143 protein-coding genes, 3 tRNA genes, 1 other RNA gene and 47 pseudogenes (1 of these 194 cut by a window edge) are annotated in these 182,412 nt (G+C 65.6%); 107 read left to right on the plus strand and 87 right to left on the minus strand.

The features are described from left to right. The 5 genes from aqpZ to NHF48_RS21170 all read right to left on the minus strand — a co-directional run. A protein-coding gene (gene aqpZ, locus NHF48_RS21150; RefSeq protein ID WP_056486919.1) for an aquaporin Z crosses the window boundary here: on the minus strand, positions 1-391 show its 5' portion. Its footprint begins 398 nt before the window's first position; 391 of the gene's 789 nt are visible here — the first part of the coding sequence; its start codon is at positions 389-391; its stop codon lies beyond the left edge, outside the window. 189 nt (positions 392-580) lie between these two features. Further along, positions 581-856, minus strand: a complete 276-nt coding sequence (locus tag NHF48_RS21155; protein ID WP_446741225.1) for a CsbD family protein — start codon at positions 854-856, stop codon at positions 581-583. 48 nt (positions 857-904) lie between these two features. Further along, positions 905-2,314, minus strand: a complete 1,410-nt coding sequence (locus NHF48_RS21160) for a mechanosensitive ion channel (RefSeq protein WP_253072214.1) — start codon at positions 2,312-2,314, stop codon at positions 905-907. A gap of 98 nt (positions 2,315-2,412) precedes the next feature. Further along, entirely contained in the window at positions 2,413-2,778 is a 366-nt protein-coding gene (locus tag NHF48_RS21165) for a hypothetical protein (protein WP_253072215.1), read from the minus strand. Positions 2,779-3,086: 308 nt separating this feature from the next. Then, positions 3,087-3,902: an IclR family transcriptional regulator gene (locus NHF48_RS21170; protein ID WP_253072216.1), complete on the minus strand. Its 816-nt coding sequence runs from the start codon at positions 3,900-3,902 to the stop codon at positions 3,087-3,089. 164 nt (positions 3,903-4,066) lie between these two features. Here NHF48_RS21170 and lldD point away from each other — a divergent pair, with 164 nt between their 5' ends. After that, a complete protein-coding gene (gene lldD / locus NHF48_RS21175; protein ID WP_253072217.1) occupies positions 4,067-5,200 on the plus strand; it encodes an FMN-dependent L-lactate dehydrogenase LldD in 1,134 nt (377 codons plus the stop codon). Positions 5,201-5,312: 112 nt separating this feature from the next. Here lldD and fucP read toward each other — a convergent pair whose 3' ends face one another. From fucP to NHF48_RS21205, 6 genes are all read right to left on the minus strand, one after another. Further along, on the minus strand, positions 5,313-6,590 hold the full coding sequence (gene fucP, locus NHF48_RS21180) for an L-fucose:H+ symporter permease (RefSeq protein ID WP_253072218.1): 1,278 nt from the start codon (positions 6,588-6,590) through the stop codon (positions 5,313-5,315). Between the two features lie 24 nt (positions 6,591-6,614). Beyond that, complete coding sequence (locus NHF48_RS21185; protein WP_253072219.1) at positions 6,615-7,367, minus strand: SDR family oxidoreductase; 753 nt, start codon at positions 7,365-7,367, stop codon at positions 6,615-6,617. Between the two features lie 81 nt (positions 7,368-7,448). Next, positions 7,449-8,153, minus strand: a complete 705-nt coding sequence (locus NHF48_RS21190) for an enolase C-terminal domain-like protein (RefSeq protein ID WP_342454767.1) — start codon at positions 8,151-8,153, stop codon at positions 7,449-7,451. Further along, positions 8,044-8,643, minus strand: a complete 600-nt coding sequence (locus NHF48_RS21195) for a hypothetical protein (protein ID WP_253072220.1) — start codon at positions 8,641-8,643, stop codon at positions 8,044-8,046. Before NHF48_RS21195 ends, NHF48_RS21190 begins: the two co-directional genes overlap by 110 nt. Beyond that, positions 8,640-9,485: a fumarylacetoacetate hydrolase family protein gene (locus NHF48_RS21200; protein ID WP_253072221.1), complete on the minus strand. Its 846-nt coding sequence runs from the start codon at positions 9,483-9,485 to the stop codon at positions 8,640-8,642. Before NHF48_RS21200 ends, NHF48_RS21195 begins: the two co-directional genes overlap by 4 nt. A 10-nt stretch (positions 9,486-9,495) precedes the next feature. Then, positions 9,496-10,236 carry an SDR family oxidoreductase gene (locus NHF48_RS21205; RefSeq protein ID WP_253072222.1) on the minus strand — a complete coding sequence of 247 codons (741 nt, stop codon included), beginning with the start codon at positions 10,234-10,236 and terminating at the stop codon, positions 9,496-9,498. A 127-nt stretch (positions 10,237-10,363) separates the two neighbouring features. On the opposite strand from NHF48_RS21205, the gene NHF48_RS21210 reads away from it, so the two are divergent. Then, positions 10,364-10,690 carry an L-rhamnose mutarotase gene (locus tag NHF48_RS21210; protein WP_446741226.1) on the plus strand — a complete coding sequence of 109 codons (327 nt, stop codon included), beginning with the start codon at positions 10,364-10,366 and terminating at the stop codon, positions 10,688-10,690. A gap of 21 nt (positions 10,691-10,711) precedes the next feature. On the opposite strand, the pseudogene NHF48_RS21215 reads toward NHF48_RS21210, so the two are convergent. Further along, a pseudogene (locus NHF48_RS21215) lies at positions 10,712-12,995 on the minus strand (ATP-dependent helicase). Positions 12,996-13,104: 109 nt separating this feature from the next. Here NHF48_RS21215 and NHF48_RS21220 point away from each other — a divergent pair. The 3 genes from NHF48_RS21220 to NHF48_RS21230 all read left to right on the plus strand — a co-directional run bounded on the left by NHF48_RS21220 (position 13,105) and on the right by NHF48_RS21230 (position 15,956). Then, the gene (locus NHF48_RS21220; protein WP_253072223.1) at positions 13,105-13,500 is read left to right on the plus strand and encodes a GFA family protein; all 396 of its coding nucleotides are present in this window, start codon (positions 13,105-13,107) and stop codon (positions 13,498-13,500) included. Between the two features lie 202 nt (positions 13,501-13,702). After that, positions 13,703-14,023 carry a UrcA family protein gene (locus tag NHF48_RS21225; RefSeq protein ID WP_253072224.1) on the plus strand — a complete coding sequence of 107 codons (321 nt, stop codon included), beginning with the start codon at positions 13,703-13,705 and terminating at the stop codon, positions 14,021-14,023. 265 nt (positions 14,024-14,288) lie between these two features. Further along, positions 14,289-15,956, plus strand: coding sequence for an inorganic phosphate transporter (locus NHF48_RS21230; protein ID WP_253072225.1), 1,668 nt, complete (start codon positions 14,289-14,291; stop codon positions 15,954-15,956). A 267-nt stretch (positions 15,957-16,223) separates the two neighbouring features. Here NHF48_RS21230 and NHF48_RS21235 read toward each other — a convergent pair whose 3' ends face one another. Then, a complete protein-coding gene (locus NHF48_RS21235; protein WP_253072226.1) occupies positions 16,224-18,176 on the minus strand; it encodes a glycosyltransferase family 4 protein in 1,953 nt (650 codons plus the stop codon). A 141-nt stretch (positions 18,177-18,317) separates the two neighbouring features. Between NHF48_RS21235 and NHF48_RS21240 the strand changes: the two genes are divergently transcribed. Next, the gene (locus NHF48_RS21240) at positions 18,318-20,411 is read left to right on the plus strand and encodes an HAD-IIB family hydrolase (protein ID WP_253072227.1); all 2,094 of its coding nucleotides are present in this window, start codon (positions 18,318-18,320) and stop codon (positions 20,409-20,411) included. Beyond that, a complete protein-coding gene (locus NHF48_RS26235) occupies positions 20,408-21,271 on the plus strand; it encodes a glycosyltransferase (protein WP_253072228.1) in 864 nt (287 codons plus the stop codon). The genes NHF48_RS21240 and NHF48_RS26235 overlap by 4 nt, the downstream gene beginning before the upstream one ends. Positions 21,272-21,328: 57 nt before the next feature. On the opposite strand, the gene NHF48_RS21250 is transcribed toward NHF48_RS26235, so the two are convergent. The 3 genes from NHF48_RS21250 to NHF48_RS21260 are packed head-to-tail and all read right to left on the minus strand — an operon-like array spanning position 21,329 to position 23,260. Further along, positions 21,329-21,757 (minus strand): glycosyltransferase, encoded by a 429-nt coding sequence (locus NHF48_RS21250; RefSeq protein ID WP_253072229.1) that lies wholly within the window; start codon positions 21,755-21,757, stop codon positions 21,329-21,331. Further along, positions 21,711-22,436: a hypothetical protein gene (locus NHF48_RS21255; protein ID WP_253072230.1), complete on the minus strand. Its 726-nt coding sequence runs from the start codon at positions 22,434-22,436 to the stop codon at positions 21,711-21,713. Before NHF48_RS21255 ends, NHF48_RS21250 begins: the two co-directional genes overlap by 47 nt. Then, entirely contained in the window at positions 22,433-23,260 is an 828-nt protein-coding gene (locus NHF48_RS21260) for a hypothetical protein (protein ID WP_253072231.1), read from the minus strand. The genes NHF48_RS21255 and NHF48_RS21260 overlap by 4 nt, the downstream gene beginning before the upstream one ends. A gap of 248 nt (positions 23,261-23,508) precedes the next feature. On the opposite strand from NHF48_RS21260, the gene NHF48_RS21265 reads away from it, so the two are divergent. Further along, positions 23,509-24,351: an amidohydrolase family protein gene (locus NHF48_RS21265; protein ID WP_253072232.1), complete on the plus strand. Its 843-nt coding sequence runs from the start codon at positions 23,509-23,511 to the stop codon at positions 24,349-24,351. Between the two features lie 201 nt (positions 24,352-24,552). Here NHF48_RS21265 and NHF48_RS21270 read toward each other — a convergent pair. The 7 genes and pseudogenes from NHF48_RS21270 to moaA all read right to left on the minus strand — a co-directional run. After that, positions 24,553-25,014 (minus strand): annotated as a pseudogene (locus NHF48_RS21270) (mannitol dehydrogenase family protein); the annotation flags it as partial. A 163-nt stretch (positions 25,015-25,177) separates the two neighbouring features. Continuing rightward, positions 25,178-25,768, minus strand: a pseudogene (locus NHF48_RS21275) (mannitol dehydrogenase family protein); the annotation flags it as partial. 12 nt (positions 25,769-25,780) lie between these two features. Next, a pseudogene (locus NHF48_RS21280) lies at positions 25,781-26,011 on the minus strand (altronate dehydratase); the annotation flags it as partial. Between the two features lie 366 nt (positions 26,012-26,377). Continuing rightward, entirely contained in the window at positions 26,378-26,629 is a 252-nt protein-coding gene (locus NHF48_RS21285) for a hypothetical protein (RefSeq protein WP_253072233.1), read from the minus strand. A 320-nt stretch (positions 26,630-26,949) separates the two neighbouring features. Next, positions 26,950-27,024: transfer RNA gene (locus NHF48_RS21290), tRNA-Asn, on the minus strand. Positions 27,025-27,112: 88 nt separating this feature from the next. Further along, complete coding sequence (locus tag NHF48_RS21295) at positions 27,113-27,892, minus strand: NAD kinase (protein ID WP_056490697.1); 780 nt, start codon at positions 27,890-27,892, stop codon at positions 27,113-27,115. Further along, entirely contained in the window at positions 27,889-28,902 is a 1,014-nt protein-coding gene (moaA, locus tag NHF48_RS21300) for a GTP 3',8-cyclase MoaA (RefSeq protein WP_056062863.1), read from the minus strand. The genes NHF48_RS21295 and moaA overlap by 4 nt, the downstream gene beginning before the upstream one ends. A gap of 236 nt (positions 28,903-29,138) precedes the next feature. Here moaA and NHF48_RS21305 point away from each other — a divergent pair, with 236 nt between their 5' ends. The 8 genes and pseudogenes from NHF48_RS21305 to NHF48_RS21335 all read left to right on the plus strand — a co-directional run bounded on the left by NHF48_RS21305 (position 29,139) and on the right by NHF48_RS21335 (position 37,430). Beyond that, the gene (locus tag NHF48_RS21305; protein WP_342454703.1) at positions 29,139-30,431 is read left to right on the plus strand and encodes an EAL domain-containing protein; all 1,293 of its coding nucleotides are present in this window, start codon (positions 29,139-29,141) and stop codon (positions 30,429-30,431) included. Then, the gene (locus tag NHF48_RS25505; protein WP_342454704.1) at positions 30,334-30,702 is read left to right on the plus strand and encodes an EAL domain-containing protein; all 369 of its coding nucleotides are present in this window, start codon (positions 30,334-30,336) and stop codon (positions 30,700-30,702) included. Before NHF48_RS21305 ends, NHF48_RS25505 begins: the two co-directional genes overlap by 98 nt. Then, on the plus strand, positions 30,702-31,124 hold the full coding sequence (locus NHF48_RS21310; RefSeq protein ID WP_263817005.1) for a YybH family protein: 423 nt from the start codon (positions 30,702-30,704) through the stop codon (positions 31,122-31,124). Before NHF48_RS25505 ends, NHF48_RS21310 begins: the two co-directional genes overlap by 1 nt. Positions 31,125-31,153: 29 nt before the next feature. Beyond that, the gene (locus tag NHF48_RS21315) at positions 31,154-32,140 is read left to right on the plus strand and encodes a DUF2891 domain-containing protein (protein ID WP_253072234.1); all 987 of its coding nucleotides are present in this window, start codon (positions 31,154-31,156) and stop codon (positions 32,138-32,140) included. Positions 32,141-32,342: 202 nt separating this feature from the next. Then, on the plus strand, positions 32,343-34,319 hold the full coding sequence (locus NHF48_RS21320) for a prolyl oligopeptidase family serine peptidase (protein ID WP_253072235.1): 1,977 nt from the start codon (positions 32,343-32,345) through the stop codon (positions 34,317-34,319). A 16-nt stretch (positions 34,320-34,335) separates the two neighbouring features. Beyond that, the gene (locus tag NHF48_RS21325; protein ID WP_253072236.1) at positions 34,336-35,580 is read left to right on the plus strand and encodes a DUF885 family protein; all 1,245 of its coding nucleotides are present in this window, start codon (positions 34,336-34,338) and stop codon (positions 35,578-35,580) included. Beyond that, complete coding sequence (locus NHF48_RS21330) at positions 35,489-36,118, plus strand: DUF885 domain-containing protein (protein ID WP_253072510.1); 630 nt, start codon at positions 35,489-35,491, stop codon at positions 36,116-36,118. Before NHF48_RS21325 ends, NHF48_RS21330 begins: the two co-directional genes overlap by 92 nt. Positions 36,119-36,385: 267 nt before the next feature. Then, positions 36,386-37,430, plus strand: a pseudogene (locus NHF48_RS21335) (rod shape-determining protein). A 117-nt stretch (positions 37,431-37,547) separates the two neighbouring features. Here NHF48_RS21335 and NHF48_RS21340 read toward each other — a convergent pair. The 3 genes from NHF48_RS21340 to NHF48_RS21350 form a co-directional block, all read right to left on the minus strand. Continuing rightward, a tRNA-Ile gene (locus NHF48_RS21340) sits at positions 37,548-37,623 on the minus strand. Positions 37,624-37,759: 136 nt separating this feature from the next. Further along, on the minus strand, positions 37,760-38,026 hold the full coding sequence (locus NHF48_RS21345) for a hypothetical protein (protein WP_031393308.1): 267 nt from the start codon (positions 38,024-38,026) through the stop codon (positions 37,760-37,762). 154 nt (positions 38,027-38,180) lie between these two features. Then, positions 38,181-39,584 carry a M20/M25/M40 family metallo-hydrolase gene (locus tag NHF48_RS21350; protein WP_253072237.1) on the minus strand — a complete coding sequence of 468 codons (1,404 nt, stop codon included), beginning with the start codon at positions 39,582-39,584 and terminating at the stop codon, positions 38,181-38,183. A 123-nt stretch (positions 39,585-39,707) separates the two neighbouring features. Here NHF48_RS21350 and ettA point away from each other — a divergent pair, with 123 nt between their 5' ends. The 4 genes from ettA to NHF48_RS21370 are packed head-to-tail and all read left to right on the plus strand — an operon-like array spanning position 39,708 to position 43,131. Beyond that, a complete protein-coding gene (ettA, locus tag NHF48_RS21355) occupies positions 39,708-41,387 on the plus strand; it encodes an energy-dependent translational throttle protein EttA (protein ID WP_056062887.1) in 1,680 nt (559 codons plus the stop codon). 4 nt (positions 41,388-41,391) lie between these two features. Further along, the gene (locus tag NHF48_RS21360; protein WP_253072238.1) at positions 41,392-41,934 is read left to right on the plus strand and encodes a hypothetical protein; all 543 of its coding nucleotides are present in this window, start codon (positions 41,392-41,394) and stop codon (positions 41,932-41,934) included. A gap of 2 nt (positions 41,935-41,936) precedes the next feature. Beyond that, a complete protein-coding gene (locus NHF48_RS21365; protein ID WP_253072239.1) occupies positions 41,937-42,611 on the plus strand; it encodes a GAF domain-containing protein in 675 nt (224 codons plus the stop codon). Beyond that, positions 42,553-43,131: a sensor histidine kinase gene (locus NHF48_RS21370; protein WP_253072240.1), complete on the plus strand. Its 579-nt coding sequence runs from the start codon at positions 42,553-42,555 to the stop codon at positions 43,129-43,131. The genes NHF48_RS21365 and NHF48_RS21370 overlap by 59 nt, the downstream gene beginning before the upstream one ends. 87 nt (positions 43,132-43,218) lie before the next feature. On the opposite strand, the gene NHF48_RS21375 is transcribed toward NHF48_RS21370, so the two are convergent. The 4 genes and pseudogenes from NHF48_RS21375 to NHF48_RS21390 all read right to left on the minus strand — a co-directional run bounded on the left by NHF48_RS21375 (position 43,219) and on the right by NHF48_RS21390 (position 48,020). Next, entirely contained in the window at positions 43,219-43,950 is a 732-nt protein-coding gene (locus NHF48_RS21375) for an NTP transferase domain-containing protein (protein WP_253072241.1), read from the minus strand. A gap of 1 nt (position 43,951) precedes the next feature. Next, positions 43,952-45,044: pseudogene (locus NHF48_RS21380) on the minus strand (inositol-3-phosphate synthase). A gap of 15 nt (positions 45,045-45,059) precedes the next feature. Then, the gene (locus NHF48_RS21385) at positions 45,060-45,920 is read right to left on the minus strand and encodes a CDP-alcohol phosphatidyltransferase family protein (protein WP_253072242.1); all 861 of its coding nucleotides are present in this window, start codon (positions 45,918-45,920) and stop codon (positions 45,060-45,062) included. A 54-nt stretch (positions 45,921-45,974) separates the two neighbouring features. Continuing rightward, on the minus strand, positions 45,975-48,020 hold the full coding sequence (locus NHF48_RS21390; RefSeq protein ID WP_253072243.1) for an NAD(+) synthase: 2,046 nt from the start codon (positions 48,018-48,020) through the stop codon (positions 45,975-45,977). 438 nt (positions 48,021-48,458) lie between these two features. Here NHF48_RS21390 and NHF48_RS21395 point away from each other — a divergent pair, with 438 nt between their 5' ends. Next, positions 48,459-48,815: an ArsC family reductase gene (locus NHF48_RS21395; protein WP_253072511.1), complete on the plus strand. Its 357-nt coding sequence runs from the start codon at positions 48,459-48,461 to the stop codon at positions 48,813-48,815. Positions 48,816-48,826: 11 nt separating this feature from the next. Then, entirely contained in the window at positions 48,827-49,108 is a 282-nt protein-coding gene (locus tag NHF48_RS21400; RefSeq protein WP_253072244.1) for a DUF427 domain-containing protein, read from the plus strand. 153 nt (positions 49,109-49,261) lie between these two features. Here the strand turns inward: NHF48_RS21400 and ypfJ are convergent, their stop codons facing one another. Continuing rightward, positions 49,262-50,176, minus strand: a complete 915-nt coding sequence (ypfJ, locus tag NHF48_RS21405) for a KPN_02809 family neutral zinc metallopeptidase (RefSeq protein ID WP_253072245.1) — start codon at positions 50,174-50,176, stop codon at positions 49,262-49,264. A gap of 100 nt (positions 50,177-50,276) precedes the next feature. On the opposite strand from ypfJ, the pseudogene NHF48_RS21410 reads away from it, so the two are divergent. The 4 genes and pseudogenes from NHF48_RS21410 (at position 50,277) to NHF48_RS21420 (ending at position 51,816) form a co-directional block, all read left to right on the plus strand. Then, positions 50,277-51,063, plus strand: a pseudogene (locus NHF48_RS21410) (3-hydroxybutyrate dehydrogenase). Between the two features lie 118 nt (positions 51,064-51,181). Further along, entirely contained in the window at positions 51,182-51,337 is a 156-nt protein-coding gene (locus tag NHF48_RS21415; protein WP_253072246.1) for a hypothetical protein, read from the plus strand. A 28-nt stretch (positions 51,338-51,365) separates the two neighbouring features. Further along, positions 51,366-51,467: pseudogene (locus tag NHF48_RS26240) on the plus strand (DUF4893 domain-containing protein); the annotation flags it as partial. A gap of 61 nt (positions 51,468-51,528) precedes the next feature. After that, positions 51,529-51,816 (plus strand): DUF4893 domain-containing protein, encoded by a 288-nt coding sequence (locus tag NHF48_RS21420; RefSeq protein ID WP_253072247.1) that lies wholly within the window; start codon positions 51,529-51,531, stop codon positions 51,814-51,816. On the opposite strand, the gene NHF48_RS21425 is transcribed toward NHF48_RS21420, so the two are convergent. The 3 genes from NHF48_RS21425 to NHF48_RS21435 form a co-directional block, all read right to left on the minus strand. Continuing rightward, entirely contained in the window at positions 51,813-52,481 is a 669-nt protein-coding gene (locus NHF48_RS21425; protein ID WP_253072248.1) for a hypothetical protein, read from the minus strand. The genes NHF48_RS21420 and NHF48_RS21425 overlap by 4 nt on opposite strands. 56 nt (positions 52,482-52,537) lie before the next feature. Beyond that, positions 52,538-53,524, minus strand: coding sequence for a cation diffusion facilitator family transporter (locus NHF48_RS21430; protein ID WP_253072249.1), 987 nt, complete (start codon positions 53,522-53,524; stop codon positions 52,538-52,540). A 172-nt stretch (positions 53,525-53,696) separates the two neighbouring features. Beyond that, entirely contained in the window at positions 53,697-53,861 is a 165-nt protein-coding gene (locus NHF48_RS21435) for a hypothetical protein (protein WP_164913371.1), read from the minus strand. A gap of 192 nt (positions 53,862-54,053) precedes the next feature. On the opposite strand from NHF48_RS21435, the gene NHF48_RS21440 reads away from it, so the two are divergent. Then, on the plus strand, positions 54,054-55,436 hold the full coding sequence (locus NHF48_RS21440) for a helix-turn-helix domain-containing protein (RefSeq protein WP_253072250.1): 1,383 nt from the start codon (positions 54,054-54,056) through the stop codon (positions 55,434-55,436). 149 nt (positions 55,437-55,585) lie between these two features. Here the strand turns inward: NHF48_RS21440 and NHF48_RS21445 are convergent, their stop codons facing one another. The 3 genes from NHF48_RS21445 to NHF48_RS21455 all read right to left on the minus strand — a co-directional run bounded on the left by NHF48_RS21445 (position 55,586) and on the right by NHF48_RS21455 (position 57,220). After that, positions 55,586-56,533 carry an aldo/keto reductase gene (locus tag NHF48_RS21445; RefSeq protein ID WP_253072251.1) on the minus strand — a complete coding sequence of 316 codons (948 nt, stop codon included), beginning with the start codon at positions 56,531-56,533 and terminating at the stop codon, positions 55,586-55,588. After that, entirely contained in the window at positions 56,530-56,727 is a 198-nt protein-coding gene (locus NHF48_RS21450) for a hypothetical protein (protein ID WP_253072252.1), read from the minus strand. Before NHF48_RS21450 ends, NHF48_RS21445 begins: the two co-directional genes overlap by 4 nt. 121 nt (positions 56,728-56,848) lie before the next feature. Beyond that, on the minus strand, positions 56,849-57,220 hold the full coding sequence (locus tag NHF48_RS21455) for a hypothetical protein (protein WP_056490632.1): 372 nt from the start codon (positions 57,218-57,220) through the stop codon (positions 56,849-56,851). 193 nt (positions 57,221-57,413) lie between these two features. On the opposite strand from NHF48_RS21455, the gene NHF48_RS21460 reads away from it, so the two are divergent. The 4 genes and pseudogenes from NHF48_RS21460 to metH all read left to right on the plus strand — a co-directional run bounded on the left by NHF48_RS21460 (position 57,414) and on the right by metH (position 63,326). Next, positions 57,414-58,367 carry an ArsR/SmtB family transcription factor gene (locus tag NHF48_RS21460; RefSeq protein WP_253072253.1) on the plus strand — a complete coding sequence of 318 codons (954 nt, stop codon included), beginning with the start codon at positions 57,414-57,416 and terminating at the stop codon, positions 58,365-58,367. Next, positions 58,364-59,308 (plus strand): methylenetetrahydrofolate reductase, encoded by a 945-nt coding sequence (gene metF, locus NHF48_RS21465; protein WP_093399208.1) that lies wholly within the window; start codon positions 58,364-58,366, stop codon positions 59,306-59,308. Before NHF48_RS21460 ends, metF begins: the two co-directional genes overlap by 4 nt. 115 nt (positions 59,309-59,423) lie before the next feature. After that, complete coding sequence (locus NHF48_RS21470; RefSeq protein WP_253072254.1) at positions 59,424-60,482, plus strand: homocysteine S-methyltransferase family protein; 1,059 nt, start codon at positions 59,424-59,426, stop codon at positions 60,480-60,482. A 219-nt stretch (positions 60,483-60,701) separates the two neighbouring features. Beyond that, a pseudogene (metH, locus tag NHF48_RS21475) lies at positions 60,702-63,326 on the plus strand (methionine synthase). Positions 63,327-63,477: 151 nt separating this feature from the next. Here metH and NHF48_RS21480 read toward each other — a convergent pair. After that, a pseudogene (locus NHF48_RS21480) lies at positions 63,478-64,939 on the minus strand (aldehyde dehydrogenase family protein). A 106-nt stretch (positions 64,940-65,045) separates the two neighbouring features. Between NHF48_RS21480 and NHF48_RS21485 the strand changes: the two are divergent. From NHF48_RS21485 to NHF48_RS25515, 4 genes are all read left to right on the plus strand, one after another. Beyond that, positions 65,046-66,020, plus strand: a complete 975-nt coding sequence (locus tag NHF48_RS21485; RefSeq protein ID WP_253072255.1) for a quinone oxidoreductase family protein — start codon at positions 65,046-65,048, stop codon at positions 66,018-66,020. A gap of 335 nt (positions 66,021-66,355) precedes the next feature. Beyond that, positions 66,356-67,036, plus strand: coding sequence for a response regulator transcription factor (locus tag NHF48_RS21490; RefSeq protein ID WP_253072256.1), 681 nt, complete (start codon positions 66,356-66,358; stop codon positions 67,034-67,036). Further along, entirely contained in the window at positions 67,033-67,473 is a 441-nt protein-coding gene (locus NHF48_RS25510; RefSeq protein ID WP_342454705.1) for a hypothetical protein, read from the plus strand. Before NHF48_RS21490 ends, NHF48_RS25510 begins: the two co-directional genes overlap by 4 nt. Before the next feature lie 235 nt (positions 67,474-67,708). Beyond that, entirely contained in the window at positions 67,709-68,374 is a 666-nt protein-coding gene (locus tag NHF48_RS25515; protein ID WP_342454770.1) for a sensor histidine kinase, read from the plus strand. A 63-nt stretch (positions 68,375-68,437) separates the two neighbouring features. Here NHF48_RS25515 and NHF48_RS21500 read toward each other — a convergent pair whose 3' ends face one another. Further along, positions 68,438-70,447, minus strand: a complete 2,010-nt coding sequence (locus NHF48_RS21500) for a TonB-dependent receptor domain-containing protein (protein ID WP_446741189.1) — start codon at positions 70,445-70,447, stop codon at positions 68,438-68,440. Positions 70,448-70,453: 6 nt separating this feature from the next. Continuing rightward, positions 70,454-70,516 (minus strand): annotated as a pseudogene (locus NHF48_RS26245) (hypothetical protein); the annotation flags it as partial. 53 nt (positions 70,517-70,569) lie between these two features. Between NHF48_RS26245 and NHF48_RS26250 the strand changes: the two are divergent. From NHF48_RS26250 to NHF48_RS21515, 4 genes and pseudogenes are all read left to right on the plus strand, one after another. Then, positions 70,570-70,950 (plus strand): hypothetical protein, encoded by a 381-nt coding sequence (locus tag NHF48_RS26250; RefSeq protein WP_446741190.1) that lies wholly within the window; start codon positions 70,570-70,572, stop codon positions 70,948-70,950. Positions 70,951-71,223: 273 nt separating this feature from the next. Further along, positions 71,224-71,589, plus strand: a pseudogene (locus tag NHF48_RS21505) (carboxypeptidase-like regulatory domain-containing protein); the annotation flags it as partial. Between the two features lie 22 nt (positions 71,590-71,611). Beyond that, a complete protein-coding gene (locus NHF48_RS21510) occupies positions 71,612-74,242 on the plus strand; it encodes a TonB-dependent receptor (protein ID WP_253072257.1) in 2,631 nt (876 codons plus the stop codon). Between the two features lie 73 nt (positions 74,243-74,315). Then, on the plus strand, positions 74,316-75,311 hold the full coding sequence (locus NHF48_RS21515; RefSeq protein ID WP_253072258.1) for a phytase: 996 nt from the start codon (positions 74,316-74,318) through the stop codon (positions 75,309-75,311). Between the two features lie 3 nt (positions 75,312-75,314). Here the strand turns inward: NHF48_RS21515 and NHF48_RS21520 are convergent. From NHF48_RS21520 to aroQ, 7 genes and pseudogenes are all read right to left on the minus strand, one after another. Then, positions 75,315-76,654: pseudogene (locus NHF48_RS21520) on the minus strand (ABC1 kinase family protein). A 470-nt stretch (positions 76,655-77,124) separates the two neighbouring features. Beyond that, positions 77,125-78,539, minus strand: a pseudogene (gene glnA / locus NHF48_RS21525) (type I glutamate--ammonia ligase). Positions 78,540-78,682: 143 nt separating this feature from the next. After that, positions 78,683-79,021, minus strand: coding sequence for a P-II family nitrogen regulator (locus NHF48_RS21530; protein WP_055875939.1), 339 nt, complete (start codon positions 79,019-79,021; stop codon positions 78,683-78,685). A 184-nt stretch (positions 79,022-79,205) separates the two neighbouring features. Then, positions 79,206-79,541, minus strand: a complete 336-nt coding sequence (locus tag NHF48_RS21535; RefSeq protein WP_120298986.1) for an arsenate reductase family protein — start codon at positions 79,539-79,541, stop codon at positions 79,206-79,208. Between the two features lie 134 nt (positions 79,542-79,675). After that, complete coding sequence (gene accC, locus NHF48_RS21540) at positions 79,676-81,028, minus strand: acetyl-CoA carboxylase biotin carboxylase subunit (protein ID WP_253072259.1); 1,353 nt, start codon at positions 81,026-81,028, stop codon at positions 79,676-79,678. Then, positions 81,028-81,517 (minus strand): annotated as a pseudogene (accB, locus tag NHF48_RS21545) (acetyl-CoA carboxylase biotin carboxyl carrier protein). Before accB ends, accC begins: the two are co-directional and overlap by 1 nt. Positions 81,518-81,531: 14 nt before the next feature. Beyond that, complete coding sequence (gene aroQ / locus NHF48_RS21550) at positions 81,532-81,978, minus strand: type II 3-dehydroquinate dehydratase (RefSeq protein ID WP_121886676.1); 447 nt, start codon at positions 81,976-81,978, stop codon at positions 81,532-81,534. A gap of 170 nt (positions 81,979-82,148) precedes the next feature. Between aroQ and thiS the strand changes: the two genes are divergently transcribed. The 3 genes and pseudogenes from thiS (at position 82,149) to NHF48_RS21570 (ending at position 84,368) form a co-directional block, all read left to right on the plus strand. After that, the gene (gene thiS, locus NHF48_RS21560; protein ID WP_274705176.1) at positions 82,149-83,141 is read left to right on the plus strand and encodes a sulfur carrier protein ThiS; all 993 of its coding nucleotides are present in this window, start codon (positions 82,149-82,151) and stop codon (positions 83,139-83,141) included. Positions 83,142-83,265: 124 nt separating this feature from the next. Beyond that, positions 83,266-83,449: pseudogene (locus NHF48_RS21565) on the plus strand (CsbD family protein). Positions 83,450-83,705: 256 nt separating this feature from the next. Continuing rightward, complete coding sequence (locus NHF48_RS21570; RefSeq protein WP_253072261.1) at positions 83,706-84,368, plus strand: HAD-IA family hydrolase; 663 nt, start codon at positions 83,706-83,708, stop codon at positions 84,366-84,368. Between the two features lie 18 nt (positions 84,369-84,386). Here NHF48_RS21570 and NHF48_RS21575 read toward each other — a convergent pair whose 3' ends face one another. From NHF48_RS21575 to NHF48_RS21595, 5 genes and pseudogenes are all read right to left on the minus strand, one after another. Continuing rightward, a complete protein-coding gene (locus NHF48_RS21575) occupies positions 84,387-84,572 on the minus strand; it encodes a hypothetical protein (protein ID WP_107955187.1) in 186 nt (61 codons plus the stop codon). 70 nt (positions 84,573-84,642) lie between these two features. Beyond that, a complete protein-coding gene (locus NHF48_RS21580) occupies positions 84,643-85,527 on the minus strand; it encodes an alpha/beta hydrolase (RefSeq protein ID WP_253072262.1) in 885 nt (294 codons plus the stop codon). A 195-nt stretch (positions 85,528-85,722) separates the two neighbouring features. Beyond that, the gene (locus NHF48_RS21585) at positions 85,723-86,148 is read right to left on the minus strand and encodes an MAPEG family protein (RefSeq protein WP_253072263.1); all 426 of its coding nucleotides are present in this window, start codon (positions 86,146-86,148) and stop codon (positions 85,723-85,725) included. Positions 86,149-86,347: 199 nt separating this feature from the next. Next, positions 86,348-87,409, minus strand: coding sequence for a 1,9-bis(guanidino)-5-aza-nonane synthase (locus tag NHF48_RS21590; RefSeq protein WP_056048328.1), 1,062 nt, complete (start codon positions 87,407-87,409; stop codon positions 86,348-86,350). A 145-nt stretch (positions 87,410-87,554) separates the two neighbouring features. Next, positions 87,555-88,791, minus strand: a pseudogene (locus tag NHF48_RS21595) (type III PLP-dependent enzyme). A gap of 170 nt (positions 88,792-88,961) precedes the next feature. Between NHF48_RS21595 and NHF48_RS21600 the strand changes: the two are divergent. Then, a pseudogene (locus NHF48_RS21600) lies at positions 88,962-89,892 on the plus strand (threonine ammonia-lyase). Next, positions 89,889-90,068: a hypothetical protein gene (locus tag NHF48_RS21605; RefSeq protein ID WP_253072264.1), complete on the plus strand. Its 180-nt coding sequence runs from the start codon at positions 89,889-89,891 to the stop codon at positions 90,066-90,068. The pseudogene NHF48_RS21600 and the gene NHF48_RS21605 overlap by 4 nt, the downstream one beginning before the upstream one ends. Before the next feature lie 146 nt (positions 90,069-90,214). On the opposite strand, the gene NHF48_RS21610 is transcribed toward NHF48_RS21605, so the two are convergent. Further along, complete coding sequence (locus NHF48_RS21610) at positions 90,215-90,871, minus strand: alpha/beta hydrolase (protein ID WP_056048342.1); 657 nt, start codon at positions 90,869-90,871, stop codon at positions 90,215-90,217. 81 nt (positions 90,872-90,952) lie between these two features. Between NHF48_RS21610 and NHF48_RS21615 the strand changes: the two genes are divergently transcribed. The 8 genes and pseudogenes from NHF48_RS21615 (at position 90,953) to NHF48_RS21650 (ending at position 96,668) form a co-directional block, all read left to right on the plus strand. Further along, positions 90,953-91,984 (plus strand): cysteine desulfurase family protein, encoded by a 1,032-nt coding sequence (locus NHF48_RS21615; protein ID WP_263817006.1) that lies wholly within the window; start codon positions 90,953-90,955, stop codon positions 91,982-91,984. Continuing rightward, positions 91,981-93,066: pseudogene (locus NHF48_RS21620) on the plus strand (cysteine desulfurase family protein). The gene NHF48_RS21615 and the pseudogene NHF48_RS21620 overlap by 4 nt, the downstream one beginning before the upstream one ends. After that, positions 93,063-93,368 carry a 2Fe-2S iron-sulfur cluster-binding protein gene (locus NHF48_RS21625; protein ID WP_253072265.1) on the plus strand — a complete coding sequence of 102 codons (306 nt, stop codon included), beginning with the start codon at positions 93,063-93,065 and terminating at the stop codon, positions 93,366-93,368. The pseudogene NHF48_RS21620 and the gene NHF48_RS21625 overlap by 4 nt, the downstream one beginning before the upstream one ends. A 112-nt stretch (positions 93,369-93,480) precedes the next feature. Beyond that, the gene (locus NHF48_RS21630) at positions 93,481-93,822 is read left to right on the plus strand and encodes a hypothetical protein (RefSeq protein ID WP_253072266.1); all 342 of its coding nucleotides are present in this window, start codon (positions 93,481-93,483) and stop codon (positions 93,820-93,822) included. Positions 93,823-93,903: 81 nt separating this feature from the next. Then, positions 93,904-94,143: a hypothetical protein gene (locus tag NHF48_RS21635; protein ID WP_253072267.1), complete on the plus strand. Its 240-nt coding sequence runs from the start codon at positions 93,904-93,906 to the stop codon at positions 94,141-94,143. 69 nt (positions 94,144-94,212) lie between these two features. After that, positions 94,213-94,306: signal recognition particle sRNA small type (gene ffs, locus NHF48_RS21640), an RNA gene on the plus strand. 345 nt (positions 94,307-94,651) lie between these two features. Next, positions 94,652-96,347, plus strand: a pseudogene (locus NHF48_RS21645) (DNA polymerase III subunit gamma/tau). Next, a pseudogene (locus NHF48_RS21650) lies at positions 96,344-96,668 on the plus strand (YbaB/EbfC family nucleoid-associated protein). Before NHF48_RS21645 ends, NHF48_RS21650 begins: the two co-directional pseudogenes overlap by 4 nt. Positions 96,669-96,897: 229 nt before the next feature. Here NHF48_RS21650 and mtgA read toward each other — a convergent pair. The 5 genes and pseudogenes from mtgA to NHF48_RS21675 form a co-directional block, all read right to left on the minus strand. Next, a pseudogene (gene mtgA / locus NHF48_RS21655) lies at positions 96,898-97,573 on the minus strand (monofunctional biosynthetic peptidoglycan transglycosylase). A gap of 9 nt (positions 97,574-97,582) precedes the next feature. Beyond that, on the minus strand, positions 97,583-98,461 hold the full coding sequence (locus NHF48_RS21660) for a flavin monoamine oxidase family protein (protein WP_253072268.1): 879 nt from the start codon (positions 98,459-98,461) through the stop codon (positions 97,583-97,585). 145 nt (positions 98,462-98,606) lie between these two features. After that, positions 98,607-98,855 (minus strand): annotated as a pseudogene (locus NHF48_RS25520) (FAD-dependent oxidoreductase); the annotation flags it as partial. A gap of 1 nt (position 98,856) precedes the next feature. After that, positions 98,857-99,759 carry an RNA polymerase sigma factor RpoH gene (rpoH, locus tag NHF48_RS21670; protein ID WP_056048373.1) on the minus strand — a complete coding sequence of 301 codons (903 nt, stop codon included), beginning with the start codon at positions 99,757-99,759 and terminating at the stop codon, positions 98,857-98,859. A gap of 57 nt (positions 99,760-99,816) precedes the next feature. Beyond that, on the minus strand, positions 99,817-100,683 hold the full coding sequence (locus NHF48_RS21675; RefSeq protein ID WP_446741191.1) for an RluA family pseudouridine synthase: 867 nt from the start codon (positions 100,681-100,683) through the stop codon (positions 99,817-99,819). Between the two features lie 97 nt (positions 100,684-100,780). Here NHF48_RS21675 and NHF48_RS25525 point away from each other — a divergent pair, with 97 nt between their 5' ends. The 9 genes and pseudogenes from NHF48_RS25525 to NHF48_RS21715 all read left to right on the plus strand — a co-directional run bounded on the left by NHF48_RS25525 (position 100,781) and on the right by NHF48_RS21715 (position 108,055). After that, the gene (locus NHF48_RS25525; RefSeq protein WP_342454706.1) at positions 100,781-101,404 is read left to right on the plus strand and encodes a M67 family metallopeptidase; all 624 of its coding nucleotides are present in this window, start codon (positions 100,781-100,783) and stop codon (positions 101,402-101,404) included. Continuing rightward, a pseudogene (locus NHF48_RS21685) lies at positions 101,401-102,047 on the plus strand (histidine phosphotransferase family protein). The gene NHF48_RS25525 and the pseudogene NHF48_RS21685 overlap by 4 nt, the downstream one beginning before the upstream one ends. A gap of 75 nt (positions 102,048-102,122) precedes the next feature. Beyond that, positions 102,123-104,424: pseudogene (locus NHF48_RS21690) on the plus strand (chemotaxis protein CheA). Then, on the plus strand, positions 104,421-104,849 hold the full coding sequence (locus NHF48_RS21695) for a chemotaxis protein CheW (protein ID WP_253072269.1): 429 nt from the start codon (positions 104,421-104,423) through the stop codon (positions 104,847-104,849). The pseudogene NHF48_RS21690 and the gene NHF48_RS21695 overlap by 4 nt, the downstream one beginning before the upstream one ends. An 85-nt stretch (positions 104,850-104,934) precedes the next feature. Then, the gene (locus NHF48_RS21700; protein WP_055878033.1) at positions 104,935-105,300 is read left to right on the plus strand and encodes a response regulator; all 366 of its coding nucleotides are present in this window, start codon (positions 104,935-104,937) and stop codon (positions 105,298-105,300) included. 95 nt (positions 105,301-105,395) lie between these two features. After that, the gene (locus tag NHF48_RS21705; RefSeq protein ID WP_342454707.1) at positions 105,396-106,430 is read left to right on the plus strand and encodes a chemotaxis protein CheB; all 1,035 of its coding nucleotides are present in this window, start codon (positions 105,396-105,398) and stop codon (positions 106,428-106,430) included. Next, positions 106,427-106,741 (plus strand): hypothetical protein, encoded by a 315-nt coding sequence (locus NHF48_RS25530; protein ID WP_342454708.1) that lies wholly within the window; start codon positions 106,427-106,429, stop codon positions 106,739-106,741. The genes NHF48_RS21705 and NHF48_RS25530 overlap by 4 nt, the downstream gene beginning before the upstream one ends. Further along, on the plus strand, positions 106,707-107,186 hold the full coding sequence (locus tag NHF48_RS25535) for a CheR family methyltransferase (RefSeq protein WP_342454709.1): 480 nt from the start codon (positions 106,707-106,709) through the stop codon (positions 107,184-107,186). The genes NHF48_RS25530 and NHF48_RS25535 overlap by 35 nt, the downstream gene beginning before the upstream one ends. A gap of 164 nt (positions 107,187-107,350) precedes the next feature. After that, positions 107,351-108,055, plus strand: coding sequence for an HPP family protein (locus NHF48_RS21715; RefSeq protein ID WP_253072270.1), 705 nt, complete (start codon positions 107,351-107,353; stop codon positions 108,053-108,055). On the opposite strand, the gene NHF48_RS21720 is transcribed toward NHF48_RS21715, so the two are convergent. Genes NHF48_RS21720 through NHF48_RS21730 form a run of 3 tightly spaced genes read right to left on the minus strand, consistent with a single transcriptional unit; the run spans position 108,052 to position 109,665 of the window. Further along, positions 108,052-108,501, minus strand: a complete 450-nt coding sequence (locus tag NHF48_RS21720) for a cytidine deaminase (protein ID WP_253072271.1) — start codon at positions 108,499-108,501, stop codon at positions 108,052-108,054. The two genes, NHF48_RS21715 and NHF48_RS21720, sit on opposite strands and share 4 nt — an antisense overlap. Then, complete coding sequence (locus NHF48_RS21725) at positions 108,498-109,175, minus strand: glycoside hydrolase family 25 protein (protein ID WP_253072272.1); 678 nt, start codon at positions 109,173-109,175, stop codon at positions 108,498-108,500. The genes NHF48_RS21720 and NHF48_RS21725 overlap by 4 nt, the downstream gene beginning before the upstream one ends. 7 nt (positions 109,176-109,182) lie before the next feature. Beyond that, on the minus strand, positions 109,183-109,665 hold the full coding sequence (locus NHF48_RS21730; protein ID WP_133030717.1) for a UPF0262 family protein: 483 nt from the start codon (positions 109,663-109,665) through the stop codon (positions 109,183-109,185). A 99-nt stretch (positions 109,666-109,764) separates the two neighbouring features. Here NHF48_RS21730 and NHF48_RS21735 point away from each other — a divergent pair, with 99 nt between their 5' ends. After that, positions 109,765-111,255 (plus strand): replicative DNA helicase, encoded by a 1,491-nt coding sequence (locus tag NHF48_RS21735; RefSeq protein ID WP_056063049.1) that lies wholly within the window; start codon positions 109,765-109,767, stop codon positions 111,253-111,255. Between the two features lie 172 nt (positions 111,256-111,427). Here the strand turns inward: NHF48_RS21735 and NHF48_RS21740 are convergent, their stop codons facing one another. From NHF48_RS21740 to NHF48_RS21770, 7 genes and pseudogenes are all read right to left on the minus strand, one after another. Then, the gene (locus NHF48_RS21740; protein WP_253072273.1) at positions 111,428-112,180 is read right to left on the minus strand and encodes a phosphoadenylyl-sulfate reductase; all 753 of its coding nucleotides are present in this window, start codon (positions 112,178-112,180) and stop codon (positions 111,428-111,430) included. Then, positions 112,173-112,614, minus strand: a pseudogene (locus tag NHF48_RS21745) (DUF934 domain-containing protein). The gene NHF48_RS21740 and the pseudogene NHF48_RS21745 overlap by 8 nt, the downstream one beginning before the upstream one ends. Continuing rightward, positions 112,607-114,238, minus strand: a complete 1,632-nt coding sequence (locus NHF48_RS21750; protein ID WP_253072274.1) for a nitrite/sulfite reductase — start codon at positions 114,236-114,238, stop codon at positions 112,607-112,609. Before NHF48_RS21750 ends, NHF48_RS21745 begins: the two are co-directional and overlap by 8 nt. A 1-nt stretch (position 114,239) precedes the next feature. Then, complete coding sequence (locus tag NHF48_RS21755; RefSeq protein ID WP_253072275.1) at positions 114,240-114,536, minus strand: DUF2849 domain-containing protein; 297 nt, start codon at positions 114,534-114,536, stop codon at positions 114,240-114,242. Next, positions 114,533-115,324, minus strand: a complete 792-nt coding sequence (gene cobA / locus NHF48_RS21760) for a uroporphyrinogen-III C-methyltransferase (protein ID WP_253072276.1) — start codon at positions 115,322-115,324, stop codon at positions 114,533-114,535. The genes NHF48_RS21755 and cobA overlap by 4 nt, the downstream gene beginning before the upstream one ends. A gap of 248 nt (positions 115,325-115,572) precedes the next feature. Further along, positions 115,573-116,985 (minus strand): succinylglutamate-semialdehyde dehydrogenase, encoded by a 1,413-nt coding sequence (astD, locus tag NHF48_RS21765; protein ID WP_056063067.1) that lies wholly within the window; start codon positions 116,983-116,985, stop codon positions 115,573-115,575. 36 nt (positions 116,986-117,021) lie between these two features. Next, positions 117,022-118,384 (minus strand): annotated as a pseudogene (locus NHF48_RS21770) (protein adenylyltransferase SelO family protein). 37 nt (positions 118,385-118,421) lie between these two features. Here NHF48_RS21770 and NHF48_RS21775 point away from each other — a divergent pair. The 3 pseudogenes from NHF48_RS21775 to NHF48_RS21785 all read left to right on the plus strand — a co-directional run. Then, positions 118,422-119,285 (plus strand): annotated as a pseudogene (locus NHF48_RS21775) (alpha/beta fold hydrolase); the annotation flags it as partial. 144 nt (positions 119,286-119,429) lie between these two features. Next, positions 119,430-120,122: pseudogene (locus tag NHF48_RS21780) on the plus strand (SDR family oxidoreductase); the annotation flags it as partial. Positions 120,123-120,179: 57 nt separating this feature from the next. Further along, a pseudogene (locus NHF48_RS21785) lies at positions 120,180-121,296 on the plus strand (glycoside hydrolase family 130 protein). 53 nt (positions 121,297-121,349) lie between these two features. Here NHF48_RS21785 and NHF48_RS21790 read toward each other — a convergent pair. Further along, complete coding sequence (locus NHF48_RS21790; protein ID WP_056063078.1) at positions 121,350-121,706, minus strand: hypothetical protein; 357 nt, start codon at positions 121,704-121,706, stop codon at positions 121,350-121,352. Positions 121,707-121,938: 232 nt separating this feature from the next. On the opposite strand from NHF48_RS21790, the pseudogene NHF48_RS25540 reads away from it, so the two are divergent. From NHF48_RS25540 to NHF48_RS21810, 5 genes and pseudogenes are all read left to right on the plus strand, one after another. Then, positions 121,939-122,412: pseudogene (locus tag NHF48_RS25540) on the plus strand (glycosyltransferase family 1 protein); the annotation flags it as partial. Positions 122,413-122,689: 277 nt separating this feature from the next. Beyond that, on the plus strand, positions 122,690-123,091 hold the full coding sequence (locus tag NHF48_RS25545; protein ID WP_342454771.1) for a glycosyltransferase: 402 nt from the start codon (positions 122,690-122,692) through the stop codon (positions 123,089-123,091). Between the two features lie 70 nt (positions 123,092-123,161). Beyond that, positions 123,162-124,567, plus strand: a pseudogene (locus tag NHF48_RS21800) (NAD(P)H-dependent flavin oxidoreductase). A gap of 315 nt (positions 124,568-124,882) precedes the next feature. Then, positions 124,883-125,521, plus strand: coding sequence for a LysE family translocator (locus tag NHF48_RS21805; protein ID WP_253072277.1), 639 nt, complete (start codon positions 124,883-124,885; stop codon positions 125,519-125,521). Between the two features lie 168 nt (positions 125,522-125,689). Continuing rightward, the gene (locus NHF48_RS21810; RefSeq protein ID WP_133019121.1) at positions 125,690-125,935 is read left to right on the plus strand and encodes a hypothetical protein; all 246 of its coding nucleotides are present in this window, start codon (positions 125,690-125,692) and stop codon (positions 125,933-125,935) included. Positions 125,936-126,137: 202 nt separating this feature from the next. On the opposite strand, the gene NHF48_RS21815 is transcribed toward NHF48_RS21810, so the two are convergent. The 3 genes and pseudogenes from NHF48_RS21815 to NHF48_RS21820 form a co-directional block, all read right to left on the minus strand. Beyond that, positions 126,138-126,329 carry a hypothetical protein gene (locus NHF48_RS21815; RefSeq protein WP_093399163.1) on the minus strand — a complete coding sequence of 64 codons (192 nt, stop codon included), beginning with the start codon at positions 126,327-126,329 and terminating at the stop codon, positions 126,138-126,140. A gap of 90 nt (positions 126,330-126,419) precedes the next feature. Then, positions 126,420-126,800 carry a 2-hydroxyacid dehydrogenase gene (locus tag NHF48_RS26255; RefSeq protein ID WP_446741192.1) on the minus strand — a complete coding sequence of 127 codons (381 nt, stop codon included), beginning with the start codon at positions 126,798-126,800 and terminating at the stop codon, positions 126,420-126,422. Then, positions 126,694-127,419, minus strand: a pseudogene (locus NHF48_RS21820) (NAD(P)-dependent oxidoreductase); the annotation flags it as partial. The gene NHF48_RS26255 and the pseudogene NHF48_RS21820, both read right to left, overlap by 107 nt. A gap of 122 nt (positions 127,420-127,541) precedes the next feature. Between NHF48_RS21820 and NHF48_RS21825 the strand changes: the two are divergent. Together NHF48_RS21825 and NHF48_RS25550 are read left to right on the plus strand one after the other, a co-directional pair. After that, the gene (locus NHF48_RS21825) at positions 127,542-127,970 is read left to right on the plus strand and encodes an SH3 domain-containing protein (RefSeq protein ID WP_342454710.1); all 429 of its coding nucleotides are present in this window, start codon (positions 127,542-127,544) and stop codon (positions 127,968-127,970) included. Next, on the plus strand, positions 127,918-128,037 hold the full coding sequence (locus tag NHF48_RS25550) for a hypothetical protein (RefSeq protein ID WP_342454711.1): 120 nt from the start codon (positions 127,918-127,920) through the stop codon (positions 128,035-128,037). Before NHF48_RS21825 ends, NHF48_RS25550 begins: the two co-directional genes overlap by 53 nt. A gap of 246 nt (positions 128,038-128,283) precedes the next feature. On the opposite strand, the pseudogene NHF48_RS21830 reads toward NHF48_RS25550, so the two are convergent. Continuing rightward, positions 128,284-128,544 (minus strand): annotated as a pseudogene (locus NHF48_RS21830) (endonuclease domain-containing protein); the annotation flags it as partial. An 80-nt stretch (positions 128,545-128,624) separates the two neighbouring features. Beyond that, positions 128,625-129,831: pseudogene (locus tag NHF48_RS21835) on the minus strand (acetyl-CoA C-acyltransferase). 185 nt (positions 129,832-130,016) lie between these two features. Here NHF48_RS21835 and NHF48_RS21840 point away from each other — a divergent pair. From NHF48_RS21840 to NHF48_RS21880, 9 genes and pseudogenes are all read left to right on the plus strand, one after another. Continuing rightward, the gene (locus tag NHF48_RS21840) at positions 130,017-130,160 is read left to right on the plus strand and encodes a hypothetical protein (RefSeq protein ID WP_253072278.1); all 144 of its coding nucleotides are present in this window, start codon (positions 130,017-130,019) and stop codon (positions 130,158-130,160) included. After that, a pseudogene (locus NHF48_RS21845) lies at positions 130,153-130,907 on the plus strand (prepilin peptidase). The gene NHF48_RS21840 and the pseudogene NHF48_RS21845 overlap by 8 nt, the downstream one beginning before the upstream one ends. 14 nt (positions 130,908-130,921) lie before the next feature. Beyond that, on the plus strand, positions 130,922-131,338 hold the full coding sequence (locus NHF48_RS21850; protein WP_263817007.1) for a hypothetical protein: 417 nt from the start codon (positions 130,922-130,924) through the stop codon (positions 131,336-131,338). Positions 131,339-131,433: 95 nt separating this feature from the next. Then, complete coding sequence (locus NHF48_RS21855; RefSeq protein ID WP_253072280.1) at positions 131,434-133,632, plus strand: autotransporter assembly complex protein TamA; 2,199 nt, start codon at positions 131,434-131,436, stop codon at positions 133,630-133,632. Then, positions 133,632-137,904, plus strand: a pseudogene (locus tag NHF48_RS21860) (translocation/assembly module TamB domain-containing protein). Before NHF48_RS21855 ends, NHF48_RS21860 begins: the two are co-directional and overlap by 1 nt. Before the next feature lie 69 nt (positions 137,905-137,973). Further along, positions 137,974-139,456: pseudogene (locus tag NHF48_RS21865) on the plus strand (flavin-containing monooxygenase). 448 nt (positions 139,457-139,904) lie between these two features. Next, positions 139,905-141,254, plus strand: coding sequence for an EAL domain-containing protein (locus tag NHF48_RS21870; protein WP_263817008.1), 1,350 nt, complete (start codon positions 139,905-139,907; stop codon positions 141,252-141,254). A gap of 5 nt (positions 141,255-141,259) precedes the next feature. Then, the gene (locus tag NHF48_RS21875) at positions 141,260-143,734 is read left to right on the plus strand and encodes an ATP-binding response regulator (protein WP_263817009.1); all 2,475 of its coding nucleotides are present in this window, start codon (positions 141,260-141,262) and stop codon (positions 143,732-143,734) included. A 63-nt stretch (positions 143,735-143,797) separates the two neighbouring features. After that, a pseudogene (locus NHF48_RS21880) lies at positions 143,798-144,191 on the plus strand (response regulator). Here NHF48_RS21880 and NHF48_RS21885 read toward each other — a convergent pair. Next, positions 144,188-145,048, minus strand: a complete 861-nt coding sequence (locus tag NHF48_RS21885) for a class I SAM-dependent methyltransferase (RefSeq protein WP_253072515.1) — start codon at positions 145,046-145,048, stop codon at positions 144,188-144,190. The pseudogene NHF48_RS21880 and the gene NHF48_RS21885 overlap by 4 nt on opposite strands. 57 nt (positions 145,049-145,105) lie before the next feature. Between NHF48_RS21885 and NHF48_RS21890 the strand changes: the two are divergent. The 4 genes and pseudogenes from NHF48_RS21890 to NHF48_RS21905 all read left to right on the plus strand — a co-directional run bounded on the left by NHF48_RS21890 (position 145,106) and on the right by NHF48_RS21905 (position 147,385). After that, positions 145,106-145,843, plus strand: a pseudogene (locus tag NHF48_RS21890) (ComF family protein). A gap of 32 nt (positions 145,844-145,875) precedes the next feature. After that, positions 145,876-146,130 carry a glutaredoxin 3 gene (gene grxC, locus NHF48_RS21895; RefSeq protein WP_253072283.1) on the plus strand — a complete coding sequence of 85 codons (255 nt, stop codon included), beginning with the start codon at positions 145,876-145,878 and terminating at the stop codon, positions 146,128-146,130. Next, positions 146,130-146,957, plus strand: a complete 828-nt coding sequence (locus tag NHF48_RS21900; protein WP_253072284.1) for a carbon-nitrogen hydrolase family protein — start codon at positions 146,130-146,132, stop codon at positions 146,955-146,957. Before grxC ends, NHF48_RS21900 begins: the two co-directional genes overlap by 1 nt. After that, positions 146,954-147,385 (plus strand): DUF1178 family protein, encoded by a 432-nt coding sequence (locus tag NHF48_RS21905; protein ID WP_253072285.1) that lies wholly within the window; start codon positions 146,954-146,956, stop codon positions 147,383-147,385. Before NHF48_RS21900 ends, NHF48_RS21905 begins: the two co-directional genes overlap by 4 nt. A 19-nt stretch (positions 147,386-147,404) precedes the next feature. Here the strand turns inward: NHF48_RS21905 and NHF48_RS21910 are convergent. Then, positions 147,405-147,494: transfer RNA gene (locus NHF48_RS21910), tRNA-Ser, on the minus strand. Positions 147,495-147,623: 129 nt separating this feature from the next. Here NHF48_RS21910 and NHF48_RS21915 point away from each other — a divergent pair. Next, complete coding sequence (locus tag NHF48_RS21915; protein WP_253072286.1) at positions 147,624-147,887, plus strand: hypothetical protein; 264 nt, start codon at positions 147,624-147,626, stop codon at positions 147,885-147,887. A 4-nt stretch (positions 147,888-147,891) separates the two neighbouring features. Here NHF48_RS21915 and NHF48_RS21920 read toward each other — a convergent pair whose 3' ends face one another. Next, positions 147,892-148,047, minus strand: coding sequence for a hypothetical protein (locus NHF48_RS21920; protein ID WP_253072287.1), 156 nt, complete (start codon positions 148,045-148,047; stop codon positions 147,892-147,894). 843 nt (positions 148,048-148,890) lie between these two features. Between NHF48_RS21920 and NHF48_RS21925 the strand changes: the two genes are divergently transcribed. Genes NHF48_RS21925 through NHF48_RS21935 form a run of 3 tightly spaced genes read left to right on the plus strand, consistent with a single transcriptional unit; the run spans position 148,891 to position 150,642 of the window. After that, the gene (locus NHF48_RS21925) at positions 148,891-149,319 is read left to right on the plus strand and encodes an acyl-CoA dehydrogenase family protein (RefSeq protein ID WP_253072288.1); all 429 of its coding nucleotides are present in this window, start codon (positions 148,891-148,893) and stop codon (positions 149,317-149,319) included. After that, the gene (locus NHF48_RS21930) at positions 149,310-150,062 is read left to right on the plus strand and encodes a PIG-L deacetylase family protein (protein ID WP_253072289.1); all 753 of its coding nucleotides are present in this window, start codon (positions 149,310-149,312) and stop codon (positions 150,060-150,062) included. The genes NHF48_RS21925 and NHF48_RS21930 overlap by 10 nt, the downstream gene beginning before the upstream one ends. After that, complete coding sequence (locus NHF48_RS21935) at positions 150,052-150,642, plus strand: SAM-dependent methyltransferase (RefSeq protein ID WP_253072290.1); 591 nt, start codon at positions 150,052-150,054, stop codon at positions 150,640-150,642. The genes NHF48_RS21930 and NHF48_RS21935 overlap by 11 nt, the downstream gene beginning before the upstream one ends. A gap of 507 nt (positions 150,643-151,149) precedes the next feature. Here NHF48_RS21935 and NHF48_RS26260 read toward each other — a convergent pair. Together NHF48_RS26260 and NHF48_RS21945 are read right to left on the minus strand one after the other, a co-directional pair. After that, positions 151,150-151,518, minus strand: a pseudogene (locus tag NHF48_RS26260) (glycosyltransferase); the annotation flags it as partial. 47 nt (positions 151,519-151,565) lie between these two features. Beyond that, positions 151,566-153,714 (minus strand): annotated as a pseudogene (locus NHF48_RS21945) (catalase). A gap of 171 nt (positions 153,715-153,885) precedes the next feature. On the opposite strand from NHF48_RS21945, the gene NHF48_RS21950 reads away from it, so the two are divergent. From NHF48_RS21950 to NHF48_RS21965, 4 genes and pseudogenes are all read left to right on the plus strand, one after another. Further along, positions 153,886-154,677, plus strand: a complete 792-nt coding sequence (locus NHF48_RS21950) for a glucose 1-dehydrogenase (RefSeq protein WP_253072291.1) — start codon at positions 153,886-153,888, stop codon at positions 154,675-154,677. Continuing rightward, positions 154,670-155,008, plus strand: a pseudogene (locus NHF48_RS26265) (trehalase-like domain-containing protein); the annotation flags it as partial. The gene NHF48_RS21950 and the pseudogene NHF48_RS26265, both read left to right, overlap by 8 nt. 451 nt (positions 155,009-155,459) lie before the next feature. Beyond that, on the plus strand, positions 155,460-156,494 hold the full coding sequence (locus NHF48_RS21960) for a glycoside hydrolase family 15 protein (RefSeq protein ID WP_253072293.1): 1,035 nt from the start codon (positions 155,460-155,462) through the stop codon (positions 156,492-156,494). 28 nt (positions 156,495-156,522) lie between these two features. Next, a complete protein-coding gene (locus NHF48_RS21965; RefSeq protein ID WP_253072294.1) occupies positions 156,523-157,326 on the plus strand; it encodes an SDR family NAD(P)-dependent oxidoreductase in 804 nt (267 codons plus the stop codon). Positions 157,327-157,497: 171 nt separating this feature from the next. Here the strand turns inward: NHF48_RS21965 and NHF48_RS21970 are convergent. Then, positions 157,498-158,594 (minus strand): annotated as a pseudogene (locus NHF48_RS21970) (NADH:flavin oxidoreductase/NADH oxidase); the annotation flags it as partial. 182 nt (positions 158,595-158,776) lie between these two features. On the opposite strand from NHF48_RS21970, the gene NHF48_RS21975 reads away from it, so the two are divergent. The 6 genes and pseudogenes from NHF48_RS21975 (at position 158,777) to treY (ending at position 167,255) form a co-directional block, all read left to right on the plus strand. Then, on the plus strand, positions 158,777-159,280 hold the full coding sequence (locus NHF48_RS21975; protein ID WP_253072295.1) for a hypothetical protein: 504 nt from the start codon (positions 158,777-158,779) through the stop codon (positions 159,278-159,280). Continuing rightward, positions 159,192-160,880, plus strand: coding sequence for a glycogen debranching protein (locus tag NHF48_RS21980; protein ID WP_253072516.1), 1,689 nt, complete (start codon positions 159,192-159,194; stop codon positions 160,878-160,880). The genes NHF48_RS21975 and NHF48_RS21980 overlap by 89 nt, the downstream gene beginning before the upstream one ends. Next, the gene (locus NHF48_RS21985) at positions 160,877-161,626 is read left to right on the plus strand and encodes an alpha-amylase family glycosyl hydrolase (RefSeq protein WP_253072296.1); all 750 of its coding nucleotides are present in this window, start codon (positions 160,877-160,879) and stop codon (positions 161,624-161,626) included. Before NHF48_RS21980 ends, NHF48_RS21985 begins: the two co-directional genes overlap by 4 nt. Positions 161,627-162,444: 818 nt before the next feature. Further along, on the plus strand, positions 162,445-162,585 hold the full coding sequence (locus NHF48_RS21990) for a hypothetical protein (protein ID WP_253072297.1): 141 nt from the start codon (positions 162,445-162,447) through the stop codon (positions 162,583-162,585). A 257-nt stretch (positions 162,586-162,842) separates the two neighbouring features. Next, a pseudogene (gene malQ, locus NHF48_RS21995) lies at positions 162,843-164,559 on the plus strand (4-alpha-glucanotransferase). Beyond that, entirely contained in the window at positions 164,556-167,255 is a 2,700-nt protein-coding gene (treY, locus tag NHF48_RS22000; protein WP_253072298.1) for a malto-oligosyltrehalose synthase, read from the plus strand. The pseudogene malQ and the gene treY overlap by 4 nt, the downstream one beginning before the upstream one ends. 47 nt (positions 167,256-167,302) lie before the next feature. Here treY and NHF48_RS22005 read toward each other — a convergent pair whose 3' ends face one another. From NHF48_RS22005 to NHF48_RS22020, 5 genes and pseudogenes are all read right to left on the minus strand, one after another. Beyond that, a complete protein-coding gene (locus NHF48_RS22005; RefSeq protein ID WP_253072299.1) occupies positions 167,303-169,465 on the minus strand; it encodes a TonB-dependent receptor in 2,163 nt (720 codons plus the stop codon). Positions 169,466-169,726: 261 nt separating this feature from the next. Next, positions 169,727-171,368, minus strand: a pseudogene (locus NHF48_RS22010) (PAS domain-containing protein); the annotation flags it as partial. Positions 171,369-171,425: 57 nt separating this feature from the next. Further along, positions 171,426-172,022 (minus strand): annotated as a pseudogene (locus NHF48_RS25555) (PAS domain-containing protein); the annotation flags it as partial. After that, positions 171,920-172,633, minus strand: a complete 714-nt coding sequence (locus tag NHF48_RS22015) for a PAS domain-containing protein (RefSeq protein ID WP_253072300.1) — start codon at positions 172,631-172,633, stop codon at positions 171,920-171,922. The gene NHF48_RS22015 and the pseudogene NHF48_RS25555, both read right to left, overlap by 103 nt. Positions 172,634-172,725: 92 nt before the next feature. Then, positions 172,726-173,508, minus strand: a complete 783-nt coding sequence (locus NHF48_RS22020) for an N-formylglutamate amidohydrolase (protein WP_253072301.1) — start codon at positions 173,506-173,508, stop codon at positions 172,726-172,728. Positions 173,509-173,524: 16 nt separating this feature from the next. Between NHF48_RS22020 and NHF48_RS22025 the strand changes: the two genes are divergently transcribed. The 3 genes from NHF48_RS22025 to NHF48_RS22035 all read left to right on the plus strand — a co-directional run bounded on the left by NHF48_RS22025 (position 173,525) and on the right by NHF48_RS22035 (position 175,721). Further along, positions 173,525-174,442: a transglutaminase family protein gene (locus NHF48_RS22025; RefSeq protein WP_253072302.1), complete on the plus strand. Its 918-nt coding sequence runs from the start codon at positions 173,525-173,527 to the stop codon at positions 174,440-174,442. Positions 174,443-174,456: 14 nt separating this feature from the next. Then, complete coding sequence (locus tag NHF48_RS22030; protein WP_253072303.1) at positions 174,457-175,284, plus strand: transglutaminase-like domain-containing protein; 828 nt, start codon at positions 174,457-174,459, stop codon at positions 175,282-175,284. 101 nt (positions 175,285-175,385) lie between these two features. Continuing rightward, positions 175,386-175,721: a hypothetical protein gene (locus NHF48_RS22035; RefSeq protein WP_056063484.1), complete on the plus strand. Its 336-nt coding sequence runs from the start codon at positions 175,386-175,388 to the stop codon at positions 175,719-175,721. Positions 175,722-175,982: 261 nt separating this feature from the next. Here NHF48_RS22035 and NHF48_RS22040 read toward each other — a convergent pair whose 3' ends face one another. Both NHF48_RS22040 and NHF48_RS22045 read right to left on the minus strand, forming a co-directional pair. Then, positions 175,983-176,603 (minus strand): Crp/Fnr family transcriptional regulator, encoded by a 621-nt coding sequence (locus tag NHF48_RS22040; protein WP_253072304.1) that lies wholly within the window; start codon positions 176,601-176,603, stop codon positions 175,983-175,985. Between the two features lie 112 nt (positions 176,604-176,715). Then, the gene (locus tag NHF48_RS22045; RefSeq protein ID WP_253072305.1) at positions 176,716-177,429 is read right to left on the minus strand and encodes an arylesterase; all 714 of its coding nucleotides are present in this window, start codon (positions 177,427-177,429) and stop codon (positions 176,716-176,718) included. A gap of 25 nt (positions 177,430-177,454) precedes the next feature. Here NHF48_RS22045 and NHF48_RS22050 point away from each other — a divergent pair, with 25 nt between their 5' ends. Genes NHF48_RS22050 through NHF48_RS22070 form a run of 5 tightly spaced genes read left to right on the plus strand, consistent with a single transcriptional unit; the run spans position 177,455 to position 182,292 of the window. After that, positions 177,455-178,153: an ABC transporter ATP-binding protein gene (locus tag NHF48_RS22050; protein ID WP_253072306.1), complete on the plus strand. Its 699-nt coding sequence runs from the start codon at positions 177,455-177,457 to the stop codon at positions 178,151-178,153. Next, positions 178,150-180,648: an ABC transporter permease gene (locus NHF48_RS22055; RefSeq protein WP_253072307.1), complete on the plus strand. Its 2,499-nt coding sequence runs from the start codon at positions 178,150-178,152 to the stop codon at positions 180,646-180,648. The genes NHF48_RS22050 and NHF48_RS22055 overlap by 4 nt, the downstream gene beginning before the upstream one ends. A gap of 24 nt (positions 180,649-180,672) precedes the next feature. Then, the gene (locus NHF48_RS22060) at positions 180,673-181,122 is read left to right on the plus strand and encodes a YihY/virulence factor BrkB family protein (RefSeq protein ID WP_253072308.1); all 450 of its coding nucleotides are present in this window, start codon (positions 180,673-180,675) and stop codon (positions 181,120-181,122) included. Next, positions 181,094-181,903 (plus strand): YihY/virulence factor BrkB family protein, encoded by an 810-nt coding sequence (locus NHF48_RS22065; RefSeq protein ID WP_253072517.1) that lies wholly within the window; start codon positions 181,094-181,096, stop codon positions 181,901-181,903. Before NHF48_RS22060 ends, NHF48_RS22065 begins: the two co-directional genes overlap by 29 nt. Further along, complete coding sequence (locus tag NHF48_RS22070) at positions 181,903-182,292, plus strand: reverse transcriptase-like protein (RefSeq protein ID WP_253072309.1); 390 nt, start codon at positions 181,903-181,905, stop codon at positions 182,290-182,292. Before NHF48_RS22065 ends, NHF48_RS22070 begins: the two co-directional genes overlap by 1 nt. The last annotated feature ends 120 nt before the right edge of the window (positions 182,293-182,412 follow it).

Raw genomic sequence — 182,412 nt, forward strand, 5'->3', positions numbered from 1 at the left:
CGCCCGGCGAATGCACGCCGTAACCATTCGCGGCGAACCCGCTGGCGACCAGGTCGAACCCTGCGGTCCCCGATGCCAGTGCAGCGAGTGCCGCGCTGCCCAATATGCCGCCGATGACCTGCGCGATGACATAGCCCGGCAGGTCGCGAGCGGGAAAGCGGCCGGCGACCGTCAAGCCGACACTGACGGCTGGGTTGAAGTGGCCGCCCGAAATGAAGCCGACGGCAAACGCCATCGTGAAGACGGTAAGGCCGAACGCCAGTGCCACGCCCGCCATGCCGATCGTGCCGGGGACGCCCGTGCCCGCGGCAAGAACCGCAGCGCCGCAACCACCCAGGACCAGCCAGAACGTGCCGATGACTTCGGCGGCCAGCCGTCGCGCGGTAGCGATACGGCGGGGTCGGGCTGCCTGACCAGCGGGCGTACCGATGGTCGACGTGCGCTGAAGGTGTGGACTGTCGGCCATGTCGTTCGTGCCTAACTGGGGTGCATCGATGAGCGCCCGTCGGTCTTTGGGGTGGCGGGCAGAGCACAGCGATCGCTGCCCCGCCCGCCGATCAGAGCGTTTCCGTCTGGCGGCTTACTTGCCGCGCAGGGTGTTGATGACCGCGATGCCGAGCACGCCGGCCACGGCGGCCGCGGTGAAGGGGCGCTCCTTCGAGAACTGGCGAACATAGTCGAGCAGCGGGCGGATATTGTCCTGGACGACGTCCTTCGCCTGGCCGACGGTCTTCTGGATCGTGCCGCCAAGCTGATCCGCGGTGCCTTCGCTCTGCAACGACGTGTCGCCGATCACGCCGCCGAGCGTTTCCCTTGAGCTTGCCGCCGACGTTGGTGGCTGCGCCGTTGAGGGTATCGGTGTTCACGAGAATCTCCTTTGATTGTCTAGGGAAGGACGGTCAGATCAGGGGCGGTCGGTAAGGTCCCGCATGTCGCCACGGTCATCCTGACGGGCGAGATCGCCGTCCGTCTGACGATCCATCCCTGAGGGTGGCGTCGTGCGGTCGCCGTCGATCGCCCGATCGGCGGGGTTATCGGTCGACTTGGCACCGTCGAGCATCCGCTTCACGGCATTCCCGGCTGCATCGCGACCACCCAGGCCGAACGCCAGGGCAAAGGCGACTGCGATCGCACCGAGCAGCAACCCGAACGCCAGGTTGATGATGTCGTCGGCCAGACCCATGAAGCGCAGGCCGATCGCGGTGCCGAGCACGATGATCGCGATCCGTACGACGGGGGCGGCAACGCGCGTGCCCTGGTCGCCGTTGCGCTCGATGGCGTGCGCCACGAAGCGGGCGATGACGACCGATGCGAAGATGATGATCGCCCCGAACACGACCTGCCCGAACAGCGTCAGCACCTCGGCCATGATCTGCGAGCCATAGGCGAAGTTCAGCTGGCGGAACGCTTCCATCAGGCCGAAGATCAGGATCGCGACGAACGCGCCGGTGCCGACCGTCTTCGATGGCACGAACGACGGACCGGTCGACTGGCCGGTGGTGCCGAGCTCGCGGTTCTCCGTGTTGCCGAAGATGCCGATCGACCCGATCGTCCGGTCGAAGCCGGTCGTTGCCAGGAACTGCGTCAACAGACGCGACGCGAACTTGGCGATGACATAGGCGACGGCGAGGATCATGCCGGCGGCGATGACGTGCGGGATGGCGTCGAGGATGATGCGCAGCATGGCGGTTGCCGGCTGCGAGATCGCCGCGATGTTCAGCGTGTCGAGCGCCGCGATCGAGACCGGGATGATGATCAGCGCGAACACGATGCCGCCGATCGTACGCGGCAACATCGTCGGATCGGTCGGCGTGGTCGCGCCGACATGCGTCGAGAAGCGCTCGACATGGCTGGCCGTAATGACCGCCTCGACCGCCTTCTTGGCGACCTTGGCGAGGACATAGCCGAGGAAGAAGATCAGCGCGGCACCGATGATCCGCGGGATGGCCGTGCCGAAGCCCTGCAGCATGTCGCCGAGCGGACCGGTTGCGCCGGCCAGCCCTAGCGGCTGCGTCGCAAGGAACAGCGCGATGAGGAGAACCACCCAATAGGCGGCATCACCGACCTGCGCGCCGATCGTGGTCGGGTTGCGTGGGTTTGCGTTCGGCTCGTTGGCGTGGATCGCAAGCGGCGTCTTGTTGACGAGCTTGGCGACGCCCCACTTCACGGCGCGTGCGATCGCCCAGCCGATGACGAGGATGATCAGCGCCGCGATGATCCGGGGTGTCCAGATCTCGACATAGCTCCAGGCTTGCGCCCCGAAATCGCGGGTGTTCGATACGACCGTATCGCCCGCATAGGTTACGTCTTGCATGTGTGTGTTCCTTGAAACCCTCTACGGGGCCTGACGTCTGCCGGTGCGCGGCGCCGTGTGCCTTGGGTGCGCTCTGGCCTCGATGCCGCGGTTCCGGATTAGAGTGGTGATGCGGGGTCGGTCAGGATGCCGCATGCAGCAGCGGCCTTGCCGACCTCGAGCGGTACCTTGGGATCCTTGACCTGCCCCGACACGCGAACGAAGTCGCTGGCCGTCAGGCGGCCCGGCGTGGTGTCGCCTTCACGCGACGCCTTGGCCGCGCGACCGAGTTGCTGGAGCTGGCCAAGCGACAGGTTCGCCTCGAGCCGGTCGCCGACGCACTGCGACTGCGCAGGCTGGAAGCCATAGCCCTCGAGCGAGGTGGCGATCTTCGCCGACGGATTGACGCACGCAGCGAGCGACAGCGTGGTGATGCCGACAACAGCGAGTGCCGCACCGCGTGAAAAACTAGGATGCCGAGTCATGAAAAGCCCCTCTTGTCGGGGCCATGACATCAGGCCGGAGTGGCCCGCGATCCGATGATCCCGAGCGCCAAACCCTTCAATTCATTTAAAAGTTTCTAGTATTGTTAACCAGTCGCCGGGTAGATGAATACTATTCTACCCGGATGAGCGGACAGCGGATTAGCGCTGAAACACCTTTTCAGAACGACCTTCCATGCGGCTCCGCCCACGCAGTCTGGCTGGTCGATATGGGCCTACGTTCGACGCACTCAGCCGCGGATTAGGGTGGCAAGCGACAGGGATGCGGCTCACGACCATGGCCTCAGACGTCAGGCGGACGTCTCGCTCGGCGCGTACCAGCCTAGCGCTTGCGAAATCTGCGTTGCGGTGCGCTCCAGTGCGACCAGTGCTTCGTCGGCGGAGATATGCGGGGTCTCGTCGATGACCTCGAGGAACGGGATGGTCAGCGCGGCAACGACGTGGCCGTCAAAGCCGAAGATCGGGCAACTGATGTCGGAAACGCCGCCCATCCGTGCGCTGCGGATCGATTCATAGCCGCGTTCGCGGATTTCGGTAAAGGCGGCATCGAGCGTGTCGCGAGCCGCCGGGTCCATTGTTTGGTCGAGGATCGCGGATCGGGCATCGTCGGCCATGAAGGCGAGCAGGACGTGACCCGAGCAGTTTGTCGCCAAGGCTATGCTGGTACCCAGCCGGACGGCGAAACCGGTCGGGCCCGGGCTTTCCTGTCGAAGGATGATCAGTCCCGACGTGCCGTTGACGACGACGAGATGGCAGGATTGCATCGCGGTCGCCGCCAAGGTCTGCATCAGCGGCGCGGCGACGTGCGTCAGTTCCTGCGCGGGGGTCGCGCGGTGCGCGGTTTCGAGGAGCTTGTACGTCACGCGGTAGCGATCGCTGCCGGGATCCTTGTGTAGCCAGCCGCGCCGCCCGAGCACGACGATCACGCGGAAGAGTTCGCTGATCGACCGCGACAGGCGGGCGGCGATCTCGCTTACCGTCAGGCCGTTCGGTTCGCGTGCGAGCAGTTCGACGATGTCGATCGCCTTTTCCAGCGCGGGCGCCGAATAGACGCGCGGACTGGCGCTATTGGTGTCTGGCGGGGGCGGCGGCGAGGGAAGCGGCATGGTCGAAGCTATCGTGATTGCGGGCGCGATCCTTATGCCGCAAGCGCGCGGACGCGGAACAACAATCTTTCATATCTGAAAGTTGCTGGCGGGGGCGTTGGCTTGCTAGGGAACGTCGTGCGCTGCGATTCCGGGATCGATGTGCACAATATGGGAGATTCTGCATGACGATCGCCTCGACGCTCGATTTCCGCGAGGCTGCACGCAAGCGGCTGCCGCGGTTCCTGTTCGAGTATGCCGATGGCGGCTCCTATGCGGAGGCGACGCTGGCGCGCAACGTCAGCGACCTGTCGAGCATCGCGCTGCGCCAGCGCGTGTTGCGCGACGTGTCCGATATCGATCTGTCGACGACGCTGTTCGGCCAGCATCAGGCGTTGCCGGTCGGGCTTGGGCCGGTCGGCATCGCGGGCATGTACCATCGTCGCGGCGAGACGCAGGCGGCGCGGGCTGCGCATGCCGCGGGCGTGCCGTTCTGCCTGTCGACGGTGTCGCTCTGTTCGCTCGGCGAAGTGGTGAAGGCGGCGCCGACCGGGCCAACCTGGTTTCAGCTCTACGTCATTCGCGACCGCGCGTTCATGCGCGATCTGCTCGCCACGGCTAAGGCGCAAGGCGCGAAGGCGCTGGTGTTTACGGTCGACATGCCGGTGCCGGGTGCGCGCTACCGCGATCAGCATTCGGGGATGTCGGGGCCGCGCGCGCCGCTGCGGCGAATGTTGCAGGCGATGGGCAGACCCGGCTGGGCGTGGGACGTAGGCTTGCACGGGCGGCCGCACCAGCTCGGCAATCTGGAGGCGGTGCTGGGCAAGGCGAGCGGGCTGAACGATTACATGGGCTGGCTTGGCAACAATTTCGATCCGTCGATCGCGTGGAAGGACCTCGAATGGATCCGCGACGGCTGGGACGGGCCGCTGATCATCAAGGGCATCCTCGACCCCGACGACGCGCGCGAGGCGGCGGCGATCGGTGCGGACGGGATCGTCGTGTCGAACCATGGCGGGCGGCAGCTCGACGGCGTGCTGTCGAGCGCGGCGGCGCTGCCGGCGATCGCGGAGGCGGTGAAGGGGCAGCTCACCGTGCTGGCGGATTCGGGCGTGCGGTCGGGGCTCGACGTGGTGCGGATGCTGGCGTTGGGAGCGGATGGCGTGTTGCTCGGCCGGGCGTGGCTGTATGCGCTGGCGGCGCGGGGGGAAGCTGGCGTGACGCAATTGCTGACGCTGATCGAGCGGGAGATGCGCGTGGCGATGGCGCTGACGGGGGTGCGGTCGATTGCGGAGATCGACCGGGGTATTCTGGTTTAGGTTTCACGCACCTTTCCTCCCGAAAGAAGCATGTTTCCCCGCGAAGGCGGGGACCCAGACTGGGCTCCCGCCTTCGCGGGAGAACAAGGAGGTGGGTGGCGCGCCAGGTTGCTCAGTGGATCGTCGGCTGAAGCTCTTCGCCCGACAGCGTCCGCCCGGACTTCATCGCGAACACCAGCACCACCAGGAAGCAGACCGCCGGCACCAGCATCGCGGTGTCGATCCCGGCGAGATCGGAGATATGCCCCATCAACCCGGTCAGCACCGCGCCGCCGATGATCGCCATGATGATCAGCGAAGCGCCCGCGCGACGGAGCGGGCCCAGTCCGTCCATGCCGAGCGCGAAGATCGTCGGGAACTGGATCGACATGAACAGGCTGGCGAGCACCAGGGCGTACAACCCGACCTGCCCACCGACGAGACCCGCGACGGCGGCGAGCACCGCGCTGACGACCGCGAAGATCGCGAGCAGGCGAGGGGGCGCGATCCGGCCCATCAGAGCGGTGCCGGCGAAGCGGCCGATCCCGAACAGTACGAGGCTTGCGAAGAGGTAATCCGCGGCATCGTGCTCGGCCATGCCGGGGACGTTCGCCTGTGCATAGCGGATCGTATAGCTCCAGATGCCGACCTGCGCGCCGACGTAGAAGAACTGCGTCACCGTCGCGAAGATCAGCCGCGGGTGGCGGAACACGTCGACGAACCGTGATGGCGCGCCGACGGTCTCTTCGGCGCGATGCTCGGGAAAGCGGATCACCGCGGCGGCGACCGCGAACAGCAACACGACGAGGCCGATCACCAGATACGGCGTCTGCACCGCGACGACTTCGCTGCGATAGAAGGCCTCGCGCGCCGCCGGGCTCATCGCCGCGACCGCGCTCTCGTCGTGGACGATCGCCGACAGGATGAAATACTTGCCGATCAGCACGCCCGCGACGGTACCGACCGGGTTTGCCGCCTGCGCCCAGTTCAACCGCTTGGCCGCCGTCGTCGGGTCGCCGAGTTCGGTCATCAGCGGGTTCGCCGACGTCTCGAGGAATGCCAGCCCGCACGCGATCACGAACAGCGCGGCGAGGAAATACAGATACTCCCCGTAATGCGCCGCGGGATAGAAGAGCAGCGCCCCCGCCGCATACAGCACCAGCCCGGTGACGATCGCAGTCTTGTAGCCCTTCGCGCGCGTTACCAGCGCGGCCGGCACCGCGAGCAGGAAATAGCCCATGTAGAAGGCCTGCTGGACGAAGCTGGTCTGGAAATCGGTGAGCGTGAACGCCTTCTTGAACTGCGCGATCAGGATGTCGTTGAGGTTGTTCGCCATCCCCCAGAGGAAGAACAGCGCGACCGTCAGCACGATCGCCGGCACATATTTCCTGTCGGCGGTCGTTCCGCTCATGATCCACTCCTGATTATGTTTTTGTCAGTCTATCGCGCGGTCGAGATGGGTGTAGCCGCCATCGACATAGAGCCATTGCCCGGTCGTGTGGCTTGCCCGGTCGGAGAGCAGGAAGACCACCGTGTCGGCGATTTCGCGATCCTCGGTCATGCGGTGGCCGAGCGGGATGCGCGCGACGATGCCGTCGAGCTTCGCCTGCGGATCATCGAAACTGTCGATCCAGCGCTGGTAGAGCGGCGTCATCACCTCGGCGGGGATCACCGCGTTGACGCGAATTCCGTCGCCGCGTAGCGCGACCGCCCATTCACGGGTCAGCGCAAGCTGCGCGCCCTTGGCGGCGGCGTACGCGCTGGTATCGCCCTGGCCGGTGACCGCGGTCTTCGACGAGATGTTGACGATCGCGCCGCCGGTCTTGCGCAGATGCGGCACCGCGTGATGCGCCATCGCGAAATAATGGACGAGGTTCTGGTCTAGCGAGGCGCGAAACTCAGCCGGCGTCCGTCCGAGCCCTATATTCTCGTTGGCGCCGGCGTTGTTCACCAGCCCGTCGATCCGGCCATAGCGCGCGACCGCCGCTTCGACAGCCGCTGCGCACGCGTCGTCGTCGGACAATTCGGTCGCGACGAACAGATGGTCGGCCACGAAGTGCTCCGGCGCGCTCCGTGACACGATCACCGGGGTCGCCCCTTCCTCGGCCAACCCGCGCGCGATGGCGAGGCCGATACCGGCCCCGCCACCCGTGACGATCACAACCTTGCCGTCGAGCCCGAGCTTCATCCGGCGAACCGATAGTCGATCAGCGACTGCGGCTTCATCTCGATCGAATAGCCGGGCAGCGTCGGCGGCATGTAGGCTGCGTCACGGATCACGCAGGGGTCGACGAAATGCTCGTGCAGATGGTCGACATACTCGATCACGCGCCCCCTCCTTGGTCCCGGAGAAGCAGAGATAGTCGATCATCGAGAGATGCTGGACATATTCGCACAGGCCGACCCCGCCGGCATGCGGGCACACTGGCAGGTCGTACCGGGCCGCCAGCAACAGCACGGCCAGCACCTCGTTGACGCCGCCCAGACGGCAGCTGTCGATCTGGACGACGTCGATCGCGCCCGCCGCCATGAACTGTTTGAACATGATGCGGTTCTGGCACATCTCGCCGGTCGCGACCTTCACCTCGCCGATCGCGTCGCGGATCGCCTGGTGGCCGAGGATATCGTCGGGACTGGTCGGCTCCTCGATGAACCACGGCTTGGCGAAGGCGAGCGCGTTGACCCATTCGATCGCCTGCGGGACGTCCCACACCTGGTTCGCGTCGATCATCAGCTTGCGGTCGGGGCCGAGCACTTCGCGCGCGATCGTCAGGCGACGGATATCATCCTCCAGATCGCGACCGACCTTCAGCTTGATGTAATCGAAGCCGGCATCAACAGCCTCCTGCGCGAGCCGACGCAGCTTATCGTCGGGATAACCGAGCCAGCCGGCCGACGTGGTGTAGCAGGGGAAGCCGGTCGCTTCGAGATCGGCGATCCGCTCCGCCTTGCCCGCAGCGCGGTTCGTCAGCAGCGTGAGCGCGTCTTCGGGGGGTGATCGCGTCGGTCAGGTACCGGAAGTCGATCGTCCGGACCAGTTCCTCCGGGGTCATGTCGGCGACGAGGCGCCAGACCGGCTTGCCGACCGCCTTCGCCCACAGATCCCAGATCGCGTTGACCACCGCGCCGGTCGCGAGGTGGATCGCGCCCTTGTCGGGGCCGATCCAGCGCAACTGGCTGTCGCCGGTCAGATGCCGCCACATTCGCCCCGGATTCTCGATGATCCAGTCGAGGTCGAGCCCGATCACCAGATGCCGCATGGCCTCGATCGCCGCGACGCAGATGTCGTTACCGCGGCCGATCGTGAAGGTCAGGCCGTGGCCTTCGAGACCGTCCGTATCGGTGTCGAGCACGACATAGGCGGCCGAATAATCCGGATCGGGGTTCATCGCGTCGGACCCGTCGAGCCCCGCGCTGGTCGGGAAACGAAGGTCGATCGTCCGCAGGCCGGTGATGGTCGTCATGCGGCGGCGACCATCGTCTGCGTCTGCTCGCCGAGGCCATCGATGCCGAGGCGGACCGTCTGGCCCGCACGCAGATATACCGGCGGCTTCTGGCCCAGGCCGACGCCCTTCGGCGTACCGGTCGAGATGATGTCGCCGGCTTCGAGCGTGCAGAAGTCGCTGAGGTACGAAACGATCGTCGCGACGTCGAAAATCATGTTGGCGGTGGTGCCGTCCTGATAGCGATGGCCGTCGACTTCGAGCCACAGGCCCAGCTTTTGGGGATCGCCGACCTCGTCCGCGGTGACGAGCCAGGGACCGATCGGGCCGAACGTATCGCAGCCCTTGCCCTTGTCCCACGTACCGCCGCGCTCGAGCTGGAACGCACGCTCGGACACGTCGTGGACGACGCAATAGCCGGCGACGTGCGACAGTGCGTCTTCCTTGGCGATGTGGCGGCCGGGCGTACCGATGACGACGCCGAGTTCGACCTCCCAGTCGGTCTTTTCCGAGCCGCGCGGGATCTCGACATCGTCGTTCGGGCCCTGGATCGCGCTGGTCCACTTACCGAACACGACCGGCTCGGCGGGGAGGGCCATGTTGCTCTCGGCGGCGTGATCCGAATAGTTCAGGCCGATGCAGATGAACTTGCCGGTCCGCGTGACGCACGACCCGATCCGCGGCGCACCGTCTACCTTGAGCAAGGTCGTCACGTCGAGCGCGGCGATTTTCGCAAGGCCTTCAGGGGACAGCAAGTCGCCGGCGATGTCGCCGAGATCCGCGGGCAGCGCGCGGATCGCACCGTCCTGATCGAGGATACCGGGCTTTTCCTGGCCGCGTGGGCCGTAACGAAGAAGTTTCATCTGATGATCCTTAGTTGACCCAGCCGCCGTCGATCACGTGGACCGCGCCGGTGGTGAAGCTCGATTCGTCGCTGGCGAGATACAGGAACAGCGCGGCGATCTCTTCGGCGCGGCCCAGCCGGCCCATCGGCTGGCGCGCGACGAACGCGGCGTCGGCCTCGCTGACCGAAATGCCCTGAGTCCCCGCCTGCGAGACGATGCGTTCGCGCAGGGACGGGGTCTCGATCGTCCCCGGGCACACGCAGTTGCAGCGGATCCCGCGGCCGACGAAATCGGCCGCCACGGCCTTGGTCAGCCCGACAACGGCTGCCTTCGATGCGCCGTAAGCGTAGCGGTTTGGGATGCCCTTCACGCTCGACGCGATGCTGCTCATGTTGACGATCGCACCGCCGCCGCGTGCGAGCATGCCTGGCAGGAACGCGCGGGTCATGCGGTGCATCGCGTGGACGTTGAGGTCGAACGACAGCATCCAGTCGTCATCGCTGCCTTGCAAGATGTCGCCCGCCGCGACGAAGCCGGCGACGTTGGCGAGAATGTCGATGTCGCCGATCATGGCGGGCAGCGCGGCAATCGCGCTGGCGTCGAGCAGGTCGACGACGTGATGCTCGACGCCTCCGACTGACTTCAACGCTAAGGCATCGCGATCAAGCGCTAATACCCGGGCGCCCTCGTCGCGGAAACGTTCGGCGGTGGCGCGGCCGATACCTTGTGCCGCCGCGGTCACCACCGCGGTCTTGCCGGACAGTCTCATTCCATCTCCTGCGCGTCGTTGTGCGTTTTGCCGGTTTTATTAGTCAAAGTGACTTTTGAAAAGGGGCGGCGGCGCTATTGTCGCGGGAGTACGCCGTATCGAAGGAATTTCCGTGACGTATCGCATCGTGACCGCGCTGGACCTCGTCGACGACGCAGCGCTGATTGCCGCTTATCGCGAACGACACGCGCCGGGTGCCGTGTGGCCCGAGGTCGTGCGCGACATCGTCCAGCGGGGGTATCGAGAGATGGAGATATGGCAGGTCGCCGACCGGCTCGTGATGATCGCCGAGGTCGAGGATGATTTTCCACGCGCGGCCGACCCGGAGTTACAGCCGGTCGTCGCGTCCTGGGAGACGGCGATGGACGTGTATCAGAAGCCGATCGCTGCGGACGGGCCGAAATGGGCGGTGATGCAGCGGATCTTCTCGCTCGCCGATCAGACCGCCGGCTGATCGTTTTCCCGGTTGATGTCGTTAGGGCGTGAGCGTCACGAAGCTGTCCATCACGCGCTTGCGGCCCGACTGTTCGAAATCGATTTCCAGCTTGTTGCCCTCGATTTCGGCGATCGCGCCGTAGCCGAACTTCTGGTGGAACACGCGCTGGCCGAGCGAGAGGTCGTCGCGGCCCTTGTTGCCGAGGCTGATCGCGCTGGACCGGCTTTCGACGACTCGGGCGGGTTTGGTGGAGAAGGTGCTGCCGGTACCCGACGCGCGCTGCCAGCCGGGACCGCGACCGGTGCCGCGCGCGACATCGGCAAACGGATCGGCGCGGTCGGACCAGTTCGCCTGCCAGAGGCTCGCTCCGCCCGACATCGTCGTTTCCGTGTCGATGTGCTCTGCGGGGGAGTTCGGCGACGAAGCGCGAGGGGATCGACGAGTTCCACTGGCCGTAGATGCGGCGATTAGCAGCGTGGATGATGACCGCCAGTCGCCGTGCACGCGTGATCGCGACATAGGCCAGGCGGCGTTCCTCTTCGAGGCTCTTCACGCCGCCTTCGTCGAGCGAGCGCTGCGACGGGAACAGGCCTTCTTCCCAGCCGACCAGGAACACCGTGTCGTATTCGAGGCCCTTGGCGGCGTGGATGGTCATGATCGTGACCTGCGGATCCTGCGCGCCGCCCTCGTTGTCCATCACCAGCGACACGTGTTCGAGGAATGCGCCGAGCGAGTCGTATTCCTCCATCGCGCGGACGAGCTCGCTGAGGTTCTCCAGACGTCCGGTCGCCTCGACCGACTTCTCGGCCTGGTACATCGCGGTGTAGCCACTCTCGTCGAGCAACTGCCGCGCGAGTTCGGCGTGCGGCAGGCTGGTCGCCATGTCGCGCCAGCGGGCGATGTCGCCGACCAGCCGTCCGAGTGACTTCTTCGCCGCGCCGGTCAGTTCGTCGGTGTCGAGGATCCGCGCGGCGGCGGTCGTCAGCGGCGTCCCGGTGGCGCGCGCGAGCTGATGGATTCGCGCGACCGCCTTGTCGCCGAGGCCGCGCTTGGGGACGTTGACGATGCGTTCGAAGGCGAGGTCGTCCGCCGGCTGGTTGACGACGCGCAGGTACGCCAGCGCGTCGCGGATTTCGGCGCGTTCGTAGAAGCGGAAGCCGCCGACGATCTTGTACGGCATGCCGATCGCGATGAAGCGGTCCTCGAACTCGCGCGTCTGGTGCTGCGCGCGGACCAGGATCGCCACCTCGTCGAGCGATTTGCCGGAGCGACGGACGATGTCGATTTCCTCGCCGACGCGGCGCGCTTCCTCGGGGCCGTCCCAGACGCCGATGACTTTCACCTTCTCGCCGACGTCGCGCTCGGTCCAGAGCTGCTTGCCGAGCCGCCCGCCATTGTTGGCGATCACGCCCGATGCGGCGCCGAGGATGTGCGGCGTGCTGCGGTAATTCTGCTCCAGCCGTATGACCTTCGCGCCCGGAAAATCGCGCTCGAACTTCAGGATGTTCTCGACCTGCGCACCGCGCCACGAATAGATCGACTGGTCGTCGTCGCCGACGCAGGCGATGTTCTTGCGCTCCTGCGCAAGCAGCCGCAGCCAGAGATATTGCGACGAGTTGGTGTCCTGATACTCGTCGACCATGATGTATTTGAAGCGCTGCTGATACTGCGCGAGCACGTCGCGGTGCGTCTTCAGGATCACCAGCATGTGGAGCAGCAGGTCGCCGAAATCGCACGCATTGAGCGCGATCAGGCGCGCCTGGTATTGCTGGTACAGCTCACCGCCGCGGCCATTGGCATAGCGCTCGCTCTCGCCCGCATCGATGTCGGCGGGGACGAGGCCCTTGTTCTTCCACTGGTCGATCAGCCCGGCGAGGCTCCGCGTCGGGAAGCGCTTCTCGTCGATGTCGGCGGCAAGGATCAGTTGCTTGAGCAGCCGCAACTGGTCGTCGGTATCGAGGATCGTGAAGTTCGATTGCAGCCCGACGAGTTCGGCATGACGCCGCAGCATCTTCGCTGCGATCGCGTGGAACGTGCCGAGCCACGGCATGCCCTCGACCGCATCGCCGACCAGGCGACCGACGCGCTCGCGCATCTCGCGCGCGGCCTTGTTGGTGAAGGTGACGCTGAGGATCTCCGACGGCCACGCCTTCTTGGTGAAGATCAAGTGCGCGAGCCGTGCGGTCAGCGCCGCGGTCTTGCCCGTGCCGGCGCCGGCGATGATCAGGACGGGCCCGTCGGTGGTCAGCACCGCCTCGCGCTGCGGCGGGTTGAGACCGCGCAGATAGGGAGGCTCTGCTTGCGGCGCGGACGTTTGGGCGATCTGGTTCACCGGTGAACAGGTAGGGAACGGGGGGCGAAGGGGCAAGCGGGTATGGCTTGCGCGGTTCGACGATACGTGGAACAAGTTGAGAACATGTAGGGAGGCGGGCATGCTGGCGGGACGATGTCATTGCGGAGCGATCAGCTATCTCGCGGAGGGCGAGCCCGAGCATCACGCGCTATGCCATTGCGGCGATTGCCGGCGAAGCGCGGGTGCGCCCATGGTAGGCTGGATCGCATTCAGGTCCGAGCAGGTGACCATCTCGGGCGATCCAATGACGTATGAATCGTCGGCGAGCGGTCGGCGTCAATTCTGCGGACGGTGCGGGACGGGACTGTTCTATACCAATGCCGAGTATCTGCCGGGGATCATCGACGTCCAATCCTGTACGCTGGACGATCCCGAGGCGGTCGCGCCGGGTGCGCATATCCAGGTGGCCGACCGATTGGCGTGGATGGCGGATGTGGCCGCTCTGCCTGCGTTCGAGCGATATCCGGGGATGTGACCTAACGCACCATCTATAGTTTCGGCGCGTCGTCGGACCGACGCCAAACCGTCGCGCGAGCGTAACGAACCACGGGTAGGGGGTGCGCAGCGACGTGGTTCGTCGTCGGAGATGCCGCACTCAGAAAGGTGTCCCGACGCGCTGGCGCCGTCGCCCGCAGGCATCGCCTTGCGGACCGCAGGACCATTTGAGGAACATCATCATGAAGCTTTTCATCAGCGTCGCTTCGGCGGCGATCGTCGGCGCTTGTCTGTTTTCCACGGGTGCTTCCGCGAGTTCCGGGCGCGACCCGGTATCGGTGCGCGTGTCGCGCGCCGGGCTCGACCTGACCAGCGACGCCGGGCGCACCGCGTTCCAGCGCCGGCTGCGTTCGGCGATCGCCGGCGCCTGCCAATCGCATGGTGTTGGCCTCGCGGCGCTCGCCGACGCGCAGCAGTGCCGCAAGGGAAATGACTGCGGATGCGGACGTGAAGATGGCCACATTGTTCGGCCGCAATGGCATGCAGCTCGCCAGCATCGGTGAAGCTCGGTGAATTAACTTACTCGCGTCCGACGAAGTCGGTTTCGAACATCCTCCCCCGCAAGGGGGAGGTGGCGCGAAGCGACGGAGGGGGGAGGACACGGAACGCACGTTGTCCTCTGCCTCCCCCTCCGTCTGGCGAGGGGGCCAGCCACCTCCCCCTGGCGGGGGAGGATTGTAGAGGGCGACGTCCCAAATAGGGTCGAACGATCGCTTGATTTACATCTGTCATAAGATTGTCATCGTAAGGGGCCGACTGCACATTCCTATGGCAACCTCCACATTTGCACCCGATGCGGTGACGGCTGATTCGAGCGCTACCGCTGCGCCGCATACCGGTCCCAAGCTCGATCATTCGCTGCATCCGTCCGGGCGCTGGATATTCCTCGCAGTGCTGATCGGCGGACTCGCCTATGCCGGGTTCAGCATCGCCTTCGATACCGCGCAGGTCGGCGAGAGCCTGGCGGGCGGGGCGTTCGCGTTCCTCGCGCTCGCGCTGCTGATCGCGCTCGGGTTCGAGTTCGTGAACGGGTTCCACGACACTGCCAATGCGGTCGCCACCGTCATCTACACGCATTCGATGCCCGCGCCGCTCGCGGTCGTGTGGTCGGGGTTCTTCAATTTCCTCGGCGTGATGCTGTCGTCGGGTGCGGTAGCGTATTCGATCGTCACATTGCTGCCGGTCGACCTGATCCTCAACGTCGGCAGCGTCGGCGGGTTCGCGATGATCTTCGCGCTGCTGCTCGCGGCGATCCTATGGAACCTCGCGACCTGGGCGGTCGGGCTGCCCAATTCATCGAGCCACGCCCTGATCGGCTCGATCCTCGGCGTCGGCCTTGCCAACCAGTTCATCAACGGCGGCGGCGCGGACGGCACGTCGGGCGTCGACATGGTGCAAGTCTGGAAGGTGCTCTCCGCACTCGCATTCAGCCCGATCGTCGGCTTCGTCGGCGCGCTCGTGCTGCTGCTCGTGATGAAGGCCTTCCTGCACGACAAGAAACTGTACGAGGCGCCGGAGGGCCAGACGCCGCCGCCACGCGGCATCCGCGCGCTGTTGATCGGCACCTGCACGGCGGTCAGCTTCGCGCATGGCAGCAATGACGGGCAGAAGGGCATGGGGCTGATCATGCTCATCCTGATCGGTTGCGCGCCGACCGCTTACGCGCTGAACCGGACGATGCCCGAGAGTGCGATGCCGGCGTTCGTGCAAAGCGCGCAGGCGGCATCGGCCGCGTACCGCGCGCATGCCGGCGGCGCGCCGGCCGGCGTCGCCACGTCGCGTGCGCAGGTTACGCAGGCACTGAAGACCAAGCATGTCGCCGACCCGGTCATCTATGCCGCGCTGGCGACGCTGTCGGACGACGTGTCGAGCCGGATCGAAAGCTATGGCTCGCTTGGCAAGGTGCCCGCCGCGGCGACCCCGAACCTGCGCAACGACATGTACCTCGTGCTCGATACGACCAAGCTGATCGCCGAGGACAAAGCCGCGCAGAGCCGGTTCACCGTGCAGGAGATCACGACGCTCAAGAACTACAATAGCGGGCTCGAACAGGGCACGCGGTATATTCCGACCTGGGTGAAGGTCACCGTCGCGCTGGCGCTGGGCCTCGGGACGATGGTCGGGTGGAAGCGGATCGTCGTCACCGTGGGTGAGCGGATCGGCAAGACGCACCTGACCTACGGCATGGGCGCGTCCGCAGAACTGGTCGCGGCGGCGACGATCTTGCTGGCGGTGAAATACGGCATGCCGGTGTCGACCACGCATATCCTGTCGTCGGGTGTGGCGGGTGCGAGCGTTGCGAATGGCGCCGGGTTGCAGCGGCGTACGGTCATGAACATGGCGCTGGCGTGGGTGATGACGCTGCCGGTGGCGATGCTGCTGTCGGGCGGGCTGTACTGGCTGCTGCTAACGCTGGCGCATACGTTCGGGTATTGAGATCATCGTCCGTCATCCTGACGAAAGTCGGGATGATGGCGGTAGGCTAGATGGGAAGGGTGCCGGTTACAGTGTGGGAACCGGTCCCTCGCGCCACGGGTTGCCGGAGCCATGCGATTACGATGCTCGATCTGTGGGAACTGGGACTGGCTCGTGCGCGAGGACTGGTCCGAGTGTAGCCACTGCCGCCTGCTTGTTCGCGACGTGAGCGAGGTCGGTGCGGTTGCCGACGAGATCGTCGCGCAGTTCAAAAGTGGGGTTGTCGACCTACAGCGCGATCCGCCGGAGCGATGGATGCTCGACCCAGCCGGTTTGCGGAACGCGGCGTGGCGGTTCGGGTTCGACGTGGAGCCGGTCGCCGTTGCGCAGGGCGACGTCCGCTTTCATCCTGATTATCGCCCAGCCCAGGCGCACTCGACCCCCGCGACGACTGTGCCGCACGCGATAGGCCTGGGCATCATGGCGCGACCCGCCGATGCGAACGACATCGTCGAGATCGCGACACGCTATCGCACCGCGTTTACCCGGATGGTCGTCCTGCTCGACGGCACGGCAGACGAAGCAGGGGAAATCGCAGCACGGGTCCCGTGGATCGAGGTCGCCCATCACCCTCTCGCCGGCGACTTCGCCGCGCAACGCAACCGCCTCCAGGACGCAATGCAGACCCGCTGGGTGTTGCAGATCGATACCGACGAGCGCCCAGAAACCGCTTTGCTCGACGCGCTCGGCTGGTTGGTCGCGGCGGCGGATTGCGACGGGTTGCGCTCGCTCGGCCTGCCCCGCCGCAACCTCGTCGACGGGGTGCAGTCCGCGTCCTATCCGGACATCCAGTACCGCCTCAACCGTAGCGATATCCGCTTTGCCGGCCGCGTCCACGAGCGTCCGGTCGTACCGTTCGTCGAGAGTTCGCTGGCGCTGGCCGGCGCGCTCGAACATCGGCTCGATGGCGAGCGGGTGCGCGAGCGAACGCGGATCTACGAAGCGATGTCGACCGGCGCGGGCAGGCCGGAGGACGAGGCGTTGCTGCTCGCCCCCCTTCGATCCTATCGCGGTGCGATAGACCGCGGTCGTCTGTGCGGACAGGGTATCGCGCGTGAACATCCCCGACGCACGCCGGCTCGCCGCGGCGTAATGCGCACGCAAGGCCGGGTCCTCGATCAGCCGCTGGACCTGCGTGGCGAGGTCGTCGCCGGTGCAGGTCTTGGCCAGCAACCCGGCGCCGCTCTCGCCGATGAACAGTCGTGCGCTCGGGTCCTCGGCGCAGGCGACGACCGGTCGGCCGAACATCATCGCTTCCTGGTACACCAGCCCAAAGCTCTCGTAGCGTGAGGGTGCGACGATAACGTGTGCCGCGCTCATCAGGTCGTGCAACATCTGTTCGTCGACACGGTGATGGCAGCGCAGTCGCGCTCGCGCGGTGGACGGAAGCGCTTTCAGATCGTCCGCATGCACGCCAACGATCGTGAGGCGGAAATCGCGCATCCCGCAATCCGCACGCCGGGCAAGGATCCTCAGCGCCATGATCAGGGCATCGAATCCCTTGCGATGCTCGTCGCGTCCGACGAACAGCAGTTCGATCGGCTGGTCCTCGCGGACATCTTCGGGATAGGCCGCGGCCGTTCCTCGCGCCACGATCTCCGGTGGCAGGCTGAGGCCGATGACTGCGTGGCGCCCGACCGGCCCGGGGGCTTCGACGCCGTACAGATGGGCGATCTTCTCGCCGTGGAGCTGCGTGTTCGAGATCAGTGCCTTGCTGAAGCGCGCTGCGATCAGCTCCGCGAGCATCGCCGCGCGCCGATCGAACCGGTCGCATAGACTCGTTACCGTCTCCGCCGAGGTCGCTGCCGGGGTCGAGTTGCGCGTCACCAACGGCGCAGGACCGGTGAGCGCGATCGCCAACCCTGGGGCATACCAGTTGGTCGCCTCGACCACGTCGAACGGCTCGCGACGGTGCTCGCGAGCAACCGCTCGGCGAAATGCGAACGGCGCGACGAGGTGCCCGATTCCCGCAATCTTGCGGAGGCGCGCGGCGAACGATCCCTCGCGCAGACCGCAACCGATGACGGATACCCGGCCGTCGTGGCTGTCTTCGCGCCGGTCCATAGTGAAGACACAGACGTCATTGCCAGATTGTGCCAACGACTGCGCAATCTCGCGCGCGGCGCGAGTAAGTCCGCTCTTTTCAGGAGGATAGGCCCAGGTGAGTAGAGCGATCCTCACAGCGATCGATCACCGAGCGAACGAAGCGCCGCAGGGAACGTAATAACCTGCGTCAATACCGGCATGTAAAGTATCATCGGCCCGGAACTCGGCAACCCCGTGAGCGGTTCCTTACGTGAATTGCAGATGAACGGGGGAAGGGTGTTCGTACTACATATCGCGTTGCAGGGGTGTTTACGCGCAACCGACGTCGAATACGGAATCACCGCGGATACCGGGGGCCATATCCGGTACCTTCTCGATCTCGTCGCTGCCAGCGGCCGCAATCCGACTATCGACCGGATGGAAATCGTTACCCGTGCATTCCATCATGCGGCCTATGCGGAATGTTATGCCGAGCCGATCGAGACGATCGACGGCACGACGCGTATCGTCCGCCTGCTGACCGCGTCCGATGCGTATCTCGTCAAGGAAGACCTGTGGACCGAGCATGACAGCCTGGTCGAGGCTTTGGTCGCGCATATCGCCACGCTAGATCGCGCGCCCGACGTCATGCACGCGCACTATGCCGATGCCGGACTGATCGCGGCGCGCGTTTCGGCGCGTACCGGCATCCCCTATGTCTTCACCGCGCATTCGCTTGGCCGGGTGAAGCTGGCCGCGTTCGACCGTGATTGCGCGGAAACCGCGGGTCTCGATCGCCGGATCGCGATCGAAGAGGAAGCCATCGCCGGGGCGGCCGCTATCATTGCGTCGTCCCGCGACGAGGCCGAAGTCCAGTATGCCGATTACGATGCGTATGATCCGGGCCGCATCCGCGTGTTCGCGCCGGGTAGCGATCTCAAGCAGTTTGCGGACTGCGGCACCGATGCTCGCGTCGATGCGCTGATCAATCGGTTCCTCGACGATCCCGCCAAGCCCGTGATCCTCGCGATTGCTCGCCCGGTGACCAAGAAGAACCTCGCGGCGCTCGTCCACGCTTATGGCCGGTCACCCGCGCTTCAGGCCGCGGCGAACCTCGTGATCCTGGCGGGCACGCGTGACGACAGTGCGACGTTGGAGCCCGAAATCCGCGACAACATCGCCGAGCTGCTCCAGTTGATCGACCGCTACGACCTGTACGGCAAGGTCGCCTATCCGAAACAGCACCGACCGGACGACATCGCCGCGGTCTATGCCCATGCTCGGACCCGGCGCGGCGTCTTCGTAAATCCGGCGCTTAACGAACCGTTCGGGCTGACCCTGCTCGAAGCCGCCGCGAGCGGGTTGCCCGTGGTTGCGACCGACAGCGGCGGGCCGAACGATATCGTCGAGACCTGCGGCAACGGCATCCTCGTCGATCCGCGTTCACCTAGCGCCATCACCGATGCGATCCTGAAGATAGTAGACGATCCGGCGCTGTGGTCGCGCTACTCAGCGGCGGGGTCGATAGCGATCCGCGCCTATGACTGGGACCGGCACGTACAGCTTTATACCGGGTTGCTCGCAGAGGTCGTGAACGCCGCGCCTGCGGTCACGGACCGGAAGCCGGAATTGTTGTTGGTGTCGGATATCGACGGAACGCTGCTCGGCTGTGCGAAAGGCGTCGATGATTTCACCGCGTGGCACGACGCGCAGACCGATGTCGCGTTCGCGATCGCGACGGGGCGCAGCTTCCACAGCGCGATGGCAGTGCTCGGGCAGCATGATGCGCCGCGCCCCGAAATCCTGATCACCTCGGTCGGCTCGGAGATCTATTACCGGACGGTGCGCGGGGCCGTGTACGACCGCGATACCGAATGGGACGGGATCATCGCCGCCGGCTGGGACCGCGAGGCGGTCGCCGCACTGATCGGCCAACATGCCGGACTGACGCCGCAGAGTCCGCTCGAACAACGACGGTTCAAGCTCAGCTATTTCGCGGATGGCGACATGGCGGCGGCCGAGCGGGTGCGGGCTTTGCTGGCGGAACACGGCCATAGCTGCTCGATCATCCAGAGCCACGGCCGCTATCTCGACATCCTGCCGCATGCCGCATCGAAGGGTACCGCGGTCGAGCACGTCCGCCGCCGCCTTGGTCTCGAACCGCGACAGGTGATCGTCGCGGGCGACAGCGGCAACGATATCGAGATGCTGCGATCGTCGCGCCATGCGATCATCGTCGGCAATTATTCGGACGGTCTGGGATCGCGCGCGGACCTAGCGCACGGCTATGTCGCGATCGGTCATCACGCGCGCGGCGTGATCGAAGGCGTCGCGTTTTTCCGCGAGGCCGCGGCCGGGATCGACGTCGAGGGTATCAGGAAGGCATCGTGACGTCCTCGACGGTCAGCGTGCTGACGCTGGTACGCGGGCGCCGCGCGCATCTGGTGAACCTGATCGCCGGCCTCAACGCTTCGACGCGCAAGCCTGACGAACTGGTGATCGCGTACATGCAGGACGCGCCGCATACCGATCTCCCGCCGACCGACTTTCCGTTGCGCGCGGTGTTCGTCGAGGGCGACGCGATGCCGCTGGCGGCGGCGCGCAACCGTGCGGCGGCGGCTGCGCGTGGGGATCAGCTGATCTTCCTGGATGTAGATTGCGTCCCTGCGCCGACGTTGGTCGGGCGCTACGCGGCTACGGCGATCGAGCCAGGCGGTATTCGGTTGGGCGAGGTGCTGTATCTCCCTGCCGGCGCGCTGGACGCCGGGCTGGACTGGGACAAGCTCGACCGGGTCGGCCTGCGTCACCCGGCCAAGCCATCGATCGCGCCCGATGAAATACGGCCGACGCCGAGCCATGGCGAGCTCTGGGGCCTGTCGTTCGCGATCTCTGCGGCGGACTGGGCGCGGGCAGGGGGGGATGGACGAGCGCTATGTCGGCTATGGCGGGGAGGAAACCGACTTCGCCGCGCGACTCGAGCGCGCCGTGGTGCCGATGTGGTGGGTCGGCGGCGCGCGGGCGTATCACCAGCATCATGTCGTCCACACGCCTGCGTACCAGCATTTCGACGCGATCATCCGCAATGCGCGGTTGTTTCGCGGCACCTGGGGGCGGTGGTGCATGGACTATTGGCTGGGGCATTTCGCCGAGCGCGGGCTGATCGCCTGGGATGCGGATACGATTACGGTGTTGCGGGGGCCGACCGCAGAAGAGGTGGCCGCGTCGAAAATGCCGCCGGAGGTTTTGTTTAGCTGAGATGCTGCGCAACGTGTCGATCCTCCCCTGGCGGGGGAGGATCGACTAGCGCTCTATTTCGAAGCGGGCGCCCAAAGCGAGACCGCCAGTCCTTCCAGATAGTCCGCGGCGACCTTGGCTGCATCCGCGTCGTACAGGTCCGCGAGCGCGGCAGAATCGAGCGCTTTCGCGGCGTCGAGTATCCCCCGCCACGGTGCCAGCGCCCCCGGCCATGATGGCAGCGCGACCGCGGCGCCTAGCTCTGCGAGCTGTTCCGCCTTGCGAGTCTGTTCGCCGAAATACCGCCATTCCGGCGCGCAGACATAAGGCCGGCCCACTCGTGCGATCTCGTGCACCGTGTTGTCGCCGGCCGATGCGATGACGACGTCGGCGGCGGCGATGTGGTCGGTGACGCCGGGGACCCAGCCGAGCTCGACCAGATTGCCGAAATCGGTCTCATGCCCCTCGCGGTGGACCGGCCCGAGCCACCAGCCACAGCGCATCCGGCACCGCGCGCGCCGCCATCGTCAGCGGCGCGTAGGGCGTGCCAGCACCGCCACCGCCGGTGAGGACAACGACGATTTCCTTGGTCGGATCGAGGCCGAGTTTCGCGCGCGCTTCAGCCTTGGTCGGGACGGTGTCGACGGTCGTGCACAGGCCGCCAGCGTAGCACGTGTTGGCGCGTACCCAGTCGGGCGTCTCCGCCTGTTCGAGTGCCTCGCCGAACGGTGCAAGCAGGCCGACGCTTGCCTGGTAGGCGCCCAGATGACCCGGATCGAGCCGGTCGCCGTGCATCCGGATGCTGATCGCGGGCACGCTCGCGATCCGGGCCAGCAGCGCGATCTCGGCAGAGACGTCGACCACGAACAGTGCCGGATCGGCGTCGTCGAGATGGTCGATGATCGTCCGCATGGTCGCGCGGGTCTTCGCGACGCCGAGCGGGACGCAGTGCATCACCTCGGGCGTCGCCTGCGCGAACAGGCCTGGCGTCGGCACCGGCGCGCCGATCATGTCGGGCAGCGCGGCAATCGTGATCGGCCGCTCGAAGCCGTCGAACAGCGACGGCTTGGCAGTCAGGATCGTCACCGCGCGCTCGGCAGGCAACTCGCGGATGATCGCCATCGCCCGGTTGGCGTGGCCGCGACCCTGGTGATGGATGAAGAACGTGATCGGCTTGGTCATGCCGAACGTTGTACCGATCCGGTCTCCGAAGGCGACTGATATCGATCAGCATAGTTCGCGCTCAGTCCGAACGCCGCCTCGACCTCGGGATCAAGCCACGCGGTGATGTGTTCGGCATCAGCAGGCGCGAGTTCGGGATAAGCCGTCGGAACATAGGGCGCATAGCCTTGCCCCTTGTAGCTGGTGATCGGCACATATTCTTCGCGCCGCGGGATCCCGGTCGCCTCGGACAACGCCTCGACGAACGCCGACGGTGCTCGCGCGAACGCATCATAGCCGAGCAACGCGACGTTGTGCGTCCGGTTGGTCAACGACGCCCAGTGGCGCAGCTTCGCGGTGCGCTTGGCGATGCAATTGGCGAAGCGTTCGCCGGTTTCCGGATCGCGCTCGTGCAGCATCTCGTCGCCCTGCATCGGGTGCCCCGGCTCGATAGGGCCGAAATGATCGTCCCAATAACTGTGCCACTGGCTGCGAATGAACACGTCGAACGGCTCCGCCTTCAGGTCCGGATGCGCGTGCCAGGGCTGGCGGTGAAGGCTGCGGGTCCAGTCGAACGCATCGCGCGCGACGACCAGCACCAGCGTATCCTTCACGAACAACGTCTGCGGCGGCACGAACCAGTGCTTGAAGCCGAATTCCTCGGTAATCGTCACACTCGGCATGTTCGCCTCGATCGCGCGCGTGACGAGGTTGGTCCCGCTGCATCGCTGGCCGTAAACCTGGACTCGCGTGATCGGCACGTCGCCGCGTTTCAGTATCCGCAGGCCCTCCAAAGGCTGGAGCCAGTTCAAGGGTTTAACGTGCGGTTTGGCGAGTGTCGACATGGAGAATGCCGCTAGCGCCGACTGGTGTCCGGTACAACCATCGTGCCGGGAAACACGTCGATGGTGGTGGTATTTAAAGAACGGAGATCATCCGGACGGTCCGCGGCAACGGCTGTATTTTCATGTCTACGGTCGTGGCGAAATAGCGTTCGGTCACGGCTACACGTCGATCCGATTGCTGCACTGGCGTGCACGCGGTACGTTCTTCGGATGCAGACACAGCCGACCAGCCAGGCGCGGATCGCCGCGTGACTCGTATCGACGCGCACCAGCATTTCTGGACCTATTCGCCGTCTACGTTCGACTGGATCGTTCCCGACAGCGTGCTCGCACAGGACTTTTCGCCTGCCGATCTGATGCCATTGCTGGACGGCGCTGCGATCGATGGTTGTATCGCGGTGCAGGCGCGGCAGACCGAGGCCGAGACCGACTGGCTGCTGGAGCTCGCGGTTGCGCATCCGCGGATCATGGGCGTGGTCGGCTGGATCGATCTGCGGGCCGACAACATTGTGGAGCGGCTGGAGACGCGGTCGGGATCGCCAAAGCTGGCTGGGTTTCGGCATATCGTCCAGGACGAGCCGGACGACGATTTCCTGCTGATGCCCGACTTCGTGCGCGGGGTCCGGGCGACGGTCGAGCGCGGTTTCAGTTACGACATTCTCGTCAAACCCCGTCAGGCGATCCATGTTCGTCGCTTCTACGATCTGGTCGCGGCGGGGCGTTCGACGGCGCCGCGGCTGATCCTCGATCATGGTGCGAAGCCCGACATCGCGCACGGTGGCTGGCAGCCTTGGGCGGACGCGATCGCCGACATGGCGCAGGTGCCGTCGCTCTATTGCAAGATATCCGGGCTGGTCACGGAGGCGGATCACGCGACGTGGACGGCGGACCAGATCGCCCGGTATCTCGATCACCTGCTTGCGTGCTTCGGTCCCGATCGTTTGATCTTCGGCTCCGACTGGCCGGTCTGCCGCCTTGCCGCCGAGTATCGCCAGGTCGTCGACCTGATCGACGGGTTCGTCACGCGCGCTTGCCCGGAGGCGCAGGACGCGATCTTCGGCGGCAATGCTCGGGCGGCGTATGGGGTCTAGAGGTTCACACCCGACCAGTCGCCGCGGCTGATCCGTTCCGCCGCATCGGCGACCGCGGACCGGGCGGCTGCGTCGTCGCGGAGTTCGGGGGAAGCCCAGTCCGGCATCGATCAGGCGCGCGACGACGTCGGCCGGCGTTCCATCGCGTGCCGCGTCCGCCAGGCGATCGCCGGCTGGATCGACGATCGGAATATTGTCGCGGGCACGTTGCATCAGGAACGTTACCCATGCGCCGAGCGCCGTGACGACGCCAGCAGGCATGCGACCCGCGCGGCGGTTGGCGACGAGCGTATCGCCTAAACGGTAGGGCAGCTTCTGCGAACCGTCCTGCGCGATCTGGTCGAGCCGGTGGACGATGACCGGGTTGCGAAACCGCTGGAGCACGGCGGCGCGGTAGGCATCCAGGTCGAGGCCGGGGGTGTGGGCTAGCATCGGTATGATGTCGTCGCGGATCATCGCGTCGACGAACCCGGCGAGCGCCGCATCGTTCATAGCGTCCGCCACGCTCGCCGCGCCGCGTAGCAGGCCGATATAAGCGAGCGTCGAATGCGCGCCGTTGAGAATCCGCAGCTTCGCCTTCTCGTATCTGGCGACATCGGTCGTAATGGTCGCGCCGACCGACGCGAGATCGGGACCGAGCGGCGTGCCGATGTCCTCGATCACCCACTGCGCAAAGGATTCGCGCTGGACAGCGGCGAGGTCTTCGAGCCCGATCGCTTCGGCGACGTCGTCGTAGAGCGCAACGTCGGACGCGGGCGTGATCGAGATCGACCATCGTCGACGGCACCCGCACTTCGTCGGCGATCCAGTCCGCCAGATCCGTGTCGCTTACGCGAGCGAAGGCGACCAGGGCGGCGTGGAGCTTGGCGCCGTTGCTGGCGAGATTGTCGCACGGCATCGGCACGAACGGCGCAACGCCCGCCTTCCGCCGCGCGGCGAGGCCCGAGACCAGCCACCCGACGAGGCTGTGCGGCGTGTCAGTCCCAGCAAGATCATGGACGATATCGGCGTGCGTCAGGTCAAGCGTGCCGTCGGCGGCGAGGCAATAGCCCTTCTCGGTCACGGTCGAGGTCACCAGCCGTACCGCGGGATCGGCGAGCAGTGCGTGCGTTTCGGTCGCGTCGTCGGGTCCGAGGAATCGGCGATGCGCACCGATCACGCGGTTCGACGCTTCGGCGTCGCGGATCGCGAGCGTATAGAGCCCGTCCTGCTCGGCAAGTGCTGCGACCGTCCGCTTGCTGCGCATCGACACCGCCGCGATGCCCCAGCGTGGATCATGGTCCAACAGCGCGTCGATATACGCCGCCTGATGCGCGCGGTGGAATGCCCCCGGCCCGAAATGGACGATGCCGATCGAGGGAAGGGGGGCGACCGCGCGGGCTCTCGATCGTCGCCGGCAGTTTGTCGAGCGTCGCATGGGTCAGTCGTGTCAAAGCGTTACTCCACGTTTCCAGATCGCGATCTCGCGTTCGCCATTGCGCTCGGCGGCGGTCTCGCGGCCCGATGCGATCGCGGCGATGCAGTCGAGCAACGCCGTTTCGGCCGAGGCGAACCCCTGGTCGAGGACCTGCCCGGCGTCGAAATCGATCCAGCCCGGCTTGCGCTGGGCAAGATCGGTGTTCGACGCGATCTGGATCGTCGGCACGGGAAAGCCGAGCGGGTGTCGCGGCAGGTTGCGCGGAACGGCCTGCGACCCGGTGAGCACGGCATCGCCGGTATCGATCCGGTCGCCGATATCACCATCGCGCAGCAGCGTCGCGACGCTGTCGCCTGCGCGGACTATCACTGCATCGACCATTCCGAACCCTCCGCTCCGTTTTCGCGTGCAGGATCGCATAGTCTCAAATCGGCGCGCGACGCACGAACAAAGCTATCTGGAAGCGTCAGCGGATCGGGCAGGACGCGGTCTCACTACGACGATTATTGCTAATTCATTTGAGAACAAACGGCTCTCAAGCGCACGTTTCGACGTGGTATCGTCCAAGCCCAGGTCGATTGGACCGGTGCATAACACCGGTCCAACAGATTAGTTGCTGTCGGAATCGTCGCCATCGTCGATCGCGAGATACAGACCGCCACCGACCGCAACGGCGGCAAGAGCGATGATGATGAAACCGCCGTCGGCGACCTTGGACTTCTTGACGGTCGGCGTGCCGGCGCGTTCCGACTTGATCGTCGAGAGGCTGGATGCCGGGTTGGCCGAAGCCGCGTTCGCTGCAACTGGTGCGGCGAGCAGCATGAGGCCAGCCGATGCCGTGGTAAGTGACTTAAGAAACATGAAATCTCCACTGTTTGAGTAAGACTTCATCCTAAACCACAAAGTATCTTAACATGAAATAAGTTTCATGAACTAAAGAATGTTCGTCAGACCTAAGTGTCGATAGAAGCTACGAATTTGCGCGAATACCCGCCAAATCCCGCCCATCGCGAACGCGTCCCGGCCGGGATTGGTTTTGAGCTTGGACGTTTAGGCACCTAGGGGGGCGGCAGGTCAGACGCCGTCGCAAGAACGACTGCAACTGGCGGGACAGATTTCAAAAAGGGGGTTCCGGCCTACCGGCATCTCGCGAAGAAGCGAGGACTTGTCCGGATGGAAAATGGCTCCCTGAGTAGGATTCGAACCTACGGCCACTCGATTAACAGTCGAGAGCTCTACCGCTGAGCTATCAGGGAACGTTGCCGGAGGCGGCTCTATAAACGGCCGGTCGGACGATGCAAGCGGGTTTCGCCGCAAAAATGCAAAGTCGGCGATAAACCGCGTTCAGGCGACGAACTGTTCCATGGTGATGCGGTCGTCGAGCGCGTGCTCGGGATCGAACAGCAGGGTGAGTTCGCGGGCGCGGTCCATGCAGATGTCGACCTGCGCGACGTCGCGGATCTCGCGCTGGTCGGCGACCGCGGAGACGGGGCGCTTGCCGGGGTCGAGTACGCGGATGCGGATGCGTGCCTTGTCGGGCAGGATGGCGCCACGCCAGCGCCGGGGGCGGAACGGGCTGATCGGGGTCAGCGCGACCATGCCGGAGCCGAGCGGCAGGATCGGGCCGTGCGCGGAAAGGTTGTACGCGGTCGAGCCGGCTGGCGTTGCGACGAGGATGCCGTCGCAGGCGAGTTCGGCGAGGACGACGCGGTCATTCACCGTCACTTCGAGATTGGCGGTCTGCCGGGTCTCGCGCAGGAACGAGACTTCGTTGATCGCGGGCAGCGTGTGGGTGCGGCCGTCGACGCCGATCGCGGTCATGCTGAGCGGGATGACCTTGAACGGTTTCGCGCGCTCCAGCCGGTCGGTGAGGCCGTGGTGGCGCCATTCGTTCATCAGGAAGCCGACGGTGCCCAGGTTCATGCCGAACACGGGCACGGGCGGCTTGCGGCGCTCCAGCATCGTGTGCAGCGTCTGGAGCATGAACCCGTCGCCGCCGAGCGCGATGATGACGTCCGCCTCTTCGACCGGCACCCACTCACCCATGTCGGCGAGCTCCGCTTCGGCGGCACGAGCAGGCGGGGTATTGGACGCGACCAGCGCCCGCCGCTCGTACAGGCTCATCCGCCGGTGACGCTCATGTGGCGTGCGACCGCGGGGCCTTCGCCCTGGCCGATGCGGAAGTCGTGCGCCTTGGGCTTGGCGAACAAGCCTGCGTCGATCGCTTCGTCGAGACCGGCGGTCCCGCCTTCGCGCAGGGCCGCCTTCAGGTCGACCTGGTCGTCGTGACCGAGGCACATGTAGAGCTTGCCTTCGGTTGTCAGTCGCACCCGATTGCAACCTTCGCAGAAATTGGCGGTCAGCGGCGAGATGAGCCCAAGACGCGTGCGCGTGCCATCGACGTTCCAGTAGCGTGCGGGGCCGCCGGTCTTGTGCGCGTCGCGGGCGAGCGTGAACTGCTGGCCGAGGTCGTCGAACACCTTGGTCAGCGGCAGGAAGCGATCGGTGCGGTCCTCGTCGATCGCGCCGAGCGGCATCGTCTCGATCAGCGACAGGTCGAAGCCCTCGTCGCGGCACCAGGCGAGCATCGGTGCGATCTCGTCCTCGTTGAAGCCCTTCAGCGCGACCATGTTGATCTTGATCGCCAGCCCCGCGTCGCGGGCCGCGTAAATCCCGCCAATCACCTGCGACACGTCGCCGTGACGGGTGATGTAGCGGAAACGCTCCGGGTCTCGGCTGTCCATGCTGACGTTGACGCGGCGAATGCCGGCATCGACCATCGCTTCGGCATGCTGCGCTAGGCGCGTGCCGTTGGTGGTCATCGTCAGCTCTTCGAGGCCCGAGCCGATGTTGTGACCCAGGCGCTGTACCAGTTCGGCGACGTCGCGACGTACGAGCGGCTCGCCACCCGAAAGACGGATCTTTGTCACGCCGCGCGCGATGAAACGCTCGGCAATGATCGCGATCTCTTCGAGGCTCAGCAGCTTGCTGCGCGGCAGGAACGTCATCTTTTCCGACATGCAGTAGCGGCAGCGCAGATCGCAGCGATCGGTCACCGAAATCCGCAGATACTTGATCGTGCGACCATGCGTATCGCGCAGCGGCTTTTGCTCGAGGGTGGGCGCGATCGTCATCTCTTCCGAGCTAAGACCTGACTGTCCCACTAACAAGACCGGATCGGCTGGTATTGGATTGGCGCGCGGCGATACGGCGGCTAGGCTCGCACCGATCGAGCGAGGTGCGACGGATATGGAAGACATGCAGATCGCAACGACGCTGTTCGCGGTATCGTTCCGTCAACGTGATGAGATCGCGGAGATTTTAGCGAGCGCAGGTGCCGGTGCGGGGTGGCAGGCGGCGGTCGTGGGCGATGCCGAAGGGTTGGAGAGCCGGTTCCTGGGGGAGTGGTGCGGCGGTCGCGTTGATCGATGCGCGCGGTGCGCTCGACGACGGACTTTCGGCGACGCGCAGGCTGGGCGGGTTGGTCGCCACCAACGGTGCGGCGTTGCTGGTGCTGGTATCGCGCGGCGATGTCGAGGCGATCGGCGAGTTCTTCGATGCGGGCGCGACGCAATTCCTCGCGAGTCCGGCCAGCGAAGGCGAACTCGTCCAGGCGTTGCGGTTCGCAGGGCGCCATGCCGCCCGCGCATCCGGCGGCGCGATCGATCGACGCGGCATACCCGGCGCATCGCACTATGACAGGGAGACCGGCGAAGCGCGGCGCTGGATCGTCAGCCGTATCGCAGAGGAGCGGCCGGTGGCGGTGGTGCTGGTGGCGCTGTCGCGCCTCGACATCGTCAATGCGGCGCATGGCCGTCCCGCGGTGGATGGTCTGATCGAAGCCGCGGTGTTGCGCGCGGAGACGGTCGCGCGCCAGGCAATCGGCGTGGATGCGATGGTCGCTCGGCTTGGCGGGTCGGAGTTCGTGCTGGTGATCGAGGCGGCCGGGGCCGCGGTGACGGCGGCGATCACCGCGCTGGACGCGGCGCTCGCGCGGCCGTTCGCGGTGGCCGATACGCGTGCCGTGCTCGGATGCCGCTTCGGCGTGGCGCAGCGTCAGCCGGGCGACGATGCGGCGGCGTTGCTGCGCCGGGCGAGCGAGGCGTTGGCGGAGGCGAAGGCGAGCGACGGATCGGTGCTGCATGTCGCGCTGCCCGACGGGGTCGCGCCGATCGACGCGCTGGCGATCGACCTGCACCATGCGATCGAGCGCGACGAGATCGACTTGCGTTGGCAGCCGCAAGTCGAGATCGCGAGCGGCAAGATCACGGGAGTCGAAGCCTTGGCGCGCTGGAACCACCGGGCGCTTGGGCCGCTTGGGGCGGATACGTTGTTCGACGCCGCCGACCGAGCCGACCTGGGCATCGCGTTGTCGGACCATATCCAGCGGCTGGTACTGGCGCGCGCGGTCGCGTGGCCGGAGGTTCTGGGGACGTTGCGCGTGTCGCTGAACCTCACGGCGGCGGATATCACGCGGCCGGGGTTTGCCGCGCTGTTCCTGGCGCGAGATCGACGAGAGCGGGTTCCCGCGCGGGCGGCTGACGGTCGAGATTACCGAGACGGGGTTGATCGAGGATTTGGCGGCGGCATCGGCGTTGTTGGCGGAACTGCGCGGGGCAGGGTGCCGGGTGGCGATCGACGATTTCGGCACGGGCTATTCTAGCCTCGCCTATCTGAAGTCGCTGCCGCTCGATTACGTCAAGATCGACAAGTCGCTGGTGCGGGACATCGATGGCAGCGCGCGCGACCGCGTGGTGGTCGCCGGCGCAATCACGATGGCGCGTTCGCTAGGGCTCGCGGTGATCGCCGAGGGGGTCGAGCGACCGTCGCAGCTCGAACTGCTCGCCGCGGGGGGATGCAGCCTGTACCAGGGCTTCCTGCTGTCCGAACCGGTCGGCGAGGCGGCTTTGCTCGAACTGATGGCGAGAGAATGATGCGTACCGTGATGATACCCCTTGCGATCGTCGCGATCGCAGCACCCGCGATCGCGCAGACGCCCGCCGAAATCGCGATCCGCAAGGGGATGGATGCGAGCGCGGCGGGTTGGAACGCGGGCGATCTCGCACGGTTCATGGACATTTATGCCGAGGACGCAGTGTTCGTGACGCCGAAGGGACTGCTTCGCGGCAAGCCGGCGATTGCGGACAAATACCGGTCCAGCTTCAACGGCACGGGCAATGCGCGCGGCAAGCTGTCGTTCGCGTTCCTCGAGATGCGCGGCCTGGATCCGGCGCATGCGATGCTGTTCGCACGGTGGACGCTGACCGGGGCGTCGACCAGCGAATCGGGCATGACGACTTTGGTGTTCGAGCGGCGTGGTGCGGCGTGGAAGATCATTTCGGACCACAGCAGCTGAATGTCCGACGAACGATGTGGGATGACACGATGACACAGCGGCTCGACCAGGCGACGGCGGCACGATTTGCCGGGCTGACGCTGGGGCATCTGACCCGCGAATGGCCGTACAAGCTCGACCAGGTGCTCGACGGGCCCGGCGACCTGGCATTGCCGAAGACGCTGCATCCAGTGTTTCACGGCAGTTTCGACTGGCATAGCTGCGTGCATGGCTGGTGGCAGGTGATGCGCCTCGCGCGGCTGTATCCGGACATGGCGGAGGCCGCCGCGGTCGAGGCGCTGGCGGACCGGATGCTGGTGCCCGCGCTGATCGTGGGCGAGGTGGCGTATCTCGATCGACCGGGTACGGGCGGGTTCGAGCGGCCCTATGGCTGGGGGTGGCTGCTGGCGCTGCATGACGAACTCGCGCTGCGTCCCGATCGGCCATGGGCAACGGCGGTCGAGTCGTTGGCACGCGCGTTTGCGGCGCGGTTCGCGGCGTATCTGCCGAAGCTGATCTACCCGGTGCGGAGCGGGAAGCACGACTGCACTGCTTTCGCCCTCGTCCACGCGCTACGCTGGGCGCGGACGCACGACGCGTCGCTCGCCGCACTGATCGGGGCGCGCGCGCGGGACTGGTATGGCGACGACCGCGACTGTCGGCCGTTCGAGCCTAGCGGAGAGGATTTCCTGTCGGCGACGCTGTGCGAGGCGGCGTTGATGAAGGACGTGCTCGGCGTGGAGTTCGCGCCGTGGCTGGCGGCGTTCCTGCCCGAGCCGTTCGGTCGCGCGACGGCGTGCCTGCGCTCCCCCGCGATCGTCAGCGACCGGTCCGACGGCCGCCTCGCGCATCTCGACGGCTTGAACCTGTCGCGCGCGTGGTGCTGGCGGACGATCGCCGATCCACTCTCCGATCCTGCTGCCGCGCGCGCGATCGCCGACGCGCACCTGGCAGAGGCGCTGCCGCATCTCGCGGACGATTACATGGGCGAGCATTGGCTGGCGACGTTTGCACTGCTCGCGCTGGAGGCGGAATGATCTGAAGAGAAGGGGCTGGCGTAGCGGACCGCGTTGCCTAAGGTCGCATCATCGAACGAAAAGAGAGTGATGATGCAAAGACGCCTGCCGTTCCTGGCCTTGCTGGCCCCTTTCGACGACCGCGCTGGCCCAGACGCCGGTCCCCGCTACCGATCCGAACGCGTATCTCGAGGACATTCACGGCACGCGTGCGCTCGATACGGTGAAGCGGTGGAACACGCAGTCGCTCGCCGCGCTCGAAGCCAAGCCCGGCTATGCGCGCTACCGCCAGCGCGCACTCGACCTGTTGCAGGCAGACCGCCAGATCGCGACACCCGACCAGATCCTCGGCGATCAGGTGCTGAACCTGTGGCAGGACAAGACCAACGTGCGCGGCCTCTGGCGGGTGGCCTCGCTCGCCTCGTTCACCAGCGGCAAGCCGGTGTGGCGGACGCTGATCGACGTCGATGCGCTGGGTAAGGGCGAGGGCAAGAGCTGGGTGTGGAAGGGCGCGACGTGCCGCTCGCCGTCCTACGATCGCTGCATGGTGGCGCTGTCGAACGGCGGCGGCGATGCGGTCGAGGAGCGTGAGTTCGATATTCCCTCGGGCAAGTTCGTGACCGACGGCTTCGTCGTGCCGAGCTTCAAGACCGGGCTGAACTGGGCCGGGCCTAACGCACTGTACGTGGCGACCGATTTCGGGCCCGACAGCCTCACCAAGTCGGGCTATCCGCGGACCGTCAAGCGGTGGCAGCGCGGCACGCCGCTTGCTTCGGCAGCGACCGTGACGAGCGCGACGCCGGACGATGTCGGGATCGAGACCAACGTCTTCACCGATGGCGACCGGCGCTATCCGCTAGTGTCGCGCAACGTCGATTTCTTCCATTCGAAGCGCAGTCATATCGTCGAGAATGGCCGGCTGGTGCCGTCGCCGTTGCCCGACGATGCCGAGATCAACGCTGTCCTCGATGGCCGGTTGATCGCGACGCTGGCGTCCGACTGGAAGGGGATCCCGAGCGGGTCGGTCGTGGCGTACAGCGTCGCCGACGTGCTGGCGGGCCGCGCGCCGACGATCGAGCGCGTGCTGGTGCCGACCGCAACGCAGGCGGTGGAGCAGGTCGATTCGAGCAAGTCGGTGCTGTGGGTGAAGATGCTCGACGACGTCTCTGGCCGGCTCGTGTCGCTGACGCGCGGCGCGGACGGCGTCTGGTCACAAGGCGTCGCGGTGTTGCCGACCGCGTCGACGATCCACCTCGAGGCGACCGCGGGCAAGGACGACGTCGCGTTCGCGGTTGTCGAGAGCTTCCTCAGCCCGCCTGCGCTTTATGCCGTCCGCCCCAATGCCAAGCCGGTGACGGTCGACACGCTGCCCGCGCGGTTCGACGCCTCGACGATGCAGGTCGAACAGCGGTTCGCGACGTCGAAGGACGGGACGAAGATCCCGTATTTCCTCGTGCGGAAGAAAGGCACGACGGGACCGGTGCCTGCGCTCGTCCACGCGTACGGCGGGTTCCGCAATGCGCAGACGCCGACCTATCTCGTCGACCAGCCCTATCGCTCGGGCCCGGCCGGGCTGTTCTGGGTCGAGGAGGGCAACGCGTTCGTGCTCGCCAACATCCGCGGCGGCGGCGAGTACGGCCCGCGCTGGCATCAGATGCCGCTGCGCGAGAACCGGCAAAAGGCGTATGACGATCTCCACGCGGTCGGCGACGATCTTGTCCGGACCGGCGTCAGCGCCAAGCGGAAGATCGCGGTATCCGGCCGGTCGAACGGCGGCCTGCTGGTCGGCGTCGCGATGGAGCAACGTCCCGATCTCTACGGCGCGATCGTGATGGGATCTCCACTGCTCGACATGCAGCGCTATTCGCATCTGTCGGCGGGCGCATCGTGGATCGGCGAATATGGCGACCCGGACAAGCCCGCGGACTGGGCGTTCATCTCGAAATATTCGCCCTACCAGAACCTGAACCGCGGCGTGAAATACCCGGTGCCGTTCATCTACACCTCGACCGAGGACGACCGCGTCCACCCCGGCCACGCGCGCAAATTCGCCGCGCGGCTGGAAGCGTATGGCGACCCGTTCTTCTATTACGAGAACCCCGAAGGCGGCCACGCGGCGGGCGCCGACAAGATCGAGGACGCCAAGCGCGCCGCGCTCGTCACCGTCTATCTGAACGCACAACTCGCGCTACAGCGCTGATCGTCAGGAATTCATGATGCGTAATTTCCGTCTGTTGCTCGGCGCCGCGATGCTCGCGCTGCCGGTTTCATCTATCCCTGCGCCCGTGCTGGCCGCGAAAGCGAACGAGACTTCGGCGTTCGCGTCGCTGTCGATGCGCTATGTCGATGGCCTCGCCCGCCTAAATCCGTCGTCGGCGACATCGCTCGGCGATCATCGGTTCGACACGCAGATCACCGACATGTCCGCCGCAGGACGCGCCAGGCGAGAGGCGTTCTCGAAGGCGATGCTCGCCGATCTCCAGCGGATCGACCGCAAAGCCCTGTCGCGCGAGGAGCAGGTCGACGCGGCGCTGCTCGACAATGTGCTGCGCTACGACATCTGGGATACCGAGACGCTCGGCGGGTGGGCGTGGGATCCGCAGGTCTATAACGACATCGCCGGCAGCTCGCTCTATTCGCTCGCCGCGCGGGACTTCGCGCCGTGGCCGCAGCGGCTGAACGCGGCGACCGCGCGGATGGCGGCGCTCCCCGCGTTGCTGGCGCAGGCGCGCGCCAACATCGTGGTGGCGCGCGTGCCGTCGATCTACGCGACGACCGTGGCGAAGCAGAACAGCGGCATCGTCGACATCGCCGAGAGCATGCTCGCGCCGCACAAGGGCGAGTTGTCTGCAGCGGACGCCAAGCGGTTCGACGCCGCGCTCGTCAAACTGAAGGCGGCGGTCGCCGAGCATCAGGTCTGGCTCGACAAGACGCTCGTGCCCGGCGCGAAGGGCGACTTCCGCCTCGGCGCGGCGCTCTACGACAAGAAGCTCGGCTTCGCGCTGCAATCCGACCTCACCCGCGCCGAGATCAAGCGCCGCGCGCAGGCCGCGATCGTCGACACGCGCGCGCAGATGTACGCGATCGCGCGCCAGATCTTCGGCGCCAAGAAGGGCGCGCTGCTGCTTCCCGACAAGCCGTCCGAAGCGCAGCAACAGGCCGCGATCCAGCTCGCGCTCGAACTCACCTACGCCAAGCGCCCAGCACGCGATGGCATGATCGACGCCTCGACCAAGGCACTGGCGCAGGCGACCGCCTTCGTCCGCGACAAGGGGCTGGTCGGGATGCCCGACAGCCCGGTGAAGATCATCACGATGCCCAAGTTCCAGCAGGGCGTCGCGGTCGCGTACTGCGATTCCCCCCGGCCCGCTGGAAAAGAACCTCGGCACGTTCTTCGCCGTCTCGCCGATCCCCGACGACTGGACCGAGGCGCAGGCGACCTCGTTCCTCAGCGAATATAACGACTACATGATCCACGACCTCGCTGTGCACGAGGCGATGCCGGGGCATTACCTCCAGCTCGCGCACGCCAATGCGACACAGTCGACTTTGCGCGCGGTGCTCGGCTCGGGGCCGTTCATCGAGGGCTGGGCGGTCTATGCCGAGGGCATGATGGCGGACGAGGGCTATCTGAACGGCGATCCGCTGTTCAAGCTCACCGTGCTCAAGATGCGGCTGCGCTCGATCTCGAACTCGCTGCTCGACATCGGCATCCACACCGAGGGCATGACGCGCGAACAGGCGATGCAGCTGATGACGCACACCGCTTTCCAGCAGGAGCGCGAGGCGGCGGGCAAATGGGTCCGTGCGTCGCTCGGCTCGACGCAGTTGCTGAGCTATTTCACCGGCTATTCGGAGCACATGGCGTTGCGGGAAGAGGCGAAGAAGCGGCAGGGCGCGGCGTTCGATCTCAAGCGCTACAACGACGCGCTGCTTGCGCATGGTTCGCCGCCAGTGCGCTACGTCCGCGAACTGCTGTTCGACCTGCCGATCGGATGACGGCAGGCGGGTGCGCGTAAGGCATATCCCGTGGTCGATCCGTTCATCGGCACGGGCGGCGAGGGGCATGCCTTGCCCAGTGCAATACGCCGTTCGGATCCCACCGCGACCCTATCGATGACACCGTATTGAGAATGCCGTCGTGATCGTCGTTGGGTTCGCCCGTCCGGGCGCAGAGCGATTGACGCGGATCGCACTACGCCGACAGCATATGGTTTCATACAGTGGCCACGGTAACGGGCGCACGCTTTCAGATTGTCACAGCCCATGCGTCTTCCTCGCCTGTTCAGCCGCCCGTCGAACGACATGGCGATCGATCTCGGAACGGTGAACACCGTCGTCTATCTGCGCGGTCAGGGCATCGTCCTGAACGAACCGTCCGTGGTGGCGATCGAAACCCGCAATGGCGTCCAGCAGGTGCGCGCGGTGGGCGCCGAAGCGAAATTGATGATGGGCAAGACGCCCGACGGGATCGAGACCATCCGGCCGATGCGTGACGGCGTGATCGCCGACCTCGACGTCGCCGAGCAGATGATCAAGTTCTTCATCGAAAAGGCGCATGGCGGGCCCAGCCGACTGCCACGCCATCCCGAGATCGCGATCTGCATCCCGTCAGGCGCGACCCTGGTTGAGCGTCGCGCGATACGCCAGGCCGCGTCCAATGCCGGCGCGCGCAAGGTGTATTTGATCGAAGAACCGATGGCGGCGGCGATCGGTGCCGGACTGCCGGTGACCGAGCCGGTCGGGGCGATGGTTGTCGATATCGGCGGTGGCACGACCGAAGTGGCGGTGCTGTCGCTGCGAGGGCTTGCCTACAGCACGTCGGCGCGGGTCGGCGGCGACAAGATGGACGAGGCGATCAGTTCGATGATTCGTCGCAAGCACAATCTGATGATCGGCGAAGCCACCGCAGAGCGCGTCAAGCTGGCGGTCGGCATGGCGCGGATGCCGGAGGATGGGATCGGCGAGGTCATGCGCGTCAAGGGACGCGACCTGCGTGCAGGGGTGCCACGCGAGATCGAGGTGACGCAGGCGGATATCGCGGCGTCGCTGGCGGATCTGATCGGCCAGATCGTCGAAACCGTGCTGACCGCGCTGGAAAAGACCGAACCCGAATTGGCCGCCGACATCTGCGATCAGGGGCATCGTCATGACGGGCGGCGGATCGCTGCTCGCGCGGATCGACGAAGTGTTGTCGGACGCGACGGGGCTGCCCGTCACGGTCGCCGAGAACGCGCTGACCTGCGTCGCGATCGGTGCGGGCCGCGCGATGGAAGAGCCTGTCTATCAGGGCGTGATGACGGAAATCTGATGTACCGGACTAACCGGCGCTCTGCGGTTTCAGCAACATCGGCATGCACTGCACGTCGTGAAGGTCTCGAACCCGACATCGGTTTTCAAGCGCTTGGCTCAATGAGGGGAGAGGGGTTGGTGGGCCCGGCAGGAATCGAACCCGCAACCTAGCCGTTATGAGCGGCCAGCTCTAACCGTTGAGCTACAGGCCCCACCGGCGCCTGCGTTAGCGCAAGCGATCGGCCCGCAAAAGGGCGCACAAGCAAAACGGCAAAGAAAAAGGGCGCTCCCGAAGGAACGCCCTTTCCGACACTAATACTCTATCGAGCGCGAACGCCCGACAGGGTCTTAGTTCATGTTGTCGGTCTTCTCGTCGGCAGCGTCACGGACGTTGTCGGCAGCTGCGTTCATGTTGTCAGCAGCGTTCTCGAGCACGTCGGTAGCGACTGCGTTCGAGGTGTTGTCCGCCATGGCGTCCATGTTGTCAGCCTGCATTTCCATGTTGTCAGCCAGCATGTCCGCGTTGTTCTCAACTGCGGCGGCTTCTGGCGACTTGCTGCAGGCTGCGACGGACATCAGGCCGGCGGCAGCAGCGATCAGAACGATCTTCTTCATTCGAATGCTCCCAAGCATAGTTTCACTCGCGGCCGACCCGATTGCCGTCGCGAAGTCACGTCAAATAGCGGCCCCCGGCGGGCGGTCAATCCGCTAAATTCATCTGTCCGCAAGGTTTGCGGCAGAACGATGACAGATTGGTTCATGCAATTCGTCACTTCTGGGGCACAATTGACCCGATTTCCTCGGGCGCATTGGCCACTGTCGCGATCACCGTGGTCCAGGCCGCGACATTCTGGCGGAGCTGTTCGGGGTCGATCAGATCCAGCGTGTCCTCGGGCGTATGGTGGTAGTCGAAGTAGCGCAGGCCCGACTGGTTGAGGTCGATTCCGGCGACCCCCGTGGCGATCACCGGGCCGACATCGGTGCCGCCGTGCGGGGCATCGGCGCCGCGGACGATTCCGAGCGGGGCAAGCGCGACCGCCAGGCGATCCTCGATGGGCTTGGCGGTGTCGGGCAGGCTGCTCTCGAACCGCCAGACGCGATCGGCACCGAAATCCGATTCGGCGGCGGTCGCATGGCGTTCGCCGGCGTGCGCCTTGGCGTAGGCGGCTCCACCGAAGCCGCCGCTCTCCTCGTCGCCGAACCAGACGACGCGGATCGTGCGACGCGGGCGCTGGCCGCCGTCCATCACGATCTTGGCGGCCGCCGCGGTGATCGCGATGCCCGCGCCGTCATCGATCGCGCCGGTGCCCAGATCCCAGCTGTCGAGATGGCCACCGACCAGCACGATCCCGGCCTTGGGATCGGTGCCGGGGACTTCGGCGACGACATTGCCCGATTCGCGCATCCCGACCTGCTTGTCTTCCAGCACCAGCTTCAGCGTCACCGGCTTGCCGAGCTTCACCAGCCGCTCGACATGCTCGGCGTCGGCGACCGACAGCGCGGCGGCGGGGATCGGCGTCACGCCCGCGTCGAAATTGGTGTTGCCCGCGTGCGGCCCGCGGCCGTGATCGGTGCCGATCGACCGGATCACGATCGCCGCCGCGCCCTTCTTGGCGGCGACGTTCGGTCCGACGAAGCGCGCGGTGCCATGCGATCCATAGCTCGACCCGTCCTGGGTCGGCTGCATCGCGTTCGACACGAAGGCGATCTTTCCCTTCAGGCTGCCATCAGGAGCGAGCGCAAGGTCGTTGTACGTCGGGAAGTACACGATCGGCAGGGTCAGCCCGCCCGGTGGCGTCGCGCCCGAATTGCCCAGGCCGACCAGATGCAGCTTCTGCGCATAGGGGGCGACCAGCTCACCACTCTCCGTACCACGCGACCATACCGGCAACTGGTATGGCTCGATCCGCACGTTCTTGAACCCGAGCGCCTTCAGCTTGGCGACCGACCAGGCGCGCGCCCGTGGCGCCGCCTCGGTGCCCGTCATCCGCGGGCCGACCTCGGTCGTGATCCCCTCGACGATCTTGTACGCCGTATCGTCGGTCAGCGCCTTGTCGCGCAGTGCAGCAACCTTCGCGTCGACCGCGGTTGCCGGGGCGGCGGTACGCTGCGCGGCAAGAGGAACGGCGGTGATTGCGGCACAGGCCGCCAGAAATGGTGCGATACGCGTCATCAGCAATTCCCCTTGGTGTCGGCCTCCTTCGTTAGGTCCCAGCTCGCGCGTTGCCAACCTTCGCGGCTGCCCTTACATGCGCAGATCAATCCCTCCCTCACGAACACCCGAACGGAGACCCCCGTGGCCGGCCAATACGCCTATGTCATGAAGGACATGACGAAGACCTTCCCCGGCGCGCCCAAGCCGGTGCTGTCGAACATCAATCTGCAATTCTATCATGGCGCCAAAATCGGCATCGTCGGCCCCAACGGCGCGGGCAAGTCGACGCTGATCAAGATCATGGCCGGCATCGACAAGGACTATACCGGCGAGGCCTGGCCGGGCGAGAACGTTACCGTCGGCTATCTGGAGCAGGAGCCGCAGCTCGACGCCACCAAGACCGTGCTGGAGAACGTCAAGGACGGCGCGCGCGGTGTCGCGGACATGGTCGATCGCTTCAACGCGATCTCCGCCGAGATGGGCGATCCCCAGGACGACACCGACTTCGACGCGCTGCTGGAGGAGATGGGGACGCTTCAGGAGCAGATCGACGCGATCGACGGCTGGACGCTCGACAACCAGCTCGAGGTTGCAATGGAAGCGCTGCGTTGCCCGCCGGGCGACTGGCCGGTCGACAAGCTGTCGGGTGGTGAGAAGCGCCGCGTCGCGCTGACCCGCCTGCTGATCCAGAAGCCGGGTATCCTGCTGCTGGACGAGCCCACCAACCATCTCGACGCGGAAAGCGTCCAGTGGCTGGAGAACCATCTGAAGGATTATGCGGGCGCGGTGCTGATGATCACCCATGACCGCTATTTCCTCGACAACGTCGTTGGCTGGGTGCTCGAACTCGATCGCGGCAAGTATTTCCCGTATGAGGGCAATTACTCGACGTATCTCGAGAAGAAGGCCAAGCGCCTTGAGCAGGAGGATCGTGAGGAATCCGGTCGTCAGACCGCGATCAAGAACGAACTCGAATGGATCCGTCAGGGTGCCAAGGCGCGCCAGACCAAGTCCAAGGCGCGTATCGCCAACTTCGAACGCCTCGTCTCCGCACAGGAGAACCGCTCGCCGGGCAAGGCGCAGATCGTCATCCAGGTGCCCGAGCGTCTCGGCGGCAAGGTCATCGAGCTCGAGAACGTCTCCAAGGCTTACGGCGACAAGCTGCTGTTCGAGAACCTCTCGTTCACGCTGCCCGCGGGCGGTATCGTTGGCGTCATCGGTCCCAACGGCGCCGGCAAGTCGACGCTGTTCAAGCTGATCACGGGGCAGGAGACGCCGGACAGCGGCACGATCGACAAGGGTTCGACCGTGCGGCTCGGCTATGTCGACCAGAGCCGCGATCATCTCGACGACAAGAAGAACGTCTGGGAGGAGATTTCCGACGGCCTCGACTCGATGAAGGTCAACGGGTTCGACCAGTCGACGCGCGCCTATGTCGGGGCGTTCAACTTCAAGGGCCAGGACCAGCAGAAGAACGTCGGCAAGCTTTCGGGCGGCGAGCGCAACCGCGTCAACATCGCCAAGATGTTGAAGCGCGGCGGCAACGTGCTGCTACTCGACGAACCGACCAACGATCTCGATGTCGAGACCCTGGGCGCGCTCGAGGAAGCGATCGAGAATTTCGCAGGGTGCGCGGTGGTGATCAGCCACGATCGCTTCTTCCTGGATCGTCTCGCCACGCACATCCTGGCGTTCGAGGGCAACAGCCATGTCGAATGGTTCGAGGGCAATTTCGAATCCTACGAAGAGGACAAGCGCCGCCGTCTGGGCGATGCGGCGGATCGTCCTACCGCGCTGTCCTATAAGAAGCTGACGCGCTGACCCGATGTTGCGGGGGCTCGACGAGGAACTGGTCGCTCACAAATACGCGCACGTCGAGCGCGAGCGCCGGTTTCTCGTCGACCCTGCGCGTCGGCCCGATCTGGCCGATGCGCCGTATATCCTGATCGAGGACCGGTACATCGAGGGCACGCGGCTGAGGCTGCGCGCCATGACCGATAGCGGCTCGGGGCGCGTGGTCCTGAAGATCGGCAAGAAATACGACGCTGCCGACGTGCTGAGCAGGCCGACGGTCACGACGTATCTCGATCGGGACGAGTATGACCTGCTGGCGAAACTGCCGGCACGATCTTTGAGGAAACGCCGGTATCCGGTGGGCGCGAACTTCGGCATCGACCTGTTCGAAGGAGCGCTCGCCGGGCTCGAACTCGCCGAGATCGAGCAGGACGACGCGGTCGCTTTGATGTCCATCGTCAGCCCCGAATGGGCAATCGCGGAGGTCACGCATGATCCGCGATTTCAGGGTGGGCGATTGAGCCTGCTGGATGCGGCAGGCGTGACGAGACTTATTGCCAGTAACATCGAGTGAGTATGACGGTTATCGAACAATCTCCCGGCGGCGATCAGCCCCCTGGCGCAGGCGAACTGGAATATCGTCTTCGCCAGCAGTCGATCCTGGCCGATTTCGGGATCGAGGCGCTTCGGGCGCGGGATCTGCAGCCGATGTTGCAGCGCGCGACCGAGTTGTGCGGCGAGGGGATGCGGTCGAAATACTGCAAGTTCCTCGAATACCGTCCCGAACAGAACACCCTGCTGGTCCGCGCCGGGATCGGCTGGGCGCCGGGAGTGGTCGGGTCGACCGAGATGCGGACCGATCTCGGTTCGCCGGCAGGGTTCGCGCTGGAGACCGGGCTGCCGGTGATCTCGAACCACCTTGAGAACGAGCAGCGTTTCCGGACGCCGGAGTTCATGGCGCAGCACAATATCCGCCGCGCTATCAACGTGCTGGTGGAGACGTCGGGCAAGCGCTTCGGCGTGCTGGAGGTCGACAGCCCTGACGAGGGCAAGTTCGAGCCCGCCGACTTCGCGTTCATGCAGGGGGTTTGCGAACCTCATAGGCGTGGCGATCGAGCGGCAGCAGGCGGAGCAGCGGCTGAGCGAGGCGATGGAGCATCAGGAGTTGCTCACCCGCGAGGCGAGCCACCGGGTGAAGAACAGTCTCGCTTTGGTCTCGGCGATGCTCAACCTCCAGATGCAGGAAGATGACGATCCGCGGATCCGCCGGCTGCTCGGCGACGCCCAGGCGCGGATCACCGCGATCGCGCAGACGCACGACCAGCTGTGGCGTGGCGATCAGGTCGGCATCGTTGCGCTCAACGATCTGGTCTGCGGGATCGCGACGGGGCTTGGCGAGCAGTCGCTCAACCACCGGATCGATTGCGATATCGAGGCTATTTTAATCAGCGCGGACGTGGCGATCCCGATGGGGCTGCTGGTCACCGAACTGGTCACCAACGCGATCAAATATGCGTATGGCGACGATGGTGGCGTGATCCTGGTCACGGTGCGGAGTGCTGACGGGCGGATCGTGCTGACCGTGTCCGACGAGGGCGGCGGGTTGCCGGCCGACTTCGACTTGAAGACGGCATCGCGGAAAAGCCTTGGGATGCGGATGATCGGCAGCCTCGCGCGGCAGTTGCGCGGGACTGTGACGATCGAGAACGCTGCGGTCGGGACGTGCGCGACGCTGGACGTGCCCGATCCTCGGGTCGAGGTCGCAGGCTAGCCACTGTTCTCCTGCGAACGCAGGAGTCCAGGGTTACGCGCGTATCGGGTGGTATCCTGGGCTCCTGCTTTCGCAGGAGAACGGCAGTTAAGCGGCGACCGCGTCGGCTTTAGTCGCCATCCACGCTTCGGCTTTCGCCAGCGCGGGAGCGTCATCGACGTCGATCCAGTCGATGTCGCTGCAATCGACGATCCGAGCCAGGCCCTGTGCGGCCAGCAGGCGGACGCCTTCCGTCAAAGACGGGCTTGCCAAGGTGGAGAGCGCATCCGACAGCGCAGGGCCGATCGCGAATACGCCGGTGTCGTAGCAGTCGTGCGGTTCGAGCCCCTTGCCGATCGCGACGATGCGGTCGCCTTCGGTCGCGACGCAGGTGACGTCCTCCGGGTCGACCCAGTCGTGCCCGAGCCGTCGGTCGATGCCGAGGCGCAGACCACCGCCAGCGCCGGCCCTTGCCATGCGGGCGTAAAGTTCGGAACTGACGAGGTGGTCGCACATCGCGAGGATCGCTTCGCTACCGCCGAGCGCATCTCGCGCCGCCAGTACCGAAACGCCATTGGGTTCGCGGTGATCCGCGAGAACCGTCTCGACCTTCAACGACCAGCGCCGGCTACCGAGATACGATTCGATCGCCTCGCGCCCGTAGCTCACCGTCACGATCGCCCGCGCGAAACCGGCCTCGGCCAGTCCTTCGAGCGCGTGGGCGATCAGCGGCCGCCCCGCAACCGCGCAGAGCGGCTTGTACGGGGCGGAGGTGCGAAGGCGGCTGCCTTCCCCGGCGGCGAGGATGATCGCCGTTTGAATCCGGGGCGTATCGATCATGTCAGGCGGCCTTGATGAACCGCTCGACTTCGATCTGCGCGAGATCGTCGGTCATCTGCGTGCGCGGGTGCTTGCAGAAATACGCCGATGCAGGGTCGATCACGCCGGCGATGCCGCGGTCCTTGGCGATCTTGGCGCAACGGATCATGTCGATCGCGACGCCCGCCGAATTGGGGCTGTCCTCGACCGAGAGACGCAGCTCGATGTTCATCGGCACGCCGCCGAACAGCTGGCCTTCCATGCGCAGGAAGCAGACCTTGTTGTCGTTCTGCCAGGGCACATAGTCCGACGGACCGATATGGACGTTGTCGTCGTCCATGCGCTCTGCCGCGACCGACTGGACGGCTTCAGTCTTCGAGATCTTCTTCGACTCGAGACGGCGATGGTTCGACATGTTGAGGAAGTCGGTGTTGCCGCCGGTGTTGAGCTGGTAGGTGCGATCCAGCTTCACGCCGCGCTTGGCGAACAGGTCGGTCAGCACGCGGTGAACGATCGTCGCGCCGAGCTGTGCCTTGATGTCGTCACCGATGATCGCGACGCCGGCGTCCTCGAACTTCTTCGCCCAGACCGGGTTCGACGCGATGAACACGGGGATGTTGTTAACGAACGCCACGCCCGCTTCGATCGCGCATTCGGCGTAGAACTCGGTCGCTTCCTGCGAACCGACCGGCAGGTAGTTCATGAGAACGTCGGCGCCCGATGCCTTCAGCTCGGCGATGACCTCTTCACGGGTCGGCTCGGCGGCGTCGGAGACGAGGAACGTACGGTCGTCCTTGAAGTCGGCCATATGGTCGGCAACGCCGTCCAGCTTCTTGCCCATCTTCACGATCGTGCCGGTGTTGCCGACGTTCGGTGCGAACACCGCGGTGCAGTTGGGCTTGGCGAAGATCGCCTCGGCGACGTCCTTGCCGACCTTGCGGCGATCGACGTCCCAGGCCGCGACGACCTTGATGTCGCTCGGCTTGTAGCCACCCATGTCGAAATGCATCAGGCCAACCTGGTCGTTTGCCCCCCTCGCGATAATGCTCGAGGCCCTGGACGAGCGAGCTCGCGCAGTTGCCGATGCCGACCACGGCGATCCGAATGCTATTCATTACTGACCCTGTTCCTTACGAAAGATGCATGCGCGACGCGGTCTTTGGTCGCGTTGCGGAAGTATTACGAACGAAAGCCCGCTCGACACGACGGTGCCAGACGAGCCCGACGATGGCCACGAGCGTCAAAGGGACGATCTCGAACCACCAGAAGATGCGTGGGTTGCCCGCGAAGCAGGCGACGAAGATCGCCCATACCCGGACATTCGCGGTAAGCAAGGCCATGAAGCGCAACGGCGCGACGGCGCGGGCACCGTACAGGGCCCCGAGCGCGACCGGATCCGCCGACTGACCGAGCGTGCGCTCGAACGGCATAGCGATCCGGTCGATGCTGCTCGCGACGCCATCATAGAAGCGGACCAGCGCGTTGCCGGTCGGAACGGGAAGCGCTTCGAGCGCCACGCCCTTGATGCGACGATGGAAGCGCGAACGCTCGCCTTCGTACATGTTCGACTGAACGGCATGCGCGCCACCAGCCGCGACGGCGAGGACCCAGGCCTCGGGCGTGTCGATCGTCAGCGCGAGCGAGATGTAGATCAGCGCGAAGACGCCGTGATCGCACAATCCGTCGAGCATCCTGCCGAGCGGGCTCGCGGTCTTGGTCGCGCGGGCAACCATGCCGTCGAGTCCGTCGGCGATCAGCCATCCCATCGACAGCACCAGGCCGACCAGCGCGAGCGCCCAGTTTCCCCACTGCGTGTACGCGAGCGCCGCCGCTCCACCGAGGCACAGCCCCGCCACCGACACCGAATTGGCCGAGATTCCACGCGACAACGCGAGCGGCAAAAGCGCACGGCCTGCCGGGTGAATCAGCCAAAGATTAGATGGGATCTCGATCCGGCGATCGCGCGATCCATCCGGTGGAGCCACTGTCATAGGATTTTCATAATGCGCCGGATGGGCGATTTATGCAAGGTGGCGCGGCTGACCTTACGGAACGCTTGACCGCAATTCCTCGAGCCAAATCTTGGCCATTCCATCCGACGGCGCGCGCCAGTCGCCACGCGGCGACAGCGCACCGCCTGCCGAGACCTTCGGTCCATTGGGCATCGCCGACCGCTTGAACTGGCTGGTCGTGAAGAACCGGAACAGGAATTTCTCCAGCCAGTGCAGGATCATCGGCAGGTCGTAGGCGACGCGTGCATCCGCGGGCAGGTCCTCCGGCCAGGCGCCGACGCTCGCATCGCGCCACGCGTGCCAGGCGAGAAACGCAATCTTTGACGGCGCGAGTCCGTAGCGGATCACGTAATGCGCGAAGAAATCGTTCAGTGCATAGGGCCCGATCATCGATTCGGTGCTCTGCAATGCGCCATCCGCACCGGCGGGCACGAGCTCCGGCGAAATTTCCTGCGCGAGGATCGTCGACAGGATCGCGTCAGTCGCTGCGTCATACTGGTCGGTGCGAATACACCAGCGGATCAGGAACTGGATCAGCGTCTTGGGCACGCCGCTGTTCACCGCGTAATGGCTCATCTGGTCGCCGACGCCGTAGGTGCACCAGCCAAGCGCCATCTCGCTGAGATCGCCGGTGCCGAGCACGATCCCGTGCCGCTGGTTGGCGAGGCGGAAGAGATAGTCGGTGCGCAGCCCCGCCTGCACGTTCTCGAACGTGATGTCGTAGACGGGTTCGCCTTCGCTGAAGGGGTGGCCGATGTCCTCTAGCATCCGGGTGGCGGCGGGGCGGATGTCGATCTCTTGCGCGGTGATGCCGAGCGCGCGCATGAGTGCCCAAGCGTTAGCCTTGGTCCCGTCGCCGGTCGCGAAGCCGGGCATGGTGAAGCCGAGGATCGCGCTGCGGGGGCGTCCAAGCCGGTCCATCGCCTTCGCCGCGACGATCAGCGCGTGCGTCGAGTCGAGCCCGCCCGAAACGCCTATCACGATCGTCTCTGCGTGCGCGGCGACGAGGCGCTTCGACAGCGCCTCCACCTGGATGTTGAACGCCTCGTAGCAATCGTCGTCGCGCCGCGCCGGATCGTTCGGGACGAACGGGAACCGGCGGATGGCGCGTTCGAGGCCAGCGTCCTCAAGTACCGGCGCGTGATCGAACGCGATCCGCCGGAATCGTGTTTCGGGGTTGCCGGCGAACATCGCCGCATCGTTGAACGTGCCGGTCCGTAGGCGTTCCTGCGTGATCCGTTCGCAGTCGACGTCGGCGACGACCAGTTCGGGCTCGGTCGAGAACCGCGCCGACTCCGCGATCTGTTCGCCGAGTTCGTGGACCAGTCCCTGGCCGTCCCACGCGACCTCTGTAGTGCTCTCGCCCGGCCCCGCGGCGGAATAGACATACGCACAGACCGCGCGCACCGACTGCGCCGCCGCCAGCATTGCCCGATCGCGCGCCTTGCCGATCACGATGTTCGAGGCGGACAGGTTGCAGCAGATCAGCGCCCCCGCGAGCGCGCCCGCAGTCGAGGGTGGGGTAGGGGCCCAGTAATCCTCGCAGATCTCGGTGTGGAACACGAAGCCGGGCAGATCGCGCGCCGCGAAGATCAGGTCGGTCCCGAACGGCACGTCCTCGCCGTCAAGTTCGATCGTCAGTCCGGTCATTCCCACGCCACTCGCGAACCAGCGCTTCTCGTAGAACTCGCGGTAGTTCGGTAGGAACGTCTTCGGGACCACGCCGAGCACGCGCCCGCGCGCGATCGCCAGCGCGCAGTTATACAGCCGCCCGTTCCGCACCAGCGCCGCGCCGACCAGCAACACCGGTCGCATGGTCGCGCTCGCCTCCACCACGATCGCGATCGCCGCGAGCGTCGCGCGCTGCTGCGCAGTCTGGAGATGCAGATCGTCGATCGCGTAAGAGGTGAGGTTCAGCTCCGGGAAGACGACGAGGTCGACGCCCTTCGCATCCGCGTCGCGCGCCAAGGCGATCGTAGCCTCGGAATTGGCGCCGGTATCCCCCACCGAGGCGCGCGGCGTAGCGGCGGCGACCCGGATCAGCCCGTGACTATGGATCGCGTAGAATGGATGCGTCATGTCACACCGATAAACGCCCCGAGCCGGTCACGCCACCGGCTTCCGGACGTTTGCAGGGGGCGCGCTAAAAGACGCCGACTGCAGCATCGGCCCAGACCAGGGCCGCGCAAGCGATCACCGCTATGATCGCTATCCCCTCGCAACGCAGGTCTGCGGGTCACACGAACGGCAAGTTCGATCGCTACACCGATGGCAGCCAGCAGCAGCGCGGCGCTGAGAAAATCGGCGCGGTCCCAGTCGACCTGGTGCGTGAACTGCATTGCGATCAGCGGCGACACGAGCAGTGCCAGGCTCGCCGACAAGAAGAACAGCCGCCAGTGGCTGAAGCCGTACGGGATTAAGCGTTGGGTTGGTGCCATGACGAGCCTCCGCAGGAAATTCGATCTTCTCATCGAAGCCGGTAATCTGCAAGTCAGTGAGACTCAGGAGGAGGTAGCAGTGACCATCACGATGTTCGGCATCAAGAATTGCGACACGATCAAGAAGGCGCAGAATTGGCTCGATGCGCACGACGTCGCGTACGCGTTCCACGACTACAAGGCCGCGGGTATCGACGCTGCGCACCTCGACGACTGGATCGGTCGGGTCGGGTGGGACGTGTTGCTCAACCGTGCGGGCACGACGTTTCGGAAGCTGCCCGAAGCGGATCGCGCGGATCTCGATGCCGGGAAGGCCACCGCGCTGATGCTGGCGCAACCGTCGATGATCAAGCGACCGGTGCTCGATACCGGCAAGACGCTGCTGGTCGGGTTCAAGCCCGAGGCGTATGAGGCGGCGGGGCTGGGGCACGCCTGAAGGAGATCAGTATGCCGGTTGCAAGTTGGAATGGCCATGAGATCGCGCGATCGGACGACACAGTCGTTGTCGAGGGCAATCATTACTTCCCCGCTAGCAGCATCGATGCTGCCTTGCTGGAGGATAGCGCGACGCACTCGAACTGCCCGTGGAAGGGTGTGGCGAGTTACAAGACGTTGGTCGTCGACGGGAAGCGCAATGTCGATGCGGTCTGGTATTATCCGGAGCCGAAGTCGGCAGCTGCCGAGATTAAGGATCGCTATGCGTTCTGGAAGGGCGTCGTCGTCGCGTAAGGACGCGCGTTTTTTGAATCCTCCCCGTCAGGGGGAGGTGTCGCCGAAGGTGACGGGGGGGAGAATACGGAACAGGCGTTTCGCTTACCTCCCCCGCCGTCTGGCAAGCGCCGGACACCTCCCCCCTGGCGGGGAAGGATCGGGTGGCTCAGCTCAGATCGCGCCCGAGAACGTGTCGCACTGCTGCGGATCGCCGCTCTCCAGCCCGCGCTTCAGCCACGACTGGCGCTGTGCCGAGGTGCCGTGCGTAAAGCTGTCCGGTACCACGCGACCCTGCGACTGCTTCTGCAGCGTGTCGTCGCCGATCGCCTGTGCCGCGGTCATGCCCTCCTGGATATCCCCGGCCTCGAGCCGCGACTTATTCGCCGCCGCCCACACGCCGGCGTAGCAATCCGCCTGCAATTCGAGCCGCACCGACAGAGCATTGCCCTCGGTCTCGCTCGCCTGGCGCTGCGCCTGCTGGACCTGTGCATTGGTACCGAGCAGCTTCTGGATGTGATGGCCGAACTCGTGCGCGATCACGTAATCCTGCGCGAAGTCGCCGTTCGCCTTGAAGCGAGTCGATAGCTCGTTGAAGAAACTCGTGTCGAGATAGATGCCCTGGTCGGTCGGGCAATAGAACGGCCCCATCGCCGACTGCGCCGCGCCGCAACCCGAGCGGCCATTGCCGTCGAAGAACACCAGCTTGGGCGCTTCAAACCGCTGGCCGTTCTTCTGGAAGATGGCCTCCCAGGTATTGTCGGCCGAGCTGAACGCGTTGCAGGCCGCCTTGCTTTCGGCGTTCAGCGAACAGCTCGACTTGGTATCGGAGCCCGAGCGCGGTCCGCTTTGCGTCGTCGGCGCCGACGTCTGTCCGCCACCGAGCAGCCCGCCGAGGCCACCCATGCCGCCGAACACTGCCATCAGGATCAGCACAACGACGATCCCGCCGCACCCGAAGCGGCTGCCGATCATCGGCAACAACCCCATCAGCAGGCCGCCACCGCCGCCGCTAAAACCGCCGCCTCCGCCGCCCGACCCGCGCTGGTCCTCGACGTTGATGTTCGGATCGTAATCGTCGAGCCGCATGGATATGCCCCTTTTCGTTTCTTCTCGGGAACGAAATGCGCAAGGTGGCGCTAGGGTTGCACGGCGGCAGAATACGCTGCGCCAAGATGGGGGAGTATGCATGTTCCTGAAGGGCAAGACCGCGGTCATTACCGGATCCACGTCGGGAATCGGGCTCGCCTACGCCAAGGCGTTTGCAGCCGAAGGCGCAGCAGTGGTGCTCAATGGGTTCGGCGATGCCGATGTGATCGAACGTGAGCGGGCGGCGTTGGCGCAGGCCAGCGGCGCGATCGCAATCTACGATCCCGCCGACATGACCAGGCCCGACCAGATCGCCGCAATGGTCGAGCGTGCCGCAGCCGAGACCGGCAGCGTCGACATCGTCGTCAACAACGCCGGCATCCAGCACGTCGCGGGCATCGCCGACTTCCCGATCGACAAGTTCGACGCGATCATCGCGATAAACCTGTCCTCGGCCTGGCACATGATGCGTGCCTCCGTGCCGCACATGCGCGCCAAGGGCTGGGGCCGGATCATCTCGACCGCGTCGGCGCACTCGCTGGTCGCGAGCCCGAACAAGTCCGCCTATGTCATGGCCAAGCACGCGATCGCCGGCCTCACCAAGACGATCGCGCTGGAGACCGCGACCGACGGCATAACCGTCAACTGCATCTCACCCGGCTATGTCTGGACGCCGCTGGTCGAGAAACAGATCCCGGACACGATGGCGGCGCGGGGGGCTGACGCGCGACCAGGTGATGAACGACGTGCTGTTGGCGGCGCAACCGACCAAGGAATTTGTCACCCCCGAGCAGGTCGCGGCGTTCGCGCTGTTCCTGTGTCGCGACGAGGCCAAGGCGATCACCGGCGCCAATTTGTCGATGGACGGCGGCTGGACGGCAGCGTGATCGATCGCTGCGTTCGCGTTGGGCAATAGCCATTGCCGTCGCTGGCCCGGCAGGCTTAGCATGCGAAAAGTGTGAGGGATTCAAGATGATGCGGACTTGGCATAAGACGGCCGCATGCATGACGCTGGCGACGTGCGTATCGGCGATCGCCGGGATCGTGCCAGCGAGCGCCGCCCCGGTGCTGGATCGACAGGACCGCGATACGGACTGGCGGCGGGTCGCGACCGTCGCGGATCGCGGTCGGCTGGAGAGGCTGGCGGGGCGCCTGGGTTGACGCGCTGGCGCAAGTCGATCCGCGCGAGATCAGGCAGGAGCCGGTCCTGTTCGATCCCGATCGCTCGCTCGTCGACCCGCTGCCCCCGACCGGCAGCTATCGGTGTCGCACGTTCAAGCTCGGTTCGCGCGCGGGGATCGGCCCAACCTTCATGGCGTCCGGATGGTTCGCATGCAGGATAGGCGGCGGCGATGGCGGCGACGTCGATGGGGGGTGGAAATTCGGTGGTCAGCCTCACCAAGCTGGATGGATCGCAGCGTCCCGTCGGGACCATCTTCGCCGACACCAACGCGCGCGCGATCTTCCTCGGCACGATGGAACTCGGTGATGAAAAGCGACCGATGCGCTATGGTCGCGATGCGACCCGTGACATGGCCGGACTGATCGAGCGGATCGGCACCAAGCGCTGGCGCGTGGTGCTGCCATATCCCAAGTTCGAGTCGGTACTCGACGTCGTCGAACTGGTACCGGCCGACTAGCGTGGCAAGGCCGCCGATTGGGCAGGCGGCACGGTCGAACGCGGGTAGCTCGGTATCGGCGAAGACGAGGTGGCGATCACGGCACCGGTCGTGGCCGAGGGCACGATCGGCGAAAGTCCTGCGAGATACTCCTTGCCGTGCAGCCCGACCGGGATGACGCGACCGACATTCGCCGCGCCGACGGCCTTCAGGTACGAACGTGGCTTCTTCATCAGCTTGGGCTGGTCGAGCCCCGACAGCCCGACGATCCGCGCTGCTTCCTTCACGAAATGCGCGCAATTGTGATCGCCCAGACGGTACACGCTGTCCGGCTTGCCCTCGCTCCACGCGTCGACCAGCTTCAACACCTGCGTATATTGCGCGTCGGTCATCACCACCGAGAACTGCGCGTCGCTGCCGTTGATATAGGTCGGCTTAGCGATATCGAGCATGCCCGACACTGGGCCCATCAACAGCGCTGGCGATACCGATTTCGCGGTGAAGCCGTAATTTGCGTCGACCGGCGCGCCGCCGGCGTCGGGCACGCCCCGCAACGTGAAGAACGCGTGCGGGAAGCTGTTGCCGAGTTCGTGGCTCCAGAAGGTGATGGTAACGGCCGCCTGTGCGGGGAGCGCGTATCCCAGGCACAGGCAGAGCAGGGCGATCAGCCGAAGTAGCGGTCTCATCCCCCAATATTATTTTGGAATGTCGAGCCTTACCAGTGTGATGAGTCTGATTTAGATCAGATTTTCGTGGTATTTTCTGTGGTCTCCGGCACAGGCGAAGCGGATGCGGCAAGCGTCGCGTTCTCGCGCTTCTCTGGTCGGATATAGATCGAGGAGAGCATCGGGATGGCGGCACGCAACTCGGTCTCGATCGCCTCGATCAGGGTCTCGCCGTCGCCCATCGTCACCGAATCGTCGAAGTCGGCGCTGATCGCGGCGAAGATGCTTTCGGGTGCGGTGTGGATCGTGCGGACGTGGTTGACCGAGACGATCGCGGGATGGGCGGCGACGATCTTGCGGATCGTCGCGATCACCGCCGGATCGGCACGCTCGCCGATCAGCAGGCCCTTCGATTCGCGCGCGAGCAGTACCGCGACCAGCGCGAGGATCAGGCCGATCGCGATCGAGGCGGCGCCGTCGATGCGCGCATCGTTGAACGCATGGCTCACCCAAATGCCGATCCCGGCGATGACGAGACCGGCGAGTGCCGCCGAATCCTCGAACAGCACGATGAAGCCGGCGGGGTCCTTCGACCGGTGGATCGCCTGCCACCAGCCCATGTCGCCCTTCGACTTCGAGAATTCACGCACCGCAATCGTCCAGCTGCTGCCCTCGAGCGCGAACGAGATTGCGAGGACGACGTAGTTGATGGTCGGGCTGGTGAGCGGCTCGGGCTCCTGGATATGTCGCCAGCCCTCGAAGATCGACACGCCGGCGCCGATCGCGAAGATCAGGATCGCGACGACGAACGCCCAGAAATACAGTTCGCGACCATAGCCGAACGGGTGCGCTTCGTCGGCGGGGCGCTTGGCCTTTTTCTGACCGTAGAGCAGCAACACCTGGTTGCCGCTGTCGACCACCGAGTGGAAGCCCTCGGTCAGCATCGACGACGATCCAGTCATCCCGGCGGCGACGAATTTCGCCACGCCGATCCCGAGATTGGCGGCAAGGGCGCCGTAGAGAACGATGTCGTCCTTGATGCGAGCGGTCAGTGTCTTGGCCATCCCTCCGTCCTACACGAGGGGGCGGAGTTGGAAAGGGCGGGCTTCGCAACGGGTTGGGGTTGGCCTCTCGATCCTTCCCGTGGCGGGGGAGGATCAGCAGACAAGGGAATACCCGCCGATGGACGAGCCACCGGCGGGATCCTTTCCTCCCCAGGAAACTGTGTGAAGCGGTTTAGCCGAGCCGGCCGAGGCGGTGGTACAGCGCACTCATCCGCGTCAGCCGTTCGTCGTCGATCGAGGTCTTGCTGATCATCTCGCCGAGCACTTCCTTCATCAGCGCGAAATCGTTGGTCGAGAAGACGGCGCGGGCGCGGGGTTGTTCGGTGGTCGTCTGCATGGCTTGCCTCCTTCGATGATCGTCTTGTCTCTCTCTTTACACCGAGCGTGTGTCGAGAGAGGCGATGCACAGGCAATAGCGTTCGAGGTCGGTACGTTGGAAGTCCGTCCCGAGCCACAACAGCGTCGTGCTGTCCGTCGAGCTTGTGCAACCAGTGTCGTTCTGTAAACATCGTGACAGGAGGGTTTGCTGGTGGCGGAACGGAAATTGTTGGCGGGGCATGCGATCCGTCGCTTGCGGCGCGGGGCGGGGCTGACGCAGGCGGCGATGGCCGACATGCTCGCGATCAGCCCGAGCTATCTCAACCTAGTTGAGCGCAACCAGCGGCCGATCTCCGCGACGCTGCTGATCAAGCTCGCCGAGAGCTTCGACTTCGATCCGCGCTCGCTCGCGGCGGGCGAACCGGGTGGCGGCGCGGATGCGATCCGACGACGGCTAGCCGACCCGATGTTCGCCGACCTGGAGATCGACCGCAACGAAGTCGAGGAATGGCTTGCCAGCGCCCCCGGCGGTGCAGCGGCGTTCGCCCGCGTGTTCGACCGGATCGGGGGCGGCGCGGTGGTCCAGGCGGGCGACGATCCGGTCACGCTCGTCCGTCGCGAGATCGAGCGTTGGCGCAATCATTTCGCCGATCTCGATGCCGCGGCCGAGGCGCTGGCGGACGAATTGCGGCTCGGCGCAGGCGATCTCTACGGCGCGATCGCCGAGCGGTTACGCGCCAAGCACGGCCTGACGATCCGGGTGCTGCCCGCCGACGTGCTGCCCGACACGTTGCGCCGCCTTGACCTGCACGCGCGCCAGTTGCAGTTGAGCGAGATGCTCGATCCGGCCTCGCGCACGTTCGCAGTCGCGTTCCAGCTCGGCCAGATCGAGGCGAAGGCGGAGATCGATGCGCTGGCGAAAGGCGCCGGGTTCACCGATCGCGCGGCGGAACGGCTCTATCGCCGCCACCTCCTCGGCTATTTCGCCGCCGCGCTGATGATGCCCTACGCGCGGTTCCTCCGTGGATGCGAGACGACCGGGTACGACATCGAGCTGTTGCAACGCCGGTTCGGCGCGGGCTTCGAACAGGTCGCGCACCGGCTGACGACGTTGCAGCGCGTCGGCGCGCGCGGGCTGCCGTTCTTCATGATCCGGATCGACCGCGCGGGGCAGGCGTCGAAGCGCTATCCCGGCGCAAGCGGTGCGGCGCTGGTCGAGGCGGACGGGCGCTGTCCGCTGTGGCGGCTGCATCATGCGTTCGACCGGCCGGGCAGCCTGATGGTGCAGCTGGTCGAACTGGAGGACGGCGCGCGTTGGCTGACGATGGCGCGCACCGTGACGCCGCAAGGCAGCCGCTTTGGCGCAGTGCATGCTGAGTTCGCGATCGGGTTGGGTGTTGCGGCGGCGCAGGCGGGTGTGCTGGCGGCGGCGAGTGGCTTCGATCTGGCGGGGAGGGCGATGCCGATCGGGCTCGGCTGCCGCGCCTGCTTCCGCAACGATTGCCCGCAACGGTCGGTCGCGCCGGCCGGCCGGGCGCTGCTGATCAACGAGCGGGAGCGAAAGACGTCCGCGCTAACGTTTGCGGGGGACTGAGGGGGGGCGCCCTCTCGATCCTCCCCCGCCAGGGGGAGGTGTCGCCGAAGGTTACGGAGGGGGAAGGCACGGCACAGAGGTTTGCGCATGCCGCCCCCCTCCGTCTGGCAAGTGCCAGCCACCTCCCCCTGGCGGGGGAGGATTAAGGGTCAGGCGCCAGCGACCATCAGTGCGTCCAACTGGTCCTTCGACAACTCCAGCGTCATCGCAGGCAGCAAATCCTCGACCTGCTTCACGCTCGTGGCGCTCGCGATCGGCGCGGTGACGCCGGGCTGCGCGATCAGCCACGCCAGCGCAACCTGCGCGTGGGTGGCGCCGGTGGCTTCGACGACCGAGTCCATCGCATCGAGGACAGCCTTGCCGGTACCTTCGAGCAATTCGCCCATCCGACCGCCGCGAACGCTCTGGCTCAGATCGTCCTGCGTCCGGTACTTGCCGGTAAGGAAACCCGAGGCGAGCCCGTAATAGGGCAGTACAGCGATGTTCTCGGTGACGCAGTAATCCTGCAATTCGCCCTCGAACTTGGTGCGGCTGACGAGGTTATATTCGGGCTGGAGCACATGATAGCGCGGCAGGTCCGACGTCTTGGCAGCCTCGACCGCGGACTTCAGGCGGGCGGCGTGGAAGTTGGACGCACCGATCACGCGAACTTTCCCCGCGTCGACCAGTTTGCCGAACGCTTCGAGGACAGCCTCCTGCGTCTGCGAATCGTCGTCCTGATGCGCGTAATACAGATCGATGCGATCGGTGCCGAGGCGCTTGAGCGAGGCTTCGGCAGCGGCGGCGATGCGCGCGGGGGCGAGCTTCTCGCCGCCTTCGCCGGGGAGCATGCCGACCTTGGTCGCGATCAGGACGTCGTCGCGCTTTCCGCTGGCCTTCAGCCATTCGCCGATCATGCTCTCGGACTCGCCGCCCTGATGGCCGTCGACCCAGGCCGAATAGACGTCGGCGGTGTCGATCATCGTGCCGCCGCCTGCGACGAACGCATCGAGCACGGCGAAGCTGGCGGCGCGGTCGGCAGTCCAGCCGAACACGTTGCCGCCGAGGACGAGCGGGGCGATCTTCAGATCGGTCGAGCCGAGGCGGCGGAGGGTCATCGGGTCTGGTCGCTTTGATTCGAGGATTGGTCAGTATCGTCATGAGCGGCGGCGACCGCGTTCAGGTCGACGCTGTTGGCATCGAGCATCGCGGCGGCTTCGTTCAACTGGTGCGCTTCGTCGGCGGTGACTGCGCCGGGTTCGCTCGCGGGCGAACACGCCGCGAGCAAAGCAGGGAACAAGACCGCCGCCAAACCCAGCCCGTCATGCCAGCGAACGCTGGCATCTTTCCGCTCGGGTCACTGGGACACGAACCGGGAGATCCCAGCTTTCACCAGGATGACGAGGGGAGGCGGGCGGCGGTCCATTCAGATGTTAGTCCTTGATCGCATTGCCGGCGCGGGTCAGCGCGTTACCGGTCGCGTCGGCCGCACGGTCCGCACCGTTGCTGATCGACGCGCCTGCACGATCTGCGCCGGCTTCGATCCGGTCGCCGGCGCGGTCGGTCTTGGCGTCGAGGTGATCGGTCGAGTTGTCGATGCGCGCACCGGCGTTGTCGAGCGAACGCTCGGCCGAGCCCAGCGCGCGATCGCTGGCGGCGCTGACGTCGTCGACGGCATTGGCGGTCGTCGCGCTCGCGTCGGCGGCGATCGCGTTGGCCGCCTGTGCGGTCTGGTCCTGCGCATTGTTGCTGCAGGCGGCGAGACCGGCGGTAAGCGCCAGGGCGGGGATCAGGAACTTCTTCATAGGTATCTACTCCCGTGGATGTCGTCTTGTGGACCGGGGAATGCCCAGCCCATAGCGCAATCGAACGCGGACGAAGCGTTTCCGATCCGTCACGATCGGCCGTGATGCGATAAGTCGCGGGTGCCGATCGGTAATGTTCGAGACGCACACGCCCGCGTTGACCTCATATAAAGAATTCTTTATATGTCGTGGCATGACGATGGCGCTCGAAATCTTCCGTGCTTTGGCGGACGCGACCCGGTTGCGGATCCTTGCGCTGCTGCGGCGGATGGAGCTGTCGGTCGGCGAGCTCGCGCAAGTGCTCGGGCAGAGCCAGCCGCGCGTCTCGCGCCATGTGAAGATCCTTTGCGATGCCGGGCTTGCCGAGCGTCGCAAGGAAGGCAGTTGGGTGTTCGTCGCGCTCGGGTCTGCGGACGTAGTCGAGCCGGTCGCGCGTTCGCTCGACGTATGGGCAAAGACCGAGCCGGACCATTGGGCGGTCGCGGATGCAGCACGGCTTGCGGCCGTGCGTGCGGACCGGGCGGCGAGTGCTGCGGCGTGGTTCGAGGGGCATGCCGACGAATGGGACGCGATCCGGTCGTTGCATGTCGCGGACAGCGAAGTCGAGGCGGCGATGGCCGCCGTGCTCGGCGATGCGCCGGTCGGCACGCTGATCGATATCGGTACGGGCACCGGGCGGATGCTCGAACTGTTCGGCGGACGCGCGACGATCGCGCTCGGGATCGATCGCAGTTCGGAGATGCTGCGGCTCGCGCGCGCCAAATTGCATGACATGACGCACGCCGAACTGCGACAGGCGGACCTGTACGCGCTGCCGATGGCGGATGCCGCAGCGGACGTCGCGATCCTGCACCACGTGCTCCATTTCGCGCAGCAGCCCGGTGCAGCAGTAAGTGAGGCGGCGCGGGTGCTGGCGCCCGGCGGACGGTTGCTGATCGCCGACTTCGCCAGCCACGACCGCGAGGAGCTGCGGTTGCGCGATGCGCATACGCGTCTCGGGTTCGCGGACGAGCAGATGGCGGCGTGGTTCGAGGCGGCTGGCCTGCAGACGGCGCGCGTCGAAACGCTCGAGGGCGGTGAGTTGACGGTGAAATTATGGCTCGGTCGGAAGATCGGCACGAGATTGCGTGAGGTGAAGGCGGCATGACGAACATATCGATCCCCCAACTGGCCGAAGCGCGCCGCGCGCTTGAAGAACCGCTGTTCGCGGATCTCGCGGGCGATGTCGGCATCAGCTTCGAGTTCTTCCCGCCGAAGAGCGAGAAGATGGACGCGCAGCTCTGGGATGCGATCCGCACGCTGGAGCCGCTCCAGCCCGATTTCGTGTCTGTCACCTATGGCGCTGGCGGCTCCACGCGCGAGCGGACGCATGCGACGGTGGCGCGAATTCAGCGCGAGACGTCGATGAACGCTGCCGCGCATCTGACCTGCGTCGAGGCGACCAAGGCCGAGATCGACCAGGTGGCCGAGGAATATTGGGCGGCGGGCGTTCGCCACATCGTCGCGTTGCGTGGCGATATGCCAACCTTGGGTCAGCCCTATCAAGCGCATCCGGGCGGGTATGAGAATGCGGCGGCTCTGGTCGCGGGTCTGCGGAAGCTGCATCCGTTCGAGATCTCGGTCGCGGCGTATCCCGAATGTCATCCGGAATCGGGCGGTCACGACGCCGACATCGACAATCTGAAGCGCAAGATCGATGCCGGTGCGACCCGTGCGATCACGCAGTTCTTCTTCTCGCCCGAAGCGTATTTCCGGTTTCGCGACCGGGTCGCAGCAGCCGGGATCACCGCGCAGATCCTGCCGGGGATCTTGCCGGTGTCGAACGTCGCGCAGACGCGGAAATTCGCGGGGCTGTGTGGGGCGGAGATCCCGGCGTGGATGGACCGGCTGTTCGAGGGGCTCGACGATCATCCGTCCGCTCGGCAACTCGTCGCGGCGACGATCGCGGCCGAGATGTGCCGGCGGCTTTATGCGGGCGGCGTGAAGGATTTCCACTTCTACACGCTCAACCGCGCGGAGCTGGCCTATGCGATCTGCCACATGCTCGGCGTGCGCGCGAAGCCGGTCGACAAGGTCGCCGCAGCGTAATTCCCCTCCCGCCTGCGGGAGGGGTTAGGGGAGGGGCTGGCCCAACCCGACCGTCTCGTTTGCGGCACTTCCCTCCCCCGACCCCTCCCGCGAGCGGGAGGGGAGGAGATTGATGATGACACCACGTGAACGTTTCAACGCGGAAGCCGCCAAGCGCATCCTGATCACCGACGGCGCGTTCGGCACGGAGATCCAGAACTGGAAGCTCGACGAGGCGGCCTATGCGGGGTCGCTCGGCTTGAGCCATGACCAGAAGGGCAACAACGATATCCTGGCGATCACCAAGCCGGACGTCCCCGAGACGATTACGCGGGAATATCTCGAGGCGGGGTCGGACATCGTCTCGACCAACACGTTCAGCGCGAACGTGATCTCGCAGGCCGATTACGGCGCCGAGCATCTCGTGCGCGAGATCAACGTCGAGTCCGCCAGGATCGCCCGCGCGCTCGCCAATGAATATCAGGCGAAGGATGGACGGCCCCGCTTCGTCGCCGGCGCGATCGGGCCGACCAACAAGACGTTGTCGCTGTCGCCCGACGTCAACGATCCAGGCTTTCGCGAGATCGACTTCGATTATCTCAAGGGCGTCTACCGCGAGCAGATCGACGCATTGCTCGAAGGCGGCGAGGGCGTCGGCGTCGATTTCATCCTGATCGAGACGGTCTTCGACACTCTCAACGCCAAGGCGGGCATCATGGCGGCGATCGAGGCGGGCGACGCGCTCGGGCGCGACGTGCCGATCATGATGTCGATGACGTTGACCGATCTCTCGGGGCGCAACCTGTCGGGGCATACGGTCGAGGCGTTCTGGCATGCGGTGCGCCACGCCAAGCCGATCACGATCGGGCTGAACTGCTCGTTCGGCGCGGAGCAGTTGCGGCCGCATGTGAAGACGTTGAGCGCGATCGCGGATACGCTGATCATGGTGTATCCGAACGCGGGGCTTCCCAACGAACTCGGCGAGTATGACGAGCAGCCGGCGACGACCGCTGGCCTCGTCGGCGAGTGGGCGGTGGCGAAGCAGGTCAACGTCCTCGGCGGCTGCTGTGGCTCGACGCCGGCGCATATCAAGGCGATGGCCGACGGTGTGCGGGGGCTCGAACCGCGTGCGGTTGCGCGGCCTGAAGTGCGGACAAAGCTCGCTGGCTTAGAACCGTTCACGATGGCCGCTTAGGCCACCGCTCCCTCCCCCTCCGGGGAGAGGGCCGGGGTGAGGGGCGCCACGAGCGCTACCGCCCAGAACTACCCCTCACCCCAACCCTCTCCCCCGGAGGGAAGAGGGGGGCTAGAAGAAACAAACCGATGACCACCACCACCTCCCTCCTCCACCTCTTTCGTCAACATCGGCGAGCGCACCAACGTCACCGGCTCGGCGCGCTTCAAGAAGCTGATCATGGCGGGCGATTATCCCGCTGCAGTCGAGGTCGCGCGCCAGCAGGTCGAGAGCGGCGCGCAGGTGCTCGACGTCAACATGGACGAGGGGCTGCTCGACGCGCACCACGCGATGACGACGTTCCTGAAGCTGATCGCCGCCGAGCCCGATATCGCGCGCATCCCGTTCATGGTCGACAGCTCGAAATGGAGCGTGATCGAGGCAGGGCTGAAGTGCGTCAGCGGCAAGCCGATCGTCAACTCGATCAGCATGAAGGAGGGGGAAGAGCAGTTCCTCGCGCAGGCGCGGAAATGCATGGCGTACGGCGCCGCCGTCGTCGTGATGGCGTTCGACGAGGTCGGGCAGGCGGATACGCAGGCGCGGAAAGTCGAGATCTGCGAGCGCGCGTACAAGCTGCTCGTCGGGATCGGCTTCCCGCCCGAGGACATCATCTTCGATCCCAACGTCTTCGCGGTCGCGACGGGGATCGAGGAGCACAACAACTACGGCGTCGACTTCATCGAGGCGTGCAAGGAGATCAAGGCGCGCTGCCCGCACGTCCATATCTCGGGCGGGCTGTCGAACTTCAGCTTCTCGTTCCGCGGCAACGAGCCGGTGCGCCGCGCGATGCACAGTGTGTTCCTGTATTATGCGATCCCCGCGGGCATGGACATGGCGATCGTCAACGCCGGCCAGCTCGACATCTACGACGACATCGATCCCGAACTGCGCAAGGCGGTCGAGGACGTCGTGCTCAACAAGGATCCCGAGGCGGGCGACCGGCTGGTCGCGCTCGCCGAACGCTATCGCGGCACCGACGTGGTCGCCGAGAAGGCGGCGGCGGAATGGCGTTCGCTCGGTGTCAACAAGCGGCTCGAATATGCGCTGGTCAAGGGCATCGACCTCCATGTCGTCGAGGATACCGAGGAAGCGCGGCTGATCATCGCCGGCAATGGCGGGCGGCCGATCGAGGTGATCGAGGGCCCGTTGATGGACGGCATGAACGTCGTCGGCGACCTGTTCGGGTCGGGTAAGATGTTCCTGCCGCAGGTCGTGAAGTCGGCGCGCGTGATGAAGAAGGCGGTCGCGCATCTGCTGCCGTACATCGAGGCGGCGAAGGAGCCCGGCGCACGCGGCAAGGGCAAGATCATCATGGCGACCGTCAAGGGCGACGTGCACGATATCGGCAAGAACATCGTCGGCGTGGTGCTGCAGTGCAACGGCTTCGACGTGGTCGATCTCGGCGTCATGGTGCCTTGGTCGAAGATCCTGGAGTCTGCGAACGAGAACGATGCGGACATGATCGGACTCTCGGGGCTGATCACGCCGTCGCTCGACGAGATGGTGACGGTCGCCGAGGAGATGAAGCGCGCGGGCATGACGATGCCGCTGCTGATCGGCGGCGCGACGACCTCGAAGGTCCACACCGCGCTGCGGATCGCGCCGGCGTATGATGGCCCGGTCGTGCACGTGCTCGATGCGAGCCGCGCTGTGGGTGTTGCGTCGACGTTGGTGTCGGACACGATCCGCGACGAGTTCGTGACCAAGACCGCCGACGAGTATGAGGCGGTGCGGATTTCGCGCGCGAACAAGGGGCAGAGCGAGCTTTTGCCGCTGGAAACGCGCGCGCGCGCGGGTTCGTGGCGGATTTCGCGATGAAGCCGCCTGCGCCGGTGAAGCCTGGCGTGCATGTGTTCGCGGACTGGGATCTGTCGGACCTGCGCGACTATATCGACTGGACGCCGTTCTTCCGCGCATGGGAGCTGGCAGGGAATTTTCCGGCGATCCTGACCGATGAGGTGGTCGGCGAGAGCGCGAGTTCGCTGTACGCGGATGCACAGGCGATGCTCGACACGATCGTCGCGGAGAAATGGCTTACCCCGCGCGGGGTCGCGGGGCTGTGGCCCGCACGCCGCGAGGGGGATGATGTGGTGGTCACTGCTCCCTCTCCCCTCCGGGGAGAGGGCTGGGGTGAGGGGCAGCCAAGCAGTGCTGCGCCCGGAACAGCCCCTCACCCCGGCCCCTCTCCCCGGAGGGGAGAGGGAGCAGAACGAGGTTCGTCTCCCCATGCTGCGCCAGCAGATCGCCAAGCGCGAAGGCCGCGCCAACATGTGCCTCGCCGATTTCGTCGACACCCAAGACGACTGGTTCGGCGGCTTCGCGGTCGGCATCCACGGGATCGACGACCACATCGCGCGCTTCAAGGCGGACAACGACGATTACAACGACATCCTGCTGAAGGCGCTCGCCGACCGCTTCGCCGAAGCCTTCGCCGAACGCCTCCACAAGCACGTCCGCACCGACCTGTGGGGCTACGCACCAGACGAACAGCTCACCAACGAAGCGATGATCAAGGAACAATATCGCGGTATCCGCCCGGCGCCGGGCTATCCCGCATGCCCCGACCACAGCCTCAAGCCGATCCTGTTCGACCTGCTCGACGCCGAGACCGCGACCGGGCTGGAACTGACCGAGAGCTTTGCGATGTTCCCGACCGCGGCGGTATCCGGCTTCTATTTCGGCCACCCACAGGCCGAGTATTTCGGCGTCGCCCGCGTCGGCCGCGATCAGCTCGAAGATTACGCCGCCCGGCGCGGCGCGGACCTGAAAATCGCCGAACGTTGGCTTCGTCCCAACCTCGACTAGGCTGGGGCACCCGTCACCCCGTCCGTCATCCTGACGAAAGTCAGGATCCAGAGCTACAAAGGCTGACTGTCGTAACTCTGGATCCTGACTTTCGTCAGGATGACGGGGAGCTCCTGTTTGATGAGCCCCCCACCAGAAGCTGGCGTAACCCTTAAGCCCCCGCTTCGGCTGGTTTGCCTTGACGCGTGTCGCCGGGGAGACCGGTGATCGTCTTGACCTCCATGAAGTCGGTCAGCCCATAGCGCCCGTTCTCACGACCATTCCCCGACTGCTTATAGCCGCCGAACGGCGCGCCGATGTCCGGGCTCCACGAGTTGATCGTCACCAGCCCCGCGCGCAACTTCGGTGCGACCTTTGCTGCCGCCGCCGGATCGCCCGAGATCGTCGCCGACAGCCCGTATTCGGTCGCGTTGGCGATACGGATGCCCTCATCCTGATCGCTGTACGACGTGATCGTCGCGACCGGTCCGAACGTTTTCCTCCTGCGCGATCCGCATGTCCGGACGCACGTCGGTGAACAGCGTCGGCTGGATGTAATACCCCGCATTACGCCCGTCCGGACGCCCGACGCCGCCGGTCACCAGCGTGGCGCCTTCGTCGATCGCCGACTGGATCAGCCCCTGGATCTTGTCGAACTGCGCCTTGTTCACGACCGGGCCGATGTGCTGGCCCATCTCGGCGGGATCGCCGACCTTGGTCTGCTCCATCATCGACTTTACGATCGCCGTCGCCTCCGCGACCTGGCTGGCATGCACGAGCAGACGGGTCGGCGCGATGCAGCTCTGCCCCGAATTGGCAAGCACGCCCGCCACGGTGGGCGGCAACACCGCCGCCAGGTCCGAGCCCTCCAGCACGAGGTTTGCAGCCTTGCCGCCAAGCTCCTGATGGACGCGCTTGACCGTCGGTGCTGCGGCCAGCGCCACGGCGATGCCGGCCCGCGTCGAGCCGGTGAAGCTCACCATGTCGACGTCGCGATGCACGCACAGCGCTGCTCCGACGCCCGGACCGTCACCATTGACGAGGTTGAACACGCCCGCGGGCACGCCGGCCGCGTCCATGATCTCCGCCAGGATCACCGCACAGGACGGCGCTTCCTCGGACGGCTTCAGGATCATCGTGTCGCCTGCCGCCAGCGCAGGAGCAACCTTCGCGCAGATCTGGTTCAGCGGCCAGTTCCACGGCGTGATCATCGCGACGACGCCGAGCGGTTCGTGCACGACGGTCGCCTTGCCGATCGTCTCGGAGAATTCGAACGCCGCCAGCGCCTTCGCAGTCGCCGAGAAATGCGCGAGCCCGGTCGGCGCCTGCGCCATCGAGGCGAGCGCCATCGGGGCGCCCATCTCCTGCGACATCGCCTTCGCCAGATCGGGCATCCGCGCCTTGTATTCGGTCATGATCCGGCCGAGCACATCGAGGCGTTCCTGCACGCTGGTCTGGTTCCAGCTCTCGAACGCCAAGCGCGCCGCAGCCACGGCCTTGTCGACATCGGCGGCGGTGCCCAGCGTGATCTCGGTACAGGGCTGCTCGGTCGACGGGTCGATCACCTGATAGACGGTGCCGCCCTCGCTCTCGACCCAAGCGCCGTCAATATATTGCTGCAAATAGCTTTTCATCGTGCCTCTCCGCATCTTGTCTTGCGCAGGAATGGGCTCGCCGGAGATCGGTTGCAACCCGAAACGCATGCCGTAGGTTGATCGAGAAATTCATCAGGAGGCCGGCATGGCGAGAGTGGCATTCATCGAGAAGACCGGCGGCCCCGAGGTCATCCAGTGGCGCGACGTCGAGTTGCCACCCCCGGGCAAGGGTGAGGTGTGGATGCGCAACACCGCGGTCGGGCTGAACTACATCGACACGTACCACCGCAGCGGCGTGTACCCGATCGACCTGCCCTCGGGGCTCGGCAGCGAGGCGGCGGGCGTGGTGATGGCGGTCGGCGAAGGCGTCGACGATTTCGCGCCCGGCGACCGGGTCGGTACCTTCGGCCCGTCGCGCGGCGCCTATGCGACCGAGCGCAACGTGTCCGCGAACCAGCTGTTCAAGCTGCCCGACACGCTCGACGACCAGACCGCCGCGGCGATCCTGCTCAAGGGCTGCACCGCCGAGTTCCTGGTCGAGCGCTGCGCCAAGGTGCAGTCGGGGCAGACCGTCCTAGTCCACGCGGCGGCGGGCGGGGTGGGCCACATCCTGGTCGGCTGGCTGAAGGCGATCGGCGCGACCGTCATCGCCAGCGTCGGCAGCGAGGACAAGGCGGCACGCACCCGGAACGCTGGCGCCGATCACGTCATCGTCCACAAGTCCGAGGACATTGCCGCGCGCGTCCGCAAGATCACGGATGGAAAGGGCGTGCCTGTGGTCCCAGACGGTGTCGGGCGTGCGACGTGGGACGCGTCTCTCGACAGCGCGGCCAGACGCGGGCTGATCGTCAGCTACGGTAATGCGGGCGGGGTGGTCGACGGCGTCAACATCGGCGTCCTTGCGCGGAAGGGTTCGCTGTTCGTAACACGGCCCACGCTGTTCGATTACTACGTTACGCCGGAGGAGAGGCAGGCGGGCATCGCCCGCCTTTTCGCGATGCTCGACAACGGCGCGGTCACGCCAGAGATCGGCCGGACCTTTCGGCTCGAAGAGGCTGCAGCCGCCCATCGCGCGATCGAGGCGGGCGAGACTTCGGGGAGCACGATCCTGCTGCCGTAACTGCATGCGAGAAGGTGTGTTCACGCGAAGGCGCGAAGGCGCAAAGAAGATTTGCTCGCGCGGAGACGCGGAGACGCGGAGGTGTTGCGGGCGGTACGGGCGTCTCGTTCATCACCTTGCGGCGATGATGAAGGGGACCGTTGGTCCCAGAGAACTCTCCGCGTCTCCGCGTGAACCCATTCTTCTCATCTCTTCGCGCCTTCGCGCCTTCGCGTGAACCAATGCGAGGCTTCCGCTAAGCGACGGACGGCGTTGTAGCCTCCGACTGACGCCGCAAGACGCTTGTACGCGCGGCAAAGCACGATAAGCCGGGGCCTTGCCCGAGTGAGACCGTGATGAGCCTGAACATTCTGCTGGTCGAGGACGATGCCATGTTCGCGCAGGCGATGGCCGAGGAACTGCGCGGGTTCGATCACGGCGTGACCGTCGCACCTGATGGCCGCGACGCGCTTGCCGCGGTGGACAGCCAGGCGTTCGACGCGGTGATCCTCGACCGGATGCTGCCGAAGATCGACGGCATCTCCGTGCTGCAGCGGCTGCGGAGTGCGAACATCACGATGCCGGTCATCATGCTCAGCGCGCTCGGCCGCTCGGTCGAGAAGGTCGAAGGGCTGGAGGCCGGCGCGGACGACTATGTGGTCAAGCCGATCGCCGCGGTCGAACTGAACGCGCGCCTGCTCGCGCTGATGCGCGGACGCGGCTGGACCGGTAGCGCCGGCGATACGATCCACGCCGGCGATATCGTCGTCAGCCCTACCAAGTTCCGCGCGTGGCGCGACGGCATCGCGCTCGATCTCGGCAAGCTCGAGTTCAAATTGCTCGCCGAGTTCGTCGCCAATGCCGACGCGGTGCTGACGCGGGCGATGCTGGTCGAGCGGGTCTGGGGATACGACTTCGCACCGACCACCAACATCGTCGACGTCTATGTCCGCCACCTCCGCGTGAAACTGACCGCAGCGGGTGGCGACGATCCCATCCGCACGGTGCGCGGCGTCGGATACATGCTGCGCGGATGACCCGCCTGCGATCGCTGCGCGCGTTGACGCTGGCGTTCCTGATCGCGTTCCTCGTCGCGACGCTCGGCACCGGGTTCGCGATCTACACCGCGACGCAACGCACGATCGAGCGACTGGTCGATCGTCGCATCCTGGTCGTGAGCGATGCCGCCGCCGGCATCTCCGGCGACCGCAGCCCCGAAGAACTCGTCCGGCGGATCAACGCCGCGACCCGCGAACGTGACACCGGCGATATCGGTTTCCTGCTGCTCGACGCGACCGGTCGCAGGCCTCGGCGGCAACATTGCCTTGCCGCGCCGCCTGCCGATGGGGTTTTCGACGGTCGCGCTAAAGGACCAGATCGCGGGACTGTCCGCCGGGCGTGCGCTGGTCCGCGACGTCGGGCACGGCATGACGCTGGTGACGATCGCCGAGACCGAACCGTTCGACGACTATAATGCGGCACGTGTCCGGATTTACCTCGTCGGCTTCGGATCGATCCTGCTGGTCGTCATCGGTGGCCTGTTGTTCTTCGTCATCACGATCGGACGGCGGATCGGCGAGACCCGGCGGACGGTCGACGCGATCATCGATGGTGACATGACGCGGCGCGTACCGGTCGATCGATCGGGCGGCGAGTTCGCGCACCAGGCGATGGCCTTCAATCGCATGCTCGACCGTATTTCGGAGCTGATGGCCGGGATCAGCAACGTCTCCAACGATATCGCGCATGATCTTCGCACGCCCTTGGCACGCTTGCGCAGCCAGTTGGCGCTGGCGTTGCGTCGGGCCCAGACGGACGGCCAGCGCGACGATCTCGAAACCGCGATCGCGATGAGCGACGAACTGCTCAAGATGTTCGCGGCGATGCTGCGGATCGCCGAGATCGAAGGCGGCGATCGGCGCGCGGCGTTCGCGACGCTCGATCTTGCGGCGCTGGCGGAAGAGATCGCGACGATGATGCAGCCGGTAGTCGCCGATGGCGACCGGACGCTGGTGCTGGAACCATCGCCCGTGGCCGAGATCGTCGGCGATCACCAGTTGCTCGGCCAGATGCTCGTGAACCTGATCGAGAACGCGCTCCGCCACACCCCACCCGGCACCCGCATCGAGATCGGCGTCACGACCACCGGCAACACTGCCACGCTCACGGTGACCGATACCGGCCCCGGCATTCCGGCCGATCAGCGCAAGCTGGCGTTGCGGCGGTTCGGGCGGCTCGACGCCAGCCGCCACGACGAAGGGCACGGCCTTGGCCTACCCTTGATTCAGGCGATAGTCCGGCTTCACCGCGGCACCATTTTACTCGAAGACGCGGCTCCCGGACTGCGCGTCGTCATTGCGCTGCCCAAGGGCTGAAACGACGAAACCCGGACAGGCTGAGCGCCTGCCCGGGTTTCCATTTTTACGCGGCAAGCCCGATCAGAACTTGACCGAAGCCTCCATGCCGTAGGTGCGCGGCGCGTTGAAATTGCCGTAGTCGCCGAGGACGTTGTTGACGCTGCCCGATGTGAGGTTGGTCGTCGGAGCGCCCGGCAGGCTGTTCGACGGATCGCGACGGAACACATACTGCTTGTCGAACAGGTTGCGGACCCAGGCCGAGATCGTCACCGCGTTGCTGCCGCCGACGTGGATGTTCGCCAAGGCGAGGCGGGCGTTGGCGATGAACGCCGGATCGTTCTTGGTCGCGAACTGATCGAAGGTCTGCGTCGCCTGCGAGTAGTTGCCGTCGAGGTGGAACTTAAGGTCCATATCGCCGACCGGCATCGTGTAGTCGACCGATCCGTTGGCGGCATTGCGCGGCGTGAACACGATGTAGAAGTTCTGATACACGCCGGTCGACGTGATCAGCACGGGCGGGATCTTCGTGTAGGTATAGGCATAGCCGGCGGTCAGCGTCAGGCCGTCGACCGGCTGCACGGTCAGGTCGGCCTCGATCCCGCGGATCTTGGTGATACCAGGCGCATTGATCGTCACCAGGTTGTTGAAGCTGCCCGACGCGGTCGTCTGGATCGAGCTGATGTCGACCTGGCTGTTCTTGCGATCCATGATGTAGCCGGCAAGGTTCAGGCGGGCGCGGTGGTTCCAGAAATCGGTCTTGGCGCCGATCTCGTACGACTTCACGTCCTCCGGGTTGAACGTCTGGTAATTGGACGTCCGCGAGCTGGCACCACCGGCACGGTAGCCGGTCGCGTATTTTGCATAGACGTGGACCGTGTCACTGGCGTCATAGGCGAGCGTCGCCATCGGATTGAACCGGTTCCAGGTGGCGTCGAGCGGCGCATAGCCGGCTGCGGTCAACTGGGCCTGGGTCGCCGTGTCGTAGTTCAGGTTACGCGAGAAATGCAGCACGCCCTGCTTCTCGTCGCGCGTGTAGCGGCCACCGGCGGTCAGGTGAACGCGATCGGTCGCGTTCCAGGTGACCTGGCCGTAGCCCGCATAGCTCTTCGAATGCACTTCCGAGGCACGATCGATCGAACGGCAGCCCACGAGCGAGCCGAACCCGCCTGACCCGGTGCAGGGATCGAGCACCGAGATCGTCGTCAGCGCCGAATTGAACGCCAGCGAGTTCGGCGTCGCCGCGTCGTCGCTGATGTGCTCGTTGAAGTAATACAGCCCGGCGACATAATCGAACTGGCCGACCGTGCCGACTGCCTGGAATTCCTGGCTGAACTGGTTCTGGTGCAGGTCGGCGAGGCTGTAGCGGCTGAAGTTGCATGCACTGCCAACGCAGCCAGCGGCAACGACGGGGACGCGGTGGTAGCCGCCGCTATTGTCGTACTGCGTCGCGTTTACGCCGCGCCATGCGGTGATCGAGCGAAGTTCGATCTCGGGTGCGACGTCCCAGCGGATATTCGAGGTGAAGCCGTGCGTCTTGTCGATGCTTGGTTGCTGCGGCACGCCGATGTCGGCGACCTTCATCCGGCTGTCGCCATTGACGACGACCTGGCTCGGGAGCGGCTTCACGCTGCCGGTCAGCGTCGTGTAGTTGGTGCCGGGAAGCGCGCAGGCGGGCGAGGCGGATTGCGCACCGGCCTTGCACCCGTTCGGATTCACGTTGAGCAACTGGCTGTAGAACGGGCTGTTCGAGTCGTAGCCGTTATCGTAGCTGAAATCGGCGGTCATGCCCGAGATCGGGCGGACACGTGCGGTCGCCTTGAAGCCGCGGCGATGGTAATAGTTGAAGCCGGTCTGGTCCGCGAGCGGGTTCTTGGTGGTTGCGTCCTGATGCTGGATGACGCCGTCGAGCTTCAGCGACACGCCATAAGTTTCGGGCAGGTCGACATGCAGCGTACCGTTGTAGCTGCCGTAGTTGGCGATCCCGCCGGTCGCGCTGCCGCCCCATTTGCCGCTCGGGCCCTTGGTGACGATGCTGAGCGCGCCGCCTTCGGTGTTGCGACCGAACAGCGTGCCCTGCGGGCCCTTGAGCACTTCGATCCGGTCGACGTCGAACAGCGCGGCGTTCAGGCCGTGCTGGCGACCGAGGTAGACACCGTCGATATAGACGCCGACACCCCTGCTCGCGTGCGGGCTGGTTGGCGTCGAGCGGAACGATGCCGCGGATACCGATCGTCAGCGCGGACTGGCGGGCCTCGAACGTCGCGACGCGCAACGACGGTACGGCGCCGTCGGCGAGATCGTACAGGCTCTGGACGTGGCGGTCGGTCAGCGCCTGGCTGCTCAGCACGTTGATCGCGATCGGCGTCTTTTGCAGGTTCGTCTCGCGCTTGGTCGCGGTGACGACGATCTCGCCAAGACCGGTCTGGTCGGCGGGCTCCGCAGTGGCGGGGGGCCGGATCGATCACGGGGTCTGCGGCTGCCGTAGCGGGCGCCGTATCCTTGGCGGCGGACGGCGCGGGGGCCGCGAGCACTGGCGACGCGATCGCGACCGTCAGGGCGGCGCCGGCCAGCAGCCGCAAGCGCAGGCTTGCTGAATTCAACATCGAGAGTTTCCCTTTTTCGGCAGTCTTTGCCTTGAAGGGCGCGATAGGCGGCGGTCGTGGCACGTCCGTTACGAATATAAGAATCGCGTGTCCGGCGATTTTAACATTGGTTTAATGTGGGTTTATCCTCGCGCGTACGCGACGTCGTAGCACATGACGTCGCTGTCATGATTTCGTCATGCAAAAGTAACGTCGGTGCCATGCACGGCGGCTACCGCGCCTCCCAAGCCGGCTGAAGAAGTCGGGACCACCCGGGGGAATACCATGAAATCGAACCTGTCGACCCGCGTTCGCGGTCGCGTCCTCGCGCATGTGCTGCTGACTGGCTGCGCGCTGACCTCGCTGACCGCCACCAGCGCCTATGCGCGTCCCGATGCCGCGACCCCGGTCGGCGCGCCGCGTGCGCTCGGGAGCATCACCGGTACCGTGTCGCAGGCAGGTAGCGGCGACTATCTCGACGGTGCATCGGTCTCGATTCCGACGCTCGAACTGTCGACCGTGGTCGATCGCACCGGGCGGTTCTCGCTGGTCGGTGTCCCCGCCGGCACGCACGAACTCGTGATCCGCTATGTCGGCTTCCCCGACGCGCACCGGACCGTGACGGTCGCCGATGCTGCCGTAACGCTGGATGTTGCGATGACCACCGAAGTCGGTGCGAACGCAGGCGAGGGCGACGAGATCGTCGTATCCGGTTCGCGCCCGATCGCGGAGTCCGAAGCCGCCGCGCTTCAGATCCAGCGAACCAGCCCCTCGCTCGTCTCGGTCATCGCCTCCGATCTCGATCGGTCGCCTCCCCGACCAGAACATCGCACAGGCGGTCAGCCGCCTCCCCGGCGTCGGCGTCCAGCGCGACCAGGGCCAGGCGCGCTACATCACCTTGCGCGGCGCGCCGATCAACTGGACCACGCTCTCGATCGACGGCATCAACGTCGTCAGTCCCGAAGGCCGCGACGCCCGCTTCGATTCCATTCCCTCGGCGATCGCCTCGCAGATCATCGTGCGCAAGGCCGTCACCCCCGACATGACCGGCGAGACGATCGCGGGCAATGTCGACATCATCACGCGCTCGGCGTTCGATTATCCGGGCATGAAGGTGCAGGCCAAGGGCGGCGTCGGCCATGTCGAACTCGGCAAGAAGACCGAATATGAGGGTTCGCTCGTCATCTCCGACCGGATCGACACCGGTATCGGCGAGTTCGGCATCGTCTCGTCCGCCAGCCTGTATCGCCGCGGGATGGTCACCGACAATTTCGAGACCGATTTCGAGGCGGTCGACCGCGATCGCCGCCCCGGTTTCGAGACGCGCAACTGGGCTCGCGAGACCGAGAACAAACTGTATCGCCTGACGCGCAAGAACTACTCGCTGTCGACCCGCCTGGACTGGCGCCCGGCGCCCGGCCACAAGCTGTTCGCGGAGTCGATCTACTCGGCGTTCCAGGACGACGAACAGCGTAACAACTACATCTTTGATCTCGACGACCAGCAGTCGCGTACGCCCAATGGCACCGCTGCCTGCACCGTCAACGCGCGCCCCGCGACCGGCACGACCGGTTATGCCGACGTCTGCACCGGCAATACGCCGCTGCTCGGCACGGTATACGGCATCGATCTCAACTCGAACTTCACCGTGCGCAAATACAAGCAGTCGGTGTTCACCAACACGGTCGGCGGCGATCATGAATTGGGCGCCTGGAACGTCAAATGGCGCGGTAATTTCACGCGTTCGATCGACGACCGCTCGCAGCCTGCACAGCTGAATTATGACAGCCCGTCGTTCGGCACCAACGGCGCGAACGCCGCCAACCGCCTGACCGTCGGCTATGACCTGACCGACCCGCAGCTCGCCAAGGTCCAGCTGTTCCGCACGATCCGCAACGCCGACGGCACCTTCTCGCGCGGCGCGCAGGTCACGTCGATCGAGGACTTCCCGCGCACCCTGGCCCGCTTGCGGTCGCTGAAGGCGCAGGACGTGACCGAAGCCTATACCGCAAAGCTCGACATCAGCCGCGAGGCCTTGGTGTTCGGCGCGCAGACGGTGTTCGCGGCCGGCGTACGCTACGACGATCGTACCAAGACCGCGAACGAGTATCTGCTCGAGCTGAGCACGCCGGCCCAGTTCGCCGCGGCGGGCATTCCAACCGGGTACGCGGCCATCGGCAAGCCGGGCGGGTTCCAGGGCGAGATCCCGCTCGGCTACACCTTCCAGTATTTCGATCGCGACAAGATCCTGGCGCTGGTCGATCAAGCCAAGGCGGTCAGCCCGTTCGTGTCCACCGACGCCAATTTCTACGATGTCGGCGAGAAGGTCTATTCCGCCTACGCGATGGCGACGACCACCACCAACTGGGGCAGCGTCATCGGTGGCGCGCGCGTCGAGCACATCCGCAACGACGCTCGTGCGTTCTCGTCGCTCGGCTTGATCGACGTGAAGTCGAGCCAGACTCTCGTCTATCCAAGCCTGCACGTGAACTGGGACGTCAACGACCGGATGAAGGCGCGGCTGTCGTTCAACACCGGCGCCGCACGCCCCGACTACGATCAGTTGCGCCCCAATCTCAGCATCAACGACGCGAACGCGACGATCTCCGGCGGCAACCCCGACGCGAAGCCCGAAAAGGCCAAGGGCGTCGATCTCTACGTCGAATATTACACGATGCCGCGCGGCTTCCTGTCGATCGGCGCGTACTACAAGGACGTCACCGATGTCCTGTTCGACTCGACCCGGACCTACGGCCAGACGAACCTGAACGCCGCCGGCGTCGATCGGTCGGGCTATGTCTACTCGACCATCATCAACGGCGGCAAAGGCTATATCATGGGGATCGAGGGGGCGATCCAGCAGCAGCTAGACCCCCTTCACCGCCGATCTCGGCCTGCCGGATTGGATGGGCGGCTTCGGCGTCCAGCTCAACGCGACGATCAACAAGAGCCGTGCCGATACGCCGGCAACGGGCGCGATCCCGTCGCGCAAAGTTCCCCTGCCCGGCGCATCGGACGCGATCTACAATCTGATCGCCTATTACGAGAAATACGGCTTCTCGGCCCGCGTTTCGTACCAGAACCGGTCTGCGTGGCTCGATGCGATCGGTGCGGTCGACACGATCGGTGGCGTTGTCCGCGGCGTCGATGGCGGCGATTTCTACTGGGCCAAGGACAACGAACTCGACGCGTCGGTCCGCTACGCGATCAACGGCAACGTCGAGATCTACGGCGATTTCGCCAACCTGCTGAACGGTCCTGGCCGCCGCTATGTCGGATCCTCGGCCTACACGATCGAGCATGAGACGTTCGGCCGGCGCTACACCGGCGGCGTGCGAGTGACGTTCTGATGCGGGTACTACCCCCTCATCGCGGTGTTGCTCGCGGGATGCGCGACGGCATCGGTCCCGGTGGCGGTCGAGGCGCCGACAGTCGCGGCAACCGCCGAGACCGACCCCGTCGATACCGCCGCCGACGCCGCGGACGATCCCGCGATCTGGCGCAACGCAGCCGATCCGGCGAAGAGCCTCGTCATCGGCACCGACAAGAAGGCGGGCATCCACGTCTACAGCCTGACGGGCAAGCGCCTGAGCTTCACCCCGGCCGCACGGCTCAACAACGTCGACCTCCGCGATGTCGGGACGCGCGTGATCGCCGCAGCCAGCGACCGAGCCGACATCGCTACCGCACACGTGTCACTTTTCACGCTCGACACGGCGGCGGCAAAGCTCGTGCCCATCGGCCGCTTCCCGGTCGGTCCGGGCGAGGCCTATGGCATGTGCCTCTGGACCCGCGCGCGCGACCACGCGCTGTTCGGCTTCGTCGTGCTGAAGGACGGCCGCATCGACCAGGTCGCGATCGACCTGTCCGGCGCAGCGCCCAAGGTCACGACGGTCCGCTCGATGAAGCTCGGCACCCAGTCCGAAGGTTGCGTCGTCGACGATCGCACCGGGCAGCTCTACGTCGCCGAGGAAGATGTCGGCCTCTGGCGCTTCGACGCCGAGCCGTCAGCATCGGTCACAGCAACCCCGATCGCCAAGGTCGACGGCAAGACGCTGGTCGCCGACGCCGAGGGCCTAGCGCTCGCCCCGTCAGGCAGGAACGGCGGCTATCTCGTCGTGTCGAGCCAAGGCGACAACGCCTACACGCTCTACCGCCTGCCGGGCGTCACCTATGCCGGTCGCTTCCGCATCGGCGGCGGCGCGATTGACGGGACAAGCGATACCGACGGGATCGAACTGATGCTCGGCAACTTCGGCCCCGCCTATCCCCAGGGCCTGTTCGTCGCACAAGACGGCGACAACGCCCCCGCCACGCAGAACTTCAAATACCTCAGCTGGGCGAGCGTGAAGCAGGCGCTGAAACTGCGCTAATTGTTACGATGGCACGCCGTCGCAATAGGCGGCGACCATCGTGCGGATATCGACCCGCGCCTTGAGGCGAGCGGCGAGCAGGGCGGTGCCACTTATCTTGCGCTGGACGAACAGCGTGTCGATCGGGGGCAGGTGCCAGGTATCGCGGTCGCGCGCGATCTCGGTGCCCTGTTCGCGGAGCACCCCGACGAATGCACGGTCGCCGAAGTCGAACGGGCCGGGCTTGGCGAGTTCGGCGAGGATGACGTCGATCATCCGGTCGACCAATGCGCGATGCTGGAGCACGGCTGCCTCACCGAGGAAACCGGCGGCGATAGCGGCCTCGCGCACCGCGTCGCGGTCGCCGGCGAGTGCCGCGGCGAGCAGGCGGCGATACCCTTCACCGGTCTCGGCGGGGAGGGGGGCGGGCGGCACCGAAGTCGAGCAGGACGAGCTTTTCCGTCTCGGGCTGCCAGCGGTAGTTGGCGAAGTTCGGATCGGTCTGCATCAGCCGCCAGTCGAACAACTCGCGCAGCACGAGCGAGATCAAGTCGTGCATCACGCGGTCGCGGACGTCCTGTGGCGCCGTTTCCAGCGTCTCGACGGGCACCCCGGTGACGAAGCTCATCGAGAGAACGCGTGACGTGGTGAGCTCGGCGTAGAGCGCGGGCACGATGAACTGCGACTGGTCGGCGAGCAGGTCGCCGTAGCGCGTGAGCATCTGCGCCTCACGGAGATAATCGGCTTCCTCGTGAAGCTGCTTCTTCGCCTCGTCGAGCAACGGCGCGATGTCGAGCGACTTGGGGAGCATGCCCGACACGCGGAGCAGAGTCGCGACGTTATCGACATCCGCGTCGATGCTTTCCTTGACGCCAGGATACTGGACCTTGATCGCCAGTTCGGTGCCGTCGGGCAGGCGCGCACGGTGGACCTGGCCGATCGAGGCGGCGGCGACCGGGTGCGCCTGGAAATGCGCGAAGCGGCGGCGCCAGTCCTTGCCCCATTCGGCGGCAAGCACGCGGTCGAGCTGCTGCGGGGGCATGTGGTTCGCGTTGTTGCGCAGGCGCGCGAGGATGGTCGCGAGCTCGGGCGGGAGCATGTCGCCCGCGTCCATCGAGATCATCTGCCCCAGCTTCATCGCGGCGCCGCGGAGGTGCGAGAGTTGATCGGCAACGCGCGTGGCGTTGGCGGGGGGTGAGGAGGAGGTCGCCGATCTTGGGGCGTTCGCCATTGGCGAGGCGGCGGGCGCCCTCGGCGACGACTCCGCCGGCGACACCGCCCGCGAGTTTGCCGAAGACTCCGAGACGGGCGAGGCGGCCGCGGGGGATCGCGCGTCCGGCGCTGTTGCCGCTGTCTTCGGTCACGGATGTTCCTTGGGTTTTGGGGGCGGTGCGTCGCGATTGGGATATGGGTGGCTCTAGCGGTCGATCAATCAGACCCAACGTGCGAAGTTAACCAAGGCTACCCTTGTTCTTTTGCAAAGCTTGGTCTTCCGCGAAGGCGGAAGCCCAGACTGGGTCCCCGCCTTCGCAGGGAAACAAGCTTGGCGCGGATGCACGAAACTTGTTCCTCCCCTGCAAGGGGGAGGTCGCAGCCTCTTGGCTGACGGAGGGGTATCCGCCCTATCAAGAGTGGCGATACCCCTCCGTCTGGCTGCGCCAGCCACCTCCCCTTGCAGGGGAGGATTTACAAAAAGGGCGCCCGGATTGCTCCGAGCGCACTTTTCCAATTCAGCGACGTGGCAAAGCCACGCCGTCGGTCGTCGCGGTTCGCAACGCCGGCCGGGCTTCGGCGTCTCGCGGTCAGCTTGCGCTGGCCGCGTGCGCCGTGCGCCTCACCCGCTGTAATACATATCATACTCGACCGGGCTCGGCGTCATCTCCCAGCGCGCGACCTCGGCGTACTTGATCTCGACATAGCTCTCGATCTGGTCCTTCGAGAACACGTCGCCTTTCAGCAGGAAGTCGTGATCGGCCAGCAGGCATTCGAGCGCCTCGCGGAGCGAACCCGCGACGGTTGGAACCTGCGCCAACTCTGCCGGCGGCAGGTCGTACAGGTTCTTGTCCATCGCTTCGCCCGGATGGATCTTGTTGAGGATGCCGTCCATGCCGGCCATCATCAGCGCTGCATAGGCAAGGTACGGGTTGGCCAGCGCATCCGGGAAACGCACTTCGACGCGCTTCGCCTTGGGGCCGGTGCCGTACGGAATACGGCACGATGCCGACCGGTTGCGTGCCGAATAGGCGAGCAGAACCGGTGCTTCGTAGCCGGGGACGAGACGCTTGTAGCTGTTGGTCGACGGGTTGGTGAACGCGTTGACCGCCTTGGCGTGCTTGATGATGCCGCCGATGAAATACAGGCACATGTCGCTGAGACCGGCATAGCCGTTACCGGCAAACAGCGGGGTCTTGCCTTCCCAGATCGAGAAATGCGTGTGCATCCCCGGAGCCGTTGTCCTCCTTGATCGGCTTCGGCATGAACGTCGCCGTCTTGCCGTACGCGTGCGCGACCTGGTGGACGACGTACTTGTAGATCTGCATGCGATCCGCGGTCTGCGTCAGCGTGCCAAAGGTCAGGCCCAGCTCATGCTGCGCGGCCGCGACCTCGTGGTGATGCTTGTCGCAGGGCAGGCCCATCTCGATCATCGTCGAGACCATCTCGCCGCGGATGTCGACAGCCGAGTCGACGGGCGCGACCGGGAAATACCCGCCCTTCGCGCGCGGACGGTGGCCGAGGTTGCCGCCCCTCATATTCGCGACCCGAATTGCCTGGCAGCTCGATGTCGTCGATCTTGTAATAGCTGGTCGAATAGCTGTTCTCGAAGCGGACGTCGTCGAACATGAAGAATTCGGCTTCGGGGCCGACGTAGACGGTGTCACCGACGCCGGTGGTCAGCAGATACGCCTCGGCGCGCTTGGCGGTCGAGCGCGGATCGCGCGAATACAGTTCCCCGGTCGACGGATCGGCGATATCGCAGATCAGGATCATCATCGGCGTCGCCGAGAACGGATCGACATAGACCGCATCGAGATCGGGCTTGAGCGTCATGTCGCTCTCGTTGATCGCCTTCCAGCCCTCGATCGACGAGCCGTCGAACATCAGGCCGTCGGTCAGCTCGTCTTCGCCGATCAGGCTCGCGACCATCGTCAGATGCTGCCACTTGCCCTTGGGATCGGTGAACCGCAGATCGACCCACTCGATCTCCTGGTCCTTGATCATATTGAGAACGTCGGAGGCCGAATTCGCCATGATGCTTGCCCTTCGTTTTGAGATTTCCGCCGCATCATGCGGGGAATCTAATTGCGGTATGGAACGGGATTTCCACACAATGTTGCGTCGCGTCAAATGACGATGTCGTCACTCGTCGTCAACGCAATATGCGTGGCTAGGAACTAGATTGCGTCGTCGTCGCGCTCGCCGGTGCGGATGCGAAGCGCGCTCTCGACCGGGATGACGAAGATCTTGCCATCGCCGATCCGACCGGTCTGCGCGGCCGCGGCGATCGCCTCGACGACGCGTTGCGCGAGCCCGTCTTCGACGACGACCTCGAGCTTCACCTTGGGTAGGAAGTCGACGACATATTCCGCGCCGCGGTACAGCTCGGTGTGGCCCTTCTGCCGGCCGAAACCCTTGGCCTCGGTCACGGTGATGCCGCTCACGCCGATCTCGTGCAGCGCTTCCTTCACCTCATCGAGCTTGAACGGCTTGATGATGGCTTCGATCTTTTTCACAGGTACGCCCCCGATTGTCGTTGAAACCCTCGCCCTTGCGAGCGAGCCGTCCGCCCTGAAGGGCGCCTTGCACCAAGCGTGCCAGCCGCGGCGCCCTCGGGCAACCGCGGAATATCGTTGATTTCGCTGCCCGAAATTGCGGCACCTGAGCGGTGCGTGCGCAATGTAAGGGCAGGGGAGCCGATCACAGGATCTCGTGCAGCCGAGCGATCGGGCGGCCGAGCCGGACGCCCTTGTCGGTCTCGACCAGCGGGCGCTCGATCAGCAAGGGATCGATCATCATCGCGTCGAGGATCGCCTCGGCATTGCCATGCTTGACTGCCTTGGCGCCGTCCTCGGCCATGCGGAGCCCCTGCCGCGGCGTCATGCCCGCGCGGTCGTAAAGGCGGACGAGCTCCGCGCGGGATGGAGGGTTCTTGAGGTATTCGACGATCGTGACGTCCGCTCCTGCCTCCTGCAGCAGGGCGAGCGCCTCGCGGGACTTGGAGCAACGCGGGTTGTGGTAGATCGTCGCCTTCACGAATGCTCCGTCAAAACTCCCCTCCCTGGAAGGGAGGGGGTAGGGGGTGGGTCGGCTTCGAGGGAACATCCGGCCAGCCCCGAGCCGACCCACCCCCGGCCCCCTCCTTTCCAGGGAGGGGGGAAGTCAGGCGCTCAAGCCCCCTGCTTGGCCAACCACTCTTCCAGCCACTTGATCGTGTACGCGCCTTCCTGGAACTCGGGATCGTCGAGCAGCGCACGGTGCAAGGGAATCGTCGTCGTGACGCCCTCGATCACCATCTCCTCGAGCGCACGCCGCAGCCGGCGCAACGCACCCTGCCGGGTCGTCCCGTAAACGATCAACTTGGCGATCATCGAGTCGTAGTAAGGCGGCACGCGATAGCCCGCATACAGCCCGCTATCGACGCGCACATGCATCCCGCCCGGCGCATGATACACCTTCACCAGCCCCGGCGACGGCGCGAACGTGCGCGGGTCCTCGGCGTTGATCCGGCACTCGATCGCATGGCCGCGGAACTGGACGTCTTCCTGCCGGAGCGTCAGCGGATGACCCTCGGCCACGCGGATTTGCTCGCGCACCAGGTCCAGCCCGGTGATCATCTCGGTCACCGGATGCTCGACCTGGAGCCGGGTGTTCATCTCGATGAAGTAGAATTCGCCTGCTTCCCACAGGAACTCGATCGTCCCCGCGCCGCGATAGCCCATGTCGGCCATCGCCTTGGCGACGATCCCGCCCATCCGCTCGCGCTCTTCGGCGGTGATGATCGGCGAAGGGGCTTCCTCGAGCACCTTCTGGTGGCGGCGCTGCAACGAGCAGTCGCGCTCACCCAGGTGGATCGCGTTACCGTTGCCGTCGCCGAAGATCTGGAATTCGATATGCCGCGGGTTGCCGAGGTATTTTTCCATGTAGACGGTGGCGTCGCCGAACGCGGCCTTCGCCTCGCTGCCGGCCTGCTGCATCTGCGTTTCGAGATCGTCGGCGTCGTTGACGACCTTCATCCCGCGCCCGCCGCCGCCCGATGCCGCCTTGATGATCACCGGATAGCCGATGTCCTCGGCGATCCGCTTGGCCTCAGCGATATCGCTGATCGCACCGTCCGACCCGGGGACGAGCGGCAGCCCGAGTGCGCCCGCGGTGCGCTTGGCCTGGACCTTGTCGCCCATCGTGCGGATGTGCTCGGGCTTCGGTCCGACGAATAGGATGTTGTGCAGCTCGACGATCTCAGCGAACTGTGCGTTCTCGCTGAGGAAGCCGTAGCCCGGATGGATCGCGTCCGCGCCGGAGATCTCGGCGGCCGAGATGATGTTCGGGATATTCAGATAGCTGTCCGCGGCGGACGGCGGTCCGATGCAGATCGCCTCGTCCGCGAGCCGGACGTGCATCGCGTCGGCGTCGGCGGTAGAGTGCACCGCGACCGTCTTGATGCCCATCTCGTGGCAGGCACGGTGGATCCGCAGCGCGATCTCGCCGCGATTCGCAATGAGTAGCTTCTTGATCTGCGGCATTATTCGACCACGACGAGGGGCTGGTCGAACTCGACCGGCTGGCCGTTCTCGACCAGGATCGCGGTCACGGTGCCGGCCGAGGGTGCGACGATCGTGTTCATCACCTTCATCGCCTCGATGATCAGCAGCGTGTCGCCGGCGTTGACCTTCTGGCCGACCGTCGAGAAGGGCTTCGCCTCGGGGTTGGCGGCGAGATAGACGGTGCCAACCATCGGCGACTTGACCGCGCTCGCGCTGATCGCCGGAGCGGACGCGCCGACCTCGGTCTGCGGGATCGACAGCGGTGCGGAGACCGGGGCCGGGGCGGGCGCCTGTGCGTAATGCGCGACGGGTGCGGCCTGAGCGGCCTTGCGCGCAACGCGAGATCCGGCGCGAGCCGTCCTCGACCTCGATCTCGGTCAGCTGCGTGGTGTCGAGCAGTTCGGCGAGCTGGCGCACCAGGGTCACATCGACCTGCATTGCGCCTGTTGTATCTGGTGTATCGTTCATGGCGGGGCCTCCTGTCAGAACCGTGCGACGGCTTCAAGCGCGAGCAGATACGAAAGCGCACCGAAACCCGCGATCGTACCCTTCGCCGCTTGACCGACCAGGCTCACATGCCTGAACGATTCACGCTTGTGGGGATTGGAAAGATGCACTTCGATCACCGGCGTCTTCACGCCCTTGATCGCGTCGTGCACCGCGACCGAGGTATGCGTGAACGCACCCGCGTTGAGGATCACGGCCTTGGCACCGCGCGCCTGCGCTTCCTGGATCCAGTCGACGAGGTGCCCCTCGTGATTCGACTGGCGCATGTCGATCTCCAGGTCGAGCTCGCGCGCGCGGTCCTCCAGCATCCCGGCGATATCGTCGAGCGTCTCGTCGCCATAGATTTCCGGCTCGCGCGTTCCCAGCAGGTTGAGGTTGGGGCCGTTCAGGACGAACACTGTCGCAGTGACGGTATCTGGCAAGGGCAGCTCCTGGTTGCGGGGGCTGCGAACGACCCCCTATATGCGTCGTCCCACCCTTACCCGTTCGTGTCGAGCGAAGTCGAGACATGAGACCGGCAGCGGACGGGTGGTTTCTCGATCAGCCTGTCCCGAGCCATGTCGAGGGGCTCGAAACGAACGGAAAGTTTTGCATGCCCCACTCCGATGGTACCGTCTCCATTACCGTCAACGGCGAACACAAGCGTGTGACTGCCGGGTTGAGCCTCGCGGGTCTCGCGACGGAACTCGGCCTCGTGCCCGAGAAGATCGCGGTCGAGCGCAACATGGAGGTCGTGCCGCGTTCGACCCTGGCGGACGTGATGGTCGAGGACGGCGACGATCTCGAGATCGTGCATTTTGTCGGCGGTGGCGACCATGAGGACAGCTGGACGGTCGCCGGCCAGACTTTCAAGTCACGGCTGATCGTCGGCACCGGCAAGTACAAGGACTTCGCGCAGAACGCCGCCGCGGTCGAGGCATCGGGCGCGGAGATCGTCACCGTCGCCGTCCGCCGCGTCAACGTGTCGGATCGCAACGCGCCGATGCTGACCGACTTTATCGATCCGAAGAAGATCACCTACCTTCCCAACACCGCCGGCTGCTTCGATGCCGAATCGGCGATTCGCACGCTGCGCCTGGCGCGCGAGGCGGGCGGCTGGGAGCTGGTGAAGCTCGAAGTGCTCGGCGAGGCGAAGACGCTCTATCCCGACATGGTCGAGACGCTGCGCGCGACCGAGATCCTGGCGAACGAGGGCTTCAAGCCGATGGTCTATTGCGTCGACGATCCGATCGCCACCAAGCGCCTGGAGAATGCTGGCGCGGTCGCGATCATGCCGTTGGGTGCACCGATCGGCTCGGGACTCGGCATCCAGAACCGCGTGACGATCCGCCTGATCGTCGAGGGGGCAGGGGTGCCCGTGCTGGTCGACGCCGGCGTAGGCACCGCGTCCGATGCGGCGGTGGCGATGGAGCTAGGCTGCGACGGCGTGCTGATGAACACCGCCATCGCCGAGGCGAAGGACCCGCTGATGATGGCGGCGGCGATGAAGGCCGCGGTCGAATCGGGGCGGCTCGCGTACCGTGCGGGGCGGATGGGCCAGCGCCGTTATGCCGATCCGTCGAGCCCGCTGGCGGGGTTGATTTGACCCGCCTGATCGCAAAGCAGGTCATGACGCAAACGTCACGGAACCCTCGGTAAAGACGGCCGTTATACCAGAGCAAGTTCAAGCGGCCCGGTTGGCGGGTCTGCAAAAGCAAGTGGAGGCTCTGATGGGCGAGTTCACCGACAAGGTCGCAGCAGCAGGCAACAAGGTTGCAGGCAACGTCAAGGAAGCCGTCGGCAAGGCAACCGATAACGAGAAGCTGGTAGCTGAAGGCGAGGCGCAGCAGGCCAAGGGCACTGCGCAGAACGTCAAGGGCAGCGTCAAGGGGCGCACTCGGCGACGACATATAAGCTTTAGCTTGATGTAGGAATACAGGCCGCTTCGGGAAACCGGAGCGGCCTTTTCTTTGCGGGGTCGATTAAGGCTGCACCGCTACCCAAAACCACGACCACCCCGGCGAAGGCCGGGGCCCAATTAGGGGACGATGATTATTAAAGGTAGCGCGCTGTTACCTCGGACATGCCAATTGGGCCCCGGCCTTCGCCGGGGTGGTCGTCTGGTACGAACCCCTTGCCCCACCCACAAAACCCCATCACGAGCACCCGAATGACTCTCCCGACCCGCACCTACGCCGCATTCCTGTTCGACATGGACGGCACGATCCTCACATCGATCGCGTCCGCCGAGCGAACCTGGACCAAATGGGCGATCGCACATGGCCTCGACGCTGCAACGTTCGTGCCGACGATCCACGGCGTGCAATCGGTCGAGACGGTCCGGCGCCTCAACCTCCCCGGCGTCGACCCGGTCGCCGAGGCCGCCGCGATTACCGCCGCCGAAATGCTTGACGTCGGCGACGTCGAGCCGATCGCCGGTGCCGACGCATTCCTGGCCAGCTTGCCCCCGGAGCGTTGGACGATCGTCACGTCTGCCCCTCGGGCGCTAGCCGAAGTCCGCCTCAAGGCTGCCGGCCTGCCGATCCCCGCGACGATGATTGCCGCGGACGACATCCCCAACGGCAAGCCCGCACCCGATTGTTTCCTGGTCGCAGCCGAACGACTCGGCGTCTTGGCGAGCGATTGCCTGGTGTTCGAGGATGCCCCCGCCGGCATCACGGCCGGGGAGGCAGCGGGCGCGGATGTCCTGGTGATCACGGCGACGCACGGGACGAGCCACCGGCTCGATACGCGTCATCCGCGGATAAACGATTATCTGGACGTGACCGCCACGATCACCTCAGACGGTCGACTGGCGGTTACGTCTCGCTGACCGGCACGAACGATCGGCTCAATCCGCATCACCAGATCGCTGCGCCCGCGCGATCAGTTCGTCGAGTGCGGCTTCATCCAGCCGACCCGCCGTACGCAACGCCGCTTCGGGGGTCATCGCGATGACCGCCCCGTCCGGCCCGTCGATCACGACCTCGCCATTTTCATGGAAAACGTCGCGGGGTTCGGCATGCGGACTAGTCATCGCGCTCTCCTGAACTTTCAGGACAAACGTCGGTGAGGACGGATAGGTCCGCAATACTGACCGACCATGGTCAGCCAGCGACCAGTTCGCCCATCCAACGATCGAACAATTGCGGCCACAATGACCCAGGCGACCGAGGCGATAGGCGCGTGCCGAAGCCGTGCCCACCATGCTGCAGGAAATGCGCCTCGGCGGGGATGCCTGCGCGGCGAGCAGCGGCGAGCGTATCGACGCTGTTGGCAACCGGGACCGTGTTGTCGTCCTCGGCATGCACGAGGAACAGTGGCGGGTCGCCAGCCTTCAACTGTCGGTCGATCGCATACCGCGCCTGGACCGCAGGCAGCGGATCAGGACCGAGCAGGTTCGTGCGCGATCCGCCGTGGCTGCGGCCCGGATCCATGTTCGAGACCGCGTACATGAGTCCCGCCCAGGCGGGCCGTGCCGAATGCCGGTCGGCGGCATCGACCGGACGATACGCCTTGAACTCGTTTAGCACCGCCACGGACCCGGCGAGGTGCCCGCCCGCCGAGAAACCCAGCACACCGAGCTTCTCCGCCCTGATCCCGTAGGCGCGCGCGTTGGCGCGGATCAGCCGCATCGCGCGCTGCGCGTCGGCGAGCGGCACATCGGCCCGGTCGGCCCAGCCTTCGCCGGGCAGGCGGTAGCTCAACACAAATGCGGTGATCCCGAAACCGTTCAGCACGCGCGCGACATCGATGCCCTCGTTGCGGAGCGAGGTGATCGAATAGCCGCCACCGGGCACGATCAGCACCGCGCGGCCGTCGGGCCGGGCTGGCCGGAATACACCGACCTCGGGCCGCACCACGCCGCGCATCTGGAAGTCCCGATAACCGTCCGGGTAGCGCGGCATCCGCGGCTGCGGGATCGGCAGCGGGTTCGGCGCGCCTGGCGGAATACCGGGCCAGAGCGCGAACCGTTCGGCGGGTGGCCACATCGGCATCTCCGTCGCACGCGGCTGACCGGCAGCAAGTTGTGCACCGCTTCGCGCGAATGCAGGAAGCGCCAGCCCGGCGGCGAGGGGGGAGGGTGAGCAGCGAACGGCGATCGAAGGTCATGGCCAAATCCTAGACGATCGGATTGCGTTCGGGGAGAGGCGGGCGACGCTATCGGCGATTATTCGCTGGCTTCCTCAAAACACGGCGAGCGCGGCATGCAGCGTGAGTGCAACGAGCATCAGGCTCGACAGCGTGAAGAAGAGAAAGCGTGCCCTGACGCGGTTGCTGGTTGCCTGAACGAGGCTGTGCGCGATCCGCAGTCCAACATACGCCCACGCGATCCAGGCATTGACGCCGTTGCCCGTGCCGCTGAGCGCGAGAACGGCGGAAACAGCGTAGAACAGCGTCGGCTGCTCCATCAGGTGGTTGTAGTTGTGCGCCTTCCACTGCACCTGCGGAGGCAGCGATCGATCCGCGTCGGACGCCTTGGTGCCGACGAGCTTGCCCATATCGACGCCGGCCGCCTTCATCGCTGGCAACCGCGTCGCGAGCGTCCAGCCCAGCATCACGAGCGTCCACGCAATCAGCACGACCATCGGCCGCAGGATCTCGCTATGCATGAAAAAGCCTCCCCCGGTTATCCGAAGGAGGCTGCATCAATTGCCCGGAGGGGGCAACGGTATCTCTAATCCTCGCCCGCCAGGGGGAGGTGGCAGGCGCTTGCCTGACGGAGGGGGAGGAGAGGGCAAACAGCGTTATCGCCGCCCCCCCTCCGCCGCTTCGCGCCACCTCCCCCTTGCGAGGGAGGATCAGCTAGCCTCAGGCCTTGTCGAAGCTCGCGCCCCACTTGCGGACCGGACGGTCCTTCCAGAGCCCACGATGATACGCATCCGACGCCAGCAGCGGCATCACCGAACCCGCCTCGGCGAACACCATCTGCTCAATGCCCGTGTTCACCTTGCCCCACGAAGCCGCTTCCTGCAGCGTCGACGACGAGCACGCACCGTCGCGCACGTCGGCAACCGTGATCTGCACCGCATACTTGTGAACCTGGACGTCGTCGTGACCGAGGATCTCGGCGCAGACGACCGTATCCTGGATGAAGTTCTTCGGCACGCCGCCGCCGATCATCAGCAGCCCGGTGGTGCCTGCCTTGATCTTGATCTCGGTGAGTTCGCGGAAATCGGCGATCGCGTCGAGGACCATGTACGGCTTGCCCGCCTTCACCGCGTCGACCTGATGCTTGACCAGACCGAAGCCCGCCGAGCTGTCGACGAACGCCGGGCAGAAGATCGGCACGTCATGCTCATAGGCGAGCTTGACGAGGCTGTTCTCCTTCTTGCCATGCTCGACGAGATACTTGCCCATCTCGCGGATGAACTCGCGGCTCGAATAGGCGCGCGGCTCGAGCGTCTCGGCGATCTCAAAGATCGTGTGGTCGACGTGCTGGAGTTCTTCCTCGTCGATATAGGTGTCGTAGATCCGGTCGATCATCAGCGAGCGCAGCACGTCGTCGTGTGGCACTTCGAGCGCCTGATAATGCTTGTGGCCGAGGCCCTCAAAGAAATCCATGTCGACGATCGTCGCGCCGGTCGCGACGATGCCGTCGATCATGTTGTTGCGCAACAGCTCGGCATACAGATCCATGCAACCGCCGGCGCTCGTCGAGCCCGCGATCACGAGGAAAATCGTGCAGTCCTTGTCGGCCAGCATCTGGTTGTAGATGTCGGTCGCACGGCCGAGGTCACGGCTGGTGAACGACATCTTCTTCATCGCGTCGACGATCGGCCGCGCGTCGAAGCTGGTGATGTCGATATGCTCGACGGTGGTCGAGAGGAGTTCCGCCTTGCGCTGCGCGTCGATGCGGGTGTCTTCGGTCATTGGGTATCTTTCCTTATCCCCCCCTCCCGCAAGCGGGAGGGGGCTAGGGGTGGGCGCCCGCCATCGGCAAGCGACAACGCCGGAGGAGAAGCGCGAGCCCACCCCGGCCCCTCCCGCATGCGGGAGGGGAGTTAGTAGGACTTGGTTACAGCTTGACGACGTTCGACGCGAGGTCCTGGAAGCGCTCGTCATACAGCGAGACCATCGGCTCGTCGGTGACGATCACCGTCTCATCCGATCCGAACCCGTTGAACGCGGTCCGCATCGCCGAACCGTACGCGCCGAGCATGCCGATCTCGATATAATCGCCGGCCTGCGTATCCGCGGGCAGCATGAACGGGCCAACCATATAATCCATGTCGTCGCACGTCGGACCATAGAAGCTGAACTCCATGTCCTTCGCACGGCTGTCCGGCTCGCGAAGCAGCTCGGTCGGGAAGCGCCAGCCGATATGCGCCGCATCGAACAGCGCGCCATATGCGCCGTCGTTGATATACAGCTCGGTCCCGCGGCGCTTTTCGACGCGCACGATGATCGACGAATATTCCGCGCACAGCGCCCGGCCCGGCTCGCACCACAGTTCGGAAGAATAGCTGACGGGCAGCGACTCGAACGCACGGTGGATCGTCTCGAAGAAATGCTCGAGCGGCGGGGGCTCCATGCCGGGATACGAGGACGGGAAGCCGCCGCCGACGTCGATCACGTCGACCGTGACCGCCGCGTCGACGATCGCCGCACGAACGCGCTCCATCGCGTTCGAATAGGCCCTCGGGGGTCATCGCCTGCGATCCGACATGGAAGCAGATGCCGAGCGCGTCCGCAGCCTGGCGCGCCGCGAACAGCAGCTCCTTGGCTTCATGCGGGGCCGCACCGAACTTCGACGCCAGCGACAGCTTCGAATGCTCGGACGACACGCGCAACCGGACGCAGAGCGTCAGATCGGTGGCGGCTTTCGTAGCACGGACGACCTTGTCGAGCTCTTCCAGGCTGTCCAGGCTGAAGGTCCGTACGCCGTGCGTGAAATACGCCTCGGCGATCGCTTCCTCGGCCTTGACCGGGTGCATGAAGCACAGCGTAGCCCCGGGAAGCGTCCGTGCGACCAGGCGCACTTCGGCGATCGACGCCACGTCGTAATGCGTGATGCCATTGTCCCACAGGATCTGCAGGAGTTCGGGAGACGGGTTCGCCTTCACCGCATACATCGAGCGACCCGGGAACTTCTCGACGAAGAACCGAGCGGCGCGCGCAGCAGCGTGCGGACGAACGAGCGTGACCGGATTGACCGGACGCCCTTTAGCGATGTCGATGCCGCTCCTGATGTGGGAGGTGTCGGCGGTCGAATGGGCTTTCGCTAACCCCAGCGCGATATGATGCTTGACCAATTCAAGGGACCTCCAATGTCCTGAGACAAATTACAAAAACACTGCCTTGCGGTTGGAAGTCCCATGGGGCAGCGGAAGCGCGATCTAGGGTTACGCGCCCCCCATGTAAATAGCGTTTGGCGGATAGGAGACGGTGTGTGACGATTTTGCGACAACCGACGCGGGCGGGTGTGCGGGACGCCGCGGAGAAGATCGCCCGGATCCTCCCGCCGACGCCGCTGTTCGTCTGTGAAATCAAGGGCGTACCGGTCGCTTTCAAGGCCGAGTCGTTGCAACCAATCGGCGCGTTCAAGATTCGCGGCGCGTGGCATCGGCTCACCGCATTGGACGAGGCGACACGACAAAAAGGCGTCGTCGCGTTCTCCTCGGGCAATCACGCGCAGGGCGTGGCCTGGGCAGCAAAACGGCTAGGCATCGCAGCGACGATCGTGATGCCGTCGGACGCACCGCGGTTGAAGCGCGAGTCAACGCTGGCGTTGGGCGCGGAGGTGGTCACCTACGACCGCGCGACCGAGAGTCGCGAGACGATCGCCGCAGGGCTGGCGGAGGCGAGGGGCGCAACGCTGGTGCCGAGCTTCGACGACCCGTGGATCATCGAGGGGCAGGGGAGCACGGGGATCGAGGCAGCCGCACAGATGGCGGCGCTAGGCATGGGCGTGCCAAGCCGTGTCGTCATCCCCTGCGGGGGCGGCGGCCTGTCGGCAGGCATCGCGCTGGCCTTGAAGGACAGTGCGATCACCGTCGTCGAGCCCGAAGGCTGGGATGACATGCGCCGCTCGCTGGAAGCATCCTGGATCGAACCCGTCGGTCCCAATCCGCCGCCGACCGCCTGCGATTCGCTCCAGACCTTACGCGTGTCACCGCTGACGTTCGATGTCCTATCTCGTCGCGATGCGACTGGCGTGGCGGTTAGCGAGATCGGAGATCGCGACGGCGCAGCGCTGGGCAGCGGAGAAATTGCGTCTGGTGATCGAGCCAGGCGGCGCGGTGGGACTAGCGGCGGTGCTGGCCGGCAAGGTAACGCTCGGACCCGGCCTGCTCGTCATCCTGTCCGGCGGCAACGTCGATCTCGCCGCCTACGCGAAGGCGATAGCTGCATGAACCCCGCACTGACCTCAATCGCCTCGGCGGCACCAGCGATCGCGATGCTGGGGATGTTCGCCTGCCTGATCGGCGGGACCGCGCTGATCGTGAAGAAGCGCGATACGAAGAAGGGCGTGCTGATGCTGGTGATGGCCGTAGTCCTGCTAGCCAACGTAGCGATCTGGACCCTCTAACTCCCTCGCCCTACGGAGAGAGGGAAGGGGCCCGCCGCGCTTGCGGTGGGAAGGGGGAGAGGGAGTTGGGGAGAGCGTATCGATCCCCAACTCCCCCTCATCCGACGCTGACGCGCCACCTTCTCCCCGAGGGGAGAAGGACAAGCTCACCTGATCGGCGAGTTCGGGTCCAGCCGCATGTCGAGATATTTATCCACGCTCCCCATCAACTCCGGCATCTCATGCTCGAAGAAGTGGTTAGCCTTCGGAATCGTGTCGTGATGGATCGTGATATGCTTCTGCGTCCGCAGCTTATCGACCAGCTTCTGCGTCGCCCCCGGCGTAGCGACCTCGTCGGCCTCGCCCTGGATGATTATTCCGCTCGACGGGCACGGCGCCAGGAACGTGAAGTCGTACAAATTCGCCGGCGGAGCCACCGAGATGAATCCGCGGATTTCCGGACGGCGCATCAGCAGCTGCATGCCGATCCACGCGCCGAAGCTGACGCCCGCGATCCAGGTCGTCTGCGCCTCGGGATGGAAGCTCTGCACCCAGTCGAGCGCGCTCGCCGCATCGCTCAGCTCGCCGACGCCGTTGTCGAACACGCCCTGGCTCTTGCCAACGCCGCGGAAGTTGAACCGCAGCGTCGCGAACCCGCGCCGCTGGAAGGTCTTGTAAAGCTGCTGCACGATCGCGTTGTTCATCGTCCCGCCGGCCGACGGATGCGGGTGCAGGATCATCGCGACGGGTGCGCGTGGACGAGGCCCCGGCGCAAAACGACCTTCGAGACGGCCTTCGGGACCGGGGAAAATGACTTCGGGCATAGGCACTCGCGAGCTGGGATACGCACTCGGGTGGAGTGCCGGAATATGAACGCTATATAGGGTTCGAGCCCCTTTTCGCAATTGGAACCGACCCTGGCCCTTAACGACTCGCGTATCTACCTCGATCACGCCGCCACCACGCCGATGCGCCCCGAGGCTGTCGCGGCGGTGATGGAGGGCATGGCGCGCTGGGCGAACCCATCCTCGCCGCACGCCGAGGGGCGGGCGGCAAGGGCTGCGCTGGAGGATGCGCGCAAGCGGATCGCCAAGGCGCTGGACTGGCCGCATCATGTCATCCTGACGAGCGGCGCGAGCGAGTCCGCGGCGTTGGCGTTGCGGGGGCGCCCCGGCATCGCTGTCGCTGCGGTAGAGCATGATGCGGTCCTCCGCGCGGCCGAGCGGCCGATAATGCTGGACGTCAACGCAAGCGGTATCGTCGTGAACGGGGAGGGAGCCCAGACGATCGCGCTGCAATCCGCGAACAGCGAATCCGGCGTCCTCCAGGATCGCCCCACCGGCGTCTGGATAGTCGATTGCTCGCAGACGGCTGGCAAGCTCCCGCTCCCCGAGGCAGACCTGATCATCGTATCTGCGCACAAGCTCGGCGGCCCTCCCGGCATCGGCGCGCTGCTGGTCCGCGATCTCGGCCTGCTCGACCCGACCGGAGGGCAGGAGCGAGGCTACCGCGGCGGCACCGAGAACCTCCCCGGCGCGCTCGGGTTCGCCGCCGCACTCGAAGCCCCTCGCGACTGGTTCCCGGGCATGGCCGATCTCCGCGCCCAACTCGACGAAGCCATCCTGGCGAGCGGCGGCGAGATCGTCGCGCAAAACTCCCCCCGCATCCCCACGATCGCCTCCTACCGAATGCCCGGCGTCAGTTCCGCTGCTCAGTTGATCCGCCTCGACATGGCGGGGTTTGCGGTATCGGCGGGCAGCGCGTGCTCGTCGGGCAGCATGCGCCCCAGCCACGTGCTCGCCGCAATGGGCTATTCCGCACAAGCCGCCGCCGAAGTCGTCCGCGTCAGCTTCGGCTGGACTACGACAGCCGAAGATGTCGCAAAGTTCGCCGAAGCCTGGACGCGGATCGCCCAGGACATAAAGCGAGCCGCATGACCTACCTCGACTATCAGGCGACCACCCCGCTCGCGCCCGAAGGGCTCGCCGCGATGCTCCCGTGGCTCGAATCACAGCACGCCAACCCGCATTCCCCCCACCGCGAGGGACGTCGCGCCAAAGCCGCCGTCGAAGTCGCCCGCGATCAGGTTGCCGCACTGCTCCCCCCCGCGGCCGCATCGCGTTCACCAGCGGGGCCACGGAAGCGCTCAACTGGGCGATCAAGGGGACGCCCGGCCCGATCGTCACGCTCGGCACCGAACACGCCGCCGTCCTCGACACGGTCGCAGCGGAAGCGGCGAGGGGGGCGCCAGGTCACGATCCTCCCGGTCAACCCAGACGGCGTGGTCGATCTCGACCAAGCCCGCGCCGCGATCCAACCCGGCACCGGGCTCGTCGCCGCGATGCTCGTCAACAACGAGATCGGCGTCATCCAGCCAGTCGCCGCACTCGCCGACCTCGCCCACGCAGCCGGCGCGCTGATGCTCTGCGACGCGGTGCAAGGCTATGGCCGCATACCCATCCCCGACACGGTCGACCTCATCGCGATATCCGCGCACAAGATCCACGGCCCCAAGGGCATCGGCGCACTCTGGATCCGCGACGGCGTCGACCTCGCCCCGCTGATGCACGGCGGCGGGCAGGAAGCCCCCGGCCGCTCGGGCACGCTGTCACCCGCACTTTGCGCGGGCTTCGGCGTCGCCGCACAACTTATGGCGGATCGCAAAGACCAGGATGCTGCACACATCGACCGCCTCTGGTCGCTCGCGCTCGACCGCCTAGGCCCCGGCTGGATTATCAACGGCTCGACCGAACATCGCTACCACGGCAACCTCAACGTCCGCCGCGCAAACCTGGACGTGAACCGCCTGATGTCCGACCTGCGCGACATCGCCTTCTCCGCCGGGTCCGCCTGCGCCAGCGGATCGGGCCGCTCCAGCCACGTCCTCCGCGCGATCGGCCTCACCGAAGCACAGGCACGGTCCAGCATCCGCCTCGGCTTCGGCCGCTACACCACCGAAACCGAACTCCGCGACGCGATCGATGCGATCGTCGCCGCAGCCGAGGCGCAATGGCCATGATCGTCCGCTTCATCGCCCGCGATGGCACCGCAACGACGACCGCCGCAACCCCCGGCGACCGCCTGCTCGACGCCGCACAGGCGCATAACCAGCCGCTCGAAGGCACCTGCGAAGGCCAGCTCGCCTGCGCGACTTGCCACGTGATCGTCGACCCCGCCGACTTCGCCCGCCTGCCGCCAGCGAGCGAGGACGAGGAGGACATGCTCGATCTCGCGCACAACGCAACGCGCACCAGTCGTCTCGCCTGCCAGATCCGCCTGACCGACGCGCTCGACGGCTTGACCGTGCGCATCCCGCAATAAACGACAGCAAAGCTTACAGGAAGACAACGGCCGGTTCAGGGAACGTGCACGGCCGGCAGCGGATTATCCCCTCATCACCTCAATGTACGAGGTCTTGAGAGGAGTACCGGACATGAAGATTATCGCAATGTTCGCCGCTGGCGCCCTGGCCGCGGGAACGCTGTTCGCCGCGGCACCCGCCGATGCGCAGCGCCACGGCTGGGACGGCCCTCGCCACGGTGGTGGCTGGCACGGCGATCGTGGCTGGCATGGCAATCGCGGCTGGCATGGTGACCGCGGCTGGCGCGGCAGGGATCGCGGCTATCGTGGCTATGGCGGCGGGTATCGTGGCGACTACGGCTATCGTGGCGGCGGCTACGGCTATCGCGGACCCCGCGGATACGGCCGCTCGCGCGTCGTATGCCGGATTGAGCGTGGCTATTACGGCCCGGTTCGTCGCTGCTTCCGCCGCTAGTACGGAACCGTAACGAACCCCTTTAGTTTAATAACATAGGGTGCCGGGGTCGGGAGGCCCCGCACCCAAAAGGAGAGTATTATGAAGTTGTTCACCATCGCCGCCGCCGGTCTCGTCGCACTCACCGGCCTCGCGCCCGTCGGCATCGCGGCCGAAGCCTCGGCGCAGCGTACCGTCGTCCACGAGCGCACCGTCGTTCGCCATGACGACCGTCGCCGTGGCTACCGTCGCCATGTCGTCCGCACGCGTCAGGTCTGCCGCAACGTCTATCGCAACCATCATCGCCAGCGCATCTGCCGCACGGTCCGCTACAACCGCTGAGCCGGGGCGCTGAACCCGCTTCAAGCTAAAGCGGCTTGATCATCCCGCCCGACCCCGCCATATGCGCCGCGGGAGTCGGGCGGACGTGGTCGTCGCCAACTTGGTCAGATCCGGAAGGAAGCAGCCACAACGACTAAGCCCCGGGTCGTCCCGGCTCCCACCGCGAACATGTCGTTCCGACATGTGAGCGCGGCCAGCGGCGCGGGAGCGCCGTCTGACGACGATGCGGCTAAGCCGCAGCGCACTTCTAAACTTCCTCGCTAACCAGTAACACAAGCGCAACCGGGTCAAAACCACGCCCGATGTTCACGCAACGTTCCAAACCATTATCCTACGCCGCAGCGTTGTGGCATGAGCCGCGCATGACCGGCATTGCCCACATCACAGGTTCCGACACGTCACGCGCCGGCCTCCCGCCGCGCCGAAGTGCACACCCTTCCCAGCGTGTGCACTTTGTGAACTTCCGACCCCTTCGACAGCACGCGCAGCACCCGCTATGACGACCGCAATGTCAGATTCCTTCGACCTGGGCGAACCCCCGCAGCCGGCTAAAGCACCGGATGCCCCCGCCTACCGCGTGCTCGCGCGCAAATACCGTCCGCAAACCTTTTCCGAGCTGATCGGGCAGGACGCGATGGTCCAGACGCTCGGCAACGCGATCAAGCGCGACCGGCTCGCGCACGCGTTCCTGATGACCGGCGTCCGCGGCGTCGGCAAAACCTCGACCGCACGCCTGATCGCCAAGGCGCTCAACTGCATCGGCCCTGACGGCGACGGTGGCCCGACGATCGACCCCTGCGGCGTCTGCGAACCCTGCCGTGCGATCGCCGAGAGCCGCCATATCGACGTGATCGAGATGGACGCCGCGAGCCATACCGGTGTTGACGACGTCCGCGAGATCATCGACGCGACGCGCTATTCCGCGGTCACCGCGCGCTTCAAGATCTACATCATCGACGAAGTCCACATGCTGTCGAAGAACGCGTTCAACGCGCTGCTGAAGACGCTGGAGGAGCCACCTCCCCATGTGAAATTTCTGTTCGCCACGACCGAAGTGAACAAGGTCCCAGTGACGGTCCTCTCGCGCTGCCAACGATTCGACCTCCGCCGCATCTCCGCCGAACAGCTCGCCAAGCACTTCGCCTGGGTTTCGACCGAAGAAGGCGTCGTCGCCGATCCCGAGGCGCTGATGCTGATCGCGCGCGCCGCGGAAGGCTCCGCGCGCGACGGTCTGTCGATCCTCGACCAGGCGATTGCGCATGCCGGGCTCGAAGGCGGCGGCGTGACGGCCGATGCAGTCCGCCAGATGCTCGGCTTGTCGGACCGGGGCGTGGTGCGCGATCTGCTGACGCTGATCCTCGCCGGCGACGGGGCAGGGGCGCTCGCCTCGATGCGCCGTCAATATGATTACGGCGTCGATCCGCTGTCGGTGCTGCGGTCGCTGCTAGAAACCGTCCACGGCATCACGCTGACCAAGGTCGGCACGCCGGCGGACGCCGCGCAGCCGATGGAGGAGCGTGCGGCACGCGAGGAATGGGCGGCATCGCTCGGCTATCCCGCGCTGCACCGCCTGTGGCAGCTGTTCCTCAAGGGCCATGATGAAGTCGCCAAGGCCGCGCTGCCGATCGAGGCCGCGGAGATGGCGCTGTTGCGGGCGATCTACGCGTCGACGCTGCCCGATCCCGGCGAGCTTGCCCGCCAGATCGCCAGCGGCGCGGCTCCTTTCGGTCGCATCAACGGCGGCGCCGCCACCTACACCCCCTTCCGGCGAAGCGCCGCCCTGGAACGCTGGATCCGCTGCGAAGGCGCCCGAACCCGTCGCGACCGGACCGATCCTGCCGCCGACGTTCGAAGCGCTGGTCGATCTGCTCGACGAATCGGGCGGCCTCGCGATCGCCGCGCGTCTTCGTCACGGCGCACGCATCGTCAGTTACTCGCCCCCGGAATTCGTGCTCAGCGGCAGCCGCCCGGTCTCGGCCGACACGCTCGCCGAGCTCAACACGCTGTTGAAGAGCGTGACGCGGACCGCGTGGAAAGTGTCGATCGTCGACGCACCCGGTGAGCCGACGCTGCGCGAGGCGCAGGACGCCGCCGACGCTGCGGTGCGCCAGGCTATTCTCGAATCCCCCATCATGAAGGCCGCGGTGGCAGCGTTTCCCGACGCCCAGCTTGGATCGTGGCCAGGTCAAAGGAGCAACGCATGAAGAATATCGACGAAATCCTCGCGATGGCGCAGAACGTCCAGAGCGAGATGGAAAAGGCGCAGGCCAATCTCGACACGATCGAGGTCGAGGGCGCATCCGGCGGCGGCCTCGTCAAGATCAAGGCCTCCGCCAAGGGCCGCATAATCAACATCGCAATCGACGATTCGCTGATGCAGGTGAGCGAGAAGCAGATGCTCGAGGACCTCCCTCACCGCTGCATTCAACGACGCACGTGCCAAGGCCGATGCGGTGTCGGGCAGCGAGATGTCGAAGATGACGAGCGGCCTGCAACTGCCGCCCGGGTTCAAGCTGCCGTTCTGATACCTGCAACTGTCTCCTTACAAATCGCACCCCCGAGCTTCACAAGCCCGTCATCCCAGCGAAAGCTGGGATATCCCTCGGTGACGCGCACCCTTCGCCACGAGGATACTCCAGCTTTCGATGGGGTGACGGGTGAGGGGGCGGGTTCGTGAGCAGAACGGAAGCTGACGGTGAGTTCAGCTGCCTCTCACTCCGCCACCCTGGAATTGAGCCAGGGTGGCGGAACAGGTCAGGTTCGCAAGCAGCTGTCCAACCCATTGTTCCGCACAACAGAAACCCGCCGCGACAGCGTATTCCCATGTTTTCGCACGAACCCGTGCGGGTCTATCGCAGCCCGCTTCTTCGGCAACGGCAGCACCGCAGCAATCCGCCCCGCCTCCGTCGGCGACAGCCGCGACGCATCGTGATTGAAATACCGGATCGCCCCCGCATTCGCGCCGTACGTCCCGATCCCGGTCTCGGCGATGTTGAGATACACCTCCATGATCCGCCGCTTCCCCCACAGCGCCTCGATCAACACCGTGAAATACGCCTCGAACGCCTTCCGCACATACCCGCCGCCCTGGAACAGGAACGCGTTCTTCGCGGTCTGCTGGCTGATCGTCGACCCACCGCGGATGCGCCCGCCTTGCGCATTGCGCGCCGCCGCCCCCCGCCATCGCCTTGAAATCGAAGCCATGATGCGAACAGAACCGCGAATCCTCGCCAGCAATCGCCGCGCGCGCCATGTCCGGGTCCATCTCCGACAGCGGCATCCAGTCCTTGGTCACACCGTGCCCGTTGATGACATCGCCCATCATCGTCCAGGTGAACGGGACCGGCACGAAACGATAGATGCCCACCCACGCGACCGTGATCAGGACGAAGGCGAAGATGATCTTTGCAGCGATGCGGATAAGGCCCATCGCCGCTCCTTATGCGATCGTCGCGGCCTCGCCAATGACCGCGCGGGCCGCAGTTACGCCGGTTTCATAAGCGCCGTGCGCGGTGGAGAAGTCGAACCCGTGGCATGCTTCACCCGCGAAGTGGATACGGCCGTCGACCGATGCAGCGAGGACGGCGCGCTGGCCGGCGCAACCGATGAGCGCGTGGCTGTAGCTGCCACCGATATAGCGTTCATGGCGCCAGCGGGTCGCGGCCAGCGGGGTGAAGCGCTTGCGCCAGTCGCTTCCCAGAAGTCCGACGAGTTCGTCGATCGCGAACTGTGCCGCATCGCCGTCCTCCAGCATCTCCGCGCAGTCGCCGCCGAAGAAGCTCTCGACGATCGGCCAGCCGAACGGCGACAGGCGGTGGCTTGCGGTGCAGGCGCTGTACGGGTTGCCGATCAGGTGCGCGTTGGTCGGCCATTCGGGCCGGTCGACGTGGAGGAACACCTTGTCCGCTAGGCCGAGCGGGAGGTCCGCGGCGGCGGCGTGCTTGTCGGGGAGCGGCGGATCGAAGACGATCTGCAACTTGGCGAGGACGGTAGTGGGGACGCAGACGATCACGTGGTCCGCCTCGATCGTTCCAGCCGGGGTGTCGAGTTTGATGCGGCGACCGCTGTGGTCGATGCGGGTTACCGGGGTGGAGAGGCGGATGCTCAGACCGGCGGCATGGCTTGCGACGAGCGTGCCGTAGCCTTCCTTCACAGTCCAGTTATCGTCGGTAGCAGCCTCTTCGTATGCGGCCCAGTCGTGGAGCGACACTTGGGTAAGGTTCGCACCGTTTGCGTAGCCGGAGATCGCGTCGATCTTCGGGCGCCACTTGTCGTGCGCGTCGATAAAGTCGGAGAGGGGGGCGGTCGGGGCCTTCACGGGCGGCTAGGGCTCGCTCGTTCCAATCTTGGTAAGCTGTGGCAGAGGCTGACTGGGCTTCGGGTGGGATGCCGAGGTCGCGCCACTGGGTGCGCCAGTTCGCGTCGGAGCGGTCTACCGTAAAGCCCGTCAACTCGGCAATTTGAGTCCAAGGATTGCGCTGGGCGGAGTGCAGCCAGCCGCAACCAGCGTCGACATGTAACCCCGCGAAGGCGGGGGTCCTGTCTGGGCCCCCGCCTTCGCGGGGGAACGAGGAGGCGAGGGACAGGCTGTGGGCGCGGCCACCTAGGCGATCATTGGCCTCGACCAACAGCACCTCTTGCCCCGCATCGTGCAGCATTCTTGCCGCGGCAATACCGGCCGCACCGCCGCCGATGACGACGGTGCGCACCATTTTATGCCGCCAGCAGGCGCTTCTCGCCGGCAATCCGCATCATCGCCTTCTGCAGCTTCTCGAACGCACGCACCTCGATCTGCCGCACGCGCTCGCGCGACACGCCGTAGACCTGCGACAGTTCCTCGAGCGTCTTGGGATCGTCGGTCAGGCGACGCTCGGTCAGGATATGCTGCTCACGCTCGTTGAGGTCGTCCATCGCCGACACCAGCATCGAGTGGCGAACGTCCGCCTCCTGCGCATCGGCAACGATCTTGTCCTGCAACGGCGCATCGTCCTGCAGCCAATCCTGCCACTGGCCTTCGCCGTCCTCGCGCATGGGCACGTTGAGCGACGTATCGCCACCCATCGCCATGCGGCGGTTCATGCTGACGACGTCGGTTTCCGCGACGCCCAGGTCGGTCGCGATCTTGGTGACGTGTTCGGGGCGCAGATCGCCATCCTCGAACGCATCGAGACGGCTCTTCATCCGACGAAGGTTGAAGAACAGCTTCTTCTGCGCCGCGGTGGTGCCCATCTTCACGAGGCTCCACGAGCGCAGGATATATTCCTGAATCGAGGCGCGGATCCACCACATCGCGTAGGTTGCGAGACGGAAGCCGCGCTCGGGCTCGAACTTCTTTACGCCCTGCATGAGGCCGATGTTGCCCTCGGAGATCAGCTCCGATGTCGGCAGGCCGTAGCCGCGATAGCCCATCGCGATCTTCGCCACGAGACGGAGATGCGAGGTCACCAGCTGCGCAGCAGCCTCGGTATCGCCATGCTCCTGGAAGCGCTTGGCGAGCATGTATTCCTGCTCGGGTTTCAGGAGCGGAAATTTTTTGATCTCGGCAAGATAACGATTGAGACCCGCCTCGCTGCCGAGCGCAGGTATCGTCGCTGGAACGTTGGAGCGGGCTGCCATGGTCGTAATCCCTTTCTGCTGACCCCGATTGCCGCAATGCGGCATAGGACCGATTATCTATACGTGAAGCTGGGTGAACAGTTCCTGCATGTCTGCGGGCATTTCGCTTTCGAACGCCAAAGCGATGCTTTTCACCGGATGGATGAACCCCAGATGCGCCGCGTGCAAGGCCTGCCGGCAGAAACCGAGCGTTTCGAGCAGCGACTTCTGAGCTTGCTTTGTTCTACCATAGACCGGGTCCCCCAACAAGGCGTGGCCGATCGACGCCATGTGCACGCGCACCTGATGCGTACGGCCCGTCTCCAGCCGGCACTCGATCAGCGCCGCGTCGCGCAGGGTCTCGATCGTCGAGAAATGCGTCACCGCGCGCTTGCCGCCCTCGACGATCGCGATCTTCTTGCGGTTCTGCGGACTCCGCGCGAGCGGGGCGTTGACCGTCCCGCTCGACGGGCGCGGTATGCCGCCGACGATCGCTTTGTAGCGGCGGTCGATACTGTGGTCGTGGAACTGCTTTGCCAGACCCTCGTGCGCGCGGTCGGTCTTGGCCGCGATCATCAGCCCCGACGTATCCTTGTCGATGCGGTGGACAATGCCCGGGCGCGCGACGCCGCCGATGCCCGACAAATTTCCGGCGCAGTGGTGGAGCAGCGCGTTGACGAGCGTACCGTCGAAATTGCCGGCGGCCGGATGGACGACTAAGCCCGCGGGCTTGTCGATCACGATCAGGTCCTCGTCTTCGTACGCGACGACGAGCGGGATATCCTGCGCTTCGTTGTGCAGCGGCATCGGCGGCGGGATCGCGACGGCGAACACCTGACCGGCCTCGGCCTTCTTCGCCGAATCACGCCATTCGCGACCGTGGAGGGTAACCTGACCCGCGGCGATCAGCCCCTTCAATCGCTCGCGCGACATATCGGGCAGCACTTCGGCGAGCGCACGATCGAGCCTCCAGCCATCCGTGGCCGGCGTGATCGATGCTTCGATGATGGAAACCCCCGGCCCATGTCATACTAATGTGGCGATGAGCGTGACGATTTCAAGCGAACTGCTGGAGCGGTTGGTCGCGAAGGCAAATGCGTCGCCAGATGCCGAGGTCTGCGGGCTGCTGTTCGGGGCGGCGGGGCTGATCGAGGCAGCGGAGGCGTGCGCGAACGTGGCGGCGAACACTGCGCGGGCTTTCGAGATCGACCCGGCTGCTTTGTTTGCGGCCCATCGGCGCGCTCGGGGAGGCGAGCTGGCAGTGATCGGGCATTATCATTCGCATCCGTCTGGGCTGCCGGTGCCGTCTCCTCGGGATGCGGCGCAGGCGATGGGGGATGGGGCGGTCTGGGTGATCCTTGGTGGTGGTGAGGCTCGGGCGTGGCGGTCGGCCGAGGTGGGGGGCGTTTGTCGAGGGAGGCGATCGAGGTCGTTGAGTAGCGCCACCCTTCTTCCCCCCTCCCTGGAAGGGAGGGGCTGGGGTGGGTTGGCTTCCCGCATATCCTGCGGGTGTGGATCAAACGGGCCGACCCACCCCCGACCCCTCCCCTTTCAGGGAGGGAGGAAGAAGGGTGGCGGCTTCTACTGTATAGGGTACCGCAAGTTGGCATTGCGTAGCGGCCGCCCGCCAGCCACAAGACCTTCCAGAATTAGGGGAATTTCATGACGGTCAGCCCGGTCGATTTCGCGAGCCTGCTCTGTTCGCGCCTGTGTCACGACCTGCTGTCGCCCGTGGGGGGCGCTCAACAACGGGCTCGAACTGCTGGCGGACGAGACCGATCCGGCGATGCGCGAGCGCGTCATGGAGTTGCTCGCGGACAGCGCGCGCGCGTCGGCGAGCAAGCTGAAGTTCTTCCGGCTGGCGTTCGGTGCGGCGGGCGGGTTCGGCGAGCTGGTCGATACGCACGAGGCCAGGAACGCGATCGAAGGTCTAGTTGCCGAGAACAAGCGGATCACCTTCGTTTGGGCTGTCGAGACGCCGGCAATGCCGAAGTCCGCGGTGAAAATACTGCTCAACCTAGTCCTCGTGGCAACCGAGTCGCTGGTACGCGGCGGCACGATGGAGGTCGGGGGGAGAGGACAATGACGGTCAGCTGGAGATCGTCGTGAAGATCGAGGGCACCCGGATCGTGCTCGACCCGGAGATCCGCCGAACACTGGTCGAGGGGGAGGGCGCGCACAATGTCACGCCGCGCGCGGCGGCTGCGTACATGATCAACACCGTCGTCGCGGAAGCCGGCGGGAAGGTCATCGTATCGGAGCCTGCCGAGGGCATCATGATCTTCGGTGCGGTCTTCAACGCGCGCTGATCCCGTAGAGACGGGCGGGACAACTAACCTCGCCTTAACCTGAAGCATGCATGACGGGCTCGAACGCGGGGCCGCATGGACGATCTGTTACAGGAATTCATTGCCGAGACGCGCGAAACGCTGGAAGCGATTGCCGGCGAGATCGTCGCGTGGGAGTCCGATCCGACCGATCGTGCGCGTCTCGATGCGATCTTCCGCTTCGTCCATACTGTGAAGGGCAGCTGCGGGTTCCTGGATTTGCCGCGGCTGGCCCGGCTCAGTCACGCAGCAGAGGACGTGTTGGCGGCGGTGCGCGACGGCAAGCGGACGCCCGATACCGCGCTGGTCGACGCCGTGCTCGGCATCGTCGACCGGATCGGCGAGATCGTCGAGGCGATCGACGCGGGCGCAACGCTGGACGATTCGACCGAAGACTCGCTGATCGCCGCGCTGGCGCCGGATGCCAAACCCAAGGTCGCGGTCGTTGCTGTGCCGGCGGGGCGGGCGGCCAGCCGCAGCGTCCGGCTCAACGTCGATCTGCTCGATCGGATGATGAGCGGTATGTCCGACATGGTCCTCGCGCGGAACGATCTCGCGCGGCGGTTGCGCGACGGCGATGTTGATCCGCAGGTCGAGGCGGCGCTTGAACGGTTGTCCCTCACCGTCGCCGACATGCGCGACACAGTCACGCGGACGCGCATGCAGAAGGTCGACGCGCTGTTCTCGGCGCTGCCCCGTATGGTCCGCGATACCAGCGCGGAACTGGGCAAGTCGGTCAACCTCGTCATCGACGGTGCGGATGTCGAACTCGATCGCGAGATGATCGAGCTGATGCGCGATCCGTTGCTTCACGTCATCCGCAACGCGATCGACCACGGTATCGAGACACCCGAGGCGCGCCGGGCTGCCGGCAAGCCGGAGGCGGGGCGGCTGGTCGTGTCCGCGCGGCAATCGGGCAACCAGATTCTCATCGAGATCAGCGACGACGGCCGGGGTATCGACGTTGCGCGGATCGTCGCAAAGGCGGCCGAGCAGAAGCTCCACACCGCGACCGAACTGGCGGCGATGAGCGACGCGGCGAAGCTCGACCTGATCTTCGCGCCCGGCCTTTCGAGCCGCGATGTCGTCACCGCGACGTCGGGGCGCGGCGTCGGCATGGACGTGGTGCGCGCCAATATCGAGCAGATCGGCGGCCGCATCGTCCTCGTCAACGATCCGGGGAGGGGGGCTGCGAATTATCGCGCGCGTCCCGCTAACGCTGTCGATCCTCACGACGCTGATCGTCGAAGTCGGGACTCAGCGTTTCGCGCTCGCGCGCCAATCGGTCGAGGAAATCGTGCTGGTGCGCGGCGATCAGGTGCGGATCGAGACGATCGGCGATGCGGCGGCAGTGCTGGTGCGGGGGCGTCGCATGCCGTTGGTGGCGCTTGCCGGTCTGTTCGGGCTCGGGTCGGAACCGCCGCCGACGCTGGTGATCGTATCGACTCGCGAGGGCGATTACGCGCTGGGCGTCGACACCGTGATCGATACCGAGGAACTGGTCGTGAAGCCGGCGTCCCCCGCGATCATGGCGACGGGCGTGTATGCGGGGATGACCTTGCCCGACAACGGCTTGCCGATGCTGTTGCTCGACGCGGCGGGGATCGCGACTGTCGCGGGCCTTCGGTTCGCCCCGGTGGCGGTGAACGACTCGGTCGAGGAGGTCGCTGTTCCCGGCATCCCGGCGCTGCTGTTCGACGATCTCGACGGGCAACGACGCGCGATCGCGCTCGCGGTGATCGACCGCGTCGAGCCCGTACCGGTCGACGCGATCCGCCGGACCGCGGGGGCGATGCGGCTGACGATCGGCAACACGATCATCCCGGTCCATGCGGTCGGCGGGTTCGGCGATCGCGCCGAGATCGCGGTGCTGCGGCTCACGGACGGCGAGAGCGAGATGGCCTATGCGATCGCCGAAGCGATCGAAATCGTGGCGTTGCCCGCAGATATGGCGCCGGCGCGGCGTGGCGGAACGGATGCAGGCGCTCCGATCGCGGGTGTCGTGCTGATCGCCGGCGAGCAGGTCGAAGTGGTCGATCCGCACGCGTTGTTCGCCGGTGAGCCTGTCAAGATCGCGACTCCGCCGGTATGCCTGTTGCAGGTCGATGGATCGGGATGGATGGAAACCTTCCTGAAACCTGCGCTGGAGGCCTCGGGCTATCGCTGCGTCACCGCGCTGGCGGCGGGCGAGACGGCGGCGGTCGCGCTGGCGATGGAGGATGCGCCGGTCTCGGCTGCGCACGCGCCAGTAGTGACGCTGCGGCGATCGCGGATGGCGGACGGCGATGATGACCCGAGCATATATCGCTATGACCGCCCCGCGCTGATCGCAGCAATCGCCGCGCGGAGGGGATTGTGAGCGACCTGTTCCTGATCGCGCATATCGCCGGTCGCGGGGTCGCGATCGACGCGGCGCAAGTCGATTCGGTGGTCGATATCGGCGAGATCGTCGCGGTGCCTCGCGCTGAGCCGTTCGTTCGCGGCCTAGCGGCGTTGCGCAGCCGCGTCGTGACCGTGATCGACACGGGGATCGCGCTCGGGCTTGCACCGACTCCCGATGCGATGCGCCGCGCGGTCATCACGATCGTTGACGGCCATCATTACGCGATCCTTGTGGATTCGGTCGAGGACGTCGCGCCGTTAGCCCGGCTGCCGTTATCGTCGGGCTTGGCGCTTCGAGGTGGTTGGGCGTCTGTGGGCACGGGAATCGTAGAGCGCGACGGCGAGCCGTTGCTGATCATCGATCTCGCTGTCGTCCTGCCGACGTCTCCGCTCGCGGCGTGACGTTTTGCACCGAAGTTCCGACGCTTAACTCCCTACTTACTGTTTGCGATCTAGGACGGTCGCACGATTTCCCGGAAGGCTTTCCATGAAGACCTGTCTTGTCGTCGACGATTCGAAAGTAATCCGAAAAGTCGCGCGCCACATTCTCGAGACGCTCGACTTCACCGTCACCGAAGCGTGCGATGGTCGCGAGGCGTTGGCGTCCTGCATGGCGTCGATCCCCGACGTGATCCTGCTCGACTGGAACATGCCCGTGATGAGCGGCATGGATTTCCTCCGTGCGCTGCGCGAGGCGGACGTGCCGCGCCGTCCCAAGGTCGTGTTCTGCACCACCGAGAACGGCATGGCGTATATCCGTGCGGCGATCGAGGCGGGCGCTGACGAATATGTGATGAAGCCATTCGACCGCGATACGCTGGAATCGAAGCTCCAGATCGTCGGCATGGCCTGATTCAGGCTTGGCCGTGACGACCCGGACCCACTCTGCCGAGCGGCATGCGGACTGCGACGGGCTCGGCTCAGCCCGGGTCTTGATCGTCGATCTCGGTGGTCGTCCGCGCGGTGATTGCGCGGCTGATCGATGCGAGCGACCGGTTCTCGGTCGTCGGCGCGGTCGGCAACGTCGCGGCGGCCTTGGCATTCCTGGATCGCGCGACGGTCGACTTCATCCTGCTCGATATCGAGATGCCGGGGATCGATGGGCTCAGCGCATTGCCCGACCTGATCGCGGCGGGGCAGGGCGCGAAGGTCCTGATCGTGTCGTCCAGCGCGGACGAGGGCGGGGCTACGGCGGTCCGCGCGATGGCACTCGGCGCGGCTGAAACGCTGACCAAGCCGTCGACGAGTGCCCTGTCGACGCGGTTCGGTTCGGCTCTGGTCAACAAGCTCGAGATGCTGTGCGAGTATCCGGCGCAGATGCCGCCTGCGCTGGTCGTGCGCTCACCCGTCTCGCCAACGCCGCCCGCGGACCCGCCGCTGCCGATCCGCCCAGTCTCGACCAGCGACGACTATGACATCGTTGCGATCGGTGCCTCGACCGGCGGCATTCACGCCTTGAGTCAGATGTTCGGTCAGATGCCCGTTGGGTTCCGCCTGCCGATTGTCATCACCCAGCATCTGCCCGCGTCGTTCATGCCGTATTTCGCCGCGCAGATCGCCGTGCTTGCCGGACGCCCGTGCGACGTCGCAGTTGATCGGATGCGGATTCGACCGGGCCGGATCATCATCGCACCTGGCGATGCGCATCTCAAGGCCGTGAGACTGTCCGAAGGGGGCGCTGCCTTCCGCCTGACGCACGAGGTCGTGTCGAGCGGGTGCATGCCGTCGGTCGACCCGATGCTGGCCTCGCTCGCCGACGTCTATGGTCCTCGCCTGCTCGCGGTCGTGCTTAGCGGGATGGGGCGCGACGGTGCGGAGGGGGCGCGGCGCGTCCACGACAGCGGCGGGTACGTCGTCGTCCAGGATCGGCAAAGCTCGGTGGTGTGGGGCATGCCGGGCGCGATCGCCGCCTCGGGCATCGCCGACGCAGTGCTGGCCCCCGACGCGATCGGTCGCCTCGCGGCGACGCGACGCCGACCATGACGTCGCGCGCCGCTCCCGCACCTGCCGCTTCGCAGGCCACGATCAACGTCCTCACCGCGTTGCTCGAGGCGCGCACCGGTCAACAGATCGCCGCCTATCGCTCATGGCGGCTCGACACCGCGCTGAAACCGCTGTTGCGCGCGCGCAAGCTCGACACGCTCGACCAGTTGGTGACCCAGTTGCTGCAGGGAAGCGACCGTTCGATCGGCGACTCGATCGTCGACGCCCCTCGTCAACCAGGAGACGTCGTTCTTCCGCGACGCGCAGGTATTCGAGATGCTCGCCGAGGCGGTCGCGGACGCCGAGCGTGACGGGCGTCGTGCGCGGATCTGGTGCGCGGGCTGTTCGACCGGTCAGGAGCCGCTCTCGCTCGCGATGCAGTTCGCCGAACGTCGCGAGACGTCGGGCGCGCTCATGCCCGAGATCGTCGCCACCGACGTATCCGATGCCGCCGTCGCCCGCGCGCGATCCGGTCGCTTCTCGCAGTTCGAGATCCAGCGCGGCCTGCCAGTGCGTCGCATGATCCGCTGGTTCGACACGACCGGCAGCGACTGGGTGGCGAAGCCCGACCTGCTCGGCATGGTCGCGTTCCGCCGGATGAACCTGGTATCCGACCCAGCGCCGCCCGGACAGTTCGACGTTGTCCTGTGCCGCAACGTGCTGCTGTACCTGTCGACCGACACCAAGGCCGAGGTGTTCCCGAAGATCGCCAAGGCGATGAAGCCCGGCGGCGTGCTGGTCATGGGGGGCGGGTGAAACCGTGATCGGCCAGACAAGCGCGTTCGCGCCGAGCAAGCGGTTCCGCGGCTTCTACGAAATGCCCGTACAGGGGTAATCGGTCCACCTCGCGACCGGCCGGCCGTCGTGACTTGCCGGCGATCTCGCCATATGGACCAGGCATCGTCCACCGGGTGTCTCGCATGCGCAAATTCTTCGATCCTATTCTCGCAGGGGGAAACCTCAGGGATCGACTCCGGGCCTGCCTGGGCGCGTTGCTCGGCATCGGCCTGACCAGCGCGATCAGCGCGAGCGTAGTTCACCCGCACGGCGCGTTCCTGCTGATCGCCGCGCCGATGGGCGCCGCGGCCGTCCTCGTGTTCGCGGTACCGGCGAGCCCGCTGGCTCAGCCCTGGTCGGTCATCGGCGGGAATATCTTCGCCGCGCTGGTCGGGGTCACCGTGAGGATGCTCGTACCGATGCCTGAACTCGCAGCGCCGATCGCGGTCGGCGCGGCGATCCTGATGATGTCGCTGACCCGGTCGCTGCATCCGCCCGCGGGTGCGGTCGCGTTGACCGCAGTCGTCGGAGGTCCGGCCGTCATCGACGCAGGATTCGCGTTCGTGCTGGTCCCGATCGCGCTGAACGCTATCATACTGACGGCGTGCGGAATCCTGTTTCACCGGTTTTCAGGGCATAGCTATCCGCACCGCGTGCCCGTTGCGGCGTCCGTGCCGACCGAAGCCGCGCTCCGGGCCGAAGATCTCGACAAGGCGCTCGCCGATCTCGGCGAAACGCTCGACGTCAGCCGCGAGGATCTCGACCTGTTGTTTGGCCGTGTCGAATACCACGCAGCTCAACGGCGTACGCGAATGGCTGGCGGCGGCCCCGTGGGACGCGCGGCTTAGCTGACCCCCAGGTCCGCCGGGCCGAACGCGTCAGGCAGCAATTCCGATACGACATAGGTGCGGATCGCATCGCCTTCCGCCGCGCCGCAATGCACCGGCAAGTCGCGGCCGCCCATCTGCGCCGCTTCGTTGATGACCTGGCGACAGCGACCACACGGGCTGACGGGCGAGGTGCCGGTCGCGCGGCCGTCCGCACCCATCGCACCGCCGATCACGCCGATCGCGACGATATCGCGGAGCCTGCCCGCGGCGCTCGCGGTGGCGATCGCGACTGTTTCCGCACACAGCGACAGACCGTAGCTCGCATTCTCGAAGTTCGCACCGGTGATGACCGTACCGTCGTCGAGCAGCACGGCCGCACCGACCGCGAACCGCGAATAGGGCGCGTGAGCGTTGCGCGAGGCGTGGCGTGCTGCGGCCACGAGTTGCGTTGCTTGTTCGTTCATGATGCCACCACGTCCCAGTTCACCGGTCCCTCGATCCCGTCGATGCGGCGGAAATCGCTCGCGCGCCACATCCGCCACGGTCGCGCGGTGTAGTCTGGCTTGAGGATATTCTCCACCGCCCAGAGCGGCCGCGGCACGGCGTCCGACAGCGTATATTTCGAGTCCACAGCTTTGCTGATCCGCAGCATCACCGGCTGGCGGGTGTGCGTCTCGACCATCGTCACGAACTGCGCGATGTCGGCGATCAGCGTCGCGCGATCCGGCCGTGCGGTGCAGTCGTCGTGGAAGGCGATGTCGACCGCGGTCGGCAACGCGTCGGACGTCCGCGGCACGAAGGTGTTGAACGCGTTCGCCTGCTCGTCCGCGCGCTGGCACAAGGAATAGACGTGGACCGCGCCGCGGCGCAGGCCGGCGTCGGGCAGCGCCGCCCAGTTCGCCTCGAACGCCGGATCGCGGCGGTCGGTGCCCGACGTCGCGACGATATAGGCGAAGTCGGCGCCGCTCGCGCGCACCGTGCCCCATTCGACCGGACCGGGGTTCTCGGCGAGGTCGATGCCTTGCAACGGATAGTGCCTGACGTCGGGGTGCCAGCCGGTCGCCGCGGTCCAGCCGCAGATACCGACGAAGCCGGTCGCGGCGAGCGCGGCCGCGAATTTCAAAAGTGCGTGAGCCATGGGTCTTCTAGTTGCGGATGTGGAGGACGCAGATCAGCGTGAACAGCCGTCGCGCGGTGTCGAAATCGACCTCGATCTTGCCGTCGAGACGCTCCTTGAGCAGCTCGGCGGCCTCGTTGTGGACGCCCCGGCGGGCCATGTCGACCGTCTCGATCTGGGCGGGGGAGGATTGCCGGATCGCCTGGTAATAACTGTCGCAGATCGCGAAATAATCGCGGATCGGCCGGCGGAAGCGACCTAGCGCGAGCACCAAAGTCTCAAGATGCGTGTCGTCCTCGCGGTGGATATGGATGCCGAGGCGTCCTTCCTCCGACTGGAGCTTGATCTTGTACGGCCCCGCATAACCGTCGGCATAGGCACGCTGCGGCGCGAAGTGATTGCCCTCGATCAGGTCGAAGATCGCGATCCTCCGCTCCTGCTCGACGTCGGGCGAGCGCCAGCCGAGACTGGTCTCGTCGAGTTGCACGTCGATGATCCGCGGGTCAGGCATCACGGTTCGATAGCGGCGGACATTCGCCCTGTCACTTATCCCCAGCATTCCGGCGCGATAGCTTGGACGAGGACCCGTCCATCGCGTAGGTGCAGGGGGATGGCAACTCTCGCATTCCCCGTTCCCGCCGTGGCCGAGCCGCAGCAGCTTCCCCGCAACGTTGAGGCCGAGGCCGCGATGCTCGGCGCGATGATGATCGACAACCGGCTCGCGGACGATCTCGTCGACAAGCTCGAACCGGGGCATTTCTTCGAACCCGTCCACGGACGCATCTTCGCGGCGATCAAGACGCTGCGCGGCAACGACATGCTGGTGACGCCGGTGACGTTGCGGCCGATGTTCGATGCTGACGAGGGCATGCGCGAGCTGGGCGGGCCGGCGTATCTCGCAGGGCTGACGGGCAGCGGCGCCGGCCTGATCGGCGCGCGCCAGTTCGCGCAGCAGATCTACGACCTCGCCATGCTCCGTGCGCTCGTGTCGGTCGGCCGCACGCTCGTCGATCGCGCGATGGACACCTCCGAGGAGGTCAATCCGCGCGCGCAGATCGAACTCGCCGAGGAGGAGCTGTTCAAGGTCGCGGCGGATGGCGGTTCCGAGAACACGGTGAAGTCGTTCGCACAGGCGACGACCGCGGCAGTCAAGATGGCCGAGCGCGCGCTGAATTCGGGCGGCAATCTGTCGGGCGTCACCACCGGCATCGATTCGATCAACGCGAAGATCGGCGGCATGCATCACAGCGATCTGATGATCCTCGCCGGTCGTCCGGGCATGGGCAAGACCTCGCTCGCCACCAACATCGCGTTCAACGCCGCGCGGCGCTGGATGCGCGACATGGCCGACGGGATCGCACCGAAGGACTCGGTCGGGGCGAAGGTCGCGTTCTTCTCGCTGGAGATGTCCGCCGATCAGCTCGCGACGCGTATTCTCGCCGAGCAATCGCAGATCTCGTCGGAATCACTCCGCATGGGCAAGATCAGCCGAACCGAGTTCGCGCAGTTGGCGGCCGCCGCTGCCGAGCTGGAGAATTTGCCGTTGTTCATCGACGATACCGGCGGTCTGTCGATCGGCGCGCTGCATACGCGCGTGCGCCGGTTGCAGCGTCGGCACAACAACGAGATCGGGCTGGTGGTGGTCGATTACCTCCAGCTGCTGTCGGGCTCGGGCAAGAGCAAGGACGGCAACCGTGTTCAGGAAATCTCGGAGATCTCGCGCGGGCTGAAGACGCTGGCGAAGGACCTCAACGTCCCGGTGCTGGCGCTGTCGCAGCTGTCGCGAGCGGTGGAATCGCGCGAGGACAAGACGCCGATGCTGTCGGATCTTCGTGAGTCCGGCTCGATCGAGCAGGACGCCGACATGGTGTGGTTCGTGTACCGCGAGGATTATTACGTCGCGTCGAAGGAGCCCAAGCGGCCGGCGGAAGGGGATAGCTCGAAGATCTTCGAGGACCATGCGTCGTGGGCGGCTGAGATGGAGCGCGTCTACGGCCTGGCGGAACTGATCATCGCCAAGCAGCGCCACGGCGCGACGGGAAAGGTTCGGATGAAGTTCGATCCGACGATCACCAAGTTCTCGGATCTCGCCGAGTATTGATCCTACGAGGTCCCTCGCCCCTCCGGGGGAGAGGGAAGGGGCCCGCCGCACTTGCGGTGGGAAGGGAGAGGGGAGTGAGGCTCGCGACGGTTCATCCCAACGCCCCTCTCCCGTCCGTCGCCAAGTGGCTCCTCCCTCCCTCTCCCCCGAAGGGGAGAGGGACTAGGCCAGCTCAGATCATCGGGTCGTAGTCGGTCGGCGCGTGGATACCGCATTCGACCTTGTCGAAACTGCGCCAGCGGCCTGCGCGCGGGTCTTCCCCCGGCGCAACCTTGGTCGTGCACGGCGCGCAGCCGATCGACAGATACCCCTGAGCTTCCAGCGGATGTCGCGGCAATTCATGCTCGGCGAAATAGGCGTCGAGCTTGGCCTTGTCCCAATCCGCCAGCGGGTTGATCTTCAATCGGCCCTCATCCTCCTCGAACCGCGGCAAGGCAGTACGGGTCCCCGACTGAAACCCCTTCCGCCCCGAAATCCACGCATCGAACGGCGCCAACGCCCGTCGCAATGGCTCGACCTTGCGCAGATCGCAGCAGCCATCGGGGTCGTACGACCACCGCAACCCCGTCTTGTCCTTGATCGCGAGCAACCGCGGATCGGGCCGGAACACGCGTAGGTCGGTGAACCCCAGCGTCTCCGCGAGCTCGTCACGGTACGCCAAGGTCTCGCCGAACATCTTCTGCGTATTCGTGAACACCACCGGCACGTCGACATCGACCTGCGCGACCATGTGCAGCAGCACCGCAGACTCAGCGCCGAACGACGACACCGCCGCGATGCGCCCGCGCAACTCGCCGACCAGCAGTTCGAACAGCATCTCCTGCGCGGAGACGCCCTCGAACCGCTCCTGCATCGCCATCGCATCGGCGCGCGTGAACGCCGGCGTGAGGTCGATCATGTCGAGTTGGCGCGCGGGCTCACCCATGGCGCAGCTTCCACACCGGCACCGCGCCGTCCGCCGCCTTCTGGTACGGCGTGTCGTAGCGCTCGAGACTCGCACGCAGCACGTCGATATCGATCGGCGCCTGCGGGGCGAAGCTGTCGAACCCGCAGCGGCGCATCAGCGGAATCTGGTCGACCAGCACGTCACCCTGCGCGCGCAGTTCGCCGGTATAGCCCGCCTCGCGCAGGATCCGCGCGGACGAATAGCCACGCCCGTCGCGGTAGCCGGGGAAGCTCACCTCGATCAGCGCAAGCTGGTCGATCTGCGGCAACAGCGCGCGGGCATCGTCGCCCGCTTCCAGGCGCACGGCTGCCGCGTTGCTCTGTCCGATGAACAGAATCGAGCGTCACCGCGGGCTCGTCATGCGGCTCGTCGTCGCGGAAGCGGAGCAGCGTCTGGTCCGGATACTCAACCATAGATCGCCTCCTTGAACGTCTCGAAGCCGACGCGGCGGTAGGTATCGAGGAAGCGTTCGCCGGGATCGCGGACCTGCAGATACCGGTCGGTGACGCGCTCGATCGCGTCGACCACGCCATCCTCGGAGAAGCCCGGGCCAGTGATCTTGGCGAGGCTCACGTCCTCCGCGCCCGAGCCGCCGAGTGAGAGCTGGTAATTCTCGGTGCCCTTCTTGTCGACGCCGAGGATGCCGATGTGGCCGGCGTGATGATGCCCGCACGCGTTGATGCAGCCGCTGATCTTGAGCTTCAGTTCGCCAAGGTCACGCTGGCGATCGAGGCTGCCGAAGCGCGTCGCGATCTTCTGCGCGAGCGGTATCGAGCGCGCATTGGCGAGGCTGCAATAATCGAGACCGGGGCACGCGATAATGTCGCTGATCAGGTCGAGATTGGCTTCGGCGAGCCCGGCGTCGTTCAGCGCCGACCACACCGCGTGCAGGTCGGCGATCCGGACGTGCGGCAGGACGATGTTCTGCGCATGCGTGACGCGCAGTTCGTCGAAGCTGTAGCGCGTGCCAAGGTCGGCCATCACGTCGATCTGGTCCGCCGACGCGTCGCCGGGGATGCCGCCGATCGGCTTCAGGCTGATGTTGACGATCGCATAGCCCGGCTGCTTGTGCGCCTTCACATTCTGGTCGAGCCAGACCGCGAAGTCGGGATCGCTGCGGTCGATGTTGGTCGAGGCGTTGGCGTCGAAATCGGGCGCGCCGAAGTGGCTCGTGATCCGCTCCAGTTCGGCCCGCGGCGGATCGAGGCCGAGGCCCTTCACCGCAGCGAACTCCTCCTCGACCTGGCGGCGATATTCGTCGGGGCCGATCTCGTGGAGCAGGATCTTGATCCGCGCCTTGTAGATGTTGTCGCGCCGGCCGTAGCGATTGTAGACGCGCAGGCACGCCTCGAGATAGCTCATCAGGTCGTCGGCGGGGACGAAGTCGCGGATCTCGTGGCTGATCATCGGTGTGCGGCCCATGCCGCCACCGACGTAGATCTTCGCGCCGAGTTCGCCGTCGCGGACGTGAAGACCGATGCCGATGTCGTGCAGCCGCATCGCCGCGCGATCCTCGTCCGCCGCTATCACGCAGATCTTGAATTTGCGCGGGAGGTACGTGAATTCCGGGTGGAACGTCGACCATTGGCGGATCAGCTCGGCCCAGGGGCGCGGATCGGCGACCTCGTCCGCGGCGGCGCCGGCGAACTGGTCGGAACTGATGTTGCGGATGCAGTTGCCGCTGGTCTGGATGGCATGCATCTCGACCGTCGCCAGTTCCTGGAGGATGTCCGGAGTCTGGTCGAGCTGGATCCAGTTGAACTGGATGTTCTGCCGCGTGGTGAAGTGGCCGTAGCCGCGATCGTACTTGCGCGCGATGTGCCCGAGCATCCGCATCTGGCGGCCGTCGAGCGTCCCGTACGGCACTGCGACGCGCAGCATGTACGCGTGTAGCTGGAGGTACAGCCCATTCATCAGCCGGAGCGGCTTGAACTGGTCCTCGGTGAGCTCGCCTGAAAGGCGGCGGCGGACCTGATCGCGGAACTCATCGACGCGCTGGTCGACGATCGCCTGGTCGTATTCGTCGTATTTATACATGTCAGATTACCCAGCTGCCGGCGTTCGGGTCGGCGGGTTTGAGGGTCAGGTCGGGCCGCATCGTCGGGCCCAAAGCGCGGATGCGGTCCTTGATGTGGGCGGGGCGAGGGCCTTCGTCGGTCTGCGTCGCCTCGATCAGATAGGGCACGTTGACGCGGCGTGCGCCTTCCTCCGCCTGGAGGATCGCTTCGCCCGCTACGCCGACGTCGGCCGCATCCTCGACATGGCGCGACCAGCCATTGCCGGTCCACCAGACGACATCGCCGGTGGGAAGGTCGTTTCCGGTCAACAGCTTCATGCGGCGGCGTCCTCTGCTACGCGGGCCCAGCGGGCGAGTTTGTCTTCGGCGTCCGACAGTTCGACGACTTCGCCGACGACGATGATCGCGGGGCTTTTCACCGCCTCACGCGCTACCATGGCGCCGAGATCGGCGAGTAGCGTCCGGATCGCACGGCTGCCCTGCAACGTGCCGCGTTCGAGCACGGCGACGGGCATGTCGGGCGCGACGCCGTCGGCCATGAGCTTGTCGGCGATCTCGGTCGCGGTGGCGATACCCATGTAGATCACGAGCGTGCGGCCCTGGCCGGCGAGCCCGGACCAGTCCTGCTCCGTCAGCCCCTTGCACTGGCCCGCAACGAAGCTGACCGCGCTTGAATGATCGCGGTGCGTCAACGGCAGCATCGCTTCCGCTGCACAACCGAGTGCAGCCGAGACGCCAGGAATGACTTCGACGGGGAGACCGGCCGCGCGAACCGCCTCGACCTCCTCGCCGCCGCGACCGAATACGAACGGGTCGCCGCCCTTGAGGCGGATGACGATCGCGCCGGTCTTCACATGCGCGATGATCAGCGCGTTGATCGCCTCCTGCGGCAGCGTGTGGCGCGCGCGTTGCTTGGCGACCGAGATGCGCTGTGCACCCGGCGGCGCGATGTCGAGCACGCGCGGATCGATCAGCCCGTCGTGCACGACGACGTCGGCGGTCTTCAGCGCCTCGACCGCGCGAACGGTGAGGAGTCCGGGATCGCCCGGGCCCGCCCCGACGAGGATGACGCGCCCGCGGGCGGTGGGATCTAGGAGGCTTGCCATGCGATCGGAGATGGGCGGATGGGCGCTGCGCTGCAACCGAATGATGCTTTGGCGGGGGGTAGGATTGCTTTTGCGCTAAGTAGATCAAGGTGGCTGTCGGCGAACCGGACGATCCTCCCCCGCCAGGGGGAGGTGGCGCGTAGCGACGGAGGGGGAGGACACGGAAGAGGCGTAATCGCTTACCTCCCCCTCCGTCTGGCAAGTGCCAGCCACCCCCCCTGGCGGGGGAGGATCAGATTATGAGGTGATCAGCCGTCGGCAAGTCCGATCCCAATCGACGCACGCGCGCTTTCGGACTCGCTGCTGACCACCGGATACGCGCAGTAGTCGGCTGCATAATAGGCGCTTGGGCGGTGGTTGCCCGACCAGCCGATTCCGCCGAACGGCGCGCCCGACGAGGCGCCATTGGTCGGCTTGTTCCAGTTGACGATGCCGGCGCGGATGTTCGCCCAGAAGCGGTCGTACAGTGCGGGCGTCTGACTGATGAGCGAGGCGGACAGGCCGTAGCGCGTGTTGTTCGCCTCGGCGATCGCGGCGTCGAAATCGTCGACGCGGACCATCTGCAGGATCGGGCCGAACAGCTCGATATCGGGGCGGTCGGCGATGTCGGTGACGTCGATCAGCGCGGGCTTCAGGAACGGCAAATCCTCGACCGGGCGTTCAAGATGGCGGATCGGGCGACCGCCACGCGTGAGCAGTTCGAGGAAGCTCTCGGTCAGTTGCTCGGCGGCTTCGTTGTCGATCACCGGGCCCATGAACGGCGCCGGGTTCGCATGCGGTTCGCCGACGATGATCCGGCCGACCATCTTGTCGAGCGTGGCGATCAGCGGGTCGTACAGCTTCGTGTCGACGATCAGCCGGCGCGCGGCGGTGCAACGCTGGCCGGCGGTGGTGAAGGCCGACTGGATGATGAGCACGGCCGCGGTGTGCAGATCGGGCGCGTCCCAGACGACGATCGGATTGTTGCCGCCCATCTCGAGCGCGAGGATCTTCTCGGGCTTGTCGGCGAACGCGCGGTTGAGCGCGAGGCCAGTGCGCGCCGAGCCGGTGAACAGCAGTCCGTCGATATCGGGGTGCGCGGCGAGCGCCTTACCCTCGTTGGGCCCGCCGATGACTAAACGAATGCACTCGGGCGGTACGCCGGCGGCGCGGAAGCATTCGACGAGGAACGCGCCGACGGCGGGGGTCTTTTCGGATGGCTTGAAGACCACCGCGTTGCCGGCGATCAGCGCGGGGACAATGTGGCCGTTGGGCAGATGCGCCGGGAAGTTGTACGGTCCGAGCACGGCCAGCACGCCGTGCGGCTTGTGGCGGACGGCGATCCGCGATCCCATCGTCGCTTCGAGGCGGCGCTGCGCGGTGCGATCGGCATAGGCGCTGACCGAGATGTCGACCTTGGCGATGACCGTCTCGACTTCGCCGCGCGCTTCCCAGATCGGCTTGCCGGTCTCGCGTGCGATCAGGTCGGTGAATGCGTCGTTGCGCTGGCGGACGATGTTGGCGAAGCGCCGCATCGTCTCGATCCGGAAGGCGAGTGGTTTCGACGCCCAACTCGACCAGCCGGCGCGCGCGCAGGCGACTTCGGCATCGACGTCGCCGATCGGGTGGCGCCAGAGGACCGCACCGGTGGCTGGCTCGTAGGAAATGATCTCGTCGGACATGGTGCCGCTCTTGCCCCAAATCGGGTTTGATTCCAATTAATCGGCCAGTGCCTGGCTCATGCCGCGGATAACGGCCACTTTTGCATTTAGGGCTGTCCAGTCGTCGTGCTCAGCGATCGGGGCCCAAATCGCTTCGACCTCGTCGATGAGCATGCTGCATGGCTCGCCCGACCAATAGGGGTGCGAGCGGTCTTTCCGGGGTTCGTAGGACGCGAGTGCGGCGCGGACTTCGGCCCAGGGTTCGTCGTAGGTGCCGGGCAACTCCCCACCGAACGCATCGAAGAAGAACCGGTCGATCCCGACGCTGGAAGTACGGAGCGCACGTTCGGTGGCCTGGACGAGGTCGCGGTCGGTATCCGGATCGCGGGGGGCGGACGCCGAGGCGCCAGAGGATCGCCTGCGTGACTTCGGGTTGGTAGCGCGGGCCGAACTGGTCGAGCGCGGCCACCAGCGGGTCGCTCTCGGCGATCTGTCGGAGCGCAACGGCGAGTTGCATCACGTCCCAGTGGATCGCCTCGGGCTGGCGGCCGAACGCATAGAGCCCCTGGTGGTCGAAATAGGCGGCTGTAAAGGCCGGGTCCCAGGTCGGGGCGAAGCGCCACGGGCCATAGTCGAAGCTTTCTCCGGTGACGTTGATGTTGTCCGAATTGAGCACGCCGTGGACGAAACCCGCCGCCATGTAGCGCGCCGCGAGACGCGCGGTACGGCCGACCACGAGGTCGAGCAGGCGGACCGGATCGTCGCTGTCCTCGTCGTAGAGGTTGCGCAGCGTGTAGCCGACGAGCTTGCGCAAGCCCGCTTCGTCGCGGTGGTAGGCGAGACGCTGGAAGCTGCCGATGCGAACGTGGCTGTGGTTGAGGCGGACGAGGACCGCCGAGCGCGTCGGGCTTGGTTCGTCGCCGCGTTGGAGTTCCTCGCCAGTCTCGATCAGCGACAGCGTCCGCGAGGTGGGGACGTTGAGCGCTTCGAGCATCTCGGTCGCCAGGATCTCGCGGACACCGCCCTTGAGTGTGAGGCGGCCGTCACCCGCGCGGCTCCACGGCGTCTGGCCCGATCCCTTGGTGCCGAGATCCATCAACCGGCCACGGTCATCCCGCATCTGCGCGAAGGTGAAGCCGCGGCCGTCGCCGAGATCGGGGTTGTAGTTGCGGAACTGGTGGCCGTGGTAGCGGAGCGCGAACGGCTGGGGCAGCGTGCCGGGGAGCGGCTCGAACCGGCCGAAATGGCGCGTCCATTCAACATCGGAGAGCGTGTCGACTCCGATCTGCGCGGCGGCGCGATCGTTGCGGAAGCGGGTTCGCGTCTCGGGGAAGTCGGCGGGCGCGACGGGATCGAAGAAGCCGTCGCCGAGGTCGAGGAGCTTTGCTTCGGGGCGATAGGCTTGCGGGGAGATAGGCATGCGGCGATATGGTGGCCGCTACCCGAAGGACGCAACCATGGCCGCTTACGAAAACCTCTATTGGTGGTCCAACGACGGGCTGAGGCTCCACGCGAGGGACTATCCGGGCGGCGCGGAAGGCCAACTACCGATTATTTGCATGCCCGGCCTGACGCGTAATGCCCGCGATTTTGATGCGCTCGCGGCAAGACTGGCGGGGCGCTGGCGCCTGATCGCGGTGGACTTTCGCGGGCGGGGCGAGAGCGCCTACGCGAAGGACCCGATGTCGTACGTGCCGCTGACCTACGTGCAGGACGTCGAGGCATTGCTGACCGATCAGGGTATCGACCGGTATATCGCGTTCGGCACGTCGCTCGGCGGGATCGTGACGATGCTGATGGCGGGGCCATCGCGCGGCCGGATGATGGCGGCGTTGCTCAACGACGTGGGGCCGGAGATCGACGCGCAGGGCTTGTCGCGGATCCGCGGCTATGTCGGCAAGGCGAGCGTCTTCCCGACCTGGATGCATGCCGCGCGCTGCGTTTCGGAGAACAACGCCGACGTCTATCCCGACTGGCAGATCGAGGACTGGCTGGCGATGGCCAAGCGGCTGTACCGGCTCAACAGTTCGGGGCGCATCGTGCTCGATTACGATCTGAAGATCGCCGAGCCGTTCCGCGTGTCGGGGAACGAGGCGGGGCCTGACATGTGGCAGGCGCTGGCGTCATTGCGCGACGTGCCGACGCTGATCGTGCGCGGGGGGCGATCGGACCTGCTGTCGGCGGCGACGGCGGAGCGGATGGCGGCATCGCTCGACCACGCGGACCTGGTGACGGTTCCAGGCGTCGGCCACGCGCCGACGTTGAGCGAGACGATGCTGCAGGAGCCGATCGACCGGTTGCTGGTGCGCGCGCTTGAGGGGGGCGGCGATCCGTGCCTAGGGACATCCGGCCAAGGCCGCGCGTTAGGCGTGGGCCTTACTGACAAGCCGGGAAACTTGATGATCGAACGCGCCGACCTCCATACGACTGCCCGCCCGCTCAAGGGTCGCCGCGCGATCATTACCGGGGGAACGACCGGGATCGGCCGGGCGATCGCGGTCATGCTCGCCGCGAACGGAGCCAAGGTCTATGTCTGTGGGCGCGACGAACGGTATCTTCGGGACGCACTGACGCACATCCGCCAAGTCGGCGAGGGCGACGGGATGATCACCGAACTGGCCGATCCCGACAAAGTCCGCGCGTTTTTCGATGCGGGCGAGGCGTATCTCGGTGGGTTCGACATCACTGTCATCAACGCCGCGGTAGCGGCCGGTGGCCTGACGCAGATGACCGAGGACGAACTTCGCTACGCGATCGCGGTCGATTTCACAGCGTACCTGCTCAGCGCGCATCATGCGGCGCATCGGATGACGCCGATCGGCGACATGGTCATCATCGGCTCGCTGAGCGCGCATATCCTCGGGCCAAGCTCGACCGTCTATGCCGGGATCAAGTCCGGGATCGCGGGTTTTTCCGAAGCGTTGCGGCGCGAACTGGGGCCGAAGGGTATTCGTGTGTCGCTGGTCGAGCCGGGCAAGGTCGGGTCGGACATGCAGTATCCCGACGTGCCCGACGACAAGCAGCGCCAGATGATCGAGGCGGAGCAGATGCTGCGAGGCGAGGACATCGCGGCGGGCGTCGAGTTCCTGCTCACCCAGCCGACCCGCTCGGTGATCCAGCAGATCGTCATCGTCCCGCGCGCGCTTGAGGGGGAATAATCTTCCCTCCTAGTTCTCCCGCTTTCGCGGGGGAGCACGGCATACTCACCAAGGAGAATAGCATGTTCGACCAGCTCGTCTTCACCCCCCGCCGACATCGACCTGTCGCGCTCGCCGCTTGCGGGGAAGGTCGGCGCGGAGACCTATGTGCTCGGCGCGTTCAACCCGGGGATGACGCGGCTGGCGAATGGCAATTTGCTGTTGATGGTGCGAGTCGGCGAGGCGCTCAAGCAGCCGATCAGGAACGGCAACGTCCACGCGATCCGCTGGCAGGACGGCGCATATCTGCTCGATGCGTGGCCGTTGCAGATGGTGGATACCAAGGATCCGCGGAAGTTCCTGATCCCCGGCGGCGGGTGGAAGGTGATGGCACTGACGTCGCTGTCGTGGCTGCTCCCGGTCGAGCTGGATGCCGAGGGTCGCTCGGTCGTCACGGTGCATTACGACAAGGCGATCGCGCCGCGCACGTCGTACCAATGCTACGGCGTCGAGGATGCGCGGATCTCTAAGGTCGGCGACCGCTATCTGATGACCACCTGTTCGGTGAGCCCGGAACGGCATTCGACCACGCTGTATACGTCCGCCGATGCGCTCGACTGGCAGCTCGAGGGGGATCGTGCTCGATCACCAGAACAAGGACATGCTGATCTTCGAGGGCCTGATCGATGGCCAGTATTGGGCGCAGACGCGACCGCTCGGCGACCTGTATTTCGCCTATCCACCAGGCAGCGAATGGCGCAGCGGGCCGTCGATCAACCTGTCGCGCTCGCCCGATGCGCTGCACTGGAAACCGCATGACAAGCCAGGCATCCGGCCGCATGCGGCCACGGTATCGACCGCACGGATGGGTGGCGGCGCGCCTCCGATCCTGACTGATCGTGGCTGGCTGACGCTGTGGCACGGGGTGGAGCCATCGGGCGTGGTCGGGATTTACCGGACGTACTGGTCGATCCTGGACAAGGACGATCCCTCGATCACGGTGGCGACCGAGCATGCCGCACTGCTGGAGCCGAACCCGGCGCTGACCGAGCCGTTGAAGGACAGCATGTACCTCGACAACGTCGTCTTCACGACGGGCATCGCCGACGCGGGCGATTTCTATGTGGTCGCCAGCGGCGAGGCGGATTTGGCATGCCGGATCACGCATATCGCGAAGGCCGTGTTCGCCGGTTGAGCGCTAGCCAGGAGGGAGGACGCAGCGCGCGGCCTCCCTCCTGGAAAGTCGGATCAGCAGCGGCCGAACGACTTCGAAACGACGACATGGCCAGCGACCGAGATCGTGACCTTCACGCCGGTAGGGATGCCCCATGTCGTGCAGATGTCCAGGCAAGCCTGCGCTGCGGTTCCGCTGGGGAAGATCGACGGAATGGGCAGGCAGATCGAGCCGAACCCTAGTGGCAGATTGACGCAGACCTGTCCGTTGTTGACCGTGACGCTGATACACCCGCCGGCTAGTACCAAGGCGCCGCCATTGGAAACGTCGGTTTCCGCACTAACCGAAGCAATATTGGCCGACTTTGCATGTTGCGCAGCGGCGTCAAGAGCACTCTGAATCTGTTTTGGGTCGAAATCATAGGCAGCCATAACGGTCATCCTTTTATTGCCGGTATTCCGGTCCAGCTGTTTTACGGGCTAGGTCGCATAAGGCTCAACGCGAACATTGTCCGTTTCGCTTGGCTATCGATGCAAAGACTTGGATTAATGGTCCGATTCGACGGGAATACTGTACCAATGCCGATTGTGTTGCCAGCGCTGGCGCACGGTAAGTCCGCACGCGCCCTTGAAAGAGCTCGCGAAAATCGGCATCGCGTCGGCCATGGCCGCTCCCGTCAACATCCTCCACCTCCACTCCTCGTTCGACCTAGGGAGGGAAGGAGGCGCGCGCGGTTCGGCTGATGAATGCGTTCGGCGATCGCGCGAAACACACCATCGTGTCGGGCGTGCCCGATGCGCTGAGCGCGCGGGACTCGATCGCGAAAGGGGGGTGCGCTACGAGATCGCACAGAACCCGCCGCCGCTGACGGGCAAGCCGTCGGTCGCGCGCTACGAGGCGATCGCGCAGTATATGCGGCGGTTCGATCTGGTGCTGACGTACAACTGGGGTGCGATCGACGGGGCGATGGCGCGACGGGCGTTCGCCAAGGGCGCGCCACCGCTGGTGCACCACGAGGACGGGTTCAACGCCGACGAAGCGGGCGGGTTGAAGATCGAGCGCAACATCTATCGGCGGCTCGCGCTGGGCGCTACGCATGCGTTGGCGGTGCCGTCCGAGGTGCTCGAAGGCATCGCGCTGAAGACGTGGAAGCAGCCGCGTGAGCGCGTCCACCGGATCGTCAACGGGATCGGCACCGCCTATTACGCGCAGAAGCCCGAACCCAAGGCGATCCCGGGATTTACGCCCAACGCAAAGGAAGTCGTGATCGGCGCGCTGGCGGGCCTTCGAGACGTGAAGGACCTGACTGCGCTGGTGCGCGCGGTCGGTGGCGTTTCCGGGCGGGTTCGCCTCGTGATCGTCGGGGGGGGGGCCGGAGCGCGCGAACATACTGCAGGCCGCTGCGGCGATGGGGATGGCGGACAAGCTGGTACTGCCCGGATTCCTCGATCGGCCGTACCGCTATATTGGCCATTTCGACATGCTGGCGCTGTCGTCGCGGAGCGAGCAGTTTCCGATCTCGGTGGTCGAGGCGATGGCCGCCGGCTTGCCGATCGCGAGCTACCCGGTCGGCGATATCAGGCGGATGGTCTCGGCGGAGAATTTGCCGTTCGTGACCGAACTCCCCGGCGAAGTGCGGTTGCGCGATGCGCTGCAGGCACTGGTCGCCGATCCTGCGTTGCGCGCCTCGGTCGGCGCCGCGAACCAGGCCAAGGCGCGGGCCGAATACGACGAAGCGGTTATGATCGCTCGCTATCGTGCGTTGTACGAGGATGCGCTCGGCCGGCCCGGCGTACTAGGCGAACTACTAACCTAGGTCGTAATATTGCTCGCGCGTTGCGTCCTTGCGATATAGGGGGGCCGTATTTTCCGGGAGAGGTGACGTCGTGTTCAAGGGCCTGAAGCCTATCGTCTATAACGGTCGGGAAGTCTGGCCTCTGGTTGAGGGCGGCAAGGGCGTCGCCGCGACCAACCACGCGTCGGCCGGCGCCTGGGCTGCGGCCGGGGGGCATCGGCACCGTGTCGGCAGTCAACGCCGACAGCTACGATCCCGAGGGCAAGATCATCCCGCAGGTCTATGCGGCGCTGACCCGGCGCGACCGGCACGAGGAACTCGTCCAGTACGCGATCGAAGGCGCGGTCCAGCAAGTCGAGCGCGCGTACGAGATCGCCGACGGAAAGGGCGCAATCAACATCAACGTGCTGTGGGAAATGGGCGGCGCGCAGCGGATCCTGCACGGCGTGCTCGAACGCACCCGCGGCAAGGTCGCCGGCGTCACCTGCGGCGCAGGCATGCCGTACAAGCTGTCCGAGATCACCGCGTCCTACGGCGTCAGCTACCTGCCGATCGTCAGCTCCGGCCGTGCCTTCCGCGCGCTGTGGAAGCGGGCGTATTCGAAGGCGGCCGAGTGGCTTGCCGCGGTGGTGTACGAGGATCCGTGGCTCGCGGGCGGGCATAACGGCCTGTCGAATGCCGAGGACCCGTTGAAGCCGCAGGACCCGTATCCGCGCGTGAAGGAACTGCGCGACGTAATGCGCGAAGGCGGCATCTCGGACGACGTGCCGATCGTCATGGCTGGCGGCGTTTGGTATCTGCGCGACTGGAACGACTGGATCGACAATCCCGAGCTTGGAACGATCGCGTTTCAGTTCGGCACGCGGCCCTTGCTAACGCGCGAAAGCCCGATCCCGCAGGGGTGGAAGGACGCGTTGACGCAGATCGAGGAAGGCGACGTGCTGTTGCACAAGTTCTCGCCGACCGGCTTCTACTCGTCGGCGGTGCGCAATCCGTTCCTGCGCTCGCTGGAAGCACGCTCCGAGCGCCAGATCGCGTTCTCGACGCAGGAGGCTGGCGATCATGTGTTCCAGCTCGACGTCGGCGTGAAGGGCAAGAACTTCTGGGTCACGCGCAACGACCTGCTGCGTGCGCGGCAGTGGTTCGGCGAGGGGCTATACCGATGCGCTCAAGACGCCGGATAACACGCTGGTGTTCGTCAGCCCGACCGAAAAGGGCATGATCCGCAAGGACCAGGCCGACTGCATGGGCTGCTTGTCGCAATGCTCGTTCTCGAGCTGGGCAGATACCGAGACCAACTCGACCGGACGCCTCGCCGACCCGCGCAGCTTCTGCATCCAGAAGACGTTGCAGGACATCGCGCACGGCGGCGACATCGACCAGAATCTGATGTTCGCGGGTCATGCCGCGTATAATTTCAAGAAGGACCCGTTCTACTCGAACGGGTTCGTGCCCAGCGTTGGGCAGTTGGTCGATCGGATTTTGACGGGCGATTGAGGCGAGGGTGGCCGCGCGCGATGATGTCGAACCTTCGATAGCATCGGTTGTGCGACACCTCGTGCCCTGGGACAGACCTGCGCTGATCGGTTGGAACCAACCGAAGCTTGTTTCCCCGCGAAGGCGGGGACCCAGTCTGGGCTCCCGCCTTCGCGGGAGAACAAGGGAGGGCCGAACGGCGATCGAATTCGGCCGCAACCTTGGCTAGACGCGCGCGAAGCAGGTTTCAGGCAATGGATTGGGCTAGGCAAATCTTGGCCTGAACCAACCGCGGGCGTTTCTCGTTCGCGAGGCTAACAGGAATAGGATGCACCCATGACGCTACACGCCTGGTGGTTGTTTGTAGTTGCGGTGTTCCTCCTATGCGGGACGCCCGGACCCAACATGCTGCACGTCATGACGCGCAGCATCACCTTTGGCGCACGGCGCAGCGTCGCGGCCATGGCGGGGTGCCTGACCGCACTGGTGCTTGTGCTGGCGGCGTCCGCGGCTGGCGTATCCGCGCTGCTCGCGGCATGGCCGCGGGTGTTCGACGCGCTGCGTTATGCCGGTGTCGCGTACCTCATATTCCTCGGGATCAAGGCTTGGCGCGGGGCGGGGTCTCCGATCGACGTCGGCGACGATACGACGCCGGTGGCACTCCTTCCTTCCGTGTCTGTGTGGCGCCTGTTTCGCGGGGGGTTCGTGATCGGGATCAGCAATCCCAAGCTGTTGCTGTTCGCCGCCGCCTTCCTGCCGCAGTTCGTCGACCGCGCCTCGCCGCAAGCGCCGCAGTTCGCGATACTTGTAGTGACTTTCGCGGTGGTCGAGAGCTTCTGGTACGGCGTGTATGCAGCCGGTGGGAGGACGCTCGCGCGCTATCTGACGCGCCCGGCTTTGCGGCGCGCGTTCGACCGCGTGACGGGGGCGATCTTCGTCGGGTTCGGTCTCGCTTTGCTGCGGGTGCGAGCATAGCGAAAACGTGCCGCGCCATTGCCGTTCGGGGCGATAGCGCGCATAGCTGACGCATCGCGGCGCTTCGTACGGGCAGGCTGCGACTGAGAGATGCTTTGCGCTCCCGCTCCGAGCCGGGAATGCCGCATGACGATCTATTCTGCTATCGCACCTTCGAGGGATCGCATCGTGACGACGGGCACCGAAACGGTCGTGCCGATCTCGCGCGCGGTGAACGTCAGCGTCGAACAGCCTCAGGTGGTGGCGATGTGCAAGAAGCATGACGCGATCATCAGTGCGATCGAGACGCTGCCATCAGGTGGCACGCGCGTCGTGCTGATGAACAGTGCCGATGCCGCGAAGATCATCAAGGCGTTCGGGTCGAAGGTTCTGACCGGGAACGTCGCGCGGACACATTGGATGCGTGCGGTCTGACTGGAGTCTAAATCCTCCCCCGCCAGGGGGAGGTGGCTGGCGCTTGCCGGTCGGAGGGGGAGGACACGGAACGTATGTTTCGCTTTCCTCCCCCCTCCGTCACCGTCGGTGCCACCTCCCCCTAGCGGGGGGAGGATTAACTGGCGAACGAAACAAGGGCGGGCGGTATAGCCGCCGCAATTTCGCGTGGTGTCCGGCCCGATCAGTCGGCGACCGTGCCAACGACGGCGCCACCAGCGCCGCCAACGGCTGCGCCCTTCTCGACGCTACCACCGGTCGCGGCGGCGACGCCTGCGCCACCGGCTGCACCGATGCCCGCGCCCTTGAGCGTCGAGCATGCGCTCATCGACACGGCGGATGCGACCAGCAGGGCGGAAACGGCAAACTTCTTCATCTTGGATACTCCTGTCTCTCCGGGGGTATCCAACAAATGCTGCATCGCGGCATCGGTTCCGAAATATTGATGCAGATCGTATCGGTGGGTTCAGATCCAGCCGTCGAGCACCTGATCCGGCGGGCGATGGCCATCCGCCCACATCCGGATATTCTGGATGACGCGCTCGCCCGATGCCATCCGCCCTTCGAGCGTCGCTGAGCCCATGTGCGGCAGCATCACGACGTTGGGCAGCGCGAGCAGCCGCGGATCGATCATCGGCTCGTGCGCCCAGACGTCGAGACCGGCGCCCGCCAAACGTCCGGCCTCCAACGCATCGACCAGCGCGCCCTCGTCGACGATCCCGCCGCGCGCCGCATTGATCAGGTACACATGCGGCTGCATTAGGCCGATCCGGCGGGCGTCGATCAGGTCGCGGCTGTCGGCGTTCAAGGGCGTGTGGATCGTGACGATGTCGACGGCGCCGAGCATGTCGTCGAGCGATGCATGGAAGGTGGCGGCTAGCTGCGCCTCGCGGACCGCGGGGGAGGCGGGTGCGGTTATGATAATGGATCGTCAGCCCGAACACGCGCGCCCTCAGCGCGACCGCCTGGCCGATCCGACCCATCCCGACGATCCCGAGCGCCTTGCCGCCGATCCGGTGACCGAGCATTCCGCCCGGACTCCAGCCGTTCCACTGGCCCGACCGCACCAGCTTCTCGCCCTCGGCTAGCCGCCGCGGCACCGATAGGATCAACGCCATCGTCATGTCCGCGGTGTCCTCGGTGAGCACTCCCGGCGTGTTGGTGACGATGATTCCGCGTGCGCGCGCCGCCTTGAGGTCGATATGGTTCACGCCCGCACCGTAGTTCGCGATCAGCTTCAGGCGGTCGCCCGCGCCGGCGATCAGCGCCGCATCAATCTCGTCGGTCACGGTCGGCACGAACACGTCGCAATCGGCCATCGCCGCGGCGAGCTGGTCGCGGTCGAGCTTCACATCGGCGCGGTTGTTCTGCGTGTCGAACAGCGCCTCCATCCGGTCCATGAGTGTGTCGGCCAGCTCGCGGGTGACGACGACCTTGGGGTTCGGACAGCGGCGTGTGTCGATCATGCGACCGGCTTGGCGAAGGTGCTCGTGCCCGTCAACGTCCCGTCAACGTGAGGGGCCGCAACTTCGGTTGAGGAAAGCGGTTCGTCGCGATAGGACATCGGTTCGCCAGTTAGGACATGACCATGCGCATTCTCGCCGCCGCGCTTTCCGTTTTTGTTGCCAGCGCGCTGGTGCCCGACCCGGTGGCGGCGGCCGACGCGACGCAGAAGCGCGTGCCCTATTACGCGTCGATCTCGGCGTCGCGCGCGCGGATGAGGACCGGGCCGGCACGGACGTATCCGGCGAGCTGGCTTTACCAACGCCAGGATCTGCCGATCAAGGTGGTCGCGATCTTCAAGGAATGGCGCAAGGTCGCTGATCCTGACGGTACCGAGGGTTGGATGCAGGCCAACCTGCTGAGCGGTACGCGGACCGCGATCGTGCATGGCGGTGGGCCGGTGGAGCTGCGGGAGAAGCCCAATGCGGGGGAGCCGGTTGCTGTGGCGCGCGGCACCGGGCGTGGTTGGGCGCCTGAGCCAGTGCGGGAATGGCTGGTGCCGGATGGATGTTAAGGGGCAGGCGGGGTTTGTTGCCGTTGGGGGGCTTTGGGGTGTCGAGGCTGGTGAAGTCTTGCCTTGATGGTTGAGAGGGGCTGTTTAATCGGCGGCGTCGCATGATCCGGAAGCCGACCCACCCCCGGCCCCTCCCTTTCAGGGAGGGGGGAGAAGGGGAGGGCGCCATAGGGTTGGTCTTCTGACTGGTTAGCTCCCCTCCCTGGAAGGGAGGGGGTTGGGGGTGGGTTGGCCGCTGAAGACGGACAGCGCTTGCCAGGATCGTCTCGGCCACACCGTCTGGATTGCGGGCAACGTCCGAGTTCCAGAACCGGATCACCGTCCACCCGAGCGCTTCCAACCGCCGGGTCCTCACCGCATCACGAAACGAGTCGATATGTTGGCTCCCGTCGAACTCGAAGGCCAGCCGCACCTCCCGACACGCCAGATCGATGATGAACCTTTCCACTACCAACTGCCGCGTGAACCGCGGGCGGAAATACGCGACCTTGTGCCAGATCGCGATCTCGGCATCGGTCGGATGATTGCGCAGCTCCCGAGCGCGTCGCGTCATTTCGGGAGGAACGCGCGGCATCCTGTGAGACTGCGCTTGCGCGCTGCCGAGAGCAACCCACCCCCGACCCCTCCCTTTCAGGGGGGGGGGAAGTCAGCGGGTCAGTTCATCAATTCCACTGCCATCGCGGTCGCTTCTCCACCGCCGATGCAGAGCGAGGCTAGGCCGCGCTTCTGGCCCGTCGTCTCAAGCGCGGACAGCAACGTCGCTAGAATCCGCGCACCGCTCGCGCCGATCGGATGACCTAGCGCGCACGCGCCGCCGTGGATGTTCACCTTGTCATGCGGCAGCCCGAGGTCGCGCATCGCGATCATCGCGACGACGGCGAAGGCTTCGTTGACCTCGAACAGGTCGATGTCCGACGCCGACCAGCCGGCCTTCTCCATCGCCTTGCGCATCGCGAACACCGGCGCGGTCGTGAACAACGCAGGGGCATGGGCATGCGCGGCATGCGCCACGACGCGCGCGATCGGCGTGATGCCTAGCCGGTCCGCAACGCTCGCACGCGTCATCACCAAGGCCGCAGCACCGTCGGAGATCGACGACGCGTTGGCGGCGGTGATCGTGCCGTCCTTCGAGAAGGCGGGCTTCAGCGTCGGGATCTTGGCGACGTCGCCCTTCGCCGGCTGCTCGTCGAGCGAGACCGTGGTCGTGCCCTTGCGACCGGCGATATCGACGGAGATGATCTCGCGGTCGAACGCGCCGGACTTCTGCGCGGCTTGCGCCCGGTGCAGCGACTCGATCGCGTAGTCGTCCATCTGCTTGCGCGTGAACTGGTATTCGTGCGCAGTGTCCTCGGCGAAGTTGCCCATCAGCTTGCCAGGTTCGTACGCGTCCTCGAGCCCGTCGAGATACATATGGTCGTACATCCGGTCATGCCCGATCCGCGCGCCGCCGCGGTGGCTTTTCGAAAGGTACGGTGCGTTGGTCATACTCTCCATGCCGCCCGCGACGAGCAGGTCGACCGAGCCGGCCGCCAGTGCGTCCGCGGCAAGGATCGCCGCCTGCATCCCCGATCCGCACATCTTGTTGACCGTCGTCGCCTCGACGTGATCGCCAAGCCCGGCATTGATCGCCGCCTGTCGCGCCGGCGCCTGGCCTAGCCCGGCGGGCAGTACGCAGCCCATGTAAATCCGCTCGATCTCTGCCGCCGACACGCCCGACCGCTCGACCGCACCGCGCACCGCATCGGCGCCAAGCTGCGTCGCGGTCGCGCCGGCGAGCGCGCCCCTGGAACGATCCCATCGGCGTGCGCGCGTAGGACAGGATGACGATGGGATCTCGATCGGCGGCCACTTCACTCTCCATATATTCTTCTGCCCCCGTATATGGGGTTGATGTGCGGCAATACAAAGCACCGCACGATGCGCCTAGACCTCCCGTCATGGAAACACTCATCACGACGCTCAAATGGTGTGCAGCAGGGTCGGGGGTGATCGCCGCCTTCATGGTGTCGCTCGACTTCGGGCGGCGCGTGACGGGGTGGGGGGTTCGTGCTGTTCGTCGGTTCGTCGATCGCCTGGCTGAGCGGTGCGGCCTTGACCGGGGACTGGGCGCTGGGCACGCAGAACATCGTGTTGTTCGGGATCAACCTCCTCGGCGTGTATCGCTACCTGGTGCGGAAAACGGGTGTCTGAGGCTGCGTTCTGGGCGGTGGTGCTGGGGGTGCTCGGGACGATCATCGGCAGCTTCGTCGCGGCACTGGTGATGCGCTGGCCCGACGGGCGCTCGGTGATGCAGGGGCGCTCGGCGTGCGATGGCTGCGGGCGGACTCTCCGCGCGGTCGAGCTGGTGCCGCTGCTGAGTGCGCTCGTGCTGCGCGGCCAGTGCAGAGGGTGTGGTGTCGCGATCAGTCCGGTGCATTGGCGGATCGAGTTGGCGGGGTTGGCGATCGGCTTGGCTGCGGGGATCGTTGCGCCGGGGGAGTCGGCATCGCCGGCGCGGTGTTCGGCTGGCTGTTGCTCGCGCTGGCGAGCCTCGATCTCGTCGCATTCTGGCTGCCCGATCGACTGACGATCCTTCTCGCTGCGACCGGACTCGTCGGCGCCGCGCTAGGCATTGACCCACCGCTTCAGGAACGGCTGATCGGCGGACTCGCCGGGTTCGGCACGTTGTGGCTGGTCGCGGTCGGCTACAGGCATTTGCGCGGACGCGACGGGATGGGGGGCGGCGATCCCAAGCTGTTCGGTGCGATCGGGCTGTGGCTCGGGTGGCAGATGTTGCCCGCCGTCCTGCTGATCGCGAGCATGATCGGGCTCGGCGTCGTCCTTGCCGCACACCTCAAGGGACGCAGCATGGCAGCGGACACCGCGCTTCCGTTCGGCGCGTTGCTGGCGATCGCGGCTTATCCCGCGTGGCTGTTCATGATAGGCGTGACGCCATGATATCGCTCGCTCTTATGCTCGCGCTGCAAGCCGCGACCCCTGCGCCAGCTGCCAATTCAGGTACGGGTCCCCTCGGCGCGATCGGCCAGCAGAAGCTCCCCGCCAAGGGATGCGCCGCGTATCTCTGGAGCATGGATGCCGGCCGCCAACTCGTCGCGATGGCGACCGCCGACCCCGCGCAGATCCGTCTCGCGATCGACGGCAAGACCACCGACTATGCGATGACGACCCAGTCGCCGGCGATCGGCTTCGGCTTCGGCGGCGTCACGCAATATCGCGGCGGCGACGTGACCGCGACGCTCGACATGGCCGTCGCGGTGCGCGCCGACATCTCGGCAGGCGCGACCGTGACGTCCGCGACGCTACGGATCGACCGCCCCGGACGGGATACCGTCGTCATGCCGGTCGGTGGCCTAATCGGCTGTGTCTGAGGTTAATTTTTGTGAAACCAAGCCGTCCTATGTGCGTTACGTGGACGAAGATGGGGGGTGAATCGAGCACGATCGCTGCCTGTAAAGGGGATCGTGTGACAGCTTCTAACAGCCGGCATCATTGGCTCGCTCTGGCGTTGGTAGCGTCGACAACGGGATTCGCGGGCGTCGGTTCCGCGCAGTTGGTGAAGCCGGGCACCGCCCCGGCCAAGGGCCCCGACGCGCCCAAGCCAAGCGATCAGCCGCAGTCGAACGATCCGCGTTCCGACGCTCCGATCGTGCCGGACGCCGAGTTCGACAGCGCGTTGCCGCCGTTGAGCGGCGACCTGAACGCGCCGTTGGAAGCGATGGCGCCATTGCCTGCTCCCTCGACGCAAACACCGGCAACACCCGCCACCGCGACAGCCCCCGCGACTACGCTTGCGGGCGACGTCCTGCCCCCGACCGGCCCGAGCGATCCGCAACTCGCGCAGCCGCTGACGCCGCTGTCGAGCTTCGACACGACCCCGCTCCAGACCGCGGCGGACATCAAGGACAAGGACGCGCCCGAGATCCGCTACGAGACCGCCACCAAGGGGCTCGACAAGGCGGGCGACGGGCTCGAAGGCGAATACAAGGCGCTGTCCGCGCTTGCCGAGGGCAAGGGCAAGGCCGCGAATGCCACGCAGGTCGCGGCACGTGCCCGCGAGGACGAGGCGCTGGCGGTGCGGCTGTTGAAGTCGCTCGGCTATTACGATGCGACCGCGATCTCGACGATCGAGACGATCCCCGACGCCGACAAGACCAAGCCCGCACGGCTGAAGGCAACCGTCAGCGCGCAACCCGGCCGGCTGTATTCGCTGTCGTCGATCACCGTGAAGGCGGACGCGACGACCCCGCCCGATCTGGTGCGTACGCAATTGCCGCTGAAGGTCGGCGACCCGATCGAGGCGGCACGGATCCAGGGTGCGGAGGCGAATGTCAGCCTGACGCTGCCGCAGCAGGGCTATCCCTTCGTCAAGGTCGGCGAGCGCGACATCCTGCTCGACGACCAGACCCCGACCGGCGCGTACACGCTGCCCGTCGATACCGGCCCGCGCTCGTCGTTCGGCCAGCTTCGAACCGAGGGCGATCCGGTCTTCAATCTCGAGCATCTGAACCTGTTCTCGCGGTTCAAGTCGGGCGAACTCTACGACAACCGGATGACCGACGACCTGCGCGATGCACTCGTCGCGACGTCGCTGTTCTCTACCGTGTCGGTCGAACCGGTCCGCACCGGCACGATCAACCCCGACGGCACCGAGCAGGTCGACCTGCTGGTCCGCCAGAGCGAGGGCAAGCCGCGGTCGCTCGGCGGCAATGTCGGGTTCTCGACCGGGCAGGGCTTCCGCGCGGAAGGCACATGGCAGCACCGCAACCTGTTCCCGTACGAGGGCGCGCTGATCGGATCGGTGATCGCGGGTACGCAGGAGCAGGGCCTGTCCGGCACGTTCCGTCGCGCGAACGCTGGTCGCCGCGACCGCACGTTCAGCCTAACCGCCGGCGCGAACCATTCGAATTACGACGCCTATGACGCGTTCACGACCAGCGTCGGCGTCCGGTGGAGTTACGATTCCACGCCGATCTGGCAGAAGCCGCTGACCTATTATTACGGTGGCGAACTCGTTGGCACGAACGAGAGCGTCTATGATTTCGGTCGCGGCGAGAACGTTCGCCGCACTTACGGCATCGTCGCGTTGCCGGGCCAGGTGAAGTTCGATCGTTCGGACAGCCTGCTCAACCCGACCAAGGGGTATCGCCTGACGCTGAACCTCAGCCCGGAGACGTCGGTCCAGGGGTCGGTCAAGCCGTACATCCGGACGATGATCGAGGGGACGTTCTACTACCCCGTCTCCAGCAGCATCGTCATTGCCGGGCGCGCCAAGGCGGGCTCGATCCAGGGCGTCTCTCGCGACGACCTCGCACCATCGCGGCGATATTACGGCGGCGGCGGCGGATCGGTCCGCGGCTATGGCTATCAGCGGCTCGGGCCGTTCGATCCCAACGGCGATCCGGTCGGCGGGCGCTCGCTCAACGAATTCGCGCTCGAGGCCCGCTACCGGTTCGGCGATTTCGGCATCGTGCCGTTCATCGATGCCGGCAACAGCTATGAGAGCAGCACGCCGAACCTGTCGTCCCTGCGCTACGGCGCGGGCATCGGCGGGCGCTTCTATACCAGCTTCGGCCCGATGCGTTTCGATGTCGCGACGCCGCTGAACCCACGCGAGGGCGACGGCAAGATCGCCCTCTACATCTCGATCGGGCAGGCATTCTGATGGCCGAAAACGGCACTCCACCTGTTGAACAGGGCCCTGCTGAGCGGGACCAGTTCGAGCAGACCGAAACGGTGATCGTCGAACGTCGCCCCCTGTGGCAGCGCATCCTGAAATGGCTGGCGATCCTGGTCGTCGGTCTGGTCGCGCTCGTCCTGATCGTGCTGTTCGGGATCAACACCGATCCGGGCCGGCGTCTCGTCGCGGACCAGATCGGCGGCTACACCACTGCGTCCGGGCTGAACATCAAGGTCGGTCGGATCGATGGCTCGATCTACGGCGCGATGACGCTCAGCGACGTGCGCGTGTCCGACCCCAAGGGCGTCTTCCCTGACCAGCCCGAAGCTCGCCGTCGACTGGCGTCCGTTCGCGTTCGCCAAGAACCATGTCGATGTACGTTCTCTGACCACGCCGCTGGTCACGCTGCAGCGCCGCCCGGTGCTCAACGCGACGCCGACCGATCCCAATGCGCCGCTGCTCCCCGATCTCGACATCGACGTGAACCGCCTGGTGATCGATCGCTTCCTGATCGCCAAGCCGGTCACCGGCCAGACGCATATCGTCAAGATCGACGGCGCGGTCCACATCGCCGACAAGCGCGCGCAGTTGACCACCAACGCCACCGCGCTGACCGGCCCCGGCATCGCCGGCGGCGACCGCCTCGTGCTGAAGCTCGACGCGGTGCCCGGAGCAGAACAAGCTCGACGTCAATTTGAAGCTGACCGCACCGGTCGGCGGCGTCGTCTCGACGATGGGGGCGTTCAAGGCGCCGTTGACCGCGACCGTCGATGGCCGCGGCAGCTGGGCCTCGTGGCAGGGGGCGCGCCGTCGCAACGCTTGGCGGCGGACAGTTGGCGAACCTCGGCCTGACCGCGAAGAACGGTCATATCGAAGTGCGGGGTTCGACGCGGCCCGGCCTGTACCTCGAAGGGCCGGTCGAGCGCCTGACGTCGCCACAACTCGACGTCGCGATCGATACCACGCTCAACGACCGCAAGGCCGACACGCGGATGACGCTGAAGTCTGACGCGCTGGCGGTCGACGCCGGTGGTCTGATCGATCTCGCCAACAGCCGGTTTGGCAATTTCGCGGTCAACGCGAAGCTGCTAACGCCCGGCGCGATCCTGCCGAACCTGCGCGGTCGTGATGTCACGGCACGCGTCGTGCTCGACGGTGCGTTCGCGACGCCGACGGTCGACTACAAGGTCCGCGCCGCCACGATCGCGTTCGGCGACATGGGCGTCGAGAACCTCTACGCTGAGGGTCTCGCGCGTGTGAACTCGGACCGTATCCTCGTACCGATCAAGGCGCGTGCACGTCGCGTGACTGGGCTCAATGCCGCCGTCGGCGGGCTCGCCACCAACGTCGCGATCGACGGTGACTTTGCGATTTCCGGCGTCAACGTCCTCTCCGACAACCTCAAGATCCGCTCGGACAAGATCGATGCGACCGCGGTGGTGGTCGCGAACATGGCGACTGGACGCTACACGGGTGCGCTGAAGGGCCGGATCAACAATTACCGCGTCGACGGGATCGGCATCGTCAACCTGACGACCGACGCCAAGCTGGTGCCGGGACCCAAGGGCGGCTTCGGGATCACCGGCCGCGTCGTCGCGCAGACCTCGCAGATCTTCAACGAAGGCGCGCGCAGCTTCCTCGGCGGCAACGCGATCGTCCGCTCGGATATCGGCTACAGCCCCGAAGGCATCGTCACCTTCCGCAATCTCCGCATGAACGCGCCACAGTTCCGCGTGACCAGCGGCGAAGGCCGGTTTGATCCCGCGACTGGCGCGGTTCTGGTGAATGCCGATGCGTATTCGACCGCCTACGGCCCATTGTCCGCCCGCGTCACGGGCAGCGCGACGGCCCCCCGTCGTCGTTCTGCGTGCACCGCGGCCGGGCGTGGGCGTTGGCCTTGTCAATCTCAACGCGCGGATCGTCGGCCGTGGCGGCGCCTATGCCGTCACCGCGAGCGGTGGCACCAACTACGGCCCATTCACCGCCGACGTGCTCGTCAAGCCGGGCGCGCAGCTCGCGGTCGACGTGCGCCGCGTGGTGTTTGCCGGGATCGTCGGCAGCGGCCGCATCGTCCAGACCGCGGCCGGCCCGTTCGCGGGTGCGCTCCAGTTCGCCGGGCAGGGCTTGTCGGGCAATGTCCGCCTCGCCAACCAGGGCGGCTATCAGCGCGCCGACGTCGCGGCGCGCGCCAACGGCGCGAAGATCCCCGGCATGGTCGACTTCACGATCGGCCGTGCGATCGTCAACGCCACCGCGGTGCTGACGCCGACGCCACAGATCGTCGCCGACGCACAGGTCGCAGACATGCGCTATGGCGCGATCGTCCTCTCGGCGGCACGTGCGAAGGTCAATTATGTCGGCGGCAACGGCACGGCACAGGCGCTGCTGACGGGCTCGAACGGTGTCCCGTTCCGTCTCGCCGTCAACGCTAAGCTCAGCCCCAACAACTACCTCGTCGCCGCACAGGGCCAGGCCAACGGCATCGACTTCCGTACCGTCAATCCGGCGCGCATCCAGGCGGTGAAGGGCGTGTATCGCCTGTCGCCGACCCGGATCGACTTCGGTGGCGCAGGCGGCGGCTCGGCGCGCTTGGCCGGCAGCTACGGCCGCGGCACGAACGCGCAGGTCCGGCTCGATCGTCTCGACCTATCGACCCTGTCCGCTCTGGTCCCGAACCTCGGCATCGGCGGCAAGGCGACCGGCAGCCTCGACTTCTCGCAGGCGAATTCGGCCGCACTGCCGACCGCAGACGCCCGCGTGACCGTCACCAACTTCACGCGCTCGGGTCTCGCCGCTGTCTCCGATCCCGTCGACATCGTGTTCGCCGGGACGCTCGGCGGCGACGGGGCGACCGGTCGTGCGCTGGTGCGTCGCGGAACGTCGGTCATCGGCCGCATGGTCGCGAACCTGCGGCCGCTGCCGGCGGGCAATGGCTCGTGGAGCACGCGCCTGATGGCCGCGCCGCTGTCGGGCGGGATTCGCTATAATGGCCCGTCCGCAGTGCTGTTCAGCTTTGCCGCGATCCCGAACCAGCAGCTGTCGGGGCCGATCGCGGTCGCCGCGGACTTCTCCGGGCGTCTGTCCGCACCTCAGTTGAACGGCGTCGTCCGGGCCGACAACCTGACCTACGACAACGAGACCTATGGCACGCGTCTGTCGCAGATGCGGATTGCCGGACGGTTCTCGAACACCGACCTGCAATTGACGCAGCTCAACGCGAAGGCCGGCGACGGCACTGTGCAGGCGCAGGGCAGGATCGGGTTCGCGGCGGACAGCGGCTTCCCGATCGACATCCGCGCGACGCTGAATAATGCGCAGCTCGCCAAGAGCGACGCGATCAGCGCGACCACCACGGGTACGGTCCACCTCACCAACGGGCGCGATGGTGGCCTGATCCAGGGCGATCTCCAGATCCCCGAGGCACGCTATCAGATCATCCGCCAGGGTCAGGCGGAGGTTCCCGAACTGACCGGTGTCCGCCGCAAGAGCGACATCCGCACGCCGGTCTCGACCGATCGCTCGGACGTGCCTGCGATCGGCAAGTTCAAGCTCGACCTCCGCGTCCGTGCGCCGAACCAACTGTTCGTCTCGGGTATGGGCCTCGAGTCCGAATGGGAGATGGACATGCACATCGGCGGTACGTCGGCCGCGCCGATCGTGACGGGTGGGCTCGACATCGTCCGCGGCACCTACTCGTTCTCGGGCAAGCGGTTCGAGGTGAACAAGGGCCAGATCCGCTTCCGCGGCGGCGCGCTGACTGATCCGGACATCAACATCCAGGCGACCACGACCACCAGCGACATAACGGTCGTCATCAACGTCACCGGAACCGGCCAGAAGCCGCAGATCGCATTCACGTCGACTCCGGTCCTGCCACAGGACGAAGTGCTCAGCCGCCTGTTGTTCGGGTCGAGCCCGGCCAATCTATCGGCGACCGAGGCGATCCAGCTGGCGTCCGCGCTGAACTCGCTGCGCGGGTCGGGCGGCGGTGGCCTGAACCCGCTTGGCAAGCTCCGCTCCGCGACCGGGTTCGACCGGTTGCGCGTACTGGGTGCCGATCAGGCGACCGGGCGCGGGACGAGCCTCGCGGCCGGCAAGTACATCACGAAGAACATTTATGTGGAGATCGTGACTGACGCAAAGGGCTTCACCTCGACCCAGCTCGAGATCGCGTTGACCAAGGCGCTCAGCCTGTTGTCGGCCGCGGGATCGAGCGGCGGGCAGAGCGCGAGCGTGAAATATACGAAGGACTATTGAGTAAAGATCACAACAGGATAGGTTCGGTTATGAAACCTACGGCGTAACGCCGGGGCGCGAGGATGCAGCATGACCGAACATGTCGACGTGATCGTGGTGGGTGCCGGCATTTCCGGGATCGGCACCGGCTACCACCTGCAGACGCGCTGCCCCGACCGGAGCTACATCCTCCTCGAGGGTCGGCAGTCGATGGGCGGGACGTGGGACCTGTTCCGTTATCCCGGCATCCGCTCCGACTCGGATATGCACACGCTGGGATTCGTCTTCCACCCCTGGACGGCGGCCAAGTCCATCGCCGACGGCCCCTCGATCCGCGCTTATGTCGAGGAAACGGCGCAAGCGTACGGCATCGACCGAAAGATCCGCTACGGCCATCACGTGAAGTCCGCGGCATGGTCGACCGAGGATGCGCGCTGGACGGTCGAAGCGACCGGCCCCGACGGTCCGGTAACGCTGACCTGCAACTTCCTCTCGATGTGCGCGGGCTATTACAATTACGCCAAGGCCTATTCGCCGGAATTCGAGGGCGCGGACAGTTTCGCCGGACAGATCGTCCACCCGCAATTCTGGCCCGAAGACCTCGACTATAGCGGCAAGCGAGTCGTCGTGATCGGCAGCGGCGCGACCGCCGTGACGCTGGTCCCGTCGATGGCGAAGACCGCGGCGCACGTGACGATGCTCCAGCGCTCGCCGACGTACATCGTCGCGCGGCCGGGCGAGGACGGCGTGGCGAACTGGCTGCGTGGCAAACTGCCGGCAAAGGCGGCCTACGGCATCACGCGGTGGAAGAACGTGCTGATGGGGATGTTCTTCTACCGGATGGCACGGAAGAAGCCGGCTGTCGTGAAGGAGCGGATGATCGGCATGGTCCGCGACCATCTCGGCCCCGACTACGACGTCGCGACACACTTCACCCCGCGCTACAACCCGTGGGACCAGCGTGTCTGTCTGGTTCCCGACGGCGACCTGTTCACCGCGATCAATGCCGGCACAGCCTCGATCGTCACCGACACGATCGCGCGGATCACGCCTGACGGCATCCATCTTGATTCGGGGGAAGGACCTGCCTGCCGACGTGATCGTCACCGCGACGGGCCTCGAACTGCAACTGATGAGCGGAGTGGCGTTCAGCCTCGACGGCAAGCCGATCGAACTCGCCGGCCGGCTACAGTACAAGGGCATGATGTTCGACGGCGTGCCGAACCTGTCCTCGACCTTCGGCTACACCAACGCGTCGTGGACGCTGAAGGCGGACCTGACGGCGATCTACATGTGCCGGCTGTTGAATACGATGAAGAAGCGCGGCCTGCGTCAGGCGACGCCGTTCAATGACGATCCGACGATGAAGAGCGAGTCGTTCCTCGATTTCACATCGGGGTACGTGCAGCGCGCCGCTGCGGCTTTACCGACGCAGGGAGAGCGCAAGCCGTGGAAGCTGAACCAGAATTACGCCCTGGACGTGCTCGCGCTCAAGTTCGGTTCAATCGATGATGCGATGCGGTTCTCGAACCCGGTGCGGGTTCCTGCGCGACGAGAGGACGTTACCGCCTGATGGAATTCTTGCGGGCCGGCATCCGCGATCAGGGTAGTGCCAAACGGCATCGACCGTATCCGTAAGCCTAGGTTCGTCTGGTCGCGACGCTCGGAAATCTCGCAGCGATTGAGTGTCGATCGGCGTGCCACGGCAACGGTGTCGCGTCGCTGAAGCATTGCCACCTTAAAGTGTCGGCTCGAACACCGAAACACGCTCTTATTCAGCGGGTCAGTGTCCGAGCCGATTCGGCATTCACCAGGGGCGAATGTTCTCGCCGTAAACCAGCGAGATAAGAAACTTCAGCATGTTTTTTTCCCTAATTGGCACCATGAGGTGCTTCACGGGATTATAGGTTAACGAGACGTTAAACAATAACATTTGTAATTTGTTAACCATCTTTGTCGGGCTCGTGCATGCTACGTGCTTAAGGGTATGTTTATGCGTCCGGGCTATTGGGTCGGGAATGATGGACATTCCGCACGGTCAGTTCGAAGCCAGCCCGCACTTTGCGGCCATGCGTCTGCTGGACGTCGACTCGTCGGTCGAGCGTACGCGCAACGCCATTTTCAAGGCATCGCAAGCTTCGTGGCGGTTCCTCGTGCTTGCCGAGATCTCGAATTTTTCCGTGTTGCGCCGTCACTTGGGACGCTCAAGAGCGGACACCTTGATCGTCGACGTGGCGGCGCGAATCGCTGACACATTGCCTGACGCCAGGATTATGGTCGCGGGACGCGACACGGCGGAAATCGTCTTCGAGAGCGAGGCACGGCTGGCCTTGGACGTCGCGATCGCCGCGCTGGAGGTCGCGTTCGAAGAACCGTTCGACATCGACGGCGAATCCTATGTCATCCACGTTCAGTTGGGCGCGGCCGCCGCGTCTGCGCACCGCGACGAAGTGCTGCTGATCGAGGAGGCCGAACACGCGTTGCGAGAAGCCCGCGACGAACGCATCGCAATCGCGCGCGATGTGACCGGCACCCCAGCGGCGATGGATCGTGCGGAGCTGTCGTTGGATCTGACGCGCGCGATCGAAAAGGAGGAGTTGTTCCTTCAATATCAGCCTAAGGTTCACTTACGTCGTCAGGAGGTCACGAGTGTCGAGGCACTGGTCCGCTGGAACCACCCGACGCGCGGGCTAGTATTGCCTAACGACTTTATACCCTTGGCCGAGGAATCTCGGGATATCGTCGCGCTGACGCTGTGGACGATCCGTCGTTCAATTGCGGATCAGAAGGCGCTCGCCGCCAGTGGTCACGACCTGCGCATCTTCATCAATATTGCGGGGGCGTTGCTCGCGGACAAGCGGTTCGTTCGCCGCGCCTGTGCGCTGGTTCAGACAAGTGGCGCACAACTCGGGTTCGAGATCACCGAAACGTCGGTGATCCGCGATCCGGAAAGTGCGATCGCCAATCTCAAGATCTTTGCGGATATCGGGATCATCATCGCGATCGACGACTATGGGGCAGGCCTGTCGTCGCTGGCGTATCTGAAGCAGTTGCCGGCACGCGAGCTGAAGATCGACAAGCTGTTCGTCACGCAACTCACCAGCTCGAATCGCGACCCATTGATCGTCCGGTCGACGATCGATCTCGCGCACGCGCTCGAGATGGAAGTCGTCGCTGAGGGTGTAGAGAGCCAGGCGGCGATGGCATTGTTGTCGGTGATGGGCTGCGACATGATCCAGGGTTTTCTGATTAGTCGACCGATCAATCTGGATGCGCTGATCCACTTTCTCGATGATGGAAAGTATCAGGCTATCGCGGCGGACATGCGAGCGCCGTTCAATCGACTCGCTACCGTCTGGAAGCGTGCCTGACCGCAATGGCACAACGCTGGATCGTAGCTGTTGCTGCCGTAGTTTTCGCAGTGATCGGGCCGGCGGTATCCGCGCAACTCACCACGGGTCAGGATAGCGATACCGTTGCCGTTAGGTACGAAGCTACCGTCGCCGACGTGAATGCTACGATGTTGATCGATCCTGCCAAGGCATTGCCAAAAGCGGTGGCTGCCGAACACCTTGCTGCGACGATCACCGACCAGAAGGCCCGTGGTATCGCGATCGCGAAGGCGCAATGGCTCCAGGGGGAATCGTATCTCCGGACGAACGATACCGACAAGGCCGACGCACCGATCCGCAGTGCGCTTGCCGCGGTAAAGACGTTTCAACCACAATCAAAGCTGCACGCCGACTTGTTGATTTCGATGGGCTGGCTCGACAGTTCGCAAGGCCGCGCCGGCAGCGCCTTGATCGATTACCAACGGGCGTTTGCGATTTATCGCAGGCTCGGGGATGCGCGTGGACAATCCCGTACCCTGGTCTTCATTGCAATGCTGTATACCGAGGCCAAAGATCCGGACACGGCGGATAGATATTATCAGCAAGCTCTGGAAATCTATCACGCTGATGCAAATATAGCCGTATCGATTTACAATAACAGGGCTTTGGTGCTTGCTCAGGATAAACAGTACAAGAAGGCGGCTGTTCAATTCAAGAAATCGCTCGATTTAGCAACGCAATTGAATAGCAAGAACCTGCTAGAACTTATCCACATGAATATCGCGCGTGTGCAGCTGGCACTCGGAAATTTGACGATAGCGGACCGTGCCATTGCGAGTGGACGTGCGATTGCCGACCCTGCCGATACCAGACTTGCTGGACGTCTTACTGCAACCGCCGCACAATCTGCGCTGCAGCACGGTGACGTACCGCGCGCGCAACGGCTGATCGAAAGCGCATTCGCGGGAATCAATCCGACGACAACGGACACGGCGTACCGCGATGCTCACCTGACGGCCTATGATATCTTTACGGCGGCAGGCGACTCACCAGCAGCGCTCGTCCATCTCCAAGCCCTCAAGCGCCTCGACGACGCAGGCACCAAGCTCGCCACCGACACGAAGACCGCGCTGATGGCGGCGCGGTTCGACTTCGCCAATCAGGAGTTACGGATCAGCCAACTCAAGGCCAGCGAATTGCAGCGCAGCATCGCGTTCGAGCGCACGCAGGCGCGGACCCAGCGGAATATCTTCATCGCGACGGGCGCGGCGGTCGCGGTCGTTATCGCGCTGTTGGCGATCGGGTTGGTTACGATCCGTCGCAGCCGGGATAAGGTACGCGCTGCCAATGATGACCTTGCGATCACGAACAGCGCATTGGGCAAGGCACTGGCCGCCAAGACCGAGTTCCTGGCCACGACCAGTCATGAAATTCGGACGCCGCTTAACGGTATTCTGGGCATGACTCAGGTGATGCTGGCGGACCCGAAGCTTCCGGCGGACATGCGCGATCGGCTTGGGGTGGTGCATGGTGCCGGGATCACGATGCGTGCGCTCGTCAATGACATCCTGGACATCGCCAAGATGGAAACCGGCAACCTGACGATCGAGGCTGCTGCGTTCGACGTCTGCGCGACAGTGAAGGACGCGGCGCGGATGTGGGAGGAGCAGGCGCGCGCGAAAGGCCTTTCCTTCACCGTCGATGTCGGCGGTTGCCCTGCGATGATCATGGGCGACGCCGCACGGGTTCGACAGATCGTCTTCAATCTCCTGTCGAACGCGCTGAAGTTCACCAAGACGGGCCATGTCGCACTGAGCATCCAGGTCGGCGACGACGACCGGTTGCGTGTTGGCGTCACCGATTCCGGTATCGGTATTCCCGCCGACAAGATCGAGGAGATCTTCGAATCGTTCCGTCAGGCCGATGCCGGGACGACACGACAATTCGGTGGCACTGGCTTGGGACTGTCGATCTGTCGCAATCTGGCGCGGGCCATGGGCGGTGACGTGTCCGTCAGCAGCATCGTGGGGCAGGGGGCGACCTTCACGCTCGTCCTGCCGCTGGTCCGTGCCGACACGAAGGCGGTCGAGATCGTCGAAACGGAGACGCGACCGGTCACGCTGATCGTCGATCGCAACCCGATCACGCGCAGCATGTTCAAGACCTTGCTCGCGCCTTGCGGCGGCCCGATCGCCTTCGCGGCGTCGGTCGACGAAGCGGTCACGCGTCTTGCCGATGGCGACATCGCACGCGTGTTGATCGACGATGCGACGGTGCGTGTCGGCGACGACGCGCTGGGCGGACTGTCGCGGGTTGCCGAGGCGGCGTATATTTCGGGTGCTGAAACGACGTTGCTCTGGCCTGTTGCCGCAGAGGAAGAGCGTAAGGAACTGCTGGGTACGGGGATCACGCGGGTCGTTGCGAAGCCGGTGAGCGGAGGCACGCTGATTGCGAGAATGTTCGATGGATCGGTATCGACCAATGGCGTGAATCCGGACCTTGTATCGCATGCTGCATGAGGCGTAGAGGCGGCATATGGCCACGATATATCCTCCTTTGATCTATGTTAAGCGGGGGGTGCGGTGAACGTTTTGTTCATCGAGGACGACCGGATGAACCGCCGCGTCGTCAAGGATATGCTCGACGTTGCCGGCGTATCGATGGTCGAGGCTGAAAGCGCGGAACGCGGTCTCGAGATCCCTCGATGAACAGGAGTTCGCGATGATCCTTGTCGATCTGCGGATGCCGGGCATGGATGGCATCACCGCGATCCAGCATATCCGTGCTCGGGGCGACGCCAAAGCCAAGGTGCCGATCATCGTCGTGACCGCGGATATCGCGCCTGATCTGCGGGAGCGCTGTCTTGCGGCGGGCGCGGATGACGTTATTTTCAAGCCGGTCGCGATGGATTCTCTGTTCGACGCGATGGGTATGATCCTGGCACGGGGCGCCGACGGCGACGGCCTGATCGTCTAGGCGTCGCTTTGACCGTGGCGCCCGAGCGCCGCGCCGAGCGATGCAGTCGCGCTGCCGCGTCTCGCTGGCTTGGGCTGAGACGGGTCTGGCGACCAGCCGGTCAGGAACACGATCTGGAATGTCTCGTGGGTCCGGCCACGATCATTCGATGCGCTAGCGAAGGCAGCGGCGGTCCGTCCCACCGTCGCCGACACGAGAGGCTGGCGCTCGGCCAGGATATTACCCGCCCCCATTCCGCGCAGATCACCGAACAGCCGGCCGAGATCGCGGTACCCGACGTCGAGCGTTTCGACATCGGCGACGGGCAAGGCGAACCCCGCCCGCATCAGCAGGTCGCCGGCGGATCGCACGTCGATCTGCGGGTGAAGGCGCGCGGCGGGCCGTTCGCTTTCCGCCGACCTCAGCGCGCTGCGAAGTGCCGGCAAACTCCCCGCACCGACGAACGCACCGAGAAACAGGCCGTCAGGACGCAGCACGCGGCGGATCAAGGCCAGCGCGCCGGGCAGGTCGTTGACCTGATCGAGTACGCCGGCGCTTACCACGAGATCGAACGACGCATCGGCGAATGGGAGGCGATCCTCGTCTGCCTGCACGCCGCCTGGCTTGGCAGCAAACGCGAACCCCGCATCGCAGCGCGCCACTCGCGCACCCGGTGGCGCAACGAACGCGCCGTCGAAACAGCCGAGATCGAGGATGTCGGTAAAGTCTCGCGTTACCGCATCCAGCCGTTCGGCGATTCCGTCGAGCATCGTGGCCCGCAGGAAGTCGTGCTCGGCATAACCCGGCGCGGCACGGTCCCGGCGAACACGGCGCGCGGCGCGGTCGAAGATCTCGGGGGCGGAGTTTTCTGAAACGATATCGGACACGTCTTCGCTTGTGCCGTGGTCGGTCGCCTCGGACAAGGGCTGGCACTCATGGGGGGCTGGATGAAGATACTCGCCCCGTTCCGCTTCATCGCCGGGATCGCCTTGCCGCCACGGTGCGCCGGTTGCGGCACGCCGGTTGCCGAGGATCACCGATTTTGCGCGATTTGCTGGACCGGACTGCGGTTCCTGGGGCCGCCCTGGTGCGCCGGCTGCAACCAACCTTTCGCATTCGACCGCGGTGACGACGCACGATGTGCGGCATGCCTCGCCGATCCGCCGCGTCATGCCGGCGTCCGTGCGGCCGTCGCGTACGGTCCGATTGCGCGGACGCTGGCGCTGCGCCTGAAATATGGCGGTCGTATCGCCTTTGCGGAGACCATGGCGCGACAGATGCGGCGCTTGCTGCCGGACGAGGTCGACTTACTGGTGCCAGTGCCGCTGCACCGCTGGCGAATATGGTCGCGCGGCTTCAACCAGGCGGCGCTGATCGCCGACGCCATCGCGAAGCTGTCGGGGGTAGGGGCACGATCGCACCGTTCTGACGCGGCCCAGGCGGACAATCTTGTTGCGCGGACTTGGCGGACGACAGCGAGCAAAGGCGGTGTCCGGCGCGTTCGCGGTTACGGCGCGGGACCGCGTGCGGGGCAGGGCGATCGCGTTGGTGGACGACGTCTACACCAGTGGCGCGACCGCCGACGCGTGTACCCGCGCGCGCTGCTCAAGGCGGGCGCGCGATCGGTCATGATCCTGTGCTGGGCGCGGGTCTTGCCGGCGTCTGACGATTGACAACGGCAAACCGAGACCACATTTCCCGCTGCATGGCTAAAGTCGAAATCTACACCAAGGCGTTCTGTCCGTATTGCACGCGCGCGCTGAAGCTCCTCGCATCGAAGGGGGTCGAGCCCGAGCAGTTCGACGTCACGATGGGGGGCCCGAAGAAGGCCGAGATGGTCGAGCGGTCGGGTGGCCGCATGACCATGCCGCAGGTCTTCATCGACGGAAAGCATATCGGCGGATCGGACGATCTGGCCGCACTCGACGCAAACGGTGGCCTCGACGCACTGCTCGCCTGATGGCGAAGATCGGCGTCCTCCAGATGACGAGCGGGATCGATCCCGCCGTCAACGCCGCGACGATTGTCGAAGCGATCGGGACGGCTGCGGAAGCCGGGGCGGAGATGCTGTTTACGCCCGAAATGTCGGGTCTGATCGATCGCGATCGGGCCCGCGCTGCCAACTCGATCGTCGCCGAGGATAATGACCCGGTGCTGGCGGCCGTCCGTGACGGTGCGGCATCGGCCGGCATTTGGGTCCACCTAGGATCGCTTGCGGTACGACGCGCGGACGGTAAATTCGCTAACCGTGGGTTCGTGATCGACCCGAGCGGCGCGATCCGCGCGCGCTACGACAAGCTTCATCTGTTCGACGTCGACCTCCCGTCCGGTGAAAGCTGGCGGGAATCGTCAGCCTATGTCGCGGGCGAGACGGCGACGGTCGTTGATACGCCCGCGGGCAATCTCGGTACGTCGATCTGCTACGACCTCCGGTTCGCCGACCTTTACCGCGCGTTGAGCGATGCTGGCGCGACAATCCTGTCGGTTCCCGCTGCCTTCACGCGACCGACCGGCGCAGCGCATTGGGAAATCCTTCTGCGCGCACGGGCGATCGAAGCAGGCGCGTTCGTAATTGCAGCGGCGCAGACCGGCGTTCACGAGGACGGACGCGAAACCCACGGCCATTCGCTTGTGATCGATCCATGGGGTGATGTGCTGCTCGACATGGGTGAGGGCGCAGGGCTGGCGTTCGCGGAGATCGACCTCGCTCGGATCGAGCAGGTGCGATCGCGTATTCCTGTCCTCGCGCACCGCCGGACGATTCCTCCCGTATCGACCGTCGGTTGATCGTCTTCGACCTGAAGTGCGGTGGTGGCCATGTGTTCGAGGCGTGGTTCGGATCCAGCGAAGCGTACGAAAGCCAGCGCACGGCCGGCCATGTCCGCTGTCCGGTCTGCGATGACGACACGATCATCAAGGCGGTGATGGCGCCTGCGATCCCGGCCAAGGGCAATAGCAAGCCGGCGCCGCCGACCCCGGAAGCGGTCAAGGCGGCGATGAAGATGCTCGCCACGCGGCAGGCCAAGGCTCTCGAGTCCTCGGAATGGGTCGGTACCGCGTTCGCCGACCGCGCCCGCGCGATGCATCTCGGGGACGAGAAACAGGCGACCATCCACGGTCAGGCGAGCCTTGAGGAGGCGAAGGCGCTGGTCGACGAAGGCGTTCCGGTCGCCCCGCTGCCCATACCGATCGTTCCGCCGGGGAAGGTCAACTGATCAGCGGCTAACTGCGGGTTGGCGGAAGAGGTGGGATTCGAACCCACGGATGAGTTACCCCATCGCTGGTTTTCAAGACCAGTTCCTTAAACCACTCGGACACTCTTCCAGCCTGTACCCGGCGAGCCGGGAGGACGGCGTCTAAGCGGAGAGCGTCGGGATCGCAACAGTTGCGATACGCCATCTGTACGGTTGCATCAGATTGCGCGGAGAGCAGGTGGTCCGCTAGGCTGTTGGCATGGACCTAGACGCGATTTCGCACCACTTCTTCGGCACGACCGACATCGATACGCTCAGCCCGGAAGCGCTGGAGGGAGGTCGCGAGCGCGTATCGATCGCGTTCGGCACCGAGCGGGATGCGGGCCGGCGGTTCGCGCTCTGGGCCGTGTTGCGTGCGACCGGCGACGCGCCCGACCCGATGCGGGCGTTCAAGGATCCGCGGGAACAGCGTGCGGCACAGATGTACGCGTCCGCGATCGGAGCCGTCGACGCGGACGACTAAATGGTCAGGCTGCGCGGCGTTCCAGTAGCGCACGGTCGATCCGCCGGATCAGGTCCGCGATCGGCGGCATGTCACTGTCGCCGCGGCGCCCGCGAAGCGACGGCTGGTCGATCTGCATACGCTTGCCGAGCAGCGTGAAGACATCCTGTTTGCGTGCCATCGAGTCCGATCCTTTCCGTTGGGTGGGAGTATGCCGGCCAAGCGTTAACCAAAGGTTCGGCCGCGGTGTCGGACGCGTAAATTAGTTGCGCGCTCCATGATGGCGATACGCAACGCTGGCGCCTGTCCCGCGTTCTGTGTGACGAAGCTGGCGTACCGCCATGGGTTTCACGGGGAGTCGGCCACTGACCACATATCCAACCGGCTGGACCGTCCTGGAGACCGTCCGGCACCTCGCCGCGGCATGGGATCAGGACAATTCGCACGAGACATTCCCGGCGGAGCGGATAGCCGACCTCCACGGAGCGGGCGCGCTGGCCGCATTCAAGACGCTTGGCACGGGCGTGCAGACCGACGCGCTGCTCGACGTTCTGCGCGCGATCGGCGGCGCCGACCTCAGCCTAGGGCGCGTGTTCGAAGGCCATGTGAACGCCGTCCAGCTCGTCGAGACCTACGGCAACGACGCGCAGCGCAAGGCGCTCGATGCGGATCTCGCGGCGGGCAAGGTCTTCGGCGTCTGGAATACCGAACCGGCGCCGGGGCTCGCGATCCACGCCGCAGGCGACGGTCGCTGGACGCTTGATGGCGCGAAGAGCTTTGCGACCGGGGCCGGGCATCTCGATCGCATTCTGGTGACGGCGCGCGATGCGAACGGCGACAAGCAGCTCGTGCTGGTCCCGATCGCGGGCGAGACCGCGCGGACCGACAATTCCGGATGGCAGGTGCGCGGGATGCGCGGCACGTGCAGCGGGCGGTTCGACTTCACCGGTATGGAGATCGGCCGCGAGGGCGTGATCGGTGCGCCGAACGACTATGAACGCGAGCCACGTTTCAGCGCGGGCGCGTGGCGGTTTACGGCGGTCCAGCTCGGCGCGGTCGAGGCACTCGTCCGGCATCTGCGCGATCACCTCGTCGCGACCGGCAAAGGGGGGCGGACCCGATCCAGCGCGCGCGGTTTGCCGCCTGCCTGACCGAGACGCGGAGCGCAGGCTTGTGGGTGCGCCAGGCGGCGCATCTGGCCGAGGCGCAGGCGAGCGACGCCATCCCGCTGGTGTTGATGACACGCGGCGTGGTCGAAGAGGCAGGCTTGAAGACGATGGAAGCGGCGGCGCGCTCGGTCGGCACCGCGTCGTTCTTCGCGGCCAGCCGGATCGACCGGATCACGCGCGATCTCGGGTTGTACCTGCGCCAGCCGGTCCCGGATCAGGCGCGCGACCGGGCGGCGGCGGCGTGGCTGGAGGATGACTGCTGGGGCGACGATCGGTGGTGGTAGCACCGGGCGGCAAGGCCTGGAGCAATCTCACGCGGCGGGCACGGCGGATGTCGGCCAGGACGGCGGCGAGGCAGGGGCCCTGGCTCGTGCTGGCGCCGCATCCCGATGACGAGACGCTCGGCTGCGGCGCGTTCATCGCCTCGGTAACCGCGGCTGGCGGCCGGGTTCATACGGCGTTCCTGACTGATGGCTCTGGATCGCATCCCGATGCGCCGGGCTGGAGCGGAAAGCGGATCGCGGGGCTACGGCGCGGCGAGGCTCAAGCGGCGTTGAAGGCGCTGGGCGGCGAGCAGGACGCGCTCTATCTCGACTGGCCCGACGCGTCGCCGGCTTCGAAGGGCGATCCGCTGTTCGTGCGAAGCGTCGACCGGCTGGCCGCGTGGTGCAAGGCTCGCGGTGTCCGACAGATCGCCGTGACATGGTCGGACGAACCGCATTGCGACCACGAGGCCGCCGCCGCACTCGCCGAGGCGGTAGCGAGCCGTGCGCATTGCCGCCTCTTCGAGTATCTCGTCTGGGGCTGGACCGTCCCCGACCTGACCAAGCGCCTGCGCGACGCGCGCGTGCTGTCGATCGCCACGGCATCCGGACGGCCCAGACAGCGTCGCGCGATGGCGTGTCATCGCAGCCAGCGCGGCGGGCGGATCGTCGGCGCGCGCGAGAACTTCCGGCTGCCCGACGCGATGATGCGGCTGATGGACCGGCCGAACACCCTGTTGCTGGAAACTCGCGATGCGCCGTGAACATTCGATCGAACCCGAATATTTCGAGGCGCTCTACAAGGACAAGGGCGACCCCTGGGCGTTCGAGACCAGCCCGTACGAGGCGGCGAAGTATGACGAGACACTGGCTGCGTTGCCCGAGGAGCGGTTCGAGAGCGCGCTGGAAGTCGGCTGCGCGAACGGCGTCCTGACCGCGCGGCTCGGTGCCCGCTGCGACGCGTTGCTCGCGCTCGACGTGTCGGAAACTGCGGTCGCGGCTGCACGGGCGCGGTGTGCAGACCAACCCCATGTTCGCATCGAGCAGCGCCGACTTCCCGAAGACGCTCCCACAGGGACGTTCGACCTGATCCTGCTGTCGGAAGTGGTCTACTACTGGGACAGCGCCGACATCGTCAGGCTGGCCGCGTACGTCCGCTCGGTGGCAGCGTCAGGCGGGTATGTGATGCTGGTCCACTGGATCGGCGAGACCGACTATCCCAAAAGCGGGGACGATGCCGTCGCCGAACTGCACGCTGCGCTCGGTGATCGTGTCACGGTCGTTCGCAGCGATCGGCACGAAGCGTATCGTCTCGACCTCTGGCGACTGGAAGACGCGGGTTAGGCGGATCAGCGTCTGCGCCTCGCGGATCGCATCGGGCAATGTCGCGAAGCTGAGCTGATCGCCCGGGTTCGCGGAGGCAGGATCGAGCGCCGCCGTCACCGCGTAGGTCTCGTGGAGCGGCGCATCGACCGGCTGGTCGATCCACCGCGCGACCGCGTCCGCCATGCCACCGGGCGCTCGTCCCGAAACCCTGCACGACGTGAAGACACGGACGTCGAGGGGGTGGCGAACCTGTCCGCCATGCGCACGGATGCGGTCGAACAGCGCGCGGTCCTCGGCAACCGGCGGGGTAGGAGCGCCATCGATCCGGCGGTACATGGCACGGGTAACCGCAATACTCGCTCCGCCCTCGCAGAAATGGCGTGGCCAGGGATCATGCGGTTCGGTCTCGGCACGCGCGCGGAGATAATCAAGCGCGGTATAGTAGCGCCCGAGCTGATCGAGCCGCCGCCGTGCCGCCGCGCCAAGGCTCGCACGGTCGGACCGAAGTGTCAGCGCGCGGCCGGCAACAGCGTCGTTACCCGCGTCGATATGCGCGACGATCCGCACGATCCAGTCCGCGGAGACGTTCGTGTCCGCATCGGTCGACATCAGGAGATCGGTATGTTGCGTGAGAAGAGCGGCACCAGCGTCGAGCGCTAGCCGCCGGGCCCAGCCGGCATGACGCGCGCCTGGCAGAAGCGAAACGGCCGACCATGCGAGGGTCGCACGCGCCGGCCGCCAGTTCGTCAGGATATCGATCGTGCCATCGGTGCAGTCGTTCGCCATCGCGACGATGACGACCTTGCCGCCGTAGCGCCCCGCCGCACGATCCAGCGCGTCGAGGCAGCCGAGCAGATACTGGTCTTCGTTCTTGACCGGAATGGCGATCGCCACCGCACGCTGAACGTACGATGGCGACGACCCGGGTTTGAACGAAGCGATCAAGCCGCCTCGGGGTTTTCGAACGCTGGCGCATCGAGGTCGACGTTCAGTTCGCGCTCCCAGATGCGGAGCTTGCCGAGCGTCTTGAGGAACGCGTCGACGTCGCCCTTGCCGCCCAGCGCGATCACGCCATCATCCATGTCCTCGTCCTCGATGCCGGCCTTCTCCAGGAACGGCTTCGCGTCGGCGTTGAAGCCGATGAACTTGGCATGCCCGAACGCGTCGCTGACGAAGTCCTTGGCGGTCTTGTCCTTGCCGAGCTTCTTCGCACCGTCCGCCGACACGACGATCGCTACGGCATCGTAGAGCACCGACGGCGCGCCATCGATCTTCTGCTTGCCTTCCGCAAGCGTCCCGTCGTCGAGCGTCGCACCGGCAACCTTCGGTGCGATGATCTCGTACGTGGCCTTCGCCGCAACGATCCCGTCGACCAATGCCTGCACGATCGCTGCCGGAGCACCGTCGGTGACGAGGATGCCGAGCTTGCGACCCTCAAAGCTGCCGCTGGTGTTCTTCAGAATGCTGAGCGCATCCGAAGCCGGCAGGTCGGTCCGCGTCTCGACCGCAGCCTTCACCTTTGGCGGCATGGACTTGAGGCCAAGACCGGTCGCAACCGTCTTCGCCAGCTTCTCGTCGATGTTGAGCAGATGCCCGACCATCAATTCGCGGATGTCGACGCGCTCGACCTTCGACAGCTCGAACGTCAGCGCATCGCCGATATGCTTCTGCTCGATTGCGGTCTGGCTGATGAAGAACTGCCGCGCCTGGCTGTAGTGATCGGCAAACGTAGCAGACCGCACCTGCGCTTTGCGTCCCGTCTCCTGCGACGGGAAGTGCTTGTAGCCCTTCGTTGGGCTCTCGCGCGGCGTGCCGGCCCAACTGTTCGGCTCATAGTTCGCACGACCCTTGCGGGCATGCATCGCCATGTGGCCGTCCTGCTGGTAATTGTTCACCGGGATCTTCGGCGCATTGATCGGGATATGCGTGAAATTGGGGCTACCGAGGCGCTTCAGCTGCGTATCGAGATACGAGAAGTTACGGCCCTGCAGCAGCGGATCGTTGGTGAAGCCGATCCCCGGCACGACGTTCTGCGTACAGAACGCGACCTGCTCGGTCTCGGCGAAGAAATTGTCGACCAGACGATCGAGCTTGAAGCTGCCGATGATGCGGACCGGGATCTGCTCCTCGGGAATGACCTTGGTCGCATCGAGCACGTCGAACTCGAAATTGTCGGCGAACTCGTCGTCGAACAACTGGACGCCCATGTCCCACTCGGGGAAATTGCCCTGGTCGATCGAGTCCCATAGGTCGCGACGATGGAAGTCGGGGTCGGCACCGTTAATCTTGACCGCTTCGTTCCACGCGACCGACTGGAGGCCCAGCTTCGGCTTAAAGTGGAACTTGACGTAGGTGCCCTTGCCCTCGGCATTGACGAGGCGGAACGTGTGTACGCCGAAACCCTCGACGAAGCGGAAGCCGCGCGGGATGGTGCGGTCGGACATGATCCACATGACCATGTGCATCGATTCCGGAGTCAGGCTGATAAAGTCCCAGAAATTGTCATGCGCGGTCTGCGCCTGCGGAAAGCCGCGGTCTGGCTCCTGCTTGGCGGCGTGGATCAGGTCGGGGAACTTGATCGCGTCCTGGATGAAGAACACCGGGATGTTGTTCCCGACGACGTCCCAATTGCCTTCCTTGGTGTAGAACTTCACCGCGAAGCCACGTACGTCGCGGGCCAAATCGGCCGAGCCCTTGTTGCCCGCGACCGTCGAGAAACGAAGGAACATCGGCGTCTGCTCGCCGACTTCGGTCAGGATGCCGGCGCTGGTGAACTCTTCCAGGCTCTCGGTCAGCGTGAACGTACCGTGTGCGCCATAGCCGCGTGCGTGGACGACGCGCTCGGGGATACGCTCGTGATCGAAGTGGAAGATTTTTTTCGCGGAAGTGGAAATCCTCGAGCAGCGTCGGCCCGCGATCGCCGACCTTGAGCGAATTCTGGTCGTCGAATACCGGGATGCCCTGCTGCGTCGTCAGCACGTCGCCGTCGCCACTGGCGATCTGGTGCAGTTCGCCGCCTTCGCCGATCTGCGTCTCGAACTTGGCGCCCTGCGGTGGCGTGCCGGTATCCTTGGCGATGGTCTTGGTCATGTGCCGTCCTCGTAGCTTCTCATGACCCACAGCGCGCGGCGTGCCGTAAGAGTTGCACCGAAAATCGCGAGTTAACCCAGATCAGCAAGATTGCCCGAGGCATGGCGTCGCTAGGGAGAAATGCCGGAGGGCGCGCGTTAAGCCGCGATAATCCCCAGCGAAAGACCAGCCATGCACATCGACCTGACAGGCCAGGCCGCGATCGTTACCGGCGCGAGCTCCGGTCTCGGCCGCGCCTCCGCGATCGCCTTCGCCAAGGCCGGCGCGAAGGTCGCGGTCAACTACAACAGCAGCGCGGACAAGGCGCGCGAGGTGGTCGAAGCGATCGAGCAGGCCGGCGGCAAGGCGTTCGCGTGCGAGGCGGATACGTCGGACGAGGCGGCGGTGCTGAAGCTGTTCGACGAGACGGTCGAGCGCTTCGGCGGGGTCGACATCGTCTTTGCCAACGCGGGCATGCAGAAGGATGCGGCCTATGCCGACCTGACGCTGGAGGACTGGAAGCGCGTCATCGACGTCAATTTGACCGGCCAGTTCCTCGTCTCGCGGGAAGCCGTCCGCCGGTTCCGCAAGCAGGGCGACCGCGGGTTCAGCCGGTCGATCGGGAAGATCCTGTTCATGAGTTCGGTGCACGAGGTCATCCCCTGGGCGGGCCACGCCAACTACGCCGCGTCGAAGGGCGGCAGCGGGATGCTGATGCGGACGCTCGCGCAGGAAATCGCCGGCGAGCGCATTCGCGTGAACGGCATCGCCCCCGGCGCGATCGCGACCGAGATCAACGAGGACGCGACCGCCGACCAGGACAAGCTGCTCGAACTGATCCCCTACGGGCGGATCGGCGACCCCGAGGACGTCGCCCGCGCCGCGCTGTTCCTGGTGTCGGACGCGGCGGACTATATCGTCGGATCTACGCTCACCATCGACGGCGGCATGAGCCTTTATCCCGGCTTCCGCGATAATGGATAAGCATGGCATATCGATCGCGGATCACGGCGCGATCGGTAATCTGGAGACGATCGCGCTGGTCGATACGGCGGGCACGATCGACTATCTCTGTTGGCCGTGCCTCGACAGTGCGTCGGTCTTCGCGCGGTTGCTCGACGGCGACAAGGGCGGGCATTTCTCGGTCGAGCCCGATCTGCCCGACGCGAACATCGTCCAGATGTATCTGCCCGAGACCAACATCCTGCTGACCCGCTGGATGGCGAACGCGGCGAGCATCGATCTGGTCGACCTGATGCCGGTCGGCAACGACAAGGACGACGCGCCGTCGCGGCTGGTCCGCCGGCTGACCTGCACCCGCGGGTCGGCTATGGTTCGAGTCCGCTGCGCGCCGCGGTTCGACTATGGCGTGATGGGACGCACGGCCTCCGTCACGACGTCGGAGGCGGACGTATCGCGCGGCCGGTTCGACCATGAGAGCGGCCTGGCGCTCGCGGTTCACGGTGCGGCGACGCTGGTCGCGGAAGGCTGCGACCTGACCGCTGAGATCCACCTGAAGGAAGGCGACTCCGTCTCGTTGATCCTCAGCAACCCCGACGACGTCTCGCTCGATACCGACGCGCTCGATGCGATAGTCGAGAAGGACATCGCCTATTGGCGCGCCTGGAGCCGCAAGTCGCGCTACCGCGGCCGCTGGCGCGAGACCGTCGAGCGCTCGGCGATGGCACTGGAAACTGCTCACCTCGCGCAAGCACGGCTCGATCGCCGCCGCCGCGACTTTCGGCCTGCCCGAAGCGCATGGTGGCGTGCGAAACTGGGATTACCGCGCGACGTGGGTCCGCGACTCATCCTTCATCGTGTATGCCTTGCTCCGGCTCGGCTATCAGGGCGAGGCAGTCGGCTTCCTCCACTGGGCGATGGACCGCGCGCAGGCCTGTTCGAAGGGCCATCTCGGCGTGATGTACGCGCTCGATGGCGGCGAGATCGCCGACGAACGCAAGCTCGACCTCGCCGGGTTCGAGGGCGCGACCCCGATCGTCGTCGGCAACGAGGCGAAGGACCAGACGCAGCACGACATCTACGGCGCGCTGCTCGACGCGACCTATCTCGGCAGCAAATATGGCGAGCCGATCGCGCACGACTCCTGGGTCGCGATCGGGCGGATCGTCGATCAGGTCTGCGAGACATGGGACACGCCGGACTCTGGCATCTGGGAGGTCCGCGGGCCGAAGAAGCATTATCTTCATTCGCGCCTAATGAGCTGGGTCGCGGTCGACCGCGCGGTGCGGCTCGCGCAGAAACGCTCGCTTCCTGCGCCGCTGGTCCGCTGGTCGGAAACCCGGACGGCGATCCACGACGATATCTGGGCGAACTTCTGGAACGACGATCTCGGCCGCTTCGTCCGCGCGATCGGCGATGCGCCGGAGGATCTGGCGGTCGACGGCGCGTTGCTGATGATGCCGCTGGTCCGCTTCGTCGGCGCGACCGACCCCAAATGGCTCGCGACGCTGGAGGCGATCGGCGAGGATCTGTCCGACGACGGGCAGGTCTATCGCTACCGGATCGACGACGGCCTGCCGGGGCAGGAGGGGACGTTCGTCGCCTGCTCGTTCTGGTACGTTGAATGTCTCGCGCGGGCAGGGCGGCTCGACGAGGCGCGGCTGAACTTCGAAAAACTGCTCGCGCACGGCAACCATCTCGGCCTGTTCGCCGAGGAGATCGCGCAGGACGGCAGCTTCCTCGGCAATTTCCCGCAAGGCTTCAGCCACTTGGCGCTGATCAGCGCGGCCTTCTACCTCGACCGCGCGCTCGACAGTGACGGTCCGCGCGAATGGGCATGACCTTTTTTACTGACGTAAGGACGACAGCATGAACCTCGATATCACGGGCAAGATCGCACTCATCACCGGCGCGGACAGCGGCATGGGCAAGGAAACCGCCCGGATGCTGCTCCAGGAAGGCGTCCGCGTCGCAATCACCGACCAACCCGGCGGCGACCTAGAGGCGAGTGTCGAAGACCTAAAGGCGCACGGCGAAGTGATCGCGGTCGAGGCGGACCTGACCAAGCTCGACGACGTGAAGGCGCTGTTCGCCAAGGTCCGCGAGCAGCTCGGCGATCCGGACATCCTGGTCAACTGCGCGGGCGTGACTGGAGCGACCGGCGACTTCCTCGACGTCGACGATGCCGGCTGGCAGTCAACGCTCGACATCAACTTGATGGGCGCTGTCCGCGTCTGCCGCGAGGCGATCCCGGCGATGCGCGCCGCCAAATGGGGCCGCATCGTGCTGATGAGCTCGGAGGATGCGGTGCAGCCCTATGTCGACGAACTCGCCTATTGCACGTCGAAGGCGGGAATCTCCAGCCTGTCGAAGGGGCTGTCGAAGGCTTACGGCTGCGACAACGTGCTGGTGAACACCGTGTCGCCCGCGTTCATCGCGACGCCGATGACCGACAAGATGATGCAGAAGCGTGCCGATGAGAAGGGCACCAGCTTCGACGAGGCGATCGAGACGTTTCTCGAGGAGGAGCGGCCGGGAATGACGCTCAAGCGTCGCGGGACGGCGGAAGAGGTCGCGTCGGCGATCGTGTTCCTGTGCTCGGAGCGGGCGAGCTTCATCAACGGCGCGGATATCCGCGTGGATTCGGGTTCGGTGATGACCGTCGCGGGGTGAACGCTCAGGCATCGCTGGAGCGTAACTAAGAAATCCCCCCGCCAGGGGGGTGGCAGGCGCAGCCTGACGGAGGGGGAGGCAGGCGAAACCTCTGTTCCGTGTCCTCCCCCTCCGTCGCTCCGCGCCACCTCCTCCTGGCGGGGAAGGATTGAAAAGGCGGGCCTTACCCCCGAACAAATCCTTGAACTGCCGCGGCTGCGACCGCAGATACTGCTTCGGCGCCTTCACCTTGCCCCCCAAGATGCGCCGCCGCATGCCAAGGCCAGCGCGGATCGTACAGTATCGTCCGAGCCAGCGCGATCATGTCCGCATCACCCGTCCCGATAATCGCCTCCGCCTGTTCGAAATCGGTAATCAGCCCGACCGCGACGACCGGGATCGACACCGCCTGCTTCACCGCGCGCGCGAGCGGCACCTGATAGCTCGGCCCGACCGGGATCTGTTGCGCGGGTGTGATCCCACCGCTCGACACGTGGATCGCACTGCAACCGCGCGCCTCCAGAGCCTTCGCGAACGCCACCGTCTGATCCGAATCCCAACCGCCCTCGGCCCAGTCGGTCCCCGACACGCGCATGGTCACCGCGCGCTCCGCCGGAAACGCAGCGCGGACGGCATCGAACACTTCGAGCGGGAAGCGCATCCGGTTCTCCAGACTGCCGCCATACTCATCCTCGCGCCGGTTCGACAGCGGCGACAAGAACTCATGCAGCAGATACCCATGCGCCGCATGCAACTGCACCGCGTCGATCCCGAGCCGCGCCGCGCGCACCGTCGCGGCCACGAACGCATCGCGGACGCGCGTTAGCCCGTCGCGGTCGAGCGCGACCGGAGCATTCTCCTCCGGCAGGAACGGCACCGTTGAAGGCCCGTCGGTCTGCCACCCGTTCGGCTCGCCCGGTGCGATCTGCAGCCCACCCTTCCACGGCACCTCGCACGACGCCTTCCGCCCGGCATGCGACAACTGGATCGCGATTGGCATGTCCGACCAGCGCCGCACGCTCTTGATCACCCCCCGCCATCGCCGCCTCGGTCGCGTCGTCGTACAGCCCGACGTCGCCATACGTGATCCGCCCCTCGGGCAGCACCGCACTCGCCTCGATCGTCAGCAGCGCCGCTCCCGACAGCGCGAGCTGCCCCAGATGGATCTGGTGCCAGTCGTTCATGCAGCCGTTGGTCGCCGAATATTGGCACATCGGCGCGATCACGATCCGGTTCGCGAGCGTGAGGTTGCCGACCGTGAGCGGCTCGAACAGTTTCGGCCCGCTCATGCGGCGATCGATCGGATGGTGGAAGGCATGCGCATGTCCCTTGATCTGTGAGAAGGTGCGGCGAAAACTCGCTGCTGCTTGCGGAACATAGGAACGGGCGGGCGGGTTTCACGGCAAGGAATGCTGCACCGCGATAAAGCCGCGCCCGCAGCGACGATTATGACACGAAAAGGGTCCTCGCATTGCATCTACTGCCCGACACGCTCGACGCCGGCTCGGCCTATCCCCTCGGCGCGACCTTCGACGGCCTCGGCGTCAACTTCGCGGTCTATTCCGCCAATGCCGAGAAGATCGAACTCTGCGTCTATGACGAGACCGGCCGCCGCGAGCTGAAGCGCTATCCGCTCCCTGAATGGACCGACGAAGTCTGGCACGGCTACCTCCCCGACGCGCAGCCCGGCCTCGTCTACGGCTACCGCGCCCACGGCCGCTACGCCCCCCGAGGAAGGTCACCGCTTCAACCCGAACAAGCTCTTGCTCGATCCGTACGCCAAGCAGATGATCGGCGAACTCCGCTGGACCGACGCGATGTACGGCTACCAGGTCAAGTCGCCGCGCGCGGACCTGAGCTTCGACAAGCGCGACAGCGCGCTGACGATGCCCAAGGGCGTCGTGACCGACAGCCATTTCGACTGGTCGCGCGACGTGCGCCCGAATACGCCGTGGTCCGAGACGGTCATCTATGAGGCGCACACGAAGGGCCTGACCAAGCTGTTCGAGGAGGTCCAGCCCTCCGAGCGCGGCACCTTCGCGGCGCTTGGCAATCCCAAGGTCATCGATCACCTGAAGCGCCTCGGGGTCACCGCGATCGAGCTGCTGCCGATCCACACCTACATCCAGGACCGCTTTCTCCAGGAAAAGGGCCTGCGTAATTACTGGGGCTACAACACCCTCAATTTCTTCACGCCCGAGCGCTCGTTCTTCGCGACCGACAGCCATGACGAACTCCGCCGCTCGATCCGCCGCCTCCATGCGGCCGGGATCGAGGTCATCCTCGACGTCGTCTACAACCACACCTGCGAAGGCTCCGAACAAGGTCCGACGCTGTCCTGGCGCGGTCTCGACAACGCCAGCTATTACCGCTTGGTCAAGGACGACCCCCCGCTACTCGATCAACGACACCGGCACCGGCAACACGCTGAACCTCACAAAGGCCCGCGTAATCCAGATGGTCGCGGACTCGCTCCGCTACTGGGCGACCAGCTTCGGCATCGACGGCTTCCGCTTCGATCTCGGCTTGACACTGGGCCGGACGGACACCGGCTTCGATCCCGGCGCAGGGTTCTTCGACGTGCTCCGCCAGGACCCCGTGCTCGGCAGGCTGAAGCTCATCACCGAGCCGTGGGACATCGGCCCCGGTGGCTATCAGCTCGGCAACTTCCCCCCGGTTTCGCCGAGTGGAACGACAAATACCGCGACACCGTGCGGAAATTCTGGCGCGGCGATCATGCGCAGCGCGCCGATCTTGCCGCGCGCCTGACCGGCTCGGCCGACCTGTTCGACCGCCGCGCACGCCGTCCCTGGGCGAGCGTAAACTTACTCGGCGCGCACGACGGCTACACGCTCGCTGACACCGTCGCCTACGAGGAGCGCCACAACGAGGCGAACGGCGAGGACAATAACGACGGCCACTCGAACAACTGCTCGCGCAACTGGGGTGTCGAAGGCCCGACCGAAGACCCGGCGATCCTGGAGACCCGGTCGCGCGTGATGCGCTCGATGCTGACCACGCTGTTCGCCTCGCTCGGCACGCCGATGCTGGTCGCGGGCGACGAGCTCGGCCGCACGCAGAACGGCAACAACAACGCGTACTGCCAGGACAACGAGATCAGCTGGCTCGACTGGAACAAGGCGAAGTCGCCGGAGGGCAACGCGCTGATCGACTTCACCGCGCGCCTGATCGCCCTTCGCCGCGACTACCCGATGCTCCGCGCCGGCAACTTCCTCTACGGCGAGGACACGCCGGCCGAGGGGCTGAAGGACATCGAATGGTGGGACGAGCGTGGCTTGCAGCTCACGTCTGAGGACTGGGAAAATACCAACGGCCGTGCGCTGGTAATGCGCCGCGCGTGCGAGCGGGAGTCGGGCGAGGTGCAGGTGGTTTCGCTCCTGCTCAACGCCTCGGAAGGCCCTCTGACCTTCCACATGCCGCCGCCGGCAGAAGTCGAACGAACGGTGCTGATCGACAGCAGCAAGCCGGAGCAGGGTGCGACTTTAATCAAGGACAGCTACGAACTGCCCCAACAGGGCGCGGCACTACTCTCCTGGACGATCGCTGCGGCATGACCTGGGGACCGACGCTCGCCGACGAAGGGACAACCTTCCGCCTCTGGGCCCCTGATCGCGATACGGTGACGCTCGAGATCGCCGACGGCGACGCGGTCCCGATGACGCCCGAACAAGAAGGCTGGTTCAGCGCGAAAGCACCGGTCGGCGACGGTGCTCGGTATCGGTTCCGGCTCGCGGACGACCTGACCGTCCCAGACTCCGCTGCACGGGCACAACATGGCGGCGTCCACGGGTGGAGCGTGGTCGTCGATCCCGACGCCTACGCGTGGCGCACCCCGGACTGGCGCGGCCGGCCGTGGGAAGAGATGGTCATCCAGGAGGTCCATGTCGGCACGCTCGGCGGCTTCGCAGGCGTCGCGGACCACCTTCCGGCAATCGCCGCGCTCGGCATCACCGCAATCGAACTCATGCCCGTCAACGCGTTCGGCGGCACGCGCAACTGGGGCTATGACGGCGTGCTCCCCTACGCCCCCGCCGAAAGCTATGGCACCCCCGACGAACTGAAAACGTTGGTCGACCGCGCCCACGAACTCGGCCTCGCCGTGGTCCTCGACGTGGTCTACAATCACTTCGGCCCCGACGGAAACTACCTCGGCGCCTATGCGAAGGGGCTTCTTCCACCCCGAAGTCGACACCCCCTGGGGCGGCGCGGTCGCGGTCGACCAGGAGCCGGTCCACCGCTATTTCGTCGACAACGCGTTGATGTGGCTGAACGAGTACAAGTTCGACGGTCTCCGCTTTGATGCGGTTCATGCGATCGAGAACGACGCCTTCCTCGACGCGATGGCCGCCGAACTGCGCGCAAACACCGCCGGCCGCCACGTCCACCTCGTCCTCGAGAACGAAGGCAACGACGCCGATCGCCTCCATCCCGCCGCGTTCGACGCGCAATGGAACGACGACTTCCACAACGTCCTCCACGTCCTGCTCACCGGCGAGACGAGCGCCTATTACGCCGACTTTGCCGACCGCCCTGCCGAGCGCCTCGCGCGCTGCCTCGGCGAAGGCTTCATCTACCAGGGGGAGGGTTCCCCCAACCACGACGGCAAGCCGCGCGGCAAGCCCAGCGCGCACCTGTCGCCGACCGCGTTCGTCGCGTTCCTCCAGAACCACGACCAGATCGGCAACCGCGCGATGGGCGAACGCCTGACGCTGCTCGCCGACCGCCGGAAGCTCCGCGCCGCCACCGCGTTGCTCCTGCTCGGCCCGCAGATCCCGCTGCTCTTCATCGGCGACGAGCACGGGAGCGAAAGCCCGTTCCTGTTCTTCACCGACTTCCATGACGATCTAGCCGACGCGGTGCGCGAAGGCCGACGCAAGGAGTTCGCCAAGTTCGCCGCCTTCGCCGATCCCGAAGCACGCGAGGCAATCCCCGACCCGAACGCGCACGAAACCTTCCTCCAATCGCGAGCACGGCCCGGCGCCGATGCGGCCGAGTGGCAAGACCTGTACCGCACCCTGCTCAAAATCCGTCACGAGCAGATCATCCCCCGCCTGCGCGATACGATCGCAATCGGCGCCGAGGCGATCGGCGAGGGGGGCGGTCGTTGCGAGCTGGAAAATGGGTGACGGCGCAATCCTGACAATTGCGCTCAACCTTGGCGACGATATCGTTGATTTTCCTCCACTAGAGGTTTCGCCGATCTTCGCCGAGGGCGAACCCGGTGAGGCTGCCAGCGTGGCGGTCTGGCTGGATCGATGAGCAGACTCCGAGAACTCGCTGTCGCCGCCGGCCTGCAACCCGAATGGCAGGACGCAGCGGGTCGTCGCCAGACCGTCGCCGACGATGCGCTGCAGGCGATCCTGGATCGTCTCGGCCATCCGTCCGGAAGCGAAAAGCAGATCGCCGAAAGCTTCGCCGCGATCAAAGACCGACACACGCAGCGTGTCCGTTTCCTGTCCGTCGATGTGGGAGACCCGATCCGCCTGACATCGAAGGTATCAGGCAGAGCCGAACTTATGTTCGAAGACGGTACGACGCGCTCCGTCACGGTCGATAACGGCGAGTTGAGTCCGATAAGCAAAAGCGGCTACCACAAGTTTGAAATCAATGGCGAAGTCATCGACATTCTCGTAGCGCCACGCCGCTGCTACACGATCGCCGACGCGCTACCGGACCGCAAAATCTGGGCGCCCGCCGTCCAGATCCCGAGCCTCCGCACCGACGTGCCGAAGGCGTTCGGCGACTTCGTTTCGCTAGCCGATGTCGCCCGAGCCTTCGGCCAGTGCGGCGCGGATGCCCTCGCGATCAGCCCGACGCACGCATTGTTCCCCGCCGACGCCAGCCGATACAGCCCCTACGCACCCTCTAGCCGGCAATTCCTGAACGGCCTCTACGGCGACCCGGCCGCATTCGGTGCAATGTCCGACACCCGCGACCTCCCCGAACTGATCGACTGGCACGCCGCGATCCCCGGAAAGCTCGCTCGACTACGCAAGAGCTTCGACCAAGTGCTTCCACAGATTAAAAGAAACCCTGACAGCGTTCAGGCGGCAAGGCGGCGACGACCTCGAACGCCATGCCGAGTTCGACGCCCTCCACGCGCACTTCTTCGCGGTCACCGGTGCACGCGGCTGGCAGCAATGGCCGGCCGAGTATCACGATCCCGCCAGCCCCGCCGTCCGCCGCTTCGTCGCGCAGCATGCGAACGACGTCACGTTCTACATCTTCCTCCAATGGCTGGCCCGCCGCGACCTCGACGCCGCGCAGACCGCTGCCAGGAAGGCCGGCATGGCGATCGGCCTCATCGCAGATCTCGCCGTCGGCATGGACCCCGGCGGCAGCCACGGCTGGAGCCGACGCAGCGACCTGCTCACTGGCCTCTCGATCGGCGCGCCGCCCGATCCTCTCGGTCCCGACGGGCAAAGCTGGGGCATCACAGGATTCGATCCGCAAGCGCTGCGCGATACTGCCTTCGCTCCCTTCATCGCAACCTTCCGCGCAGCGCTCGCACACGCCGGTGGCATTCGCATCGACCACGCGTTCGGCCTCCGTCGCCTCTGGGTCGTCCCCGAAGGTGCGTCGGCCGCAGAGGGCGCGTATCTCGATATGCCGTTCGACGACCTGATGCGGATCGTCGCGATGGAATCGCAGCGTGCCAAGGCAATCGTCATCGGTGAAGACCTCGGTACCGTCCCCGAGGGGTTCCGCGAGGCGATGGACGCGCGCGCCATGCTCGGTATGCGCGTCCTCTGGTTCGAGCGCGATGCGGGCGGCTTCGTCCCGCCCGCCAAATGGTCACCCGACGCGGTGGCGATGACCGGTACGCACGACCTCGCGACGATCGCAGGCTGGTGGAGCGGCCGCGATATCGACTGGACATGGGACCTTGGACGCAAATCCGAAGCGGCCGACAAATCCGCAGACCTCGCTTCCCGCGCCGAAGACCGCGCGGCGCTCTGGTCCGCGTTCGACACTGGTACCGAACAGCCAACCGCCGAAGACACAGATCCGGTCGTCGACGCAGCGATCGCGCACGTCGCCAGCACGCCTTGCGCGCTCGCCATCATCCCGATCGAGGACCTCGCCGGACTGGTCGAGCAACCCAACCTCCCCGGCACGATCGACGAACATCCCAACTGGCGCCGCCGCATGCCCGACACGACCGAGGCGCTGCTCACCCGCCCCGAGGTCGCCGCCCGCATCGACACGCTTAACGCCACGAGACCCGCATGACCGCCCCCGCTACGCCGCGCGCAACCTACCGCATCCAGTTCCACAAGGACTTCACCTTCGCCGATGCCGAAGCGCTGGTCCCGTATCTCGACGACCTCAGGATCAGCCACCTCTACGCCTCGCCGATCACCACGGCGCGAAGCGGGTCCACGCACGGCTACGACGTGGTCGATCCGACCCGGATCAATCCCGAACTCGGCGGCGAGGACGCCTTCCGCAGCCTGGTTGTAGCCCTCCGTGCGCGAGACATGGGCGTCATCATCGACATCGTCCCGAACCACATGGGCGTCGCCGGTGGTGAGAACGCGTGGTGGAATGATGTCCTAACGCATGGTGAAGCCAGCGAATTCGCGCGCTACTTCGACATCGACTGGCGCGAGAAGCTCGTCCTCCCGATCCTCGGCGATCCGCTCGCCGAAACACTGGCCAACGGCGCGCTGGAGGTCGAGCAGGTCGGCGGCCGCTACGTCCTCGAAGCATACGGCGAACACCGCGTGCCGATCCGCGACGAGGACCAGGCGACCGCAACGACGGACGACATCGCTGCGCTCATCGACCGCCAGCATTACCGTCTCGCGTCGTGGCGCGTCGCGAACGACGAACTTAACTGGCGGCGGTTCTTCACGATCAACGACCTCGCCGGTCTTCGCACCGAGGACCCCATTGTGTTCGAGGCCACGCACGCGCTCTATTTCCGCCTCTACGCCGAGGGCCTTATCGACGGCGTCCGCGTCGATCATGTCGATGGCCTGACGGACCCGGCCGGCTATTGCCAGCAACTCCGGGCGCGCCTCGACGCGATCGAACGTCCCGCCGCTGCGCCGGCTGGGCCTGCCTACATCGTCATCGAGAAGATCCTTGCCGATGGCGAACCGCTCAGCACCGACTGGGGCGTCGACGGTACCAGTGGGTACGATTTCATGGAGCAGGTCACGGCTTTGCTCCACGCCCCCGCCGGCGCTGAACCGCTCGCCGAGCTCTGGGCAAAGACAAGCGGTCGCTCCGCCGACTTCGCGCCTGAGGAACTGCGCGCGCGACAGGAACTGCTCGCATGGCAGTTCGATGCGCAGCACCGCCGCTGCGTAGAGGCGTTCGTGGCGCTGGCCCGCTCGACACCCGACTGCGATGGACTGACGAGGGGCATGCTCCACCGCGCGATCGAGCGGCTGCTCTGGGTCTTCCCGGTGTATCGGACCTATGGAACGGGCGAAGCGGCGCCCCTCGCAGACGCCAAGATCCGTGATACCGTCCGCCAGCGGGTTGCCGAGTTCGTCCCGCCAGGCGAAGGCGCGGTCGTCGACCGAGTCCTGGGTTGGTTGGCAGGCGAGGGGCCAGGCGACGTCGCACTCGCCGCCGAGGCGGTTCGCAAATTCCAGCAACTCTCCGCACCGATCGCCGCCAAGGCGGTCGAGGACACAGCGTTCTATCGCTATGGCCGCCTGCTTTCACGCAACGACGTCGGCTTCGACGCGTCACGGATGTCGCTCGATATCGACGCGTTCCATGCTGCGATGATCGAGCGGGCGCGTGACTGGCCGTCCGCGATGCTCGCTACCGCAACGCATGACCACAAGCGCGGCGAGGACATCCGCGCGCGGCTCGCGGTGCTGAGCGAGATACCCGATCTCTGGCGGGCACGGGTCGAGCATTGGCTCGAACTCGCTGCCCCTCATGCAGAAGGCGTCGATCCCGCCGACACCTATATGCTGCTCCAGACCCTGTTCGGCGCGTGGCCGACGAACCTTCGCGCGTCGGACGCCGACGCTCTTTCGGAGTATGCCAAGCGGATCGTCGCGTGGCAGGAAAAGGCGTTGCGCGAAGCCAAGCTCCGGTCGTCCTGGGAGGCGCCGGACGCGGCGTACGAGACCCGCTGTCACGATCTGGCGCGGGCGCTTCTCGATCCCGAGCGGTGCGCGGACTGGCTCGAAGATATCACGGCATTCGTCGATCGGATCGCGGCTGCCGCGGAGCAGAACAGCCTGGCGCAGGTTGCGTTGCGCTATACCGTGCCGGGCGTGCCGGATCTGTATCAGGGTACGGAGATTGCCGATTTGAGCCTGGTCGATCCGGATAACCGGCGGCCGGTCGATTATGCCGTTCTGCGCGATATACTGCGGGCCGGCGATGCGCCCAAGATGCGGTCGATCAAGCATCTGCTGGACCTTCGACGGACGCATCCCGCGTTGTTTTCGAACGGTAGCTATACGCCGATCGCCATCATCGGGCCGCGCCGCGACCATGTCATGGCTTTTCAGCGCGAGCATGAGGGCGCGACGCTTCGCTGCATCATCGCGTTGCGGTGTGCGAAGCGGTATATCGGCGGGATAAGGGCGGCCGAATGGTGGGGCGATACCGCGTTGTCGTCTGGCGAGCGGATCCCTCGACCTGCTCGGCGAGGATGGCGTGCGCGTCGATCTCATGCCATCGGATCCAGCGCTGGCAGCGTGACCAAGACGGGGCCGGGAAACGATTTCAGAAGGAACAGAACGATGAAGATCAGCGCACGCAACCAGATTTCCGGCACCATCGTCTCGATCACGCCGGGTGCGGTCAACGGTGCGATCAAGGTCGACATCGGCGGCGGCAACGTCGTCACCGCCAACATCACCGAAGAAGCGATCGGCGACCTCGCACTTGCGACCGGCGATACCGTGACCGTCCTGATCAAGGCGAGCGATGTCCTGATCGGCAAGTGATCGCGTACCGGCCGTTCCCGCTTCGATGCGGGAACGGCCAATAGGGGTTACAGCCCGAAGCGCAACGTAGCGCGGAAATCGCGGCCGGCGAGCGGTGCGAAGTCCTTGAGGAAGCTCGTCGCGCGCCGCGCGTTCACGTCGAACAGATTGTTCGCGCTCAACAACAGCGTGGTCTTCGAATCCTTGCCGAACGGGCTGAGGCCGATCGAGGCGTTGACCATCGTGTACTCGTTGGTCTTCGTCTCGAACGCGGCGATGCGGTTCTGGTCGAACACGTGCTCGACCTCGACGCGGCCGTTGATCCGGTCGCCCTGCGCCTCGATCCCGCCGAGCACGCGCATCGGCGGGATGCGCGGGACGGGGCCCTGATCGACGATGTTGGCGTGGACGTAATCACCCAGCACGTCGGCGTTGACTGCATAGCCGCCGATCTGTGCGACCTTTACCGACGCGTCCGCCTCGAACCCGTAATAGCGCGCATCGGCCTGCTGGTATTGGAAGCAGGGCAGGTCGACGGTCCGGCCCGAAGGATCGGCGGCGGCCTGGCAGACCGTCGACGCGACCTGGTTCTCCGAGATGTAGTTCGAGAACCAGTTGTAATAGGCTGACGCGTCGAAGCTGAAGCCGTCGCCATGCGCGTGCAGCGTGCCTTCGAGGCCCCACGACTTTTCAAGCCGGAAGTTCGGATTGCCGAGTTCGTACGCCTGCGTGCCAGCATGCGCGCCGTTCGCGAACAGTTCTTCCGCCGATGGCGCACGCTCGGTGCGCGAGCCGTTCAGGCCGACGCGGATGCTGTCGGTCAGCGCGTAGGATGCGCCGAGTGAGCCGGACACTGAATGATAGCTCTGGCTGCCGCGGAAGAAGCGCAGATCATCCTCGGGTGTCCGCGCGGCGAGGTCGGTGATCTCGTAGCGGACGCCGCCCTCGGCGTGGAACTTGCCGGACTCATATTGCTGGAGCGTGAAGAGGCCGGTCTGGTTGGTCTCGTTCTTTGGCAGGAAGGCCTCGTCGCCGACCACGTTGAAGATGCGGTTGTAGAACTGCACGCCCGAGGCGCCCTGCCAGCCGCCACGGTTCGCCTGGACGACTTCGAGACGACCTTCGAGGCCCTTGTTGTAGAAGGCGGTGCCGACGGAGTTGTCCTCCTCAAGTTCGAAATGGCGATAGCTGGCCTGGCCGGCGCGGACGCGGATCTTGCTGATGAAATCGCCGCCGGTGTCGATCTCGCCGCGCAGGTCGACGCGGTTCTGGACGACGTCGAGACGCGGCGCTTCCTGCTCCTGGCCGGGCTGCGTGGCGTAGCGGATCGGCACGCCGTAGAGGCTGTCGTAATGGCTGTACGAGATGCCGAGGTTGCCGGTGTCGGTGATGATCGACGCGCCGGCACCCGCGGTCCAGGTTTCCGACTGCGTGTTGGGAAGCTTGCCCTTCAACCGGGCGGAGGCGGCGTAGTCGATCGGATCGGCCTCGTTGGGATCGACGGGGAGGGCGGCGGTGGCCTGCGCCTGGGCGCGGGCATCGCGCGAAAGGATGTAGCCACCGGTGCGCAGGTCGCCCGACTTCAGGTACGAGCCGTCCGCGTGGAGCACGAGATGCTGGCCGACCGCGACGTCGCCGGCCATGCCGCCGGAGCGCTCGTTGGCGGCCGAGCCGTAATTGGCGATGCCGTTCACGCGGTAGCCGTTCTCGGGCACCGTGCGCGGGATGCGGGTGTCTATGACGTTGACGACGCCGCCGACGGCCGACGTGCCGTAGAGCAGCGCGCTGGGGCCGCGGAGGATTTCGATGCGCTCGGCGAGCAGCGGGTCGATGATGACGGCGTGGTCGACCGAGGTGTTCGAGACGTCGATCGAGCCGATCCCGTCGGTCAGCACGCGGATACGATCGCCCTGAAAGCCACGGAGGATCGGCCGCGAGGCGCTCGGGCCGAACGACGATGCCGATACGCCGGGCTGGCGCGCGAGAGTCTCGCCGATCGACGGCCGCAACTGGCGCGTGAGTTCCTGGCCGGTGAGGACGGTCGTGCCTTGGAGCACGTCGCGCTCGCTGGTCTGGATCGGTGCGGTGACGATGATGTCGCGCTGGTTGGTCGAACCGACCGACGTAGGTGCGGGGGCAGGGGCCGGAGCATCCGTGGCGACGGTTTGCGCATGCGCCTGCGAGGAGAGGAGCGCAGCCAGGGCGGTGGCGCCGAACAGCATCGTCTTCATGAAATTCCCTTGTGTCGTCCCTGTACGACTCTTCGGGTAGATTTGATGATACATCATATCAAGTGACAATGTTGCCATGAATCCGAATGGCGTAGCGACTGTTACCGCGATGCAACATGGTTTGACGTTTGCCGGGGGATCAGAACATCCGCCGTCAGCCCGACGAAAGTCAGGATCCAGCGCCACGATTGGCGGCGCCCGTTGCTCTGGATCCTGACTTTCGTCAGGATGGGGGAGGATCCGACTCCACACCCCGTCCCATCATCCCGCAACGATCAAATCCTTGATGCGCGTGGCCAAGGCCTCCATCGCGAACGGCTTAGTCATGACGTGCATCCCGGGATCGAGATGGCCGTTGCCGACGACAGCGTTCTCCGCATAGCCGGTGATGAAGAGGGATCTTGAGGTCCGGCCGCCCGATTCGCGCCGCGTCCGCCATCTGCCGGCCGTTCATCCCGCCGGGAAGGCCGACGTCGGTGACCAGCAGATCGATGCGGATGTCGGATTGCAGCAGTTTCAGCCCGGATGCGCCGTCCGCCGCTTCGATCGCTGCATAGCCCAGCTCCTCGAGCACCTCCATCACCAGCATTCGGACGGTCGGTTCGTCGTCGACCACCAGCACAGTCTCGCCGGCGTTCGCACGCGGCGCTTCGGCATGTCCGGCGACGGTCTCGGTATCCTCGGCCTCACCGAAATGCCGAGGGAGGTAGATGCAGACGTTGGTGCCTTCGCCGACCTCGGAGTAAATGCGGACATGTCCACCGGATTGCCGGGCGAAGCCGTAGATCATCGACAGGCCGAGGCCCGTGCCGAGCCCGAGCGGCTTGGTGGTGAAGAACGGATCGAACGCCTTGGCGATCACCTCCGGGGTCATGCCCGTGCCGGTGTCGGACACGCACAGCGATACATATTGCCCGGCATCGAGTTCGCGCTCGCGTGCCGTCCTCGCATCGATCCAGCGATTGGCGGTTTCGATCGTCAGCCGCCCGCCACCCGGCATCGCATCGCGCGCGTTGATGCACAGGTTGAGCAGCGCGTTCTCCAACTGGTGGGGATCGACCAGGGTCGCCCAGAGCCCGACCGAGGCGACGACCTCAACCGCGACTTCGGGACCGACGGTGCGCCGTACCATATCCTCGATCCCCCCGACCAACCGGTTGACGTCGGTCGGCTTGGGATCGAGCGTCTGTCGCCGCGAAAAGGCGAGCAACCGGTGGGTCAGCGCCGCCGCACGCTTTGCAGCACCCTGCGCGGCCAGCGAATAGCGCTCTACGTCGTTCAGTCGGCCTTGCGCGATCCGGATGCCAAGTAGTTCCAAGCTGCCGGTAATACCGGTCAGCAAATTGTTGAAATCATGCGCGATCCCGCCGGTGAGTTGGCCAACCGCTTCCATCTTCTGGCTCTGTCGCAGCGCTTCCTCGGCGACCATGAGTTCGCGTGTCCGAGTCGCAACCTGATCCTCCAGTGTCTCGTTCCAGCGGGCGAGTTCGGCGGTCTGGCGGCGGCTGTCGTCGATGTCGGTGTTGGTCCCGACCCAGCGAAGAATCGTGCCGTCGGGCGCGCGAACCGCGTCGGCACGGACCAGGAACCAGCGATAGTCGCCATCCTTGCTCCGTGCCCTATACTCGACGCTGTACCGCTCACCGGTTGCAAGGGAATGCCGCCAAGCTTCTGAAGCAGCTGGGTAATCGTCGGGGTGGACGAGGTCCCTCCAAGTGCCGATACCGTCGAGCGCACCGGGTTCGAGGCCGTTATAGTCATAGACCTGGCAGTTGAACCAATAGAGGTGCCCGTCAGGCCTGGCCGCCCAGATCTGGTTCGGCACGGCTTCGGCGAAGACCCGGAACTGTTCCTCGCTTTCGCGCCGCGCGGTCTCCGCGCGCAACCGTTCGGTAGCGGCACGGACTCGCTCGGCGACTTCACGCATAAGCAGGAGGTCGCCGTCGCTCCAGACTCGCGCGATGCCATGATTGGCGTAGAGCAACGCGACGAAATCATCCTGTTCGACCAGCGGCATGTTGATGAAAGACCATGCGTCGATCGCCTTCAAGACATCGGCGGTGTCGCGCGTCCGGTCGTCCTTGTCGACATCGGCGATCGCCACCGTTCGTCCGGCCTTCAGGTCCTCGATGTATGTTCCGTGCGCCCGGAAATGCAGCGTGCCGGCGAGCGTCGTCACGCCTTCCGCATTCCAGTCGCGCTTGACCGTGATCGTCTCGTTCACCTTGTCGATGGTGCCATAGCCTACCCGGCTGACCTGCAAGGCGCGGCCCAGGATCGCGGAGGCGGCATAGGCGATATCGTCGGGGTCGGTCAGGTCGCGGATCGCGTCGCTCAACTCGAGCAGCGCGCGCTGTCGCAACTCGGCCTGCTTGCGCTCGGTGATGTCGAAGCTGATGCCGGGGAAGCGGAGCGGCGTACCATCGGCGGCCAAGCGACAGCGACCTTGCGCGGTCACCCAATGGATTGCGCCGTCGGGCTGTACGAGACGGTATTCCGCATTGAAATCGCCTCCAGTCCGTAAGGCCGTGTCGATTGCGGACTGCGCGGCTTGCACATCGTCGGGATGGATGTTGCCGAAGAAACGCTCGATCGGTGCACCGGCGCGTCCAAGCTCGGGGAGACGCCGTACAACGTCGAGAACCGCTCGTCCGCGGTGACGCGGTCGTTCGGAACGTCCCAGTCCCATGTGCCGATGCCATTGCCAGCAGCCAGCGCCTGGCCGAGCCGTTCCTCGCTGGCTTGCGCCGCGGTGAGGATGCTGCGGCGCTCGGAGATATCGGTGAACAATACCGCGACCTGCCGGGCTTCGGGGTTGCCGACGCGGAAGGCGTGGACGTCGAACCACCGTCCCATCTGCTCCGAGCCATGATCGAACCGTGCGGATTGGCCGGTCGACGCCACGCGGCCATAGGTCTCGAACCAGAAGGCTTCGAGATCGGGGACCAGTTCACTCGCGGTCCTGCCGACCGGATCGACCAGCCCGGTCTGGCTCTCGAACCGCGGATTGACCTCGATAAAGCGGTAGTCGACCGAGCGTTCGCCGTCGAACAGCAGGTCTATGATGCAGAAACCGGCGTCGATCGCGTCGACCAAGGCGCGGTATCGGTCCTCGCTCGCATGCGACGAGATTGGGGTATCGGTAGTCGGGGCCGTCGGTCGCTGCATCGTATCTCAGGGGTCGGAGGACGCGACCTCATAATCCGAGGCCTGCGGCCTAACGCGCCAATTTGAAAACCGATCCCGGTTGGGGCGCTGGTTCAAGCTCCCCGGGTGCGTGCCGCGGCCACCGGCAGCAGCCGCGCGAGCCGATCCGCCCACGCCGCGCACCCTTCCGTCGAGCCCAGCAAGTCCTGCCGGATCTCGATCTCGGCATAGGGGCGGGCGGGGTAGGCGTGGCGCGGAATGGTGTAGTCGATCTGGTCCATGCGGTAAGGTTCGTTGTCCCCGACGGTCAGGTCGGCCTCTTCGCGCAGGACGTCGAGCAGGGCGTGGGCGAACCCGGTATCGCCGCCGTCATGCAGGATGCCGATCTGCCACGGCCGGTCGACACCACGCATCGACGGCGTGAAGCTGTGCAGCGCCACGAGTGTCGTCGTGATCCCCAGCGCATCGCGGCGCGCAAGTTCGGCCGCGATCGCCGCCTGATAGGGCTCGTGGATCTGAGCGAACCGCGCCGCGACGTCGGCGCCCGATAGCGCCTGGTTGCCGGGCACCATGGTCCCGTCGCTGACGGCGGCGATCGCATCGGGCTGCTCTGCGCTCCGGTTGCAATCGATCACCAGCCGCGAATAGGTCTGGCGCAGGAAGACGGCGTCGAGCCGCTCGGCCAACATCTGGCCAAGCTCGGCGATGCCGATGTCCCAACCGATGTGCCGCGAGAGTTCGGCATCGCTCAATCCCAGCAGGCCGAGCGCCGCCGGCACGGCTTTCCCCGCATGATCGCCGATCAGCAGGAACGATGACGCGCCTTTGGGGTTGACCAATGTGACCGGTGCGGCATCTTCGGTCCCAAGCAGCGATTGGCTGATAGCGGTCTTCATGCGACACGGATCCTCGATGCCATCTCTAACTCTCTCTCATGTAACCCGATACTCCTACCGCCATCCGGTAGCGTTTGGCGAGCATCGGATCATGGTTCGCCCGCGTGAGAGTTTCGACCAGCATCTGATCGATGCGCAGCTGACGATCAGTCCCGAGCCCTCGGATGTCCGCTGGCTGCAGGACGTGTTCGGCAATTCGGTTGCGATCGCGACGTTCGACAAGCGCGCGAAGGAGCTCGTCTTCGACAGCCGCGTGCAGTTGCTGCACACGCCAGCCGAACTGCAGAACGTCGATATCGAGCGGTATGCGCGGCTGTATCCGTTCACCTATTCGTCGGAGGAGATGCCCGACCTGCTTCGTTCGATCGAGCGCCAGCATCACGATCCGCTGCGCCAGATCGACAGCTGGGCACGGCGCTTCGTGCGGACCGACGGGCCGACCGATACGCTGGCGATGCTGTCGGACATGACCGCGACGATCCGGCGCGAGTTCACGTATGTCCCGCGACCGGAAAAGGGCACGCAGTCGCCGATCGAGACGCTCGCGACGCGCAAGGGGACGTGTCGCGATTACGCCGTGCTGATGATCGAGGCGGTCCGCGCGCTCGGCTTCGCGGCGCGGTTCATCTCGGGCTATGTCTACAACCCCAGCGCGCGTGAGCAGCGGACCGGCGGCGGCAACACGCATGCGTGGGTCCGCGTGTACCTGCCGGGATCGGGCTGGGTCGAGTTCGATCCGACCAATGGCATCGTCGGCAACCGAGGGCTCGTCCGTGTCGCGGTCGCGCGCGATATCTACCAGGCCGTGCCGATCTCCGGCACCTGGAGCGGCTTTCCCGGCAGCTTCCTCGACATGACCGTGTCGGTGGACATCACGCTCGATGATGCCGACGCGGCGGGGCAACACTTGGCACAAACTTTAAAACAGGCGTGAAAAGGGGCTCTTCCATGCTGATCCGGACTGGCTACGACATAGTTTTCGAGACCGAGGTCGCGACGCCGATGATGGCGATGCTGAGCCTGCACCCGTCCCGCAACAAGGATCTCGTGACGCCGCACCGGATCGTCGCGACCCCCGACGTGCCGACCTACGACTATCTCGACGCGTTCGGGAACGTCTGCACGCGCGTCACCGTACCCAAGGGCGGCCTGACGCTGTCGTGCGACTTCACGATCGAGGATAGTGGAGAGCCCGATCCGATCACGCCGGACGCCGTCCAGCACGCAGTCGAGGATCTGCCCGACGACGTCCTGATCTACCTGCTCGGCAGCCGCTATTGCGAGACCGACCGGCTGACCGAGACCGCCTGGTCGCTGTTCGGGCATGTCCCGTCCGGCTGGCAGCGGGTTCAGGCGATCGTCGATTTCGTCCATGATCATGTCGAGTTCGGCTATCACTATGCCCGCCCGACGAAGACCGCTTGGGACGTTCATCAGGAGCGCCAGGGCGTGTGTCGCGACTTCGCCCACCTGGCGATCACGCTGTGCCGGTGCATGAACATCCCCGCGCGCTATTGCACCGGGTATCTCGGCGATATCGGCATCCCGCCGGTCGACGCGCCGATGGACTTTTCGGCATGGTTCGACGTGTATCTGGGCGGCACGTGGCACACCTTCGACGCGCGCCACAACCGCCCGCGGATCGGTCGTATCCTGATGGCGCGGGGCCGCGATGCGACCGACACCGCGCTCACGACGACGTTCGGCCGGGCGCAGTTGGTCCGGTTCGACGTGCATACCGACGAAGTCTTTGCCGACGACCAGCCGGGCGGGTAAAAGCGCAGCCGAAGCGGCGGCCGCGAAAACTTAACCCTTGTGGGTAAGGTCGCGTTCGGCCTAACGGCACCGATCCTCAAACTTATGCTGCGATGCACAACATGACTTCGACCCCAGACACCTCCGCGCCGAACAACGCGAACGCGCTGCTTCTCCAGGCGATCGCGTTGCGCAAGTGCATCACCGCGACCTACAACCGGATGGTTTGCACGCTTGCGCCGCACATCCTCTACACCAAGCATGACGATGTGTTCGTCGATGCGGTGACGCTCGAGCGCGACGGCCAGCCGCCCAAGGAGATCAAGCTCGGGACTTTCAAGCTTGCAGGGCTGAAGGACATCGAGGTGACCGATCGTCCGTTCGTACCCGACGCGATCTTCAACCCCGGCGACATCAAGTACGACCGCGTTACGCTGTTCGTCGTGGATCGCAGCTGACCCTAAAATCCTCCTCCGCCCGGGGGAGGTGTCGCCGAAGGTGACGGAGGGGGGGAGGTAAGCGCAACAGGTGTTTCGCTTACCTCCCCCTCCGTCTGGCAACAGCCAGCCACCTCCCCCTGGCGGGGGAGGATCAGACAGCCCCTCAGACCGCCGGCGGCAACCACGCGGTCTCGATCTCGCCGTAGCGGTCGGTAAACCCGGTCGCGGCGACCAGCGCCGCTTCGTCGACGATCCGGACCCGCCGCCCGTTCCGCTCGATCACCCCCCGCCTTCTCCAGCGCCCGGATCGTCCGGTTCACATGCACCTTGGTCAGCCCGGAGCGCATCGCCGATGTCGGTCTGCGTCAGCGGCAGGTCGAAGGAATCGACGATCCCGCCCGCCGTCACGCGCAGCCGCGCCATGATGTCGAGTAACAGCGTCGACAGCCGCTCGCTCGCCCCCATCCGCCCAATCGTCGTGAGCCGGTCGCTCATCGCGACGTTCTCGGCTGCGGCGATCGCATAGAGCAGCCCGGCGATGCGCGGTTGCGCGCGGAAGAGCAGCCCGAGTTCGGTCTTCGGCAAATCGATCACGATGCAGTCCGAGATCGCGGTCAGCGTCGCCGCTGCCTGCGACCACGCCATGCTCGACGTTCCGATCAGGTCGCCCGCGTAATGAAACCGCAGAATCTGGCGCCCGCCGGTGACCAGCTTAGTCGACGAGTGCAGCCACCCCTGTCGCACGACATACAACGCATGGCTTTCGCCACCTTCCGCGACCAGCACGTCACCCGCACGCAACCGCCGCTCGCCGCGTTCGGCGTGCAAGATCGCCTCGCGTTCGGCGTCGGTGAGATCGAGATGCCGCCTCAGTCGTGCGATCAAACCGCTCAGTTGCATGCTTTACCCTTTTCCTTGCGCGCGGCTATTGCCGTCTCGCCGCCAAATTATCGTACCGCGCGTCGTGGATCGCGCGATCCTTCGTAAGTCTATCGATGACGATGCAACGCCGTCATTGCGATCGTCCTAACGCGCTTTCCACTAGCGGCGCAACGCGGGCGGTGATCCGGTCGACGCCGGTCCGGTTGGGATGAACGTGATCCGGCTGCATCAGTGCGGTGTTGCCTATGACGCCATCCAGGATGAACGGGTACAGCGTCGCATGATAGGTCTTGGCCAGGTCGGTCCATATCCCATTGAATTGTGATGAATACTCCGGACCCAGATTGGGTGGCGCCATCATGCCGGTCAGCATCACCGTTATGCCGCGACGCTTCGCCTCGTCCATCATCGCCGTCATGTTGGCGCGCGTTTCGTCCGGCGAAATCTGGCGAAGAACATCGTTGCCGCCGAGCCCCAGCAGGATGAGGTCGGGTTTCCGCTTCATGTTGTCGAGCGCGAACGCGAACCGCTGCCGTCCCGCCGCGCTGGTATCACCCGAGACGCCAGCATTGACGATCGTCGCGTTGATCCCGTCCTTGCGCAATCGGTTCTGCAAGGCATCGGGCAGGCTCTGGCCACGGTCGAGGCCGTAGCCGGCATACAGGCTGTCCCCGAAGGCTAGGATGAGGCGCTCGGGACCCTGCGGGGATGGGGTTGCAACAACTGGCGCGACCACGTTCGTCGCAGGCGGCGGGGCAGGGACGTCAGGTGTCCGATCGCAGCCGGCCAGCAACCCCGCTTGGAGAAGCGCCAGTCCGCCCCCATAAAGAGGCCAGAATCGCATCTGTTTCTCCAAGATATTGGTCTCCATGTCCGAACCCGCCTCCGCCGATATGGTGATCTCGGCGCGCGATGTCACGCTGACACTCGGCGCCTCGACTGCCGCGACGACGATCCTCAAGGGCATCGATCTCGACATCGCGCAGGGCACCAGCGTCGCACTGCTCGGGCCATCCGGGTCGGGTAAGTCGTCGCTGATGGCGGTGCTGTCCGGCCTGGAGCGGGCGACTAGCGGCCGGGTTCAGGTGGCGGGGCTCGATTTCGGCAAGCTCGACGAGGATGCCTTGGCGCGCGCGCGGCGTGGACGCATCGGCATCGTCCTCCAGGCTTTCCACCTGCTGCCGACGATGACTGCCCTTGAGAACGTCGCCGTGCCGATGGAACTGGCCGGGATGCTTGACGCGTTCGAGCGCGCGGAAGTGGAACTCGCCGCGGTCGGCCTGTCGCACCGGATCGGCCATTATCCCACGCAGCTTTCCGGCGGCGAGCAGCAGCGCGTGGCGATCGCCCGTGCGCTCGGCCCGCGGCCGGCGCTGGTCTTCGGCGACGAACCGACCGGCAACTTGGACGCCGCCACCGGTGCCTCGGTCATGGACCTGTTGTTCGACCGCCGCGCCGCGACCGGCGCGACGCTGATCATCATCACCCATGACCCCGTGCTCGCCGCGCGCTGCGATCGCATCGTCGAACTCGCCGACGGCCGGATCGCCGCGGATCGCTGGCGATGAGCGAATGGCGGCTGGCGTGGCGGCTTGCCCGTCGCGAACTCGATCTTCGGTTTCGCGGGCTGCGGCTTCTGCTCGCCTGCCTGTTCCTGGGCGTCGGCGCGCTGGCGGCGATCGGCAGCCTGACGCAATCGATCGACGGCGAGCTTGCGGCCCGCGGCAGCGCGATCCTCGGCGGCGATATCGAGTTCGGCACGTCGCAGCGCGCCGCCACGCCGGACGAGCGCGCCGCGATGGCGCGGTTCGGCACGGTGTCAGAGACCGTGCGGATGCAGGCGACCGCGATCCGGGGAACCAACAGCGTGCCGGTCCAACTCAAGGGCGTCGATGCGGTCTACCCACTCTACGGCACGCTGGACGTACAAGGTGGATCGGTCGCGAAGGTCGACGATCCCAACGCAATCTGGATCGTACCGGCCTTGGCGCAGAGGCTTGGCGTCGGCCGCGGCGCGCGCGTACGGCTCGGGATCGCCGATTTTACCGTCGCGGGCGTGATCGCGAATGAACCGGACCGGCTCGGCGAGGGCTTCACGCTCGGCCCTGTCGCGATCGTCTCGATGGCGGGCATCGCGCGCACCGGTCTGGTCCAGCCCGGCAGCCTGTACGAGACCAAATATCGGGTGCGCCTTTCGCCCAACGCTTCGCCGACGACCGCGGTCGATCGGTTCAAGGCGGCATTCCCGACCGGCGGCTGGGAAACCAAGACGCGCGACCGTGCCGCGCCTGGTGCCGAACGCTTCGTCGACCGCATGGGGCAGTTCCTGCTGCTGGTCGGGCTGTCCGCGCTGGTCATCGCCGGCATCGGCGTCGGCAACGGCGTGTCCTCCTATCTCGCCGCCCGCCGGAGCAGCATCGCGGCCTTGAAGGTGCTCGGTGCGACATCCGGCCTGATCGCGAAGATCTACCTTCTTGAAGTGGCGGTCGTGGCGGCGATGGGGATCGTGCTTGGACTCACCGCGGGCGCTTTGACTGTCCCGCTTATCATCTGGCTCGCGGGCGATGTCCTGCCAGTCGCGCCGCAATTCTCGCTTCAGTTCGCGCCGCTCGCGCTCGCCGCCGCATACGGCATGCTGATCGCGCTAGCCTTCACCGCGCCGCCCCTGATCGAGGCGGGCAGCATTCCCGCGGCGGGCCTGTTGCGCGGCGTGTTCGGCAATCGGTCCGTGCCGCTGCGCCGAACCTTGCCCTGGGTCCTCGGTGCAGGCGCCGCGATCGTCGCACTTGCGCTGTCGACCGCGGACCAGCCCGGTCTCAGCGCAGGCTTCCTCGCGGCGGTGGCCGGCATGTTGCTGATGCTGGCGGGGTTCGGCTGGGCCGTACGCCGGATCGCCGCAGCGCTACCCCGCTCGCGCAAGCCGCTGCTTCGCCTCGCCATCGCCGGACTCCACCGCCCCGGTGCGCGCACCGGCACTTTGGTGGTCGCGCTAGGTCTCGGCTTGACCCTGTTCGTCCTCCTCGCGGGCATCCGCACCAGTATCGACGCGAACATTGCGCTCACCGTACCAAAGCGCGCGCCGGCGTTGTTCGCCTTGGACGTTCCGCCCGGCAGCGAGGCGGAGTTCCGGCGGACCATCGAAGGCGTAGCGACCCACCCGGTCATCCGCACCGTGCCGGCGATGCGCGGTACGATCACCGGCTACGGAACGACGCGCGTTGCCGATCTCAAGACGCTGCCCGACGGCGCATGGGCGTTGCGCGGCGAACGCGGGCTTACCTACGCTGCGGCCTTGCCCGAGGGCAGCGAACTCACCGCCGGCCGGTGGTGGCCGCGTGACTATACGGGTCAGCCGCTGGTCTCGATCGACGAGCGACTGGCCAAGGTACTCGACCTCAAGATCGGCGATCCGCTGACCTACACCTTGCTGGGCGTTGAGCGGACCGCGCACATCGCCTCGTTCCGCCGGATCAGTTGGGATACGCTCGGCTTCAATTTCGTCATGGTGTTCTCGCCCAACGCGATCGAGGACGCGCCGCATAATCTTGCCGCGACGATCGAGCTCGCACCGGGGCAGGAAGCGCAAGTCATGCGCGCGCTGCTGCCGCGCTTCCCGTCGGTTTCGGTGATCGAGGTTCGCGGCGTGCTGGGGCAGGTCCGCGACATCGTGTCGCAGATGGCGACGGCGATCACCGCGGCAGCGTCGGTAGCGATCCTTGCCGGGATCGCGGTGTTGATCGGCGCGATCGCCGCGGCGCGTGAGGCGCGCACATACGATAGCGTGATCCTGCGTACACTCGGGGCGACACGGCGGCAGGTGCTCGCGGTGCAGGCGCTCGAATATGCGTTCCTCAGTATCGTGCTGTCGGTACTCGCGTTGCTGCTCGGGCTCGGTGGTGCCTGGTATGTCGTGACGCAACTCTTCAGTTTCGAGTGGCGTCCGGATTACGCGACCGTCTTGGCGACGTTGCTGGGCGGGGCGGGGCTGACGATGGTGATCGGGTTGATCGGTGCGTGGCCCATTCTCGGCGCGCGGCCGGCACAGGCGTTGCGGCAACTCTGAGGGTCCGTTTACGTCCGTGCGGCGTTGGGCCGCAATACACCGAAGGGGGGCAAGACGCTGAGCACGCACGAAACACCATCCGAGCATCATGCCACCAGCCCCTGGTCGATGTCGGCACGCGAATGGTGGAAGGTCCTGAAGCGTACCTGGGCCGAAGGGAACGACGACAATATCGGCCTGATCGCGGCGGGTACGGCGTTCTACGGGTTTGCCGCGATCGTCCCGCTGCTGGCGTCCGTCGTGCTGATCTACGGCCTGGTCGCAGACACCGCGACGGTCGTCGCGAACATCCGCGCATTGTTCAACGTGTTGCCTGACGACGCCGCCCGCGTGATCGGCGACCAACTCGCGACCGTCGTCAACACGTCGGAGGGCAAAAAAGGGGTTCGGCCTCGTCATCGCACTTGGCATCGCCCTGTACGGCGGCACGAAGGGCGCATCGTCGATCGTCACCGCGCTCAACATCGCCTATGAAGAAAAGGAAACGCGCGGGTTCATAACGCTGAACCTGCTCGCCTTCGCGATAACCGGCGGTGCGGTGATGCTGGCGTTGGTCGCCGCCCTTTCGACTGCGGCGTTCGCGCTGCTAGATAGCCTGATACCAGGCGCGCCGGAGATCCTGCTCCTGGCGATCCGCCTCGTCAGCTACGGCGTGCTTGCCTCGCTGGGCGTGACGGCGGCGGCCTGCTTGTATCGGTTCGGCCCCAATCGTCACAAAGCCAAATGGACGTGGCTGACCCCTGGATCGCTGGCCGCGACCGTCATCTGGCTGGGGGCGACGATAGGCTTCGGCGTCTACGTGTCGCGCTTCGGAAATTACGGCGCAACCTATGGTTCGCTGAGCGCGGTCATCGTGCTGCTGACGTGGCTGTGGCTCTCCGCCTATGTCTTCCTGCTCGGCGCAGAGCTCAATTCGGAACTGGAGCACCAGACCACGAGAGACACGACTACCGGTGGGGCTACACCAATGGGAACGCGAGGCGCTACCATCGCTGATACGGTTGCGACAGACGTCGCTGCGAAGGCGATCGTTTTTCCCGAGGAGCCGGACAGGGTAGGGGTCTTGGCCGTAGCCCATTTGAGTGGCGTGCATGCAGGCTTGCCCGCGTCGCTTCTGGCGCTGGGCGGTCTGCGGTCGATCCGTCGTGGTTCGCCAGTCGCTGGCCTTGGCATGATCGCGATCGGCGCAGCGCTGGCACACAGGAAGCGTAACCCATCGAGCAAAGCAACGACGAAGGTGCGAGCGAAGGCCTGATGACATACGCGCAGTCGACCAAGCTGTTCTTCGACGGCGGGTGCCGGCCAAACCCCGGTTCGATCGAATGTGCTGTCGTCCGCAAGGGCGTTACCCACTACCGGCACGATCTGGGTGAGGGCACAAACAGCGACGCCGAATGGCTAGCCGCGATCCATGCGTTGGAGATCGCTCAACTAGAAGGCGATCGCGACATCACGCTGCTAGGCGATTCTACCCTGGTCGTGACCCAAGCCAGCGGTAAGGCGCGGTGCCGTTCGGCAGACTTGGAAGTGCACCGTAGTAGGTTCGCGGCACTGGCCGAACGTTTTGACCGCGTCCGTATCCGGCATATCGGTCGAGCCCAGAACGTTGCCGGCATTGCGCTCGCCCGGCTGCATCCTCGCTAAGGCCGACGGAGGGCTGGCTAAAGCGCGCGACACTGGCTTTTCCGAAAACTGACCTCAAACTGTAAAAAAAGCGTTTGACGGTATCGGGAGGTGGCCCTAGAGGGATGTCACCGCAGCGGA

Source organism: Sphingomonas sp. H160509, from assembly GCF_024124765.2.
Classification (GTDB): Bacteria; Pseudomonadota; Alphaproteobacteria; order Sphingomonadales; family Sphingomonadaceae; genus Sphingomonas.

Excerpts from the sequence above, each read along its gene's own strand:
- NHF48_RS21160 (WP_253072214.1), bottom strand. The coding sequence starts at position 2,314 with ATGCAAGACGTAACCTATGCGGGCGATACGGTCGTATCGAACACCCGC.
- NHF48_RS21165 (WP_253072215.1), bottom strand. The coding sequence starts at position 2,778 with ATGACTCGGCATCCTAGTTTTTCACGCGGTGCGGCACTCGCTGTTGTC.
- NHF48_RS21170 (WP_253072216.1), bottom strand. The coding sequence starts at position 3,902 with ATGCCGCTTCCCTCGCCGCCGCCCCCGCCAGACACCAATAGCGCCAGT.
- lldD (WP_253072217.1), top strand. The coding sequence starts at position 4,067 with ATGACGATCGCCTCGACGCTCGATTTCCGCGAGGCTGCACGCAAGCGG.
- fucP (WP_253072218.1), bottom strand. The coding sequence starts at position 6,590 with ATGAGCGGAACGACCGCCGACAGGAAATATGTGCCGGCGATCGTGCTG.
- NHF48_RS21185 (WP_253072219.1), bottom strand. The coding sequence starts at position 7,367 with ATGAAGCTCGGGCTCGACGGCAAGGTTGTGATCGTCACGGGTGGCGGG.
- NHF48_RS21195 (WP_253072220.1), bottom strand. The coding sequence starts at position 8,643 with ATGACGACCATCACCGGCCTGCGGACGATCGACCTTCGTTTCCCGACC.
- NHF48_RS21200 (WP_253072221.1), bottom strand. The coding sequence starts at position 9,485 with ATGAAACTTCTTCGTTACGGCCCACGCGGCCAGGAAAAGCCCGGTATC.
- NHF48_RS21205 (WP_253072222.1), bottom strand. The coding sequence starts at position 10,236 with ATGAGACTGTCCGGCAAGACCGCGGTGGTGACCGCGGCGGCACAAGGT.
- NHF48_RS21220 (WP_253072223.1), top strand. The coding sequence starts at position 13,105 with ATGCTGGCGGGACGATGTCATTGCGGAGCGATCAGCTATCTCGCGGAG.
- NHF48_RS21225 (WP_253072224.1), top strand. The coding sequence starts at position 13,703 with ATGAAGCTTTTCATCAGCGTCGCTTCGGCGGCGATCGTCGGCGCTTGT.
- NHF48_RS21230 (WP_253072225.1), top strand. The coding sequence starts at position 14,289 with ATGGCAACCTCCACATTTGCACCCGATGCGGTGACGGCTGATTCGAGC.
- NHF48_RS21250 (WP_253072229.1), bottom strand. The coding sequence starts at position 21,757 with ATGCGCTGTGGCTGGTGGCTCGGGCCGGTCCACCGCGAGGGGCATGAG.
- NHF48_RS21255 (WP_253072230.1), bottom strand. The coding sequence starts at position 22,436 with ATGACCAAGCCGATCACGTTCTTCATCCATCACCAGGGTCGCGGCCAC.
- NHF48_RS21260 (WP_253072231.1), bottom strand. The coding sequence starts at position 23,260 with ATGTCGACACTCGCCAAACCGCACGTTAAACCCTTGAACTGGCTCCAG.
- NHF48_RS21285 (WP_253072233.1), bottom strand. The coding sequence starts at position 26,629 with ATGTTTCTTAAGTCACTTACCACGGCATCGGCTGGCCTCATGCTGCTC.
- NHF48_RS21295 (WP_056490697.1), bottom strand. The coding sequence starts at position 27,892 with ATGAGCCTGTACGAGCGGCGGGCGCTGGTCGCGTCCAATACCCCGCCT.
- moaA (WP_056062863.1), bottom strand. The coding sequence starts at position 28,902 with ATGACGATCGCGCCCACCCTCGAGCAAAAGCCGCTGCGCGATACGCAT.
- NHF48_RS21305 (WP_342454703.1), top strand. The coding sequence starts at position 29,139 with ATGCCGAAGGGTTGGAGAGCCGGTTCCTGGGGGAGTGGTGCGGCGGTC.
- NHF48_RS21310 (WP_263817005.1), top strand. The coding sequence starts at position 30,702 with ATGCGTACCGTGATGATACCCCTTGCGATCGTCGCGATCGCAGCACCC.
- NHF48_RS21315 (WP_253072234.1), top strand. The coding sequence starts at position 31,154 with ATGACACAGCGGCTCGACCAGGCGACGGCGGCACGATTTGCCGGGCTG.
- NHF48_RS21325 (WP_253072236.1), top strand. The coding sequence starts at position 34,336 with ATGCGTAATTTCCGTCTGTTGCTCGGCGCCGCGATGCTCGCGCTGCCG.
- NHF48_RS21345 (WP_031393308.1), bottom strand. The coding sequence starts at position 38,026 with ATGAAGAAGATCGTTCTGATCGCTGCTGCCGCCGGCCTGATGTCCGTC.
- NHF48_RS21350 (WP_253072237.1), bottom strand. The coding sequence starts at position 39,584 with ATGACGCGTATCGCACCATTTCTGGCGGCCTGTGCCGCAATCACCGCC.
- NHF48_RS21360 (WP_253072238.1), top strand. The coding sequence starts at position 41,392 with ATGTTGCGGGGGCTCGACGAGGAACTGGTCGCTCACAAATACGCGCAC.
- NHF48_RS21365 (WP_253072239.1), top strand. The coding sequence starts at position 41,937 with ATGACGGTTATCGAACAATCTCCCGGCGGCGATCAGCCCCCTGGCGCA.
- NHF48_RS21375 (WP_253072241.1), bottom strand. The coding sequence starts at position 43,950 with ATGATCGATACGCCCCGGATTCAAACGGCGATCATCCTCGCCGCCGGG.
- NHF48_RS21385 (WP_253072242.1), bottom strand. The coding sequence starts at position 45,920 with ATGACAGTGGCTCCACCGGATGGATCGCGCGATCGCCGGATCGAGATC.
- NHF48_RS21390 (WP_253072243.1), bottom strand. The coding sequence starts at position 48,020 with ATGACGCATCCATTCTACGCGATCCATAGTCACGGGCTGATCCGGGTC.
- NHF48_RS21400 (WP_253072244.1), top strand. The coding sequence starts at position 48,827 with ATGCCGGTTGCAAGTTGGAATGGCCATGAGATCGCGCGATCGGACGAC.
- ypfJ (WP_253072245.1), bottom strand. The coding sequence starts at position 50,176 with ATGCGGCTCGACGATTACGATCCGAACATCAACGTCGAGGACCAGCGC.
- NHF48_RS21415 (WP_253072246.1), top strand. The coding sequence starts at position 51,182 with ATGACGCTGGCGACGTGCGTATCGGCGATCGCCGGGATCGTGCCAGCG.
- NHF48_RS21420 (WP_253072247.1), top strand. The coding sequence starts at position 51,529 with ATGGCGGCGACGTCGATGGGGGGTGGAAATTCGGTGGTCAGCCTCACC.
- NHF48_RS21425 (WP_253072248.1), bottom strand. The coding sequence starts at position 52,481 with ATGAGACCGCTACTTCGGCTGATCGCCCTGCTCTGCCTGTGCCTGGGA.
- NHF48_RS21430 (WP_253072249.1), bottom strand. The coding sequence starts at position 53,524 with ATGGCCAAGACACTGACCGCTCGCATCAAGGACGACATCGTTCTCTAC.
- NHF48_RS21435 (WP_164913371.1), bottom strand. The coding sequence starts at position 53,861 with ATGCAGACGACCACCGAACAACCCCGCGCCCGCGCCGTCTTCTCGACC.
- NHF48_RS21445 (WP_253072251.1), bottom strand. The coding sequence starts at position 56,533 with ATGACCCTCCGCCGCCTCGGCTCGACCGATCTGAAGATCGCCCCGCTC.
- NHF48_RS21455 (WP_056490632.1), bottom strand. The coding sequence starts at position 57,220 with ATGAAGAAGTTCCTGATCCCCGCCCTGGCGCTTACCGCCGGTCTCGCC.
- NHF48_RS21460 (WP_253072253.1), top strand. The coding sequence starts at position 57,414 with ATGACGATGGCGCTCGAAATCTTCCGTGCTTTGGCGGACGCGACCCGG.
- metF (WP_093399208.1), top strand. The coding sequence starts at position 58,364 with ATGACGAACATATCGATCCCCCAACTGGCCGAAGCGCGCCGCGCGCTT.
- NHF48_RS21470 (WP_253072254.1), top strand. The coding sequence starts at position 59,424 with ATGACACCACGTGAACGTTTCAACGCGGAAGCCGCCAAGCGCATCCTG.
- NHF48_RS21485 (WP_253072255.1), top strand. The coding sequence starts at position 65,046 with ATGGCGAGAGTGGCATTCATCGAGAAGACCGGCGGCCCCGAGGTCATC.
- NHF48_RS21490 (WP_253072256.1), top strand. The coding sequence starts at position 66,356 with ATGAGCCTGAACATTCTGCTGGTCGAGGACGATGCCATGTTCGCGCAG.
- NHF48_RS25510 (WP_342454705.1), top strand. The coding sequence starts at position 67,033 with ATGACCCGCCTGCGATCGCTGCGCGCGTTGACGCTGGCGTTCCTGATC.
- NHF48_RS25515 (WP_342454770.1), top strand. The coding sequence starts at position 67,709 with ATGGCCGGGATCAGCAACGTCTCCAACGATATCGCGCATGATCTTCGC.
- NHF48_RS26250 (WP_446741190.1), top strand. The coding sequence starts at position 70,570 with ATGCCGCGGATACCGATCGTCAGCGCGGACTGGCGGGCCTCGAACGTC.
- accC (WP_253072259.1), bottom strand. The coding sequence starts at position 81,028 with ATGCCGCAGATCAAGAAGCTACTCATTGCGAATCGCGGCGAGATCGCG.
- thiS (WP_274705176.1), top strand. The coding sequence starts at position 82,149 with ATGCCCCACTCCGATGGTACCGTCTCCATTACCGTCAACGGCGAACAC.
- NHF48_RS21570 (WP_253072261.1), top strand. The coding sequence starts at position 83,706 with ATGACTCTCCCGACCCGCACCTACGCCGCATTCCTGTTCGACATGGAC.
- NHF48_RS21575 (WP_107955187.1), bottom strand. The coding sequence starts at position 84,572 with ATGACTAGTCCGCATGCCGAACCCCGCGACGTTTTCCATGAAAATGGC.
- NHF48_RS21580 (WP_253072262.1), bottom strand. The coding sequence starts at position 85,527 with ATGTGGCCACCCGCCGAACGGTTCGCGCTCTGGCCCGGTATTCCGCCA.
- NHF48_RS21585 (WP_253072263.1), bottom strand. The coding sequence starts at position 86,148 with ATGCATAGCGAGATCCTGCGGCCGATGGTCGTGCTGATTGCGTGGACG.
- NHF48_RS21590 (WP_056048328.1), bottom strand. The coding sequence starts at position 87,409 with ATGACCGAAGACACCCGCATCGACGCGCAGCGCAAGGCGGAACTCCTC.
- NHF48_RS21605 (WP_253072264.1), top strand. The coding sequence starts at position 89,889 with ATGAACCCCGCACTGACCTCAATCGCCTCGGCGGCACCAGCGATCGCG.
- NHF48_RS21610 (WP_056048342.1), bottom strand. The coding sequence starts at position 90,871 with ATGCCCGAAGTCATTTTCCCCGGTCCCGAAGGCCGTCTCGAAGGTCGT.
- NHF48_RS21625 (WP_253072265.1), top strand. The coding sequence starts at position 93,063 with ATGATCGTCCGCTTCATCGCCCGCGATGGCACCGCAACGACGACCGCC.
- NHF48_RS21630 (WP_253072266.1), top strand. The coding sequence starts at position 93,481 with ATGAAGATTATCGCAATGTTCGCCGCTGGCGCCCTGGCCGCGGGAACG.
- NHF48_RS21635 (WP_253072267.1), top strand. The coding sequence starts at position 93,904 with ATGAAGTTGTTCACCATCGCCGCCGCCGGTCTCGTCGCACTCACCGGC.
- rpoH (WP_056048373.1), bottom strand. The coding sequence starts at position 99,759 with ATGGCAGCCCGCTCCAACGTTCCAGCGACGATACCTGCGCTCGGCAGC.
- NHF48_RS25525 (WP_342454706.1), top strand. The coding sequence starts at position 100,781 with ATGAGCGTGACGATTTCAAGCGAACTGCTGGAGCGGTTGGTCGCGAAG.
- NHF48_RS21700 (WP_055878033.1), top strand. The coding sequence starts at position 104,935 with ATGAAGACCTGTCTTGTCGTCGACGATTCGAAAGTAATCCGAAAAGTC.
- NHF48_RS25530 (WP_342454708.1), top strand. The coding sequence starts at position 106,427 with ATGACGTCGCGCGCCGCTCCCGCACCTGCCGCTTCGCAGGCCACGATC.
- NHF48_RS25535 (WP_342454709.1), top strand. The coding sequence starts at position 106,707 with ATGCTCGCCGAGGCGGTCGCGGACGCCGAGCGTGACGGGCGTCGTGCG.
- NHF48_RS21715 (WP_253072270.1), top strand. The coding sequence starts at position 107,351 with ATGCGCAAATTCTTCGATCCTATTCTCGCAGGGGGAAACCTCAGGGAT.
- NHF48_RS21720 (WP_253072271.1), bottom strand. The coding sequence starts at position 108,501 with ATGAACGAACAAGCAACGCAACTCGTGGCCGCAGCACGCCACGCCTCG.
- NHF48_RS21725 (WP_253072272.1), bottom strand. The coding sequence starts at position 109,175 with ATGGCTCACGCACTTTTGAAATTCGCGGCCGCGCTCGCCGCGACCGGC.
- NHF48_RS21730 (WP_133030717.1), bottom strand. The coding sequence starts at position 109,665 with ATGCCTGACCCGCGGATCATCGACGTGCAACTCGACGAGACCAGTCTC.
- NHF48_RS21735 (WP_056063049.1), top strand. The coding sequence starts at position 109,765 with ATGGCAACTCTCGCATTCCCCGTTCCCGCCGTGGCCGAGCCGCAGCAG.
- NHF48_RS21740 (WP_253072273.1), bottom strand. The coding sequence starts at position 112,180 with ATGGGTGAGCCCGCGCGCCAACTCGACATGATCGACCTCACGCCGGCG.
- NHF48_RS21750 (WP_253072274.1), bottom strand. The coding sequence starts at position 114,238 with ATGTATAAATACGACGAATACGACCAGGCGATCGTCGACCAGCGCGTC.
- NHF48_RS21755 (WP_253072275.1), bottom strand. The coding sequence starts at position 114,536 with ATGAAGCTGTTGACCGGAAACGACCTTCCCACCGGCGATGTCGTCTGG.
- cobA (WP_253072276.1), bottom strand. The coding sequence starts at position 115,324 with ATGGCAAGCCTCCTAGATCCCACCGCCCGCGGGCGCGTCATCCTCGTC.
- astD (WP_056063067.1), bottom strand. The coding sequence starts at position 116,985 with ATGTCCGACGAGATCATTTCCTACGAGCCAGCCACCGGTGCGGTCCTC.
- NHF48_RS21790 (WP_056063078.1), bottom strand. The coding sequence starts at position 121,706 with ATGGCTGCCTATGATTTCGACCCAAAACAGATTCAGAGTGCTCTTGAC.
- NHF48_RS25545 (WP_342454771.1), top strand. The coding sequence starts at position 122,690 with ATGGCGGACAAGCTGGTACTGCCCGGATTCCTCGATCGGCCGTACCGC.
- NHF48_RS21805 (WP_253072277.1), top strand. The coding sequence starts at position 124,883 with ATGACGCTACACGCCTGGTGGTTGTTTGTAGTTGCGGTGTTCCTCCTA.
- NHF48_RS21815 (WP_093399163.1), bottom strand. The coding sequence starts at position 126,329 with ATGAAGAAGTTTGCCGTTTCCGCCCTGCTGGTCGCATCCGCCGTGTCG.
- NHF48_RS26255 (WP_446741192.1), bottom strand. The coding sequence starts at position 126,800 with ATGCTCGGCGCCGTCGACATCGTCACGATCCACACGCCCTTGAACGCC.
- NHF48_RS21825 (WP_342454710.1), top strand. The coding sequence starts at position 127,542 with ATGCGCATTCTCGCCGCCGCGCTTTCCGTTTTTGTTGCCAGCGCGCTG.
- NHF48_RS21850 (WP_263817007.1), top strand. The coding sequence starts at position 130,922 with ATGCTCGCGCTGCAAGCCGCGACCCCTGCGCCAGCTGCCAATTCAGGT.
- NHF48_RS21870 (WP_263817008.1), top strand. The coding sequence starts at position 139,905 with ATGGACATTCCGCACGGTCAGTTCGAAGCCAGCCCGCACTTTGCGGCC.
- NHF48_RS21875 (WP_263817009.1), top strand. The coding sequence starts at position 141,260 with ATGGCACAACGCTGGATCGTAGCTGTTGCTGCCGTAGTTTTCGCAGTG.
- grxC (WP_253072283.1), top strand. The coding sequence starts at position 145,876 with ATGGCTAAAGTCGAAATCTACACCAAGGCGTTCTGTCCGTATTGCACG.
- NHF48_RS21900 (WP_253072284.1), top strand. The coding sequence starts at position 146,130 with ATGGCGAAGATCGGCGTCCTCCAGATGACGAGCGGGATCGATCCCGCC.
- NHF48_RS21915 (WP_253072286.1), top strand. The coding sequence starts at position 147,624 with ATGGACCTAGACGCGATTTCGCACCACTTCTTCGGCACGACCGACATC.
- NHF48_RS21920 (WP_253072287.1), bottom strand. The coding sequence starts at position 148,047 with ATGGCACGCAAACAGGATGTCTTCACGCTGCTCGGCAAGCGTATGCAG.
- NHF48_RS21935 (WP_253072290.1), top strand. The coding sequence starts at position 150,052 with ATGCGCCGTGAACATTCGATCGAACCCGAATATTTCGAGGCGCTCTAC.
- NHF48_RS21950 (WP_253072291.1), top strand. The coding sequence starts at position 153,886 with ATGCACATCGACCTGACAGGCCAGGCCGCGATCGTTACCGGCGCGAGC.
- NHF48_RS21965 (WP_253072294.1), top strand. The coding sequence starts at position 156,523 with ATGAACCTCGATATCACGGGCAAGATCGCACTCATCACCGGCGCGGAC.
- NHF48_RS21980 (WP_253072516.1), top strand. The coding sequence starts at position 159,192 with ATGCCCAAGGGCGTCGTGACCGACAGCCATTTCGACTGGTCGCGCGAC.
- NHF48_RS21985 (WP_253072296.1), top strand. The coding sequence starts at position 160,877 with ATGACCTGGGGACCGACGCTCGCCGACGAAGGGACAACCTTCCGCCTC.
- NHF48_RS21990 (WP_253072297.1), top strand. The coding sequence starts at position 162,445 with ATGGGTGACGGCGCAATCCTGACAATTGCGCTCAACCTTGGCGACGAT.
- treY (WP_253072298.1), top strand. The coding sequence starts at position 164,556 with ATGACCGCCCCCGCTACGCCGCGCGCAACCTACCGCATCCAGTTCCAC.
- NHF48_RS22005 (WP_253072299.1), bottom strand. The coding sequence starts at position 169,465 with ATGAAGACGATGCTGTTCGGCGCCACCGCCCTGGCTGCGCTCCTCTCC.
- NHF48_RS22015 (WP_253072300.1), bottom strand. The coding sequence starts at position 172,633 with ATGCAGCGACCGACGGCCCCGACTACCGATACCCCAATCTCGTCGCAT.
- NHF48_RS22020 (WP_253072301.1), bottom strand. The coding sequence starts at position 173,508 with ATGAAGACCGCTATCAGCCAATCGCTGCTTGGGACCGAAGATGCCGCA.
- NHF48_RS22025 (WP_253072302.1), top strand. The coding sequence starts at position 173,525 with ATGCCATCTCTAACTCTCTCTCATGTAACCCGATACTCCTACCGCCAT.
- NHF48_RS22030 (WP_253072303.1), top strand. The coding sequence starts at position 174,457 with ATGCTGATCCGGACTGGCTACGACATAGTTTTCGAGACCGAGGTCGCG.
- NHF48_RS22035 (WP_056063484.1), top strand. The coding sequence starts at position 175,386 with ATGACTTCGACCCCAGACACCTCCGCGCCGAACAACGCGAACGCGCTG.
- NHF48_RS22040 (WP_253072304.1), bottom strand. The coding sequence starts at position 176,603 with ATGCAACTGAGCGGTTTGATCGCACGACTGAGGCGGCATCTCGATCTC.
- NHF48_RS22045 (WP_253072305.1), bottom strand. The coding sequence starts at position 177,429 with ATGCGATTCTGGCCTCTTTATGGGGGCGGACTGGCGCTTCTCCAAGCG.
- NHF48_RS22050 (WP_253072306.1), top strand. The coding sequence starts at position 177,455 with ATGTCCGAACCCGCCTCCGCCGATATGGTGATCTCGGCGCGCGATGTC.
- NHF48_RS22055 (WP_253072307.1), top strand. The coding sequence starts at position 178,150 with ATGAGCGAATGGCGGCTGGCGTGGCGGCTTGCCCGTCGCGAACTCGAT.
- NHF48_RS22070 (WP_253072309.1), top strand. The coding sequence starts at position 181,903 with ATGACATACGCGCAGTCGACCAAGCTGTTCTTCGACGGCGGGTGCCGG.